Consider the following 228251-nt stretch of genomic DNA (forward strand, 5'->3'; position numbering starts at 1 on the left):
TCTAGCTGGAGAAACTCGTTGCCTGGAGTGGGGCTGCTTCGCAGCCCAGCGCGGGGCAAGCCCGCTCACCACAAAAAGTACCATTCACCACAAAAAAGTACCGCTCACCACAAAAGGTGCCATTCACCACAAAAAGTACCGCCCACTACAAAAGGTGCCATTCACCACAAAAAGTACCATTCACTACAAAAAAACCGTTCATCACAGATAGGCCCATTCACCTCAAAAAATCGCCGGCCCCAGGCCCTGAATATGGAAACGATGTGATCACCACCCAATCCTTACCCACCCTCCGGACCCTCCAGAGTGTTGTGGTGTGCAGGGCTCTAGTGGTGAGCAGGCTTGTCCTGCGCTGGGTGGCGAAGCCGCCCCAAAACCGGCCATTGCGGTCTAGCTGGAGAAACTCGTTGCCTGGAGTGGGGCTGCTTCGCAGCCCAGCGCGGGGCAAGCCCGCTCACCACAAAAAAGTACCGCTCACCAAAAAAGATGCCATTCACCACAAAAAGTACCGCTCACCACAAAAGGTGCCATTCACCACAAAAAGTACCATTCACCACAAAAGGTGCCGCTCACCACAAAAAGTACCATTCACTACAAAAAACCTTTCATCACAAATAGCCCCATTCACCACAAAAAATCGCCGGCCCCAGGCCCTGAATATGGAAACGATGTGATCACCACCCAAGCCTTCCCCACCATCCGGGCCCTCCAGCGCAGTGCGTGGAACGATTGCTTCCCCGGTGCCCTGGAAGACTGGGACTATTACGTCGCCGTGGAAAACGCGGCCCTCGATGATTTCCAGTGGCGCTACCTTGCGGTCTACGAAGACGGAACCCTGGTGGCAGTCGCCCCCGCGTTCATCACCCATTACCGCCTCGACACCACGGTTTCAGGCGTCGGCAAGCGTTTCACCGAACGCCTTGAGCGACGGTGGCCGGGGGTTTTGACATTGGGCCTCTATGCCATCGGCTCGCCGGTTGCCGAGCGCTGTGATGCCGGATTTTCCCGCCACGTCCCCGAGTCGCGCCGCCCGTTGTTGCTCAAGCATGTGCTGGACGCCGCACGCCACGACGCCGATGACTTCGGTATCGGCCTGGTGGCGGTCAAGGACGCGCCGAGCAACGATCCGCACTGGGCCGACAGTTGCCGCGCCGCCGGTTTCCAGACCATGCCGAGCCTGCCCACCGGTGTGTTGCCGTTGCCCTACGGTTCAGTGGACGCCTACCTGGGCTCTCTGGGCAAATCCACGCGCAAGGATCTGCGTCGCAAACTGCGCGCACCGGGGCCACGGGTGGAGTGGCGGCGCAACATCGACGATGTACTGCCTGAGGTCATGCGCCTTTACGAAGCCACACTCACCCGAGCCGAGCTGCAGTTCGAACGCCTGCCTGCGGGCTACTTCACCGGTGTGCTTGAACGCCTTGAGTCACGCGCGGTGTGTGCGCTTTACTGGGTGGACGAGCAGTTGGTGGCGTTCAACCTGATGCTGGTGGATGAGCATCGGCTGGTGGACAAGTTCTTCGGGCATGACGTGAACTTCACCCGCGACTACAACCTGTATTTCCGTAGCTGGCTGACCAACGTCGACTATTGTATTGAGCACAATATTGCGGTGTACGAGTGCGGGCAGGCCGGGTATGCCAGTAAGCTGCGCCTGGGCTGCGAGTTCCAGGGCAACAGTTTGTTTTTCCGCCACCGCAACCGGCTGGTCAATGGCCTGCTCAAGCTTGTAAAACTGTTTATTCGACCGGACCGTTCCGACCCTGCCATGGCTGCTGCGATAAGCGAAACCCGATGATCACCAAGACCCGCCAGAAAGCCCGTCCCTTTGCCATTTCGCGCTGGAGTGTCCAGCGCAAGCTGGTGCTGGCATTCTGGTTGGTCAGCGTGATCCCCACCATGATCGCGGCGGAGTTGGCCGCCACCACGCTGTCGCAGATTTTCGACAGCAACGTGCGGATCTGGCTGCAGGAGTCGACCAAGATCGTCAAGGACGAGATCGGCGACATCCTTCATGACAACGCGCGCATGGCCAAATTGTTCCTGCGCTACACCAGCCCGCCGGAGAACCGGCAAGCTGCCCGGCACGACCGGCTGACGGCCGACATCGCCGATGCCACGGACATTGACGTGGTCGCGTTGATTCGCGTCAGTGACCACAAAACGGTGTTCAGCACCGCCTCCGACGACATCGTCAAGCAGATCAGCCTGACCAGCAACGCGGTGTTGCAGACGGTGCAGGTGGCGGGCGTGAGCACGGGCATTGTGGTCTCTACGTTCGACACTTCCCGGGACGGCGTCGACTACCAGTTGCTGGTGGCCACTTACCTGGACAGCAGTTTCCTCACCAGCGTGGCCGATGTGCACTCCCTTGACCTGCGCCTGTACCTGGCCAACCCCGAGGGCTTCTCGGAAATTTTCTCGACCCAGCGCTTCGAGGATCACCCGTCGCGCATCCCCAAAAATGTTGAAGCGGCTATGCGCAGCACCAAACAGCCCAGCGAGCAATTCACCAATAACTACAGCGGTTTGTACTGGCCGATCTTCAACGACGCGGGCGATTTGCAGGGCGTGATTTTCAGCGGCCTGCTGCGCCATAGCAGCCTGGTGGGGCTGGTCAACCAGAGCAATCTGTTCGTCTTGATATTCCTGGTCAGCTCGGCGCTGTCATTGGCGGCGGGGGTGTTGGTGTCGCGGCGCTTGACCCGGCCGCTGCGAGACTTGTCCCAAGGCGTGAGTGCGGTGATTTCCGGCAATTACACCCATCGCGTAGCGGTCAGCGGCGGCGATGAGCTGGCGCAATTGAGCAGCACCTTCAACCATATGACCGAGCGCCTGGGCGAGTTGCATCACCTCGAAGCCCAGTTGCGCCGCCGCGATCGCCTGCATGCACTGGGCGAAGTCGCCATGGGCCTGGCCCACGAGATCCGCAACCCCCTGGGCATCATCAAGACCGCTACCCAGTTGCTGCACCGCCGCGCCGACCTGGCGGACACCGATAAGCGCCACCTGGAGTACGTGATCAGTGAAGTCAGCCGCATCAACGACCTGATCACCGAGTTCCTCGATTTCGCCAAGCCCAATCCGCCGCTACGTGTGGTGCAGCCGGCACGTCCGCTGGTGGAGGAAATCTTCGGTTTCTGCGCCCCGGAACTGGCTACTCACAACATCGATGCGCAGATCGACGACCAGGCACCGGGCGCGACTATTTACGCGGATGCCAAACAGCTCAAACAGGCGTGCCTCAATCTGATTCTCAACGCCATCGACGCGATGCCCGAAGGCGGGCGCCTGACCGTGGGGATTCGCACGGTGGGCGACAACACCGTTATCAGCATTGCCGACACCGGCCAGGGCATTCCGGCAGAGATGGTCGAGCGCATCTTTACGCCCTTCGTCACCACCAAGGCCTCGGGTACTGGCTTGGGTCTGGCCAAGGTCTATTCGATCATGGAAAGTCACGATGGCAGCATCGAATGCGCCAGCGAGAAAGATGCCGGCGCCACCTTCAGCCTGTACATTCCGGCGATGGGCGAAGACGACGAGGACAGTCATGACGCATAACATTCTAGTGGTCGACGACGAACCCAAGCTCTGTGATCTGCTGGCGTCGGCCCTGAGTCAGAACGGCATCCAGGTATTTATCGCCGGTAACGGGCTGCACGCGCTCAAGGTGCTGGAGCAGGAAGACATCGACCTGGTGATCAGCGACTGGCGCATGCCGGGCATGGACGGGCCGGCGCTGCTGGCGGAAATCAAGGTACGCTACCCCCATGTGCCGGTGATTGTGATGACCGCCTACAGCACGGTTAAAAACGCCGTGCAGTCGATGCGCAACGGCGCCTATGACTACATCGCCAAGCCGTTCGATATCGACGAACTGGACATCACCGTCAGCAAAGCCTTGCAATTTCGCGACATCATGCGCGACAACGCACGCCTGCGCGCCGAGCTGGATGAGCATGCCCAGTTCGACAGCCTGGTGGGTGACAGCCCGGCGTTTCGCACGGTGTTGCAAGCGGTGGAATCGGTGCGTGACAGCAGCGCCACTGTCCTGCTGACCGGCGAAAGCGGCACCGGCAAGGAAATGGTCGCCCGTGCCATCCACAAACACGGCAGCCGTGCCGACAAACCCTTCGTGGCGGTCAACTGCGCCGCAATCCCGGAAGGGCTGCTGGAAAGCGAGATGTTCGGCCACCGCAAAGGCGCATTCACTGGCGCGGTAGCGGACCGGGTAGGGCGTTTTATGCAGGCCGACAAAGGCACGCTCTTCCTTGATGAAGTCGGCGATATGCCTCTGGCGTTGCAGGCCAAGATCCTACGTGCATTGCAGGAGCGGGTCATCGAGCCGGTGGGCGATCCCCGCGAGCGCAAGGTGGATGTGCGAGTGATCGCGGCCACCAACAAGAACCTGTTGGAAGCGGTGGCCAAGAAGGAGTTTCGCGAAGACCTGTATTACCGCCTCAACGTGTTCCCGATCCCTTTGCCGGCCCTTCGCGAGCGCGTCGAAGACATCGCGCCCCTGGCCCGCCACTTCGCCCAGACCCTCAGCGCCACTGCGGGCAAACGCATCACCGGCTTCAGCCCCGAAGCATTGCAGGCGATGGCCGCGTATCACTGGCCCGGCAATATCCGCGAGCTGCAAAATTGTGTGGAACGCGCAACGATTGTGGCGGCCTCGCCGGTCATCGAGGATATCGACCTGCCGGGTTACCTGTTTGCGTCGAAGCCGAGCGAGCTGGGCGTGACGACGATTCTCAGCGACGGGCCAGGGATTCCTCAGGACTTGGATGCGGCGCTGGCGGAGGTGGAGAAGGCCTACATTCTGGCGGCGTTGCAGGAGAGTAATGGCGTGCAGGCTGCGGCGGCGGCGAAGATCGGGATCTCTGAGCGCAGTTTCTGGTATCGCCTGAAGAAGCTGGGCATCCAGGTCGACAAGATAGTCCGCTGACACACCTCGATTAAAAATGTGGGAGGGGGCTTGCCCCCGATAGCGGTGTGTCAGTCAGCTCATCTTTAACTGATCCACCGCTATCGGGGGCAAGCCCCCTCCCACATTTTTTGACCGAGTCGGGTCAGGTATGGAGGCGTACCCAGATACTCACCAGGATCGTCGCGGCGATCAGCCACGCTACCGCGGCTACGGCTAAAGAGGCCTCCAGCCGCATGCGGTCAACCATCACATACAACGTCGCCAGATACACAAAGTACGGAATGATCGACCACATCCCAAACAGGATCGTGGTCTTCAAATCGTCTACCGAACGGCCCTTGCCGACGATGTAATGGGCGATCAGCGCAAAGGTCGGAAACAGCGGTACCAGCCCCGCGATGTAATAGTTTTTGGTCTTGGCCAATGCGGCCAATATCAGTACCACCGCCGCGCCGAGGGCGGCTTTCAAGAATAGATCCATCAGTGACTCAACCCGTATTTCTTGACCTTGTCGAAGAGGGTGGTCTTGGCCATCCCCAGTTCCTGGCTGGCCTGGGTCAGGTTGCCGCCGCTGCGTTGCAGGGCGTCGCTGAGCAGGTTGCGCTCAAAGGCTTCCACCGCTTCGGTAAACGCCAGGCCGTGGCTGCCACTGCTTGCGCCGCTTTTTTTGAAGGCGGGCAGGCCGAGGGCGAAACGTTCGGCGACGTTGCGCAGCTCACGCACGTTGCCGGGCCAGTCATGGCTCATCAGGCTGGACAGGGTCTGGTTGTCCAACTCCGGCGCGGTGCGGTCGAAGCGCAGGGATGACTGCTGCAGGAAGTGTTCGAACAGTTGCAGGATGTCTTCGCGGCGCTCGCGTAACGGCGGCAGTTCCAGCGTGACCACGTTGAGGCGGTAGTACAGGTCACTGCGGAACTGGCTGGCGCGGCTCAGTTCGTCGAGGTCGGACTTGGTGGCGGCGATCACGCGGCAATCCACGGCCACGCTCTGGTTCGAACCCAGGCGTTCCAGAGTGCGTTCCTGCAACACCCGCAGCAATTTGATCTGCAGGTTGATCGGCATGCTTTCTACTTCATCGAGAAACAGCGTGCCTTCGTGGGCGTGCTCGATCTTGCCGATGCGCCGCTTGCCGGCGCCGGTAAATGCGTTGGCTTCGTGGCCGAAAATCTCGCTTTCGAACAGGTTCTCCGGCAGACCGCCGCAGTTGAGGGCGACGAACTGGTGCGAGTGGCGCCGGCTGAAATCATGCAGGCAGCGGGCGACCAGTTCTTTACCGGTGCCGGTCTCGCCTTCGATCAGCACGTTGGCTGAGGTGTCGGCGACGTTGGCGATCAGCTCGCGCAGGTTCTGCATGGCAGGGGAGCGGCCGATGATGCGGCCTTCCAGGGAGTCACGCTCGGCCAACTGACGGCGCAGCGACCAGACTTCCCGCGCCAGTGCGCGTTGCTCAAGGGCACGACGAGCGACATCCACCAGGCGTTCGGGAGAGAAGGGCTTCTCCATGAAATCGTAAGCGCCATTGCGCATGGCGCCGACGGCCATGGAGATATCGCCGTGCCCGGTGATCAGCACCACCGGCAGGCTTTTATCCAGGGCCTTGAGGCGGGTGAGCAGCTCCAGGCCGTCGATGCCCGGCAGGCGAATGTCGCTGATCACGATGCCCGCGAAGTTCTCGCCGATGCGCTTCAACGCCTCTTCGGCACTGCCCACGCCTTCGCTGGGAATATCTTCCAGCGCGAGGGCCTGCTGGCAGCCGAGCAGCACATGGGGGTCGTCTTCGACGATCAGCACGGTGAGGTCTTGAGGATCAATATTCATGTCGACTCAGCTTGTTGAGCGCCTACCAGCGGCAGGCTCAGGACAAAAGCGGTACCACCACTGGCCGGATGCTCAACGGCGAGCGTGCCGCCGGTGGCCGCCGCGAGGCTGGCGGACAGGGTCAGGCCCAAGCCCAGACCTTGCTCGCCGGGCTTGGTGGTGAAGAACGGTTCGAACAAATGCTTGCGCGCCTCGGCGTCGATGCCGTGGCCGTTGTCGCGTACATGCAGGCGGTATTTGCCTTCGGCGACACTGCCTTCCAGCCACAACTCGGGAGCGGGTTGTGCCTGCATGGCGTCAAGGGCGTTGCCGATCAGGTTGACCAGGATCTGCTCCAGGCGTGTCTGGTCGATCTGCAAATGGGCCGCAACGAAGTCGCGATGCACGGTCAGCGGCAGGCTGTCCAGGCGCGCGCCCAGTACCTGGAACGCAGCGTCCACCGCCTTGGCGAGGTTGGCTTCGCCCTGGTCGTCACCGCGCCGGGCAAAGGAGCGCAGGCTGGCAGTGATGCGGCCCATGCGGTCGATCAGTTCGTTGATGGTCTTGAGGTTGGCGCTGGCGGTGTCCAGAGCGCCGCGCTCCAGGAAGCGCACGGTGTTGCCGGACAAGGTGCGCAGCGCGGCCAACGGCTGGTTCAATTCGTGGGCAATGCTGGTGGACATCTGGCCGATGGCCGCCAGTTTCCCGGCCTGCACCAGCTCATCCTGGGCACGGCGCAGGGTTTCTTCGGCCTGGCGTCGTTCGCGGATCTGGCCTTTGAGCCGTTCGTTGCTGGCGCGCAGGTCCGCGGTGCGTTCGGCAATCCGACGCTCCAACTGGCTGTTGGCTTCCTGCAAGGCTTCCCGTGCGGCGAGGCGGGTGGCGATGACTTTGCGTCGCTCATTCCAGGCAATCAGCAGGAATGCCACCAGACCAAATGCGACAGCCACCAGAATGCCTTGGTTGATCGCTGCGCGGCGCAGGTCATTGAGGGGAGTGAGGAGGGTGAAATTCCACGGTGTGTCGTTGAGCGGTCGGGTTTGCGCCAGGTAGCTGACTTCGTGTTCGTCGTTGACCACTTCGCTGTTGGCCGGAAAGGTCAGTTTTTCGGTGCCTTCGTTCAAGCGCTCACGGGCCAGCGGTTCAAGCTCGTTCAGCGTGGCCCAGTAATATTGCAGGCTGTGGGCCAGGCGATCCTTGGTTTCATTGCTCAACGGGCGCACGGCCTTGAGGCGGCGGGCCGGGTCGCTGGAGAGGATGATGATGCCGTTCTCGTCGCTGACGAAGGCTTCCAGGCGCGCACGTTGCCAACGTTCTTCCAGCGCTTCAAGGCGTACCTTGACCACTGCGACGCCGATGATCTTGCCGTGCTCTTCCAGCCCGTGGGCCAGGTAATAACCGGGTTCGCCATTGGTGCTGCCGATGCCGTAGAAACGCCCGGGCTGGCCGCGCACGGCGTTCTGGAAATACGCGCGGAAGGAGAGGTCTTCACCTTGGTAACTGTCGGCATCGCGCCAGTTGCTGGTGGCCAGCACCCGACCGGTGGTGTCCATCACGTAGATGGCCCGACTGCGACTGCGTCGGTTCAGGCCTTCGAGGTAGTCGTTGACGTTTTTGCGGGTTTCCTGGCTCGGGTCGGCGAGCAGCTGCGAGACGCTGGTCTCCAGCTCCAGCAGGCTGGGCAGGTAAGTGTATTTGCTGAGTTCACTTTCGACGGTGCGGGCATGCAGCTCCAACTGGCGTTCGCCCGTGTCGCTGAGGGTGCGTATGCCGTAGTACTCGCTGATCCAAAAGCCGATATAACCCAAGCCGATCATCAGGGCGACGATCAACGGCGGCAGGAACAGTTGGCGAATCAGACGAGGCTTCACGGCAAGTGATGGCGGTGCGGCGCGAAATTGGTTGGGGTCGCATTTCATCACAGATGCCTTGGGTCAACCAGAGCTGCCAGCCTGTGCGGTCCAGCATGGGAGGGGGCTTGCCCCCGATTGCAGTGTGTCAGTCGGTATATCTATCGCTGATCCACCACTATCGGGGGCACGCCCCCTCCCATATTGGCCCGGTTTCTACAGCAGGAGCTATGTAGTGCTTAGTGCTGCAGGATTTTCTCAAGGAAGTGCTGCGCACGCTCGGAGCGGGCGCTGATGTCGCCGAAGAATTCTTCTTTCGGGCAGTCTTCGATGATCTTGCCGGCGTCCATGAAGATCACGCGGTCGGCCACTTTACGGGCAAAGCCCATTTCGTGGGTTACGCACATCATGGTCATGCCTTCCTGGGCCAATTGCACCATCACGTCCAGCACTTCGTTGACCATTTCCGGGTCCAGGGCCGAGGTCGGTTCGTCGAACAGCATGACGATCGGGTCCATGGCCAGGGCGCGGGCAATCGCCACACGTTGTTGTTGGCCGCCAGAGAGTTGGCCTGGGTGCTTGTGGGCGTGCGCCGACAGGCCGACGCGCTCCAGCAGTTGCAGGCCTTTCTTGGTCGCCTCTTCCTTGCTGCGGCCGAGCACTTTGATCTGTGCGATGGTCAGGTTTTCGGTGATGGTCAGGTGCGGGAACAGTTCGAAGTGCTGGAACACCATGCCCACGCGCGAGCGCAGTTTCGGCAGGTTGGTCTTCGGGTCGGCGATGGAGGTGCCGTCGACTACGATGTCGCCTTTCTGGAACGGTTCCAGCGCGTTGACGCATTTGATCAGGGTGGATTTACCCGAGCCCGAAGGCCCGCACACAACGATCACTTCGCCTTTTTTGACCTCGGTGCTGCAATCGGTCAGCACCTGGAAGTCGCCATACCACTTGTTGATGTTCTTGATAGAGATCATACGGCAAACCTTTTTTGCAGACGCTTGACCAGCAGCGAGGCGGAAAAGCTGATGATGAAGTAGACGACACCGGCAAAGATCAGGAACTCATTGGAGCGGCCGATGATGTCGCCGTTGGAGCGGGCGGAATTGAGGAAGTCCACCAGGCCCACGGTGTAGACCAGCGAGGTGTCCTGGAACAGGATGATGCTCTGTTGCAGCAGCAACGGGGTCATCTTGCGGAACGCCTGGGGCAGGATAATCAGACGCATGGTCTGGCCATAGGTCATGCCCATCGCTTGCGCTGCGCCCATCTGGCCCTTGGGAATCGACTGCACGCCGGCCCGCACGATCTCACAGAAGTACGCGGCTTCGAACATCATGAAGGCCACGACGCAGGAGGTGAACGCTCCGATGGGTGTGTCTTCGCCGGTGATCCAGCGCAGTACGAACGGTACGGCCAAGTAGAACCAGGTGATCACCAACAGCAACGGGATCGAACGGAAATAGTTCACATAGGCGCCGGCCAGGCGCGACAGCAGTTTGCTGGACGACAGGCGCATCAGCGCCAGGATCGTGCCCAGGGCGATACCGCCGATCACGCCCATGACCATCAACTGCAAGGTCATGACCATGCCGTTCCACAGGCCTGGGATCGCGGGGATGATGCCGCTGAAATCGAGTTCCATTATTTACCCCCCACGGAGATCAGGCCGGGCACTGCGACTTTCTTCTCGACCACGCGCATCAGCAGCATCAGGCTCATGTTCAGGGTGAAGTAGATCAGCGTGGCCAGGGTGAAGGCTTCAAACAGGTTGGCCGAGAACTCGGCGGTCTGCTTGGTTTGTGCCAGCAGTTCCATCAAGCCGATCAAGGACGCCACGGAGGAGTTCTTGAACACGTTGAGGAATTCCGAGGTAAGCGGCGGAATGATGATGCGGTAGGCCTGCGGCAGCAGCACGTTCCAGTAGATCTGCGGCAGCTTGAAGCCCATGGCGCGCGCAGCGGATTCCTGGCCACGTGGTAACGCCTGGATGCCGGTGCGCACTTGCTCACACACGCGGGCGGCAGTGAACAGGCCAAGGCACACGACGACGCTCAGGTAGGCCGAGGTGGTCGGGTTCAGGTCTTGTTTGTACCAGTCCTGCAGGTTTTGCGGCAGCAGGTCGGGTATCAGGAAATACCAGATGAACAGCTGAACCAGCAGCGGCACGTTACGAAACAGTTCCACGTAGCAGGTCGCGATGCCCGATACGAGGCGGTTTGGCACAGTGCGCATGACCCCCAGAATGGAGCCCAGCAGCAAGGCGATAATCCATGCCACGACAGCGATGGCAATGGTCCAGCCCAAGCCGGCGATGTACCAGTCGAGATAAGTCTCGCTGCCCACGCCGGTGGACTTGAAGAACACGCCCCAGTCCCAGTTGTAATTCATTAGGGTCTCCCCTCGAGATCGATCGATGTACAAGCACCCGCTTGGGGAAAATCCATTCCCTCCTGGCGATGAACGCCAGGCACACACGATCGGCTCGAAAACCGCCAGGTCGAGTGTTCCAAGTTAAATCCAGCAGGTAATTACAGACGCCTGAGGGAGGGTTGCTCCCTCAGGAGATAAGGTTAGATCAGTGTCAGATTTTTACGTCAGGCGCTGGCTTGTCGCTTGGGTTGGCGATCAGCTCTTTAACCTTGTCACTCATTGGGAAGTTCAGGTTCAGGCCTTTAGGTGGAATCGGGCTCTCGAACCATTTGCTGTAGATCCTGTTGATTTCACCGGATTTGTACAGGGCGGTGATGGCGCCATCTACGGCTTTCTTGAAGTCTGGATCGCCTTTGCGAACCATGCAGGCGTAGGCTTCGAAGGACTGTGGAGTACCGGTGATTACCCAATCATCCGGCTTCTTGGCCTTGGCTTCTTCGCCGGCCAGCAGGGCGTCATCCATCATGAACGCAACGGCGCGGCCGCTTTCGAGCATTTGGAAGGATTCGCCGTGGTCTTTGGCGGAGATGACGTTCATGCCCATCTGCTTGTCGGCGTTCATCGCTTTGATGATGCGCTCGGACGTGGTGCCAGCGGTGGTCACGACGTTCTTGCCTTTCAGGTCGGCAAAGTCGGCGTAAGACGGCTTGCCGTCCTTGTCTTTCTTGACCAGTAGGCGGGTGCCGATTTCGAAGATGTTGACGGTGAAGTCGACTTGCTGAGCGCGCTCGGCATTGTTGGTGGTGGAGCCGCACTCAAGGTCCGCAGTGCCGTTCTGGATCAGCGGAATACGAGTTTGCGAGGTGACCAGGTTGTACTTGGTCTTCAGGTCGGGCTTGTTCAGGTCTTTTTTCAGTTGCTCGACGACAGCTACTTGGATGTCGTGGGAGTAGCCAACCGGTTTGCCCGAACCATCCGCGATGTAGGAAAACGGAATGGAGCTGTCGCGGTGCGCGAGGGTGATGGTGCCGGAGTCGTTGATTTTCTTCAGTGTGCCGGTGAGTTCGGCGGCAAAAACTGGAGTGCTGATCAGAGCAGCAGCGATAGCTGCGCCCAGGATATGGGGAACGATGCGCATCAATACTTCCTCGACATTTGTTTTTTTTATGAAGCCAGTTAGACGGCTCTCTTGTACAGCGAATGCCCGTGACGGCTCCTGAGGCGTCCCAGGCAATCGTCCAAGAGTGTAGAGCATGAGTCGTGCCAGGCCAGGGCTAAATGGCTAACCGTATGATTTATATGATGATTAACTTTGTGTGACGGTAAATATGTAACTGTACGGTCCGGCAAACCGAATAGCTTGGAGTGTTGCGTTCGGAAAACCGAATGACTTGGTGCGCATAAAAAAGCCCCTGGGCCTCGCGGCGCAGGGGCATTTGTATGAAGAGTCTGTCAGGCCGCCTGAGTCTTGCTGCGGTTCTGCTCAACTTGGGACAGGTAACGTTGCAGGTTGTCCTGTTCTTCCGGTGTGGTGAACAGGCCAAGCTTGGTACGGCGCCACAGCACGTCCTGAGGTTGGGTCACCCATTCTTCGGCGCCCAGGTAGTCGACTTCTCGGGTATACAGGCCGCCACCCAAGTGGTCGCCCAGGTCAGCCAGCGATTGCACGCCTTCCAGCAGGCGCCATGTGCGGCTGCCATAGGTGGTGGACCAACGGCGTGCGATCTCGCTCGGCACCCAGTCGAATTTGTGGCGAATGGCTTCGGCCAGGGCTTCTGGTGAGGTCATGTCTTCGCCACCCGGCAGGCTGGCCTTGGCGGTCCAGCTTGGGCGCATTTGGGTGAAATACGGGGCCAATTGCGCCATCGCCGACTCGGCGAGCTTGCGATAGGTGGTCAGCTTGCCGCCGAACACCGACAGAATCGGTGCCTCGCCTGCGCCGCCCGACACCGACAGGGTGTAATCGCGGGTGATCGCCGATGGGTTATCCGACTCGTCGTTGCACAGCGGGCGTACGCCGGAGTAGGTGTGGACGATGTCATCGCGGCTCAGTTGTTTCTTGAAGTGCGCGTTTACCACGTTGAGCATGTAGTCGGTTTCACCTTCGGTGATCGCCACTTTCGCCGGATCCCCGGTGTATTCGCGGTCGGTGGTGCCGATGATGGTCAGGTGGTTCAGGTACGGAATAGTGAAGACGATGCGCTGATCTTCGTTCTGCAGGATGTGCGCGTGGGCACCTTCGTACAGTTTCGGCACGATCAGGTGGCTGCCCTGGATTAAGCGGATGCCGTAGGGCGAATCCAGCTTCAGGTCTTCCTTGATGAACTTGGCGACCCACGGGCCGGCGGCATTCACCAAAGCGCGGGCGCGGATCGAGAACAGGCTGCCGTCGGCGCGTTCCATGTTCATATCCCACATACCGTTGCTGCGATGCGCGCTGATGCAGCGGGTCTGGGTGTGAATGTGCGCGCCTTTTTCGCGGGCGGCCATGGCGTTGAGCACCACCAGGCGGGCGTCATCGACCCAGCAGTCGGAGTATTCGAAACCCTTGGTGATTTCGCTTTTCAGCGGGCTGTCAGCGCCAAACTTGAGGCTTTTGGAGCCGGCGAGCTTTTCGCGCTTGCCCAAGTGGTCATACAGGAACAGACCTGCGCGGATCATCCACGCCGGGCGCAGGTGCGGGCGGTGCGGCAATACAAAACGCATCTGCTTGACGATGTGCGGGGCCTTGGCCAGCAGCACTTCGCGTTCGGCCAATGCTTCACGCACCAAGCGGAACTCGTAATGTTCGAGGTAGCGCAGGCCGCCGTGGATCAGCTTGCTGCTGGCGGAGGAGGTGTGGCTGGCCAGGTCGTCCTTTTCGCAAAGGAATACTGACAAACCGCGACCGGCTGCGTCTGCTGCAATGCCGACGCCGTTGATCCCGCCACCGATTACGGCAACGTCATAGACTTCGGCAAGCGGTGATGCAGGCAAGGTGGAAGGGTTCATCGGCTGGCCTCGCGATTTTTTCGTCTTGGAATTCGAACATTAATGTTCATTTGCGAAAATGGTAGCTGATAAACGCGCGCACAGCCACTCGACTTTGATTGAAAAAACTCATCAAAGGGCGGGAAAAGGAAGAATTGTGAACATGAGCCTTGGAAAGGCTTGAGGAAAAGGGTGTGTGATGGCGCGCCATTGTGGGAGTAAGCCCCTTCCCACATTCGAGCGTATTCACAGCTCGAAGGGTGGGAGGGGGCTTGCCCCCGATGACGTCAGTGCAGACGCTATACGACTTCCAGGCGAACCTTATGGTCATTCAGCAACTGCACCAGCGCCGGCACCGGCTGCTGATCCGTCACCAGGCAGTCCACCAGGCTGATCGGCCCTAAACGAATCATGGCATTGCGCCCAAATTTGCTCGAGTCCGCCGCCAGGATCACTTTGCGGGCATTGGCGATGATCGCCTGGGAAACCCTGACTTCCTGGTAATCGAAATCCAACAAGCTGCCATCTTCATCAATGCCGCTGATACCCACCAAGGCAAAGTCGACCTTGAACTGGTTGATGAAGTCCACGCTGGCCTGGCCCACCACACCGCCGTCACGCCGCACGTTGCCGCCGGTCAGCAGCACGTCAAAGTCATCCTTGGCACTGAGCATGGTGGCGACGTTGAGGTTGTTGGTGATGATTTTCAGGTGGTTGTGATTCAGCAGCGCACGGGCGATGGACTCGGTGGTGGTGCCGATATTGATGAACAGCGAGGCGTGGTCGGGGATTTGCGCGGCAATGGCCTCGCCGATGCGCTGTTTCTCGTCGCGCATCTGGTCGGCACGCATGGCGTACGCGGTGTTTTCGACACTGGAGTCATAGGCCGCGCCGCCGTGGTAGCGGCGCAGCAAATTGGCGTCCGCCAGCTGATTGATATCGCGGCGGATGGTTTGCGGGGTGACAACAAATAGCTGCGCCATTTCCTCGATACTGACGTAGCCGCGCTCGCGGACCAGTTCGAGGATTTGTTGTTGGCGGGGAGGCAGATTCATGGGGCGTCCTTTGGGCTGCCATACAAAAGTGGCCCATGATGACGCAGGAATCCGCTCCCGGCCAGTTACAACCGGAGCTTGGCTTATTCGGCGCCTTCGTGCGGTTCCCAGTCGCGGGTGCGGCTGACAGCTTTTTGCCAGCCAGCGTAGAGTTTTTCTTTGGCTGCTTCATCGAGCTGTGGTTCGAATTCGCGCTCGATCACTGCCTTGCCTCGCAACTCGTCCAGGCTGCCCCAGAAGCCACAGGCCAGGCCGGCCAGATAGGCGGCGCCTAATGCCGTGGTCTCGCGCATTTGCGGGCGCTCGACCTGGGTGCCGAGGATATCGGCCTGGAACTGCATCAGGAAGTTGTTGGCTACCGCGCCGCCGTCCACACGCAGGGCCTTGAGGCGTTCGCCGGAGTCCTGCTGCATGGCATCGAGAACGTCACGGGTTTGGTAGGCAATCGACTCCAGGGCTGCACGAATAATGTGATCCACGCGTACGCCACGGGTCAGGCCGAACAGTGCGCCACGGGCGTAGGGGTCCCAGTACGGAGCACCCAGGCCGGTGAAGGCCGGGACCAGGTACACGCCATTGCTGTCCTTGACCTTGCCGGCGAAGTATTCGGTGTCGGTGGCGTCGGCAATGATCTTCAACTCGTCACGCAGCCACTGCACAGTGGAGCCGCCGTTGAAGACCGCGCCTTCGAGTGCGTAGGCCACTTCGCCACGCGGGCCGCAGGCGATGGTGGTGAGCATGCCGTGCTTGGATTTCACCGCTTTGTCGCCGGTGTTCATCAGCAGGAAGCAGCCGGTGCCGTAGGTGTTCTTGGCCTGGCCGGCTTCCACGCACATCTGGCCGAACAGCGCCGCTTGCTGATCACCGGCGATACCGCCGATGGCGATGCCGCTCTTGGTGCGGCCGTAGATCTCCGAAGAGGACTTCACTTCCGGCAGCATTTCGCGAGGAACGTCGAGGATCTCCAGCATCTTCGCATCCCACTCCAGGGTATTGATGTTGAAGAGCATGGTGCGCGAGGCGTTGGTGTAATCGGTGACGTGGGTTTTGCCGCCGGTAAATTTCCAGATCAGCCAGCTGTCCACAGTGCCGAACAGCAGTTCGCCGTTGCGCGCGCGCTCACGGCTGCCTTCGACGTTATCGAGGATCCACTTGAGCTTGGTACCGGAAAAGTACGGGTCGGTGACCAGGCCGGTGGTGTCGTTGATGTATTGCTCGTGGCCATCACGCTTGAGCTGCTGGCAGATCTCGGTGCTGCGGCGGCACTGCCATACGATGGCGTTGTAGATCGGGCGGCCGGTGATTTTGTCCCACACTACGGTGGTTTCACGCTGGTTGGTGATACCGATGGCGGCGACCTGGTCGTGGTGCAGGCCGGCTTGTGCCAGGGCTTCGACCATCACCGCGCTCTGGGTAGCGAAGATTTCCATCGGGTCATGTTCAACCCACCCAGGCTGTGGGTAGTGCTGAGTGAACTCACGCTGGGCGGTGCAGACCACGTTGGCGTCACGATCGAAGATGATTGCCCGGGAACTGGTGGTGCCCTGATCAAGGGCAATGATGTAGTTCTTATTCTGAATGTCGGTCATGTCGATTGCCTTGGACGAGAAATAAGGGAGTGGATCAACAGCCTGGGCCACTAAAAGGGCAGTAGGGACCAGGCGGTATTATCAGGAAATACGGGTTTCGCCAGTGACGGCGGTGTCTTGGGTTTCGGCGACAGCAGGTGCGGCGCTCGGCAGATGACGGGCAATCAGCCCGCGATAGGCCGCAGCACCCAGGCATGCGCCGACAATCGGCGCGAAAATCGGCACCAGGAAGTAAGGAATATCGCGGCCGCCAGTGAAGGCCATTTCACCCCAACCAGCGAAAAAGGTCATCAGCTTGGGCCCGAAATCCCGCGCCGGGTTCATCGCAAAGCCGGTCAACGGGCCCATGGCGCTGCCAATTACCGCAATCAGCAGGCCGATCAGCAGTGGCGCCAACGGGCCGCGTGGCAGGCCGTTATTGTCATCGGTCAGGGCCATGATCACGCCCATCAGAATCGCCGTAATGACCATTTCCACCAGGAAAGCCTGTGCAGTGCTCAGCAGGGCATGAGGGTAGGTGGAGAACACCGACGCCAATTCCAGGCTGGCTTGAGTGCCGCGTACCAGATGATGGGTTTGTTCGTAATCGAAAAACAGATTGCTATAGAGCGTGTACACCAGCGCCGCTGAGCAGAATGCGCCGGCCACTTGGGCGAGGATGTAGAAGGGCAGTTTGCGCTTTTCGAAATCGGCGAAAAGGCACAGGGCGATGCTGACGGCTGGGTTGAGGTGAGCCCCGGAAATACCGGCGCTCAGGTAGATCGCCATGCTGACGCCGATACCCCAGATGATGCTGATTTCCCATAACCCAAAGCTGGCACCCGCGACCTTGAGAGCAGCGACACATCCTGTACCGAAGAAGATCAGAAGCGCAGTCCCCAGGAACTCGGCCATGCATTGGCTCGAAAGTGAAGGCTGTTGAAGAGCAGTTGTCATGGAAAACCTCAATTGTTGTTCTTGTCTGGCGCACTGCCTCAACGGGCGGTGGCGCGATTTTCACCGTGACGAGGATCCCCATCCAAGGCACGGCTTACTGCTGGAATACTGTAGGTGTATTACTACAGTGTTCGTAAGCGAAAAAATATAGACAAGAATGACCGCTGTCAAAGGTCGAAAGTGAACGGTCAGTCACTTTCGAACTATGGGTTTGATGAATGATCATGCTTGCCCTACGGAGTATCGTTTGAAGAGAGGTGCGCATTAGAGCGTTTTACGCGGGCTTGGCCTAGAATTGGCCACCTGTTTGCCACCGCCGGAGACGCCATGACCCCCGCATTGGATTTGTTGAAAAAAGTTCGCGCCGAACATCGCATCCACAGTTATGAACACGATCCCAAGGCCGCCTCATATGGCCTGGAGGCCGCAGAAAAGTTGAGCCTCGACCCGGCGCAGGTGTTCAAGACCTTGTTGGCCAGCAGCGAAAAAGGCGAATTGTTGGTGGCTGTGGTGCCGGTCGTCGGAAGTCTGGACTTGAAAGCCCTGGCGCACGCGGCGGGGGTGAAAAAAGTAGAAATGGCCGACCCCGCCGCGGCGCAGCGTTCTACCGGTTATCTGTTAGGTGGCATCAGTCCGTTGGGGCAGAAGAAGCGTTTGCGCACGTTTATCGATGTGACAGCGCAGCCGTTCACGACGATTTTTGTCAGTGCGGGGAGGCGGGGTTTGGAAGTGGAGTTGTCGGCAGCGGTGCTGGCGGAGCACACCCAGGCCATATTCGCAGAAATTGGTCGGGCGTAATCCCAGGCTCCTGGCGAGCCCATGTGGGAGGGCGCTTGCTCACTATCGCTGTAGGTCAGCCGGTGTATCTACAGCTGACCCACTGCCATCGGGAGCAAGCTCCCTCCCACATGATGACCAGTATTCTTCAAATACTCAGTGTGCCGGGTTGTAGCGCCGTACGCCCGACTCGGATCGAGGGATCTGCGCCGCGGTGCTGCCCGAAGCCTGAAACAGCACCAGATGCTCAGCGGCTACACGAATCCCCACATCCGACCCCACCTGATGGTCGGCATGACTGGGGAAAATCGATTCCAGTTGCGCGCCGGTCGGCAACTGCAGACGGTACAAGGTGGATGCACCGAGGAACGTCTTGCCGACGATCCGGGCTTTCAATGCACTGTCCGGCGCGTAGACGATGTCATCCGGGCGTAGCAACACATCCACCGCACCACCGGTCGGCCAGGTGTAGGCGCGATTGCCGCGCAGGTCACCCAGTTCGGTGCTGACGGACTCGGGCGAGCTCAATTGACCACGAATGAAATAACCCTGGCCGATAAAGCTGGCGACGTAGGGTGTCTGAGGTTCGTGATAGAGGTTGTAGGGCGTGTCCCACTGCTCCAGACGGCCCTCCTTGAAGACGCCGACCTGATCACTCACGGCAAACGCTTCTTCCTGGTCATGGGTGACCAGGATCGCACTGGTGCCGCGCGCCTTGAGAATGTCGCGCACCTCATGGCTGAGCTTGCGCCGCAGTTCGCCATCAAGGTTGGAGAAGGGTTCGTCCAGCAGCAACAGTTGCGGCTCCGGCGCCAGGGCGCGGGCGAGGGCGACACGTTGCTGCTGGCCGCCGGACAGTTCGTGAGGGAAGCGCTTGCCCAGATTCTTCAGGTTGACCAGTTCCAGCAACTCGGTAACCACGCGATCCTTTTGTGGATGCTTGCGGATGCCGAACGCGATGTTGTCGGCCACGCTGAGGTGGGGAAACAGCGCGTAGTCCTGGAACACCATGCCGATGCGACGTTTCTCCGGTGCCAGGGTAAAACCGGCACTGGAGATCACTTCTCCCGCCAGGCTGATTTCGCCTTCATGCACCGGCTCAAAACCGGCAATCGCGCGCAGAGTGGTGGTTTTACCGCAGCCTGATGAGCCGAGCAGGCAACCGATATCACCCGCGTTCAGGTGCAGATTGAGGTTCTGTACCACCCGTTGATCTTGATAGCCGCATGCCAGATTGCGCAGGTTCAGCAGAAGTGGCTGGCTCATGCGTGGTGGTACGAAGGCGGGACGAGGAATTCGAGCAGAGCCTTCTGAGCGTGCAGGCGGTTTTCGGCCTGGTCCCAGGCGACCGAGCGCTCATCGTCAAGCAGGTCGAGGCTAATTTCTTCGCCGCGGTGAGCGGGCAGGCAGTGCATGAACAGCACATCCGGCGCAGCCAGGTCGAGCAAGGCCCGATTTACCTGGTAAGGCGCGAACAGGGCCAGGCGCTGGGCGGTTTCGTCTTCCTGGCCCATGGAGGTCCAGACGTCGGTGCTGACGAGGTGCGCGCCCAGCACGGCGTCACGTGGGTCACGCACCAGGGTGACGCGATCGCCGGCCTGTGCCAGGAAGCGCGCGTCAGGCTCGTAGCCTTGCGGGCAAGCAATGCGCAGTTGGAAGTCGAATTGGATCGCCGCTTCTATATAGCTGTTGCACATGTTGTTGCCGTCACCGATCCAGGCCACGGTCTTGCCTTGGATGGAGCCACGGTGCTCAAGGAAGGTTTGCATGTCAGCCAGCAACTGGCACGGGTGCAGGTCATCGGACAGGCCGTTGATCACCGGAACTCGTGAGTTGGCGGAAAATTCGGTGACGGTGCTGTGGGCAAAGGTACGGATCATCACCGCATCCAGCATGCGCGACATGACGCGGGCGCTGTCGGCGACAGGCTCGCCACGACCCAGTTGAGTGTCGCGCGAAGACAGGAAGATGGCTTGGCCACCTAGTTGGATCATGCCGGCTTCAAAAGACACACGGGTGCGGGTCGACGACTTCTCGAAAATCATGCCGAGGACGCGGTTTTTCAAAGGCTCGAACAGTACGCCGCGGTTACGCAGGTCTTTAAGCTCAATGCCTCGACGGATCACGCTGACCAGCTCTTCGGGCGTGCAATCCATCAGGGAGAGAAAGTGCCTTGCGCTCATCATTAACTACCTTTTTGCAACAGACCGCAGATACTCAAAGCCTTGTTTATTGTGACAACGGGCGAGACCTGCGGCGAAAGCCGCACGGGGCGACGAAATAGGGGAAGGCGCGATATTGACATTAAATGTCGCGTCTTACCAATAGGGCTACGTTTTTAGGGGTGTTCAAGAAGGGCGCGAGAGCGCTTTTGAAGACGATTTCCTGACGGCAGCGGGCCATTTGTACACTGGCGTCGCAACCTTTTGCAATGCGCGGGGGCGGGCTCGGATCAGGCCGCGTCGGTTTCCGGGGCTGTATATAGCGTTTTGTAACATTTGCTCATGCTTGGTCATGGCCTGGCCTAATGCTTGCCGATTCACAGGACGAACGATACTGGCGTCTGTCATGGTCGCGGCCCATAGTCAGACCAAAGCCCCTATAAAGAGACTGGCCATGACCAAGACTCTCCATCACCGTGCGTGCCATCTATGTGAAGCCATCTGTGGCTTGACCCTGGAAACTACCCAAGCCGAAGACGGCAGCCTGGCGATTACCTCGATCAAGGGCGACGCGTTGGACACCTTCAGCCGTGGTCATATCTGCCCAAAGGCGGTGGCGTTGCAGGATATCCAGAATGACCCGGACCGCCTCCACCAGCCGATGTTGCGAACGGGCAGCGAATGGCGAGCGATCCCGTGGGACGAAGCGTTCTCGTTAGTCGCCGAGCGGCTGTCGGGTATCCAGGCCCGGCACGGGCAGAATGCGGTGGCGGTGTATCAGGGCAACCCCAGCGTGCACAACTATGGGCTGATGACTCACAGCAACTACTTCCTCGGCCTGCTCAAGACGCGCAATCGGTATTCCGCGACCTCTGTGGATCAGTTGCCTCATCACCTCACCAGCCACTTGATGTACGGCCATGGCCTGCTGCTGCCGATCCCGGACATCGATCACACCGACTTTATGCTGATCCTGGGTGGCAACCCGCTGGCTTCCAACGGCAGCATTATGACCGTGCCAGATGTGGAGAAGCGCCTTAAGGCCATTCAGTCCCGGGGCGGCAAAGTGGTGGTGGTAGACCCTCGGCGCAGTGAAACGGCGGCGATTGCTGATCAACACCTATTCGTGCGGCCGGGTGGGGATGCGGCGCTGTTGTTCGGTGTGCTCAACACCTTGTTTACCGAAAACCTGACACGCCCCAGTCATTTACCGGTAGACGGTCTTGAGGACGTTCGCCGTGCTATCGCAGGCTTTACTGCCGAGGCCATGAGCCGCCAGTGTGCGGTGCCTGCCGAACAGATCCGCCAATTAGCGCGGGACTTTGCCGCAGCGGACAAGGCCGTGTGTTATGGGCGTATGGGTGTGTCGACCCAGGCGTTTGGCACGCTCTGCCATTGGTTGGTGCAGTTGATCAACCTGGTTACCGGCAACCTGGACCGGGTTGGCGGCGCCTTGTGCACTACGCCCGCGGTGGACCTGGTGGCGTCGACCGGCGGGGGGCATTTCAACCGCTGGCAAAGCCGGGTTTCCGGGCGTCCGGAGTACGGCGGCGAGTTGCCGGTGTCGGCCCTGGCTGAAGAAATGCTTACTGACGGCGAAGGGCAGATTCGCGCATTGGTCACGGTAGCGGGCAATCCTGTGCTGTCGACCCCTAACGGTCGCCAGTTGGAGCAGGCGCTGGATGGGTTGGAGTTCATGGTCAGTATCGATCTTTACATCAACGAGACCACTCGGTACGCCGATCTGATTTTGCCGTCCACCTCGGCCCTGGAAAACGATCACTACGACACCACCTTCAACATGTTTGCGGTGCGTAACGTCACCCGTTTCAACCGCGCGATCTTGCCCAAGCCCGAAGGGGCCTTGCATGACTGGGAAATTTTCGTCGGTCTGGCCACCGCCTTTGCGGCGCAGACCGGTGTTGTGCTTAAACCGACGATGCCGCCGGCCAAGATGATCGACTTCGGACTGCGTGCCGGGGCGTATGGTGATGCGTCGAGTCATAAACTGTCGGTTGCGATGCTGGCCGATCACCCCCATGGCGTGGATTTGGGGCCGTTGCAGCCCAATCTTTGTGCGCGCTTGAAAACGGCTGACGGTAAGGTTCAGGCCGCGCCCGCTGTGATTCTTGCCGACCTGGCGCGCTTCGCCGCGCAGCCGCTGCCCATGGCTGACGAACTGCTGCTGATCGGCCGTCGGCATGTGCGCAGCAATAATTCCTGGATGCATAATTATCATCGCTTGGTGAAGGGCAAGCCCCGACATCAATTGCTGATGCATCCCGATGACCTTGTCAGTCGGCAACTGAGTGATGGTCAGCGGGTTCGCGTGAGTTCGCGCATTGGCATGATCGAGGTAGAGGTGCTGGCCAGTCTGGAGATGATGCCCGGGGTCGTCAGCCTGCCCCATGGCTGGGGCCACGCTCGCCCGGGCGTCCAGATGACCATCGCCAGCGGGCAACCGGGGGCGAGCGCGAATGACTTGACCGACGAGCGGCAGTTGGATGAGCTATCGGGGAACGCTGCGCTCAATGGCGTTCCGGTCCAGGTAGCAGCGGCCTGAGCACCCGGCTGGAATTTTGCGTTACAATGCGCCACCGTGCCGACCTGTGAGTCGCAAAGTTCCAGCCGAGGTGTTCCATGGATATCATCGAAACGATCAAAGAGCAGATTGCCAATAACACCATTCTGCTTTACATGAAGGGCGCCCCTAACGCTCCTCAGTGCGGTTTCTCCGCGAAGGCTTCCCAGGCTGTTATGCAGTGTGGCGAGAAGTTCGCTTACGTGGATATCCTGCAAAACCCGGAAATCCGCGCCAACCTGCCGAAGTACGCCAACTGGCCGACTTTCCCACAGCTGTGGGTAGCCGGTGAGCTGGTTGGCGGTAGCGATATCATCACTGAAATGGCAGCTGATGGTTCGTTGCAGACGCTGATCAAAGACGCAGCGGCAAATGCGGCGGCCAAGACTGACGCTTGATTCGCCTGCAATAAAAAGCCCCGCTTCTCGTGAGAGAGCGGGGCTTTTTTGTGGGGTTTTACCGGCAAGCCGATAAGGCTTATTCGCCCATCTGCGATTGCAGGTAATTTTCCAGGGTGACCTTGTCGATCAGGCCCAATTGGGTTTCCAGCCAGTCGATGTGTTCTTCCTGATCTTCCAGGATATCTTCCAGCAATTCACGGCTGCCGAAATCGCCTTGGGCTTCGCAGTGAGCGATGGCCGCCTTGAGGTCGCTGTGGCTCTTGCGTTCAAAACCCAGGTCGCTGCCGATCATTTCCTGGGTGTGCTCGCCGATGTTCAGCTTGCCCAGGTCCTGGACGTTCGGTAGGCCTTCCAGGAACAGAATGCGCTTGATCAGCGCGTCTGCATCCTTCATGGCTTTGATGGATTCTTTGTATTCGCGCTTGCCAAGCTTTTCCAGGCCCCAATCGTCGTACATGCGTGCATGCAGAAAGTACTGATTGATCGCGACCAGTTCATTGGCAAGGATTTTGTTGAGTTGCTGGATGACTGAGATGTCGCCTTTCATGACTGGGGTCCTGCCCTGTAATAGCTGTGTATAGGGCGGAGTTTGAGCGGCGAAAACCTCAGTGTCAAACCTAAGTTATTGAATAATAAATGAAAATTAATCGGAATAAGAATGTTTGTGTTCCGCGTCTTGGGGCTAACTAATTGAATTACAGGCATAAAAAAACCGGACACTAAGTCCGGCTCTTTAAAACACGCCTATTTAAGCGTGTGTAAATTCTGCTGAGTAGGGGAGTGCTGCCTGGGCTGTCTGCAGCTGCGTCAGGGTTTCCCGTACCACTTGCTTGGCGAGGCAGGCACATTTGCCACATTGACTGGCAACGCCGGTGGTTTCACGCACTTCCTTGTAGCTGCAGCAACCTTCATAGATTGCTTCGCGGATTTGTCCGTCGGTGACGCCAGTACAGAGGCACACATACATAGGGAGAACCGTCGCGGGGTTAAGGCTTAAGTGCGATGGATCTTAATGTTAACGAGAATGATTGTCAAAGTAGATTCGTAGGGTATTTGCCCGCACCGCCCTCACGCTGACGAACGGTTTTTTCAGTGTATGATGGTCGGTCTTCACGAAGCGTGACTGCGTCACAGGGCTGTCGCTTGAATGCGGCAGACTCAGGGCCGGTCCTTTTACTTCAATCGTCACCCTTACATCAGGAGATACCTAATGAGCGTACTCGTCGGCAAACAAGCCCCGGATTTCGACGTACCTGCCGTGCTCGGCAATGGCGAAATCGTTGACAGCTTCAAACTGTCTGAAGCCATTAAAGGCAAATACGGCCTGGTGTTCTTCTACCCGCTGGACTTCACTTTCGTCTGCCCTTCGGAGCTGATCGCTCTGGACCACCGCATGGACGATTTCAAGGCGCGTAACGTTGAAGTGGTCGCCGTTTCCATCGACTCCCATTTCACCCACAACGCCTGGCGCAACACTGCCATCAACGATGGCGGCATCGGCAAAGTCAAATACACCATGGCTGCCGACATGAAGCACGACATTGCCAAGGCTTACGACGTTGAGTCCGAAGGCGGCGTGGCTTTCCGTGGCGCGTTCCTGATCGATGACAAAGGCGTTGTCCGCTCGCAGATCATCAACGACCTGCCGCTGGGCCGTAACATGGAAGAGCTGATTCGCCTGGTCGACGCTCTGCAATTCCACGAAGAGCACGGCGAAGTGTGCCCTGCCAACTGGAAGAAGGGCGACAAAGGCATGAACGCTTCGCCAGAAGGCGTTGCTGCTTACCTGACCGAGAACGCTGGCAAGCTGTAAGCCAGAATCGAGGTACAAAAAAACCGGCCTGTAACAGGCCGGTTTTTTTATAGGCGGGATTTGAACTCAGTCGCCGAAGTCTTCCCAGCCGCCCATCTGCTTCCAGCGGTTGACGATGCCGCAGAACAGATCAGCTGTCTTTTCTGTGTCGTATCGGGCCGAGTGGGCTTCGCGACCGTCGAAATCGATACCGGCGGCCTGGCAGGCTTTGGCCAATACGGTCTGACCGTAGGCGAGGCCGGCAAGGGTTGCGGTGTCGAAGCTGGAGAACGGGTGAAACGGGTTGCGCTTCATGTCCAACCGCGCCACGGCTGCGTTCAGGAAACCCAGGTCGAAGCTGCTGTTATGCCCGACCAGGATCGCGCGTTTGCAGCCATTGGCCTTCAACGCCTTGCGCACTCCACGGAAGATATCGGTCAGCGCTGCTTCTTCACTCACCGCCATGCGCAGTGGGTGATCAAGCTTGATCCCTGTGAACTCCAGGGCTGCCGCTTCAATGTTGGCACCTTCAAACGGCTCGACGCGGAAGAAGTGGGTGTGTTCTGGATACACAAAGCCCTGTTCGTCCATGCCGATGGTCGTCGCGGCAATTTCCAGCAGCGCGTCGGTGGCGCAATTGAAACCGCCGGTTTCTACGTCGATAACGACAGGCAGATAGCCACGGAAACGTTCGGCCATCGGGTGGCGCGAACCGCCACCGCCGTGTTCCTGGTCGTCATCGTAATGGTCTTCACTCACTTGCTTTCCTCCAGCAGGCGCCAGCGCAGTGTTTCACCGGCGCGCAGCGGGATAACGGTCAGCTCGCCAAATGGCAGGCTGGCAGGGGCGGTCCAGTCTTCACGGACCAGGGTAATGCGGTCGGTATTCGCCGGCAGGCCATAGAAACGTGGGCCGTTGAGGCTGGCGAAACCCTCGAGTTTGTCCAAGGCGTTGCGTTGTTCGAACGCTTCTGCGTACAGCTCGATAGCGGCATAAGCGGTGTAGCAACCGGCACAGCCGCACGCGGCTTCCTTGGCGTGCTGGGCGTGAGGCGCGGAGTCGGTGCCGAGGAAAAACTTCGGATCACCGCTGGTCGCGGCATCCAGCAAGGCCACCTGGTGGGTATTGCGCTTGAGGATTGGCAGGCAATAGAAGTGCGGCCGAATCCCGCCCACCAGCATGTGGTTGCGGTTGTACAGCAGGTGATGGGCGGTGATGGTTGCGCCTACGTTGGCCGAGGCCTCGGTGACGAACTGCACGGCATCGGCCGTGGTGATGTGCTCGAACACCACCTTGAGGGTCGGGAATAGCTCGACCACGCGGCGCATGTGCTCGTCGATGAAGATCTTCTCGCGATCGAACACGTCCACGTCGCCACGGGTAACTTCACCGTGGATCAGCAGCGGCATGCCCACTTCGGCCATGGCTTCGATGGCGGGCAGGATCTTGTCGATACTGGTCACGCCGGAGTCGGAGTTGGTGGTCGCGCCAGCCGGGTACAGCTTGGCGGCGTGTACATAACCGCTGGCTTTGGCCTCGCGAATTTCTTCGGGCTGGGTGCGGTCGGTGAGGTAGAGCACCATCAACGGTTCGAAGCGGCTGCCGGCCGGTCGTGCAGCGAGGATACGCTGGCGATAGGCATCGGCTTCAGCGGCGTTACGCACCGGTGGTACCAGGTTAGGCATGATGATGGCGCGGCCAAACGTACGCGCTACATCGGCCACGGTTTGGGGCAACGCAGCACCATCGCGAAGATGAATATGCCAGTCGTCGGGACGCAGCAGGGTCAGGCGGTCGGACATTGGGGATTCCAGGCGGGTCAATCTGGTGGGAATGCTACCGGAAAAGACTCTTGCAGGCACTCGCTATCAAGTTTTGCAGGATGCATCCGATAGCCTTTCGTATGCCTTATCGATGTATGACGCTTTGAAGTGTTGTAGAAACCAGTGGAGCCTCCCGTGCGCCAGCATTATCTAGCCCTGCTCAGTGTGTTCGCCAGCCTGCCTGCGATGGCCCTCACGTTCCAGACACGTCTGGAGAATATTGAGTGGAAAGTAGAGGGCGACAAGTTCGAGTGCCGCCTAACCCAACCGATCACCGATTTCGGTTCGGGTGAGTTCGTGCGCCGGGCGGGTGAGCAGGCGACGTTCCGTCTGAAAGCCTATAACGGATCGCTGGGCGCAGGATCGGCCACCTTGTTGGCTGCCGCTGCCCCTTGGCAGCCCGGTCGGGGTGACATCAACCTCGGTGCCGTACGTGCTGGCAGCGGTGATGTACTGTTCAACAGCTCTCAAGCCCAGGCTGGGCGTCTGTTCAACGGTTTGCTCGATGGCCGCTCGCCCACCGTGCGGCACTATGGGCGTGAGGGCGGCTATTCAGAAATTCGCCTGCTGCCGGTGAAATTCAACAAGGCCTACAGCGACTATCAGCTGTGCACGGCCAAGTTGTTGCCGATGAATTACGATCAGGTCAAGCAGACTGAAGTCGGCTTCCCTGGGGGGGGCATCGAGCTTGACGCCGCGGCCAAGCAGAAGCTGGCAGTGATTCTCGAATTCATGAAAGCGGATCCTACCGTCAACCATGTCGAATTGAATGGCCATTCGGACAACAGTGGCAATCGCCTGAGCAATCGCGATGTTTCACGCCGCCGCGCGCTGGCGGTGATGGACTACTTCAAGGCCAATGGTATCCAGGAGTCCCAGATTACCCTGCGTTTCCATGGCGAAAGTTACCCCTTGGCGCCCAATACCAATGCCGCCAACCGGGCCCGCAACCGCCGTGTGAATATTCAGCTCGAACGTGTGGCTGTCCCCGAGAAACCGGCGCCCCAGGCGGCGGGGCCGAGCAACCCTGCACACACCTCCTGACGTGCGACCATCGGTCGCTCGCTCGACATAATCTGTCGCTTTATCTTCATTTGCTGTCGCGCCCCTGTAAATCCACGGTTTTGATCGGTAGAATCGACGCCTTTCCGTACAACCCCGTGGAGTGATGGCATGGCCGACGTAAACAAGGTCGTTCTCGCGTATTCCGGCGGCCTGGACACTTCGGTGATCCTCAAGTGGCTGCAGGATACTTATAACTGTGAAGTGGTGACCTTCACCGCTGACCTGGGTCAGGGCGAAGAGGTCGAACCTGCACGTGCCAAGGCGCAAGCCATGGGCGTGAAAGAGATCTACATTGACGACCTGCGCGAAGAATTCGTCCGCGATTTCGTCTTCCCGATGTTTCGCGCCAACACCGTCTATGAAGGCGAGTACCTGCTGGGTACCTCCATCGCACGTCCGCTGATCGCCAAGCGCCTGATCGAAATCGCCAACGAAACCGGCGCTGACGCCATTTCCCATGGCGCTACCGGCAAGGGCAACGACCAGGTACGTTTCGAGCTGGGTGCCTACGCGCTCAAGCCCGGCGTGAAAGTGATTGCCCCTTGGCGCGAATGGGACCTGCTGTCCCGTGAAAAGCTGATGGATTACGCTGAAAAGCATGCAATCCCGATCGAGCGTCATGGCAAGAAGAAATCCCCGTACTCGATGGACGCCAACCTGCTGCACATCTCCTATGAAGGCGGCGTGCTGGAAGACACCTGGACCGAGCACGAAGAAGACATGTGGAAATGGACCGTCTCCCCGGAGAACGCTCCAGACAAGCCGCAGTACCTGGAGCTCACCTACCGCAACGGCGACATCGTCGCACTGGACGGCGTCGAAATGACCCCGGCCACTGTGCTGGCGACCCTGAACCGTATCGGTGGCGAACACGGTATCGGCCGTCTCGACATCGTAGAGAACCGCTATGTGGGCATGAAGTCTCGTGGCTGCTACGAAACCCCAGGCGGCACCATCATGCTGCGCGCTCACCGCGCCATCGAGTCCATTACCCTGGACCGCGAAGTGGCTCACCTCAAAGACGAGCTGATGCCCAAGTACGCCAGCCTGATCTACACCGGCTACTGGTGGAGCCCAGAGCGTCTGATGCTGCAACAGATGATCGACGCCTCCCAGGCTCACGTGAACGGCGTTGTGCGCCTGAAACTGTACAAGGGTAATGTGATCGTTACCGGTCGCAAGTCTGATGATTCGTTGTTCGACGCCAACATCGCCACCTTCGAAGAAGATGGCGGCGCTTACAACCAGGCTGACGCAGCAGGCTTTATCAAGTTGAACGCACTGCGCATGCGCATTGCCGCTAATAAAGGCCGCTCGTTATTCTGAGTGTTTAGCTTGTTTTGAAGAATGGCCCCTTGTTCAAGGGGCCATTTTTTTTGCCTGAGTATTCTAAATAGATCGGTATTGTTTAACGTTGTTTAATCAGTGTTCAAACTTATTCGAATAATGTGTTTTTTTCTCGATTGCTGTGTGCTGTCTGCGATTTTTTGTAGGGAGGAATGAATTTTTTACATCTGCATAGGAACTAGTCTTACAGATAATTCACTCATGTGGGTGCGGGAGAACATGTGAGAGACCTAAGACTCTGTAGTAAATAGGGATGTAAAAAAATATGTTGAATGGAACTGAAACTACCGACTTTTCTCCACCAGCTCCAGTATCCGTAGTCGAAAGACAAGGGGCATTTCCTGATAGTTGTGTGGGGCTCATTCACGTTCTGCCCTTGGTAACCTGGAAATTTTACTCAAAATGTGTGATGGGACGGAAAGGTCTGAAAGGCTCCATAAAACCGGAAACATTCGAATCGGTGTTTTTTTGTAGGGCGTTTCCTTTATCGCTGTGGGTTGGGTCTCTGCTTGCTGTTGCTCGGGGGGGGACGCTATGCCAACTATGAAACGACTAGGCTATTGTGCTTGCTCTAAATAATTCGAACAGCGAAATTGGACTTTCTCATGAATAAAGTGCTGATCGTGGATGATCATCCCGTCATTCGTCTTGCTGTGCGTATGCTAATGGAGCGTCATGGTTATGAGGTCGTTGCCGAGACCAATAACGGTGTCGATGCGTTGCAACTTGCGCGGGAGCATATGCCGGACATTGTCATATTGGATATTGGGATTCCCAAACTCGATGGCCTGGAAGTTATTTGCCGGTTGTCGTCTGCCAAACAACCTATACCCTTCAAGGTGCTAGTGCTCACGTCCCAGGCCCCAGGTCACTTTTCCATGCGTTGTATGCAGGCGGGCGCTGCGGGTTATGTGTGCAAACAGCAGGACTTGACTGAATTGCTGAGTGCGATCAAAGCGGTTTTGTCGGGTTACAGCTACTTTCCAAACCAGGCACTCAACTCGGTACGCTCCACCATGGGCAACGCCAGTGAGGCTGATATGGTCGAGCGGTTGTCAGGCCGGGAAATGATGGTATTGCAGCAACTGGCTCGGGGCCGGACGAACAAGGAAATCGCCGACGGTATGTTCCTCAGCAACAAGACTGTCAGCACCTACAAGACTCGCTTGTTGCTTAAGCTCAATGCTCGTTCCCTGGTGGATTTGATCGAACTGGCCCAGCGCAACGGCTTGGTATAGAAGGCTTGCAGGCTGCACCTAGCCCAGCATAGTCCGCAGAAAAAAGCCTCCGTAAGGGAGGCTTCCGGCCCTCGACCGCTGGCTTAGAGATCGAAGTCGTAGTCGGCCAGTTGTTTTTGCAAGCGTCGTTCTTCCAGAAGATTGTCGATAGTACGGCGTTTGCTCAGATTGGTCTTGGCGACCTCTATCACGGGAGCCTCTGCACCATCATCATCCGACTCAACGAGGTCGTCTTCCACATCCAACTGTTCTTTGTCAGTGCTCATAACGTTAACTCCGGAGTAAGACTGCCGTTGGCGCTCCTTATAACGATAATCCATGAACGGGTAAAAAAGATTTTTTCAATCGACTGATCGAGAAAACTAATGCCCCCTCAATCGTCCGACGTTTTGTCCTTGTATTCGCACAGGTCTTCGATACGGCAGCTGCCGCAGCGTGGCTTGCGTGCCTGGCAAACGTAGCGCCCGTGCAGGATCAGCCAATGGTGGGAGTCGAGCAAGTAGGGCTTTGGCACGAACTTCATCAACTGCTTTTCTACCTCAACCACGTTCTTGCCACGTGCAATGCCCGTTCGGTTGCTGACCCGGAAGATATGAGTGTCCACGGCCATGCTCAGTTGCCGGAATGCAGTGTTGAGCACAACGTTGGCGGTTTTGCGGCCCACACCCGGCAAGGCTTCCAATGCTTCACGGGTTTGCGGCACTTCGCTTCCATGCAGCTCTACCAGCAGGCGGCAGGTCTCAATGACGTTTTTGGCCTTACTGTTGTAGAGGCCAATGGTCTTGATGTATTCCGACAACCCATCCACGCCTAACGCATAAATCGCCTCTGGCGTGTTTGCCACGGGATACAGCTTGGCCGTGGCCTTGTTGACGCCAACGTCCGTGGATTGGGCCGACAGGATCACCGCAATCAGCAACTCGAACGGCGAGGAGTATGCCAGTTCGGTCTTGGGTTCCGGATTGTCTTCGTGAAGTCTGCGGAAAATTTCCAGGCGTTTTGCGGCGTTCATGAGGCAGAAGATTCCTTGTTGGCGAGCAACGTGGTTTCGAATAGTGGTCCCAAGCCTGGAACCCTGCTACCAGTCACCGCGAAGTCTGAATTCCGAGCGCCCATCGATAGCGTGAGTACAACCATACTTGGCGGCGCGCCCAGCCACAGGTCAAGCACCATGGGCATCTACCTGACGCTGGGCTTCATCGAGCTTGTTTTGCGCATCGGCCAATTGTTGTGCATCGGCCTGTTGATCCTGGGCTTTCTTCAATTCGGCGCGGCGCATCGCCAGTTGGATTTTGGCGCGCTTGAGGCCAGCGGTGTTGCTCACAGGCGCTGCGAGAATGTTGGCGGGTTCAAGTTTGGCCAGTGCCTGCTCAGCTGCCTCAAACTGTTGTTGTAGGACGATCAACTGGGATTGCTGGTCAAACGTCGGCGGATGCCCGAAGGCTTTCAATGATTTATGCAACTGAGCGCGGCTCATCGCGACATTGACTTTGGCTTTTTTCACCGCCGCGTCCTGTGCGGCCTGTGCTCCATCCAGCGGCACAGGCGTCACCTGCGCTGGACGTTTGGCCCGCGCCAGACGTTCTGCGAGCTTGTGGTCCTCTTCCCGTTGCAGGCGCGCGTTACGTTGCTCGAAGCGCCAACGTGCGCGATTGCGCTTGATTTCACGTTCATGCCTCTCTTCGTCGTTGGCCGCCAAGCCACCTACGATAGGCAGTACGGTGATCGGAGGACGCATCTCGATGCAGTCTACCGGGCAGGGCGCGACGCAGAGGTCACAGCCCGTGCACTCGTCGATAATCACTGTGTGCATAAACTTGGCAGCGCCGACGATGGCATCCACCGGGCAGGCCTGGATGCACTTGGTGCACCCGATGCACTCGGCCTCGCGGATATACGCAACCTGCGCAGGTGCCTCGCCACGGGTGGTGTCCAGTTCCAGCAGCGGCAGGCTCAGCAACTGCGCCAGGCCCGCAATCGTTTCATACCCACCCGGCGGGCACTTATTGATGGCCTCGCCCTGGGCGATGCCCTCGGCGTAAGGCTTGCACCCTGGGTGTCCGCACTTGCCGCATTGGGTCTGCGGCAGCAGTGCGTCGATACGTTGAATCAGGCTCATGTTTTGATCATTGCATTGAAGCCCCGGAATGCCAGCGCCATCAGCTCGACCGGTAGGCCGCGAAAAGGTAGGAAAATGTCATTGCCCGCGATCTGCTGGCGTAAGTCGCTGAACAGTCTCAGCAACGGCCAAAAACCGAGACCGGTGTCCAGGCTCATCGCGAACATGTGAGGTAGGATCTTTGCGTGTGAGTCCACAGCAATACCAGGCCCAACACGCCCGCGTTTATAGCCCTGTCGCCGAGACGACAGGGCTGTATTGCAGCGTTACTTGATGCGCTGACCCGGCTTGGCGCCGCTATCAGGGCTCAGCAGGTAGATCTCTTCACCCCCAGGGCCGGCCGCCATCACCATGCCTTCGGAGATACCGAACTTCATTTTTCGAGGCTTGAGGTTGGCGATCATCATGGTCAGGCGACCATCGAGCTTGGACGGATCCGGATAAGCGCTTTTGATCCCGGAAAACACATTGCGTTGCTCGTCACCGATATCCAGCGTCAGGCGCAGCAGTTTGTCGGCACCTTCTACGGCTTCCGCCTTGATGATCAGCGCAACACGGAGGTCAACGGCGGCAAAGGCGTCAAACTCGATTTCCGGAGAAAGTGGGTCTTTGGCCAATTCACCATTGCCTTTTGGTGCAGTCGAACCGGTGTCGGTCTGGCTAGCAACGAGGTCTTCTTTCGAAGCGTCGGTCATGGCTTGGACTTTCACGGGATCGATGCGGGTCATCAGCGGCTTGAACTCGTTCAACTGGTGGTTGCTGAGCAAGGTGGTGTGGTCGTTCCAGGTCAGTGGCGCAACATTGAGGAACGCCTCCGCGTCGGCTGCCAGCAACGGCAGAACCGGTTTGAGGAAGATCACCAACTGGCGGAACAGATTGACACCTGTGGCGCAGATCGCCTGCACTTCCGCCTGCTTGCCTTCCTGCTTGTTCAACGACCACGGGGCCTTATCGGCGATCCAGGCGTTGGCGCGGTCGGCTAGGCCCATGATCTCGCGCATCGCGCGGGCAAAGTCGCGGGCTTCATAGGCGTCGGCGATGCTTGGCGCGGCGGCCCGGAACGCATCGGTCAGTTCCGGTGCGGCATTTTCTGCCACCAGTAAGCCGGCGTTGCCCTTTTGGATAAATCCGGCGCAACGGCTGGCGATGTTCACGACTTTGCCCACAAGGTCCGAGTTGACCTTCTGTACGAAGTCTTCCAGGTTCAGGTCGAGGTCGTCGACGCCACGGCCCAATTTGGATGCGTAGTAGTAGCGCAGGTATTCCGGGGACAGGTGGTCCAGGTAGGTGCGCGCCTTGATGAATGTGCCACGGGACTTGGACATCTTCTGCCCGTTGACCGTCAGGTAGCCGTGCACGGCAATGCCAGTAGGCTTGCGGTAGCCCGAACCTTCGAGCATCGCTGGCCAGAACAGTGCGTGGAAATTGACGATGTCCTTGCCGATGAAGTGGTACAGCTCGGCGGTGGAGTCCTTGCCCCAGAACGCGTCGAAGTCCAGCTCCGGCGTACGGTCGCAGAGGTTCTTGAAACTGGCCATGTAGCCGATCGGTGCGTCCAGCCACACATAGAAGTACTTGCCTGGCTCGTCCGGGATCTCGAAGCCGAAGTACGGCGCGTCGCGCGAGATGTCCCACTGTTGCAGGCCCGCATCCAGCCATTCGGCGATCTTGTTGGCCACGGCATCCTGAAGGGTGCCGCTGCGGGTCCAGGTTTGCAGCATCTGCTGGAAATCCGGGAGCTTGAAGAAGAAGTGTTGGGAATCCTTGAGCACCGGTGTGGCGCCGGAGATGGCCGACTTCGGATCCTTCAGATCGGTGGGCGCATAGGTCGCACCGCATTTTTCGCAGTTGTCGCCGTACTGGTCTTCGGTGCCGCATTTCGGGCAGGTGCCCTTGATGAAGCGATCGGCCAGGAACATTTTCTTTTCCGGGTCGAAATACTGTGTGATCGAACGCTGGGCAATGTGCCCGGCGTCGCGCAGCCGCAGGTAGATCTGGTTCGACAGTTCGCGGTTTTCTTCAGCGTGAGTCGAGTGGAAGTTATCGAAATCCACCAGGAACTCGGCAAAGTCGGCGCTGTGTTCAGCCTGCACATTGGCGATCAGTTGTTCCGGGGTGATGCCTTCCTTTTCGGCGCGCAGCATGATGGCCGAACCGTGGGCGTCGTCCGCGCAGACATAAATGCATTGGTTGCCGCGATGCTTCTGGAAGCGCACCCACATATCGGTCAGGATGTACTCAAGCATATGGCCAAGATGGATAGAACCATTGGCATAGGGCAGGGCGCTGGTGACGAGGATCTTGCGTGGCTCGGACATGGGGCTCGGCTACTTGATGAAACGGAGGTCGGCCACTATAAAGCGCCAGGAAATTTATTTCACCCCGTGGCGCTGTTTCAGCATCTTCCCCATCTTCGAAAGCATGCCGTTAAGCGGCCGGAACGGTTAGGATAGCCGCCTGTTTCAGTCAGTCTTTTTTCGGGAGTAGCCCATGAGCGCCGTGAATCGCGCAGCGGTGGAAGCCGTTCTTCGCCAGTACACCGACCCCTATTTGAATCAGGACCCGGTCAGTGCCGGTTGTGTGCGCGCCATTGAGGTCCAGGGCGATCAGGTGTCGGTCCACCTGGAGCTGGGCTATGCCGCCGGTCTGTTCAAGAGTGGCTGGGCGCAGATGCTGCAAATCGCCATTGAAGGTCTGGATGGTGTGGCATCTGCCAAGGTCGACATCCAGTGCGTAATCGCGCCGCACAAGGCTCAGGCGCAGATCCCGGGCCTGGCTAACGTCAAGAATGTAATTGCCGTGGCGTCCGGCAAGGGCGGCGTGGGGAAATCCACCACGGCTGCCAACCTTGCCCTGGCGCTGGCACGTGAAGGCGCTCGAGTGGGCATTCTAGACGCTGATATCTATGGTCCAAGCCAAGGCGTGATGTTCGGAATTGCAGAAGGCACGCGGCCGAAGGTCAAGGATCAGAAGTGGTTCGTGCCTATCGAATCTCTTGGCGTGGAAGTCATGTCCATGGCGTTCCTGACCGATGACAACACGCCGATGGTATGGCGTGGCCCGATGGTCTCCGGCGCCTTACTGCAATTGGTTACGCAGACCGCCTGGGGCGATTTGGATTACCTGGTCATCGACATGCCGCCAGGCACTGGCGATATCCAACTGACCCTCGCGCAGAAAGTCCCTGTGGCCGGCTCGGTGATCGTGACCACGCCCCAGGATTTGGCGCTGCTCGATGCCAAAAAAGGTGTGGAGATGTTCCGTAAGGTCAACATCCCGGTGCTGGGTGTCGTGGAGAACATGGCCGTGCACATTTGCTCCAACTGCGGCCACGCTGAGCATCTGTTTGGTGAAGGCGGCGGTGAAAAGCTGGCGACCCAGTACGGGGTTGAGTTGCTGGCTTCGTTGCCGTTGTCGATGGCGATTCGAGAACAGGCCGACGGCGGTAAACCTACTGTTGCGGCCGAGCCTGATGGTCAGATCGCCATGGTTTATCAGGAGCTGGCCCGTCACGTGGGGGCGCGGATCGTACTGCAGGAAGCATCAGCACCGGCAATGCCGACGATTACGGTGAGCGAAGACTGAAAAGGTTGCAGCGAAAAAAGCCTCGCGTTGTCGGGGCTTTTTCTTGCTCGCAAAACCGCCCACGAATATTAGTTGCGCATTTACGCAATCAGGCGTGTAAGCAATCGCCTACTTTTGCGTAAGTGTTTGGGTTTTTTACCTGGCGTGTGCGGCTAAAATCGATGAAGGCATTTTCTATCTATATGAAATATAAAGATTATTTATCTTCGCCAGAGAGCGATCACGTGTCGGTCGGCGATTTGGATCCCATTGAACTTCCCTTGGAACTCTCTAACATCAGTCCTGTGTCCACGGATTGACACAGCCATTAAGGAACGATGGCTCAGGGAACATCGCAGGATGCGATTCATCAGGATGATGAAAAGGAATAAAGGGACTAGGGAAAAAATGTGGGCGGGTCATACCGCCCCTTTTTTTTGCCTGCAAAAAAGTAAATGCCTGCTCCAGAATGCAAAAAAGCCCCGGAAAGGGGCTTTTTCAGTTGGGCGGCGGCGCTATTAGCGCTCCAGGTGTTTGATCTTACCTTTTTTACCATCCCAATCTGCTGCGTCAGGCAGCGAGTCTTTCTTCTCAGTGATGTTCGGCCAGATCTCCGCCAGCTCGACGTTCAACTGAATAAATTCCTGCATATCCGCCGGGACTTCATCCTCGGAGAAGATAGCGACGGCCGGGCATTCTGGTTCACACAGGGCGCAATCAATGCACTCATCCGGGTGGATGACCAGGAAATTCGGGCCTTCGTAGAAGCAGTCCACCGGACACACTTCGACGCAGTCGGTGTACTTGCACTTGATGCAGTTGTCGGTAACGACGAAGGTCATTTCTAATTTTCTCCTCAGGCGGCGGCAGCGAAACCCTGTGTGGCAGGGCTCGCGAGGTTCGGGAGCGATAGTCTGCAGGCCAGGCTAAGAGCCCGCAGCATCCCAAACCGCGCGAGAGTCTACCAGCTTGCAAGCGTCTGCGTTATATCCGAACTTGCAGTGCATATAACATTTCGAGCGCTTTACGCGGTGTTAAGCCGTCCAGGTCAAGCTTGGCCAGCTCATCCAGCACGGGGTGTGGCAGGCTGGCGAACATATCGCTTTGGTGAGGCGCGGAAGGTTTGTTGGCGGTCTTGGCTGGGCTGGTAACCACGGTTTCATGGGGCAGAGCCGTGGTTTCCAGGCGACTGAGGTGTTCACGGGCACGCACGATCACGTCGTTCGGCACTCCGGCCAATTGCGCCACCGCCAGTCCGTAACTTTGGCTGGCGGGCCCAGGCAACACATGATGCAGGAACACGATGCGTTCGTTGTGCTCCGTGGCATTGAGGTGCACGTTGGCCACCAGTGGCTCGCTTTCCGGCAGCACCGTCAGTTCGAAGTAGTGGGTGGCAAACAGTGTGTAAGCCCGCAGATGCGCCAATCGCTCGGCGGCTGCCCATGCCAGGGACAGACCGTCGAAGGTGCTGGTGCCGCGACCCACTTCGTCCATCAGCACCAGGCTGCGTTCGGTGGCGTTGTGCAGGATGTTGGCGGTTTCGCTCATTTCCACCATAAAGGTCGAGCGGCCACCGGCGAGGTCATCGCTGGAGCCGATCCGGGTGAAAATCCGGTCGACCAGGGACAGTTCGCAACTGGCCGCCGGCACGAAGCTGCCGATATGCGCCAGCAACACGATTAAAGCGGTCTGGCGCATGTAGGTCGATTTACCACCCATGTTAGGACCGGTGATCACCAGCATGCGTGTATCGTCGTCCAGGGACAGGTCGTTGGCGACGAACGGCGTGGTCAAGACCTGTTCCACCACCGGATGGCGGCCCTGCACGATGCGCATGCACGGTTCGCTGACAAAGCGTGGGCAGTTGAGATCAAGGTTCAACGCACGTTCGGCAAGGTTGCTCAATACATCCAGCTCCGCCAGGGCGGCGGCAGTGTCCTGCAGCGGCGCCAATTGGCTGATCAAGTCTTCGAGCAAGGTCTCATAGAGCATTTTCTCGCGGGCCAGGGCACGGCTCTTGGCTGACAGCGCCTTGTCTTCGAACTCTTTGAGTTCCGGTGTGATAAAGCGCTCGGCGCCTTTGAGGGTCTGGCGACGTTGATAATCGATCGGTGCCGACTCGGCCTGCTTGCTTGGTAACTCAATAAAGTAGCCGTGCACGCGGTTGTAGCCGACCTTCAGGTTGGCGAGACCGGTGCGGGCTTTTTCGCGGGCTTCCAGGTCAATCAGGAACTGCCCGGCGTTTTCGCTCAGGGCTTGCAGTTCATCCAGCTCACTGTCGTAACCGGTCTTCAATACACCACCGTCACGGATGATCGCCGGCGGGTTATCGATGATGGCTTTTTCCAGCAGCGCGGCCAGTTCCGGGTAGGTGCCCGCCGTGATTGCGAGCTGTTGCAGGTGCGGCGTGTCCAACTCGGTCATCGCCACTTGCAACTGCGGCAGGGCGCCAAGGGCGTCGCGCAGGCGTGCCAAGTCACGAGGGCGCGCATTTCGCAGTCCAATCCGTGCCAGGATCCGCTCAATGTCACCGATTTCTTTCAGCTGTGGCTGGAGCTTTTCAAAGCGATAGCCATCCAGCAGGCAGGTAATAGAGGTTTGACGCGCTTGCAGCACGCTCAGATCCCGCAGCGGACGATTCAGCCAGCGCGTCAGCAGACGGCTGCCCATGGCAGTCTGGCAACGGTCGACCACCGATTGCAGCGTGTTGTCACGCCCGCCGGACAGGTTGGTGTCCAGTTCCAGATTGCGACGGCTGGCACCATCGAGCACCACGGTATCGTCCAGGCGCTCATGGCGCAGGCTGCGCAAATGCGGCAGGGCAGTGCGCTGGGTTTCCTTGGCGTAGCTGAGCAGGCAACCGGCGGCGCCGATGGCCAGGGTCAGGGTTTCGCAGCCGAAGCCTTTCAGGTCTTGTACCGAGAACTGCTGGCACAGGCTTTTGAGCGCCGAATCACGCTCGAAATCCCACGGCGCACGGCGCTTGGTCCCACGACGTTTTTCCGCCGGCAGGTCCTTCGGCCAATCGTCCGGGATCAGCAGTTCAACAGGATTGATGCGCTCCAGCTCCGCCAGCAAGTTCTCCCAGCCCTTGATCTCCAGCACGCTGAAATTGCCGCTGGTGATGTCCAGCACGGAAAGGCCGAACAGCCGTTCATCGCCCAACACCGCAGCGATCAGGTTATCGCGACGCTCATCCAGCAGCGCCTCATCACTCACCGTGCCCGGTGTAATGATGCGCACCACCTGACGCTCTACCGGCCCCTTGCTGGTCGCCGGGTCGCCGATCTGCTCACAGATCACCACCGACTCGCCCAGCTTCACTAGCTTGACCAGATAGCCTTCCAACGAATGGTAAGGAATCCCACACATTGGAATTGACTGTCCCGCCGACTGCCCGCGTGCGGTCAAGGTAATGTCCAGCAACTTGGCGGCCTTCTTCGCGTCTTCATAGAAGATCTCGTAGAAGTCGCCCATGCGATAGAACATCAACTGATCAGGGTGCTGGTTTTTCAGGCGCCAGTATTGCTGCATCATTGGCGTATGGGAGGACAGATCGGAAGTGTGTTTACTCATCAGATAGTTAGCAAATTCGTTGAAAGGAGTGGGGCAAAGGTGGGGCGCTCGGCCCTGCTGATTTTGCAATGGCCGCAAGGTTAACACGCGAGGTCGGCCCTTCGCAGGTCGCAAACGGTCAGGTAAAACGTAAAAAAGGGGCGGCGCATTTATTTAAATGCACCGCCCCTTTTGCCTTTCGGCCTGTGCTGAATATGGACGCCTCTCTCAGTACGAAACGGCGATAGCCTTGGCCAATTGCATGTCGGACATAAGCGGCGCGGGGTAGGTCGAATGATAGTACCGAGATGCCCGTTCAAACTCGGCCCCGCGGATTTCGCCGTCCGAACCGATAAACGCAAGGGCGTCGGTTTTCGATGATGTAAAAAGCTTTGGCGCTTCGGTCGTGAGAGAAGTAGTGCCTGCAACCAAGATGGTTGGCACGAACGTGGAGTACATCAGCGCTTTATCGAAGGGGTTGGCATTTTCTGCCGCCACTGCCTGATTGCCCATCAGCACCATGACAGCGATTGTCAGCGTTTTCCATGAGTCCATTCGTCGATGTTTCCATTTTGATTTAAGGGCGGGACGATATCAGGGCCGGCCATTCCCCGCGGTCACCTCATCCGGGCGAAGCATAGAAGTGGTTGAGCACTGCCAGCTCAATCCCAGCCACTATTGCGCAGAGCACAACGAAGCCTCGGCTGAAGACCCGCTTACTATTGGATGAGGCTCCTTCTATCCAGTGCGCGTCGGTGTAGCTTGTGAACATCCCGATGAGCGCCAGTAGGGTGCATGTCTGCACCTTGCTCCAGAAGCTCTGATCTCGCCATGAAGTCATCCGTGTTATTCCATATCGCACATTGCCTAGCCAATCTTCGCTTTACTACTGCGCGCTGAGCTGAAGGGTGCAGGCCTGTTCGCCAAGCAGGTAATCGCAGATTTATAAGGTTGGCATCTATGGTCGCAGACAGCCGGAGTTGGATTGTAGGCGCTCATGCTTGGGGATATCTACAAATGGTCAGGTTAAAGGGGAAGTGTATTCTTCAAGAACCTTGTTTATGAGCGAAGAGTCCTCTTTGTGGACTGCCAAAATGTCGTAGTAGTAAACTGTTCGTGTAGAGCGTCCAGTGTTTTGCTGCCAGATGTAGTTTATGAGCTGGACGATAATGCTCATCTCGCTTGTGCGAATGACGATTTCGCCAAAGTTGTCAAAAATCACCCAATCACAATAGCCTGCCTGCTGAAGCGCGCTAAGCGTTTTTAAATAGCCTGCTTTTTGGTATTCGTGATCGTATTGGCATTCAAAGAAAAGAATTGGTTTGTGTTTTTTTATAACTACCATGGAAGAATCAAGTACATCGTAATCGAACCCGTCAACGTCACTTTTCAAGATGCGTATGCTGGATTCATTGGGGATCAGCTCATCGAGTGGCGACGATTTTAGGCCGCCCTCATTTTGTAATATCGCGTGTTTTGTCCCGTTTTGTCCGTCAAGTGAGACGTTGGAGATGTTTTTTCCTACCAGGGCTTTTATTGTAGTGACTTTTAAGTGGTTTATTGAAGTTTTTATTCTTTTGACATTATCTTCTAAGTGCCTGTAAAAAGAATCATCAGCTTCAATGCAGATATAATTAGCAGTGGTGTTCTGTTCAGCCATGCCTGCTAATGAATCTCCGATATTGGCACCTATATCTATGATGGTTTCCGAGTCATTGATATAGCGTGTTAGGTGTGGCAAGAACCTATCATATTTTGGGTGTTGTTTTTGAAATTCAGGTAATAGGTGGTGTGCCGGCAAGTTTATTGAAAAGCTTCTGTATTTATAGCTTATAGGTAACTTTGAGTATTTTCGAAGTTTTCTGATGATTCTTGATGTTAATTTTGAGATCAAACTTAAATTTCCTTGAGTAGTTTTTATTTTCCTAGCGTGCATTTAGGTATCCATTGACAGATTCTTCCTTTTGTATCTGTTATGCACGACTTGGTATCAAGGATCTTACGTTTAGAAATAGCCTAAGGGAACCCGCTTTCGAGGCGGAACGATGATGACGGGAGTCTCGCCACGGGGATGAGTCCGCTTAGGCGGTAAAAAGGGTGTCAAATGCATAAAAATGCATCATTTATGCGATTAAGCATTTGCCATTCTCCAAGTCTCCCGTCACTATTCGCGTCATGCAAAAACGCAATGTTTCTATCGTTTTAAGAGAGCTGCTGGACCGCGACCGGATCTCTCCCACGGAGCTTCACCGGCGTACCGGTGTGCCTCAATCCACATTGTCCCGGATCCTCAGCGGGAAGATCGCTGACCCGTCGGACAAGCACATTTCCCGTATTGCCGAATACTTCCGCATCAGCACCGACCAGTTGCGCGGGCGCGTGGCGGTGGGCGTTTCGCGAGATGACGAGCGAGATCCAATGCATTCGGAACTCAAGGACATTAGCCTTTGGGACGACGACACCCCCGTTAATGAGGACGAGGTGTCGATCCCCTTTCTGCGCGAGGTTGAATTGGCCGCTGGATCAGGAAGATTCGTCATCGAGGAAAGCGAGAAAGCAAGCCTGCGTTTTGGAAAGCGCAGCTTGCGGCATAACGGCGTGCAGTTCGACCAGGCCAAATGCGTAACGGTGCGTGGCAACAGTATGTTGCCGGTATTGCGCGATGGCGCGACGGTCGGGGTGAATGCCGGTAAGAGTGGCATTGGCGATATCGTGGATGGCGACCTGTATGCCATCAATCACAACGGGCAACTGCGGGTTAAACAGCTCTACCGCTTGCCTTCCGGGATTCGTCTGCGCAGCTTCAATCGTGATGAGCATCCTGATGAGGACTACAGTTTCCAGGATATCCAGGATGAGCAGATCAGAATCCTTGGCCACGTGTTCTGGTGGGGCATGTACGCTCGTTAACTCCCTTAAGTAAGACAAAACCCGCCGATGTGCGGGTTTTTTTCCGCCTGCCAAAAGTCGTAAAGCCCTTTGCCCGCGGGGCTATAAATGCATTGGCGCATTCATACTTTGAAAATAAATGCATTAATGCATTGACTGGATATCCATCCAGTCATACTCTTCATCTCAAGCCGGCCAACGAGGTCTGGTGGAGGCGGCAAGGATGCTGCTGAGGAAGACAAGGAAGGCATGCAATATTGGCAAGGACGCCACAAAAGCGATGGCAGGGATGCCAGGCAACACCGGCAAGGACGCCGACGCTTTTTAGTGACATCGCTTCAACAAGACAAGCAGAGATAGGCCGGCCTTAACGGTTCAGAGAGTTGGCAACTGGTCCGGGTGTGCAGCGTAAAGCCCGAAGCAGTTCTCCCGCAGACATGGATCACGGTCGGAAAAACATCGAGGAAAAATCCGTACCGCGCAAGCAGCGGCGAAGGGTTGAGGAGGTTATTACTGAAAAGCCTGGGCAATCGGGCTTTTTGGAATGCCTACCGACACATGGAGTTACCCGAACGCCGGCACGTTGCCGGCATTGATCAGCCAGGAGGCGTGAAATGACAAACGAGCTGCAAGTGTTGGCGGAAATGCCTATCTGGCTGGTGATCGTACTGGCCCTGATCGGAGGTGTATCCGGCGAAATGTGGCGTGCCGATAAGGAGGGCGCCCGCGGTTGGTCCCTGATGCGGCGCCTGGCGCTGCGGTCCGGCGCGTGCATGGTCTGCGGGGTTTCGGCACTGATGCTGTGCTACGCCGCCGGCATGTCGATCTGGACCGCCGGCGCCATTGGTTGCCTTACCGCCATGGCGGGGGCTGACGTGGCCATCGGGCTTTATGAACGTTGGGCGGCAAAGCGCATCGGGGTCAACGAAGTGCCGCCCTCTGGGCCTGATCAGCATTAACTGTTGCAAGGACGCAATGTAATGACACTTCTCAAAAATACGCCTCAACTGCCTGTGGCGATCGGGGACGCGCTGAAGGGCGCCTTTCCACGGTTGCGTGTAGGCAATCGCCATACCTTGACCGATGCCGAGAATAGGACGCGCGTGTTGATCAGCGTGGAACGTAATGGCCCCGGTGAACGTTCCCTTGAAGGGCGCAAGGCACAGGCCTTGTCGGTCTCACTCAGGGCCACGGTTGCGAGCGTGTCGTCGCCCTTTGACGCCTGTGATTTGGCCAGCCAACTGATGGATCTGGCCTTGGATAACCGCTGGGGCTTTGCGCCTGATCAGTGCGACTTGCCTACGTCGATCGTCGCCGCGCCGTCCCCACTCAGTGGTGCCGAAACGGACTACATCAGTTGGACCGTATCCTTCACTCAAACCCTCTACCTCGGCCCTGGTGTCGACATCGCGTCTTTTTCAGGATGAAACTGATGGTGATCACGCTGCCCCAACCCGCTCAAATCGTGCCGGGAGCCCGCCTTGGAGCAGGCATTTCTTTGCCCGTTTTAAGTATGCGCGCCGTCGCCCGCTAGTCTCTCGATTCAGTCTGTCGCTTGCACGGGGTATTTGCTCCTGTAGGGTAGGCCAATGCCCGCTAACTTCTGGAGACGACCGTGAAGGAAATCACTCAATTGGCCGCCGAACTGGGTCGCCGTTTACAGGTGCTCAATGCTCACGTCACCACGGCGGAGTCCTGCACCGGTGGCGGTATTGCGGAGGCTATTACGCGGATCCCCGGGAGTTCGGCGTGGTTCGAGGCCGGATACGTCACTTACTCTAATCGTCAGAAGACCCGGCAGTTGAATGTGCCGGAAACATTGTTTCCGAAAGTAGGCGCCGTCAGCCAGGAAGTGGTGGAGGCCATGGTGCGCGGTGCGCAGGAAAAAAGCCTGTCGCGATTCGCTGTTGCAGTCAGCGGCGTGGCGGGGCCTGACGGCGGTTCGCCGGACAAACCGGTAGGCACTGTCTGGCTGGCCTTTGGTGTGGGTGATGAGGTCACGGCCGAGCTTGCGCACTTCCCGGGCAACCGCGATGAGGTCCGCCGACAAACGGTAAAGGCCGCGCTTGAGGGCTTGTTGCGACGAGCTGCAGCAGAAATAGAAAATCAGGGGTAGGCGATCTCCAATCTTTGTGGAACAATACTGTCTACTTATACAGGTGTTGGCCGCCCCGGCCTTATTGATTACGTGAGGACTTTAATGGACGACAACAAGAAGAAAGCCTTGGCTGCGGCCCTGGGTCAGATCGAACGTCAATTCGGCAAGGGTGCCGTAATGCGTATGGGCGATCACGACCGTCAGGCGATCCCGGCTATCTCCACTGGCTCTCTGGGTCTGGACATCGCACTCGGCATTGGCGGCCTGCCAAAAGGCCGTATCGTTGAAATCTACGGTCCTGAATCTTCCGGTAAAACTACCCTGACCCTGTCGGTGATTGCTCAAGCGCAAAAAATGGGCGCCACCTGCGCGTTCGTCGACGCCGAGCACGCCCTGGACCCTGAATACGCCGGCAAGTTGGGTGTCAATGTTGATGACCTGCTGGTATCCCAGCCGGACACCGGTGAGCAAGCCCTGGAAATCACCGACATGCTGGTGCGCTCCAATGCCATCGACGTGATTGTGGTCGACTCCGTGGCTGCCTTGGTACCCAAGGCTGAAATCGAAGGCGAAATGGGTGACATGCACGTCGGCCTGCAAGCCCGTCTGATGTCCCAGGCGCTGCGTAAAATCACCGGTAACATCAAGAACGCCAACTGCCTGGTGATCTTCATCAACCAGATCCGTATGAAGATCGGCGTGATGTTCGGTAGCCCGGAAACCACCACCGGTGGTAACGCGTTGAAGTTCTACGCTTCGGTCCGTCTGGACATCCGCCGTACTGGTGCGGTGAAGGAAGGCGACGAGGTTGTCGGTAGCGAAACCCGCGTTAAAGTCGTTAAGAACAAAGTGGCCCCGCCTTTCCGTCAGGCTGAATTCCAGATTTTGTACGGTAAGGGTATTTACCTGAACGGCGAAATGATCGACCTGGGCGTGCTGCACGGTTTCGTCGAGAAGTCCGGTGCATGGTATGCCTACAACGGCAGCAAGATTGGTCAAGGCAAGGCTAACTCGGCCAAGTTCCTGGCAGATAACCCGGATATCGCCGCCACACTTGAGAAGCAGATCCGCGACAAGTTGCTGACTGCAGCTCCCGACGTGAAAGCTGCTGCCAACCGCGAGCCGGTTGCAGAAGTGGAAGAAGCCGACACTGACGTCTGAAGTAAACGATGACTGTTGTGCTGGATACACTCGTCGCCGTTCGGCGCACTGCTATGGACCTGCTCGCTCGACGCGAGCATGGTCGAGTCGAGCTGACGCGCAAACTGCGTCAGCGCGGCGCAAACCCTGAGATGATCGACACGGCCCTTGACCGTTTGACGGAAGAAGGGCTGCTGTCGGAATCCCGTTACCTCGAAAGTTTTGTCTCCTACCGAGCCCGTTCCGGCTATGGCCCTGCGCGTATTCGCGAAGAGCTGAGCCAGCGTGGCCTGCAGCGTGCCGATATCGACCTTGCGTTGCGTGAGTGCGGGATTAGTTGGCAGTCGCAGTTGGAAGATACTTGGCGTCGCAAGTTCTCCGGCCATCTGCCTATTGATGCCCGGGAGCGTGCGAAGCAAGGCCGCTTCTTGAGTTACCGCGGGTTTTCGATGGAAATGATCAACCGTTTGTTCAGCGGCCGAGATATGGACGACTGAAACTGTATTGAGCGTGCTTGTCATTTTTGCGGGTTTGTATTGGTGAGCAGGTTTTTTGTGTAGAGCAAGCATGTTGTGGTGAGCGGGCTTGCCCTGCGCTGGGCTGCGCATCAGCCCCAATCATCGCAATCGCTCGCCTCCCATTTCCACTGAAACACCACCAAAAAAGGCTCACTATGAAAATAGTGGGCCTTTTTTTGCTCTAAAAAATCAAGCCGGCTCTGGCGCCACTCGCTGCTGCGTCTTCCCCTGAGCCTGCGCCCAGTTCTCCGGCAAATTGATGTAATCCACCAACTCCCGCAGTCTGCCTTGGTCTCGTCCATTAAAGTTGAACACCAGTCGCGTCAAATGGCTGAACCTCGCTTCATCATGCTCCTCACCGGTATACGCGAGTTGCTGAAACTCGCCGCTTAGCCGCAGGCTGGCAAACTCACTTTGCAAGTGGGCCAGCGCCCGATCACTGAGCGGGTGATTCATACGCACCACAAACTCGCGCTTTAACCAGCGCGTGGAATGGAAATTGGCATAAAACTGATTGATCTCCTCCACTGCTTCTTCAGCGCTGTACACCAGCCGCACCAGCTTGAGGTCGGTAGGCAAGATATAGCGATTGGCTTCCAACTGGCTGCGGATAAAATCCAGGGCGCCTTGCCAAAATCCTCCACCGGGTGCATCCAGTAACACCACCGGTACCAGTGGGCTCTTGCCGGTCTGGATCAGTGTCAGCACTTCCAGTGCTTCATCGAGGGTGCCGAAGCCGCCTGGGCATAGCACCAGTCCATCGGCTTCCTTGACGAAGAACAGTTTGCGGGTAAAAAAGAAGTGAAAGGACAACAGGTTCTCGGTCCCATCAATGGTCGGGTTGGCGTGCTGTTCGAACGGTAAGGTGATATTGAACCCCAGGCTGTGCTCCAGGCCGGCGCCTTCGTGTGCCGCGGCCATGATGCCGCCACCTCCACCGGTAATCACCATCAAGTCCGAGCGCGCCAGTGCTGCGCCTACTTCCCGGGCTAATGCATACAGGGGGCTTTCCACAGGGGTACGTGCCGAGCCAAATACGGTGACCTTGCGTCGGCCCTTGAACTGTTCGAGCACACGGAAGGCGTTGTCCAGTTCACGTATGGCTTGCAAGGTGATCTTGGCATTCCAGCGATTGCGGTCATCCTGTGCCATGCGCAGCACGGTGAGGATCATGTCGCGATACAGAGGGATATTCGGGCTGTCGGGGGCGATCAGTTGGAGTTGGGCTTCGACCTGCTGCGTGAGGTCGGCCCCATTTTTTTCAAAATGCTGGAGCAGGCTGTCATTCGGTTCGTAAGGCATTCAACTTCTCCTTCTTGCAGGGCCGGGTAACCGACGAGATGTTCGCCGGAGGCTACGACACTGCATGTGTCGCTGCTTGCCGCAGGAGGCAACCTTCTTTTGCCCTGAAAATGTTACAGAACAGCATCAGAAATGCTGTGAGCGAGCGGTCGGGATGGCTTGATCATGGGCCGAAAAACCCTTGGCTGGCAACCGCTTATTGGTTGCTCAACAGTGAGTCTAGCCGTCTGAGGGGCGTTGCAGCGGGGGAGTGCGCGCCACTGAATAGCAGCGCGCGAAGGTCAGGTTGAATTACTTCTTCTTCTTCTTCGCCGGAGCCGGGCAATCCGTTTCCACGAACTTTACCGAAGCCACAGGGCGGTTGGTTTTGTTTTCGGTGATTTCATAGCGCATCACGGCGCCTTTGGCCATCAGCTCGCGGTAGCCTTTGTTCAGGCACACGCTTTGCCCCAGTTGGAAATACACAGCCTTGGGGTTGGCGCGCATTTGCTCGGCACGGTCGGACATGACGCTCAGGTGATCGATCAACTGCATGCCTTCAACGGTGTAGGCCACTTCCAGGGTTTTTTCATCGATTTCCCGGGGCAGATCCTTGTTGCTTTCTGCCGCGACGCTTTGCAGTTTCCTGTTCATCTGGGCCTCCAGCAGCGAGGCCGCATGTGCGCCCACAGGCAATACCAGCGCAAGTGCGATGGATGGGACGACAAGGCGCAGCATGGAACGCAGCATGAAACTCTCCTGATTCGGTTACTGGTGCATAGACCAGCCACTGCGCTGTGCGTTCAGTGGCGCGCAATTATAGGTGACCCCTTGCCACTACAGCCAGGCGTATCGCTGGTAAACTGCGGCCATCTCAGCCTTTCACGAGTTCTATCCGTGTCGATTTACCCGTTCCTGCGGCGCATCCGATGAGCCATGCCGTTTCCCGTCTGCGTACCCAGCGTCTGGCGCGCGCCATTAAGCCCTTCGTCAACCGAGGCTCCCGTGCCGAACGCTGCCCTGGCTGCCGGGTGATTCCCGAGTACTGTCTCTGTGCCTGGCGCCCGAAAGTCGAGGCCCGGTCCGCGATGTGCCTGCTGATGCACGATGTTGAACCGATGAAACCCAGTAACACCGGCTGGCTGATCGCCGACGTCATCGACGACACCACTGCCTTCGCTTGGGCTCGCACCGAAGTCGAGCCGGATTTGCTCACCCTGCTCGCTGACCCGCAATGGCAGCCGTATATTGTATTTCCCGGTGAATTTGTGGCGCCGGAACGGGTGGTCAACGAAGTCATCGTGACGCAGGGCAAGCGTCCATTGTTCATCCTGCTCGATGGCACCTGGAGTGAGGCGCGCAAGATGTTCCGCAAAAGCCCGTATCTGGAGCACTTACCCGTTCTGAGCCTGGCGCCCGAGCAGCTCTCACGCTACAAACTGCGCCGCTCCAAACGTGATGATCATTTCTGTACCGCCGAAGTCGCAGCGCTCTGCCTGGAGTTGGCTGGCGATGGGGTTGCCAGCGAAGTGCTGGATGCCTACCTCGATGTGTTCAGCACCCATTACCTGGCCGCCAAGTTCCAGATGCCTTTGGATGCGACCGATGCCGTCCATACCCGTCTTGCGCCCTATATACCCGCGGTATAGCCAGGCGACGTTGGCATGATGGCACTGTAAGCCTGCACCCCGCTAAAATGCCCTCGGGCGTAGTGCTTGACCCCCTAGGCTACGCTGGGCATGCTGGGCGCCGATTGGGGCGCAACCGTGAATTTTCGACGTCGTATCACGTGCTTTTGACGTTGAACGTGCCCTGTGGCGATGGCTGCCTGGCCGTTGCCTTGTGTACTGGCGAACCTTGAACCCATCAAGGCAGCCATAAAAAACAGGATCATTTAATCAATGGCCACATACGAAATCCTGATAGCCGATGACCACCCGCTGTTTCGCAGTGCGCTGCATCAGGCCGTAACGCTGGGCCTTGGCCCGGATGTGCGTCTGGTTGAAGTGGCCAGCATTGCCGAACTGGAAGTCCGCCTCACCGAAAAATCCGACTGGGACTTGGTGCTGCTCGACCTGAACATGCCTGGCGCCTACGGTTTCTCGGGGCTGGTGCTGCTGCGTGGGCAATACCCGCAAATTCCCGTGGTGATGGTCTCGGCGCAGGAAGACGCTGACGTGGTGGTTCGCTCCAAGGAGTTTGGCGCCAGTGGCTTTATCCCCAAGTCCAGCGCCATGGAAGATATCCAGAGCGCCGTACGTAAGGTGCTGGACGGTGATGTGTCCTGGCCGCCGCAAGCGTTTGAAGAAATTAACGTGTCTGACGAAGCCAAGGCTGCCCGTGATGGCTTGGCGAGTCTTACGCCCCAGCAGTTCCGAGTGTTGACCATGGTCTGTGAAGGCCTGTTGAACAAGCAGATTGCCTATGAGCTGAGCGTGTCGGAAGCGACCATCAAGGCCCATGTGACCGCGATCTTCCGGAAGTTGGGGGTGCGCACGCGGACCCAGGCGGCGCTGCTCTTGCAACAACTTGAGTCAATTTCGCAGCATTGAGCTGTTATCGATTCACGCTTTTTTGACTTTGCGTGATCTAGTTTCCCCACTTCTTTGGTTCAGTTGCCTACGTCTATGTCGCCTTTCAAGGGTCAAACCGGTATCAAACGTATCTTCAATGCTGGGGGATATTCCCTGGATGGCCTGCGCGCAGCGTTCACTGGCGAGGCCGCGTTCCGGCAGTTGGTGTTGCTGAATGTCATCCTTGTCCCGCTAAGCTTTTTCCTGAACGTCAGTCGTGTCGAACGGGCGCTGCTGATTGCAGTGTGCCTGCTGGCCTTGATCGTCGAATTGCTCAACTCGGCCGTAGAAGCAGCCATCGACCGCATTTCCCTGGACCGCCATCCACTGTCGAAAAACGCCAAGGACATGGGCAGCGCCGCGCAATTTGTGGCACTGACCATGATTACCCTGGTGTGGGCCGTGATCCTGATCTAACGATCAAGCGATGTTCGGCAGCACGATCTCGTCGCTGCGCTGAACCCCAGCGGTGAATGCGCGGCACAGCTCCAGAAACTCGCGCATCGCCGAGGTCTGGTATTTTTGTTTATGCCAGATGAAGTAAAACTGCCGCGCAAGGTCCAGGTCAGGGGTTTCAACCGGCACCAGGCTGCCACGGCGGAACGCGTCGCGCAGTGCCAAGCGCGAGATGCAGCCAATTCCCAATCCCGACTCCACGGCGCGCTTGATTGCCTCGGTGTGCTCAAGCTCCAAGCGGATGTTCAGCGCGCTGCGGTGATGACGCATGGCCTGGTCGAAGGTCAGGCGTGTGCCTGAGCCCTGTTCGCGCAGAATCCACGCCTCGTGGGTCAGCTCCTCCATGGTGGCCACTCCGCGCTTGGCTAGGTGATGCTGAGGCGCACAAAACACCACCAGCTCATCCTCCACCCAGGTTTGCACCTCGATATCGGGGTGGCTGCAGTCGCCTTCGATTAGACCCAGGTCAATTTCGTAGTGCGCAACCTGGTGCACGATATTGGCAGTGTTCTGCACATGCAGCTTTACCTGGCTCTCGGGGTGCTGCTGCATGAAGCTGCCGATCAGCAGGGTGGCCAGGTAATTACCGATGGTCAGGGTCGCGCCGACGGCCAGAGAGCCGAAGCCGGACTTGCCGTTGAGCAGGTCTTCGATCTCCTTGGCTTGGTCCAGCAGCGCTACTGCCTGGGGCAGAAGCTGATGGCCCAGGGCGTTGAGACTCAGGCGTTTACCGGCGCGGTCGAATAATTGGCAGCTGGATTGACGCTCCAGCTCCGTAATCGAGGTGCTGGCTGCCGATTGAGATAAGGCCAGAAGGCCAGCAGCGCGCGAGACGCTTTCCTGCTGGGCGACGGCGACGAAGACTTGCAGTTGACGGAGAGTAAATCGCATATCTATATAACCGATAACCCTTATCTTAATAATCCAGTTAACAGATATTGTCGCCGCCATTAGAATGCTGTGCAATTGCGCAGCTACATTTGGCGCAGACCCATTTCCAGGAGTTACCCGTACATGAGCAACATGAACCACGAGCGTGTCCTCAGTGTTCATCACTGGAACGACACTCTGTTCAGCTTCAAGTGCACCCGCGATCCGGGCCTGCGCTTCGAGAACGGTCAGTTCGTGATGATCGGCCTGCAACAGCCCAACGGCCGCCCGCTCATGCGCGCTTACTCCATCGCCAGTCCGAACTGGGAAGAGCATCTGGAGTTCTTCAGCATCAAGGTGCCGGATGGCCCGCTGACTTCCCAATTGCAGCACTTGAAGGAAGGCGACGAGATCATCATCAGCAAAAAACCGACAGGTACCTTGGTGCTTGACGATTTGAAGCCAGGCAAACACCTGTACCTGCTCAGCACCGGTACTGGCCTTGCTCCGTTCATGAGCGTGATCCAGGACCCGGAAACCTACGAGCGTTTCGAAAAAGTGATCCTGTGCCACGGCGTGCGTTACGTCAACGAAGTCGCCTACCGCGAGTTCATCACCGAGCACCTGCCGCAGAACGAATTCTTCGGCGAGGCCCTGCGTGACAAGTTGATCTACTACCCTACCGTGACCCGCGAGCCATTCGAAAACGAAGGCCGCCTGACCGATCTGATGCGCAGTGGCAAGCTGTTCAGCGACATCGGTCTGCCGCCGATCAACCCCGAGGATGACCGCGCCATGCTGTGCGGCAGCCCGAGCATGTTGGATGAAACCAGCGAAGTGTTGAACAGCTTCGGCCTGAAAGTTTCTCCGCGCATGCGTGAGCCGGGTGATTACTTGATCGAGCGTGCGTTCGTCGAGAAGTAATCCCGTCAGCCCATGTGCTGACCAAGCAACAAAGAAGATCCAAATGTGGGAGGGGGCTTGCCCCCGATGAGCGAGTGTCAGTTGATACATCTCTGACTGACACACCGCTATCGGGGGCAAGCCCCCTCTCACATTTTGCTTCCGGTTTATTCAGTTGGCTGGGAGTACTTCCAGCACACAAATCATCCCCGCCTCGGGATAGTGCCAGCGCACATCCACGTCCCAGAACTGCGCGCCATATTCGCGCTCAGGCCCAGGCTTTTGGTACGCCGGCCGTGGATCCTGCGCCAAGCACTGATCAATCAACTCCACCAGAGGCTCTCCCAGGCGTTGAGCGTGGTCTTGTGCTTGCAGCAGGGCGGTCTTCAGCCATTGCACGCCAATCAGGTTCGGCGCATCACTGGCGATGCCATTGGTGGCGTCCGCGACACTATCGGCATATGGCACATACGGCTTGATATCCAACACCGGCGTGCCATCGAGCAAATCAATCCCGGAAATCCACAGTCGGCCCGGTTCCACTTTGTCCAGCTTCACCACCGACTGGCCGATGCCGTTGGGCCGATGGGTCGCACGGGTGGCAAACACGCCCATGGACGTGTTGCCGCCCAGGCGTGGCGGGCGCACTTTGAGGCGTGGTTTGTCTTCCAGGGCCTGGTGAAACAGGAACAACAGCCACACGTGGCTGACCTGCTCCAGGCCCTGCACTGCCTCACCCTGGTCAAACGGCGCCACCAGTTCCAGCACGCCTCGGGCCGCTGGCGCCAGTTGTGGTTGGCGCGGAATGGCGAACTTCTCCTTGAAGCAGGAGCGTACGAAACCGACGGGTGAGACCTGATAGCTCATGGCTTACGCACGAACCCGCAGGGTCAGGCCCTTGAGGAAGTTGCGCAGCAACTGGTCGCCACAGGTACGGTAGTTGGTGTGGCCGAACTTGCGGAACAGCGCGCTCAGCTCCGGCTTGGACACCGGAAACTCGGCAGCCTTGAGGATAGCGTGCATATCGTCTTCCTTCAGTTCGAAGGCTACACGCAGCTTTTTCAGGATGATGTTGTTGGTCACCGGGGTTTCGATCGGCTGCGGCGGACGGCTTTCGTCCTTGCCACGCTTGAAGATCACCAGGCCATCGAGGAAGTACGCCATGACCTCATCCGGGCAGAACACGAAGCCTTCTTCCTCATCTTTCTTGAGGTAGGTAAGCAGGTCTTCCTTGGTTACGTCCATGCCGCCGAGCTTGATGATCTCGACCATCTTGTTGTCGCTGATGTCGAGCATGTAGCGCACGCTGCGCAGTACGTCGTTGTGAATCATGGTGGGCAGTCCTGGTATTCAACTGAGGACACCGCCCATCAGGCGGTGTCGAGAAAAGGGGAGCGGCTTAGAACTTCTCTTTGCCGGACAAGTAACGCCATTGACCGACCGGCACCTTGCCGATGGACACGCCGCCGATACGGATGCGGCGGATCGCCACGACCTTCAGGCCAACGGCTTCACAGAACAGCGCGATCACGCCTGGCTGCGGGTTTTTCATCGCGAAGCGCAGCCGGTTTTCGTTCTGCCAGCTGGCTTTAACTGCTGGCAGCTCCTTGCCCTTGTAGGTCAGGCCGTGATTGAGGCGGTTGAGGCCGTGAGCAACCATGTCGCCCTCGACCTCTACCACATATTCCTGCTCGATCTTGGTGGCATCGGCGGTCAACTTGCGCAGAATCTTCCAGTCCTGGGTGAACACCAACAGGCCGCTGGCCTTGGCTTGCAGGTCGGCGCTGGCGGTCAGGCGCAGGAAGTGACCTTTGAGCGGGCGCTTGCTGAAACGGTGTTCTTCGGAGAGCGTTTCGGCGCTGATCGAGGCCATGGCTGTCTCGGCATCCACGCCAGCAGGGGCGTGCAGCAGAATGGTCACCGGTTCAGGCACTGTCGCCTTGGCGTCCGGGTCGAGTTCGACTTTCTGGGTCGTGACCTTGAACTGCGGCTCGTCGATCACTTCACCGTCCACCGAGACCCAGCCGCCTTCGATAAACAGCTCAGCCTCCCGACGGGAGCAACCGACCAGTTCGATAAGGCGTTTGGAGAGGCGTATGGGGTCAGTCATGACAAGGGCCGTAACAAAAGGGGGCGGCTATTGTACCTGTGTGGGCGCGGTTAATCCCGGCCCCATTTCATTTAGCCCTGACGCTCCTGCTGTTGTAGCTGGTGCAAACGCATATGCAGCAACGGATAAGGTTGGCCCAAACCATCATGCTCCGTGCGTCCGATCACCTCGAACCCGAGTTTCAAGTAAAACCCCAGGGCCTGTGGGTTCTGTTCGTTGACGTCCAGCGCTTGAGCATTCATGTGCTCGATCGCATACCACAGCAGCTGTCGGCCAAGACCCTGACCACGGTGCTGCGGGTCGATAAACAGCATCTCCACCTTGCCCGCCGCAACCCCGGCAAACCCGGTGATGCGCTGGCGTGAGTCTTTGGTGCAGATCAGCATCACCGAGTCCAGGTAGCGGGTCAGCACCAGCCCCTTGAGCAGTACGATGTAACTCTCGGGTAAAAAGTCATGAGTGGCCCGCACCGAATCCTCCCAGATCCGCGCCAACTCCGCGTAGTCGCTGATTTTAGGTGTATGGATAATCGAATGCTGACGCATGCCCGCTGCCCCTTGCTGTGATCGGTGCTGATGGGCAAAACGATAGACGTAAAAAAGCCCCGCATCTTGTCCAGAAGCAGGGCTTTTTTAAATTTTTACAGCGTTAGTCGCGCTTTTCGGCCCACAGGTCGTATTCGTCGGCGTCGGTCACGGTGCACCAGACCTTGTCGCCCGGCTTTAAACCGCTGGCATCGTCGATAAACACGTTACCGTCGATTTCCGGCGCGTCGAAGAAGCAGCGGCCAACCGCGCCTTGCTCGTCGACTTCGTCGATCAGCACTTCGATTTCCTTGCCGATACGCAATTGCAGGCGCGCCGAGCTGATCGCCTGTTGGTGCGCCATGAAACGCTCCCAACGGTCTTGCTTGACGTCGTCCGGCACCACGGCCAGGTCCAGCAGGTTGGCTGGAGCACCTTCCACCGGGGAGTACTGGAAGCAGCCGACGCGATCCAGTTGGGCTTCGGTCAGCCAGTCCAACAGGTACTGGAAGTCTTCTTCGGTTTCGCCGGGGAAGCCGACGATGAAGGTGGAACGGATGATCAGCTCCGGGCAGATCTCGCGCCAGTTCTTGATGCGCGCCAGGGTCTTGTCTTCGAAGGCTGGGCGTTTCATCGCCTTCAGGACTTTCGGGCTGGCGTGCTGGAACGGGATGTCCAGGTACGGCAGGATCTTGCCGGCAGCCATCAACGGGATCAGTTCGTCTACGTGCGGGTACGGGTAAACGTAATGCAGGCGCACCCACACGCCCAGGCTGCTGAGGGCTTCGCAGAGTTCGGTCATACGGGTTTTCACCGGCGCGCCGTTCCAGAAACCGGTACGGTATTTCACGTCGACGCCGTAGGCGCTGGTGTCCTGGGAGATCACCAACAGCTCTTTCACGCCGGATTTGACCAGGCGCTGGGCTTCGTCTAGCACGTCACCGACCGGGCGGCTGACCAGCTTGCCCCGCATCGACGGGATGATGCAGAAGCTGCAGCTGTGGTTGCAGCCTTCGGAAATCTTCAGGTACGCATAGTGGCGCGGGGTCAGCTTGATGCCTTGCGGCGGCACCAGGTCGATCAGCGGGTTGTGATCCTGGCGCGGCGGCACTACTTGGTGCACGGCATTGACCACCTGCTCGTACTGCTGCGGACCGGTCACGGCCAGCACGCTCGGGTGCACGTTGCGGATATTGCCTTCTTCCACACCCATGCAGCCGGTCACGATGACCTTGCCGTTTTCCTTGATGGCTTCGCCGATCACTTCCAGGGACTCTGCCTTGGCCGAGTCGATAAAGCCGCAGGTGTTGACCACCACCACGTCGGCGTCCTGGTAAGTGGACACAACGTCATAGCCTTCCATACGCAGTTGCGTGAGGATGCGCTCGGAGTCGACCAGAGCCTTCGGGCAACCCAGGGAAACAAAGCCAACCTTAGGGTTGGCTTTTGCGATGGTGGTGGACATGTCTAACCTCGGTATTGAATGACGCCGCCAGTCGGGCACGACAAGGCGGTGGACGGGCACTTGGTGTGCCTCTGATCAAAAAGTGCGCAATTCTAGCGATGGGCAGCGCACTTGACCAGCTTTATGCGGGGAAATGCGACGAGTGCTCTTTTGCTGGCCGGCGTGTTCTATAAGTGCCCAACGCTTACCTCAAGCTCACCGACTCATTGAAATCACACCCGTCATGTACTGATTCAAATCGCGCAGATCATTAATCCGCCAAGCGAACGGTGGCAGCTTCACACCGTTCTCTCGCAAAGTTTTTGGAATCAGGTCTCCATTGGGTCGAAGTATTATCGACGACACAATTACGCCCGGATAATCCTTAAGTCGTTTCTTGAACGTGGGTGTGGTGAGGTTTGGCGTCGGAGGGTTGCTCTTACTGGCCAAGGGTCCCGTGCCTTTGATGTCCGCTCCGTGGCACATGGCGCATCGCTGTAGGTAGATATTTTTTCCGTTGAGGTTATCCGAGAAGGACAGTGATGTTTGAGCCAGCGATAACACTGCCAGCGAAGCAATAAATACTCTTCTCATAGACGTCCTTGTTGTATCCGCTGGATCTGAATCGAGGGCAAGTTCAGGGCCTGGCGTTGGTGACGGGGAGGGCACGTCCGACCTCTGTATGTGGCCGATCGCGCACGGCCAGGCAGCGGACCAGTGCTGTAGGCCTCTGTGATCGAAAAGAGCGCGATGCTAGCCACGGGCAATTCACTTGACCAGCTTTATGCAGGGAAATGTGACGAGTGCTGCGCTATGCTTCGCGCCGTTGCGCACGGGTAAAAACCTTGGGTCAATAAAACGTCTGTTACGAGAAGTAAAACAGCGCATGCTAGGGTCAGCTTAGGCGCGTTGTTTATAAGAGACCTCAGGTCAAAGGGCAGGAGTGGTTGATGGGTCACGCGAGTAGTCAGGCAGCAAGTGCCGAGCATTCAAACACCAAGCCGATCGGCATGCTGGTGGCGGCGGTCGGGGTGGTTTACGGCGATATCGGGACCAGTCCGCTCTACACCCTCAAAGAGGTGTTCACCGGGGGGTATGGGGTTCAGGTCAACCATGACGGTGTCTTGGGGATCCTGGCGCTGATCTTCTGGTCGCTGATCTGGGTCGTTTCGATCAAATACATGCTGTTCGTGCTGCGCGCCGACAACCAGGGCGAAGGCGGCATCATGGCCCTGACCGCACTGGCACGTCGGGCAGCGGGGGAACGTAAAAAGCTGCGCAGTTTCCTGGTCGTGTGTGGCCTGTGCGGGGCGGCACTGTTCTACGGTGACAGCATGATCACCCCGGCGATTTCGGTGTTGTCAGCAGTAGAAGGCCTGGAGCTGGCGTTCGACGGCCTGGAAAAATGGGTTGTGCCGATTGCGTTGGTGGTGCTGGTGGCGCTGTTTCTGATCCAGAAACACGGTACCGATCGCATCGGCAAGCTGTTCGGGCCGGTGATGGTGACCTGGTTCCTGGTGCTGGGCGGGCTGGGTATCTATGGCATCAGCCAGCATCCCGAAGTGCTCAAGGCATTGAACCCGATGTGGGCCGTGCGTTTCTTCGAGGCTCATCCAGGCATTGGCGTTGCCATCCTGGGTGCCGTGGTGCTGGCACTGACGGGCGCCGAAGCGCTGTACGCCGACATGGGCCATTTCGGCCGCAAGCCCATTGCCCGCGCCTGGTTCATACTGGTGTTGCCGGCGCTGGTGCTCAACTATTTCGGCCAGGGCGCCATGCTGCTGGGCGATCCTGAAGCCGCGCGCAACCCGTTCTATCTGCTGGCGCCGAGCTGGGCGCTGATCCCGCTGGTGGTTCTGTCGACCCTGGCGACGGTGATTGCTTCCCAGGCGGTGATTTCCGGCGCGTTCTCCTTGACTCGCCAGGCGATCCAACTGGGTTACATCCCGCGCATGCACATTCAACACACCTCCAGTGCCGAACAGGGCCAGATCTATATCGGCGCGGTGAACTGGTCGCTGATGGTCGGCGTGATCCTGCTGGTGCTGGGCTTCGAGTCCTCAAACGCACTGGCCTCGGCCTACGGCGTGGCGGTGACGGGCACCATGTTGATGACCACCATCCTCGTCTCGGCGGTGATGTTGCTGCTGTGGAAATGGCCCCCAGTGCTGGCCGTGCCGGTACTGCTCTGCTGCCTGTTGGTGGATGGGCTGTATTTTGCGGCCAACGTACCGAAAATCATCCAGGGCGGCGCCTTCCCGGTGATCGCGGGGATCGTGCTGTTCGTGTTGATGACCACCTGGAAGCGCGGCAAGCAATTACTGGTGGAACGTCTCGACGAAGGCGGCCTGCCGCTGCCGATCTTTATCAGCAGTATTCGCGTGCAGCCGCCCCATCGGGTTCAGGGCACGGCGGTGTTCCTCACCGCGCGGCCCGATGCCGTGCCCCATGCGCTGTTGCACAACCTGCTGCATAACCAGGTATTGCACGAGCAAGTGGTGCTGCTGACGGTGGTCTATGAAGACATCCCGCGCGTCCCGGCATCGCGGCGTTTCGAGGTGGATTCCTACGGGGAAGGGTTCTTCCGCGTGATCCTGCACTTCGGCTTCACCGACGAGCCGGATGTGCCCGAAGCGCTGAAGTTGTGCCACTTGGATGATCTGGATTTCAGCCCAATGCGCACCACCTACTTCCTCAGCCGCGAGACGGTGATTGCCTCGAAAATCGAAGGCATGGCGCGCTGGCGCGAAGCCTTGTTTGCATTCATGTTGAAGAATGCCAACGGCAACCTGCGCTTCTTCAAACTTCCGGTAAACCGGGTGATCGAGCTGGGCACCCAGGTCGAGATGTAAGTATCTGCTGCACGGGAGCCGGCAATCGGCTCCCGCTTTCCGTCTGAACCCTGTGCAATCGATCGTTGTCGACTAGGCTCTAAGCACTGTTGAACAGTGCCCATAGAACCCAGAAGAGGTGCGCCATGAGTCAGCTGCTCGAACCCTATACCCTGCGCCAATTGACCCTCCTGAACCGCATTGCCGTCTCGCCGATGTGCCAATACTCCAGTGACGATGGACTGGCCAATGACTGGCATCTGGTGCACCTCGGCAGTCGTGCCGTCGGCGGCGCCGGGCTGATTTTCACCGAGGCCACCGCCGTGACTGCCGATGGCCGCATCACGGCACAGGACTTGGGCTTGTGGAACGACCAACAGATCGAACCGCTGCAACGCATCACCCGTTTTATCGCCGCCCAGGGCGCGGTGGCTGGCATCCAACTGGCCCACGCCGGGCGCAAGGCCAGCACCCATCGGCCGTGGATCGGCAAGCATGGCAGCGTCAAGCCGGAGGACGGTGGTTGGGTACCGGTAGGCCCATCGCCGATTGCCTTTGACCCTCAACACACCCAACCGCGGCAACTGGACGAAGCGCAGATCCAGCAAGTGATCGCTGACTTCGTCGCCGCTGCCAAACGTGCGCTCACCGCGGGTTTCGAGGTGGTGGAAATTCACGCGGCTCACGGTTATCTGTTGCACCAATTCCTCTCACCCATCAGCAATCAGCGGCAGGACCAATACGGCGGTTCCTTTGAAAACCGTATCCGGCTGGTGCTTCAGGTGACCAAGGCCGTGCGTGAAGTCTGGCCCCAGGAGTTGCCGCTGTTCGTACGGGTGTCGGCCACCGACTGGGTGGAGGACGGCTGGAACCCCGATGAAACCGTGGAACTGGCACGCCGCCTCAAAGACCTGGGCGTGGACCTGATCGACGTATCCTCCGGTGGCACCGCCGCCAATGCCGAGATCCCTACCGGGCCGGGCTACCAGACGCGCTTCGCCGAGCGCGTGCGCAAGGAGTCGGGCATCGCCACGGGGACCGTGGGCATGATCACCGAACCGGCTCAGGCCGAGCACATCCTGCGCACTTGCCAGGCCGATATCATCTTCCTGGCTCGTGAACTGCTGCGCGATCCGTACTGGCCGTTGCACGCCGACGATGACTTGGGCGGGCGCAAAGCAATCTGGCCGGCTCAGTACCAACGCGCGACCCATCGGGATCAACCGATTCATGAGTCTGACTTGAGGGATTGATCCTTCGCTGGCTCCATCTAAACCCACCCTGAGCCGGTGGGTTTTTTTTGCCTGTTGCTGTGGGATGGCGCTGTAGGTATTTGTTACCGAAGTAATTTTTTAAGTGAATACTCTAAAAAAATCCCACACGTAACGAGATTGTTTCTACGCTTAGGGTAAGACCGATTTCTGGCCCAGGGAGTCAGTCTGTTTGTCCACGGAGGCATTGCGCTTCACGGGAGATGGTTGATGGGCGCCGGGAGTATTTGATTGATATCAGGAGAAACAGTCCATGGCCAAGTCCTATGGAGTAGCAGGTTTGGTGGCGTCTTTTTTGACCCGCAGGGTGTCCTTGCGTAGCCGCCGGTTGAGTTTGGATGAGGTCGAGTTGCTGGCGCAGTATCGCGCTCTGAACGAGAGCGATCAGGTGGCGATGCGTTATCTGATTGGGGCGATGAAGAGCGTGTCGCGGTTTTAGAGTCGACGTGGAACGCATGTGGGAGGGAGCAAGCCCCCTCCCACAGTTGAATCAGGTGTACTTGCGCTGGTCCGGTGCCGGCGGGAAGTACTGATACAGCCAGGTTTCACTCAAGGTGCGGTCCTGGGTTCGGATAAACAGGCGCAGCTCCACCGGTTCCACGCTGTCGCTGGTCGGGTACCAGTCGAACAGGATGCGGTAGCCCTTGATGTTATCGAGCACCAGCACGCTGAAGTCTTTCACTTCACCATGGGAGCAAGTCACCACGGGCTCAATCCCTGTGCCTGGCGGTAAACGGTCCAAGCCACCGCCCTTGAAGTCCACGGCAAAACGGCGCGCCCACACGTCCGGGTAATGTTCACCCGGCGCCCAACCTTCGGTAAAACCGCCCATGCCGGAACGGGTCGCGTCGACCTGGGCCAATGGTGTGCTCACCGGTGGCAAGGCGCTCCAGTACAGTTTGTAACCATAGTTCAGCGATTCACCCGCAGCCACCGGCTTCTTCGGGGTCCAGAAGGCCACGATGTTGTCCAGGGTCTCGCCGGTGGTGGGGATCTCCAACAGGTCGATGGAGCCTTCGCCCCAGGCGGTGGTCGGTTCGACCCACAGGCTTGGGCGCTTGCTGTACCAGTCCACAGTGTCCTGATAGCTGGCGAACTCATGGTCGGTCTGCACCAGGCCAAAGCCTTTCGGGTCTTTGTCGGCGAATGCATTGAATTGCAACTTGGCGGGGTTGTTCAGCGGGCGGCAGATCCACTCGCCGTTGCCGCGCCACATCGCCAGGCGGTCCGAGTCGTGGATTTGCGGGTGGATGGTGTCGCACATCCGGCGCTCGTGGGTGCCGCAGCTGAACATGCTGGTCATAGGGGCAATGCCCAGTTGTTCGATGGCAGTCCGCGCATTGATATGGGCGTCGATCGCCATCACCACTTGGTTGGCCTGGCAGTCGATATCGAAGCGGTAGGCGCCGGTGGCGCTTGGCGAGTCAAGCAGGGCGTAGACCACAAAACGCGTGGCGTCCTTGTCTGGAGTTTCGAACCAGAACTGGGTGAAGTCAGGGAATTCTTCGCGTTTTTTGGCGTAGGTGTCGATGGCCAGGCCTCGGGCCGACAGGCCGTATTGGCCGGTGGAATCCACCGCGCGGAAGTAGCTGGCGCCGAGAAACGACAGCACGTCATGGCGGTCCAGCTCCGGTGCCTTGAACAGCTTGAAGCCGGAGAAACCCAGGTCGCCGGTCAGCTGTTTGGTGTCGACGGTGGTTTTTTCATAGTTGAACAGCGAAGGGCGGAAGTGCACTTCACGGGCTTCACGGGTTTTCGGATCAACGCTGTGCATGCGCACCGGTGTCTTGAAACCCATGCCGACGTGGAAAAACTGCACGTCCAACTGGCCGTTCAACTCTTTCCACAGCGAATGCTTGCCGTCGTAGCCAATGGCGTTGAAATTCTGTGGGGTCATGGTCGCCAGGGTCGGCGGCAGCACCTGTTTGGTGTCTTTATACGCGGTTCCGGCGAGTTGCTTGGCCTGGGCTTTCAGTGCGTCGAAATCGAACGCCACGGCCTTGCCGTCGGCGGCACGGTTCCCGGCCCAGGCCTGCGCGGCCAGTAGGCCGCTGGCCGACAAACCGGTGTAAGCCGCAATGGCCATGGACGCTTTGAGCAAATTCCTGCGGTGCATAGAGACAACCTGTCGTGAGCAAATCCCGCGCCGTTCCTGGCACGTGCTGGATCAGAAATAACGGTTCGGACATGCCTTCGGCCAAACGCAACGGACATTAAACAGACGCCGGATAGCTTAAGCGGTTCGATGGTGTAGGAAAAATGATTGATGGCTGTGTGATGGCGTTGCATATGAAACAAGTTGTGTCGTCAGGTGAGTTGCGTACTGTTGTAGTGAGCGGGCTTGCCCCGCGCTGGGGCGCGAAGCGGCCCCCATGAAAACCACACAGGCTGTCTGAAAACGTGCGGCATTTGGCTTCAGGGCCGCTTCGCAGCCCAGCGCGGGGCAAGCCCGCTCACCACAAGACTTCGTTTAGCCACACTATTTCGACTTAGCCCACCTCTCTCACTGCCCGAAAAGCCTCATCAATCGCCGCATGGGCGTACGCACTCCATGCCGCATCCGAGTTGGCGATGCTCACATGCCCTACAGGTTTGCGCGCCAGATTCATCAACGCTTCGCTCTCATCTGCGTTATCAAACAAGCTGTTGGAGAAGCTCGCATACCCGTGTGACCAGCGGTTGACCGTGATCGCCAGAATATCCGTCTCGTGCTTGAACCCACCCTGCCCGAGCATGCGTTGCAGTTGGTCACGCAGTTGCGCCTCCAGTTGCTCGAACGTCTGCCCATACAGCTTGCCCCGCCCAGCGCGTGCCTGGTCGCGGGCGTTCATACCGCTGTTGGGGCTGGTGGGCACGTAGACCATGTGCAGGCCAATCGGCTGCGTCGGGTCCCGTGGGTGATCGTAGCCGCCCATGCTCACCGGGTAGTCCAGCTTGATGCGACTGTACGGTTGGGTCGCCGCGTAAATCTCATGCACCCCCAGTTTTTGGAAGGACTGCCAATTGCGGATTACCACCTTGGTGTACACCAGCGGGTATTTCACGTTCTGGCTCAAGGCATGGGCCTGGGGCGCTGGCAGGTCTTTGAGCAGGTACGGAATCATCATGTTGTAGCACGCCAGGATGCAGCGGTTGCCGCGCACCTGTGCGAGTTGGCCGCCTCGGCTGTAGCCGATATGCACACCGCCATCGACGTTACGCACGCTGACGGCGGTGCTGTTCAAGCGCAGCCGTACCGCCGCCTTGGGTTGGTCGAGCCTGGCGTAGTCAAAGGTAGCCAGCACGATGTCGTCCATGGTGTGCCCCGGTGCTACGCCTGGGATAAGACTACGTACCAGCAATCGCGCCACCGAGGCGTTGCCATCCGGGAAGTGGTAGATGTAGGGCTCTTCCATTTCCGCTGCGGCTTCTTCGCTGATCGGTGCCAGGTTCATGCCCGCAAACCCCGGGAAACCTACGCTATAGGCATCGGCCGCTGCCACGGCATCAATGCTCAGCGCCATGAAGTCATTGGTACGGCTTTGGAAGTACTTCACCGCGCCTTCCGATAACCCTACGTCCTTGAGCAGGAAATTGCGGTAGCTGGTCGCCGCCAGATGGTCGGCCTTTTCTTCGGCAGTCTTACCTGGCAAGTAGTCCTTTGGCGTCATGTGCAGGTCTATCAGCGCCTGGCGATCCTCTGCAGGCAGGGGGAAGTCATTGATGAAGTCGCTGATGGACCGCGCATGCAGTTGGTCCGGCGCAATATCGTCGGCCACCATGGGCGTCGGGTCGCCGGTCACCAGTTTGTCTTCGCCGAAGTTTTCCTTGTCGAAAAACACACCGCGCGACAGGCCCAGGTTGGGGTAGAACTGGCGGTCGAAGGCGGTTTCGAAGCGCTTGATATCAACCCCGAGCTTCTTCAACAGCCCGTTCACTTCCTTGCTGTACAGATGGTTCGGCGACTGCAACGCCTCGCTGCCGCCGTAACCGATGATCATGCGGCCACCGGCCTGGAATTCATTGCGCTTGGCGTGGCCGCCGAAGTCGTCGTGGTTTTCCAGGATCAGGATCTTCGCCTTGGGGTGCTTTTCCCGGTAGAACCATGCCGCCGACAAACCGCTCAAGCCACCCCCGACCACCACCAGGTCGTAATCCTCGGTGATCGGCAATTTCTCGGTGTCGAACACTTTCTTTTCCCAGCCCATCTGGTGAGCCACTTCGAACGAGCCGACATGGCTGCCGCGCAGGCCGGTAAGGGCAGGGGGGTAGTAGCGGCCATCGGGTGCGGCCTGGAGCAGTTGCAGTGGGGTCATGCCTGCGGCAACGGTAATGGCGACGCCGTTGAGGAAGTCGCGGCGGGTGATGTCCATTGGTGGGAACCTGAGATTTTATTGTTGTAGGACCCGGCACCCAAGGCAGGTGCCGGGGAGGCGCTTAATCAGTGCTTGAACATCACATGGCGAATGGTGGTGTAGTCCTCCAGCCCATACATGGACATGTCCTTGCCATAACCCGATAGTTTCTGACCGCCATGGGGCATTTCGCTGACCAGCATGAAGTGGGTATTCACCCACGTGCAGCCATACTGCAACCGCGCGGCCAAACGGTGGGCGCGGCCTACATCGGCGGTCCATACGGACGACGCCAAGCCGTAGTCCGAATCATTGGCCCAGCCCAACACCTGTGCTTCGTCGGTGAACTTAGTCACCGACACCACTGGCCCAAACACCTCGCGGCGCACGATTTCATCGTCCTGCTGTGCATCGGCTAATACCGTCGGCTCAAAGAAGAACCCATTGCCGTCCACCGCCTTGCCACCGGTGATCAGGCGGATATGCGGCTGTGCCACCGCACGCTCGACAAACCCCGCGACACGGTCGCGGTGCTGTGCGGTGATCAGCGGGCCCAGTTCGGTGGCCGGGTCATCCTGCAAGCCGTATTTGATGCTGGCGACCGCCGCGCCGAGCTTCTCGACAAATGCGTCGTAGATATCCGCTTGGGCGTAAATGCGGCACGCGGCCGTGCAGTCCTGGCCGGCGTTATAGAAGCCAAAGGTGCGAATGCCTTCCACGGCGGCATCGATGTCCGCGTCGTTGAAGATGATCACCGGCGCTTTGCCGCCCAACTCCATGTGCATGCGCTTCACGCTGTCAGCGGTGCTGGAAATGATATTCGCGCCGGTGGCGATGGAGCCGGTCAGCGACACCATGCGCACTTTCGGGTGGTTCACCAGTGGGCTGCCCACGGTCGGCCCACGACCGAACACCAGGTTGAGTACGCCGGCCGGGAAAATCTCCGACGCCAGTTCAACCATGCGCAACGCGGTCAGCGGGGTTTGCTCCGACGGCTTGAGCACCACGGTATTACCGGCGGCCAGGGCCGGGGCGATTTTCCAGGCGACCATCATCAGCGGGTAGTTCCACGGCGCGATGGAGGCGATCACGCCCACCGGGTCGCGGCGGATCATCGAGGTGTGGCCCGGCAGGTATTCACCGCCGGCCGAGCCGCTCATGCAACGGCTGGCGCCGGCGAAGAAGCGGAACACATCGGCAATCGCCGGGATCTCGTCGTTCAGCGCAGCGCTGTAGGGCTTGCCGCAGTTGTCCGATTCCAGCTTGGCCAGCTCTTCGCCGTGGGCTTCGATCGCGTCGGCCAGTTTCAGCAGCAGCAGCGAGCGGTCCTTCGGTGCGGTTTGCGACCAACCTTCGAACGCCGCATCGGCTGCGCGCACAGCGGCGTCGACCTGGGCTTCGCTGGCTTCCTTGATTTCTACCAGTACGCGGCCGAGGGCTGGGTTGAATACGGCTTGAGCCGGGCCTTCACCCTCGATCAGTTGGCCGTTGATCAGTAATTTGGTTTGCATGGTTCAGCTCTCCACAAACTATTGTTATTTCCTTGAAGCAACCGACTCTAAATGTGGGAGGGGGCTTGCCCCCGATGACAGTCTTTCAGTCACATCATCTACAACTGACCCACCGCTATCGGGAGCAAGCCCCCTCCCACATTTGAGCTCGGTGCCTTCAATAAAAAAGTTATTTACCGCCACTCCCGGCCACGCTTTCACCACCGCGGGTCAGGTAATAGGCACCAAGAATCGGGAACATCGTCACCAGCATCACCAGCATCGCCACCACGTTGGTCACCGGCACATCCCTCGGGCGACTCAATTGGTTGAGCAACCACAGCGGCAAGGTGCGCTCGTGGCCGGCGGTGAAGGTGGTGACGATGATTTCGTCGAACGACAGCGCGAAGGCGAGCATGCCGCCGGCCAGCAGCGCCGAGCCCAGGTTGGGCATGATGATGTAGCGGAAGGTCTGCCAGCCGTCGGCGCCCAGGTCCATCGAGGCTTCGATCAGGCTGTGAGACGTGCGGCGCAAACGGGCGATGACGTTGTTGTAGACGATCACCACGCAGAAGGTCGCGTGGCCGACGATGATGGTGAACATCCCGGGCTCGATGCCCAACGTCTTGAACGTCGCCAGCAACGCGATACCGGTGATGATCCCCGGCAGCGCAATCGGCAGGATCAGCATCAGCGACACGCCTTGCTTGCCAAAGAACTCGCGGCGATACAGCGCCGCTGAGGCCAGCGTGCCAAGCACCATGGCAATCAGGGTGGCAATGGCGGCGATCTGCAGCGACAACTTGATCGACTCCAGCACGTCCGGCCGGGCGAACGCCACGCTGAACCACTTCAACGTGAAGCCCTGTGGCGGAAAGCTGAACGCAGCTTCTTCGGTATTGAAGGCGTAGAGGAAGATGATCAGGATCGGGAAGTGTAAAAACACCAGGCCGCCCCAGGCTGCGATCTTTAGTCCCAGCGAAGATTTCTCAGAGTGCATCGAAGGCCCCCAGGCGTTTGACGATGGACAGGTAAACCGCAATCAGCACGATGGGCACCAGGGTGAACGCCGCTGCCATGGGCATGTTGCCGATGGCGCCTTGCTGCGCGTAGACCATGCCACCGACGAAGTAGCCCGGTGGGCCCACCAGTTGCGGCACGATGAAATCGCCCAGGGTCAGCGAGAAGGTGAAGATCGACCCGGCGGCAATCCCCGGAATCGACAGTGGCAGAATCACTTGCATAAAGGTCTGGCGCGGCTTGGCGCCCAGATCCGCCGAGGCTTGCAGCAACGACGGCGGCAAACGCTCCAGCGATGCCTGGATCGGCAGGATCATGAACGGCAGCCAGATATAGACGAACACCATGAACCGCCCCAGGTGTGAGGTGCTCAAGGTGCTGCCGCCCACACCGGGAATACCCAGCACGAACTGCAACACCGGTTCCAGGCCCAGGTGCTGCACAAACCACTGCGCCACGCCGCCCTTGGCCAGCAGCAGGGTCCAGGCGTAGGCCTTGACGATGTAACTGGCCCACATCGGCATCATCACTGCGATGTAAAAGAATGCCTTGGTCTTGCCCGTGGTGTAGCGCGCCATGTAGTAGGCAATCGGGAAGGCCACGATGGCGCTGGCAATCGACACCACAATCGCCATGCTCAAGGTGCGAAGGATGATGTCGAAGTTCGACGGCTGGAACAGTGCGGCGAAGTTGGCCAGGGTCAGGTCCGGCGTGACCGCCATGGTGAAGTCGTCGAAGGTGTAGAAGCCTTGCCACAGCAAGGTCAGCAACGAGCCGAGGTAAATCGCGCCGAACCAGATCAGCGGCGGTATCAACAGCATCGCCAGATATAGGTTGGGCTTGCGGTACAGCAGGTTGGAAAACCTGCGCATCGGTGGTTGGGAGAGGGCCAGGCTCATGTCACACCTCGCCTGCAATGTCGGTCAGCGGTGTCATGGCTTCCCGCGCCCAGCGCGCGGTAATGGACTGGCCGACCTGATGGCCGCTGCTGATATCCAGCCACTGGTTGTTGGCCTGGCTGATGTTCAGCGCCTGGCCGTTTTCCAGTTTCAGCTCATAGCGGGTGGCGCTGCCCTGGTACTGGATGTCATGCAGCAGGCCGCTGACTTCCACTTCGCTGGCACCCAGTGGGCCGTCGGCAAACCGCACGTGTTCCGGGCGGATCGAAAATGGCTGCGCGCTGCCGCTGAGGCGCTGGGCCAGCTCGCCGCGAATCACGTTGGAGGTGCCGACGAATTCGGCGACGAATGAGGTAGCCGGTTTCATGTACAGGTTGCGCGGGGTGTCGACTTGTTCGATGCGGCCTTTGTTGAACACTGCCACGCGGTCGGACATCGACAACGCTTCGGTTTGATCGTGGGTCACGAAAATAAAGGTGATGCCCAACTGGCGTTGCAGCTTCTTCAGCTCGCTTTGCATCTGTTCGCGCAGCTTGAGGTCAAGGGCGCCCAAGGGTTCATCGAGCAGCAGCACGCGGGGGCGATTGACCAGTGCGCGTGCCAGTGCCACACGCTGGCGCTGCCCACCTGAAAGTTGCACCGGCTTACGGTCGCCATACCCACCGAGGGCGACCATGCCCAAGGCTTCTTCGGCGCGGTTCAGGCGTTCGGCCTTGCCCACGCCTTTGACCTTGAGGCCGTAGGCCACGTTGTCGCGCACATTCATATGGGGGAACAGTGCGTAATCCTGGAACACGGTGTTTACGTCACGCTGATACGGCGGCAAGCCGGCGGCTTCCTCGCCATGAATGCGGATCGAGCCAGCGCTCGGTTGCTCGAACCCGGCGATCAGGCGCAGGCAAGTGGTCTTGCCAGAGCCGGAAGGGCCGAGCATGGAAAAGAACTCGCCGTCCTGGATATCGATGGAAACCCGGTCGACGGCTTTCACTTCGCCGAACTGACGGGAAACGTGGGTGAATTGGACTGCAAGCGTCATGGTGCGGTGCTCCAAAAAGGCGCGGGTCGTCGCAGCGGCCCGGCCTGGACTTCTGAAAAAACAAAACATCTATGAGTGCGGTCAATGTGGGAGGAGGCTTGCTCCCGATGACGGTGTGTCAGGCAACACAGGTTTGTCTGATGTACCGCTATCGTGAGCAAGCCCCCTCCCACAGGGGACCTAGGTCGTTTGGAAGGCCTTACCTGCCGCCCATGATCGCGATGTAATCCTGGGTCCAGCGGCTGTACGGTACGAACTTGCCGCCCTCAGCCTGTGGGGTTTTCCAGAAGGCGATCTTGTCGAACTGGTCGAAGCCGTTGGTCTTGCAACCCTCGGCGCCGAGCAGTTCGCTTTCCTTACAGGCCGCAGGCACCGCTGGCAGCGAACCGAACCAGGCGGCGACATCGCCCTGGACCTTCGGCTGCAGCGACCAGTCCATCCACTTGTAGGCGCAGTTCGGGTGCTTGGCCTCGCTGTGCAACATGGTGGTGTCGGCCCAGCCGGTGGCGCCCTCTTTCGGAATGGTCGAGGCAATTGGCTGCTTTTCATTGACCAGCCCGTTGACCTGATACGGCCAGGCGCTGGAGGCCACCACGCCTTCGTTCTTGAAGTCACTCATTTGCACGGTGGTGTCGTGCCAGTAGCGGTGGATCAACGGTTGCTGGGCGCGCAACAGGTCGAGCACGGCTTTGTACTGGGTTTCGGTCAGTTCGTATGGGCTCTGGATGCCCAGTTCCGGCTGGGTCGATTTGAGGTACAGCGCTGCATCGGCGATGTAGATCGGGCCGTCATAGGCCTGCACGCGGCCTTTGTTCGGCTTGCCGTCCGGCAGGTTCTGGGCGTTGAACAGCACATCCCAACTGGTGGGCGCGGTCTTGAACACGTTGGTGTTGTACATCAGCACGTTCGGGCCCCATTGGTACGGGGTGCCGTAGGTCTGCTGGCCGACCACGTACCACGGCGCGTCTTTAAGGCGTGGGTCGATGTTTTTCCAGTTTGGGATCAGCGAGGTGTTGATCGGCTGCACACGCTTGCCGACGATCAACCGCAGCGACGCATCGCCCGACGCGGTGACCAGGTCATACCCGCCCTTGGCCATCAGGCTGACCATTTCGTCAGAAGTGGCGGCGGTTTTCACATTGACCTTGCAGCCGGTTTCCTTCTCGAAACCAGTGACCCAGTCGTAGGCCTTGTCGCTTTCGCCACGTTCGATATAGCCGGGCCAGGCGACGATATCCAGCTGGCCTTCGCCAGCGCCAATCGCCTTGAGCGGTTCGGCGGCCTGAATGCTGGCGCTGGCCAGCAGCGCGGTGGTCAAGGCACTGAGCAGTGCGGTCTTGTGCGCGGACATGGGGGTTCCCTCTTCTTTAATTATGGTCGGGGCAGTTGTGTGCAACCGGTGACGCAAAAGCTTAGTTGTTGTTTTAAAGATGTTGGCCGTGGCGGGCCATGATGTGGCGCACCACGCTGTAGTCCTGTAGCGAATCACTGGACAGATCTTTCCCATACCCCGAGCGCTTCAAGCCGCCGTGGGGCATTTCGCTGACCAGCATGAAATGGCTGTTGATCCAAGTGCAGCCGTATTGCAGGCGTGCGGCTACCTGCATGGCCTTATCCAGATTCTGGGTCCATACAGAGGAGGCCAGGCCGTATTCGGAGTCATTGGCCCAGTCCACCGCCTGTTCCAGCTCATCGAAGCGGGTCACGGTGACCACTGGACCAAACACTTCGCGCTGCACAATTTCATCGCTCTGTTTACAGCCGGCGAGCAAGGTTGGCTGGTAATAGAAGCCCGCGCCGGAATGCACGGCGGCGCCCGTGACCCGCTCGATATGCGGCTGGCCGAGGGCACGCTCGACAAAACTGGCCACGCGGTCGCGCTGGCGCGTACTGATCAGCGGGCCGAGTTCGTTGTCGGCATCACGCTTGCCGGCAAAGCGCAGGCTGCTGACCGCCGCACCGAGGTCGGCGACCAATTTGTCGTGAATCCCCGCCTGGGCGTAGATGCGGCATGCGGCGGTGCAGTCCTGGCCGGCGTTGTAGTAACCGTAGGCGCGCACACCCTCGACCACGGCCTGCAGGTCGGCATCGTTACACACGATTACCGGCGCTTTGCCGCCCAGTTCCAGGTGCGTGCGTTTGAGCGTCTTGGACGCGGCTTGCAGGATTTTCTGCCCGGTGACGATATCGCCGGTCAGGGAAACCATGCGCACTTTCGGGTGGCTGACCAGATGACTGCCCACCCCTTCACCGCCGCCACAGAGAATGTTGATGACCCCGCGTGGTAACAAGTCCTTCAGCACAGGGGCCAGTGCGAGGATCGACAGCGGCGTATGTTCCGACGGCTTGAACACCAAGGTATTACCGGCAGCCAGCGCCGGGGCGATCTTCCAGGCGGCCATCATCAACGGGTAGTTCCACGGTGCGATGGAGGCGACGACGCCAATTGGATCGCGCCGCACCATGCTGGTGTAGCCCGGCAGGTATTCGCCGCTCAGTTGCCCTGTCTGGCAGCGCACGGCCCCGGCGAAGAAGCGGAACACGTCGACGGTGGCGCTCAAGTCATCCTGACGTGCCAGGTGCAACGGCTTGCCGCAGTTCAGGGATTCCAGGCGGGCCAGGTAATCGGCTTGTTTTTCGATGGCATCAGCGATGCCCAGAAGAATGTTTGAACGCTGTTGCGGCGTGGTCCGCGACCAGCTGGCAAATGCGCGGTGGGCCGCGAGGATGGCTGATTCGACCTGCTCGGTGCTGGCTTCAGCAATTTGGGTAAGCACTTCACCGGTGGCCGGGTTGATGATCGGCTCGGCGAATCCCTGGCCCTGGACCAGTTCGCCGTCGATCAGCAACGCAGTAAGCAGCGGGGTGGGCGCGCCGGACATTTTTCGCGATCTCTTTTCTTGTGTGGTCATGGGCGTTCTCTTACAAGGCGCCGGACCTTCTCTTATGGATGAACTGAGAGTAGAGGTCAGGCGCGAGGTCAACAAATACTAAATACTGAATGCAGCATTCGATTAAATAGATGGCTTGCGTGGGTGCGGCTGTTCCCGGGCCACGGTGAGGAACGGGTCTACCAGCGCGGGACGCGCGGTGCCTCGGCGCCACGCCAGGCCCACATCGAGGGTCTGGCTGAGGTCGGCGATCGGCCGTGCCTCGATGATGTCGCCCTCCAGGGACCATGGGCGGTAGGTCATGTCTGGCTGAATCGACACGCCCAGTCCTGCTGCCACCAGGCTGCGCACTGCCTCCGTCGATGCTGTACGCAGCGTGACGCGGGGTTGCAAGCCTGCGCTGGTCCAAAGGCGCTGGGCGTTTTGGCCCATTTCATCGACATTCAGCTGGATCAACGGCTCGCGCGCGACATCGGCCAGGTTGATGCTGTCGTGCTCCAGCAGCGGGTGCTGCGCCGGCAGCCACAGGCGATGGGGCGAGTGGGTCAGGACTTCTGTCTGAAGGGCGTGGCGGTCTTCGAGGTTGGAGAGGATCAGCACGCCGACGTCGATTTCGCCGCTCACCAGCAAATGCTCGATATAGGGCCGTTCGTCCTCCATCACGCGGATTTCCACATTGGGGTAGGCGCGCTGGAAGCGGGTGAGCAGGTCGGCGAGGTAGTAGCCGGCCACCAGGCTGGTCACGCCGATGATCAATTGCCCGGCCACTTGGTCGGTGCTTTGTTGCAGGCTGCGCTTGGCGTTGTCGACGGTGGCGAGGATCAGGTGCGCCTGGCGCAGGAACTGGTGGCCCTGGTGGGTGAGGGTCATGCCCTTGGCGTGGCGGTTGAACAGGTTTACCCCGATTTCCTGCTCCAATTGCTGGATCGCCAGGGTCAGGGTCGACTGGGAAATAAACGCGGTCTGCGCGGCGGCGGAGATCGAGCCGGTCTCGGCCACGGCGATAAAGTGCCGGATTTGACGCAAGGTCATCATGCTGGAATTACCAGTGGGGTGTTTTTATAGATTTGTCCGAGTGTATATCGGTTTTAGCGAACGGCAGTGGCGTTACATCTGGAAGCACTCTAGATCGGGGCTTTTTGGCACTTAGTTTTACGCTGAGGGCCTATTGGTCCTATGAACCCAAGTGTCTGGAGGCTACGAATGAATACCCGTGGATTGCTCGATCAGTTGCTCAAGTCCGGCCAGGACATGCTGCAAAACAAGGCTGGCGGCCAACGCAAGCAGGACGACAAAGGCGCCTTGGGCGGACTGCTTGGCGGCGGAGGGTTGGGCAGCCTGCTTGGCGGTGCCGGTGGCGGCGCCCTGGCAGCCGGTGCCATGGGCTTGTTGATGGGCAACAAGAAGGCGCGCAAATTCGGCGGCAAAGCCCTGACCTACGGCGGGCTGGCCGCATTGGGCGTCATTGCCTACAAGGCCTACGGCAACTGGCAGGCCAATCAAGCCAATGCGCCCAAGGGCGAGCCGCAGACCATCGACCGCCTGCCACCGGCCCAAGTCGAGCAGCACAGCCAAGGCATTCTCAAGGCGCTGGTTGCAGCAGCCAAGGCCGACGGCCATGTGGATGAGCGCGAGCGAGAGCTGATCGAGGGTGAGTTCACCAAGCTGGATAACGACCGCGAGCTGCAAAGCTGGCTGCACGCCGAGCTGAACAAACCTCTGGACCCGGCCGATGTCGCCCGCGCGGCAAGCACCCCGGAAATGGCTGCCGAAATGTATATCGCCAGTGTGATGCTGGTCGACGAAGAAAACTTCATGGAAAAGGCCTATCTGGACGAATTGGCCCGCCAACTGAAACTGGAGCCTGGCTTGAAGCTGGAGCTGGAAAAGCAGGTGCGTCAAGCTACCCTCTGAGCATCTCTGTATAGATAAAGCACCCTGGCTGGCTGAATGCCCCAGGGTGTTTTTGCATTCCATGAGCGCTGCATCAAAACCCATTGATTAATGAGGCCTTCTGCTCAGCTATACTCCCCTCCATTTGAATGGCCCTTCGAGGAATTACTGTGAAGAACTGGACCTTGCGCCAACGCATCCTGGCAAGTTTTGCGGTCATTATCGCCATCATGCTGTTAATGGTTGTGGTCTCCTACTCACGGTTGCTGAAGATCGAAACCAGTCAGGAAGCCGTCCGGGACGATGCGGTACCGGGGGTTTATCTCAGTTCTATGATCCGCAGCGCGTGGGTCGACAGTTACCTTCAGACCATCGACATCATTGGTCTGCGTGAGGATAAAACCTTCACCAATACCGACAAGGCCGACTACAAGGCCTTCGAAGCGCGTATTGAGCAACAGATGGCCAATTACGAAAAAACCGTGCGCAGCCAGGCTGATCGCATGGAGTTCGATAACTTCAAAGCCGCACACATCAATTACAACAAGGTCCTTGAGCAGTTGCTGGACCGCGTCCAGAACAACGACCTGCCCGCTGCACGCGAGTTGCTTGAGGAGCAACTGACGCCGATCTGGATCGAAGGTCGCATGAAGCTCAATGACATTATTACGGAGAACAAAAACGTCTCTGATCGCGCCACCGCGGCGATTGACGACGCCGTTCTGTCGGCCAAGATCAGCATGGGCGTGTCGCTGATCATCGCCATCCTCGCCGCCGGCCTGTGCGGCCTCCTGCTGATGCGCGCGATCATGGCGCCGATGCAGCGCATCGTCGAAATCCTCGACACCATGCGCACTGGCGACCTGAGCAAACGCCTGAACCTGGAGCGCAAGGACGAATTCAACGCGGTAGAAACCGGCTTCAACGACATGATGACCGAGCTCACCGCTCTGGTTTCCCAGGCGCAACGCTCTTCGGTTCAGGTCACCACCTCAGTGACGGAGATTGCGGCGACCTCCAAGCAGCAGCAGGCCACTGCCACCGAAACTGCCGCGACCACCACCGAGATCGGCGCCACTTCGCGGGAAATCGCCGCCACTTCCAAGGATCTGGTGCGTACCATGACCGAAGTCTCCACCGCTGCCGACCAGGCTTCGGTGGCCGCCGGTTCTGGCCAGCAGGGCCTGGCGCGTATGGAAGAGACCATGCATTCGGTGATGGGGGCCGCCGACCTGGTGAACGCCAAACTGGCGATCCTCAATGAGAAGGCCGGCAACATCAACCAGGTGGTGGTGACCATCGTCAAAGTCGCCGACCAGACCAACCTGTTGTCCCTGAACGCCGCCATCGAAGCGGAAAAAGCCGGTGAATACGGCCGCGGGTTTGCCGTGGTCGCCACCGAAGTGCGTCGTCTGGCCGATCAGACCGCCGTGGCCACTTACGACATCGAGCAGATGGTGCGTGAGATTCAGTCGGCGGTGTCTGCTGGCGTGATGGGCATGGACAAGTTCTCCGAAGAAGTGCGCCGCGGCATGTTCGAAGTGCAGCAAGTGGGCGAGCAACTGTCTCAGATCATCCATCAGGTACAGGCCCTGGCGCCGCGGGTGTTGATGGTCAACGAGGGCATGCAGGCCCAGGCCACCGGCGCCGAGCAGATCAACCACGCGCTGGTGCAGCTGGGTGATGCCAGCAGTCAGACCGTCGAATCCCTGCGCCAAGCCAGCTTTGCCATTGATGAACTGAGCCAGGTTGCGGTGGGTCTGCGCAGCGGCGTGTCGCGTTTCAAAGTCTGATGAGCGACCTCGCGGCTAAACGCGGCGCCGTCCCGGCAGCGAAAAAGGCGTTGTTCCTGGTGTTTCACATCGGCAGTGAACGTTATGCCCTTAAGGCCACCGAAGTGGCCGAGGTGCTGCCGCGCCTGCCGCTCAAACCCATCGCCCATGCGCCCTCTTGGGTGGCGGGTATCTTTGCTCATCGCGGAGCGTTGGTGCCGGTCATCGACCTGAGTGCGCTGACCTTCGGTACGGCGGCCCAGGCGCGTACCAGCACGCGGTTGGTGTTGGTCAATTACCAGCCGCAACCCTGGGTCGAGTCTCGCCGGTTGGGGCTGATCCTTGAGCAGGCCACCGATACCCTGCGTTGCGACCCCGCGGAATTTCAGCCTTATGGCCTGGAGAACCCCCAGGCGCGCTATTTGGGGCCGGTGCGTGAGGATGCGTTGGGCCTGATGCAATGGATCGGCGTGAACGACGTGCTCACCGATGACGTGCGCGCCCTGTTGTTTTCTGCCGAGCTGAGCGTATGAGCAACGACCCGCGCTTCTTTGCCTTCCTCAAGGAACGTATCGGCCTGGACGTGGCGTCGGTCGGCGAGGCGATTATCGAGCGCGCCGTGCGCCAGCGCAGCCAGGCCGTGCAGGCGCAGACGCCAGGCGAATACTGGCAGCGCCTGCAAAGCTCCCACGACGAGCAACAAGCACTGATCGAAGCGGTGATCGTTCCCGAGACGTGGTTTTTCCGTTACCCCGAATCCTTTGCGACCCTGGCCCGGTTGGCGATTGCACGCCTGGCCGAGATCAAGCAGATGCGCGCGCTGCGCATCCTCAGCCTGCCGTGCTCCACCGGCGAAGAACCCTATTCGATTGCCATGGCCCTGCTCGATGCCGGCCTGGCGCCGCATCAGTTCAAGGTGCTGGGCCTGGACGTCAGCCCGCTGTCGGTGGAGCGTGCGCGGCGCGGGGTGTATGGCAAGAACTCGTTCCGCGGTAGCGATATTGCCTTTCGCGATCGCCACTTCACTGAACACAGCGACGGGTTCCACATCGCCGACCGCGTGCGCGAACAAGTGCGTCTGCAAGTCGGCAACTTACTGGACCCGACGCTGCTGGCGAACGAGGCGAGCTACGATTTCGTGTTTTGCCGCAACCTTTTGATCTATTTCGACCAGCCGACGCAGAAGCAAGTGTTCGATGTGCTCAAGGGCCTGACCCACGTAGACGGCGTACTGTTTATCGGCCCGGCCGAGGGCAGCCTGCTGGGCCGGCATGGCATGCGTTCGATCGGGGTGCCGCAGTCTTTCGCCTTTAGTCGGCACGCCGAACCTAACCTGCCGGCGCCGGTATTCGTGCCGATACCGAGCCCTCAGCGCAGCGCGGCGCCCATCCCCGTCAAGCCAAGGCCGTTCAGTACCGCGAGCGCCCAGGTGGTGCCGATCAAGCCACCGCCGCCTTCCGACGCGGGTACCTTGCTCAGCCGCATTGCCACCTTGGCCAACGAAGGCAAGAGTGCCGAGGCCCGTGTCGCCTGCGAACAGTATTTGAACAGCCACCCGCCAGCCGCCCAGGTGTTCTACTGGCTGGGGCTGCTCAGCGATGTGGCCGGCAGCGCCCTGGAGGCTCAGGGGTTTTATCGGAAAGCCTTGTACCTGGAACCTCAGCACCCGCAGGCCTTGATTCACCTGGCCGCGTTGCTCGAATCCCAGGGCGACAGCGCGGGGGCGCGCCGTTTGCAAGCGCGGGCCGCCCGTAGCGAGCGAGCAGACAGTGAGTCCAAACGATGAGTAGCCCCGACGCGCTCGACACCGCCGGCCTGGACCTGACTATGGCCGACACCCAGGCCATCGACGACTGCTGGAACCGGATCGGTATCCATGGCGACAAGTCCTGCCCGCTGCTGGTGGACCATATCCACTGCCGCAACTGTGCGGTGTACTCAGCGGCCGCCACGCGCCTGCTGGATCGCTACGCCCTGCAGCAGGACGACCATCGTCCGGCCGCTGCAGTTGAAGTCGACGAAGAAATCGTCACCCGCTCGTTGCTGATGTTCCGTCTCGGTGAAGAGTGGTTGGGCATCGCCACCCGCTGCCTGGTGGAGGTGGCTCCGTTGCAACCGATTCACTCGCTGCCGCACCAGCGTTCCCGCGCCTTGCTCGGCGTGGCGAACGTGCGGGGGGCGCTGGTGGCGTGCCTGTCTCTGGTGGAGCTGCTCGGCCTGGACAACACCGGTCACGGCGCCAGTGGCGGGCGGATCATGCCGCGTATGTTGATCATCGCCGCGCAGGATGGCCCAGTGGTGGTACCGGTGGACGAAGTGGACGGCATCCATGCCATCGATGAGCGCACCTTGAACGCTGCGTCGGCGCCTGGCTCCCAGGCCAGCGCACGCTTCACTCAGGGCGTGTTGCAATGGAAGGGCCGCAGCCTGCGTTGGCTGGATGAGGCGCAATTGTTGTCCGCCGTGACCCGGAGCCTCACATGACCCCCGACCAGATGCGCGACGCCTCGCTGCTGGAACTGTTCAGCCTGGAAGCCGATGCACAGACCCAGGTACTGAGCGCGGGCCTGCTGGCCCTGGAGCGTAACCCGACCCAGGCCGACCAGCTTGAAGCCTGCATGCGCGCGGCCCATTCGCTCAAGGGCGCGGCGCGGATCGTGGGGGTGGATGCGGGTGTCAGCGTGTCCCACGTCATGGAGGATTGCCTGGTCAGCGCCCAGGAAAGTCGCCTGTACCTGCAACCTGAACACATTGACGCCTTGCTGCAAGGCACCGACCTGCTGATGCGCATCGCCACCCCGGGAAACACCGTGGGGCCAGCGGACATCGACGCTTATGTGGCGTTGATGGAGCGCCTGTTGGATCCGTCGCAGCCCACCGCTAAAGCTGCGCCACCGCCTGTCGTGTCCCAGCCTGCACCCGCGCCGGTCATCGAAGAATTGCCGCCGGAGCCCGAGCCCGCTCCCCCTGTTGCCAGCGATCCGCCGCGTCAGGGCAAGCGCATGACCGAAGGCGGCGAGCGCGTGTTGCGCGTGACCGCCGAGCGCTTGAACAGTCTGCTGGATCTGTCGAGCAAATCCCTGGTGGAAACCCAGCGGCTCAAGCCCTATCTGGCCAGCATGCAGCGCCTCAAACGTATTCAAAGCAATAGCGTGCGCGCCCTGGACACACTGGACGGTCATCTCAAGACTCTGGATCTGAACCTCGAAGCCCAGGAAGCCCTTGCTGATACCCGTCGCCTGCTGAGCGAAGCGCAGGCCTTACTGGCGGAAAAAACTGCCGAGCTGGATGAGTTCGGCTGGCAGGCCGGGCAGCGCGCTCAGGTGCTCTACGACACTGCGCTGGCCTGTCGCATGCGTCCGTTTGCCGATGTGCTGGCCGGGCAGGTGCGTATGGTGCGCGACCTCGGCCGCAGCCTCGGCAAGCAGGTGCGCCTGGAGATCGAGGGCGAAAAGACCCAGGTCGACCGTGATGTGCTGGAAAAGCTCGAAGCGCCACTCACCCATCTATTGCGCAATGCCGTCGACCACGGCATCGAAATGCCCGACCAGCGCCTGCTGGCCGGCAAACCCGCCGAAGGCTTGATCCGCCTGCGTGCCTCCCATCAGGCCGGTCTACTGGTGCTGGAACTGAGCGACGACGGCAACGGCGTTGACCTGGAGCGCCTGCGCGGGACCATTGTCGACCGTCATCTGTCGACCCTGGAGACTGTGTTGAACCTGAGCGAAGAGGAACTGCTGACGTTCCTGTTCCTGCCGGGTTTCAGCCTGCGCGACAAGGTTACCGAGGTGTCCGGGCGCGGCGTCGGACTGGATGCGGTGCAGCATATGGTCCGCCAGTTGCGCGGCGCGGTGGTGCTGGAGCAGACGGCGGGGCAGGGCAGTCGTTTTCACCTGGAGGTGCCGCTGACCCTTTCGGTGGTGCGCAGCCTGGTGGTGGAAGTTGGCGAAGAAGCCTATGCGTTCCCGCTGGCGCATATAGAACGTATGTGTGACCTGGCCCCCGACGACATTGTGCAACTCGAAGGCCGCCAGCATTTCTGGCACGAGGGCCGGCATGTTGGCCTGGTCGCCGCCAGCCAGCTGTTACAGCGCCCGCCGGGGCAGACCAATGACGAGACCTTGAAGGTGGTGGTGATCCGCGAGCGCGATGCGGTGTACGGTATCGCCGTGGAACGTTTCATCGGCGAGCGTACCCTAGTGGTGTTGCCGCTGGATGACCGCCTGGGCAAGGTCCAGGATATTTCCGCCGGCGCCTTGCTGGATGACGGCTCGGTGGTGTTGATCGTCGATGTTGAAGACATGCTGCGTTCGGTGGACAAGCTGCTCAACACCGGGCGCCTGGAACGCATTGCCCGGCGCAGCCAGCAGGTCACCGAGGCGCCGCGCAAACGCGTACTGGTGGTGGATGACTCGCTCACCGTGCGTGAGTTGCAACGTAAATTGCTGCTTAATCGCGGGTACGAAGTGGCCGTTGCGGTCGACGGTATGGACGGCTGGAACGCCTTGCGTTCCGAAGACTTCGACCTGCTGATCACTGACATTGATATGCCTCGCATGGACGGTATTGAATTGGTCACACTCTTGCGCCGTGATACTCGCCTGCAATCGTTGCCGGTGATGGTGGTGTCGTACAAAGACCGTGAAGAGGACCGTCGCCGTGGGTTGGATGCCGGCGCCGATTATTACTTGGCCAAGGCCAGCTTCCACGACGACGCGTTGCTGGACGCCGTCGTGGAGCTGATTGGGGGCGCGCGGTCATGAGGGTTGCGATCGTCAACGACATGCCCCTGGCCGTGGAGGCCTTGCGCCGCGCCTTGAATTTCGAGCCCTCGCACGAGGTGGTGTGGGTGGCCGGCAATGGTCTGGAGGCAGTGCAGCGCTGCGCTGAGTTGACGCCTGACCTGATCCTGATGGATCTGATCATGCCGGTGATGGACGGCGTGGAGGCCACGCGGCAGATCATGGCCGAGACCCCGTGCGCGATCCTGTTGGTGACCGTCGACCGCCAGGCCAATATGAGCCGGGTGTTCGAAGCCATGGGCCACGGCGCCCTGGATGTGGTGGACACGCCTGCACTCGGCGTAGGCAATCCAAAGGATGCGGCGGCACCGCTGCTGCGCAAAATCCTCAACATCGGCTGGCTGATCGGCCAGCGCGGCAGCCGCGTGCGCACCGAAACCACGTCAGCGCGCACCTCCGGCAAACGCCAGAGTTTGGTGGCTATCGGCTCTTCGGCGGGTGGCCCGGCTGCCCTGGAAATCCTGCTCAAGGGTTTACCCCGTGACTTTCCCGCCGCCATTGTGCTGGTGCAGCATGTGGACCAGGTCTTTGCCGCCGGCATGGCCGAATGGCTCAGCAGTGCTTCCGGGCTGCCGGTGCGCCTGGCCCGCGAAGGCGAACCGCCGCAAAGCGGTGTGGTCTTGCTGGCCGGTACCAATCACCACATTCGTCTATTGAAGAACGGCACGCTAGCCTATACCGCAGAGCCGGTGAACGAGATTTACCGGCCTTCGATCGACGTGTTCTTCGAAAGCGTGGCCAGCCACTGGAATGGTGACGCCGTCGGCGTACTGCTGACCGGCATGGGTCGTGACGGGGCCCAGGGCCTTAAGTTATTGCGTGAACAAGGTTATTTGACCATCGCCCAGGATCAGCAGAGCTCGGCGGTGTATGGCATGCCCAAAGCGGCGGCGGCGATTGATGCCGCTGTTGAAATTCGCCCTCTGGACAGAATTGCGCCCCGATTACTGGAGGTCTTTGCACAATGAACATGACCTTGCGCGATGCTGGCTTGCAGGTAGTAATTCAGGTGACTGCAGATGAATGATTTACAGATCGACGACATCAAGACCGACGAAAATGCCGCCATGGTGTTGCTGGTCGACGACCAGGCCATGATCGGCGAAGCGGTCCGACGCGGCCTGGCCCATGAAGAAAACATCGATTTCCACTTCTGCGCCGATCCGCACCAGGCGATTGCTCAGGCTATCCGCATCAAGCCGACGGTGATCCTGCAGGACTTGGTGATGCCCGGCCTCGATGGCCTGACTCTGGTGCGCGATTACCGCAATCATCCGGCCACGCAGAACATCCCGATCATCGTGCTATCCACCAAGGAAGACCCGCTGATCAAGAGCGCGGCGTTCTCGGCGGGGGCCAACGACTACCTGGTCAAGCTGCCGGACAACATCGAACTGGTGGCACGCATCCGCTATCACTCGCGTTCCTACATGACGCTGCTGCAGCGCGATGCGGCTTACCGCGCGCTGCGGGTCAGCCAGCAACAGTTGCTGGACACCAACCTGGTGCTGCAACGCCTGATGAACTCCGATGGCCTTACCGGGCTGTCCAACCGCCGTCACTTCGACGAATACCTGGAACTGGAGTGGCGCCGCGCCATGCGCGACCAGACCCAACTGTCGCTGCTGATGATCGACGTGGACTTCTTCAAGACCTATAACGACAGCTTCGGTCACGTCGAAGGCGACGAAGCCCTGCGCAAAGTTGCCGCCACCATCCGCGATGCCAGCAGTCGCCCTTCGGACCTGCCGGCGCGCTACGGTGGTGAAGAGTTTGCGTTGGTGCTGCCGAACACCTCACCGGGAGGCGCGCGACTGGTGGCCGAAAAGCTGCGCATGGCCGTCGCGGCGTTGAAAATCCCGCATATCGCCCCGGCAGAAGGCTCCAGCCTGACGATCAGCATCGGCCTGTCGACAACCACGCCGCAGCAGGGTACGGATTGTCGGCAGCTGATATTGGCGGCGGACAAGGGCTTGTATACGGCCAAACACAATGGGCGTAATCAGGTCGGCATCGAGTGACTCGAGGCCGCAACCGATCAACATGTGGGAGGGGGCTTGCCCCCGATAGCGGAGGGTCAGTCACCTGATGCACCGCCATCGGGAGCAGGCCCCCTCTCACATTTAACCCAGCGTAGTCTGCCTTTTCGCCAGGCGGGCTGCCGCTCCCCCCCGTTTGCCGTTATACTCGCCGGCTTTCAAAAGTTCGCCAACGAGTGCTGCCCGCCATGGAAATCAACCCGATCCTGAACACCATCAAGGACCTGTCCGAGCGCTCCGAAACTATTCGGGGGTATCTTTGACTACGATCAAAAGCATGAGCGTCTGACCGAAGTCAATCGTGAGCTTGAAGATCCGAGTGTCTGGAACAAACCTGAATACGCCCAAGAGTTGGGCCGCGAGCGCGCTGCGCTGGCGCAGATCGTCGACACCCTCGACGAACTGAACACCGGTCTGGCCGATTGCCGTGACCTGCTGGACATGGCCGTCGAAGAAAACGACGAAGGCGCAGTGGGCGATGTCATCGCCGAGCTGGCCCGTCTAGAGGAAAACCTCGCCAAGCTCGAATTCCGCCGCATGTTCAGCCATGAAATGGACCCGAACAACGCCTACCTGGACATCCAGGCCGGTTCCGGCGGCACCGAAGCCCAGGACTGGGCCAACATCCTGCTGCGCATGTACCTGCGCTGGGCCGACAAACGCGGCTTCGACGCCACCATCATGGAGCTGTCGGCCGGTGAAGTGGCTGGCATCAAGGGCGCGACCGTGCACATCAAGGGTGAATACGCCTTTGGCTGGCTGCGTACCGAAATCGGCGTGCACCGCCTGGTGCGCAAGAGCCCGTTCGACTCCGGCAACCGTCGCCACACTTCTTTCTCCGCGGTGTTCGTCTCGCCAGAGATCGACGACAAGGTGGAAATCGAGATCAACCCGGCCGACCTGCGTATCGACACCTACCGTTCCTCCGGTGCCGGTGGTCAGCACGTAAACACCACCGACTCGGCCGTACGTATTACTCACGTACCGACCAACACCGTGGTCAGCTGCCAGAACGAACGTTCCCAGCACGCCAACAAGGACACCGCCATGAAAATGCTGCGGGCCAAGTTGTACGAGCAGGAAATGCAGAAGCGCAACGCCGCTTCCCAGGCGCTGGAAGACACCAAGTCGGATATCGGCTGGGGTCACCAGATCCGTTCGTATGTGCTCGATGCGTCGCGGATCAAGGATCTGCGCACTAACATCGAACGCAGCGACTGCGACAAGGTGCTCGACGGCGATATCGACGAATACCTGGAAGCCAGCCTGAAGTCCGGCTTGTAATAAAGATTGTAGGAGCCGGCTTGCCGGCGATCCCCGGCCGCAGGCCGGGGACAACGAACCTGATGGAAATTTTAAAGACATGAGCGACCAACAACTCGACCCGCAAGCCCTGCAACAGGAAGAAAACTCCCTGATCGCCCTGCGCAAGGAAAAGCTTGCTGCCGAGCGCGCGAAGGGCAATGCCTTCCCCAATGACTTCCGCCGCGAAAACTACTGCGATGCCTTGCAGAAACAGTACGCGGACAAGACCAAGGAAGAGCTGGCAGAGGCTGCGATCCCGGTCAAGGTGGCAGGTCGCATCATGCTCAACCGTGGCTCGTTCATGGTGATCCAGGACATGACCGGTCGCATCCAGGTCTACGTCAACCGCAAGACCTTGCCTGAAGAAACCCTGGCCTCGGTGAAAACCTGGGACATGGGCGACATCATTGCCGCCGAAGGCACCCTGGCCCGTTCCGGCAAGGGCGACCTGTACGTCGAGATGACCAGCGTGCGCCTGCTGACTAAGTCCCTGCGCCCGCTGCCGGACAAGCACCACGGCCTGACCGACACCGAGCAGCGCTACCGCCAGCGCTACGTTGACCTGATCGTCAACGAAGACGTGCGCCAGACCTTCCGCGTGCGTTCGCAAGTCATCGCCCACATCCGCAGCTTCCTGATGGCGCGTGACTTCCTTGAAGTCGAAACCCCGATGCTGCAAACCATCCCCGGCGGTGCCGCAGCCAAGCCATTCGAAACCCACCACAACGCCCTGGACCTGGAAATGTTCCTGCGTATCGCGCCGGAGCTGTACCTGAAGCGTCTGGTTGTGGGTGGTTTTGAAAAGGTCTTCGAGATCAACCGCAACTTCCGTAACGAAGGTGTCTCGACCCGTCACAACCCAGAATTCACCATGTTGGAGTTCTACCAGGCCTACGCCGACTACGAAGACAACATGGACCTGACCGAAGAACTGTTCCGCGAACTGGCACAGCTGGTCCTGGGCAGCACCGACGTGCCGTACGGCGACAAGGTGTTCCACTTCGGCGAGCCGTTCGTGCGCCTGTCGGTGTTCGACTCGATCCTCAAGTACAACCCCGAGCTGACCGCTGACGACCTCAACGACATCGACAAAGCCCGCGCCATCGCCAAGAAAGCCGGCGCCAAGGTGCTGGGCTTCGAAGGCCTGGGCAAATTGCAGGTGATGATTTTCGAAGAGCTGGTCGAGCACAAGCTGGAACAGCCGCACTTCATTACCCAGTACCCGTTCGAAGTGTCGCCGCTGGCCCGTCGCAACGACGACAACCCGAACGTCACTGACCGTTTCGAGCTGTTCATTGGTGGCCGCGAAATCGCCAACGCCTACTCCGAGTTGAATGACGCGGAAGACCAGGCCGAGCGCTTCATGGCTCAGGTGGCCGATAAGGACGCCGGTGACGACGAAGCCATGCACTACGACGCTGACTTCGTACGCGCCCTGGAATACGGCATGCCGCCAACCGCCGGTGAAGGTATCGGCATCGACCGACTGGTGATGTTGTTGACCAACTCGCCGTCGATCCGCGATGTGATCTTGTTCCCGCACATGCGGCCGCAAGCGTAACCCTAGCGAAATCCGAAGCCGCCTTTTATAAGGCGGCTTTTTTATGGGGCGTTTTTAAGCGTCAAGCAAACAGCGCCAGGTTTTGATCTATTCAAGGATGTGTGTCGTGAACCGCGTAATCGCACAAGAAGGCGCCGCCGGCATTGCCGCTGCCGTGGCTGAAAGCGTCCAGTACCAGGGCCGTAAGGCCAGTCGTCGGGGCAGCGAGCAACGGCGGCAAGACATTCTCGATGCGGCCATGCGTATTGTGGTGCGTGAGGGCGTACGAGCCGTGCGCCATCGGGCGGTGGCGGCGGAAGCGGGCGTGCCGTTGTCGGCGACCACCTACTACTTCAAAGACATCGATGACCTGCTGACCGACACCTTCGCGCAGTACGTCGAACGCAGCGCTGCCTTCATGGGCAAGCTGTGGGTACGTAACGAAGGCCTGTTGCGCGAGATGGTTGCCTACGGCGATGGCAGCCCGGAGTCACGTTCGCAATTGGCCGATGACATCGCGCGCCTGACCGCCGACTATGTGCTGCGCCAACTGACCAACCGTCGCGAACACCTCATGGCCGAACAGGCGTTTCGTCAGGAAGCGCTATTGAACCCGCGCCTGGCCGAACTGGTGCGTTCCCATCAGCAGATTTTATTGCAGGGCACCGGGCAGTTTTTCCAGGTGTTGGGCTCCCGCGAGCCGCAGCAGGACGCCAAGGTGTTGACGGCGATTATCAGTCGGATGGAATATCAGGGCCTGTTGGGCGGCGCAGAGCCTCTGACCGGTGAAGAGATGCTTGAGATCCTCAAGCGTTACATGCATTTGGTGTTGGCCTCGGTCTGACACCGGAGGGTGTCTGATGAAAACCTGGCGTATCGCGCTAATCGCCTTGTCGTTCCTGCTGCTCAGCGGTTGTTTGGTGACCTTCAAGGAGCCGCTGGCAAGCCGTGAAGCGGCGCCGAATGAGTTGCTGGGCCACTGGTCCAGCAAGAATGCCTGGGGTGAGCCGCTCAGCTTACACATCACTCGCGCCGGTGAGCACCGCTACAAAGCCGTGAGCTACCCTAAAGCGGCGCCGGGCCAGCGCGATGAGTACCTGTTTACTGTGTCGCGCCATGGCAATCGGTGGTACCTGTCGGCGCCGTTGCCTACAAAGTTCGGTGGGAATTTTATCCTGGCCGGCTTCGAATTCGACGAAAAGCACGAATTGGTGGTCTACAACCTTGATCTGGAGCAGATCCGCCAAGCCATCGGCCAACAGGCATTGGATGGAGGCACCGTAGAAACCGTCGAAGGCGACGGGGTGTTGGTGGACAGCCCCTTGGACCGGGTATTCGCCTACCTGGATGACCCGGCCAATGCCGATGTGTTCGTTGAAGCCGCGCGCTATCAGCGTGCGGGCAAATAACGTTTAAAGAAGGAAGCACCCGGTGGACGATTACCAGCAGACGATACGCACCTTGTCCGATCGCATTGTGCTGGCACAGACACCGATTCGCGTCCTCGACGCCGTCAAATGGGACGACACTATTCGCCAGGGATTCCTCAAGGCCAAGGGCAAGGCAATGCCTGCCGTAGACCGCGACTATTACCTGAACCGGCCGCTGTCGTTTGATTCCAGTGCGGTGAAGCTGGAATTCCAGAATATCGAGCGTGACATCACCCGTCGCCTCGGCCAGTTCAGCCCGGTGGGGCAGATCATGCGTCGCATGTGCCGCGAGTACCGCATGGTGGTGCGGATGCTCGAAGCGCGCGGCACCGAGGACTTCGGCCTGATTTCCCAAGAGCTGTACGGCGCCGCCTCCGATGCGTTCCACGCCGGCGACCCAACCCTGGCCGACCTGGGCCTGATGCTCTCCGACTACCTGAATAACATCGACGGCCGTGGCGACCTCAAGGACGAAGCCAAGACCCTCACCGCCAAGGACGCCGTCGCCCTGCTGCAAACCCGCCTGAACAAGGTGTTCGGCGAGGCGGAAGAAACCATTCGCGTGTTCGAGTCCGACGGCATCGTTGCGGATGCAGCGGCGGGGGCCGACTACATCAAGATCCGCGCCGATGCGATGTTCAACAATCGCGACGTGCGCGCCCTGGAAGTCCATGAAGGCCTGGTGCACGTTGGCACTACCCTCAACGGCCAGAACCAGCCGATCTGCACTTTCCTGTCCAAAGGCCCGCCGTCTTCCACGGTGACCCAGGAGGGCTTGGCGATTCTGATGGAGATCATCACCTTCGCCTCCTACCCGAGTCGCCTGCGCAAACTCACCAACCGTACGCGCGCTATCCACATGGTGGAGGAGGGCGCCGATTTCCTGCAGGTGTTCGAATTCTTCCGCGAGCAAGGTTTTGAGATCGCTGAAAGCTATGGCAACGCCAGTCGCGTATTCCGTGGCTCGGTGCCCAATGGACTGCCGTTTACCAAGGATTTGTCCTACCTCAAGGGCTTCATCATGGTCTACAACTACATCCAGTTGGCCGTGCGCAAAGGCAAGCTGGAACAGGTGCCGTTGCTGTTCTGCGGCAAGACCACTCTGGAAGACATGCGTACCCTGCGCCAACTGGTGGACGAAGGCCTGGTGGTGCCGCCCAAGTACCTGCCTGAACAGTTCCGCGACATGAACGCATTGGCGGCGTGGATGTGCTTCTCCAACTTCCTCAACCACTTGAGCCTGGATCGGATCGAGGCGGATTACTCCAATATCCTCTGAAGAAACCGGGTCTAAATGTGGGAGGGCGCAAACCACCTCCCACATTGAATCTTCAACAGACGGTCAACTTCATCTTAATCACGAGGCTTCAACGGATGAGAATCCTCGGCATTCTATGCCTGCTACTCACATTGAACGGTTGCAGCTCCCTGCTGTTCTACCCCGAACCCGGCCTGCCGTTCACGCCCGAAAAAGCGCACTTGCAATACCGCGACGTCACCCTCACCACCGCCGACGGCGTGAAGCTGCACGCGTGGTGGCTGCCGGCCAAGGCTGGCGTGCCCGTCAAAGGCACGGTGCTGCACTTGCACGGCAACGGCGGCAATCTGGCCTGGCACCTGGGTGGCAGTTGGTGGTTGCCGGAGCAGGGCTATCAGGTGCTGCTGGTGGACTATCGCGGATACGGGTTGTCCGAAGGCAAACCGTCCTTGCCGGCGATCTATCAGGATGTGGATGCAGCGTTCAGTTGGATCGACAAAGCCCCCGAAACCCAGGGCCATCCGCTGATTGTTCTCGGCCAGAGCCTTGGCGGTGCGCTGGCCGTGCATTACCTGGCAGAGCATCCGGAGCGTCAGGCCAGGCTTAAGGCGTTGGTACTGGATGGTGTGCCAGCCAGTTATCGTGACGTAGGACAATTCGCCCTCAGCACCTCCTGGCTAACATGGCCGTTTCAAGTGCCCTTGTCCTGGCTGGTCCCCGACGCCGACAGTGCGATCAACGCCATGCCTCGGCTGACCGGCGTGCCGAAACTGCTGTTCCACAGCCTGGATGACCCGATCGTGCCGCTTTCCAATGGCATCCGTCTGTACCAGGCGGCGCCACCGCCCAGAGTGTTGCAATTGACCCGAGGCGGTCATGTGCAGACCTTTGCCGACAAGACCTGGCAAACCGTGATGCTGCGCTACCTGGATGACCCGCAGCACTTCAACGGCCTACGCCGCCTGGGCGAAATTCCGAACTACCCCATTCCTAAAGTTGACTGATCAGAGAGCCCGCAATGAGCGAAGAACGCAACATGATCCCGCTGATTCTCACCGGCATCGGCACCATCATCGGCACCGTCGGCTGCCTGTGGTACTACGGCTACCTGCACTTCGCCAAGCCGGAAGATGCGTTGTTGCTCAGTGACTTCACCATGCTCAAAACCGTGCCTGGCGAGGACTACAAAATTTCTTTGACCCCGGCGGCCCAGGTGGCGCAGTGCGTCGATGGCGTGCTGGTGATGTTCGACACCGAGCAGAAAGGCCTCAGTGGCGTGCTGGTAAACAACAAGAAACAGGCAGTACGTTGTATGGGGCAGGAAACGCCACAACTGCAGCAGTAAGCCCTCTTAAAGCCTCCCGATTTACGACTCGCCCCCGTAGATCGTGCAGCTGCAGCCCCCGTACGGAACTGAAATATCTGGAACCGTATCGCGCCAGCAACCACTGAATGCGGTATGACTTACACAGATCGGGGCCGAAAACGTGGCGATCACTATTGCTGCAATACGCAACATGCTGGACATGGCGAGGGGGCATGAGTCGTTGCAACGGCTGGATGCTCAGGACCATGAACTCCAGCAAATGATGGACAAGCTGTCACACAATACTTATGGCGCGAAGATAGAGCTGCCCGCTGAGGATACGCATCGAACGGTCCAGTTCGATGAGCCCAAAAAAAACCCACCGTAAGGTGGGTTTTCTTATCCAGCGTTAATCAATCAGTTAGCGACGGAAGAGCGTGGCTTCACTGGTTGGTTATCGTTAGAGATGGTCACTTCAACACGACGGTTCATGGCACGGCCCGACACGCTGCCATTATCGGCAACCGGGTATTCCTTGCCGTAGCCGGTGGTCACGATGCGGCGTGGGTCAACGCCCATCTTGATCAGCGCAACCTGAACCGAAGCGGCACGGCGCTCCGAGAGGCTCTGGTTGTAGGCGTCAGCGCCGGTGCTGTCGGTGTAACCCTCAATGATCACTTGGCGATCCGGGTTTTCCTGGAGGAACTGCGCCAGCTTGTTGATGTTTACCAGGCCGCTGGATTTCAGATCGGCCTTGTTGGTAGCAAACAGCACGTCACCAAAGGTCACCAGGGTGCCGCGATCGGTTTGCTTAGCGTTCAGGCTGTCTTGCAGTTGCTTGATCTGAGCGTCACGAGCGTCGAGCAGGGCGCGGGCGCGTTCGTCACCAGCATTTTTCAGCTTGGCCTCGGACTCGCGCAGCGCGATGGTGTCTTTAGCCACTTCAACGCGCTGATTGGTCAGGTAGGCCAGTTGGTCGACTTTCTTCTGGTCTTCCTTGTCGCGATAGGCTTTGTCAGCCTTGTCCAGCCAGTCCTGAGCGTCCTTGGTTTCCAGAGCCGCTATTTTGGTGGCGTTCGGGTTGGCCTGCAGGGCCGAGAAGTTGGTCCGTGCATTTTCCAGGTTCGCGTTTGGCGGGGTGGAGCAAGCCGCCAGTGCAACGCTCATCGCCAGCAGGGCAGGGATCATCAATTGTTTACGCATAGTCATGTCGTCCTTTCAATTCGATATCGGGTGCAATGCAATGAGGGGCAGCGGCTTATTTCTGCTGGATAGCAGCCGGGCGCATGCCTTCCTGACGCAGCTCCTGAACAGCTTTCTGGGAGTCCTTCACAGCCTGGTCGGCTTTGGCGGCCTGGGCTTTGCGCTCTGCAACGCGAGCGTCCCACTCGGCTTGCTCGGACAGGCGACGGGCTTCGTCGTAGTTCTTGTCATGCATGGCGATTTCGGCTTGCTTGAGCTTGTCCTGGGCCGACTTCATTTCTACGGCCGCGTACTCGGTGCCGCCGGCGCTGACAGCGCTGTTCACCGCGGACTGGGTTACTGCGTATTGCTCAGTCGGAGGGTTGCCGGCGCAGCCCGCCAGAACGAAGCTGGTGCCGATTGCCAGCGCGGCCAATTTAAGCCCGCGCAGGTGGTTAAACGAGGATTTGGCAGTGCTGGTCTTCATCGTCTTCAACTCCATTGGATAACTCCTGAAAAACTTCAAAATCCATCGCAGGTGGTCAGCGGTTGTGGGCCTGGCGGTTAAGCGCGGGGCACCTATTCAAACGGCTGTTCCAAGTGATGGCTTACTGGCTGTGACCGGAGGCTTTTTTGAATAGTTCAGAGAAGATGGCGATTTGCCTAAAAAAATAACTGACTGAACGGTCAGCGTAAAAAAATGGAACTTTTGCTGCGCACAGAAGTACGCCGGGCCTCTTGGAGGCCCGGAATACAAGGGGTAGATAGACGGGGGTTAGTGCTTGGATTCGTCGACGCTGGTCGACAAATCATGCAGATAGCGCCGCGACAACGTGAGAAAACGCGGCGTAGGGCCGACGTCTTCATAAAGCGGATCGCCCTCTTCATCGGTGGCGATGACGTGTTGCCCTTTGATGTAGGGGAAGCTGGCTTCCAGCTCTTCAAGGGCCGCGCCGATCAGCTCACCGAGCAGTTCTTCGGTACTGCGCTTGGGGTACATCTCGGCGATGGCCGCCAACCGTGCGGCGGCCTCTACATCAAGATGGATGGCGTACTCGGTCTTGGTCAAACGACCCTTAGCGTTCTCTTCCCAATGCTGGGCCAGTTCTCGAATTTTCATGGCAACCTCAATAAAGCCAGCGATGGCAGGCGGTGATGAGTGACCAGTCGCTCGCGTGGATAATGCGGCGGCTCACAGTTGAGACTAGCTGCAAGCCGCAAGGTTTAAAGTCTTGTCATAAAACGATGCTGACGGCACTCTGGCAGGCCTGCGCGTCCCGGATTTCTGGCTGGAGATTGGCTGATGAGTGATATCGATGCACGCTTGCGTGAGGATGTTCACCTGCTGGGTGAACTGCTGGGCAACACCATTCGAGAGCAGTATGGCGATGATTTTCTCGACAAGATCGAGCAGATCCGCAAAGGCGCCAAGGCTGACCGCCGGGGTGCCGGTGATGAGCTGAGCACCAGCCTCAACCAGTTGCAGGAGGACGAACTGCTGCCCGTGGCCCGGGCGTTCAACCAGTTCTTGAACCTCGCCAATATCGCCGAGCAGTACCAGTTGATTCACCGGCGTGACGAGTCGCAGCCGGCACCGTTCGAATCCCGTGTGTTGCCTGAATTGCTGGCGCGTTTGCAAAGCGAAGGCCATAGCAATGAATCCCTGGCCCGCCAGTTGGGGCGCCTGGAGATCGAGTTGGTTCTCACCGCCCACCCCACCGAAGTGGCGCGCCGCACCCTGATCCAGAAATACGATGCCATCGCCGCGCAACTGGCGCTGCAAGATCACCGCGACCTCACCACGGCTGAGCGCGAACAGATCCGCCAACGCCTGCAACGGTTGATCGCCGAAGCCTGGCACACCGAAGAAATCCGCCGCACCCGACCCACTCCGGTGGACGAAGCCAAATGGGGCTTTGCGGTGATTGAGCATTCGCTGTGGCACGCCATCCCCAATTATTTGCGCAAGGCTGACCAGGCCCTGCATGCCGCCACTGGCCTGCATCTGCCTTTGGAAGCCGCGCCGATTCGTTTTGCGTCGTGGATGGGCGGCGACCGCGACGGCAACCCGAATGTGACCGCGCCGGTCACCCGTGAAGTGTTGCTGCTCGCACGGTGGATGGCCGCTGACTTATACCTGCGCGATATCGACCACTTGGCGTCCGAACTGTCGATGCAAAAGGCCAGCCCGGCGTTGCAGGCCAAGGTTGGCGACAGCGTGGAGCCCTACCGCGCCGTGCTCAAGCAACTGCGCGAACGTCTGCGAGCCACACGCCAATGGGCGCACACTGCATTGAGCAGCAGCACGCCGGCACCGGCCGAGGTGTTGCAGAACAACCGCGACCTGCTGGAACCGCTGGAGCTGTGCTACCAGTCGCTGCATGAGTGCGGTATGGGTGTGATCGCCGACGGTCCGTTGCTTGATTGCCTGCGCCGTGCTGTGACCTTCGGCCTGTTCCTGGTGCGGCTGGATGTGCGCCAGGATTCCAGTCGCCATTCGGCGGCTATGACCGAAATCACCGATTACCTGGGCCTCGGTCGTTACGACGAGTGGGACGAAGACGCACGCATCAGCTTCCTGATGAAGGAATTGGCCAACCGGCGACCGCTGCTGCCGGGCTATTTCAAACCGTCGGCGGACACAGCCGAAGTACTCAACACCTGTAAGGAAGTGGCTGCCGCGCCGGCTGCCTCGTTGGGTTCTTATGTCATCTCCATGGCCGGCGCCGCGTCGGATGTGCTCGCCGTGCAATTGCTGCTTAAAGAGTCGGGCGTACAACGGCCGATGCGCGTGGTGCCGCTGTTCGAAACCCTGGCCGACCTGGATAACGCCGGTCCCGTGATCGAACAACTGTTGCTGCTGCCGGGCTACCGTGCGCGCTTGCAGGGCCCGCAGGAAGTGATGATCGGCTACTCCGACTCAGCCAAGGACGCCGGCACCACCGCTGCTGCGTGGGCGCAATACCGCGCCCAGGAACGGTTGGTGGATATCTGCCGCGAGCAACAGGTGGAACTGCTGTTGTTCCATGGTCGCGGTGGCACCGTCGGCCGTGGCGGCGGCCCGGCACACGCCGCGATCCTGTCGCAGCCTCCGGGCTCGGTGGCAGGGCGTTTCCGTACCACTGAGCAGGGCGAGATGATCCGCTTCAAGTTCGGCCTGCCGGATATCGCCGAGCAGAACCTCAATCTTTACCTGGCCGCCGTTTTGGAAGCGACGCTGCTGCCACCGCCCCCACCCGAGCCAGCCTGGCGCCACTTGATGGACGAATTGGCCGCCGATGGTGTCAGCGCCTACCGTGCGGTGGTGCGGGAAAATCCGCAGTTCGTTGAATATTTTCGCCAGTCCACCCCCGAGCAGGAGCTCGGCCGTTTGCCGTTGGGCAGTCGTCCAGCCAAGCGCCGTGCTGGTGGTATAGAAAGTTTGCGCGCCATCCCGTGGATCTTCGGCTGGACACAGACTCGGCTGATGCTGCCTGCCTGGCTGGGCTGGGAAGCGGCGTTGAGCAAGGCGTTAGAACGCGGCGAAGGTGAACTGCTGGGGCAGATGCGTGAGCAGTGGCCGTTCTTCCGTACTCGTATCGATATGCTGGAAATGGTCCTGGCCAAGGCGGATGCCGATATCGCGCGTCTATATGATGAGCGCCTGGTGCAGCCGGATCTGTTGCCATTGGGGGTGCACTTACGCGACCTATTGTCGCAGGCGTGTGACGTGGTGCTTGGCCTGACTGGCCAGTCGCAACTGCTGGCCCACAGCCCTGACACCCTGGAGTTCATTCGCCTGCGCAACACCTACCTTGATCCCTTGCACCTGTTGCAGGCTGAGTTGCTGGCACGTTCGCGCCAGCAGGAAGCGGCGCAGGACAGCCCTCTGGAACAGGCGCTGCTGGTGTCCGTGGCCGGTATTGCCGCCGGGTTGCGCAACACCGGCTGAGGTTTTTTGCGTGTTCTCAAGGGCTTGCAGATAAACCACGACGACCGTCCGGAAAAGGGCGGTCGGCGTTTAGAGCGTCGGGTTGCACTCAGGCACACCCTACCTATGGCGCATGCCGGGCGCGGTTCCTGCGACTTTTGGCGGCTTGTGTGGTTAAGGCCTGCTGTGTATCTTGATCAGCCTTTGGCCGTTTGGGCGGCCGGAATCCTATTTTTACGAGCCATACTTCTACGAGATTTGCCCCCACGCGGTGAATCCGAGCGTCATCTCTATATAAAAAATTGAGGAGCACATCGATGCGCGTCATTCTGCTGGGAGCTCCCGGGGCCGGTAAAGGTACTCAGGCAAAGTTCATCACTGAAAAATTCGGCATTCCACAAATCTCCACCGGCGACATGCTGCGTGCGGCCGTCAAGGCTGGCACCGAGCTGGGCCTGATCGCCAAGAGCGTGATGGACAGCGGCGGCCTGGTCTCCGATGACCTGATCATCAACCTGGTCAAGGAACGCATCAGCCAGGAAGACTGCAAGAACGGTTTCCTGTTCGACGGCTTCCCACGCACCATTCCCCAGGCTGAAGCCCTGGTGAAGGCCGGCGTTGAGCTGGATGCTGTGGTCGAAATCGCCGTTGAAGACGAAGAAATCGTCCAGCGTATTGCCGGTCGTCGCGTTCACGAGGGCTCGGGCCGCGTGTACCACGTCGTCTACAACCCGCCGAAGGTTGAAGGCAAGGACGATGTCACCGGTGAAGACCTGGTGCAGCGTAAAGACGACACTGAAGAAACCGTGCGTCATCGCCTGTCGGTCTACCACTCGCAGACCAAGCCATTGGTAGATTTCTACCAGAAGCTGTCCGCTGCCCAGGGCAAGCCGAAGTACAGCCACATCCCTGGCGTTGGCTCGGTAGAAGCCATCACTGCCAAGGTGCTGCAAGCACTGAGCTGATCCTTCGATCGGCTCGCTCAACAACGGCCCGCTTGCGGGCCGTTGTTGTTTATACTGGCGCACTTTTTTCGACTTGGACACCCACACCGATGAGCACCCTGCTGGCCCTGGACACCGCGACTGAAGCTTGCTCCGTTGCCTTGCTGCACGATGGCATCGTTACGAGCCACTACGAGGTGATCCCGCGTCTGCACGCGCAGAAGCTGTTGCCGATGATCAAGCAACTGCTGGAAGAGGCGGGCACCACCCTGGCTGCTGTCGATGCCATCGCTTTTGGCCGTGGTCCGGGGGCGTTTACCGGTGTGCGGATCGCCATTGGCGTAGTCCAGGGCCTGGCATTTGCCCTGGAGCGCCCGGTATTACCGGTCTCCAACCTTGCGGTGCTGGCCCAACGCGCATTGCGTGAGCATGGCGCTTCGCAAGTCGCAGCTGCCATTGATGCGCGGATGGATGAGGTCTATTGGGGTTGCTACCGCGAAACCGCTGGCGAGATGCGTCTGGTGGGCGTGGAAGCTGTGCAGTCACCGGAATCGTCAGTATTGCCGGACGATGCTAGCGGCGACTGGTTTGGTGCTGGCACTGGCTGGGGCTACGGCGAGCGTATCGGCGTTCAACGGGTTGGCCAGGACGCCGCCATGTTGCCTCACGCGGAAGATCTGCTGACCCTGGCGCGCTTCGCGTTTGAGCGTGGCGAGGCGATTCCTGCGGATCAGGCTGCGCCGGTTTATCTACGCGATAAAGTGGCTCAAACCAAAGCCGAACGCGGGATTATTTGACGCCAAAAATGATGGCAATGTGAGGCAAAAGTCGCCAATCGTCAGAATTTGCCACGGGTTTTAAACCTTTTTCAAATTATGTGTTCTAGTTATCACCAGAGCATTTGCGCGCTACGGATTGCGCCACTAAAATGCCATCACCGATACCGAGTTCGCATCGATGCGTATAGACGGCTTTTCCTCACAGTCCTACCCAATCAAACGTAAGCCACGTAAGGCGAACGTCACGGTAGACGAGTCCGTCGAAGACTCACCGGACTTCATCGAAGTCCAGCCCGATGCACAGTCCAACGCCCAAGCACGAATCAGCGGTCTTCCCGCCCGTCAACAAGACATGGTTTTCCCGCGCTCGATGAGCAAAAGCGTTGCCACTGCCCTGGCCAGCTACCTGACCACCGCCGGCTTTGTCGAATGGGATATGGAAGTGTTGGGCCTCGACATCCACATCTGATGCGCCTGCCTTACTACCTCGGTTGCCCGTCCTGGAGCGAAAACGCCTGGCGCGAGTACCTGTATCCCGCCGATGCACGCTCCAGCGACTACCTTGCCCTCTATTCCCAAGTCTTTAATGCGGTTGAAGGCAATACCACGTTCTACGCCCGCCCTTCGGCCGCGACCGTGCAGCGCTGGGCCGACATCATGCCCGACGATTTTCGTTTCACAGCCAAGTTTCCAGGTGATATCAGCCATGGCGGCGACTTGCGTGAGCAATTGCCAGCGGCAGAAAGCTTTGTCAGTTTGATGAGCCCGCTCGGTGAGCGGGTTTCGCCGTTGTGGCTGCAACTGTCGGCGAGTTTCTCGCCGCAGCGCCTGGCGGAGCTGGCCGGTTTTATTGATGGACTGGAGCGCCCGCTGGCAGTGGAAGTGCGCCACCCGGAGTTCTTCGCCAAGGGCGATGCCGAGCGCATGCTCAACCGTCTGCTGCGCGACCGTGGCGTCGAACGTATCTGCCTCGACCCGCGCGCATTGTTCAGTTGCACGTCCACATCGGCAGCGGTGCTGCATGCCCAATCAAAAAAGCCCAAGGTGCCCACACGCCCGGCCGCGCTGACCCAGTTTCCCCAAGTGCGATTTATTGGCCATCCCGAGCTTGAGGCTAACGACCCGTTCCTGATCCCATGGGTGGAGAAAATTGCCGGCTGGATCGAAGAGGGCCGCACGCCCTATGTGTTCCTGCACACCTCGGATAACCGGCTCGCCGCGCAACTGGCACTGCGCTTCCACGCCCAGCTGATGGCGCGTCTGCCTGGCCTGCCCACGTTGCCGACATTGGATCGGCAACCCGAAGTCGAACAACTGGGGTTACTCTAAGGCTCCTTTTTTCGCCAGGATTCAGTCATGGATGCCCAAACCCGACGCGCCGAAACCTTCAAGGCCTTGCATGAGCGCGACCGCGCCTTCGTGATGCCCAATCCTTGGGACGCAGGCTCCGCAGTAATGCTCGCCAGCCTCGGCTTTGAAGCTCTCGCCACGACCAGTGCGGGTTACGCGTTCAGCCTGGGGCGCCCGGATGAGGAAGGGGCGTTGTCCCTGGAAGACACCTTGCTCAATGCCGCCATGATCGCCAAGGCCACCGCACTGCCGGTGGCAGCCGACCTGGAAAACGGCTTCAGTGATACCCCCGAAGGCTGTGCCCAAACCATCCTGCGCGCTGCTGCCAGCGGCATTGTCGGCGGCTCCATCGAAGATGCCACAGGTATCAGCGCCGACCCGATCTACCCCTTTGACCTCTCAGTGGAACGTGTGGAAGCCGCCGTCGCCGCCGCTCGCAGTCTGCCATTCCCCTTCACCCTGACGGCCCGTGCGGAAAACCTCCTGCATGGTCGCCTGGATTTACCTGACACCATTCGCCGTCTGCAGGCCTACGCCGAAGCGGGTGCCGACGTGCTGTATGCGCCGGCCTTGCGCAGCGCCGATGAGGTGTTGGCGGTGGTCAAGGCCGTGGCGCCAAAGCCTGTGAATGTGTTGATGTCCGGTGGGCTGAAACTCAGCGTGGCGCAATTGAGCGCGATGGGAGTGAAGCGCATCAGCGTGGGATCGGCCATGGCGCTGGCGGCTTATGGTGAATTCTACCGGGCGGCCCAGGAAGTCTATGAACTGGGCACGTTCAGCTTTACTGAACGCTCGATGCCCTTCAGCACGGCCAATCAGTTCTTCAAGGGCTAAGCGGTGCGTTTTTTCAAAATATTGGGCGTGTTGCTGCTGCTCGGCGGTGCTGTTGCCGTGGGCGTATGGCGAGGCTGGGTGCCGCTGCCCGCTGAGTGGAACCCGTGGGCGCCGCTCGACGTGCGTGCCAGTCCGAACCTGTTGACCCGCTACAAACTGGGTCGCCTGCAGGAGGATCCGGCGTTGTGCGACGAGGTGCTGAAAACGTCCGGTCTGCGTGTCAGTCATCAGGCGGACACGCCCGCAGACGCCGCCTGCCCTTTGCGCAATACCTTGCGCGTGCAGGGCGCAGAAGTGGCATTAAGCAGCAGCTTTCTCGCCAGTTGCCCGTTGGCGGTGGCGTTCGCACTGTTTGAGCGCCACAGCCTGCAACCGGCCGCGCAGGCGGTGTTCGGCCAGGCGGTCACGCGGGTCGATCACCTGGGCAGCTTTGCCTGCCGCAATATCTATGGTCGGGCCGAGGGGCGGCTCAGCCAGCATGCTTCGGCCAATGCTCTGGATATCGCCGGGTTTCGGCTGGCGGATGGGCGCAGTATCAGCGTGCTCAAGGATTGGCCGGGGGAGGGCGCCAGCGCACGGTTTTTACGTCAGGTGCGCGATGGTGCCTGTGATGATTTCAACGTGGTGTTGAGCCCGGATTACAACGCCGCGCACCGCAACCATTTCCATCTGGACATGGGGCGTTGGTGGGTGTGTCGCTAAGGCTCAGGCCGCCAGGCGCAGGTTGTTGGCGATCAGTGGGCGTGCCCAGTGGTAGTCGAAGTCCAAGGCCTTTTGTTGGGCCACCAGCTCTTCGATCGGGTACGGCGTGGCGGGCGGCGGCAGCAAGTCCAGTTCGAACTCCGCGATCGGCAGGTGCAGAGGGCGAGGTTGCGGCGCCGGGCTAGGCTCAGGCAGCGGTTGGCCTGCGGTGAGGACGATGGGGCGTACCCAACCGCTTTCGAAGTTCTGTTGGCGCTGCTGGGCGACGATTTCTTCGTCCGGGAACGGAGCCGCAGCCGGTGGCAGCAACTCGGTTTCGAATTCGGCGATCGGCAGGAAAAGTGGCTCAGGCGGAGCGATTTCAGTGTCTTTCACGTCGCACTCACGCTGCGTGAGGATCTGCGACAGCAGGTCGGCGCCTTCGTGGGGTTCTACCGCAGGGTCCACCGGCGCCGGCGCCTGGGCGGCCAGCGCGCCCGACGTATCGCCGAGCTGCTCGGCCAGCGCTCGGGCGAAGAAGTCTTGCCACACATGACTCACCCCGGCCAGCGCTTGAGTATTGCGCAGGCCGTAGTGGTTATGGGTCGGCAGTACACCGATGGTTAGGGGGAGAATGTCTGACATTTTTCTCGGTCGACGCTCAGCTCTGGCAAAATACCTGACTGTTATTTTTATCGGCCGCTGTTTGCCGATCCTTAATATTTTTGAGCGTAGTGATTCATGAGCGAACAACCAGCGGCCAGCCGCATCCAGGTCGAGGCTTTGGGCGAAGGTTTTAAGGACTGCGCCGAGCAGTGGGCATCTCTGCTTGGCTTGCCTTTACAGCTCGCGGACGCGGACTTTTCCCTGCAAGTTGGCGAGCATGGCCTACAGCTGCAACAGCTAGGTCCTGACGCGCCGGGCCCGGTGAGGGTGGACTTTGTTGAGGGAGGTGCAGCTCATCGTCGACTCTATGGTGGCGGCAGCGGGCAGATGATCGCTAAAGCCGTAGGCATCGCCCAAGGCGTGCGCCCTCGGGTGCTGGACGCCACGGCAGGCCTGGGCAAGGACGCGTTTGTGCTGGCCAGCCTGGGCTGTGAGATGAGCCTGATCGAGCGCCAGCCGTTGATCGGCGCTTTGCTCGAAGACGGCCTGGCGCGTGGTGCAGATGACTTTGAAGTGGCGCCAATCGTGGCGCGCATGAAGCTGCTCAAGGGCAACTCTATCGACGTGATGCTGAACTGGGAAGGCGAGCCGCCCCAGGTGATCTACCTCGACCCAATGTTCCCTCACCGTGAGAAAACCGCCTTGGTGAAGAAGGAAATGCGCCTTTTTCGGCCGCTGGTGGGTGATGATCCGGATGCGCCAGCCTTGTTGGCCGCCGCCCTGGCCCTGGCCAGCCATCGCGTGGTGGTCAAGCGCCCCCGCAAGGCGCCGTGCATCGAGGGACCAAAGCCGAGCCATGCGCTGGACGGCAAGTCCAGCCGGTATGACATCTATCCCAAAAAAGCGCTCAAAGCCTGATGTTCAAGGCCTGTACGCCCGCATAAACAACCCTACTACCTCCTGCACATGGGCTTCGGCGGCGTGTTCACTCAGATGCCCGCCGCAGCCATACAGCAGGCAGAAATTTGCCGTGCCCTTGAGCAGGCAGAAGAAGTGCTCGGCCGCCGTGAAAGGTTTGTCGATGCTCAGGGCGCCGCTCTGGTCGATCTTACTGAGCAGGCGCTCCATACCCTGGAGCATACGCATGGGCCCGGCTTCGAAAAAGATCTGTGAGAGTTTCACGTCCTGATTGCCGGTGGTCATCATCAAACGATGCAGGTTCACCGACTCCTCGCTGTTGATCAGCCGATGAAAACCGCGCGCGATATTCAGCAACACCGTCTCGACTGGCATGCCCTCAGGCAGCTCGAAGTACATCACCGGTAGCTGCTCTTCGCACGTCGCCACCACGGCGGCGGTGAACAAGGTCTCTTTGTCGGTGAAGTGGCTGTAGACGGTCAGTTTCGACACGCCTGCCTCAAGGGCTACGGCATCCATGCTGGTGCTGGCATAACCATTCCCCAAAAACAGAGTTTTCGCTGCCTGAAGAATTGCCTGGCGTTTTGCCATGTCCTTGGGACGCCCGGGGCTATTGGTGTTAACGCGATTGTCGGACATTTTCACCTTTAATACTGGACTGGTGAGTTTGGTATTAATAACATACTGGCCAGTATAATTATTCCTAGCTTCATTTGCGAAAGGTCCTTCAGCATGCGCAGCACTTTCCTGCCCTTTGCGTTGCCTGTCAGCCTGGTCTTAATGTTGGCCGCCTGCGGCCATGAAGAACCGGCCGAGATCACCGTCCGCCCTGCCATGGTGGTGCAACCGCAACCGTCGGCACAGTCGATGGACAGCTACCCCGGAGAAGTGCGGGCTCGCTATGAGCCGGACCTGGCCTTTCGCATCGGTGGCAAAGTCAGCAAACGCCTGGTTGAAGAGGGTGAGCGCGTCAAGGCCAACCAACCGTTGGCGGAACTCGACCCCCAGGACGTGCGCCTGCAATTGGAGGCTACCCGCGCCCAAGTCGCCGCTGCCCAAGCTAACCTGAGCCTGGTCCGCGCCGAACGCGATCGCTATAAGACCCTGATGGACCGTCAGATGGTCAGCCGTTCTCAGTACGACAATTCCGAAAACCTCTACCGATCCGGCGAAGCGCGCCTCAAGCAGATCAAGGCCGAATTCGACGTGGCCAGCAACCAAGCCGGTTACGCCGTGCTCCGTGCCCCGCAGGATGGAGTCGTCGCTAAGCGCGCCGTGGAGGTCGGCCAAGTGGTGTCGGCTGGCCAAACCGTGTTCACCCTGGCCACCGATGGCGAGCGCGAAGTGCTCATTAGCCTGCCCGAACAAGGCTTTGGTCGCTTCAAGATCGGTCAGCCGGTAGCCGTGGAGTTGTGGAGCCAGCCGGACCAGCGTTTTACCGGACGCATCCGTGAACTGTCTCCCGCAGCCGATCCAAAATCGCGCACCTTTGCCGCCCGAGTGGCGTTTACCGGCGGTAAAGTCCCGGCGGAATTGGGCCAAAGCGCTCGCGTATTCATACAGACCGAGGGTGTCGTTCCGCTGTCGGTGCCGCTGTCTGCCCTCAGCGCGGAGAATGGCGCGTCTTACGTCTGGCGTGTGGAAACGGACAATACCCTCAAGCGCGTACCGGTGCGCATTGGCGCCTTCGGCGAAAAAACCGTTCCGGTGCTGGAAGGCTTGAAACCCACCGATTGGGTGGTCGCCGCGGGCGTGCATGTGCTCCACGAGGGCCAGCAAGTGCGCCCGGTGGATCGCTCCAACCGTGTCGTGAATCTGGCGGCCAAGGAGTAGTCCCCGATGGGTTTCAATCTTTCCGAATGGGCGTTGCGTAATCGCCAGATCGTACTGTTCCTGATGATCCTGCTGGCCGTGGTTGGCACCTTGTCCTACACCAAGCTGGGACAAAGTGAAGACCCGCCATTCACCTTCAAAGCCATGGTGATCAAGACCAACTGGCCCGGTGCTACGGCCCAGGAAGTCTCGCGTCAAGTCACCGAGCGCATCGAGAAGAAACTGATGGAAACCGGCGAGTACGAGCGCATTGTCTCGTTCTCGCGCCCTGGCGAGTCCACGGTTACCTTCATTGCCCGCGACTCCATGCACTCGGCGCAGATTCCTGAGCTGTGGTACCAGGTGCGCAAGAAGATCAGCGACATCCGTCAGACCTTGCCGCCGGATATCCAGGGTCCGTTTTTCAATGATGAATTCGGCACCACCTTCGGCAATATCTATGCGCTGACCGGCAACGGTTTCGACTATGCCGTGCTCAAGGATTACGCTGACCGCATCCAGATTCAGCTGCAACGGGTAGCGGATGTGGGCAAGGTGGAATTACTCGGCCTACAGGATGAGAAAATCTGGATCGAGCTTTCCAACCTCAAGCTCGCCACCCTCGGCCTGCCATTGGCAGCGGTGCAGCAGGCGTTGCAGGAACAGAACGCGGTGTCCACGGCCGGCTTCTTTGAAACCCCGAGCGAGCGCGTGCAACTGCGTGTGTCGGGCAACTTCAAGACAGTGGAGGAGATCCGCGACTTTCCGATTCGAGTGGGCGACCGGACCTTTCGTATCGGCGATGTAGCTGACATTCACCGTGGCTTCAACGATCCGCCGGCACCGCGCATGCGTTACATGGGCGCCGATGCAATCGGCCTGGCCGTGGCCATGCGCGACGGCGGCGATATCCTGATATTGGGCAAGGCGCTAGAAGGCGAATTCGCACGTTTGCAGAAGAACCTTCCGGCAGGCATGGAGTTGCGCAAGGTGTCGGATCAACCGGCAGCGGTGAAAACCAGTGTCGGGGAATTCGTGCAGGTATTGGCCGAGGCATTGGCGATCGTATTGCTGGTGAGCTTCTTCTCTCTCGGCGTACGCACCGGCATGGTGGTGGCCCTGGCGATTCCGTTGGTGCTGGCGATGACCTTCGCCACCATGTATTACCTCGGCATTGGCCTGCACAAGATTTCCCTCGGCGCACTGGTACTCGCCCTCGGTTTGCTGGTGGATGACGCGATCATCGCCGTGGAAATGATGGCAATCAAAATGGAGCAGGGCTACGACCGGCTCAAGGCCGCCAGTTTCGCCTGGACCAGCACCGCCTTCCCGATGCTCACCGGCACGCTGATTACGGCGGCAGGTTTCCTGCCGATTGCCACTGCGCAATCGAGCACCGGCGAATACACCCGTTCGATTTTCCAGGTGGTGACCATCGCGTTGCTGGCCTCGTGGGTCGCCGCGGTGGTGTTCGTGCCATACCTGGGGGAAAAGCTCCTGCCGGACCTGGCGAAAATTCACGCAGCCAAACATGGCGCTGAGGGCCCGGATCCCTACGGAACGCCGTTCTACCAGCGCGTAAGGCGTTTGGTGGAGTGGTGTGTCACTCGACGTAAAACCGTGATCGTACTGACACTGCTGCTGTTTATCGGCTCAGTGGCGCTATTTCGCTTTGTGCCACAGCAGTTCTTTCCGGCCTCGGGGCGCCAGGAACTGATGGTCGACCTGAAACTGGCCGAAGGCGCGTCCCTGAGCAACACTGCCGATCAGGTCAAGCGCCTGGAAGCCTTGCTCAAGGACCATGCCGGCATCGAGAACTACGTGGCTTACGTCGGCACCGGTTCGCCGCGTTTCTACTTGCCGTTGGATCAGCAACTGCCCGCCGCGAGCTTTGCGCAATTTGTGGTGCTGGCCAAAACCATCGAAGAGCGCGAAAGCCTGCGCACCTGGCTGATCGCAACCCTCAACGAACAATTTCCCGACCTGCGTTCGCGCGTCACCCGCCTGGAAAACGGCCCACCCGTGGGTTATCCGGTGCAGTTTCGCGTGACCGGCGAACACATCGAGGAAGTTCGCGCCCTTGCACGGAAAGTTGCCGCCAAGGTTCGCGAAAATACCCACGTGGTCAACGTTCACTTGGACTGGGAAGAGCCGAGCAAAATTGTCTACCTGAACATCGACCAGGACCGCGCCCGCGCCCTTGGTGTGAGCACTGCCAACCTGTCGAAATTCCTGCAGAGTTCACTCACCGGCTCAAGCGTCAGCCAATACCGGGAGGACAACGAATTGATCGAGATCCTCCTGCGCGGCACGGTCCACGAACGCACCGAACTGTCGCTGCTGCCTAGCCTGGCGGTGCCGACCGACAACGGCAAAAGCGTGGCCCTGTCGCAGATCGCCACCCTCGAATACGGATTCGAGGAAGGCATCATCTGGCACCGTAATCGCCTGCCGACGGTCACCGTGCGCGCCGACATCTATGGCAAGGAACAACCGGCGACGCTGGTGCAGCAGATCCTGCCGACCCTCGAAGGCGTGCGGGCCGAACTGCCGGATGGCTACCTGCTGGACGTCGGCGGTACCGTCGAGGACTCCGCCCGCGGGCAGAACTCGGTGAAGGCCGGCGTGCCGCTGTTTATTGTGGTGGTGCTGACCTTGCTGATGCTGCAACTGCGCAGCTTCTCACGCACGGCAATGGTGTTTCTCACGGCGCCGCTGGGTTTGATCGGCGTCACGCTGTTCCTGCTGGTGTTTCGTCAGCCCTTTGGCTTCGTAGCCATGTTAGGGACCATCGCCTTGTCGGGCATGATCATGCGCAACTCGGTGATCTTGGTGGACCAGATCGAGCAAGACATCAAGGCTGGCCTGGCGCCGTGGCAGGCGATTATCGAAGCCACCGTCCGACGCTTCCGCCCGATTGTGCTGACGGCACTCGCGGCGGTATTGGCGATGATCCCGCTGTCTCGCAGTGTGTTCTTCGGACCGATGGCGGTGGCGATCATGGGCGGGCTGATTGTGGCGACGGCGTTGACGCTATTGTTCCTGCCGGCACTGTATGCTGCGTGGTTCAAAGTGAGGAAGGACGTCGCGTAACCATGTTGGCCACTGTTTCAGCCCTGATATTGCTACTGCTTGCCCCTGGCCCTACCAACACCCTGCTGTTTCGCGCAGGTGTGTTGTTCGGGTTTCGGGCATCCTGCAAGCTCGTGCTAATCGAGTGCCTGGCGTATTTGCTGCAAGTGTCGGCATGGGGTGTGGCGCTTCTCTATCTCGCGGCGTTTTCACCGTGGGCGTTGAAGGCGACGCAACTGGCGGCGGCGTGCTACCTGCTGTATGTGTCGTGCAAATTGTGGCAGCGCAAGAACAGCGAGATCAGCCCTGGCAAAGATCGCTTCACCGGGTTGTACTTCTTTTTGTTGACGGTCATGAATCCCAAGGGCTTGCTGATCGTTTCCTTTATCGCTCCGTCCAATACGTTCACCGCCGCGCAAGGTTATGCCGAGTTCATGGGGTTATTGGCGTTGGTGGTTGTGCCGGTAGGCGCCGCTTGGGTGTTGTTGGGGAGTCGCTTCGAAGGGATGCAGAAGAGTTGGCTCACGCCCTTGAAGATCAATCGAATCACGTCGATTGCCATTGGCTGCTTCGCAACCTTGATGATGGGGCGACTGGCCGATTCAGTTTTTCACTAGAATCGCTCCCCGTTGCAGAGAGCGATCCTCGCGCTGCTTATAGTGCTCCAAACACCTTCTTCGCCAAACTCGTCGCTGCAGCGGCCGGGTTCTTGCGAATCGTCTCTTCCTGCTGCGCAATCATCTTGAACAAACCATCCAGCGCCTGTTCGGTCACGTAGTTTTCGACGTTGGCGCTCTTGGCATCCACCGCACCAAAGGCTGCCGCTTTGCCCGCCAGGGCGTTGTACTGCTGGGCCACGCCGACCTTATCCGTAGCGGCCTTGACGATCGGCAGGAACTTGGCGCGGATTGCATCGCGCGAGCTTTTGTTCAGGTATTGGGTGGCCGAATCCTGGCCGCCGCTGAGAATGCCTTTAGCGTCGGTCACGCTCATGTTTTTCACGGCGTTGACCAGGATCGGCTGGGCCTGGGTCACAGCGGTTTCAGCGGCTTTGTTCATGCTGGTTTCCAGTTGCGTAACCTGGTCGCCCATGCCGAACATTTTCAACTTCTCGGCAACTTTGCCCAGTTTGCCCGGCAGGCCGATCTTCACTTCAGGGTTGTCGCTGAAACCGCCGGGTTTGCCCAGTTGTTTCACTGCGATCTGTGCGCCTTGGGTCAGGGCATCCTTAAGGCCGCCGCTGGCGTCGCCTTGGGACAGGCTACTCAGGTCCAGGGCCATGGCGTTGGCGCCGAGCAGCAGGCCGGCACACAGAGCAGTGAGGCGAAGGGAATTACGGAGCATTTGCGCTTCCTTATGATCTGGAAAATATCAGTGTGCGACCGCATCAACCCGCAGGCGCAGCGGCTGCGGATCCTGGCCGTTGAGCTGCACGGCGTGACGTTCGGTAGTGATAAACAGTAGCTTGCCATCCTGTTCGATGCGAGCACTCACCGAATAACTGTGGCCCGGTTTAATCTGTGCCGGGTCGTAATTCAGGTGAAACGGCAGCGGTACCTGGCCTTTGATCGGGCCTTTCTGTTCCGCAAGGATCACGGCCGGGGCGTCCATCAGGGACACGTCCTGCAGGCTGACACTCAAGGTTGCTGTTGGCGGCAGGGCGATGCGTTGCAGGTAAAACACTTCGCCATCGAGGCTGGCCTTGGGGGCAGGGGTCATGGATTGGCAAGCTCCCAGCAGGGCGGTCAGGCTCAGGAGGATGATCTTTTTCATGGTGCGGCTCCTTGTCAGCGACGCCAGCTTCCCGCTGGCGCCTTATTCAATCTAGCGGGTTTCTTCAGGCTCATCCGGTTGTTCGGCTGCGCCATCAACACGATGCAGGGCCACCTGGCGAATCGACAGGCGAATCTCAGCCGGCAACACCCGTTTGGCCGCGCCTTCTGCCAGTTCGCCGAGCAGATCGTGATAACTCAGTTTGCCGGCCTCATCGCGACGCAGCACATCTTGTTCCAGCAGTGTCTGGATGAAGTGTCGGAAAAGGCTCTTGTCGAAGAACTCCGGGGCATTGAGGCCGTGCAGGATCGACAGGCGCTGGGCCATGATCGTGCACAGGTCCTCCAGCTCTTCGGCGCTGATGGTGTTCTGGCCGCTGTTGAGCAGCAGCGAGATTGCCATGTAGAAGCGTTGCAGGGTCTGGGCGATGCTCTTGGACAGCAGCGTCAGCAGTACGAATTGCCGCGAGCTTGGCGCCGGGCGCAAGTACACGTTGTTTTCGAAGCGCAGCAGACCTTGTTCGACAAAGGCTTCCAGCCACTGGTCGACGACAGTGTCCAACTCCTCCAGCGACCAGCGGATAAACAGCTCCGATTGCAGGTATGGGTACAGCGCGTGGGTGTAGCGCAGAATTTGTTCGCGGCTCATCCGCGAACTGCTCTGGAAAAAACTCGCCAGCAGCGCCGGCAGGGCAAAGATGTGCAGCACGTTGTTGCGGTAGTAGGTCATCAGGACGGCGTGCTGCTCGTCCAGGTAGACAATCTTGCCGAGGGCGTCGCTCTGTTCTGACAGCAGGTCCATGTCCTTGACGTGCTTGATCAGCGCCAGGCCATCCCCCTCGGGCAGAGTGGTGTGGGGTGAGTAAGGCACGCGGCGCAGCAGCGCGAGGTACAGGTCCAATTGGCGGGCCATGGCCTGTTCGTCCAACGCCAGGCGTGTGGTGGACAGCAGCGCCAGGGCCACTAGGTTCACCGGGTTCACCGCCGCCGCTTCGTTCAAGTGGCGGGCCACCCGCTCGCTGAGGCGGTTGGTGGTTTCGTTGAGCCACGCCGGCTTGTAGTTCGGGGACAGTTCCTGTGTGCGCCAGTCGGGTTGTTCGCTGTCGAGGAATTCCGCCAGCTTGATCGGCTCGCCGAAGTTGACCGCGACCTGGCCAAAACGCTGCTTGAGCGCGCCGACCACTTTGAAAATGTCGAAGATCGACTCCTTCTTCTTGCTCGCGCCGCGTAGTTCTCCGAGGTAGGTCCGGCCTTCCAGCACGCGTTCATAGCCGATATACACCGGCACAAACACAATCGGCATACGCGAGGAGCGCAGGAAACTGCGCAGCGTAATGGCTAGCATCCCGGTCTTCGGTTGCAGCATGCGCCCGGTACGCGAGCGTCCGCCTTCGACGAAGTACTCAACCGGGAAACCCTTGGTGAACAGGGTGTGCAGGTATTCGTTGAACACCGAGGTGTACAGCGGGTTGCCTTTGAAGGTGCGGCGCATGAAAAACGCCCCGCCACGGCGCAGCAAACTGCCGATCACCGGCATGTTCAGGTTGATACCCGCGGCGATATGCGGCGGGGTCAGGCCATTCTTGAACAGCAGGTAGGACAGCAGCAGGTAGTCGATATGGCTGCGGTGGCAAGGCACGTAAATCACCTCGTAGCCTTGGGCAACCTTTTGCACGCCCTCGATGTTATTGACCTTGATGCCGTCGTAGATTTTGTTCCAGAACCAACTCAGCACCACTTCGAGGAAGCGGATCGCGGTGTAGGTGTAGTCCGAGGCGATTTCGTTGCCATAGCGCAGGGCCTGGGCCTTGGCTTTTTCGGGGCTGATTTTTTCCCGTTCGGCTTCATCCAGGATGGCCTGACGCACCAGCGGCATATTCACCAGGCCTTTGACCAGGTTGCGGCGGTGAGACAGGTCGGGGCCGATTACGGCTGTCTTCAGGTTACGAAAGTGCACACGCAGGATGCGCTGGGCCATGCGCACGGTGCGTTCGTGCCCTTTATTGTGCTCGATCAATTCACGCAGGTTGATGGGCGCGGAGAATTGCACCCGGGTCTTGCGACCAAGAATCAGGATGCTCAACAGACGGCGTAGACGGCCGGTGACGGCCCAACTGTCGGCAAACAGCAGTTTCCACGGGCTGGACTCGCTCGCCGGGGTTTGGCCCCAGAACACACTGACCGGAATGATTTGTGCATTCTCTTCGGCGTGTTCGCTCAGGGTGTTGACCAGGCGAGTCAGGGTGGGCGGCGCGCCGCGCTTGTCCTGACGGCCGAGCCAGTCCGGTTCAGGCGTGAGGTAGAAGAACGCCGCCGGCTCCATCAACGGGCCAACCGATACTGGCAGCACCGGGCGTGGCAGGCCGGCCTTGGTGCACTCGGCATCGACCACCGCCAATTCGGTGAGGGAGGGCGATTGCAGGACGTAGAACACCGGCCGGCTGCGGTCCAGGTTGAGGGTAAGGGACGACTGGTTGATCGTTTCCGAGCGAACCCAGAGGTACAACAGTCGGCGCAAGGTGCCAAACACCAGACGGCGGAACGGGGAGCGGGTCATAGGCGAGCTGCTTCAAGTGGAAAAAACCGAGCAGGCGCTCGGGCGCGTAGTGTGCCGTATTCGCCGAAAATCGGCAAAAAAGCAGCGATGTAAACTTGAGTTGATCGTTTTTGAGCCTGTCTTATACTCGGCAGTTCAACGCGACTGACTCAACAATAAAAAAACGTACGTGGGAGTAAGACAGATGGCAACGCGCGAAACCGGCAATGTGAAGTGGTTCAACGATGCAAAGGGCTATGGCTTTATTCAGCGTGAAGATGGCAAGGATGTGTTCGTGCACTACCGCGCTATTCGCGGTGATGGCCACCGTTCCCTGGCCGAGGGCCAGCAGGTGGAATACGCCGTGGTGACCGGCGAGAAGGGCTTGCAAGCGGAGGATGTGGTCGGTTTGTAATACGGGTTTTTGTTACACCGCAGAGCCCATGTGGGAGGGGGCTTGCCCCCGATTGCAGAGTGTCAGTCACTGAACACATTGGCTGAGACACCGCTATCGGGGGCAAGCCCCCTCCCACATGTTGATTGTGGTTTACCGCTCAGGCTCAGGCAGTTTTCCAGGTGATCTGCTCTTCACCGTCTGCGCTGATGCGAATCCAGGTGTCGGCACTTTCCTCACCTTCTTCCTCGACCCACGTCCCCGGCGCGCAGCGCACTTCAACGTTCAGTGCAGCAAACGCGGCGCGGGCGCAGGCGATGTCGTCGTCCCACGGGGTTTGGTCACTTTCCAGGTACAGGCTGTTCCATTTGCCTACAGCCTTGGGCAGCCAGGTGACCGGCACGTCACCGGCCTTGCACTTGTAGGTCTGGCCACGCTGGACCCAGTCGGTGCACGGGCCCAGGGCGGCGCCCAGCCAGGCGGCGATGGCCTTGTAGTCGACGTCGGCGTCCTTCAGGTAAATCTCGATATCGGGTTGGCGCATGGATATTCCTCGTTGCGGGATTCGAAAATCCATTCGCGGATACTTAAAGTCGGTTATTGAAGCACGAAATAGTCGTAACGCATCGACACGGTGACCAGCAACGGCTCGGCAGCCTCGATCACTTCGGCACGGCGCTCGGCGCTGGCGCGCCAGCCGTGGGGTGTCATGGCCAGCAGGTTAGCGCGGTCTTTGGGGTCGGCCAGGCTCAGGGTGAACTCCAGGGTTTCACTGTGCGCCAGGCTCATGCCGTCTGGCACCAGAGCCAGGTGTTTGTCGTCGGTGTACTCGCGCACTTCATCGTACAGACGCTCGCGCAGCTCCATCAGGTGGCCACTCGTAGGACCGACTTTCATCAGGCCGCCGCCGGGGCTGAGCAGGCGTTTGGCTTCCTGCCAGTCCAATGGGCTGAACACGCTGGCGAGGAACTGGCAGCTGGCATCGGCCAACGGCACGCGTGCCATGCTGGCGATCAACCAGGTCAGCTTCGGGTTGCGCTTGCACGCACGCTTGACCGCTTCCTTGGAAATATCCAGGGCATAGCCGTCGGCGTGGGGCAAGGCATCGGCGATCTGCGCGGTGTAGTAACCCTCACCACAGCCGATGTCGACCCAGCGCTGCGGTGCGCGTTCAGCCGCCAGTTCGGCGAGGCGCTTGGCCACCGGGGCGTAATGCCCGGCGTTGAGGAAGTCACGGCGTGCTTCGACCATGGCCAGGTTGTCGCCCGGATCGCGGCTGTTCTTGTGCTGCACCGGCAACAGGTTCAGGTAACCCTGGCGAGCCCGGTCGAACCGGTGCCCGGCCGGGCACGCCACGCCATTGTCCACCGCGTTGAGCGGTGCGCTGCAAATGGGGCAGGCAAGCATCAGGCGAGCAACTTGATCAGGGTCTGGTAATAGATTTCGGTCAGTACATCGAGGTCGCTGGCGAGGATGCGCTCGTTGACCTGATGGATCGTCGCGTTGACCGGGCCCAGCTCGACCACTTGGGTGCCGAGGGTGGCGATGAAGCGGCCATCCGACGTACCGCCACTGGTGGACGCCAGGGTCTCGCGACCGGTGATTGCCTTGATGCTGGCAGACACGGCGTCGAGCAAAGCGCCTGGTTCGGTGAGGAACGGCAGGCCCGACAGCGCCCATTCCACATGCCAGTCCAGGCCATGTTTGTCGAGGATGGCTGCAACGCGTTGCTGCAGGCCTTCTACGGTGGATTCGGTGGAGAAACGGAAGTTGAACACCGCCGTCAGGTCACCGGGGATCACGTTGGTGGCGCCAGTGCCGGAATTGAGGTTGGAGATCTGGAAGCTGGTCGGCGGGAAAAAGGTGTTGCCGTTGTCCCAATGCTCGGCGGCCAATTCCGCCAAGGCCGGTGCGGCCAGGTGGATCGGGTTCTTCGCCAGGTGCGGGTAGGCCACATGGCCCTGCACGCCGCGTACGGTCAGCGTAGCGCCGAGGGAGCCGCGACGGCCGTTCTTGACCACATCACCTACCAGGGTGGTGCTCGACGGTTCGCCGACGATGCACCAGTCCAGGCGCTCTTTGCGCGCGGCCAGGCGTTCGATCACGGCTTTTGTGCCGTGGTGCGCCGGGCCTTCTTCATCGCTGGTGATCAGGAAGGCAACCGAGCCCTTATGGTCCGGGTAGTCGGCGACAAAGCGTTCCGAAGCCACCAGCATCGCGGCGAGGCTGCCTTTCATGTCGGCTGCGCCACGCCCGCAGAGCATGCCGTTTTCGTCGATCAGCGCGTCAAACGGGTCGTTCTGCCAGGCCTGTACCGGGCCGGTCGGCACTACGTCAGTGTGACCGGCGAAGCACAGCACCGGACCTTCGTGCTTACCGTGGGTAGCCCAAAAGTTGTCCACGTCTTCGATGCGCATCGGCTCCAGCGCAAAACCAGCGTCGCCCAGGCGCTGCATCATCAGCTTCTGGCAATCGGCGTCGATCGGTGTGACCGAGGGGCGACGGATCAGGTCGATGGCAAGTTGAAGGGTCGGCGAAAGGTCGGCATGGGCCGTCATGGGAAAACTCCGGAAAGCATGTTTGGAAGAGCAGGGCGGGCGGACAAAACGGCCGTTATCTTATAGCAAAACGGCGACCAGAGGCCGCCGTTTAGTGCATTGCGCAAGTTTTTACGCGGCCGGCGCTGGCTCAGACGCGGCTGCCGGTTTTGGCAGCGACGACAGGAACGCCATAATCAACGCCGCCACATACGGCAGCGATTGCACCAGCAGCATCACCACCCAGAAACGTATGTCATTGCTTGGCAGGCCCTGCACCAGGTAGATCCCCAGCGCAGCGCCCCACAGCAGCAGCATGATGAACATTTCTTCGCGGGCTTCGGAAATCGCGACCCAGAAGCCGTGGTTATCCGCGTTTTTCGGCGTACGAAAGAACGGAATACTGGTGGTGAAGAAGCCATACAGCACCGCCTTGGCGATGGTGTGGGACAGCGCCAGGCCAGCCAGCGCGGCGCAGAACGCATCCTTGAGGTTCACGCCCACGGCACGGCGGTACAGGAAGATGATCTTGCCCACCTTGAACACGAACAACGCCAACGGCGGGATCGCGAAAATCAGCAGCGGCGGATCGACCCGCGTCGGCACGATGATCATCGCCGCCGACCACAACAACGCGCCGACGGTGAAGAAGATGTTCATACCGTCCGCCACCCACGGCAACCAGCCCGCGAGGAAGTGGTAGCGCTGGCCACGGGTCAGCTCCGTGTCCTTGCCGCGCAGCAGGCTGGCGGTATGACGCTTGATGATCTGGATCGCGCCATAGGCCCAGCGGAAACGCTGTTTCTTGAAGTCGATAAAGGTATCGGGCATCAGGCCCTTGCCGTAGCTGTCGTGGTAATACGCTGCCGACAGGCCTTTCTCGAACACCCGCAAGCCCAGTTCAGCGTCTTCGCAGATGCACCAGTCGGCCCAGCCGAGCTCTTCGAGCACCGAGCGACGGGTCATGGTCATGGTGCCGTGCTGGATGATCGCGTCGCGGTCGTTACGGGTAACCATGCCGATGTGGAAGAAGCCTTTGTATTCTGCGTAGCAGAGCTTCTTGAAGGTACTTTCGTTCTGGTCGCGGTAGTCCTGCGGCGACTGCACCACAGCGATTTTCGGGTCAGCGAAGTGCGGCACCATGTGCTTGAGCCAGTTCGGCGACACGCAGTAGTCCGAGTCGATCACCGCGATCACTTCAGCATCCTTGGCGGTGTGCGGGATTAAGTAGTTCAGCGCGCCGCCCTTGAAACCGGCCAGGGGCGCGACGTGGAAGAACTTGAAGCGCGGGCCGAGGGTTTCGCAGTAGTCGCGCACCGGTTCCCAAACAGCCGGGTCTTTGGTGTTGTTGTCGATAATCAGGACTTCGTAGTCCGGGTAATCCAGCGCGGCCAGGGCGTCGAGGGTCTGTTTGACCATCTCCGGCGGCTCGTTGTAGCACGGCACGTGGATCGACACTTTCGGGCGGTAGTCCGAATCCCCTTCAACCGGCAGGAATTCACGGCGACGCTTGTGAGTCCAGACTGCTTCCGCCAGTTCGTGGGCCTCGGTCAGCAACACAATAAATACGCCGAGGGCGCCGAGCGCCAGGAGGATACCCACGGTGACACTGAACCAAGTGCTGTATTGCTGGCTGTAGTCGTAGCCGATCCACACCAGTACCGAGCCGCAAAGGAATGCGATAAAGGTCAGGAACGTCCGGCCACGCTGGCGCAGGGCCGAGCCGTCGATCATCAGCAGGGTCAGGGACAGCAGGGCAAGCACCACCGAGCCGATGGCCAGTACGCGCCATTGCGGGATGGCGACAATAGGACCTTCAAAGTTGAATTTTTGCTGGCGCGCGGCGTTGTAAACGCCCCAGTAGGCGCCGGCCGAGCCTTCATCGCTGACTTTCCACGGCTGGTCGAAGGCCTCAATCACAAAGTAGTTGTAGCCCTGGCGATTGAGCTTGTTAACCAGGGTGCGCAAGTACACCGCCTGGTCTGCCGGGGACGTTTCGTTGCCACCGCGCATGCGGCCGTTGCTCGGCCAGCCAACTTCCGATAGCAGCAGTGGCTTTTTCGGGAACAATTTCTTCAGGTCCCTGGCGCGATCGAGTACGTATTGGCCGGCCTTGTCCATCGGAATGTATTCCCAGAACGGCAAAATGTGCGCGGCGATCAGGTCGACGTGCTTGGCCAGTTGCGGGTTCTTTTCCCAGATGTGCCATTGCTCGGAGGTGGTCACCGGTACCTTCACCGCGGCGCGCACCCGGTCCAGCAGCACGATCAGTTCCTCGGGGGTGATTTCTTCGCGGAACAAGGCTTCGTTGCCGACCACCACGCGCACGACACTGCGCGAGCTGTTGGCGATCTCAATGGCGCGCTGGATCTCGCGTTCGTTGCGCTTCAGGTCTGGGCTGATCCAGATCCCCAGGGTGACGCGCAAGCCGAACTCTTCCGCCAGCTTGGGGATATCCCCCAGTGTGCCGTCGACCGAGTAGGTGCGGATGTTGTCCGTCAGCTTGCTCATGATCGCAAGGTCCTGACGCATCTGTTCGTCAGTGGGGTACTGGTCTTTCTGCGGGAACTGGCCTTGCTGGAACGGCGAGTAGGAAAAACCGGAGATTTGCTCAGGCCAGTTGGGAGCAGTGACCGGGCGGTTGACCAGCGCCCAGAAGCCGGTGAATAGCGCTGCAATTGCCAGCACGATCACCAGGTTGAGTCCAAATTTACGCGATGCCATGGTTATGTCGGGTTCCAAAGGGTGTGGAACGAAAAGAGGTGTCGGCCTGCACCGAACGGCGCGCATCCTACACCGGCCTTTCCCCGAGCGTACAGCAGACAGAGAAAAGCCGGACGTTAGTCAGCGAAAGGCCATCTAAGTTCTTTACTTGTAGCTTGTTGCTTCGTACTTGTCGCTCGGTAGTCCATAATGCGCGCCGGTTTTTGGGGTAATGGTCATGAGTACAGAAGATCCGCGGTTTGCAGGCGTCGCCCGCTTGTATGGCATTGAAGGCCTGGAACGCTTGAAGGCGGCCCATGTGGCTATCGTCGGCGTCGGCGGTGTGGGCTCTTGGGCGGCGGAAGCCATGGCCCGTTGTGGGGTCGGCGAGATTTCGCTGTTTGACCTGGACGATGTCTGCGTCAGCAACAGCAACCGGCAGTTGCACGCCCTGGACAGCACTGTGGGCAAGCCCAAGGTCGAGGTGATGGCCGAGCGCCTGCGCGGTATCAACCCGGATTGCACTGTGCACGCGGTGGCGGATTTCGTGACCCGCGACACCATGGCCGAATACATAACGCCGAACATCGATTGCGTGATCGACTGTATCGACGCCGTCAACGCCAAGGCCGCGCTGATTGCGTGGTGCAAACGCCGCAAGATCCAAATCATCACCACCGGCGGCGCCGGTGGGCAGATTGATCCGACGCTGATCCAGGTGTGCGACCTTAACCGCACCTTCAACGATCCCTTGGCCTCAAAGGTGCGCTCCACCTTGCGTCGTGACTACGGCTTCTCTCGCACCGTGACCCGTCATTACAGCGTGCCGTGCGTGTTTTCCACCGAGCAACTGCGTTATCCCAAGCCGGACGGCAGCATTTGTCTGCAAAAAAGTTTTGTGGGGGATGGGGTGAAGCTGGACTGCGCGGGCGGGTTTGGCGCGGTGATGATGGTGACGGCGACCTTTGGCATGGTGGCGGCGACCAAGGCGGTGGACAAGATTGTGGCTGGGGTGCGTAGGCCTTCCGAGCGTGTCAAACCCGCCTGAATCTCAGAACTTTACACAGTTCAAAGGTGGGAGGGGACTTGCCCCCGGTTGCAGAGTGTCAGCCACTGAATAAGCTGACTGATCCAGCGCTATCGGGGGCAAGCCCCCTCCCACATTTAGTCCTGTGTATGGCTTAGCGTTCGCATACGCTGCAGGACTGCATTCAAGCCATTGCTGCGCGACGGCGACAGTTGGCGGGAAAGCCCGAGTTGATTGAACCAGTCAGGCAAGTCGACTGCCTGCAACTCGTCCGCCGACAACCCATTGACCCGCGCCAGCAGCAATGCCACCAAACCACGGATCATCCGCGCATCGCTGCTCGCGGCAAATTGCCAATGACCTTGGTCTAAGTGCCCCACCAACCACACAAGGCTTTCGCAGCCCTGTACCAGGTTGGCGTCGACCTTTTCATCATCCGCTAAAGGCGGCAGACGCTCACCCCACTGCATCAGCAAGCGAGCACGTTGCTCCCAACTTCCTACGGCTTGGAAGGCTTCCAGCGCAGCCACCGCATCCATCGGCAAGCTCATCGCAACATATCCAGCGCCTGGTCCAGCGCTTCAAAAAAGCGCTCGAGGTCGTCGGAGTCGTTATACAGCGCAAGGGAAACGCGGATCGCCCCCGACAGCTGCATCGCCTTGAGCAGCGGCATCGCGCAATGATGGCCTGCGCGTACAGCAATGCCCTGCTCGGTCAGCAGGTGCGCAAGGTCGGCGTTATGCACGCCCTCGACCACAAAGCTGACCAGCGCCACCTGCGGCGAACCCAGCACACGCACGCCATTGCGCGCCTTCAGGCCGCGCAACAGGTAGTCATGTAGGGCCGCCTCGTGGGCGGTTACTGTTTGCTGATCCAGCGAGCTCAGATAATCCAGGCTTGCCCCCAAGCCAATCACGCTGGCTATCGGCGGAGTACCTGCCTCGAACCCCAGCGGTGCTGGACGGAAGCTGGCGCTGTGGTAATCCGCCTGCTGCACCATCTCACCACCAAACTGCCAGTGGCGCAGGTGATGCAGAGCCTCGTTGCGGCCAAAGAGCACGCCGACACCGTCCGGGCCGTAGAGCTTGTGGCTGGAGAAAGCGTAGAAGTCGCATCCCAGCGCTTGCACGTCGTGACGACCGTGGACGATGCCCTGGGCGCCGTCGACCACGGTTAGGGCACCGTGTGGCTTGGCCAAATCCAGTAAGGCTTGCAGCGGTTGCCAGGCACCAAGCACGTTGGACAGTTGGCTCACCGCCAGCAGGCGCGTGCGCGGACCGATCAACTCGGCGGCGGCTTGCAGGTCGATCACGCCGTCATCACCGAGTGGCAATACCACCAGTGTGAGCGCGCGACGTTTGGCCAGTTGCTGCCAGGGCAGCAGGTTGGCGTGGTGTTCCAGGGCGCTGATGACAAGCTCATCGCCCGCATTGAATAAGTGCTCAAGGCCGTAGGCCAGGAGGTTCAGCGCAGAGGTCGCGCCGTGGGTAAACACGATGTGCCCGGTGTCACCTGCATTCAACCACTGCGCCACCTTGCTGCGACTGTCCTCGAAGGCCTGTGTCGCATGGGCCCCCGGCAAATGCTGGGCCCGGTGCACATTGGCTGCGCCATTGGCGTAGTAATGGCTGATGGCATCCAACAGAGCTTGGGGTTTTTGTGTAGTGGCGGCGTTGTCCAGATAGGTCTGGCCTTGCCGTTGCAGGGCGGCGATGGCCGGAAAGTCGGCGCGCCAGGGGGAGGGCACTAGCATGGTGTTCAAAACTCGTATAAGCGAGCCCCAGGGTCGGGGCCCGCTAGTGGCATCGAGTGGCTGCTTAGTTGTGAGCGTGCAGCGCTTCGTTCAGTTCGATGGCCGATTTGTGGGTTTTGCACTCCACTGCACCGGTCTCGGAGTTACGGCGGAACAGCAGGTCCGGTTGGCCGGCCAGCTCGCGCGCCTTGACCACTTTGACCAGTTGGTTCTGCTCATCCAGCAGCGCAACCTTGGTCCCGGCGGTGACGTACAGACCCGATTCCACGGTGTTGCGGTCGCCCAGCGGGATACCGATACCGGCATTGGCGCCGATCAGGCAGCCTTCGCCGACCTTGATCACGATGTTGCCGCCGCCCGACAGGGTGCCCATGGTGGAGCAGCCGCCGCCCAGGTCCGAGCCCTTGCCAACGAATACGCCAGCCGATACACGACCTTCGATCATGCCCGGGCCTTCAGTGCCAGCGTTGAAGTTGACGAAACCTTCGTGCATCACCGTTGTGCCTTCGCCTACGTAGGCGCCCAGGCGGATACGTGCCGCGTCAGCAATACGCACGCCGGCCGGGACGACGTAGTCGGTCATTTTCGGGAACTTGTCTACCGAGAACACTTCCAGCAACTCGCCACGCAGGCGTGCTTCCAGCTGGCGCTCGGCCAGTTCGCTGATGTCGATCGCGCCCTGGCTGGTCCAGGCCACGTTCGGCAGTTGCGGGAACACGCCAGCCAGGCTCAGGCCGTGAGGCTTGACCAGGCGGTGGGACAGCAGGTGCAGCTTGAGGTAGGCCTCAGGCGTGGAGGTCAGCGCGGCGTCTTCGGCCAGCAGGGTGGCGACCAGAGGCGTGTGGCTTTCTGCCAGGCGGCTCAGCAGGGCGGCTTGTGTGGCGTCGACGCCTTTGAGCGCGTCGGCCAGTTGCAGGGCCTGGGTCACGGTGAAGGTGATCGCCTGGTTACCCTCGGAGTAACCGAGGATCGGCGCGATGGCCGCGACGATTTCAGCCGATGGGTTGAGCAGCGGTTGTGCGTAAAAAACTTCCAGCCAAGCACCTTGGCGGTTCTGAGTGCCGACGCCGAAGCCCAGGCTGAACAGGGAATGGGACATGCTATTACCTCTACAAAAATGGAAGGGCTGGCCTACTTGAGGGCCGCCGAATAACTTTCTGGCTTGAAGCCAATCAGGGTTCTGTCACCGAGATCAAGCACCGGGCGCTTGATCATCGAAGGTTGCGCGAGCATCAATTCAATGGCTTTCGACTGATCGAGATCGGCTTTGCGTTCGTCTTCGAGTTTGCGAAAGGTGGTGCCCGCACGGTTCAAAACCACCTGCCAACCGTGCTCGTTGCACCATTGGGTCAAGTGTTCGCGGTCGATACCGACCGTTTTGTAGTCGTGGAACTCATAGCTCACAGCATGCTCATCGAGCCAGGTGCGCGCTTTTTTCATGGTGTCGCAGGCTTTGATGCCGAAAAGGTGCAACGTTTTGCTTGAAGCGGTCAAGGAATTGCCCCCTTTTAGGATGCTCAAAACGAAAGGTCCGGGATTATGCCACGACCAGCGGGTTTGGGTGCCGCTCGTCAGCAGGCCCCACGGCTTTGTGCGACTTATGTGCAAAAGCCAGTGCGTGGCATAGCCGCGTAACATAGCTGGGTAATATGGCACTTCAACTGCCAGTTGTTGCCTGATGTGTGTCGTTGCAAGTCGATCGTCCGGGAAACCCGCGTTATGCAAACCGCCTACACCGTTCTTATCCTGCTGATGCTGGTCAGCGTTTCGCGTCTGGTCGGACGTGTCATTCCTCTGCCGTTACCGCTGGTGCAGATCGCCGCCGGAGCCTTGTTGGCCTGGCCAACGCTGGGCCTGCATGTGGCGCTGGACCCTGAACTGTTCCTGTTCCTGTTCTTGCCACCTTTGTTGTTTTCCGACGGTTGGCGCATGCCCAAACGCGAATTGTGGCGTCTGCGGGGCCCGATTCTGACGCTGGCCGTGGGCCTTGTGCTGTTCACGGTAGTCGGCGCCGGATACTTCATTCACTGGATTTTGCCTACGATCCCGTTACCGGTGGCCTTCGCCCTGGCGGCCGTATTGTCGCCGACGGATGCGGTGGCAGTGTCGGCCATTTCCCAGAATCGTTTGCCCACGCCATTGATGCATATGCTCCAGGGCGAAGCCTTGATGAATGATGCGTCGGGCCTTGTGACCTTCAAGTTTGCCTTGGCAGCGGCACTGACCGGCGTGTTCTCCCTGGCCGATGCGAGCTTGACCTTCGTGTTGGTGGCCGTCGGTGGCCTGGCGATCGGTGTGGCGTTGAGTTGGCTGGTCGGCCGCCTGCGCGCATGGATGATTGCGCGGGGCTGGGACGATCCGGCGACTCATGTGGTGTTTATGTTGCTGTTGCCGTTTGCCGCTTATGTATTGGCTGAACGGTTGGGCGCCTCAGGGATTTTGTCGGCAGTGGCGGCGGGCATGATGCAAAGCTGGCTGGACCTGCTGCCACGCCAGACCAGCACAAGGCTGCTTAACCGCAGCGTCTGGTCGTTGCTGGAGTTTGCCTTCAATGGCTTGATTTTCCTGCTGCTGGGATTGCAACTGCCGGACATCATCAAAGCCGTGGTGAGCCATGAAGCCACGCTATGGCCGACCCTGTTTTACCGCTGCCTGGATGTGATTGCAATTTTCCTGGTGCTGGTGGTGCTGCGTTTTATCTGGGTGCAGAGCATCTGGAGGCTGTCGGGGTTATTGCGGCGCCTGCGAGGGAAAAGTGATCTGACGTTGGTGCCAACCGCCCGATCCTGTTGGCTCTTGACGGTCGGCGGTGTGCGCGGTGCGGTGACCCTGGCGGGTGTGATGTCGGTGCCTTTGCTGTTGGCGCCAGGCAAAGATTTTCCTGAGCGTGATTTGCTGATCTTTATCGCGGCCGGGGTGATCCTGCTTTCACTGGTCGCCGCCTGCATTGCCTTGCCACTGTTGCTGCGCGGTATCGAAAAGAGCCCCGATGAGAAGCGTCATAAGGAAGTGCGGGAGGCGTGGAAAAAGACCGCCGTGGCAGCGATTCACGCACTGGAGGCGGAGGAGCCCGTAGAGTCGGAAACCTCCGACGCCGCACAGGCGGCGCTGGCTACGGAGCTCAAGGCGCGGCTGATGTCGGAATATCGTCATCAGTTGGAGGTGTTCAACGACTCCGCCGAGGCCCAGGCGCTGGCGAGGCACATGGACCTGCTTGAGCGAAAACTGCGGCTCAAGGCCCTGCGCGCGCAACGTTTGGAGTTGTACAGCTTGAGCCGTCATCACCAGATTGGTGATGACGTCTTGAGGGAGGTGTTGGGGGAGCTGGATATGAGTGAGGCGAATCTGGGCCAGGTGAAATGACCCGATTGCTTACCGACGACGCTGAATGAAATCCCGAATCCGTTCAGCCGCTTCCACGCACTCGGCCAGCGGTGCGACCAGCGCCAGGCGTACGCGGCCAGCCCCAGGGTTGACGCCATCCACTTCCCGCGACAGGTACGAACCTGGGACCACGGTGACGTGTTCTTCAACGAACAGGTCGCGGCAGAACGCGGCATCGTCGCCATTCACATTTGGCCACAGGTAGAAGCCACCGTCGGGACTTTGTACATCCAGCACCGGCTTGAGGATGGTCAGCACGGCTTCGAATTTCTCGCGATACAGGTCACGGTTGGCCAGTACGTGCGCTTCGTCCTGCCAGGCGGCAATGCTCGCCAGTTGGGTTTGCACCGGCATCGCGCAGCCGTGGTAGGTGCGGTACAGCAGGAAGGCCTTGAGGATCTCGGCATCACCGGCCACGAAACCAGAGCGCAGGCCCGGCAAGTTGGAGCGTTTGGACAAGCTGTGGAATACCACGCAGCGCTTGAAATCCTGGCGACCCAGTTCAACACAGGCGCTCAACAAGCCCGGCGGCGGGGTTTGTTCGTCAAAGTACAGCTCGCTGTAGCACTCGTCGGCGGCGATGACGAAGTCATGTTCGTCGGCCAGGGCGATCAGTTTTTTCAGGGTCTCAACCGGGATCAGTGCGCCGGTCGGGTTGCCGGGGGAGCACAGGAACAGGATCTGGCAGCGTTTCCAGATGTCTGGTGTCACGGCGTCGAAGTCCGGGTTGAAGCCGTTCTCATCCAGGCATGGCAGGTAGTGCGGCTTGGCACCGGCAAGGAACGCGGCGCCTTCGTAGATCTGGTAGAAGGGGTTCGGGCTGACCACCAGTGCATCGTCGCCACGGTTGACTACGGTCTGAGTGAAGGCGAACAGTGCTTCGCGGGTGCCGTTGACCGGCAGGATATTGCGCGCTGGGTCAAGCCATCCCTTGGGCACGTTGAAGCGACGTTCACACCAGGCGCCAATGGCCTCGCGCAGTGCCGGGATGCCCAGAGTGGTGGGGTACACCGCCATCTGATCAAGGTTGCTGCTCAGTGCCTCGGCCACGAACGTGGGCGATTTGTGCTTGGGTTCACCGATGGACAGGGCAATCGGGCGCTTGTCCGGGTTGGGTGTGACGCTGCCCAGCAGGGCGCGCAATTTCTCGAACGGGTAGGGCTGCAACTGGTTCAGGGCGTTGTTCATGAGACTCTCGTTCAATTCATTGGTAATGCGGTCTGTCGGGCGCTGCAGGTCCAACTGTGGGAGGGGGCTTGCTCCCGATTAAGGTGTGTCAGTCAGCTAATAGGTTTCTGATCCGCTGCTTTCGGGGGTAAGCCCTCTCCCACATAAGCCCCGTTCAAAACGTCAGGCGCGTCAGCTCGACACCGGGCTCTTGGGTCACGCTCAACTGCTGGACGATAGCCTCCTGCAAACGGCGGCACAGTTCCGGGTCGGACAGCGGCTGGTTGTCGGCGTCGGTAATAAAGAACACGTCTTCCACGCGCTCGCCCAGGGTCGCAATCTTGGCATTTTGTAATGACAGGTCGAACTCCAGGAAAATCCCGCCGATCCGCGCCAGCAGGCCTGGGCGATCCGGTGCGCTGAGTTCCAGCACCGTCACTGGGCGCTGCGCATCGTTGGAGATGGTCACCTGGGGCGCAAAGGCAAAGTGCTTCAGTTGGCGCGGCACCCGGCGCTGGATGATCGTTGGATAGTCGTCCGGGTTACGCAGGGCTTCGGTGAGGCCTTCGCGGATCTTTTTCACCCGCGTCGGGTTGTCGCCGATGGACTCGCCTTCGGTATCGAGCACGATGTAGGTGTCGAGGGTGAACTGGCTGCTGGAAGTGATCACCCGGGCATCGTGGATGTTCAGATTGAGCTGGTCCATGGCCGCTACCGTCACGGCAAAGAAGTCGTGCTGGTCGGGCGCGTAGATGAAGATCTGCGTGCCGCCTTCGAATTCGCGCTGGGTGGTTTCCTTGATCAGCACCAGCGGGCCGCCATCGGCGGGCTGCTGCAGGATTGCGTCAGTGTGCCAGGCCACATCGCCGGCGGTGTGGCGCAAGAAGTAATCGTCACCCAGTTGCGACCACAGTTGCTCGACGTCATCCGGATCGTTGCCGCCGCGCACCAGAATATCCAAGGCCGCGCTTTGGGTGCGGCGGATCTGCTCTTCGCGGTCCACTGGGTTCTCCAGACCACGGCGCAGGGCGCGCTTGGTCTCTGTGTACAGTTGGCGCAACAGACTGGCGCGCCACGAGTTCCACAGTGTCGGGTTGGTGGCGTTGATGTCGGAAACGGTCAACACGTAGAGGTAGTCGAGGCGGGTTTCATCGCCGATAGCTTGCGCGAAATCGTGGATCACCTGCGGGTCGGACAAGTCCTTGCGCTGTGCGGTGGTCGACATCACGAGGTGGTTCTGTACCAGCCAGACGATCAGGCGGCTATCCCATTGCGGCAACTGGTGGCGCTGACAGAAGGCTGCGGCGTCGACCGCGCCGACTTCCGAGTGGTCGCCATGCCGGCCCTTGCCGATGTCGTGGTACAGGCCGGCCAGGTAGATCAGCTCCGGCTTGGGCAGCTTGGCCATAAGCTTACTGGCCAGCGGGAATTTCTCTGACACCTGGGTGTACTGCAACTTACGCAGGTGCTTGATCAGATTAAGGGTGTGCGCATCCACTGTATAAATGTGGAACAGGTCGTGCTGCATCTGCCCGACGATAAAGCCGAACTCCGGCAGGTAGCGCCCCAGGATGCCGTAGCGGTTCATGCGGCGCAGGTTGCGGTGGATACCGATCTTGCACTTGAACAGCTCGATAAACAGGCTGGTGTTGCGGATGTCGTTGCGAAAATCATCGTCGATCAAGTGACGGTTTTCCCGCAGCAGGCGGATAGTATCCGCGCGCACGCCTTTGATTTCCGGCTGCTGGGCCATCAATACGAAGATTTCCAGCATGGCGAATGGGGTGCGGCGGAACACGTTGTCGTTGCGCGCCTCAATATAGCCGTCGTGCAGTTGGAAGCGCGCATTGATCGGCTGCGGCGGCGCCTCATCCTCGGGGGCCAGGATCACTTCTTCGAAGTGCTGGATGATCAGGTCGCTGAGCTGGGCGATGCTCATCACCACCCGGTAGTACTGCTGCATGAAGCTTTCGATGCTGGTCTTCGCGTCCTCGCCCTCAAAGCCCAGCAGCGTGGCGATGGAGCGCTGATGATCGAACAGCAGGCGATCTTCGGAGCGCCCGGCGAGCATGTGCAGGGCGTAGCGCACTTTCCAAATGAATTCCTGGGACGAGGCTAGCAGGGCGTTTTCGCTCTCTACCAAAAAACCTTCGCCGGCCAGGGCGCGCAGGTTAAGGGTGCCGTACTGGCGCCGGGCGACCCACAAAATCGTCTGGATGTCGCGCAACCCGCCGGGCGAGCCTTTGACGTTGGGCTCCAGGTTGTATTCGGTGTCGTTGTACTTGTGGTGCCGGGCTTTCTGCTCGGCGCGTTTGGCCAGGAAGAAGTCCTTGCTCGGCCACATATGCGCGGTGCTGGTGACTTCCAGCATCCGCTGGCGCAAGCGCTCTGGGCCGGCGATGGTGCGGCTTTCCATCAGGTTGGTAATGACGGTGAGGTCGGCACGGGCCTCTTGGGCGCACTCGTCCACCGAGCGCACGCTCTGGCCGACTTCCAGGCCAATGTCCCACAGCAGTGTCAGAAAACGCTCGATGGAATCGCGAAAGATCTCATGATCGGCGCTGTCCAGCAGGATCAGCAGGTCAATATCGGAGTAGGGGTGGAGTTCGCCACGGCCATAGCCGCCAACGGCCACCAGGGCGATGTCGGCGTCTTCGCTCCAGTTGAACTGTTCCCAGGCCTTTTGAAGGATGTTGTCGACGAACCAGGCACGGTCCTCGATCAGCCGGCGGATGTCGCGGCCGCTACGAAAGCGCTCGTCGAGCACTTCGCGGGCCTGGCGGATCGCCTTCTTGAAGGCGGCGATGGGGCTTGCCTTCAGGGCCAGTTCGGCCTGGAACTGGCCACGGTCGAAGAGTTCGGGATCCACCTGGGGCATCGATCGGCTTTCCTTTCTATCTATCAGTCAGTCACAACACGCTGTGGGAAAACCTGGGCAACCTTCAGGCCGAAACGCGTGGGATCGTATCGTCAGCGCGCAGGGTGAAGATCTCGTAGCCGGTTTCGGTGACCAGTAGGGTGTGTTCCCACTGCGCCGAAAGCTTGCGGTCCTTGGTAATGGCGGTCCAGCCGTCGCCCAGCACCTTGGTGTCGGCTTTGCCCTGGTTGATCATCGGCTCGATGGTAAAGGTCATGCCTGCCTTGAGCTCCATGCCGGTGCCGGCGCGGCCGTAGTGCAGGATCTGTGGCTCTTCATGGAACACGGTGCCGATGCCGTGGCCGCAGAAATCACGTACCACCGAGAAGCCGTTCTTTTCAGCGTGCTTCTGGATCACTTCACCGATATCGCCCAGGCGGCAGCCGGGTTTGACGATTTCGATCGCCTTGTACATGCATTCCTGGGTGACTTGGGACAGGCGTTCGGCCCAGACCGGCACGGTGCCGACGTGGAACATGCGGCTGGTATCGCCGAAGTAGCGATCCTTGATCACGGTGACGTCGATGTTCAGGGTGTCGCCGTCCTTCAGGGGTTTGTCGCACGGAATACCGTGGCAGACCACATGGTTGATCGACGTGCAGATTGACTTGGGGAAGCCTTTGTAATTCAACGGCGCAGGAATGGCACCCTGCACATTGACGATATAGTCATGGCAGATCTGGTTGAGGGTGTCCGTGGTGACGCCCGGCTTGACGTGCTCGGCAATCATTTCCAGCACGTCGGCAGCCAGTTTGCCGGCAATGCGCATGCCGGCAATGTCTTCGGCGGTTTTCAAACTAACGGTCATACAGGCTCTCTCTAGCGCGAAGCGCTGAAATCAATACGGTTTACGGGCGCGCGACAAAAGGTTACAGAATTCGCAAAAGCCCCAAAAAACGCGATTCTAACAGACGCGGGCGGCAAATCATGAGCCCCTGACGATCGCTTCTCTCTATAAGGTGGGGCTATATCCGCTCTATTCAAAGGGTTGCGCATAAGCCGCGCACGCCAAATGTGATTGCGGGTTTCGTTTTCGCCCTTCGTGTGGTATAAAATGCGCCGCTTTCCGGGGATGCCCCGAAGAGCTTAAATCCACACACGTGTCGACACGATGACCTGGGTGCCGGAGGCCTTGATGCCGCTGGTTGGTCATTGGGATACGTGGAGGCCAAACCCGACTTATTAAGGAACTATCATGTCCCAAGTCAATATGCGCGATATGCTGAAGGCCGGTGTGCACTTCGGTCACCAGACCCGTTACTGGAACCCGAAAATGGGTAAATACATTTTCGGCGCGCGTAACAAGATCCACATTATCAACCTTGAAAAAACCCTGCCAATGTTCAACGAAGCTCTGACTTTCGTAGAGCGTCTGGCCCAGGGCAAAAACAAGATTCTGTTCGTCGGCACCAAGCGTTCCGCTGGCAAGATCGTTGCTGAAGAAGCAGCACGTTGCGGTTCGCCGTACGTCGATCACCGCTGGTTGGGCGGCATGCTGACCAACTTCAAAACCATCCGTGCTTCCATCAAGCGTCTGCGTGACCTTGAAGTGCAAGCCGAAGACGGTACTTTCGCCAAGCTGACCAAGAAAGAAGCGCTGATGCGCTCCCGTGACCTGGAAAAGCTCGATCGTTCCCTGGGTGGTATCAAGGACATGGGCGGTCTGCCTGACGCACTGTTCGTTATCGACGTTGATCACGAGCGCATCGCGATCACCGAAGCCAACAAGCTGGGCATCCCTGTTATCGGCGTAGTCGATACCAACAGCAGCCCGGAAGGCGTTGACTACATCATCCCAGGCAACGATGACGCAATCCGCGCTATCCAGCTGTACATGGGTTCGATGGCTGACGCTGTAATCCGTGGTCGCAACCACGTTGCTGGTGGTACCGAGCAGTTCGTTGAAGAAGCTCCGGTAGCCGCAGCTGAGTAATTGACGCCCTGGCGTTGACTCAGTAAGCAAAAAGGGGGCTTGGCCCCCTTTTTGCCCCCTCGAAAACCATTTGTGCGCAGCGCAGCTACATCATCTGTAACGTGCAGCGGCCTACAAGGGTGGTTCGGGAAGAATTGATCCCCCGTTCGATCGGGTGGAATGGTTGAAAACCTATCCAAGAGGAATTTGAAAATGGCAGCAATTACTGCAGCGTTGGTTAAAGAACTGCGTGAGCGTACCGGCGAAGGCATGATGGATTGCAAGAAAGCCCTGGAAAAGGCTGACGGCGACATCGAAAAAGCAATTGATGACATGCGTGCTTCCGGCGCAATCAAGGCTGCCAAGAAAGCAGGCAACGTGGCTGCTGAAGGCGCTATCGCTCTGAAAGAAGACGGCAAATCTGCTGTTCTGCTGGAAGTGAACTCGCAGACCGACTTCCTGGCTCTGCAAGACGACTTCAAGGCATTTGTTGCTGCCAGCGTTGATAAAGCGTTCGACGACAAACTGACTGACGTCGCTCCGCTGATCGAGGCACAAGAAGCTGCACGCCTGGTACTGGTCGGCAAAGTTGGCGAAAACGTCAACATCCGTCGCCTGGTACGCGTTGAAGGTGACGTTGTTGGTGGTTACCTGCACGGCAACAAGATCGGTGTTGCAGTTGTCCTGAAGGGCGGCAACGTTGAGCTGGCTAAAGACATCGCTATGCACGTAGCGGCCAGCAACCCAGAGTTCCTGCTGCCTTCGGAAGTTTCTGCCGAAGCGATCGAGCGCGAAAAGGCTGTGTTCCTGCAGCTGAACGAAGAAAAAATCAAAGGCAAGCCAGAAAACATTGTTGAAAATATGGTCAAAGGCCGTATTAGCAAGTTCCTGGCCGAAGCAAGCCTGGTTGAGCAGGCGTTCGTTAAGAACCCTGAAATCAAGGTTGGCGAACTGGCTAAGAAAGCCGGTGCTGAAATCGTTTCCTTCACTTACTTCAAAGTAGGCGACGGTATCGAGAAGCCGGTCGACAACTTCGCTGAAGAAGTTGCTGCCCAGCTGGCTGCCGCCAAGCAATAAGACAGTTTTCAACTGTCGCCCGAAAGAGGCTGCCCGCTCACGCGCGCAGCCTCTTTTCAAATGGGCAGGCCGAATTAATTTGGCTTACCCTCGGAACTGGCTTACAAAGCCGTGTTCCGATGGCGCTGTGAGAGCGTCCAGCTAGAGTGAACGCAAGCCGTAAACGGCTCGCCAAGAATTTTTAAAAAATACGCCGCAGGAGAGATTCGCAATGGCTCAGCAGGGCAGTGGTTATCAGGCTCGCTATAAACGCATTCTACTCAAGCTCAGCGGCGAGGCCCTGATGGGCTCGGAAGAGTTCGGGATTGATCCCAAGGTGCTCGACCGCATGGCGCTGGAAGTCGGCCAACTGGTTGGCATCGGCGTGCAAGTCGGCTTGGTGATCGGCGGCGGTAACCTGTTCCGTGGCGCGGCGCTGAGTGCGGCCGGTATGGATCGGGTCACTGGCGACCACATGGGCATGCTGGCCACTGTGATGAACGCCCTGGCGATGCGTGATGCCCTGGAGCGTGCCAATATCTCGGCTATCGTGATGTCGGCTATTTCCATGGTGGGTGTGACCGATCACTATGATCGTCGCAAAGCCATGCGCCATTTGAACTCAAAAGAAGTGGTGATCTTCGCCGCTGGTACCGGTAACCCATTCTTTACCACTGATTCGGCGGCGTGCCTGCGTGCCATCGAAATCGACGCTGACGTGGTTTTGAAGGCAACCAAGGTAGACGGTGTGTACACCGCAGACCCATTCAAAGACCCGCATGCCGAGAAGTTCGATCATCTGACCTACGATGAAGTGCTGGATCGCAAGCTGGGTGTCATGGACCTGACGGCTATTTGCCTGTGCCGCGACCACAAGATGCCGCTGCGCGTATTTAATATGAACAAGCCCGGCGCCCTGCTGAATATCGTACACGGCGGCGCGGAAGGGACTCTGATCGAGGAAGGCCAACAATGATCAATGAAATCAAGAAAGACGCCCAAGCGCGTATGCAGAAATCCCTGGAATCTTTGAGCCATGCATTCGGCCAGATTCGTACTGGCAAGGCGCACCCGAGTATTCTGGGCAGCGTGATGGTGCCTTACTACGGCGCTGACACTCCGCTGAGCGGCGTGGCAAACGTTACCGTTAAAGATTCGCGCACCCTGCAAGTCGTGGCTTTCGAGCGCAACATGCTCGCTGCGGTCGACAAGGCGATTCAGAGCGCCGGCTTGAACCTCAATCCGACCAACCTGGGCGAACTGCTGCTGATCTCCATGCCTGCCTTGACCGAAGAAACCCGCAAGGGCTTCACCAAGCAGGCACGTAGCGCGGCTGAAGATGCACGCGTTGCTGTGCGCAACATCCGTCGTGATGCCCTGGGTGACCTGAAGAAACTGGTTAAGGACAAGGAGATCAGCGAAGACGAAGAGCGTCGCGCCGTCGCTGATATCGACAAGCTGACCAAAGATGCCGAGGCCCAGATCACCAAGGCCACGGAAGAAAAAGAAAAGGACCTGATGGCCGTATAAGGGTCAGGACGCCTTCATGGAAAAGACCAAGCAGACTGTACCCTCTTTGGTGCCGCGCCATGTCGCGATCATCATGGATGGAAATAATCGCTGGGCGAAGAAACGCTTTATGCCGGGTGTCGCCGGGCATAAAGCGGGTGTCGATGCGGTGCGGGCTGTGATTGAGGTGTGTGCCGAGGCCAAGGTCGAGGTGTTGACCTTGTTCGCCTTCTCCAGTGAGAACTGGCAGCGGCCCGCCGAAGAAGTCAGCGCCTTGATGGATCTGTTCTTCAAGGCGTTGCGTCGTGAGGCGAAGCGCCTTAATGACAACAATATCAGTCTGCGCATCATCGGTGATCGCTCGCGATTCCACCCGGAGCTGCAGGCGGCCATGCGCGAGGCGGAGGCCATCACGGCTGGCGCAAACCGTTTTGTGCTACAGATCGCAGCCAACTACGGCGGCCAGTGGGATATCGCCCAGGCTGCACAGCGGCTGGCTCGCGAAGTGCAAGCCGGTCATCTTCGACCGGACGACATCACGCCTGAACTGTTGCAAACCTGCCTGGTGACCGGTGACCTGCCATTGCCTGACTTGTGCATCCGTACCGGCGGTGAACATCGCATCAGCAATTTCCTGCTGTGGCAGTTGGCCTACACCGAGCTGTACTTCTCCGACCTGTTCTGGCCGGACTTCAAACACGATGCCATGCGTACTGCGCTGGCCGATTTCGCTTCCCGCCAGCGTCGCTTCGGTAAAACGAGTGAGCAGGTCGAAGCTGGAGCCCGGGTTTAAATGCTTAAACAACGAATCATCACAGCGCTCATCCTGTTGCCGATCGCTTTATGTGGGTTTTTCCTGCTCGATGGGTCCGGTTTTGCCCTATTTATCGGGCTGGTCGTAACCTTGGGCGCCTGGGAATGGGCACGATTGGCAGGTTTCAACGCGCAATTGCCGCGCTTGGTGTATGCCGCTGTCGTAGCGGTGTTACTGTTTCTGATGCACACCCTGTCGAGCATCATCGTGCCTTGGGTGCTGGGTGCTGCGGTGCTGTGGTGGGCGCTTGCGACCTATCTGGTGTTGACGTTTCCGCGCAGCAGTGGTCATTGGTCCAGTGTAGCCAGCAAGTTGGTGATTGGCTTATTGATTCTGTTGCCAGCCTGGCAAGGGTTGGTGGAGATCAAGAACTCGCCGATGGGCAATTGGCTGATCATGGCGGTGATGGTGCTGGTGTGGGGCGCAGATATCGGCGCCTACTTCTCGGGACGTGCATTCGGTAAGCGCAAGCTGGCACCGGCAGTCAGTCCGGGCAAGAGTTGGGAAGGGGTTTACGGCGGCCTGGCATTGACCCTGCTGATCACTTTGGTGGTCGGTGTGGTGCGGGATTGGTCAGTAACGGACATCTTCCTGGCTCTTCTGGGTACGGCTATCGTCGTGTTCATCTCGGTCGTGGGCGACCTCACTGAAAGCATGTTTAAGCGCCAGGCCGGGGTCAAGGACAGCAGTAATCTGCTGCCAGGGCACGGTGGGGTGCTGGACCGTATTGATAGCCTTACCGCTGCTATTCCGATCTTTGCCGTGCTGTTGTGGATGACTGCTTCGTGAGCCGTCTGCAGCAAGTAACCGTGTTGGGCGCAACCGGCTCGGTAGGGTTGAGCACCCTCGATGTGATCGCTCGTCACCCTGATCGCTATCAAGTGTTTGCCCTGACGGGATTCACCCGTCTGAGCGAGCTGCTGGCGCTGTGTGTGCGTCATGCGCCTCGCTTTGCTGTGGTGCCTGAAGCAGCGGCAGCGCAGGGCCTGCAGGATGACCTGCGGGCTGCCGGACTTGCCACGCAGGTGCTGGTAGGCGAGTCGGGGTTGTGTCAGGTCTCGGCCGATGCCGAGGTGGACACTGTAGTCGCCGCTATTGTCGGTGCCGCCGGCTTGCGCCCAACCTTGGCTGCCGTCGACGCGGGCAAAAAAATCCTGCTGGCCAATAAAGAAGCGCTGGTGATGTCTGGCGCGCTCTTTATGCAGGCGGTGCGTAAAAGCGGTGCGGTGCTGTTGCCGTTGGACAGTGAGCACAACGCAATCTTTCAGTGCATGCCCGGAGACTACGCTCGTGGCTTGAGTCAGGTAGGCGTTCGTCGGATTCTGCTGACCGCTTCCGGTGGGCCTTTCCGGCAAACTCCGTTGGTAGAGCTGGAGCATGTGTCTCCGGATCAAGCATGCGCCCATCCGAACTGGTCCATGGGCCGCAAAATCTCCGTGGATTCGGCAAGCATGATGAACAAGGGCCTGGAATTGATCGAGGCCTGCTGGTTGTTCGATGCGCGGCCGGATCAGGTCGAGGTGGTTATTCACCCGCAAAGCGTGATTCATTCCTTGGTCGACTACGTGGATGGTTCAGTCTTGGCCCAATTGGGCAATCCCGATATGCGTACGCCGATCGCTAATGCCCTGGCGTGGCCGGAGCGGATTGATTCCGGCGTGGCGCCACTCGACCTGTTTGCAGTTGCTCGCCTGGATTTTGAAGCGCCGGACGAACAGCGCTTTCCTTGTCTGCGCTTGGCGCGGCAGGCGGCGGAGGCGGGTAACAGTGCGCCAGCGATGCTCAATGCAGCCAATGAGGTGGCCGTGGCGGCGTTTCTCGAACGGCGCATCCGCTTTCCGCAGATCGCGAGTATTATCGAGGACGTTTTGAGTCTTGAGCCTGTGGTGGCTGTAAATGACCTCGGGGCGGTATTTGAGGCAGATACCAAGGCGCGGACCTTGGCCGAGCAATGGTTGAGCCGCAACACGCGTTAGTCTGTGGGCGCGCTTGAGCCTTCGGGTACTGGATTGGATTGCGGAGAAATTAGATGAGTGCGCTTTACATGATTGTCGGCACCCTGGTTGCTCTGGGTGTGCTGGTCACCTTCCACGAGTTCGGCCACTTCTGGGTGGCGCGTCGTTGCGGCGTCAAGGTACTGCGTTTTTCCGTCGGTTTCGGCATGCCGCTGGTTCGCTGGCACGACCGTCGTGGCACCGAGTTTGTGATTGCGGCCATCCCGTTGGGTGGCTACGTCAAGATGCTCGATGAGCGCGAAGGCGAAGTGCCGGCTGATCAGTTGGACCAATCCTTTAATCGCAAGACCGTTCGTCAGCGTATCGCTATCGTTGCCGCTGGTCCGATCGCCAACTTCCTGCTGGCGATGCTGTTCTTCTGGGTGTTGGCCATGCTGGGCAGCCAGCAGGTGCGTCCAGTTATCGGCGCCGTTGAGGCGGACAGTATCGCTGCCAAGGCTGGCCTGGTCGCTGGCCAGGAAATTGTGTCTATTGATGGCGAACCGACCACGGGTTGGGGGGCGGTCAATTTGCAGTTGGTGCGTCGCTTGGGTGAAAGCGGCACTGTTAATGTTGTGGTGCGTGAGCAGGACTCCAGCGCCGAAATCCCGCGGTCGTTGGCCTTGGATCATTGGCTCAAAGGCGCTGATGAGCCTGATCCGATCAAGTCCTTGGGTATTCGTCCGTGGCGTCCGGCACTGCCGCCGGTCCTTGCCGAGCTGGATCCGAAGGGGCCAGCCCAGGCTGCAGGTCTGAAAACCGGCGATCGTCTGTTGGCCCTCGATGGCCAGGCGCTGGGTGAATGGCAGCAAGTGGTCGATCTCGTTCGTGTACGCCCTGATACCAAAATTGTGCTGAAAATTGAGCGCGACGGTGCTCAAATCGACGTTCCCGTTACTCTGGCGGTGCGTGGCGAAGCCAAGGCAGCCGGGGGGTACTTGGGTGCTGGCGTTAAGAGTCCGGAGTGGCCGCCATCAATGGTGCGTGAGGTCAGCTTCGGGCCGTTGGCGGCGATTGGCGAGGGTGCAAAACGCACCTGGACCATGAGCGCACTGACCCTGGAATCCCTCAAGAAAATGTTGTTCGGCGAGCTCTCGGTAAAAAACTTGAGTGGACCGATAACCATTGCTAAAGTGGCGGGCGCTTCTGCCCAGTCGGGTGTCGCGGATTTCCTGAATTTCCTGGCTTATCTGAGTATTAGCCTGGGTGTTCTGAATTTGCTGCCCATTCCTGTACTGGATGGGGGGCATCTGTTGTTTTATCTGGTCGAGTGGGTGCGTGGTCGCCCCTTGTCAGATCGAGTGCAGGGTTGGGGGATACAGATCGGTATCAGTTTGGTTGTCGGGGTGATGTTATTAGCCTTGGTCAACGATCTGGGTCGACTGTAACGCTTCGCTGAATTGCGAATCTGCCGCATTTTGCGGCAGTTTGTTTATTGCCAGTTGGAATAAGAAAGGACTTCATGAAACGTCTGCTGCTAACTGCGGTTCTCACCGTATTGATGATCGCCGAAGTTCACGCCGAGTCCTTCACCATCTCCGATATTCGCGTCAACGGCCTCCAGCGGGTTTCCGCGGGTAGCGTCTTTGGTGCATTACCGTTGAACGTCGGTGAACAGGCTGATGATCGTCGCCTGGTGGAATCCACTCGTGCGCTGTTCAAAACCGGTTTCTTTCAAGACATCCAACTGGGGCGCGAAGGTAACGTCTTGGTCATCACCGTCGTCGAGCGACCTTCTGTCGCCAGTATCGAGATCGAAGGTAACAAGGCGATCTCTACTGAAGACCTGATGAAGGGCCTCAAGCAGTCCGGCCTGGCCGAGGGCGAGATCTTCCAGCGCGCCACTCTTGAAGGTGTGCGTAACGAACTGCAGCGTCAGTACGTTGCTCAGGGCCGCTACTCGGCGACCGTGGAGACGGAAGTGGTCCCGCAGCCTCGTAACCGTGTCGGCCTCAAGGTCAACATCAACGAAGGCACCGTGGCGGCCATTCAGCACATCAACGTGGTGGGTAACACCAAGTTTGCTGATGACGACCTGATCGACCTCTTCGAGCTCAAGACCACCAACTGGCTGTCGTTCTTCAAGAACGACGACAAGTACGCCCGTGAAAAACTCTCCGGTGACCTGGAGCGTCTGCGTTCGTACTACCTGGACCGTGGCTATATCAATATGGATATCGCGTCGACCCAGGTGTCCATCACCCCGGACAAGAAGCACGTCTATATCACCGTTAACGTCAACGAAGGCGAGAAGTACAAGGTTCGTGACGTCAAGCTGAGCGGCGACTTGAAAGTGCCTGAAGACCAGGTCAAGTCGCTGCTGCTGGTGCAGAAAGACCAGGTGTTCTCGCGTAAGCTGATGACCACCACGTCCGAACTGATCACCCGTCGTCTGGGTAACGAAGGCTATACCTTCGCCAACGTCAACGGCGTACCGACCCCGCACGATGATGATCACACAGTGGACATTACCTTTGTGGTCGACCCAGGTAAGCGTGCCTACGTGAACCGTATCAATTTCCGTGGCAACACCAAGTCTGCGGATGAAGTGCTGCGCCGTGAAATGCGTCAGATGGAAGGTGGCTGGGCGTCGACGTACTTGATCGACCAATCCAAGACCCGTCTTGAGCGCCTGGGTTTCTTCAAGGAAGTCAACGTTGAAACCCCGGCTGTACCGGGCGTGGATGACCAGGTTGACGTTAACTACGCAGTAGAAGAGCAAGCATCGGGTTCTATCACTGCCAGCGTCGGCTTTGCACAAAGCGCAGGTCTGATCCTCGGTGGTTCCATCACCCAGAACAACTTCCTCGGTACCGGTAACCGTGTGTCTATCGGCCTGACTCGAAGCGAATACCAGAGCCGATATAACTTTGGTTATACCGACCCCTACTGGACTGCTGACGGTGTGAGCTTGGGCTACAACGCCTTCTACCGCACCACCGACTACAAAGACCTCGATGTTGACGTTGCAAGCTATGCAATCGACAGCCTTGGCGCGGGTGTCAACGTCGGTTATCCGATCAGCGAAACCTCGCGTTTGACCTTCGGCCTGACTGCGCAGCAGGATGAGATCAAGACCGGTGTCTACACCGTGGACGAAATCTTCGACTTCACTCGTCGTGAAGGTGACAAGTTCCTGAACTTCAAGGCGTCTGCTGGCTGGTCCGAGTCGACCCTGAACAAAGGCGTACTGGCAACCCGTGGCCATTCCCAGAGCCTGACTCTGGAAACCACTACGCCAGGCAGCGACCTGTCGTTCTTCAAGCTCGACTACCGTGGTCAGTTGTTCCAGCCGCTGAGCGACAACTACACCATGCGCCTGCACACTGAGCTGGGGTATGGCGACGGTTATGGTTCGACCAATGGTTTGCCGTTCTATGAGAACTACTATGCGGGTGGCTTCAACTCCGTACGTGGCTTCAAAGACAGCACCTTGGGTCCTCGTGGTACTCCGAGCCGAGGTGCTGGCGTAACCGGTAACCAAGGCACTGTGGCTGACTCCGACAACGACCCACTGCCGTTCGGTGGTAACGTGTTGATCCAGGGCGGCGCGGAGATTTTGTTCCCGCTGCCATTCGTCAAGGATCAGCGTTCGCTGCGTACGTCCGTGTTCTGGGACGTGGGTAACGTGTTCGACTCTAAGTGCGAGCAGATTAGAAACCCGAGCGGTGTTAAATCCAACACTCAGTGCAACGACGTGAGCCTGACCAACCTGGCGAGCTCCGTGGGTGTAGGTGTTACTTGGGTGACTGCGCTTGGTCCGTTGAGCTTTGCTCTGGCCATGCCGATCAAGAAACCGGATAACGCTGAAACCCAGATTTTCCAATTCTCCCTCGGCCAGACGTTCTAAGCGTCTGACCCAAGATAACGACAACGGATTCTGTAGGAGTACATCGTGCGTAAGTTGACTCAATTGGTTCTGCTGGCCACCGTGCTGGTGACCACCCCGGCCTTCGCCGAAATGAAAATCGCCGTTCTGAACTATCAGATGGCATTGCTGGAATCCGATGCGGCCAAAAAATACGCCGTGGATGCCGAGAAGAAATTCGGTCCGCAACTGACCAAGCTTAAGACGCTGGAAAGCAGCGCCAAGGGCATCCAGGATCGTCTGGTAGCGGGTGGGGACAAAATGCAGCAAGGCGAGCGCGAGCGTCTGGAGCTTGAGTTCAAGCAAAAGGCCCGTGACTATCAGTTCCAATCCAAGGAGCTGAACGAAGCCAAGGCTGTTGCCGACCGTGAAATGCTCAAGCAGCTCAAGCCGAAACTCGACAGCGCTGTGGAAGAGGTCATCAAGAAAGGTGCCTTTGACTTGGTGTTCGAGCGTGGCGCAGTGATTGACGTCAAACCTCAATACGACATCACCCGCCAGGTGATCGAGCGCATGAACCAGCTGAAGTAAGCCATGACCGCGACTATCAAGCTCGGCGAGTTGGCCGAGTTCCTGGGGGCCACCTTGCGTGGCTCCCAGGAGAAGGAAATTACTGGGCTAGCCACCTTGCAGGAGGCTGGCCCATCTCAGTTGAGCTTCCTCGCAAACCCTCAATACCGTAAATACCTCGTCGATAGCCAAGCCGCAGCCGTATTGCTCAAGGCAGCTGACGCCGAAGGGTTTGCCGGGGATGCGCTGGTGGTAGCTGACCCGTATCTGGCCTATGCGCAGGTTTCGCACCTATTTGATCCAAAACCCAAGGCATCCAGCGGCATTCACCCGTCGGCGGTGATCGCCGATGATGCCCGCGTTGATCCTGCGGCGAGCATTGGCGCTTTTGCGGTGATCGAGAGTGGTGCGCGCATTGGGGCCGGTGTAACTGTTGGTGCGCATTGCTTTATTGGTGCGCGTTGTGAAATCGGTGCCGATGGTTGGCTGGCACCTCGCGTTACCCTTTACCACGATGTGCGTATCGGTGAGCGGGTGGTTATCCAGTCAGGTGCGGTGATCGGAGGGGAAGGCTTCGGCTTTGCCAACTCCAAAGGTATCTGGAACAAGATTGCCCAGGTCGGCGGCGTTTTGATCGGCGACGACGTGGAAATTGGTGTTAATACAGCTGTCGATCGCGGGGCCTTGGCCGATACCGTGATCGGCAACGGTGTGAAGCTCGACAACCAGATCCAGATTGCTCACAACGTACAGATTGGCGATCACACCGCCATGGCTGCATGCGTGGGGATTTCCGGCAGCACCAAAATCGGCAAGCATTGCATGCTCGCCGGTGGTGTCGGTCTGGTGGGGCATATTGATATTTGCGACAACGTTTTTATCACCGGAATGACCATGGTCACTCACTCGATTACCGAGCCTGGGGCCTATTCATCCGGTACCGCCATGCAGCCTGCGGCTGAATGGCGCAAGAGTGCGGCACGTTTGAGGCAGCTCGACGACATGGCTCGACGTCTCAAACAGCTGGAAAAGCGTGTTGGGGACGTGACCCCTGGCGGTAATGCTTCATCTGAAGGCTGATACCATTTCCATATCAAGTGTGCACAGCCGCTAGACTGCCTCCTTGATTTGCTAGCGGGGCGTGCGTTTAGTCGCCCGCCCCCAATCTTTATTACAGGCTTCCCCCCGAAATGATGGACATCAACGAGATTCGCGAATACCTGCCTCACCGTTACCCGTTCCTGCTGGTGGACCGCGTAGTGGACCTCAATGTTGAGGAAAAGCGCATTCGTGCCTACAAGAATGTCAGCATCAACGAACCGTTCTTCAACGGTCACTTTCCCGCGCATCCCATCATGCCGGGCGTGTTGATCATCGAAGCGATGGCCCAGGCTGCCGGTATCCTTGGTTTCAAAATGCTTGACCTTAAGCCTGCCGACGGCACGCTTTACTATTTCGTGGGCTCCGACAAGCTGCGCTTTCGCAACCCGGTTACTCCGGGTGACCAGTTGATCCTGGAAGCCAAATTCATCAGCTGCAAGCGCCAGATCTGGAAGTTCGAATGCCAGGCCTCGGTAGACGGCAAGCCAGTGTGCTCTGCCGAGATCATCTGCGCGGAACGCAAACTATGAGTTTGATTGACCCTCGCGCAATCATCGATCCGTCGGCCGTACTGGCCGCCGACGTTGAGGTCGGCCCCTGGTCGATCATCGGCGCAGGTGTGGAAATCGGCGAGGGGACTGTCATCGGGCCGCACGTGATCCTCAAAGGTCCGACCCGCATTGGCAAACACAACCGCATCTACCAGTTTTCCTCGGTAGGCGAAGACACCCCGGACATGAAGTACAAGGGTGAAGAAACACGCTTGGTAATCGGTGATCACAACATCATCCGTGAAGGCGTGACCATTCACCGTGGCACCGTGCAGGATCGTGCCGAGACCACACTGGGTGATCACAATCTGGTTATGGCCTATGCCCATATCGGGCATGACAGCGTGATCGGCAACCACTGCATCCTGGTCAACAACACGGCGTTGGCTGGCCACGTGCACGTCGACGATTGGGCAATCCTCTCAGGCTTCACGCTCGTCCATCAGTACTGCCACATTGGGGCCCACAGCTTCTCCGGCATGGGCACCGCCATCGGCAAGGACGTCCCGGCGTTCGTCACGGTGTTCGGCAACCCCGCTGAAGCTCGCAGCATGAACTTCGAAGGCATGCGCCGTCGTGGTTTCAGTGAAGAGGCCATTCACGCACTGCGTCGTGCCTATAAGGTGGTTTATCGCCAGGGGCTGACAGTAGATCAGGCGTTGACCCAACTGACCGAGCCGGCAGCGTTGTTCCCGGAAGTCGCGGTGTTCCGTGATTCGATCCAGGCGTCGACTCGCGGCATCACTCGCTGATCATGGCTAATCTGCGAATTGCGCTGGTGGCCGGAGAAGCTTCCGGCGATATCCTGGGCGCAGGTCTTATGCGGGCCCTCAAGGCCCAGCATCCGGCGGTTGAATTCATCGGTGTTGGTGGCCCATTGATGCAGGCTGAAGGCCTCACTTCCTATTTCCCCATGGAGCGCCTGTCGGTTATGGGGTTGGTGGAAGTGCTGGGTCGCCTGCGTGAGCTGTTGGCGCGCCGCAAGCTGCTGATTCAGACCCTGATCGAAGAAAAACCCGACGTCTTTATCGGAATCGATGCACCGGACTTCACCCTCAATATCGAACTCAAGCTGCGTCAGGCCGGGATCAAAACCGTGCACTACGTTAGCCCCTCCGTGTGGGCGTGGCGACAAAAGCGTGTGCTGAAGATCCGTGAAGGCTGTGACCTGATGCTCACCCTGTTGCCGTTCGAGGCCAGGTTCTACGAAGAAAAGGGCGTGCCGGTACGGTTCGTTGGGCATACGCTCGCCGACGACATCCCTTTGCAGGCCGATCGCGTGGCGGCCCGTGGGCAGTTGGGCTTGCCCGATGGCCCGCTCGTCGCGTTGATGCCGGGCAGCAGGGGGGGAGAAGTCGGTCGGCTGGCCAGCGTGTTCTTCGATGCCGCCGAGCGCCTGCAAGCCTTGAAGCCAGGTGTGCGTTTCGTACTGCCCTGTGCAAGCCCACAGCGTCGCGCACAGATCGAAACGCTGCTGGAAGGTCGTAACCTGCCGTTGACATTGCTTGATGGTCAATCGCACCTGGCATTGGCGGCCTGCGATGCGGTGCTGATTGCTTCAGGCACGGCAACCCTGGAAGCCTTGTTGTACAAGCGTCCGATGGTTGTGGCGTATCGCCTGGCACCGCTGACGTTCTGGATTCTCAAACGCATGGTCAAAAGCCCCTATATCTCTTTGCCCAATTTGCTGGCCCAGCGCTTGTTGGTGCCGGAGTTGCTGCAGGACGATGCGACACCGGAGGCCTTGGCGCAGACACTGCTGCCCCTGATCGATGGCGGCGAAGAGCAGACCCGAGGGTTTGATGAGATTCATCGCACCCTGCGCCGTGATGCGTCGAACCAGGCAGCAGACGCCGTGTTGAGTTTGATCGGCCACAAACAGGAAACGTTATGAGTACGCAGATGGGCCTGGATTTCAGCCTGGTTGCACAAGCCCATGAACTGGTGGCCGGTGTTGATGAAGTAGGGCGCGGTCCCCTCTGCGGTGCGGTGGTCACCGCAGCTGTGATTCTTGACCCGAACCGTCCGATCCTTGGCCTCAACGATTCGAAGAAGCTCACCGAAGCTCGTCGCGAAAAGCTCTACGACGAGATTTGTGAAAAAGCCCTGAGCTGGCATATCGCCCGGGCCGAAGTCGAAGAAATCGACGAGCTGAACATTCTCCACGCCACCATGCTTGCCATGCAGCGTGCTGTTGAAGGCCTGCACATCACACCCAAACTGGCGATGATCGACGGTAACCGCTGCCCTAAATTGGCGATGCCGGCCGAGGCGGTGGTCAAAGGTGACAGCAAGGTTCCGGCCATCGCAGCGGCATCGATCCTGGCCAAGGTCAGTCGTGACCGGGAAATGGCCGCGTTCGAGTTGATCTATCCCGGCTACGGCATCGGTGGTCACAAAGGCTATCCGACGCCCGTTCATCTGGAAGCCCTGGCCCGCCTCGGCCCCACGCCTATCCACCGCCGCTCGTTTGCCCCGGTGCGCCTGGCTTACGAAGCGCGGGAGAGTCTCAGCGAGGTGTAGTCGCGAGGCTGATGTTTTTGCCAAGGCCCGGTACAATCCGGGCCTTGTTGTTTCCACGTATAAGACAGGATCACTATGCCGGCTTCATTCGTTCACCTACGCCTGCACACTGAGTACTCCCTGGTCGACGGCCTGGTACGGATCAAGCCTCTGGTCAAAACCCTGGTGGGCATGAACATGCCCGCGGTGGCGGTTACCGATCAGAACAACATGTGTTCCCTGGTCAAGTTCTACAAGAACGCGATGGGGGCCGGCATCAAGCCTATCTGCGGCGCCGACCTGTGGCTGTCCAACAAAGATCCGGATAACGCGCTGAGCCGCATCAGCCTTTTGGCGATGAACGGCGTGGGTTATCGCAACCTCACTGAACTGATCTCCCGTGGCTTCATCGATGGTCAACGCAACGGTTCGATCATTATCGAGCGTGAATGGGTTGCCGAGGCCAGCGAAGGCCTGATCATGCTGTCGGCCGCTAAAGAGGGGGAGATTGGTCTCGCACTGCTGGGGGGTAATCCCCAGGAAGCCGAAGTGCTGGCGAAGGAGTGGATGCAGGTCTTCCCCGACCGTTTCTACCTTGAAGTGCAGCGCACCAATCGCCCCAATGATGAAGAACATCTGCACGCCGCCGTTGCCCTGGCCGAAAAGCTGGGCGCGCCACTGGTCGCCACCAACGACGTGCGCTTTATCAAGAAAGAAGATTTCGAAGCCCACGAAACCCGTGTGTGCATCGGTGAAGGCCGGGCCCTGGATGACCCGCGTCGCTCGAAAAATTACAGCGAAGAGCAATACCTCAAAAGCGCCGAAGAGATGGCCGAGTTGTTCAGCGACTTGCCCGAGGCCCTGGAAAACTCTGTCGAGATCGCCAAACGCTGCAACATTGAAGTGAAGCTGGGTACGCACTTCCTGCCCAACTTCCCGATTCCCGATGGCATGACCATCGATGAATATTTCCGCAAGGTGTCGTTCGATGGCCTGGAAGAACGGCTTTCCGTGCTGTTGCCCAAGGACACCACTGAAGATTACGAAGCCAAGCGCCAGGTGTATGTTGACCGGCTGAATTTCGAGCTGGATATCATCATCCAGATGGGGTTCCCCGGTTACTTCCTGATCGTAATGGACTTCATCCAGTGGGCTAAAAGCAACGGCGTGCCCGTAGGCCCTGGCCGTGGGTCGGGTGCCGGCTCGCTGGTGGCGTATGTGCAGAAGATTACCGACCTCGACCCTCTTGAATATGACTTGCTGTTCGAACGGTTCCTGAACCCGGAACGGGTTTCCATGCCCGACTTCGACGTCGACTTCTGCATGGACGGTCGCGACCGCGTGATCGAATACGTGGCCGAGAAATACGGCCGCAACGCGGTAAGCCAGATCATCACTTTCGGTTCCATGGCGGCCAAGGCTGTAATCCGCGACGTGGCCCGGGTGCAGGGCAAGTCCTACGGCCTGGCCGACCGGCTGTCGAAGATGATCCCGTTCGAAGTCGGCATGACCCTGGAAAAGGCCTACGAGCAGGAAGAAATCCTGCGTGACTTCATCAAGATCGATGAGGAAGCCGCCGAGATCTGGGACATGGCGCGCAAGCTCGAAGGTATCGTGCGTAACGTCGGTAAACACGCCGGTGGCGTAGTGATCGCGCCGACCAAACTCACTGACTTTTCGCCGATCTATTGCGATGAAGAAGGCGGCGGCCTGGTTACCCAGTTCGACAAGGACGACGTTGAGGCGGCCGGCCTGGTGAAGTTCGACTTCCTCGGCCTGCGGACCCTGACGATCATCGACTGGGCGCTGAAGACCATCAACCGCGAGCGCGCCAAGGTCGACGAAGAGCCGCTGGATATTGCGTTCATCCCGTTGGATGACAAGCCGACTTACCAATTGCTGCAAAAAGCTGAAACAACAGCTGTGTTCCAGCTTGAGTCGCGGGGCATGAAAGAGCTGATCAAAAAGCTCAAACCCGACTGCCTGGAAGACTTGATCGCACTGGTGGCCCTGTTCCGTCCTGGTCCGCTGCAGTCGGGCATGGTTGACGACTTCATCAACCGTAAGCACGGCCGCGCCGAACTGGCCTACCCGCACTCCGACTACCAGTACGAAGGCCTCAAGCCTGTGCTGGCGCCAACCTACGGCATCATCCTGTACCAGGAACAGGTGATGCAGATCGCTCAGGTAATGGCGGGCTACACCCTCGGCGGTGCGGACATGCTGCGTCGAGCCATGGGTAAAAAGAAACCCGAGGAAATGGCCAAGCAGCGCGGCGGTTTCATTGAGGGTTGCGCCACCAACAATATCGACGCCGATCTGGCCGGTAACATTTTTGACCTGGTGGAAAAATTCGCCGGTTATGGTTTCAACAAATCTCACTCCGCCGCCTACGGTCTGGTGTCTTACCAGACCGCCTGGCTGAAAGCCCACTACCCGGCGCCGTTCATGGCTGCGGTACTTTCTGCGGACATGCACAACACCGACAAGGTTGTGACCTTGATCGAGGAAGTGCGCACCATGAAGCTGCGCCTAGACGCGCCTGACGTGAACGCCTCGGAGTTCAAGTTCACGGTGAATGACGAAGGCCGCATCATCTATGGCCTGGGTGCGATCAAAGGCGTGGGCGAAGGCCCAGTGGAGGCGATTACCGAAGCGCGTCAGGACGGGCCGTTCAAGGATCTGTTCGACTTCTGCGCGCGGGTTGACCTCAAGCGCATCAACAAGCGAACCCTTGATGGCTTGATCCGCAGCGGTGCGCTGGACCGTCTCGGCCCTTACTTTCACGATGAACCGAAGGCCTACCAGGCAAATATCGACCGCAACCGCGCGGTGCTGCTCACTGCCATGGAAGAAGCGATCAAAGCTGCCGAGCAGACCGCCCGTACCCATGACAGCGGCCACGCCGACCTGTTTGGCGGGTTGTTCGTCGAAGAAGACGCGGACGTGTACGGCAATCACCGCAAGGCCAAAGAGTTGACTCTCAAGGAGCGCCTCAAGGGTGAAAAAGACACCTTGGGCCTGTACCTCACCGGTCACCCGATTGACGAATACGAAGGCGAGATCCGCCGTTTCGCCCGTCAGCGCATCATCGACCTGAAACCGGCGCGGGACACCCAAACCGTCGCAGGCATGATTATCGCCCTGCGGGTGATGAAAAATAAGAAGGGCGACAAGATGGGTTTCATCACTCTCGATGACCGCTCGGGCCGTATCGAAGCTTCGCTGTTTGCCGATGCCTTCCATTCGGCGCAGTCGCTGCTGCAGACCGATGCCATGGTGGTTGTGGAAGGGGAGGTCAGCAACGATGACTTCTCCGGTGGCCTGCGCCTGCGTATCAAGCGGGTGATGAGCATGGAAGATGCGCGCACCAACCTGGCTGAAAGCCTGCGCTTGAAGGTCAAGACCGAGGCGCTCAAGGGCGATCAGCTACGCTGGCTGGGGGACTTGCTCAAGCGTCACCGTGGTGCATGCCCGGTGACCATGGAGTACACCGGCGACGACGCCAAGGCGATGTTGCAGTTCGGCGAGACCTGGCGAATTGATCCGGCTGATGGCTTGATTCAAGCTTTGCGTGACCAGTTCGGTCGAGACAACGTCTTCCTCCAATACCGCTGACGGTCAGAACGTCTGACCTCGGCTGAACATTTAATCTCGACCTGAACGCGCCTCTCCCTTAAGGTAGGGCGCGAACAGACAACCGGCTGGCCAGGCACTCCCTGGCCGTCGACCCAAGACGGACGCTTATGAACCCGAATTTTCTTGATTTCGAACAGCCGATCGCTGACCTGCAAGCCAAGATCGAAGAACTGCGCCTGGTCGGCAATGACAATTCGCTGAATATCGGCGATGAGATCGCTCGCCTGCAAGACAAGAGCAGCACGCTCACCGAAGACATCTTCGGCAAGCTGACCAGCTGGCAGATCGCGCGCCTGGCCCGCCACCCGCGCCGTCCGTACACCCTGGACTACATTCAGCACATTTTCACCGAGTTCGACGAGTTGCATGGCGATCGCCACTTCTCCGACGACGCGGCCATCGTGGGCGGTATCGCTCGCCTGGACGACCAGCCTGTAATGGTGATTGGTCACCAGAAAGGCCGTGAAGTGCGCGAGAAAGTCCGCCGCAACTTCGGCATGCCGCGTCCGGAAGGCTATCGTAAGGCTTGCCGTTTGATGGAAATGGCTGAGCGCTTCAAGATGCCCATCCTGACCTTCATCGACACGCCGGGTGCATACCCAGGTATCGACGCTGAAGAACGCAACCAGAGCGAAGCGATTGCCTGGAACCTGCGCGTCATGTCTCGCCTGAAAACCCCGATCATCGCCACGGTGATTGGTGAAGGCGGTTCCGGCGGTGCATTGGCCATTGGCGTCTGCGACCAACTGAACATGCTGCAATATTCGACCTACGCGGTGATCTCGCCAGAAGGTTGCGCCTCGATCCTGTGGAAGACTGCAGAAAAGGCACCGGACGCTGCCGAAGCCATGGGCATCACTGCTGATCGCCTCAAGGGCCTTGGTATCGTGGACAAAGTGATCGCCGAGCCATTGGGCGGCGCCCACCGCGACCCGGCTGCTGCCGCCGCGACTATCCGTGCCGAGTTGGGTTCGCAGCTTGCGATGCTCAAAAAACTGGACAACGAAGCGCTGCTGGCCCGTCGTTACGAACGCCTGATGAGCTACGGCCTCTAAGGCCGCAGCGGTACTAATGTGGGAGGGGGCTTGCCCCCGATTGCTGAGTGTCAGTCACTGTATTCACTGGCTGATGCTCCGCTATCGGGGGCAAGCCCCCTCCCACATTTGCTTTGTGTATGCTTGGCTTGGGTATTCCAGATTTGCGGCGGTAACCTGTGATGAAACCGACTTTATCCGCCAAACTCCTGCACGCCCTAGCCCCTTGGCGCAAAGCCCCGGCTTGGCATATCGCCTTCTCTGGTGGTCTTGATTCCACTGTCCTGCTGCATCTCCTGGCCAGCGCCGAAGCCCTTCCGCCTCTAAGCGCTGTCCATGTCCACCATGGCCTGCAATCCGCCGCCGACACCTGGCCGAGCCATTGCCAGTCCATTTGCGACAGGCTGGGCGTGCCCCTGCGCGTAATGCGTGTGCAGGTACAGCCCGGCGCCAGCCTTGAGCGTGCAGCGCGTGATGCACGTTACAGGGCGTTTACCGAGGTGATCGGGGCAGGGGAGGTGTTGCTCACGGGCCAGCATCGCGACGATCAGGCTGAAACCCTGCTGTTTCGCCTGTTGCGCGGGGCCGGCGTGCGGGGGGCGGCGGCAATGCCTGTGCACCGTCCATTGGCGGGCGGCCATTTGGTGCGGCCGTTGTTGGATGTCTCGCGCACCGAGCTGGTGGCCTACGCCGATGAACATCAACTCAAGTGGATCGAAGACCCTTCCAACGCCGACATGCAGTTCTCCCGTAATTACCTGCGTCACCGCGTGATCCCGACGCTGACGGAGCGTTGGCCCCAAGCCGTCTCCAGCCTGGCCCGCACTGCCGAACACTTCGGTGAAGCCCAGGCATTGCTGGGTGAGTTAGCCAGCATGGACCTACAAGCCGCGGATCAACCTTCACGGTTTCCTTGGCTGCCTTTGCCGTCATTGGCCCTCGGCCCACTGCGCGATCTTTCCGATGCCCGTCAGCGCAACGTCCTACGCCATTGGCTGGCGCCGCTGACCCGGTTGCCCGACACCGACCACTGGGCTGGCTGGTATTCCCTACGCGATGCCAAGGGCGACGCACAGCCCTTGTGGCGCCTGGCAGATGGAGAATTGCACCGTTGTGGCGAACGCATCTGGTGGTTGTCTCGCGCTTGGTCGGAATTTTCCCGCGCGTCGGTGAGCTGGCCTCGCCCGCAAAACCCACTAGAGTTACCCGGCAATGGCCTGCTGGAAATTATCGGCAAGGTGCCCGAAGTCCCGCTGGAGGTCCGTTATCGCCAGGGCGGTGAAATGCTTGAAGTGCCAGGCCGAGGCAGGCGTGACCTGAAGCGCCTGCTCAATGAGCATGGAGTGCCGGGCTTCGTCCGTGGCAGATTGCCGCTGCTGTATCAGGGCGAGCAATTGCTCGGCGTGCCCAACCTCACTGGACTCTGGGCCTCGCCAAGTGATGGCTGGAAATTACATTGGATGCCACAGAGCTGCGATCAAGGTTTGAGCTGATAGAGCCTTTCCGGTAGACTACGCTCCCTTCTTGATACAACTTCTGTGGATTCGCCTGAATCGCAGCAGTTGCCGATTACCAAGCCGTCTTTGCTGGGCGATTCCAAAAAATGTGTAGCGATCAACGCACCGGTGTTTCACTGCTGGTCTGTCACAACGCGGCGGTTTTTTTGAAAGGTGCACTGTGATTAATGCTGGTGATCGGGGGCTTCGGCCTCTCTTCGCTTTCCCCGGCGGCTCGGACCGCTTTAACGCAGACTTCTAGGGTTTTTCATGACGCGCTACATATTCGTCACGGGCGGTGTTGTTTCTTCATTGGGGAAAGGCATTGCCTCCGCTTCATTGGCGGCCATCCTGGAGGCGCGGGGGCTTAAAGTCACCATGCTCAAGCTGGACCCGTACATCAACGTCGACCCGGGCACCATGAGCCCGTTCCAGCATGGTGAAGTGTTCGTCACACACGACGGCGCCGAGACCGACCTGGACCTGGGCCACTACGAGCGGTTCATCCGCACGACCATGACCCAGAACAACAACTTCACCACCGGCCGTGTCTACGAGCACGTTCTGCGCAAAGAGCGCCGTGGTGACTACCTGGGTGCAACCATCCAGGTGATTCCGCACATTACCGATGAAATCAAGCGCCGCATCATCAAGGGTGCAGGCGATGCCGACGTGGCGATGGTCGAGATCGGTGGCACCGTGGGTGACATCGAATCCCAGCCATTCCTCGAAGCTATCCGCCAGTTGCGTTTCGAAGTCGGCGCCAAGCGCGCGATGCTGATGCACCTCACGTTGGTGCCGTACATCGCCACCGCTGGCGAAACCAAAACCAAGCCTACGCAGCACTCGGTCAAGGAACTGCGTTCCATCGGCCTGCAGCCGGACGTGCTGGTGTGCCGCTCCGATCACCCGATCGACATTTCCTCGCGTCGCAAGATCGCGCAGTTCACAAACGTTGAAGAACGTGCGGTGATCGCCCTGGAAGACGCCGACACCATCTACAAGATCCCGGGCATCCTGCACTCGCAAGGCCTGGACGATTTTGTGGTCGAGCGTTTCGGCCTGCAATGCAACGGTGCGGACCTGTCCGAGTGGGAAGCTGTGGTTGACGCCAAGCTCAACCCTGAGCACGAAGTCACCATCGCCATGGTCGGCAAGTACATGGAGCTGCTGGACGCGTACAAGTCGCTGATCGAAGCGATGAGCCACGCGGGTATCAGCAACCGTACCAAGGTCAATCTGCGCTACATCGACTCCGAAGACATCGAGAACCAGGGCACCGCGCTGCTCGAAGGTGTTGACGCAATCCTCGTTCCCGGCGGTTTCGGCCTGCGTGGCGTGGAAGGCAAGATCACCGCCGTACAGTACGCTCGTGAGAACAAGGTGCCGTACCTGGGTATCTGCCTGGGCATGCAAGTGGCGGTTATCGAGTTCGCCCGCAACGTGCTTGGCTGGAAAGACGCCAACTCCACCGAGTTTGACAGCAAGAGCGGTCACCCGGTCGTGGGCCTGATTACCGAGTGGGAAGACGCCACCGGCGCTGTTGAAACCCGTACCGAAAGCTCCGACCTGGGCGGCACCATGCGCCTTGGCGCGCAGGATTGCCTGCTGGAGCCGGGCTCGCTGGTTCACGATTGCTACGGCAAGGACGTGATCGTCGAGCGTCACCGTCACCGTTACGAAGTGAACAACAACCTGCTGCCGCAAATCAAAGAAGCCGGCCTGAAAATCTCTGGTCGCTCCGGTGATGGCGCGCTGGTTGAGGTGGTCGAAGCACCGGATCATCCATGGTTCGTCGCTTGCCAGTTCCACCCAGAGTTCACCTCGACTCCACGCGACGGTCACCCGTTGTTCAGCGGTTTTGTCAAAGCTGCACTGACGCAACATCAGAAGAAGGCGTAAACCTGATGGCCCAGAAGATCATTCGCGTAGGCGACATCGAGATTGCCAACGACAAGCCCATGGTGCTGTTCGGCGGCATGAACGTGCTGGAAAGCCGCGACATGGCGATGCAGGTCTGTGAAGAGTACGTCAAGGTTACCCAGAAATTGGGTATCCCTTACGTGTTCAAGGCCAGCTTCGACAAGGCCAATCGCTCGTCCGTAACGTCCTACCGCGGCCCAGGCCTTGAAGAAGGCATGCGGATCTTCCAGGACATCAAACAAGCCTTCGGCGTGCCGATCATCACCGACGTCCACGAGCCTGAACAGGCTGCCGTGGTCGCCGAGGTGTGCGACATCATCCAGTTGCCGGCCTTTCTGTCGCGCCAGACCGATCTGGTCGTCGCGATGGCTAAGACCGGCGCAGTGATCAATATCAAGAAAGCCCAGTTCCTCGCACCTCAGGAGATGAAGCACATCCTGAACAAGTGTGTGGAAGCGGGTAACGACCAGTTGATCCTCTGCGAGCGTGGTTCGAGCTTCGGCTACAACAATCTCGTGGTGGACATGCTCGGTTTCGGCATCATGAAGCAGTTCGAATACCCCGTGTTCTTCGACGTGACCCACGCGCTGCAAATGCCCGGTGGTCGCGCCGATTCCGCAGGCGGGCGCCGTGCCCAGGTGCTGGACCTGGCCAAGGCCGGCATCAGCCAGTCCCTGGCTGGCCTTTTCCTGGAGGCCCACCCGGACCCGGATAATGCCAAATGCGACGGTCCATGCGCCCTGCGCCTGGACAAGCTGGAGCCATTCTTGGCCCAGCTCAAGCAGTTGGACGAACTGGTCAAGAGTTTTCCGACAGTAGAGACCGCGTAAGCGTCGTTTCTCCGGTAGACTTTCCCACGTTTTCTGTTCAGGCCCTCGGGCCTGAGCCTTGTCGCCTGCAAGCCTGCCCCGTTGTTCCACCCTTGCGGTCGGTCAAAAGTTTCCCTTCAGCTGCGTCGTTTTCGTCAACTTTGGAGTGTTTACAACAATGGCAAAAATCGTCGACATCAAAGGTCGTGAAGTTCTCGACTCCCGTGGCAACCCCACCGTCGAAGCCGACGTGCTTCTCGATAACGGCATCATCGGCAGCGCCTGCGCGCCGTCCGGTGCTTCTACCGGTTCGCGCGAAGCGCTGGAACTGCGTGATGGCGACAAGAGCCGTTACCTGGGCAAGGGTGTACTCAAGGCTGTAGCCAACATTAACGGCCCGATCCGTGACCTGTTGCTGGGCAAGGATCCGCTGGACCAGAAAGCTCTGGACCACGCGATGATCAAGCTCGACGGCACCGAAAACAAAGGTAGCCTGGGCGCTAACGCTATCCTCGCCGTCTCCCTGGCCGCTGCCAAGGCTGCTGCCCAGGACCAGGACTTGCCGCTGTACGCTCACATCGCCAACCTGAACGGCACTCCGGGTGTTTACTCGATGCCGGTGCCGATGATGAACATCATCAACGGTGGCGAGCACGCTGATAACAACGTCGACATCCAGGAATTCATGGTGCAGCCGGTTGGCGCCAAGACCTTCTCCGAAGGCTTGCGCATGGGTACCGAGATTTTCCATCACCTGAAAGCTGTTCTGAAGGCCCGTGGCCTGAGCACTGCTGTAGGCGACGAAGGTGGCTTCGCTCCAAACCTGGCATCCAACGAAGATGCGCTGAAAGTGATCTCCGAAGCCGTGGCCAACGCTGGCTACAAGCTGGGCACTGACGTGACCCTGGCCCTGGACTGCGCGGCCAGCGAGTTCTACGAAGACGGCAAATACAATTTGTCCGGCGAAGGCCAAGTGTTCAACTCCGAAGGTTTTGCTGAGTACCTGAAGGGCCTGACCCAGCGCTATCCGATCATCTCGATCGAAGACGGCCTGGATGAGTCCGATTGGGACGGCTGGAAAATCCTCACCGACAAGATCGGCGAGAAAGTCCAATTGGTGGGCGACGATCTGTTCGTGACCAACACCAAGATCCTGAAAGAAGGCATCGATAAAAAGATCGCCAACTCGATCCTGATCAAGTTCAACCAGATCGGCACCTTGACCGAAACCCTGGAAGCCATTCAGATGGCCAAGGCTGCGGGCTACACCGCGGTGATCTCCCACCGCTCCGGCGAAACCGAAGATTCGACCATCGCCGACCTGGCTGTGGGCACTTCGGCGGGCCAGATCAAGACCGGTTCGCTGTGCCGTTCCGATCGCGTTTCCAAGTACAACCAATTGCTGCGTATCGAAGAGCAACTGGCTGGCAAAGCCAAGTACAACGGTCGCGGCGAGTTTCGCGGCTAATCTGTAAATGGTAAAAAGTCGGCGGATTGCGTCGGAAAGTTCACGATAGTGAACATTTCGGCGCTAATCTGATGGCTATCAAGCACAAGCCTGGTTCTTCCAGGCTTCGTGCTATCAGTTGCTTCAAAAGTTATGCATGGCTGTCTTTTTTCACTGGATACCCGATATTCGATGCGCAGTCCCAATTGGTTGTTCCTCGTCTTGCTCTTGTTGCTGGCTGGCCTGCAGTACCGCCTGTGGGTGGGTAATGGCAGCTTCGCGCAGGTAAAAGACCTGACTGAGCAAATTGCTGCACAGCACGCCGAAAATGAGATCCTGCTGGAGCGCAACCGCGTCCTGGACGCTGAAGTGCTTGAGTTGAAAAAAGGCACGGAGACCGTTGAAGAGCGGGCTCGTCACGAACTGGGCATGGTCAAGGAGGGCGAAACCCTCTACCAGTTGGCCCAATGAGCAACAGTTTGCCGGCCTTCTGGGCCGTAATTCCTGCCGCGGGCGTCGGTGCCCGTATGGCTGCGGACCGTCCCAAGCAATATTTGCAACTGGGCGGGCGCACTATTCTTGAACACAGCCTCTACTGTTTTCTCGACCACCCCAATCTCAAGGGGTTGGTGGTCAGCCTTGCCATGGATGACCCTTATTGGCCCAACCTGGCATGCGCCATTGATCCACGTATACAGCGTGCGGACGGCGGTTCGGAGCGCTCGGGTTCGGTGCTAAACGCTCTGTTGCACCTCAATGCCCTGGGCGCGAGCGATGACGACTGGGTGCTGGTGCACGACGCCGCCAGGCCCAATTTAAGCCGCGATGATCTCGACAAACTGTTAAGCGAACTGGCCGATGATGCTGTCGGTGGCCTACTGGCCGTCCCGGCCCGCGATACCCTAAAGCGCGCCGACAAGCACGGTCGTGTCGATGAGACTGTCGACCGCAGCCTGATCTGGCAAGCGTACACGCCGCAGATGTTCCGACTCGGTGCGTTGCATCGTGCCTTGGCCGATAGCCTGGTAGCGGATGCGGTCATCACCGATGAGGCCTCGGCAATGGAATGGTCCGGTCAGGCGCCGCGGTTAATTGAGGGGCGCTCGGACAATATCAAGGTGACCCGGCCTGAGGATCTGGAGTGGTTACGGTTACGCTGGGCAAATCGGCAGTGATTGTTGGCTGAGAGGCTGTGCCAGGCAAACGCTGTTCTCGGCGGCGTCTTCATCTTCGGTATGTTTGACCTGAAAGTGCCCATACCGCTGTCATGGGCACCGGTCGCGCGTAGCACCGATTATTGATACGTCGTCTTCCTATGGTTTTGTGATCGCGAATGCCGTGTTCATTCTAAGTTCAAGGTGTTCATGGGTGAACTCGCAGCTGAGTCGGCCATTTAGTTGTCTATCTTCTACTGTCAGTTCCAAGTTGCCATGCTTCATTTTGGCGTCGCGTAGCAAAGGATGGTGAACGTTTAGCCGGATGGGGAATCCGGTGATGAGATCGAAACTTCCCGATTCAAAGGGTGGGCTAAAAGAAAAAATATCTATGATTACCGGATGACCGGGGGCTTCAGGGTCTGTTGCGGGCACTCCTATCTGAATCACTTCATGATTGTCGAATTGATAAAAATGTGCGTCTTTGGTCGCATAGCGTTCAGTACTTTCGATCCTTAAGTCGGCTGAACCCTCTGAATCGACGTTGTGCTTTTTATATGCAGCTATGTTCTGTTCAAGCTGCTTTCGATATCTGCGGTGTTTACATTTTTCATGGCAGTTTCCCTGCGTCATCTTGATAGGCCTCACTGGGCAGCGCCGTAAAATTGATGATGCAGCGCCAGCAGTGAAACCGTAGGGAACCACCATTCATCTTTGCTCACTACTGTCAGAGTTCACAGTAGCGCTGGTCATCATATGAGGTCGTGGGAGAATAGGACGTCAGAGGCTTTGTATTCTGTCCTGTTTGATAGGCCTTCTTTTAGGTAATCCACCAAACTGCGCACCTTTGGCGACAAATGCCGTTGCTGCGGATACAGCGCCCACACCGCTGTATTCGGCGGCTGATGCGCTTCCAGCAGCGACACCAGTGCACCATTGCGCAAATGTTCCAGCACGTAATAATCCGGCAGTTGGCACAATCCCACGCCCTGCAATGCAGCATCCAGCACCGCTTGTCCACTGTTGCAACGCCAGTTTCCCTGCACCCGCTGGGAAAACTCCCGGCCGTCCTGAGCCAGTTGCCAGATATCCGAGCTGCCAATCAGGCAGTTATGCCGACTCAATTCCGACAAGCTATGGGGGCGCCCATAGCGTTCGAGATAGGACGGCGATGCACACAAGTACATGCGCCGCGGCGCGAGACGGCTGGCAACCATTCTTGAGTCTGAGAGGCGCCCCAAGCGAATTGCCAGGTCCAGGCCTTCGTGTACCAGATCGAGCTGGCGGTTGCTCAGTTCGATATCCACCCGCAACTGCGGGTAAAGCCCCATGAACCGCGTCACCAAAGGCACGATAAATCGCTCGCCATAAGCCACGGCGCACGTCATGCGCAACATGCCTTTTGGCTCGCTGGTCAAGTCGCCCACTGCCCGCAATGCTTCTTCGCGGCCGTCCTGCAAGCGTTGGCAATGCTGGAGGAAGGTTTGCCCGGCTTCGGTCAGGGTCACTTTGCGTGTACTGCGATAAAGCAACCGTGTCTGCAGCCGTTCCTCCAAGCGTGCGACCTGGCGACTGATATGGGACGACGACACCCCCAGGCGCTCGGCGGCAGCTGTAAATTGACTGCATTCAGCCACGGCGACGAACTCGTCGATGCCTTCCCAGCGGTTCTCCGACATCATGATTGTCCCTGTACAGCAATAATGTTTTGCTTTTGGCTGGATTATTAATCAGTGAGCCATGTTTTACACTCTCCCTCTCAATTTTTAACGCCCTGGAGAAATACCGGATGATTAAGTCCCGCGCCGCCGTCGCCTTCGAAGCCAAGAAACCCCTTGAGATTGTTGAAGTGGATGTCGCCATGCCCAAGGCTGGCGAAGTCCTGCTGCGCGTTGTGGCCTCCGGCGTATGCCACACCGACGCTTACACCCTGTCGGGTGCTGACCCGGAAGGCATCTTTCCATCGATTCTCGGCCACGAGGGCGGTGCGGTGGTTGAAGCGATTGGCGAGGGTGTGACTTCAGTTGCCGTCGGCGACCATGTCATCCCGCTGTACACCCCGGAATGTGGCAAGTGCAAATTCTGCCTGTCGGGCAAGACCAACCTGTGCCAAGCCATTCGAGCCACCCAAGGCAAAGGCCTGATGCCAGATGGCACCACGCGTTTTTCCTACAAGGGTCAGCCGATTTTCCACTACATGGGCACCTCGACCTTCTCCGAGTACACCGTGCTGCCGGAAATTTCCGTGGCCAAGATTCCTAAAGAAGCGCCGCTGGAAAAAGTCTGCTTGCTGGGCTGTGGCGTTACCACCGGTATTGGCGCGGTGATCAACACTGCCAAGGTCAAACCGGGCGACACCGTGGCCATTTTCGGTCTCGGTGGAATTGGTCTGTCGGCCATTATTGGCGCGGTGAAAGCCAAGGCCGGTCGCATCATTGCCATCGACATCAACCCGGCCAAGTTCGAAATCGCCAAGCAATTAGGCGCCACCGACTGCATCAACCCGAAAGAATACGATCGCCCGATCCAGGACGTGATTGTTGATTTGACTGACGGCGGTGTGGATTTTTCCTTCGAGTGCATCGGCAACGTGCAACTGATGCGTGCTGCCCTTGAGTGCTGCCACAAAGGTTGGGGCGAGTCGGTGATCATCGGTGTGGCCGGTGCGGGCCAGGAAATCGCTACGCGCCCATTCCAGTTGGTGACCGGTCGCGTCTGGCGCGGTTCGGCATTCGGCGGCGTACGCGGTCGCAGCGAGTTGCCAAGCTACGTGGAAATGGCCCAGACCGGCGAAATCCCGCTGGACACGTTCATTACCCATACCATGGGCCTGGAAGACATCAACAAAGCGTTTGACCTGATGCATGAAGGCAAGAGCATTCGTACCGTCATCCACTTCTGAGGTCGCCCATGAGTCTGGAAAACCTGTCCTGCCAGAAGAGCTTCGGCGGCTGGCATAAACGCTACAAGCATCATTCCGATGTGCTCGATTGCGACATGACTTTCGCCGTTTACCTGCCGCCGCAAGCGGAGCAGGGCGGCAAGCTGCCGGTGTTGTATTGGCTCTCCGGGTTGACCTGCACCGATGAGAACTTCATGCAGAAGGCTGGCGCGCAACGCATGGCCGCCGAGCTGGGGCTGATCATCGTGGCGCCGGATACCAGCCCTCGCGGTCCCGGTGTCCCGGGTGATCCGGATAACGCCTGGGACTTTGGCCTGGGCGCTGGCTTTTACCTGAATGCCACCCAGGAACCATGGGCCAAGCATTATCGGATGCATGACTATGTGGTGCAGGAATTGCCTGCTTTGGTTGAAGCGCATTTCCCCGCTTCGGACAAGCGTGGTATCAGCGGCCACTCCATGGGCGGACACGGCGCACTGGTGTGTGCGTTGCGCAACCCCGGACGTTATCTGTCGGTGTCGGCGTTTTCGCCTATCAATAACCCGATGGATTGCCCGTGGGGCCAGAAAGCTTTCTCCCGTTACCTGGGTGAAGAGCGCTCTAAGTGGCGTGAATGGGATGCCTGCGCATTGATCAGCGAAGCCTCGGAAAAGCTGCCCTTGCTGGTTGATCAGGGCGATCGCGATGATTTCCTCGCGGTGCAGCTCAAGCCTGAGGCCTTGCAGCAAGCGGCCAAGGCGGCCAAGCATCCGCTGGAACTGCGCCTGCAACCCGGCTATGACCACAGCTACTTCTTCATCGCCAGCTTCATCGAAGACCATTTGCGACACCATGGCCGCGCTTTGCTCGGTTAATGTGAGGCAAAAGTAGGTAGAATCACGCCCTGAATTAAATCGGGGCGTTTTTTTATGCGTATTGGCCACGGCTACGATGTGCACCGTTTCGCTGAAGGCGATTTCATCACCCTGGGCGGCGTGCGCATTGCACACCACCATGGGTTGCTGGCTCATTCCGACGGCGACGTTGTCTTGCATGCCTTGAGCGATGCCTTGCTCGGCGCGGCGGCGTTGGGTGATATCGGCAAGCATTTTCCGGACACCGACCCCACCTTCAAGGGCGCTGACAGCCGTGTATTGCTTCGCCACGTGGTCAGCCTGATCCACGCCAAGGGCTGGAAGGTCGGTAACGTCGACAACACTATCGTGGCCCAGGCGCCGAAGATGGCGCCTCATATCGAATCAATGCGTGCACTGATTGCCGCAGACCTGCAAATTGAATTGGATCAAGTGAACGTGAAAGCCACCACCACCGAAAAGCTCGGGTTTACCGGTCGTGAAGAGGGCATTGCGGTGCACTCCGTCGCCTTGTTGCTGCGCGCATGAATGATCTGGAACTGCTGGGCCCGCGTGCCTACGGCGAAGCTTTGGGCAGCGCCGTCCTGAAGGCCACTGCCGAAGATTTTCAGGTGGACGAAGTGCTGGATATCCCGCTGACCGGCGAGGGCGAGCACCTTTGGCTGTGGGTGGAAAAACGTGGCCTCAACACCGAGGAAGCTGCGCGCCGTATCGCCAAGGCCGCCGGTGTGCCGTTGCGCACCGTCAGCTATGCCGGTCTCAAGGACCGTCAGGCGCTGACCCGCCAGTGGTTCAGCGTGCAACTGCCGGGCAAGGCCGACCCGGACATGAGCGCTGCTGAAAACGACACGCTCAAGATCCTCAAGACTGCCCGTCACAAGCGCAAGCTGCAGCGCGGCGCGCACGCGGCCAATGGATTCACCTTGCGCCTGACCCAATTGGTGGGTGATACCGCCGCCATCGACGCGCGCCTGCAACTGATTGCCCAGCACGGCATTCCCAACTATTTCGGCACCCAGCGTTTCGGCCACGACGGTGGCAACGTTGTCGACGCCCGTGGATGGGCTGCGCGCAAGGCCCTGCCGGAGCAGCGCAATGTGCGTTCGCGGTTGTTGTCTACGGCGCGTAGTTTCCTCTTCAACAAAGTACTGGCGGCGCGCGTCGCCGACGGTTCCTGGCAGCGTGCGCAAGTGGGTGATCTGCTGGCGTTTACTGACAGCCGCAGTTTTTTTCCGGCGGGTGAGGCTGAGTGCAGCGACCCGCGTCTGGCGATCCTGGATCTGCACCCCACCGGCCCGCAGTGGGGCGAGGGTGATTCTCCGGCGACGGGCGCCACGTTTGAGTTGGAGCAGGCGGTTGCCGCCGGTGAAGCCGACCTGCGTGATTGGCTGGTGAATGCCGGCATGAGCCAGGAACGTCGCATTCTGCGACTGCCCATTGGCGGGTTGACGTGGCATTATCCCGGGCCTGACATTCTGCAATTGGAATTCGTCCTACCGGCCGGATGCTTCGCCACTGTCTTGGTGCGCGAGCTCGTTGATCTGGTGCCGGTGGGGCAGACGGACAGCCCATGCGTATTCTGATATCAAATGATGACGGTGCCACCGCACCCGGTCTTGCTGCGCTCTATGCTGCGCTGGAAGATTATGCCGAGTGCGTGGTGGTTGCCCCCGACCAGGACAAGAGCGGCGCCAGCAGTTCGCTGACGCTCGACCGTCCCCTGCACCCGCAGGTTCTGGCCAATGGCTTTATCAGTGTCAACGGCACGCCCACCGACTGCGTGCACCTGGCGATCAACAGCCTGTTGGATCAAGAGCCGGACCTGGTGGTGTCGGGCATCAACCTCGGCGCCAACCTGGGCGATGATGTGCTGTATTCCGGCACCGTGGCGGCAGCGCTTGAAGGGCGCTTTCTGGGTCGTACCTCGTTCGCATTTTCGTTTGCCTCGCGGCAACTGGACAATTTGCCCACCGCCGCCTATTTCGCACGCAAGTTGGTGGAGGCTCATGCCTCCCTGGACCTGCCGCCGCGCACGGTGCTCAACGTCAATATTCCCAATTTGCCCCTCGATCACATTCGCGGCGTCAAGCTGACACGTCTTGGCCACCGTGCCCGTGCGGCGGCCCCGTTGAAGGTGGTCGACCCGCGTGGCAAGGAAGGCTATTGGATAGCGGCAGCTGGCGATGCCGAAGACGGTGGCGAGGGCACGGACTTTCACGCGGTGATGCAGGGTTATGTGTCGATTACTCCGTTGCAATTCGACCGCACCTTCAGCGATGCCTTCAGTGGTCTTGAAGTCTGGCTGGAGGGATTGCGCTGATGGCTCGTGAACAAGACGACCTGCTGCGTCGTGGCATCGGTATGACCTCCCAGCGCACCCGTGAGCGTTTGATCCAGCGCCTTTATGAAGAGGGGTTGTCCAACGCTCAGGTGTTGGAAGTGATCCGCCGCACCCCTCGTCATTTGTTTGTCGATGAAGCCCTGGCCCATCGCGCTTATGAAGATACGGCGTTGCCGATTGGCCATAACCAGACCATCTCCCAGCCCTACATGGTGGCGCGCATGAGCGAGCTGCTGCTGGCGGCGGGCCCGCTGGACAAGGTGCTGGAGATCGGCACCGGTTCCGGCTACCAGACCGCCGTGCTGTCGCAGTTGGTGGAGCGCGTGTTCTCGGTGGAGCGCATCAAGGTGCTGCAAGACCGTGCCAAGGAGCGCCTGGTGGAGCTGAACTTGCGCAACGTGGTATTTCGCTGGGGCGATGGCTGGGAAGGCTGGCCGGCGCTGGCGCCGTACAACGGCATTATCGTCACCGCCGTGGCCACCGATGTTCCGCAAGCGTTGCTCGACCAATTGGCACCAGGCGGGCGCCTGGTCATCCCGGTCGGTTCCGGCGAAGTGCAACAATTGATGCTTATTGTCCGTGAGGACGACGGTTTTTCCCGGCATGTATTGGGCGCCGTACGTTTTGTTCCGTTGCTCAACGGACCGCTGGCCTGACGAATTTTCGACGCTACTGAATTCTGCGGGCGGGGATTTGTCTTACGGCGGGGTCTATCAAGTCAACATGATAGGTGCGGTGATTCAACACGCTGAATGATTCGTTTCAGTCGCGTGCCGGTAAAACTTCAGTGCCCAGTTATACTTGCGACATATTTCAAGCCTGATACAGGCATTCATGTTCAGCCACCACAAAGGGAGCGGCGGGTGAGTCTCACAGGTCTTGCGCAGCGTATGGGTAAAACAAGTTTTCAACGACTGGTGCTTGGCCTTGTCTTCGGTTCCTTGTTGGTCGGCTGTTCCAGCTCGCCAAGCAGCGGCGCACGGGTCGTTGACCGTAATAGTGCTGCACCGCAAAAGCCCACGGTAACCACCGGGCAATATGTGGTGCGCAAGGGCGACACGATGTTCTCAATCGCCTTCCGTTACGGGTGGGATTACAAGGCACTAGCAGCTCGTAACAATATTCCTGTGCCTTACACCATACATCCGGGTCAGACGATTCGCTTTGACGGTCGCACCGGTTCCACGCCTACGACGGTTGTGACAAACACAGGATCTTCGCCGTCGTCTTCTAGCAAAACCACCATCATTACACGCCCTGCCGGCACTGCTGTCCCGGCGGCCTCAGGCAAGCCAACAGCCGCGCCGTTGCCGCCTGCCGGGCCTGCTCCGACGGGCTGGGGATGGCCCTCAAACGGAGTATTAATTGGAAAATTCTCTTCAAACGGTAGTTTGAATAAAGGCATTGATATCGCCGGTGATTTGGGACAGCCTGTTTTAGCTGCGTCTGATGGGACGGTGGTGTACGCCGGGAGTGGTTTACGGGGCTACGGCGAGCTGGTCATCATCAAACACAGCGATACCTACGTCAGTGCTTACGGTCATAACCGCAGGCTGTTGGTTCGGGAGGGGCAGCAGGTCAAAGTCGGACAGACAATTGCCGAAATGGGTTCAACGGGTACAGACCGGGTGAAACTGCACTTTGAGATTCGCCGTCAAGGGAAGCCTGTAGATCCGCTGCAATTCTTACCCCGTCGTTGATGTGTTGCCAGCCTGTTCCCTCACGTAGAAGGAACAGGCTCCAGCGTTGCCAAGGATAAAGGCGTCGCTTGAGCTTGAGGTCGAACTCACCAAAGGACTATAACAATGGCTCTCAGTAAAGAAGCGCCGGAGTTTGACATCGACGATGAGGTTCTCCTTATGGAGACCGGTATCGCTATGGAATCGATGTCGAATGAGGGACCTGCAACACCTTCAGTTCGTACCAAATCCAAGAACTCTACCGCTTTAAAGCAGCATAAATACATTGATTACACACGGGCGCTCGACGCGACCCAGCTGTATCTCAATGAAATCGGCTTTTCCCCCCTGCTTACCCCCGAAGAAGAAGTCCATTTTGCGCGGTTGTCGCAAAAGGGGGATCCGGCTGGGCGCAAGCGCATGATTGAAAGCAACCTGCGCCTGGTGGTGAAAATCGCCCGACGCTACGTCAATCGTGGGTTGTCCTTGTTGGACCTCATCGAGGAGGGCAATCTGGGCTTGATCCGCGCGGTGGAGAAGTTTGACCCAGAGCGGGGCTTCCGCTTTTCAACCTATGCTACCTGGTGGATCCGCCAGACCATCGAACGGGCGATCATGAATCAAACCCGCACGATCCGGTTGCCGATCCATGTGGTTAAGGAGCTCAACGTCTACCTGCGGGCAGCGCGTGAGCTCACTCAAAAACTCGATCATGAACCCTCTCCCGAAGAAATCGCCAACCTGCTGGAAAAACCGGTAGGGGAGGTCAAGCGCATGCTGGGCCTTAACGAGCGTGTGTCTTCGGTCGATGTCTCGCTGGGTCCGGATTCGGATAAAACCCTGTTGGACACCCTGACGGATGATCGGCCTACAGATCCCTGCGAGCTGTTGCAGGACGATGATCTGTCCCAAAGTATTGACCAGTGGTTGTCGGAGCTCACGGACAAGCAGCGTGAGGTGGTGATTCGCCGCTTCGGCCTGCGCGGCCATGAGAGCAGCACCCTGGAGGACGTAGGCCTGGAGATCGGCCTGACTCGTGAGCGGGTGCGGCAGATCCAGGTGGAAGGACTTAAGCGCTTGCGCGAGATCCTGGAGAAGAATGGCTTGTCGAGTGAGTCGTTGTTTCAATAACGACACGGCTTGAATGCTTGAATGTGGGAGGGGGCTTGCCCCCGATAGCGGTGTGTCAGTCAATGCAAGTATCGACTGCTACGCCGCCATCGGAGGCAAGCCCCCTCCCACATTTTTTGTGCCGGGCATAAAGTTGGTGCGAATACCAAATCCCAGGCATAAAAAAACCCCGCTTTTAAGGGCGGGGTCTTTTCGACTAAGTCAGTACAAGTTAGATAACTTGAACTTCTTCAGCTTGCATGCCTTTCTGACCGCGGGTAGCGATGAAAGAAACCTGTTGGCCTTCTTTCAGGCTTTTGAAGCCGTCGGATTGGATAGCTTTGAAGTGAACGAACAGGTCGTCACCGGATTGTGGAGTGATGAAGCCGAAGCCTTTTTCATCGTTGAACCACTTAACGGTACCAGTTTGGCGATTAGACATGGTGTATCTCCTTGGACAAAGTTAACTGCGACTCAGGAAAAGCCCTGGCCGAGACTGAGTGCAAAGAGCAGGAAAAATTCTTGGAGATGGTTGGATCGAAATTCAACATATCGTGTAGAGATTCTCAGTGACACAAGCAGCACAGTGGCGCCACCTTAACCCTTTTTCCGGAACGTGCCAATGGTATTTCCGAAGGTTTCTCTATTTTCGTGACTGGCGGTGGTGTTTACAGACCCCTGATCCGGCAGTTCGGCCCCGGCCCCGTTGGTTGCGCCTTATAAACGGCGGGGTATTGATCAAGAAAAGCCCCACGGCCTTTGAACCCCAACGCCGGCCCCGGTAAGATGCCACACAGAATTTTTCCACCTCGCTATTCAGGACACCCGCCATGAGCATCAAATCGGACAAGTGGATTCGCCGCATGGCGCAAGAGCACGGCATGATCGAACCGTTCGTCGAGCGCCAGATTCGTGGTGAAGGCGATGACCGAGTGATTTCGTACGGCGTTTCCAGCTACGGCTACGATGTACGTTGCGCCGATGAGTTCAAGGTGTTCACCAACATCAACTCGGCAATCGTCGATCCGAAGAACTTCGACGAAAAGAGTTTCGTCGACGTCAAGAGCGACGTGTGCATCATTCCGCCAAACTCCTTCGCCCTGGCGCGCACCGTGGAGTTCTTCCGTATTCCGCGTGACGTACTGACCATCTGCCTGGGTAAAAGCACCTACGCGCGTTGCGGCATTATCGTCAACGTGACGCCGCTTGAGCCTGAGTGGGAAGGTCACGTGACCCTGGAGTTCTCCAACACCACCACGCTGCCGGCCAAGATCTACGCCAACGAAGGCGTAGCGCAGATGCTGTTCCTTCAGTCTGATGAGGCCTGTGAAGTGTCCTACAAAGACCGCGCAGGCAAGTACCAAGGCCAGCGCGGCGTCACCTTGCCACGCGCTTGATCGAAAGGTCCTACGCGTAAAGGGAATTAGTCCGAAGAAAGTGACTCTATTGGGTGTACTGCCTCGGCGCGTGCAAAACGCGTCGGGCCACGCTTGAGGAGTACCTTATGAAGATCGACCCGCGAATCAGCGCAGAACTTGCCCGGCTTGAACCCAACCAGATTGGTGTTCTGGCCTGGTCCCTGATGGCCGATCCCGCTTACGCGGGCGGCATCCCTGGCCAACCCGAGCCGGATTACCCGCAGCCCACCGAACCCGGCGAGCCGACTCTTCCGGACGAGCCGCCACCCGCACCTGTCGCTTGATACCAGCCAGGCCAGTCGGTGTTTCAGCCAACTGGCCAGACCTGATGGTCGCCAATCACAAAGATTTGGTGATCATTGTCTTGCTCCACGGTATATCCGCCCGTAAACGCGCCAAACGCCGGCAACAGGCTGACGCTCGAGCTCAGCAGGAAGCACGGTAGGCGTAGGCTTTGCCGGCCCTTGCCGCGCAAGCGATACACCGGGTGCACATGCCCCGCCAACACAAGGTGGCTGGCATGGGCGTCCGGTTCGTGTTGCAGGGCGAATGGGCCCATCAGCAGGGGTTCAGGAACCACTTCGATCCTCAAGTCGGCAGGCGGGTCACCCGCGCGTTTATCGTGATTGCCGCGGATTAAGGTCATCGCCAGGTCGCTGTGGCGCGCTCGCCAGCTCCTCAGTGCGCTCAGCGTGCCGCTGGCGTGGGAGCCTGGGCCATGCAGGAAGTCGCCGAGAAAGATCACCTGCGCGCACGGCAGGGCGTTTAACACGCGGTCCAATCGTTGCAGATTGTCGGAGGTCGTGCCTTGTGGCACCGGTTGCCCCAGGCTTCGATAGGCCGATGCCTTGCCGAAGTGCGCATCGGCAATCAACAGGCACTGGCGCGCAGGCCAGTAAACCGCTTTCTCCGCCAGCAACCACAGCTCTTCGCCCCCAAGCGTCACCGAGCAATGCGTCATCGTTTCTCCGCAACTTTTTCCAAGTCTTTGACCATCCGCGCAATGCGCTCTGAAAGTTTTTCCGAACTCATGCTTTCGCGCATCCGCTCCACCAGCAGCGGGAACGCCAGGGGCGTTGGACGTTCGATCACATACACATCCATTTTCAGCGCCGATAACCGAAGCAAGGTCTCTTCGAGTCGGCGAATATCCAACTCGTCACGCAGGACTTCTTCCCCTGCTTGGGCCAGCAACAGGTTTTGCGGGTCATATTGCTTGAACACTTCAAAGAACAATCCACTGGAGGCCTGCACCTGCCGCGTACTTTTCGGCGCACCGGGGTAACCGGCAAACACCAGCCCGGCGATACGGGCGATTTCACGAAAGCGCCGCAGCGCCAGTTCCCCGGCATTCAGGCTTGCGGCTACATCCGTCAGCAAATTCGCCGGGCTGAGCAGGGTCTCGTTCAGCAACACTGTCCAATCCAACGGCGTGGCGCTCAGTAGCTCCAGACCATAGTCATTGACGGCAATCGAGAAGGTCACCGCCTGCCCTTGGCTGACCCGCCAGGCGAGCAAACTCGCCAACCCCAAATGCACCTGACGCCCGGCAAACGGGTATAAAAACAGATGCCACCCCTCCCGGGACTTCAGCACTTCGGCCAACAAGTGTTCCCGTGTCGGCAGGCCGGACCAGCGCAACTGCGTCTGCAATAACGGTTGCACCGCCCGCATCTCGGGGCCTTCGAAACGCCCATGGGCCGCAGCGTCAAAGCGCTCCACCACGGCCTGGGCCAGTTCATTGGAAAGCGGCATGCGCCCGCCATTCCAGCGCGGTACGGCTGCCTTTTTTGCGGTACTGCGGCGTACGTAAGCGGTCATGTTTTCTACCCGCACCAGCTCCAGCAGACGTCCGGCGAACAGAAAACCATCGCCGGGCTTTAACCGTGCGATAAAACCTTCCTCAACACTGCCCAGATTCTTGCCGCCGCCGCCTTTGCTCCAGAACTTCAGCTGGATACTCGCGTCGCTGACAATGGTGCCTACGCTCATGCGGTGGCGCCGCGCCAACCGAGCGTCGGGGACGCGCCAGATGCCATGCTCGTCGGGCTCCACACGGCGGTAATCCGGATAAGCGGTGAGCGACAAGCCGCCATGGCGCACAAATCCCAGCGCCCAGGCCCAGTCCGCATCCGTAAGGTCGCGATACGCCCAGGTGCCGCGCACTTCCGCCAGCAAGGCATCCGGTGTAAAGCCACCGCCCAGGGCCATGCTCACCAAATGTTGTACGAGTACATCCAACGGTTTGTAGGGCGATTCGCGTGCTTCGATGCGCCGCGCTGCAATTGCATCCTGGGCTGCCGCAGCCTCAACCAGCTCCAGGCTGTGGGTCGGCACCAGCGTCACCCTCGACGGTCGCCCCGGCGCGTGGCCGGAGCGCCCGGCGCGTTGCATCAGGCGGGCGATACCTTTGGCCGAACCGATCTGCAGTACCCGCTCCACCGGTAAAAAATCCACCCCAAGGTCCAGGCTGGAAGTGCACACCACCGCTTTAAGCTGGCCGTCTTTTAAGGCGCGCTCTACCCAATCGCGGGTTTCCCGGGACAGCGAGCCGTGGTGCAGGGCAATCAATCCAGCCCAATCGGGCCGCGCCTCCAGTAAGGCCTGGTACCAGATTTCCGACTGCGCCCGCGTGTTGGTAAACACCAGGCAACTGCTGCTGGCCTCCACCTCGGCGACCACCTGCGGCAACATCTTCAAACCGATATGCCCGGCCCAGGGAAAACGCTCGGTAACCAGCGGCAACAAGGTGTCGACTTTTAGGGATTTGGCCGTTTGCCCCTGCACATTGATTGCACCGCCTTGTGGGACCAAAACCTCAAGCGCGTGGGCCTGATTACCCAGGGTCGCCGAAATGCCCCACACCATCAGGTCGGGATGCCAGCGCCGCAGCCTCGCCAACGCCAATTGCAACTGCACGCCGCGCTTGTTACCGATCAGTTCATGCCATTCATCCACCACCACCATGCGCAGGTGCGCCAGGCTCGACTCGCTGTCGGCGCGGGCGAGCATCAGCGTCAGGCTTTCCGGGGTGGTGATCAGAGCGGTGGGTTGGCGGCGGGTTTGCCGGGCGCGCTCGCTGCTGCTGGTATCGCCCGTGCGCAGGCCGACACTCCAGGGAATCTGCAAGGTCGCCAGCGGCGCTTCAAGGGCGCGAGCCGTGTCGGCGGCCAGCGCACGCATCGGCGTGATCCACAGGACGGTGAGGGGCTCGGCAGGCGGTTTGCGTTTGCCCGTAGCAGGCGGGCGGATGTTGGCGAAGCGATTGAGGGCGGCAAACCACAGCGCATAGGTTTTACCGGCGCCGGTGCTGGCGTGCAGCAGCCCGGACTGGCCATCTTTGACCGCCGTCCAAACCGCTTTCTGGAAGTCGAACGGCTTCCAGCCCTTGGCGGCGAACCATGTCTTGGCGAAGTCGTGGGGTTTTGCCATGCGGTGCCTGACGCTCTGGAGGGTCTATTCCCACAGACCCTCCCGGCACCGCAAAGGTTTACTTCAGATTGCCACTCAGGAACTGCTGCAAGCGCTCGCTCTTCGGGTTGCCCAACACATCCTCAGGCGCGCCTTGCTCTTCGACCATGCCCTTGTGCAGGAACAGCACTTGGTTCGACACCTTGCGCGCAAAGCTCATCTCATGGGTGACCATGATCATGGTGCGGCCTTCCTCAGCCAGCCCCTGGATCACCTTCAACACTTCACCCACCAGTTCCGGGTCCAGGGCTGAGGTGGGTTCGTCGAACAGCATCACTTCCGGCTCCATGGCCAACGCGCGGGCGATCGCCACGCGTTGCTGCTGACCACCGGAGAGAAACGCCGGGTACTGGTCGGCCACCCGTGCCGGCAGGCCGACCTTGTCCAGATAGCGGCGAGCACGGTCCTCGGCGTCTTTCTTGCTGCAACCCAATACCCGGCGCGGGGCCATGGTGATGTTTTCCAGCACGCTCATATGGCTCCACAGGTTGAAGTGCTGGAAGACCATCGCCAGCCGCGTTCGCAGGCGCTGCAATTCGGCGTCGTCGGCTACGCGCATGCCGTGGCGGTCGTTGACCATGCGGATCTGTTTGCCGTCGAGGGTCATGGCGCCGTCGTTGGGGGTTTCCAGGAAATTGATGCAGCGCAAAAAGGTGCTTTTGCCCGAGCCGCTGGCGCCGATCAGGCTGATCACATCTCCGGTCTTGGCCTTGAGCGAGACACCTCTGAGCACCTCATTGTCGCCATAGCTTTTATGCAGGCCTTCAACGGTCAATTTGTACATGGGGCGTGCATCCTCAAGGCGAAAGTAGATAGCCGCTGCGATAGGCCTCTGAGCCTGCGACATGGCCGATGACCATCCCCGCAGTGGCCATGCGGCGTAGCGAACGGGCGTAAAGCAGGCCTGCGTTGTGGCAGTGCACGGGCGTTACGCGGTCGGTAATGGGGTCGATGATCTCAGCGATCAGTTGCCCGGCTTCCAGGTATTCACCGGGCAGGGCGCTGAACACCAACAGGCCGCCCACCGGCGTCGCCACGGGTTCGACGCCTGCCAGGGGCGTGGCCGGGTAGGGCAGGTCGGGCAGCGGTGCCGGGTCGCCGGCAATTGCGCCGAAGTGAATCAGGTAATCGATGATCGCCTGGCAATCGAGGCTGGCCAGGCCGTGGTTGACGTCGCCCTGGCCGCGCAGTTCGACGGTTACCGAAAAGCTGCCCATGGGAATCGGAAAGCGCCCGGCAAAACGTTGCTGCAACTGCCACCAGACCAGGGTGAAGCACTCATCGAAAGACTGCCCGCCGGAGTCGGTGGCCAGCAAGTTGGCTTCCGAGCCTATATAGCGCGCCAACGGCTCCACCCGCGGCCAGGCCTCTGGTGTGGTGTACAGGTGCGCAACGGCTTCGAAGTCGCAATGCAGGTCCAGCACCATGTCGGCGTCGCAGGCCAGGCGCTGCAGTACCAGTCGTTGAGACTGCAACTGGGTTGCGGCGGTTTGCCCGGCCAAGGCGGTGCTCAATGCGGCGCGAATCAGTTCGACATTGTGTTGCGGATCATCTCCGAGCAGCGCCTCGACCTGGTTGCCCACCTCATCACTGAGGTCGACAAACAGGCGATTGAAGTTCTGCCCGCTCTCCAACTCGTAGCGGCCCAGGGGGATATCCATCAACACCTGTTCCAGGCCCACCGGGTTGGCGATGGGCACCAACACGATCTCGCTCAACAGCCGCCCAGCCGCCGCCAATTCGGCGAGGCGCATCTTCAAGTGCCAGGCCACCAGCATGCCGGGCAGCTCATCGGCATGCAGCGACGACTGGATGTAAACCTTGCCTGCGGCCTGCTGCGGGCCGAAGTGGAAACTGTGGATTTGCCGCGCCGTGCCTGGCACCGGCGCAATCAGTTCATGTAGCTGATGACGCATGAAGGCTCCTTAATGGCTCGGCCCGAGAAAGGCCAGCCAGCGACGTTCCGCCAGCCGAAACAGGCCGACCAGGGCAAAGGTCACGGCGAGGTAGATCAGCGCGGCAATGCCGAACGATTGAAAGGTCATGAAGGTCGCCGAGTTGGCATCTCGTGCCACTTTGAGGATGTCCGGAATCGTCGCGGTAAACGCCACGGTGGTCGAATGCAGCATCAGGATCACTTCGTTGCTGTAGTACGGCAGCGAACGGCGCAGTGCGGACGGCATGATCACATAGGCGTACAGCTTCCAGCCGCTGAGCCCGTAGGCCTTGGCCGCCTCGACTTCGCCGTGGGCCATGCTGCGGATGGACCCGGCGAAAATCTCCGTGGTGTAGGCGCAGGTGTTAAGGGCGAAGGCCAAGATCGTGCAGTTCATTGCATCGCGAAAGAACGCATCCAGTACCGGTTGTTCGCGCACGGCGGCGATGCTGTAGATGCCGGTGTAGCAGATCAGCAACTGGATATAGAGCGGTGTGCCACGAAACAGGTAGGTGTAGAACTGCACCGGCCAGCGTACCAGCGGGTTGCGCGACACGCGGGCGATGGACAGCGGGATCGACACCAGAAAGCCGATCACCAGTGCGGCGCTGAGCAACCACATGGTCATGGCCAGGCCAGTAATGTGTTGGCCGTCGCTGTAAAGGAACGGGCGCCAGTATTCCTGCAAGAGTTCGATCATCGCACCGCCTCCCGGGAGCCTGCGGAGTAGCGACGTTCAAGACGGCGCAAGACAAAGTTGGAGACGCTGGTGATCACCAGGTAGATCAGCGCGGCCAGCACCAGGAAATAAAACAACTGATAAGTGCTTTTACCCGCGTCCTGGGCCGCCTTGACCAAGTCCGCCAAGCCGATGATCGATACCAGTGCGGTGGCCTTGAGCATCACCATCCAGTTATTGCCGATGCCCGGCAGGGCGAAGCGCATCATCTGCGGGAAGGTCACGTAGCGAAAGCGTTGCCCGCGCTTGAGCCCATAGGCAGTGGCGGCTTCCAGCTGGCCACGGGGCACGGCGAGGATCGCGCCGCGAAAGGTCTCGGTGAAGTAGGCACCGTAGATAAAGCCCAGGGTGATCACCCCGGCGCTGAATGGGTCGATCTCGATGTATTCCCATTCCATAAAGTCGGTCAGGCCGGTCAGCCAGGTTTGCAGGCTGTAAAAAATCAGCAGCATCAGCACCAAGTCGGGTACGCCACGGATCAACGTGGTGTAGAGCTGGGCGGGAATGCGCAGGAAGGGCAGGCTGGAGAGTTTGGCGCTGGCGCCGAGCAGGCCCAGCAACACGCTGACGGCCAGGGACAACACCGACAACTTTAGGGTCATCCAGGTGCCTTGCAGCAACAGCGGGCCGAAACCCTTCAAGCTGAACGCGCTCAGCCCGAGGGTTTGCAACAGATCTTCGAACATAAATCAGGACCTATGGCGATAAAAAAGCGCCCCTCCACTGGAGGGGCGCCCCGGGCATTATTTGCCGCTGTACAGGTTCAGATCGCCAAAGTGTTTCTTCTGGATAGTGGCGTAGGTGCCATCATCGTGTAACGCTTTGATACCTTTATCCAAAAGCGCCTTGAGTTCAGTGTTACCTTTTTTGATACCGATCGCGGTTTTCGACGGCAGCAATGGGTCGTCAATAGCTGCGCTGACTTCGTAGCCGGCACCGGCTGGCGACTTCAGGAAACCGAGTTCGGCTTGCAGCATGTCCTGTACGGAAGCGTCGAGACGGCCGGAAGTCAGGTCAGCATAAACCTGGTCCTGGTTGGCGTAGGCCTTGGTGGTCACACCGGCCTTGTCCAGCACAGCCTTGGCATAGGCTTCCTGGATGGTGCCTTGCTCGTAGCCCACGGACTTGCCTTTGAGCGACTCAGGTGTCGAGAAGCCAGCGCCTTTCTTGAACACCAGCGAGGTTGGGCCGGAGAACAGCTCGTTGGAGAAGTCGATGGCCTTTTCACGCACCGGGGTCACGGTCATGGACGAGATCACGCCGTCGAACTTGTTGGCCTTCAGGCCTGGGATCATGCCGTCGAAGTCGCTTTCGACCCACTTGCACTTGACCTTCAGCTCGGCACAGATGGCATTGCCCAGATCGATATCGAAGCCCACAAGGCTGCCGTCAGCAGCTTTGGATTCGAAGGGCGCGTAGGACGGATCGACACCAAAACGCAATTCCTTGTATTCCTTGGCCAGCGCGGTACCGGCGGCCATGCACAGAGCCAGTGCAGAAAGGGTCAGCAATGCTTTTTTCATTATGTAATCCCTGGAAACCAAGATAAGCGCTTGTGGCGCGTTTAGGACTGTTACTGAACGGTGTCAGACGGAACACAAGTAGCAATTTCTGCACCATAGTTCCGAATGATCGTTTTAAAAGGTGGGAAGAGGGAATCTTGAGTGTAGGAGATGCCCGAAAGTGGGCATCGGAATATGAGTGCACCATTACGAGTCATACGGAAATTAAAACCTGAGAGCGGGCGTTACGTCAGGCCAGGAGATCTTGCAGAGTGGCGAGGCTGTCGGCTTCCTCTACCGCCTTGTCCTGGCGCCACCGCAACATCCGCGGAAAGCGCACCGCAATCCCGCTTTTATGCCGCTTGGACAGGGCGATCCCCTCAAACCCCAACTCGAACACCATACTTGGCGTGACGCTGCTGACCGGGCCGAACTTCTCCACCGTAGTCTTGCGCACAATCGCGTCGACCTTGCGCATCTCCTCGTCGGTCAGTCCGGAATAGGCTTTGGCAAACGGCACCAGGCTGCGCTCGCTGCCGGGCGGGCCGTCCCACACGGCAAAGGTGTAGTCGCTGTAGAGGCTGGCGCGCCGGCCATGGCCGCGCTGGGCGTAGATCAACACGGCGTCGACGCTGAACGGGTCGACTTTCCACTTCCACCACAGGCCCATGTCCTTGGTGCGGCCGACGCCATACAGGCCTTGGCGATTCTTGAGCATCATGCCCTCGACGCCGAGGCTGCGGGAGGCTTCGCGTTGCTGCGCAAGGTCCTGCCAAGTTGCACCCGTCAGCAGCGGTGAGGGCTGCAATACCGGTTGGTTGCACACAGCAATCACCTGTTCCAACTGTGCGCGGCGCTCGGCCTGGGTGTGGTTGCGCCAGTCGTCGCCCGCATGTTCCAGCAGGTCGTAGGCCAGCACCGCCACCGGCGCATCCTCAAGGACTTTTTTGCTCAGGGTCTTGCGACCGATACGCTGCTGCAACAGAGCGAAGGGTTGCACTGATTCTTTCCACACCACGATTTCGCCGTCGATCACCGTGCCATCGGGCAGGCCACTTACCAGGCTGTGAAGTTCGGGAAAACGGTCAGTCACCAATTCTTCACCCCTGGACCAGACCCACAGGCGCCCCTCGCGCTTGACCACTTGCGCTCGAATGCCGTCCCACTTCCACTCCACCTGCCAGTCGGCTGGGGAGCCAAGCAATGCATCGAATTGCTCTACCGGCTGCGACAACCCGTGAGCAAGAAAAAACGGATACGGCTGACCGCCGCGTTGCGCATGTTCGTCGGACGATTCTGCGGCGATCAGTTTGAGGTAGCCCTGGGGTGTCGGGCGGTTGGACAGATCGGTGTAGCCCACCAGCCGCTGGGCCACGCGTTTGCTGTCCAGCCCGGCCATGGCGGCAAGGGAGCGGGTGACCAACAATTTGGAGACGCCCACACGAAAGCTGCCGGTGATCAATTTGATGCACGCCATCAGGCTCGGTTGATCCAGCTGTGCCCATAACGCTGGCAGGCGCTCTGCCAGATCCTGAGGTGAGAGGCCGCGCAAGGGCAGGAGTTTTTCTTCCAGCCACACGGCCAGGCCGTCTTCTGAGGTGTAGGTTGATTCCGGCAGCAGCAGGGAAATCGTTTCGGCCAGGTCTCCCACCGACTGATAGCTCTCTTCGAACAGCCAAGGCTCGATGCCGGACGCTTCGGTGGCCATGTCCCGCAGCAGGCGCGTCGGCACCAGTTGTCGAGGGCGTCCGCCGGACAGGAAATACACTGCCCATGCCGCATCCTCAGGCGGCGCCTTCAGGAAGTAGGCTTGCAGGGCCGCGAGCTTGGCGTTACTGGAAGTGGTGGCGTCGAGGTTGGCGTACAGCTCAGCGAAGGCCTTCATGCGCTGACCTCTTCTTCGTCGTCACCGTACTCGGTGGTGAAACCCTGGGCGTCCAGGCCTTTTTCCCGCAAGTGGCGCACCAATACGCCGACTGAGCCGTGGGTCACCATCACCCGTTCCGCGCCGGTTTGTTCGATGGCCCACAACAAACCGGGCCAGTCGGCGTGGTCCGAGAGCACAAAACCTCGGTCCACACCGCGCCGCCGCCGTGTGCCGCGCAGGCGCATCCAGCCGCTGGCGAACGCGTCGCTGTAGTCTCCGAAACGCTTGATCCAACTGCTGCCGCCGGCGGAGGGCGGGGCAATGATCAGGGCTTGGCGCAGCAGCGGGTCGGTCTTGGTGAAGTCACCGGCGTAGAGCGTCTCGGGAATGTAGACGCCGGCCTCGCGGTACACCCGGTTCAGCGGTTCGACTGCGCCGTGGCTGAGGATCGGGCCGATGCTGGCGTCGATGCCATGCAGGATGCGCTGGGCTTTGCCGAAGGAGTAGCAGTACAACACGCTGGCCTTGCCGGCGGCGATATTGGCCTGCCACCAGTCGTTGATCCCGGCAAAAATCTGCGCCTGGGGCTGCCACCGGTAGATCGGCAGGCCGAAGGTGGATTCGGTGATAAAGGTGTGGCAACGCACCGGTTCGAAGGGCGCGCAGGTGCCATCAGGCTCGACTTTGTAGTCGCCAGACGCCACCCAGACTTCACCTTGGTATTCCAGGCGCACCTGGGCTGAGCCGAGCACATGCCCGGCCGGATGGAAACTCAACGTCACGCCGTGATGCTGCAGTTTCTCGCCGTAAGCCAGGGTTTGCAGGTTGATGTCCTGTCCCAGGCGCGAGCGCAGGATGCCTTCGCCGGGCGCGGCGGCCAGGTAATGCTGGTTGCCGGTGCGGGCGTGGTCGCCGTGGGCGTGGGTGATGACGGAACGTTCTACCGCGCGCCAAGGGTCGATGTAGAAATCACCGGCGGGGCAGTAGAGACCTTCAGGGCGGGCGATGACAAGGTCCATGGGGTGTGCCGTGGGCGATGGGCTTATCAGTAGGAGGAGAATGAACCTGGAGAAGTTCTATCTAAATGCAGAGAGCCAAATGTGGGAGGGTGCTTGCTCCCGATGGCGGTGGATCAGTCAAATTTGTATTGGCTGACCCACTGCTATCGGGAGCAAGCACCCTCCCACATTTTGACCCGGGTTCTTCAGGAGAAAGCCGGTTTATTTGCCTGGAGTCAGGGTCAACCGAGCTTTCCCATAGACCTTCTCAAAGTTCTGCGGCTGCATCGGGAAGCTCAGGTATTGCGCCTTGAGCGACGGGTCGATGCCATTGGCGTAGCTCGGGCTGGCGGGATTGCCGGATTGGCCGATGCCGCCCTGGCCCATCATCGGTTCCACCTGGCCGAAGTCGACGATCATGCGCAGCGCCGGGACTTGGGTGGTGTTGAAATCCTGGCCCCAGCTATACGGCGCCGGGTTCAAGGTGTTGTGGTCACCGCCGGACGCCAACGGGCCGCGAATGGCTTGGCCAGCAGTGTTCTTCCAGGTGGTGCTGTGCAGCTTGCCCCACTGCCAGGCCTTGTGATCGGCGCCCAGCTGGTTGTCGCCCGCGGTGATCGCGGCCGCGAGGCTGCGGGCCAGGATCGCCGGTTTGTCTTCTTTCTGCGGTGTGCGCACGTCGTCCCAGAACGGGCTGTCTTCGCGGCTCAGCAAGTGGTCGGCCTGGGCGGCGTAGGAGAGGTTGGCGTTGCTGACAAACGCTTTCCAACTGGCGCTGTTTTCCGGGCCGAGTTCGTCGAGGAAGATCTGCTTGGTACTTTCCTGCAGGAATAACTCATAGAGAGCCGCGTCGGCGGATGTCGCGACGAGGCGACCGTCGAAGGCCATCAGGCGATTCAGCGCTTCACGCGCTTTGGTCTGTTCGGCCGCAGGCAACCCATCAATCGCCTGTTTCAGCGGCTGGGCCATGCCCGGTGCCTGGAACATGGTCTTGAGCTTGGCGGCGAACGTGGTGGTCTGGTCGTATTGCATGGCGATCACGCTACGACTGTCGTGCTTGCCGGCATTGGCCAATTGCGCCAGGCGCTCGCTGCGCTCCGGGGCGTCCCAGGAGTTGGACAACTGCATGCCATAGCCACGCGGCGCGGTGCGCTGGTTGGCGGTGCCGATCCAGCCTTGGGCCGGGTCCTGGTCATAAGGATGCAGCATCGCGTCGGCGTAGCCGTCCCAGTCAAAACGCGTATCCCAGCCTGGCGACGGCAGCAGACCCTCGCCTTCGCGGCGGTTGGGGAAGCGGCCGGTGACCTGCCAGCCGATATTGGTGGCGTCGGCGAACACCATGTTTAAGGCAATGGCGCGAATCTCGCGGGTCGCATCCGAGGCTTTGGCGACGTTTTGCGCGCGGGACAGGTCGAAGAACGCATCCAGGCTCTTGTCGTCTTTAAAGTCGGCTGTTTGCAACGCCAGGCCCAGACCGCTTGTGAGCGCCTGGCTGCTGTTGAGCAGGGCGCCGTGACGGGTTTCGTAGACAACTTCGCGAGTCGAGCGCTGGCCTTTGACGAAGAAGGTTTCATTCCGCACGCCGGCCGGCAGCCATTTGCCGTTGTTCTCGTAGTACAGCGCGTTGCCCTGGCGTTTGACCTTTTCCAGGAACAGGTCCTGGGTATCGCCCTTGACCGTGCTCATGCTCCACGCGACTTTGCCGTTGAACCCGGACAGCAGCGTTGGCAAGCCGGCAATCGAGGCGCCGACGGCCTGGTATTTCGGGGCGCGAATCTGCACGTAGCTCCATGGCGACGGTGCTTGCGGTTGGGCGGCGAGGTCGTTGGCCAGCAGGCTCTTGCCACTGCGGCTGCGCTGCGGGCCGATGGCCCAGTTGCTCGACGTGGTCACGGCCAGGGCATTGAGGCTGCCCAGTTGCTGGCTGACGGTGTCCAGCCCCGCCAGGCCGGTGATCTGGCTGAAGTTCACGCCCTTGAGCTTCTCGGCTTCGGCCAGTGGGATGGGCTCATCCGGTGCGCTTGGGGTAAGCCAGGCGAGTTTGTCGACGCCGACTTTTTGCGCGAGCACCAAAGAGGCGAGCTCTTCTTGCAGGTTGGCCGACTCGCTGAAATTCAGCAGGCAGAACAACAGCGCCGAATCTTCCGGCTTCCAGTATTCGGGCTTGTAGCCGGTCTGGGCCAGGTCCGGCGGCAGCTTGTCGCGGTAGCGGAACAGGTAGGCGTTGACGCCACGGGCATACACTTCGAAGAAGCGCTTGAGGCGCGGCGATGAGGCGTTGTACAGCTCGCCGGCGCTTTTTTTCAGGTTGACCGCACGCATGAAGCGGTCGACATCCAACACCTCTGGGCCGGATATTTCTGCAAGACGGCCTTGGGCCAGCAGGCGCAGGGTGACCATCTGGGTGATGCGGTCACTGGCGTGCACATAGCCAAGGCTGAACAGTGCGTCGTGGAATGTGTTGCTTTCGATCAGCGGCATGCCTTGGGCATTGCGGCGCACCGACACGTTTTGTGCCAGGCCTTTGATCGGCTGTACGCCCGCAACGGGCGGCAAGGTGTCCTGGGTGCTCTGGAGCTGGCAACCGGCCAGGCTTAATGCACTGGCCACTGCCGCGGCAACGCCGAACCGGGGGAGAAAATGTGAGAGGGCTGGCGAGGCCATGGCAAAGCTCCTGCGGGGGGTAGCGTCAGTAAAGGCGCTACGTTAGTGAGCGCGGCGAACCGACGCAAGCAGGAGCTCAGCCTTATTTTCATGAACGGCCCAAGAGGACTTGGGCGGATTGGCTTTCCGTGCCCATTCATATGCCCGAACCGTCGCCGGGCGCCTATTACAGTATCGGGCTTACGCCCCGTGGCACTTCTTGAATTTTTTCTCGCTGCCGCATGGGCAAGGATCGTTGCGGCCAACGTCCTTCAACGCGTTGCGCACAGGCTCTTGATGAGCGTGGCCGCAGTTCGGGCCGTGGACATGGCCGTGATCATGGTGATCGTGATCGTGGTTGCAGTCAGGACCATGGACATGGGGTTGCTGAGTCATTGATGTCGCTCCGGAATAAAATCGCCGGGGATTATCACGCCATTGTGGGCCACCTGCACGTCATAACCGATGAATAATCCGGTTTTGAGCTCGCCTTCCAAGCGATAGGGCACGGGTTGGTCGGGTTTTTTCAACAACTGCACGACACTGCGTATCTGCGGCCAGAGGTTGGTGCGTACGGAAACTTTGAAAAACGCATGGCTTCGGGGCGGCACGGTGAGCCATTCGTTGGACTCGCCTTCGGTCAGCACAAAATCATCCAGGGTGACCTTGTAGATCAGGCCGCGCACGGTCAGGTCGGCGTCGTCGCGGTTGTCTACGCGAAAGTACAGTTTGAATTTCTGTTCCAGCAACTTGGCCCGCACCACTTCGACCTTAACTAGAGAGACGTGGGGCGGCGGCGCGTCGTCCTCGAACCACGACGCACAGCCGCTTAGACCGAAGATTAACGCCAGCATCAAGCTGTAGATCCGGAGCATGGCGTTGGTCCTATTGTGGTTAGAAGTAGCTGGAGCAGCACTTCTTGAATTTTTGCCCGCTGCCGCACAGGCACGCGTCATTGCGCCCAGCCTTCACCTCCACCGTCGGATCGATGAAGTACCAGCGCCCGTCATTCTGTACGAAAGAAGACTGTTCGCGGTGGCTATGTTCGCCGGTGCTGTCGTGCCAGCGCGCTGTAAAGGTCACGAAGGCATGTTCCGGCTGGCCGCCGAACACCTCCGAGCTTTCCACCTCAAGGCCGAGCCAGGTGCTCTGTGCACTCCAGGCGCTGATGGATTCGCGATCCAAACCCGCCTGTTGCGCGGGCAATGTGGTCGCCACCAAATAGTCCACCAGGCCCAGCACATAGGCGCTGTAGCGCGAGCGCATCAACGCGCTGGCGCACGGCGCCGGGTGACCGGCGTGATAATGGCCGCAGCAGGCATCCAGCAGGTTGCCACTGCCGCAGGGACAAATGGATGTACTCATTGGGTTACCACCAATACTTACCGAAATTTTCCGGGTTGGCCCAGAAGCGGGCATTGAGCCAGTCCGGCACCTGTTTATAGTCAAGCAGATCGTAGGTAAACAGCGTCAGCACCTGCTCATCGCGCTGGAAGCGTTCGCCGGCCTGTAGGGCCAGAGAGAAGAAATCGGTGTCCTTCCAGTCGCAGGCGCCCAGGTCCACCAGCACCGCAATGCGGCTGGCGTTGAGGTTGCGAATCCCGCCGAGCAGGGTCAGGCCTTGAGGTTTTGACAGGTGCTCCAGGCAATCGACCACCAATGCCAGGTCAAAGCGCAGCGCGGCCAGCTCTGCGGGCAACGGCCCAGGCGTTGCCACAAACACTTGGGTGTCGGGATGCGCTTCCTTAAAGGCATCCAGCGCCGGGAACTGGCTGGCACCCAACAGCAACAGGCGTTTGGGCTGGTGCAGATCGAGCAATGCGGCCAGGGCTTGCTGGGGGGTACGGGCAGAAATACCAGCGGTCATCAGAGATCCTCACATCAGGACCGTAGAGACTAGCGCGGCTGAGCGTGTGGGCCTAGAGCAGGTGATGGCGAAAAGTCCTACTTTGATGTTCATCCTCAATGAATGCGGGGATGGGGTGCCGCGGCGCAGATCCTCTCTTTAACCGCCGCCCTTTCAAGTTTTTTGAACCTTCACTGGCAAATCGCCTGTAGAAGTCGTTACTGTGCGATCAAAGAAAAATTTGAAAACACTCAGGAGCCCCATGATGCGTAAGGTTTTTCTGTTGGCTCTGTTGGCCAGCCCCGTTGCCCTGGCCCAGAGCGTCAGTGTCGAAACCAACTCGTTGATGCGCCTGCCCAGCAGCACCAGTGTGTTGCAGCTGGAACGCTTGGAAGTGGCGGACTACGGCACCTTGCTGATCCCCTCGACCATCAGCCAGGTCACCGTCGATGAGCTGCATTTGGGGCGCGATGCACGTATCGCCATTGTCCCCGGCGCTGTCGGACTGCAATTGCAGGTGGGTCATGCGCAACTGGAACATGGCAGCCAGATCACCTCGCGCGGCGCGCCAGGCACCCATGAAAAACCTGCGAAAGCCGGTCGAGACCTGACCTTGCGCATCAATTCGCTGGCGGCTGAAGAGCTGTCGGTGGATGCCCGTGGCGGCGCCGGTGCTCAGGGTTATGCCGGGCTTGATGGTGCCAATGGTGTGGACCCGGGTTGCACATGGGGCTCAGCCGGGCGCGGTTTCAATGGTGATAATGGCGGTGATGGCCTGCCGGGGGGCGCGGGTGCGCAGGTACGCGTGGAGTTGCCTAAGGACTTCCCGGCTGAACATATCAAGGTCTGGGTGGACGGCGGCGCTGGCGGGCTGGCGGGTACAGCGGGCAAACCGGGCAAAGGCGGGGAATCCAAAGGCTGCCTGGTGTATCGCGCCGATGGCGGCGAAAAGGGCCGTCCTGGTTTGGAAGGACAACCGGGGCCGGTTGGGCCTGCGGGGACTGTGACTATTCAGCGTCTCTGATACTTCAAGCCCCTCCCACCTTGGAATGCATTCCGGGTGTGGGGGGCTTGCTGCCGATAGCGGGCTAAAGGTCGTCTCAGAACATCGGCCGAGCCGAAGCAATCGCGACCACCACCAACCCAACAATCAGATTAACCCCCACTAACTTGCGAATCTGCCCCAGCGCAGCCGCGCCCGCCGGCCAATCCTCAGCCGCCACCGCCGCCTTCAACTCCGGAAATTTCAACGCCTGGATGCGGATAAACAACGCGGTCATCACCAGATACAAGCCCATCATCACCTGCACGTAACGCGGTGCAGTCTCAAACCCGCTGAAACGCAGTTGCAGCAGGCCCACACCGCTGATCGGCAAAACCAGCACCGCCACCCATACCCACACGAAAAAACGTTGAAACACATTTGCCCACAACTTGAGTCGGGCAGGGCCCTCAAGTGCCGCCATGGCGGCGGGTCGCAGGATCATCCAGGCGAAAAACATACCGCCCACCCATACCAGGGCGGCCAATACATGCAGGGTGTAAGCGAGGCTAAACGCGGTCATTGTGGTACTCCGTTCTGCGCGGGATTAATTAGCGGGGTATGATAGCGGCCGATCCGAACCACTGAAAATTTATCCAGCGTTTTTTGCGCCCGACTATCCATGATCAGCACTGAACTCAAAACCACGATCCAGGGCGCCTACTCGCGTTTTCTCGAAGCCAAGAGCTTGAAACCGCGCTACGGCCAACGCCTGATGATCGCCGAAGTGGCCAAGGTCCTCGGGGATATCGACACCGACGACGAAGGTCGCCGCGAAGGTGACCCAGCGGTCGTGGCCGTCGAAGCCGGCACCGGTACCGGCAAGACCGTTGCCTACAGCCTCGCTGCGATCCCGACCGCCAAGGCCGCAGGCAAACGCCTGGTGATCGCCACCGCTACCGTCGCCCTGCAAGAGCAGATCGTCTACAAAGACCTGCCCGACCTGATGCGCAACAGTGGCCTGAACTTCACGTTTGCCCTGGCTAAGGGCCGTGGCCGCTACATGTGCCTGTCCAAGCTCGATGTGCTGCTGCAGGAAGGCCACGCGCAGACCGCCACGGCGTCGCTGTTCGAAGAAGAAGGCTTCAAGATTGAGGTTGATGAAGTCAGCCAGAAGCTGTTTACCAGCATGATCGAGAAACTGGCCGGCAATAAATGGGACGGCGACCGCGACAGCTGGCCCACCGCCCTTGAAGACGCCGACTGGGCACGCCTGACCACCGACCATAGCCAATGCACTAACCGCCATTGCCCGAACTTCGGTCAGTGCGCTTTCTACAAAGCGCGCGAGGGCATGGGCAAAGTCGACGTAATCGTCACCAACCACGACATGGTCCTGGCCGACCTGGCCCTGGGCGGCGGCGCCGTCCTGCCGGACCCTCGCGACACGCTCTATGTGTTTGACGAAGGCCATCACCTGCCCGACAAGGCCATCGGCCACTTCGCCCACTACACGCGCCTGCGTTCCACCGCCGACTGGCTGGAAACCACCGCGAAGAACCTCACCAAATTGCTCGCCCAGCACCCGCTGCCCGGCGACTTGGGCAAGCTGATTGAGCAGGTGCCGGAGCTGGCGCGGGAGATCAAGACCCAGCAGCAGTTCATGTTCAGCGCCTGCGAGCAGGTCGCCGACTTCAAGCCCGGCGAAGATGTGGAGGGCCGTGAGCGCCCACGTCACCGCTTTGTCGGCGGGATGATCCCCGAGCATATGCGCGAAATGGGCATTGAACTGAAGAAAGGCTTTTCACGCCTGACTGACCTGTTTACCCGTCTCACGGATTTGCTCAAGGAAGGCATGGATGGCGAGGTCAATATCGGCATCGCCAGTAACCAGGCCGAGGAGTGGTACCCACTGTTCGGCAGCCTGTTGTCCCGTTCCCAAGGTAACTGGGAGCTGTGGACCGCGTTTACCGTCGAAGACCCGGAAGACAACCCGCCCATGGCCCGTTGGCTGACCTTGTCGGAAAGCGGCGCGCTGTTTGATATTGAGGTCAATGCCAGCCCGATCCTCGCCGCCGAAATGCTTCGGCGCAATCTGTGGAACGTGGCCTACGGCTGCCTCGTCACCTCCGCCACGCTGACGGCCCTGGGCACTTTCGACCGGTTCCGCATGCGCGCCGGGCTGCCGAAAAAAGCCGTCACCGCCGTGGTGCCGAGCCCGTTCCATCACGCCGACGCCGGAGTGTTACGGGTGCCGGACCTCAAGGCCGATCCTCGGGACGCGCCGGCCCACACTGCCGCGATCATTCGTGACTTGCCGGGCCTGGTCGAAGGCTCCCGGGGCACGCTGGTGCTGTTCTCGTCGCGCAAGCAGATGCAGGACGTGTTCGACGGCCTCGACCGCGACTGGCGCAAGCAGGTGTTTATCCAGGGCAACCTGTCCAAGCAGGAAACCCTGAATAAGCACAAGGCGCGCGTCGACGGCGGGGACTCCAGCGTATTGTTCGGCCTGGCGAGCTTTGCCGAAGGTGTCGACTTGCCGGGCGCGTACTGCGAGCACGTGGTGATCGCCAAGATTCCGTTCTCGGTGCCGGATGATCCGGTAGAGGCCGCGTTGGCCGAATGGATCGAAGCGCGGGGCGGTAACCCGTTCATGGAAATCTCGGTGCCTGATGCTTCCTTGAAGCTGGTGCAGGCCTGCGGGCGGTTGCTGCGTACGGAAGAAGACCGCGGCACCATCACCTTGCTCGACCGTCGTTTGGTCACCCAGCGCTACGGCAAAGCTATCCTGAATGCTTTACCGCCGTTCCGGCGCGAAATTTCTTAAGCCACTGTGGGCGGATTCGCCCACTTCGTGGTCTATCTCATCAATGTCATCAGGCCATTCACCGGCCGTTTGGGAGAACCTTGCTCGTATGATTCGCACGCTGCCCGCCCTTTTTGCCCTGCTGTTCGCTGCGCCCTTGATGGCGGCGCCCGCCGGGCAACAAACCCTGTTCAACTTCGTCCGGCCTGCCGATGTGGTCAAGGTGGCGACCCAGGACGCCAGCCTGCCGCAATACAACGCCGAGCAAACCCCCGAAGGTGAGGTGTTGCGCCGTATCACCTTCAACCCGGCCGCCGAACCCAGCTTGGTGCTTAGCCCGCAGACGGGGGTGTGGGACTGGTCGCAGTCCAGCGCCATGAGCCTGCGTATTCAGAGTGCCATGGACTGGGCGCTGACCCTTTACGTCAAGGTGCAGAGCAGTGACGGCAAAACGTTGGTCAGTCGAATCGACCTGCCGGCCGGCCGGGCACAGACCCTGCTGATCCCGCTGCAAGCCAACTCGCCGCTGAGTCAGGGCATGAAGGCCGGCCCGCCGATGCCGATTACTGTTGATGGCCAGCGTGTGTTGCTGGCTGGCAGCGCAGGGGAAATCGACCGCAGCCAGGTGGTCTCGGTGACGTTGTCGATGATCAAGCCCAACGCGGCCCAAAGCATCCTGCTAGAGCGCTTTGGTGTGCAGGACAGTGAGCCGGTATTGAAGGCCGCCTACAGCGAGTTAGTGGATACGTATGGCCAATCCACCCGTGCGCGTTGGCCAGAGAAGGTCAGCAGCGACGAGCAGCTCAAGGCCGCCGCGGCCAAAGAGCAAACCCAGCTTCAAGGCTGGTTGGCTGCGCGGGATAAGTCCGCATTGGACAGGTTTGGTGGCTGGAACAAAGGCCCTGCATTCAAGGCCAGCGGCTTTTTCCACACGGAGAAGCGTGACGGCCGCTGGTATCTGGTAACGCCTGAGGGCCATCCGTTCTACTCCCTGGGCGTCAATACCGTGGCCCCGGATAACAGCCAGACCTACGTGGCCGGTCGTGAATGGATGTTTGCGGCGTTGCCCAAGGCTGGTGAGCCCTTGGATAAGTATTACGGCAGCGGCGATAACCGCACCGGTAACGGTGCGGGTGAGGGGCGCAGTTTTGGCGCCGGGCGTTGGTACGATTTCTATGGCGCCAACCTGCAGCGCGCCTACGGTGGCGAAGGCTTCGACCAGAAACGCTGGGTGACTCACACCCTGGACCGCCTGCAAGCCTGGGGTTTCAACACCGTGGGCAACTGGAGCGACGAGGCTTTGGCCCGTGCCGACCGCGTCCCCTATACCTTGCCGCTGTCGATCGTCGGCGATTACGCCAGCATCAGCACCGGCACCGACTGGTGGGGCGGCATGCCCGATCCGTTTGACCCACGCTTCGCCATGGCGACCGAGCGTGCCGTTGCGATTGCTGCCCGCGACCATCGCGACGACCCGTGGCTGATCGGCTTCTTTGCCGATAACGAACTGGCCTGGGCAGGGCCGGGTGATGATCCGAAATCCCGCTACGCCTTGGCCTACGGCACGTTGCGTATGACCACCGACGTTCCAGCCAAACGCGCTTTCCTCAAGCAATTGCGGGACAAGTACCGCAATGAAGAAGGCTTGTCGAAAGCCTGGGGCATCGAATTGGCGGGTTGGGAGCTGATGGAAGATCCAGGCTTTGAACCACCGATTCCCAACCCTGAGCACCCGGAAATCGAGGCCGACTTTAAATACTTCCAGAAAACCTTTGCCGATGCTTATTTCAAGACCATCTCCGATTCACTGAAATGGCACGCGCCGAACCAGTTGTTGCTGGGTGGTCGCTATGCGGTGAGCACGCCCGAGGCTGTGGCTTCGTGTGCACAGTATTGCGATGTGCTGAGCTTCAACATGTACACCCTCAAGCCCCAGGACGGTTACGACTTCGCTGCGCTGCGCGCGTTGGATAAACCCGTGCTGATCACTGAATTCAACTTTGGCTCTGCCGACCGTGGCCCGTTCTGGGGCGGCGTGACCCAGTTGGCCAGGGAAGAGGACCGTGGCGCGGCGTACGCCAACTTCCTCAAGCAAGCCATGGCCGAACCGTCGATTGTGGGTGTGCACTGGTTCCAATACCTGGACCAACCCGTGACCGGCCGTTTGCTGGACGGTGAAAACGGCCACTTCGGCTTGGTGGGCATCACCGACGTGCCTTATCAGGGCTTTGTCGACAGCGTGCGTAAAAGCAACCTGGCGGCGGTGGACCAACTGGGCAAGGAGGCGGAAAAGGCCAAGGCGGCAAGCGCTGTCCGTGAAGGTGAAGGCGGTAAGTCTGGGCATGACGGCAAAGGCGCAGGGCAGGGCGCCGGGCATGCCGGTGGGCACTCCGCCAACGGTCATTGATTGATCGCTGACGGGTTCACAAAACCTACAAGGGCTGGAACAATGTCGGCCACTTTCAATGGTGTTTTTCGAGGCGGCTTACGTGCAGATTCAGGGTCATTACGAACTCCAGTTCGAAGCGGTACGTGAAGCGTTTGCCGCGCTGTTCGATGACCCACAGGAGCGTGGCGCCGGGCTTTGCATTCAGATCGGTGGCGAAACCGTGGTCGATCTGTGGGCCGGCACCGCTGACAAGGACGGTGCCGAGGCCTGGCACAGCGACACCATCGTCAATCTTTTCTCCTGCACCAAGACATTTACTGCCGTCACGGCCCTGCAATTGGTGGCTGAGGGTAAGTTGCAGTTGGACGCTCCAGTTGCCAAGTACTGGCCGGAATTTGCCGCTGCCGGTAAGGAAAGCATCACGCTGCGCCAGTTGCTCTGCCATCAGGCGGGTTTGCCGGCGATCCGCGAGATGCTGCCCACCGAGGCCCTGTATGACTGGCAACTGATGGTCGACACCCTCGCGGCCGAAGCACCCTGGTGGACGCCGGGCCAAGGCCATGGTTACGAGGCAATCACCTACGGCTGGCTGGTCGGCGAACTGCTGCGCCGCGCCGATGGGCGTGGGCCTGGTGAATCCATTGTGGCGCGCGTTGCACGGCCGTTGGGCCTGGACTTTCATGTGGGCCTGGCGGATGAAGAGTTTTATCGTGTTGCCCATATAGCGCGCAGCAAAGGCAATATGGGCGATGAAGCTGCGCAACGTTTACTGCAAGTAATGATGCGTGAACCCACCGCCATGACCACACGGGCATTTGCCAATCCACCGTCTATTTTGACCAGTACTAATAAACCTGAATGGCGACGCATGCAGCAGCCCGCGGCTAATGGTCACGGTAATGCGCGTAGCCTGGCGGGTTTTTATAGTGGTTTGTTGGGCGGTAGTTTGTTGGAAGCCGACATGCTCGAAGAGTTGACCCGTGAACACAGTATCGGGCCGGATAAAACATTATTGACACAAACTCGCTTTGGTTTGGGATGCATGTTGGATCAACCGCAGTTGCCTAATGCCACATTCGGCCTTGGCCCGCGTGCTTTTGGGCATCCTGGTGCAGGTGGATCGGTAGGTTTTGCCGACCCCGAACACGATGTAGCGTTTGGTTTCGTGACTAATACATTGGGGCCTTATGTACTTATGGACCCTCGTGCACAGAAGTTGGTCGGAATATTGGCCGGTTGTCTGTAAACCCCTTGCTGTTTCACATTTTTTTGTTACAAAGGCAACTATAAGAAGACGCTGAACGAAATGATGTAACTTTAATGTTCTGTAAGCGTCTGTTTAACGGGTCATCCAGACCCCCGTTTCTTTTCTCATTTTGTGGATATCTCATGTTATCGAACAAGTCCTTGGCACTGGCGCTTTGCCTCACCATTACCGGCTGCGCACAAACTCCACAGAATGATGCCGAGGGTGGGCATTGGTGGTCATTTGGATCTGATAAGGCCGCTACCAAGGACGTCGTGACCCAGACCGAGGCCAAGCCGGATGCCAAACCCGCAGTTGGCGCCAAGCCTGCCGCACCTGTAGCCGCTGCGCCTGCTCCGGCAGCCAAGGCTGACACCGGCTCCAGTTGGTGGCCGTTCTCCTCCAAAAGCACCGACGAAAAGGCTGCCGATGCCAAGGCCGCAGACCTGAAAGCCGACCTCAAGGCCGCCACTCCGGCCGCTGCCGCTGCACCAGCCGTCGCCAAGACCGACAGCGAAACTCACTGGTGGTGGCCGTTCGAAAGCAAACCCAAGCCATTGTCCAAGGTCGACGTGACCAACGTGCCGATGCCGGACCCGAAAATCACCCAGGCCTGGTTGGACGACTATGAGCCGCGCCTGCGCGCCGCCATCAAGGACAGCAACCTGCAACTGGAACGTCGCGACAACGTGCTCGTCGTGATTGCGCCGGTCGATGGCTCCTACAACCCAAAACGTCCAGCCATGCTGTTGCCGGTTACCCTTGGCCCGTTCACGCGTGTTGCCAAGGCTGTTGAAGCAGATCCCAAGACCGCCGTACTGGTCTTGGGTCACGTTGACGCCACCGGCACCGCCCCGGCGAGCCAGGCGTTGAGCAGGGAGCGCGCACAGTCCATCGCTTCGATTTTCAGCCTCAGCGGCTTGAAGCAGGATCGCTTGATGCTGCGTGGCATGGGTGACCTGATGCCACGTGCCGCCAACGACAGCACCCAGGGCCGTGCGCTGAACCGTCGCATGGAAATTATGTTCACTCAGCGTACAACTATGTTGGCGCTGCTGAGCAAGTACAACTCGGGCAAGACGCCGCCTGTGGCTGAAATGGTTGCCGTGCAGAACGTACCTGCACCGGCTCCGGCAGCCAAAGCTGCGGCGAAAAAAGCTCCGGCCGCGAAGAAGGCTGCCGCCAAGCCAGCCGCTAAAAAGGCGCCGGCCAAGCCAGCTGCCAAGAAAACTGCCCCGGCCAAAGCCAAGGCTGCTGCACCGGCGAACGACCAGGCAAAAAACTGATCTGCTGAACCAGAAGGATAAAGCCGCATGACCCAGGCACTGGCCGATATGCGCCGTGACTACACACGGGACGGTTTGAGCGAGGCCCAGGCCCCGGGCGAGCCGTTTGCGTTGTTCCACCAGTGGTTTGCCGATGCGGTGAAAACCGAGCAGCCCCCGGTGGAAGCCAATGCCATGACCCTGGCTACGGTCGACCAGGAAGGTCGCCCGCACTGCCGCATCCTGCTGCTCAAGGGCTTGGATACGCAGGGCTTTACCTTCTTCACCAACTATCAGAGCGCGAAGGGTGAACAACTCGCGGCGCGGCCGTTTGCAGCCATGACGTTTTTCTGGCCGACCCTGGAGCGCCAGGTGCGCATCGAAGGGCGGGTGGTCAAGGTCACGCCTCAGGAGTCGGACGCTTATTACCAGGTCCGTCCTCTGGGCAGCCGTCTCGGCGCTTGGGCTTCCCCGCAAAGCCAGGTCATTCGTGACCGTGAAGAACTGCAAGACCTGCTCACGGCCACTGAGCAGCGCTTCAGCGATACCCAGCCCGACTGCCCCGAGCATTGGGGTGGCTATCGTCTGCTGCCGGAGCGTATTGAGTTCTGGCAAGGTCGCGCCAGCCGCCTGCATGACCGCTTGAATTACCGCCTGCAAGGGGGCGAGTGGACCCGCGAGCGCCTGGCGCCCTGAGCGTCACCTTTCGTCACTTCATCTGAATGTTGTTCGCAGCACCGACGTCTCTATGGGAGAGACTTCGGTCGCATGCGGCTGCGCAGCTACAATGATGAAACCGTTGTGACATCTCTTGGTACACGAACTGAGCTACCGTTTGTCGAGTTTTCCGGTGTACGCAGTCTGTACTCAGGCTGAATGAAAGCAGTTTTCTGCGGTGCTTGCCGTGACAGGCGCCAAGCCGCAGCGTCTAATGAACACCTGTCCTTTGGAGTTGATGCTATGCGTAAGTCCGTTTTACTGGTTGCCTGCTTTACCACCCTGTCGCTGCTGCTGGGTGGCTGCGCCTCAAGTTTGACCGGCGATTCGTATTCCCGTGATGAAGCGCGTCGTGTACAGACCGTGCGCATGGGTACCATCGAATCCCTGCGTCCGGTGAAAATCGAAGGCACCAAGACCCCAATCGGCGGCGCTGCCGGCGCAGTCATCGGCGGCGTTGGCGGCAGCGCCATCGGCGGCGGCCGTGGCAGCATCGTCACTGCTGTGATCGGCGCAGTCGCTGGCGGCCTGCTGGGCTCGGCCACTGAAGAAGGTCTGACCCGCACTCAAGGCGTGGAAATCACCGTTCGCGAAGACGATGGCAGCATGCGCGCTTACGTCCAGGCTGTGCAGGAGAACGAAATCTTCCGCATTGGCGACCGCGTGCGCATCATGACGGTCGATGGTACCAGTCGCGTTACCCGTTAATCGGTAAGCAGCAGGTAAAGAAAAACCCCAACCGGGTGACCGGTTGGGGTTTTTTTGTGGGCGCGGTTTCTGGGGGATCAGGCTTTTTTACGACTCGCCATCGCCGTCACCAGATATCCAATACATGCTGCCAATATCGACCCGGTCAGAATCCCCATTCGATCCTCGCCGGCAAATTCGCTGGCGCCCGGCACGAATGCCAGGGAGCCGACGAACAGGCTCATGGTGAAGCCGATACCGCACAGGATCGCCACGCCGAAGACTTGGCCCCAGTTGGCGCCGTTAGGCAGTGTGGCGAGACCCGTCTTGATGGCCAGCCAAGTGAGGCCGAACACACCGATGGTCTTGCCGATCAGCAGGCCGGCGGCAATGCCCATGGGCACGTGGTGGGTGAAGCTCTCCAGGCTGACGCCGGTGAGGGAAACGCCAGCGTTAGCGAAGGCGAACAGCGGCAGGATGCCGTACGCCACCCACGGGTGCAGAGCGTGTTCGAGGGTCAGCAGCGGCGAGGGCTCGGCGTTCTTAGTGCGCATCGGGATGCAGAACGCCAGCGTCACGCCGGCCAGTGTGGCGTGCACGCCACTCTTGAGCACGCATACCCACAGGATCAGGCCGACGATCAGATAGGCCCAGAGCTTGATCACTCCGAGGCGGTTCATCGCGATCAAGGCCACCAGACAGGCGCCCGCGCCAGCCAAGGCTGCACCGGACAAATCGGCGGAATAAAACACTGCGATCACGATGATCGCGCCCAGGTCATCGATGATCGCCAGGGTCATCAGGAACAGTTTCAAGGACGTCGGGACGCGCTTGCCCAGCAGCGCCAACACGCCCAGGGCGAAGGCAATGTCGGTGGCCATGGGGATTGCCCAACCGGAGAGGGCGGCGGGGTAGTCCTTGTTGATCGCCCAGTAGATCAGCGCCGGCACCACCATACCGCCGATGGCGGCTGCACCGGGCAGGACCACTTGCGACGGTTTGGACAGATGGCCGTCAAGCAACTCGCGCTTGACCTCCAGGCCGATCAACAGGAAGAACAGAGCCATCAGGCCATCGTTGATCCACAACAAGGCTGGCTTGTCGATTTTCAACGCGCCAATCTGCGCCACCACCGGCACGTCGAGAAACGCGCCGTACAGGTGGGACAACGGTGAGTTATTGATGATCAATGCCAGGGCCGCAGCGGCGATCAACAACAGACCGCTGGCGGCTTCCAGCTGGAAGAAACGAGTGAAAGTGCTACGCAGAGCCAAGGGGTGCTCTCCAATCAGGATTCAATAGGCGGGTACCCTAACCCGTACCGTTAGTTGTTAAAACAAAAGTTATATTCTTATTTGTTATAAGCAATGGGCAGGTTCAGCGTTGCGTCAGGGGCTTGAAATTGTGTGTCCAATTGAGACGTTACTGTATCTGTGTCGAGTGTAGGAAAGATCCTAATATTGACCTGGAAATTCTTAGAGAAACCGACCATGAGTGACCATCGTCCCTGGGCTCGCGAAGCCATTCGTATCATCGAAGCAGACTTCCAGCGCAGCGCTGACACCCACCTGATCCCCTTGCCGCTGCCAGGTTTGCCGGGTATCGAGTTGTACTTCAAGGACGAGTCGAGCCATCCCACCGGCAGCCTCAAACACCGGCTGGCCCGCTCGCTGTTTCTGTATGCGCTATGCAATGGTTGGCTCAAGCCCGGAGCACCAGTGATTGAAGCCTCCAGCGGCTCCACGGCGATCTCCGAAGCCTACTTTGCTCGGCTGCTCCGCCTGCCGTTTATCGCGGTGATGCCGGCCACCACTTCCCAGGAAAAAATCGCGCAGATTGCCTTCTATGGCGGTAAGAGCCATCTGGTAAAAGATCCCACACAGATCTATGCAGAATCCGAGCGCTTGGCGCGGGAAAGTGGCGGTCACTTCATGGACCAGTTCACCTACGCCGAGCGCGCTACCGACTGGCGCGCGAACAACAACATCGCCGAGTCGATCTTCCAACAGATGCGTTTCGAGCAGCATCCCGAGCCGAGCTGGCTGATTTCCAGCCCCGGCACCGGCGGCACCACGGCGACATTGGGTCGCTACGTGCGGTATCGCCAGCACGCCACCCGCGTGCTATGCGCCGATGCTGAGCGATCGGTGTTTTTTGACTATTACCAGACGGGTGACGCCAGCCTGCGCCTGGACTGCGGTTCGCGTATCGAAGGCATTGGCCGGCCACGGGTCGAGGCGTCGTTTTTGCCGAAGGTGATCGACGCAATGGTCAAGGTCCCGGATGCGCTGTCACTGGCAGCCATGCATTACTTGGCAGAGCGATTGGGGCGGCGAGTGGGCGGTTCCAGCGGGACCAACCTGGTTGGCGCGCTGGTGGCAGCGCAGCAGATGAAGGCTGCGGGGGAGTCGGGTTCTATCGTGGCGATCTTGTGCGATGGTGGCGAGCGATACGCCACAACCTATTACAACCCGGTGTGGTTGACGGGGCAGGGGTACGAGTTGCAAGGGCTAATCGCGGCCGTTGCGGCCAGTGTGGAGCGGGGCGAGCCGCTACCGGATTGCATCCTGCGCGCTAACATCTGAAATCACGCAAAAACCGTGTGGGAGGGAGCTTGCTCCCAATGAAGGTGGACCAGTCACATGTGTCCTGACTGATCCACTGCTATCGGGAGCAAGCCCCCTCCCACTTGTGAACACGGATGTGCTCAGGCCTCGATGCCCAACATATCCCGCGCCAACGCCTCGGCAATTCGAATCCCATCAACACCCGCCGACAAAATCCCACCGGCATAACCCGCGCCTTCACCGGCCGGAAACAGCCCTTTCACGTTCAGGCTCTGCATCGATTCGTCACGGGTTATCCGCAGCGGCGACGAGGTGCGCGTTTCGATACCGGTCAGTACCGCATCGTGCAGCGAGTAGCCTTTGATTTGCTTCTCGAACGCCGGCAGCGCTTCGCGGATGGCTTCGATGGCGAAGTCCGGCAGCGCCAACGCCAGGTCGCCCAGAGCCACGCCAGGCTTGTAGGACGGTTCCACACTGCCGAGGGCAGTGGACGGCTTGCCGGCGATGAAATCACCCACCAGTTGTGCCGGGGCTTCGTAGTTGCTGCCACCGAGAATGTAGGCGTGGGACTCCAGGCGTTCCTGCAACTCGATACCCGCCAGCGGGCCACCGGGGTAGTCCACTTCCGGCGTGATGCCGACCACGATGCCGGAGTTGGCATTGCGCTCGTTACGTGAGTACTGGCTCATGCCGTTGGTCACAACGCGGTTCGGCTCGGAGGTGGCCGCCACCACGGTGCCGCCAGGGCACATGCAGAAGCTGTAGACCGAGCGACCATTCTTCGCGTGGTGCACCAGTTTGTAGTCGGCGGCGCCCAGCTTCGGGTGCCCGGCGTATTTACCCAGGCGCGCGGCATCGATCAGCGATTGAGGGTGTTCAATGCGGAAACCCACCGAAAACGGCTTGGCCTCCATGTATACGCCACGACCGTGAAGCATGCGGAAGGTATCTCGGGCGCTGTGGCCCAGTGCCAGGATCACGTGCCTGGACAGGATCTGCTCGCCGCCATCCACCACCACGCCGTTCAGTTGGCCGTCTTCAATCAGCACGTCAGTCACGCGTTGCTCGAAACGCACCTCACCGCCCAGGGCGATGATCTGCTCGCGCATGTGTTCCACCACGCCGGTCAGGCGGAAGGTACCGATGTGCGGCTTACTGACGTAGAGGATTTCTTCCGGCGCGCCGGCTTTGACGAACTCGTGGAGTACTTTACGGCCGTGGAATTTGGGGTCTTTGATCTGGCTGTAAAGCTTGCCGTCGGAGAAGGTGCCGGCGCCGCCTTCACCAAACTGCACGTTGGACTCGGGGTTCAGTACGCTTTTGCGCCACAGGCCCCAGGTGTCCTTGGTGCGCTGGCGCACTTCCTTGCCGCGTTCGAGGATGATCGGCTTGAAACCCATCTGTGCCAGCAGCAGCCCGGCGAAGATCCCGCAGGGGCCAAAACCGACTACGATCGGCCGTTCAGCCAGGCCTTCGGGCGCTTGGCCGACTACTTTGTAGCTGACATCCGGCGCCGGGTTGACGTTGCGGTCATCGGCAAACTTGAGCAGCAGGGCGGCTTCACCCTTCACATCCAAGTCGATGGTGTAGATGAAGCACAGCTCCGACGATTTTTTACGGGCGTCGTAGCTACGTTTGAAGAGGGTGAAATCGAGCAGGTCATCACTGGCGATGCCAAGGCGCGCCAGGATGGCAGGCCGCAGGTCTTCTTCGGGATGGTCGATGGGCAGCTTGAGTTCGGTGATTCGTAACATGACGGGATCCGGTGTGCGGCATTCGGTAAGGCCGGCGGTTTTGCAAACCGGCGATTATAAGCCCCAACGGTGGTGTCCCGTCATGCTAAAAAGCGCAGGACACTATCAATCGTCCCGCGAACCACCGAAAGCCGCGCAGCCACGCTGGACTTGACCGTTGATCCGCAATTCGGCGGTCATGTGTTGCAGGCTGCCGCTGACGCTGTCCACACAACGTTGCGGAGCCACCCACAGCTCGATGTGCTGGTTGTTGGCTTCGGTCATCAGATTAAAGCGGCCGTCGCCGATCTGCTCTTCTACATAAGGTACGGCCAAAGGCGGCTGGCCTTCACGTTCCAGCACCATGCCCTTGGCGGTGACGTTCATCGCCCAGGCCGGCTTGTGGCCGTTGGCGCGCAGGATCATGCGTTTGAAATCGGGGTCGTCGCAGGCCGAGGTCGACCGTTCGACACGGTAGAGCTGTTGCAACTCCACTTCGCCCTGAGTGCCGGTGGCGACGCCCGAAAACTTACCGCGCAGGTCGGCAAACAGCGCACCTTGCTGGCCGGCCAGGGAGGCGGCTTCCTGCAGGATGCTGGTGCCACCGGTGTCCTTGACCACGTAGTTACGTTGGTCGTGGCACGCTTGGAACAACAGTTTGTCGCCTACGGCTGTGAGCTGGCCCTGCATGCGGGTCAGCCCAACCGTAGACGGCTTGGCCGGCTCGCTCTCGAAGACCTGACACGCGGTTAGAAAGGGAAGCAAAGCACACAAAGCAAAGGTACGGGCGGCACGCATTATCGGGGTCTCCAGGCAAGTGCCGCCACGTTACGCAGGCTGGCGGTGCATCACAACCCCGCTGTCCCGCTTCAGGTAATTCTTACAACCCTTACATTCAGCCAACCATAAATGTCTGGCCGGTCTGTAGGCCTTCCACGCTTTTAGCGTAGGCCAAGGCCACGTCAGCGCCCGGAGCCGGCTTATAGCCTCGGAAGTAAGGTGCGTAGCTGCCCATGGCCTCTTCCAGCACTGTGGGGCTCACGGAGTTGATGCGCAGGCCTCGTGGCAATTCGATCGCTGCCGCTTTGACAAACGCATCGAGTGCGCCATTGACCAGCGCCGCAGAAGCGCCAGTCCGAATCGGATCACGGTTGAGAATGCCACTGGTGAAGGTGAACGAGGCGCCGTCGTTAGCATACTCGCGGCCGATCAGCAGCAGGTTTACCTGGCCCATCAGCTTGTCACGCAGGCCAAGTTCAAAGTCGTTTTCGCTCATATCACCCAGCGCCACGAAATTCACGCTACCGGCCGCGCAGATGAGGGCGTCGAATTTACCGGTTTGCTCAAACAACCTGCGAATTGACGCGCTGTCGCTGATATCCACTTGGAAGTCGCCGCTGGTGCGGCCAATGCTGATCACCTCATGACGCTGAGCCAGTTCGGCCTTGACTGCCGAGCCGACGGTGCCACTCGCGCCAATCAATAGGATTTTCATGGTGCTGTTCCTCCAGTGATAAGTGAGGGCTCAGTCTAGAGTGGCTTTTTCGCTGGATAAACGTGGTAATAGGCAACCTTTGGTTTTCAAATGGAAACAATCCATGAGCGAGATGGATGACCTGGCGGCCTTTGCCGTACTGATCGAAGCCGGCAGTTTTACGGTGGCCGCCGAGCAACTGGGTTGCAGCAAGGGCCAGTTATCCAAGCGTATCTCCCAGCTGGAAGCGCAGTTTTGTGTGGTGTTGTTGCACCGCACCACCCGCAAGCTCAGCCTGACCGCTGCCGGCGCGGCGTTGTTGCCACAGGCCCAGGCATTGGTGGTGCAGGTGGAACGTGCGCGTCAGGCACTGGCGAGGCTCAAGGACGATCTGGCCGGGCCGGTGCGTATGACGGTTCCCGTTTCATTAGGCGAAACTTTCTTCGATGGCTTGTTGCTGGAATTTTCCAAGCAGTACCCTCAGGTGCAGATCGAGATTGAACTCAACAACAGCTATCGAGACCTCGCGCGTGATGGCTTTGACTTGGGGGTACGTTCGGGTGCGATTGAAAACGAGCGCCTGGTGGCCAAGCCTCTGCTGGCCTGGCATGAGATGACTTGCGCCAGCCCCGCCTATCTGGAGCAGCACGGCGAACCGCTGACCCCGGCGGATCTTGCGGCGCACACCTGCTTGCTCAACAGCCACTACAGCGGCCGCGAGGAGTGGCTGTATCACCAGCAGCACGAGTTGTTGCGGGTCAGGGTAAGCGGCACCTTTGCCTCCAACCATTACAACTTGCTGAAGAAGGCAGCGCTGGTAGGCGCTGGTATTGCCCGGTTGCCGTCCTACGTGCTGCCGACGGAACTGGCCGACGGTCGATTGCGCTGGTTGCTGCGTGACTATCAGACTCGAAGCCTGCCGATGTACCTGGTTCACCCTTATCAAGGTGGCCTGCCCAGGCGCACCCAGGTTCTGGCCGACTACCTGGTGGAGTGGTTCAAGCGCAGCGGCGAGGCGTTGGATCGTCTTTAACGGTAGCGGCGGGCGATCAAGTGGTCGATGGACAAGCAACCAGGGCCCTTGGCAACCAATAGCAACAGCAGCGCAAGCCAAGTGCCGTGGGTGGGGTAGGCGTCCGGGTACACGAACAATTGAATGACCAACGTCATGCCAATCAAGGCCAGGGCTGAGAAGCGCGTGGCGAACCCCACCAATATCAGCACCGGGAAAAAGTGCTCTGCAAACGCCGCCATGTGCGCGGCCACTTCCGGCGATATCAACGGCACGTGGTACTCACTGCGAAACAGCGGCAGTGTCGAGGCGGCGAGTGAGGGTTCACCGAGTTGGAACGTGCCGCTGACCAGATCGATGGCGAAGCCTTCTACTTTGGTTTGCCCGGATTTCCAGAACACTGCCGCGATTGAAAAGCGCGCAATAAACGCGATCAGGCTGTAGGGGATTTTCTCGAAAAGAACGATGGCCTGTTTGATCCGGCACGAAGGGCTAGTGTTCATGGCGATACCTTTTGTTCTGGGAGCAAGTGAGTGATGGCGTCGTGGTTGATCAGCAGTGACAGACACTGGTGCAGGTCGAACTCGGCGCAGGCTTTAAGCGCATCCGCCACGGCCATTTCCAATGCGGCGCCGTGGTTCAGGCTATTGATAAAAGCGACAGAGCCGCCGTCGACGGCGAAGACCTTGACGATCAACCCCTGGCGCAGCACCAATGCACTTTGGGCTTTGTAAGGATCAAGAGTGGCCAAGGCGCCCTCGGTCTGGTGCGCCGCCCATACCGCAACCACGGCGTAGGCTGAGTTCAAAGCGGCAAGGGATGGGTGCAGCCGTAGGCGCAATGCGCCCAGCTCCGTTTGGGCCTGCAGCTGTTGCAGGGCGGCTTGCTGACTCACCGCCGGCGTATCTGCCGCGTGATAGGCACGAACCCGCAAGCGTTCCAAACGGGCCACGTCGGCCAGATAAGGCACACTGGAGGCCGGATCGAAACCCTGGATGAAGTCGGCGAATGTGCTGCCGTAGTCACTGATCAGTGGGCTGGTAGGCGGGTGCGCCTGGACGTAAACGCCGACCATGGCGCGGAAAAACTCATCGCCTACCAATTGCACTGTCACGGGATAGGCTGATGCCAGTGCATTGATCAATGAGCTGTGAACATTGTTGCGATATACCGCAAAGCGACTGGCCGGGTCGGCACCGTTACTGCTGAACAGGCCGTCCGGGCAGGGCAGGTCGGGTGCCAGCAAGGCGCTGGTGAAGGCGTCGTGAAGGCTCATGGGCGGACCTGCGATAAATAGTGTTCGGCCTGTTGGGCTTCAGCGTGCAAAACGTTAAAGGCCGGCACGTGGTTGTCACGTTCAATGAGCGTGGCGACCGGGCCAGTTCGTGTGAGCACCTGTTTGTACAGTTGCCATACGGCGTTGTTGATGGGGGCACCATGGTCGTCGATCAGCAGGCGATCACCCAGGTTGTCGGTGTCCTCGCCAAAGCCGGCCAGGTGAATCTCGCCCACCGCGTGCAACGGCAGGGCGTCGATGTAAGTGAGCGGGTCGCGCTGGTGGTTGATACACGACACGTAGGCATTGTTCACATCCAGCAGCAAGCCACAGCCAGTGCGGCGGATGGTCTCGCTGATGAAGTCGGTCTCGTCCAGGGTAGAGCGCTGGAACTGCAAATAGGTCGATGGATTCTCTAGCAGCATGGGCCGCTTGAGCGTGCTCTGCACTTGGTCGATGTGTTCGCATACCCGGTTCAGCGTGTCTGCGTCGTAGGCCAGGGGCAGTAAGTCATTGAGAAACACCGGGCCGTGGCTGGACCAGGCCAAGTGTTCGGAAAAGGAGTGGGGTTGGTAGCGTTCGATCAGCGCCGCCAGGCGTGCCAGGTGCTCACGGTTGAGCGGGCCTTCGCCGCCGATGGACAGGCCCACGCCGTGCAGCGACAGCGAGTACTGTTGGCGAATCAACCCTAGGTAGTGATGAAACGGGCCGCCGGCCACCATGTAGTTTTCGGCGTGTATTTCAAAAAAACCGACATCGGGAAGGGTCTGGAGCACTTCGGTGAAGTGCTCGCTCTTCAGCCCCAGCCCGGCCCGACAGGGGAGGCCGGGCGCCTGAGCGTGTGAGACCGTGTGCTGGCGTGAAAGCGTCATGATCCGTACTCAGGCTGTGCAGGGTTTCACGACTTGGCGGTGAAGGCAGCTTCCTGGCCGAAACCGGTCGGCGAGGTGGAGCTGGGGGTTTGGGTGCAGGTGCCGGCGGGGACCAGTTTCCAGGCGTTGGCCTGATCCTTGGTTTTCGAGCTGCCGGCACAGGAGGTGCCTGCGCCTGCGGCGCAATCGTTCTTACCGGCTTCAGCGACGCCGAAGCATTTTTGCATGTCGTCGGCGGCGTGGACGGTGCTGGTCAGAGCGGAGAGGCTCAAGGCAGAACTCAGGGCGAGGACGAGGGACGCGGCGGACAGTTTGGTCGTCATGGTGTTTCTCCAGCAGTGGTTGAGTGGGCAGGCTTGATTGCCTGCATGCACCACTAGAGAAGGGAGGATTGAGTTCGTTACAAAGGCAGTTGAAAAACTTTCAAACGGTGCAAAACAAATGTGGGAGGGAGCTTGCTCCCGATGGCGGACTATCAGTCACATGCTCTGTGCCTGATATGCCGCCATCGGGAGCAAGCTCCCTCCCACATTTAGATCCGGTTTATTCAGCAACCGTCTCTTAGCCGCCCAAGTACGCCTCGCGCACCTTCGGATCCGTCAGCAACTGCTCGCCAGTGCCCTGCATCACCACACGACCGTTTTCCAGTACATAGGCGCGGTCGGCGATTTTCAGCGCCTGGTTGGCGTTCTGTTCCACCAGAAACACGGTCACACCGTCTTTGCGCAGCTGTTCGATGATGTCGAAAATCTGCTGGATGATGATCGGTGCCAGGCCCAGGGACGGTTCGTCCAGGAGCAACAGCTTGGGCTTGCTCATCAGCGCCCGGCCGATGGCGAGCATTTGCTGCTCGCCGCCGGACATGGTGCCGCCGCGCTGACTGAAGCGCTCCTTGAGCCGGGGGAACAGGTGCAGCACCTTGTCCATTTGCTCCTGGTAGTCGCCCTTGTCGGTGAAGAACCCGCCCATGGCCAGGTTTTCTTCGACGGTCAGTCGCGAGAACACGCGGCGGCCTTCCGGCACCACCGCAATGCTCTTGCGCATGATCTGCGAAGACTGCTGGCCCACCAGTTCTTCACCCATGTAGCGGATGCTGCCGCTGTGGGCCTGTGGCGAACCGCACAAGGTCATCAACAAGGTGGACTTGCCGGCGCCGTTGGCGCCGATCAGGGTCACGATTTCACCCTGGCGTACTTCCACATTGACGCTGTGCAGGGCCTGGATCTTGCCGTAGAAAGTGGAAACGTTTTCGAATTGCAGCATTTTACGCTTCCCCCAAATAGGCTTTGATCACTTCAGGATTGTCGCGGATCTGCTCCGGCGTCCCGTCGGCCAGGGGCGTGCCCTGGTTGATCACCACGATGTGGTCGGAAATGCTCATGACCAGTTTCATGTCGTGTTCGATCAACAGCACCGTGGCGTTGTTTTCTTCACGCAGCACCCCGATCAGCGCCTTGAGATCTTCAGTTTCCTTTGGGTTCAGGCCGGCGGCTGGTTCGTCGAGCATGAGGATCCGCGGGCGGGTCATCATGCAGCGGGCGATTTCCAGGCGACGTTGCTGACCGTAGGCCAGGGTGCCGGCGGGACGGTTGGCAAACTCGGTGAGGTTGACCTTGTCCAGCCAGTACTCCGCGTATTCCATGGCCTCGCGCTCGCTTTTACGAAACGCCGGGGTCTTGAACAGGCCTGCAAAGAAGTTGGTGTTCAGGTGACGGTGTTGGGCGATCAACAGGTTTTCGACCGCCGTCATGTCTTTGAACAACCGCACGTTCTGGAAGGTACGCACCACGCCCTTGCGGGCGATCTCGTGACCGGCCAAACCCTGGATCGGCTGGCCGTCCAGCAGGATGCTGCCACCGCTTGGCTTGTAGAAGCCGGTGAGGCAGTTGAACACCGTGGTCTTGCCGGCGCCGTTGGGGCCGATCAATGCAACCACCTGTTTCTCTTTCACGGTCAGGGCCACGCCGTTGACGGCCAGCAAACCGCCAAAGCGCATGCTCAGATTTTCGACTTTCAGGATCTCGCGGCTCATTTGCGCAGCTCCATGTGTGGACGTTGCATGGGCAGCAGACCTTGAGGACGCCAGATCATCATCAGCACCATCATGGCGCCGAACATCAACATGCGGTATTCGCTGAACTCACGCATCATTTCCGGCAGCAGGATCATCACGATCGCGGCCAGGATCACGCCCAGTTGCGAGCCCATGCCGCCCAATACCACGATGGCGAGGATGATCGCCGACTCGATAAAGGTGAACGACTCCGGGGTCACCAGGCCTTGGCGCGCGGCGAAGAAGCTGCCGGCAAAACCGGCGAACGCAGCACCCAGGGTGAAGGCGGAGAGCTTGATGATGGTCGGGTTCAGGCCCAGGGCGCGGCAGGCGATTTCATCTTCGCGCAACGCTTCCCAAGCACGGCCGATTGGCATGCGCAGCAGGCGGTTGATCACGAACAATGCCGCCAGCGCCAGCAACAGCGCCACCAGGTACAGGAACACCACTTTGCTTACCGGGTTGTAGGCAATCCCGAAGTACTCGTGGAAGGTCTGCATGCCTTCGGCAGCGGTGCGGTCGAACGACAGCCCGAAGAACGTTGGCTTGGGGATGCTGCTAATGCCGTTGGGGCCGCCGGTGATGTCCGTGAGGTTACGCAGGAACAGACGAATGATCTCGCCGAAACCCAGGGTCACGATGGCGAGGTAGTCACCGCGCAGTCGCAGTACCGGGAAGCCCAGCAGGAAGCCGAACGTGGCCGCCGCCATGCCGGCCAGCGGCAGGCAGATCCAGAAGCTCCAGCCCAGATAGTGCGAGAGCAGCGCGTAGGTGTAGGCACCCACGGCGTAGAAACCCACATAACCCAGGTCGAGCAGGCCGGCGAGGCCCACCACGATGTTCAGGCCCAGGCCCAGCAACACGTAGATCAGGATCAGGGTGGCGATGTCTACGGCACCGCGCGAGCCAAAGAACGGCCAGATCAGCGCGGCCACGATCAGGCCGATGATGATGTAGCGCTGGGTGCGCGGCAGGGTCAGGAATTGGCTGACCTTAGGCGATACCAACGGACCACGGTTGCTCTTGAACAGAGCGCCGACCTGCTGGGTGAACAGCACACGCAGGAACATCAGCACCGAACACAGGGCGATGATGGTCAGGGTCACGGGACCGGTGCCATGCACTTCCAGGTTGATGCCGACAATGCTCAGCTTGAGGCCGAGTACCGGGAAGGCCACGGCCCACACCAGCAAGGCGCTGAAAAACGCCGATTTAAGATATCTGCTCATACTTTCTCAACCTCCGGACGGCCCAGGATGCCGGTCGGACGGAACAACAGCACCAGAACCAACAGGCCGAACGCCACGACGTCCTTGTACTGGTCGCCGAAGATATCGGCACCAAACGCCTCGGCCACACCCAGCACCAGCCCGCCGAGCATCGCGCCCGGGATACTGCCGATGCCGCCCAATACCGCTGCGGTAAAAGCCTTGAGGCCTACCAGGAAACCGGCGTTGGGGTTGATTACGCCGTACTGCATGCTCAGCAGTACCGCCGCGACGGCTGCCAGCGCAGCACCGATCACGAAGGTCAGGGCGATGATGTTGTTGGTGTTGATGCCCAACAGGTTGGCCATCTTGATGTCTTCGGCACAGGCCCGGCAGGCGCGCCCCAGACGGGAGCGGGAGATGAACAGGGTCAGGCCCAGCATGGCCACCAGGGTGACGACGAAGACCAGGATCTGCATGTAGGAAATCAGCACTTCTTCCGCACCACCTGGGCCGAAGGAGAAGCTTCCCGGGATCAGGTTCGGGATGGATTTATCCTTGGAGTCCTGAGACAGCAATACGGTGTTCTGTAGGAAAATCGACATGCCGATGGCGGAAATCAGCGGGATCAAACGGTTGCTGCCACGCAAGGGACGGTAGGCAACGCGCTCGATACTGTAGCCATAGGCACTGGTTACGACGATCGACGCAAGGAACGCGGCGGTCATCAACAGCGGCAGGGAGTGGATACCCATCATGGCCAGCCCGGCAAGGGCGATGAAGGCCACGTAGGAACCAATCATGTACACCTCGCCATGGGCGAAGTTGATCATTCCAATGATGCCGTAAACCATTGTGTAGCCAATGGCTATCAAGGCATAGGTGCTGCCAATGGTCAGGCCATTAACCAGCTGTTGGAAAAAATGATAGATCTCAGGCATTACAGCGCTCCTAAAAACCCGATACGCATTTCACTGGTGGAGTCATGTTCCGGCCCTGTGCTGTGTTCTGTGAGCACATTTGCACAAAGCGTTTGCCAGCGAACCGCTGGTGACGGTTTTAAGATTTTCAGGTGAGCCAGCGCCCGGATCGCGGGTGACAGGCCCATAAACCTCGTAAAACAAAGCCCACTGCTTTCACAGTGGGCTTGTTGGACCAGTAACGCCTGGCTTACTGAGGGGAAACTTCGGTTTTTGGTTTGCCGAAGTGCCATTCGTAGACCACGAATTTGAAGTCCTTCAGGTCGCCCTTGGCGTCGAAGCTCAGCTCGCCGGTAGGGGTCTTGAAGGTACCCGCGTGGATGGCGGCAGCCACTTTGGCGGTGTCTTCGCTCTTGGCAGCGGTAATACCGCCGGCGATGACTTCAATGGCCGAGTAGGCCGGGAACACGAACGGACCGGTTGGGTCCTGCTTGTTCTTGGTGAACTCTTCAACGATGGCTTTGTTGGCCGGGTCGGTGTCGAAGGATTTCGGCAGGGTCACCAGCAGGCCTTCGGAAGCACCTTGGGCGATTTGCGAGATGGAGTCGTTGCCGACGCCTTCAGGGCCCATGAACTTGGCGTTCAGGCCTTTTTCCTTGGCTTGGCGCAGGATCAGGCCCAGCTCAGGGTGGTAGCCGCCGTAGTAAACGAAGTCGACGTTGGCTTGCTTGAGTTTCTGGATGATCGAGGAGAAGTCTTTGTCGCCAGCGTTCAGGCCTTCGAAGACGGCAACTTTGGTGCCTTTTTCTTCCAGGGTCTTTTTGACGGCCGTGGCGATGCCTTCGCCGTATTGCTGTTTGTCGTGCAGGACGGCAACGATTTTAGGCTTCACGTGGTCGGCGATGTAGTTGCCGGCCGCTGGGCCTTGGGCGCTGTCGAGGCCGATGGTACGGAAGATCAGCTTGTAACCACGGGCGGTGATTTCCGGGCTGGTGGCCGCCGGGGTAATCATGATCACGCCTTCGTCTTCATAGATGTCGGACGCTGGCTGAGTGGAGCTGGAGCAGAGGTGACCGACCACGAACTTAACGCCGTCGTTAACCACTTTGTTGGCGACAGCCACGGCTTGTTTAGGGTCGCAAGCGTCGTCGTATTCCTTGGCTTCAAGCATTTTGCCGTCGACGCCGCCTTTGGCGTTGATGTCGGCGATAGCTTGCTTGGCACCCATGAATTGCATGTCGCCGTATTGCGTCACAGGACCAGTCTTTGGACCGGCGATGCCGATCTTGATGGTGTCAGCTGCGAACGAATGGCCGGCAACCCCAGCCAGGACCATAGCGGCAAACAGTTTGGAAATCTGCTTAGTAGCCTTATTCATAGTGCTCCACTCTTACTGTTGTATTTTTTATAGTTCTAGCGGCCTTGTGAGCTGCAGAACCGGATCAGATATCTCGGATATCCCCCGGCAGTGCCCTGGCAACTGTACCGGTACAGTGTAGAGCGCCGGTTCATCGCTTGAAAAGCTGGCTGCTGGGGGCAAAACCTTGGCGTGTCGCTTAAATGAAAGAAAAAGACAGAATTGCGGCGGGGTGATGCCAGAGTTTCGGGCAATCCTTGGCTTTCCTGACACTTTCTATCGTTGACTCATTTGCAACTGGGTTTTTCTACCTCGGTCGCGACGTTATGATTGCGCCGATTTTTTCCCAAGGTGAATTCCCATGACGCAAGAACCTAGCACCCTCTATGCCAAGCTGCTCGGTGAAACCGCCGAAATTTCCTGGAAGGAGCTTGAACCGTTCTTTGCCAAGGGTGCCCTATTGTGGGTCGACACCGGCTTGGATTTGATCGAAGCCGCCGAGGGAATGGCCGAGGACAACCGTGACAAAGTCGCTGCCTGGCTGGCCTCGGGTAGCCTGGGCGAAGTGTCTGCGACGCGGGCATTGGACCTGGTGGAGCGTGATCCAAGTTTGTGGGCGGTGGTGGTTTCGCCGTGGATATTGATCCAGGAAAGGGCGGCGCAATAGAGGTGAGCACTAAAATAGTGCGTGTTTTTCCGTGGCAAAAGTGTGTAGCCGAGTAACCGCAGATACGGTGATGGCATCTTGCCGTGGAGAAAGGTCACAGCTCAGGGTGACGTGCGCGTCATGGGAACAGTTATCTTGCGAGCGAATAGGCGGGAGAATTGTTTCTCAGTGTGAATAAAGCGTAGCGGCTGTCAGATCATGACATGGGAAAGGGTGAATTCCGGTAAAGTTCGCCGCTTGTCACCCGGAGCTCGTCATGCCGTCAGCGCTGCCCCCTTTAGCCAAGTCTTCGCACCAGCTGCTTTACCTTATTTACGGTAATCAGGACGTTTATAGGCGCGAAGCCAAGTTCAGTATCCTCACTGCCTTGTCCCAGCTCAAAGCGGGCGAGTCGTTGTGCATCCGTGTCATGACCGATCGCCCCCAGGATTACTTCGGCTGGCCGGTTGAGACCATCACGTTGGACGAGCAGACCCTGACCCAATGGCAGGGTGAAAACGGCTATGCCCACCGCCGCAAGGCGTGCGCGATTGCCCACGGGCTTGCGCTTGCGGACAAGACCCTGTTCGTTGACACCGACACCCTGTTTCTCAAATCCCCCCATCGCGTGCTTGAGCTGATCGAGCCGGGCCAGTACGTGATGGATGGCTTCGAATACGACTGGAGCTACGTGTGCAAGCGTCCTGACTACCTCAAGTTGGGCGAGCACCTACAGGCCCATGGCATCTCTGCCGATAACAGCTTCAAGCTCTACAACAGTGGCCTGTGCGGTGTCCGCGCCAGTGATGCGCCGCTGCTCGAAGCGTCCATCTGCCTGATCGACGAGTGGACCCAGCACTCGTTCGATATCCACACCATCGAGCAAATCGCGATTTCCTTTGCGATGCGCGAACAGAAGGTGCGCGAGGCGTGCAAGTTCGTGCATCACTACTATGCCGACAAGCGCTTCTTCCATGCCATGCAGGCGCACTTCTTCGCCCAGCACGGTGAGGTATTCGGCCCTGAGTTGGTAGCGCGTTGCCTTGATGTGCCGCGGGTCAAGCCGGTGCCCTCGCCCTGGCAGCGACTGCGCATCAAATGGAAGCTGCGCAATCAGTGCAAGCGTGTCAAAAAGGTCGGCCGCGATCTGCTCTACGGCAGTTCGGCGCCCGAACATCCGTACTACGACGTGTGCCGACATGGCTGGTGGGAATCGGCTTCGCGGGAGATTCGCGGCTGGGATGAGGCGGAGCAGCAGCGGTTTTTTGGCGCGAAAGACGCCGGCTGGCCGAAGCATATTCCCCGGCCTGCCAAGCGCGCTGACGAACAAACCATCCTCGCGTTCCTGCGCCAGCGCATGACGCAATGACGTTGCGACGGCGCCACGCGGCGCCGTCGCACAGTATCAGGCCGTCTTGCCGGTATGGTTATTCAACGAAATAACCTTGGTCTTGCCGATGCGGTGACGATAGATCTCACGCAGGTACTTGATCGCTTTCTTCACGCAGTCCCGTGACAGACGAATGTCATTGATCGATACGAACTTGTCTTTGTCGTTGATCAGCTCCCGGTACTTCTTCTCATACATCGGTTTGATCGCGTACCAGTTGGTGTCGAGGATCTTGGCCGGGTTTTCAAACTCGTTGAGCAGCTCGTCGATACGGTCTTCGTCGAAGTCCTCGTGGATGATGAAATCCAGGATCGAGTTGTCCAGCGTGTCATCGAAGCGGTACGGATTGCGCGCGAAGCAACGTTTGATAAACGCCACGATCAGCGTCAGGAAGTCATCCGACAGGCAGGGGCTCTTGGCAATCAGGGTGGTCAGCGACAGGTTGGCCGACGCGCCGATGACCAAGGCGTAGCGCTTGAGCGTGGTATTGGGGAACAGGCTGTTGAGGTGAGTCTTGAGCCGGTTCAGGTCCATGTAGGACAGTTTGTAGTCCTTGGGCAGCGAGACGATGGACACCACCGACGAGCAGTTCTTGAAGAAGTGCAGGTCGTGCAGCGCCGCTGCGTCATAGCCGGAATTCTTGTACTGCTCCAGGGACGCTTTGTAGCGCTTGGACTCGATTGGCAACAGGCTGATGCCTTCGATGGCCTGGGTGACCTTATTGAAGTGCGGCAGGTCGATGGAGCGGAAGAACAGATCGTCGATATTCAGGCGCTGGGGCTCCTTCTCGAAGACTTTGAACTTGTCATTCGAAGGAACTGGGGTTTCCGGAACCACGGACTCGGCGTAGGCAATCGCCACCGGGCCGGCCAGGCTCATGAATAGGTCGTTGGCGTCCAGGCGGATGGTTTCGCCGATGTCGATACCGGCGCGACGGAAGTAGTTCTGGTCGTAGTCGGTGGTCACGGCCTGGGCGGTGAGGATGTTGAAGATCTGCTGGGAGATGTACTGGTTGGCGTGTTTTTCCATGGCATTGACGTCAATGTTCTGGATGTTGCCGTCATCGCTTTCTTCGGCATAGCGCATGATGTCGTTGGAGATCAGCATCATCGCGTTCCATGGGCGGATACGCCCCTTCACGCTGGCTTCGCTGCTGTCTTCGTTGTCAAAGTTGTACGAGAAGTCCCACTCTTCCGAAAGGTATTTGCACAGCAGCCGGCCGGCGTTGATGTGTAGCGCCTCGGACATTTCACTGCGGTGATCGGAAATGTTCGGCAGCACACAAATACCGCTGGTGAAGATCGGCTCGAAGACGAAAGCATGGCCGCTTTTGCTGTCGTGCTCGTCGGCGGGCTTGGTGTCGAAGGTCTTGTTCATGTACGAGTGCTGCTGGGCCAGGCCGAATTCCGAGGCCATGCCTGAGCCGGTACCGCCACCGGCGCTGAAGATCGAGAAGTACAGGCGCGACTGATTGGCCTTGATGCCGCAGGAATCGATCAGGTACGAATGGATCATCTTCCAGTCGGGGCTGGAAAAGCGCTGGGTGTCTTTGTTGAGGATGATCTTCGCCAGGTATTGGCCGAGGATCGGCGCGTTACCGGCGCCACCGGCATGGACTTCGGAGAGGTCCATGATTTTCATCTTGCTGTAGTCGCGCAGGAAGCCGCTTTTTTCGCCCTTGCGTGAGAAGCGAATACGCCCGGCGATGTCCTTGTCCAGGTCGCCGAGCATCACCAACGGTTCCACGAGGAACACCGGCTTGCTGGCCTTGCCGCCGCCCAGGCGCAGGTTATTGCGGATCCACTGGGCCGGACTGTAACCCTTGTCCAACGATTTATCTTCGTTGCTGAACTCGTTCAGGTAGAACTTGCGCGCGTTGTACACCAACTCCGCCACGTCCAGCGCAATGTTCGAACCGCAGCGGCCCAGGCCGATCAGGCATACCGACGGAAACTCTTGCTCGCTGCGCTGCTCGCCGTCCACTTCCAGATGAGGCGGGCGTGGAAACACCATGTCGCGCAGGCCATCGAGGTTATCGAGGATACGGTCGGTATTGGTTTCGGTGAAGTACAGGTATTGCTGGGTGGACAGCGGGCGGGCAGTGGTCAATGACGTTGAACCTGAGGGCTTCTGCGCAGGCGCTGCGAGCAACACGTCGGATACCACGGTGGCAGAGTTATTTTTAGAAGTCATTGTGCGCCATGTGCCTGGGCGGATGGCTGGAAGAATCAAAGGGCCATCACGGAATGGGAGTTCGCGACTTTGCAGTGCGTCCTTGTCCGGGACGATCGGGCTGACCCCGTGTTCTCAGGGAAAACCTGGCCGGACTCTGATGAATCGGCCGTTCGTCGGGAATCTTTAGATGAATGATGGCGAAATGCCAAGGAATCGGCGTCAGCGAATTGGCCTCACGATAGAGGTGGGCCCAGGTCGGCCCGGGGCAGGTTCTCTCGGCGCGATGGTGTCTTTGGTGGCTGCCATGCTCAACGAATAAAGCGGGTTGTGTATGTCGATGCCCTGCATAACGCTGATGATGTCACTGGCGGCCACTGCTGGGCTCAGCAGGTAACCCTGGACGTAATCACAGCCGTGTTGGAGCAGCAGTTCGAACTGGGCATGGGTTTCCACGCCTTCGGTTACCACCTGCAGGTGCAGGGTATGGGCCATGCCGATAATCGCCTGGACGATCTCGATATCGGCGGTCGATTTGGGAATGTCCTGGATGAACGAACGATCAATCTTCAAGGTGTTGAGCGGTAGGCGCTTGAGGTAAGCGAGGGAGGAGTAGCCGGTGCCGAAATCGTCGATGGCCAGCGACACGCCCAGCGAACGTATTTGCCGCAACAGCGCCAGGGTGCTGCTGATGTTGCCCATCAGCGCATTTTCAGTCACTTCCAGCTCCAGGCGATTAGCGCCGATCCCGCTGAAGCGCAGGGCGTCTTCTATCTCATCTGCCAGCTCATCGCGGGCCAGGTTCAGGGCCGAGCAGTTCACCGCCATGGTCAGGTCGGTATAGCCTCGGTCGGTTAGCAGGCTCAAGTCATGGCAGGCCTGGCGCAGTACCCAGTGGTCGAGGTCGGCGATCAGTCCGTTGCTTTCGGCAATGCCGATAAATCGGTCCGGGGCCAGCAGCCCATGTTGCGGATGCTGCCAGCGCACGAGGGCCTCCAGGCGCGTGACCTTGCCCAGTTTCATGTCAAAGATCGGTTGGTAGAACAGCACCAGTTGGTTCTGGGCGCGCAAGGCGCTGCGCAGTTCTTCTTCCAATTGCAGTTCGAGGAAGGCCCGGGTCTTCAGGTTGGAACTGAAGAAGTTCAGGCTGTTACGCCCCGTATCCTTGGACTGGTAAAGCGCCAGGTCGGCGGTCTTGAGCAGCTCTTCGCAGGTCAGGCCATCGTCGGGAAACAGGCTGATGCCGATGCTGGTGGTCATTACCATGCGGCGGCCGGCCAGTTCGATGGGCTCTTTCATTTTCTGCATGATGCGCTGGGCCAGGTGCCGCGCTTCGTCGCGGTGGTGGACGCTGATCAGGATGCAGAACTCATCGCCGCCGAACCGGGCGACCACGTCTGCATGGCTGCGCACCGAGCCTTTGATATGGCTGGCGAGTACGGTGAGCAATTGATCGCCGGCGTCATGACCGAGGCTGTCGTTGATGCGCTTGAAGTGGTCGATGTCCAGGAAAATCACCGCCATCATGCCGTTTGAAGCGGTTTTTTCGGCGATTTTCTCCGCAAAGATCTGATTGAAACCCCGGCGATTGAGCAGGCTCGTCAGGGCATCGTAATGGGCTACCTGTTGTAGAGAGGCGCGCGCCTGGTCCAGTTCGCTGAGCAGTGCGTTGACCCGACGCAGGTCGCGTTCCTTGTGCTGCAGTTTCTTGTCCGCCAGAGCAGCGCTGATGCTGCTGCCGATTACCAGCAGGGTGATCACGGCGACCGACAGTCCCAATTGGATCGGGTTGTTGTCCAGCGGCAATGAAAGGTCGGCCCCCGTGGGCACGATCAATTGCGTCGCGGCCATGCCGGTAAAGTGCATGCTGAGAATGCCCGCGCCCAGCACCAGGCTGGCGGCGTACTTGAGCAGTTGATGAAATACCCCAGTGCCGGTGCGCAGGTAACTCGACAGCAATAACGCGGCCAGGCTGGCGCCCATGGCGATGCCCACAGAGGCGAGGAACAGCCCCGACTCGAAATACATCTGAGCCTGGGAGCGCATGGCTGACATGCCGACGTAGTGCATCAACGCGATGCCAAACCCCATCCAGACCGACGCCAGCACGTATTGGTGGAACCGCAGGTTGGCATGACTGAGGGTTTTCATGGCGAACAACGAGGCGATCAGGGCGATCAGCAGCGAGGCGAACGTTGTAATCAGTTCGTAGTGAATCGCAATGGGGGCCTGGAAGGCCAGCATGCTGATGAAGTGGGTAGACCAGATGCCACCCGCCAGGCAGCCGGCACCCAGCCAGCGCCAGTGGCGGCGTGCGGTGGGATCTTCGACATGGCCAACGCGTTCAGCCATGTCCAGGGTGCCGAACCCCGCCGCACAGGCCACCAGATAGGCCAGCAACACCAGGAAAGGGTTATGACTGCAATTGAGTAATAAGTGCCCGTTCGCTGGAAGATCGGTAAAGAAGTGCAGACCCAGCCATTCCATAGCATGTCCCGTCATAGCGTCACGTCACAGCCTGCGGCAATGACCTATGGGGTCGAGTATAGAAGCCTCGAAGGATTTGCCAGGGATAATGGCACTTTGCTCTGAATGATTTTGGCATGCCACCCATAGCGATTAATGCTAAGCGCTGATGGGCAGTTCCAATTCGAACGGCGCTTGCAACGGCGGCAGGCCAAATGCGGCGCGGGCTGCATCGCAGTCGACGTTCTGTTCGCCCTGACTCCACGACGCATCGAACTCTCGGCAGGGGCTTGAACGCAGCTCATATATTGAGCAACTGGTGCCTTTGCCGACTTCACCTTCAAGGCTGCAGCAGCGTGCGGGCTTCTGATCAGTCCCGATCATCGCCACGCGGGTCGGGTTGATCTGCACCACCAGGTCATCCGGCACCGTGCCCCCCGATGAGGCACACTCACCCCAGAAGAAAGACACACGGAAGTGTGAACAGCAGGCACCGCAACTCAGACACGGACTGGCTTCGGACATGGGCGTCATCGATAAGAAAGGTAAGAAGGGGGTGCTACGGGAAGGCTCGCCATTCTATCCGCGCCATGGCCGTTGGGAAGAGGGTGGCGCACTTATATTTTTGTAGGTGAAGTCCCGCAGCACCGGGTGAAATCATGCCCTATCAGCTTTACGAATCATTACAGACAACCAGAGCTCGCCTGACTATGTTGCAGGTACCGGGCAGGATGCATCGGGCATCGCAGCTCTCATAACAATAAAAGAGACGGACCCATGCAGAACTCGACCCAAGCGGCGAATGCCTGGCGCATTCTGTTCCTGCTGTTTCTGGCCAACCTGTTCAACTTCTTCGACCGCACGATTCCGGCGATCATCATCGAGCCAATCCGCATGGAATGGCACCTGAGCGACTTCCAGCTCGGCATCATCGGCACCGCTTTTACTATCGTCTACGCCATTGCCGGCCTGCCGCTTGGGCGCATGGCCGATACCGGCTCGCGCAGCAAGCTCATGGGCTGGGGCCTGTTCGCGTGGAGCGGCCTGACGGCGGTCAACGGCTTGGTCGGCAGTTTCTGGACATTCTTGCTGGTGCGCATGGGCATCGGTATCGGTGAAGCCAGTTATGCGCCTGCCGCCAACTCGCTGATTGGCGATCTGTTCCCGGCGCACCGCCGTGCTCGAGCCATGGGGATTTTCATGCTGGGCCTGCCGCTTGGCCTATTGCTGGCATTCTTTACCATTGGCTGGATGGTCAAGGCCTTCGACAGCTGGCGCGCGCCGTTCTTTATCGCCGCCGTGCCGGGGATGATCCTTGCGGTGTTCATGTTCTATATCAAGGAGCCCAAGCGCGGCGCCGCCGAAACCGTACAAGTCTCCCAGGAACGCGTCGACCGCCCGATTCGCCGCGTACTGGCTGTGCCGACTTTCCTGTGGCTGGTGCTGGCTGGCCTGTGCTTCAACTTTGCCACCTACGCGTGCAACTCGTTCCTGGTGCCGATGCTGCAGCGCTATTTCCTTATGCCACTGCAGGACGCGGCGGTCGCCACTGGCGTCATTGTCGGGTTGACCGGCCTGGTGGGCTTGACCTTGGGGGGCTGGATTGCCGACAAGATCCATCAACGTGTTGCCAATGGCCGGCTGCTGTTTGCGGCGTTCAGCCTGATCATCTCCACTGTGACCACCGCCTGGGCATTGCATGCCGGGCGCATCGAGATCGGCGTGTTTGTGGCCCTGTTCAGTGTGGGCTGGTTGTTTGCGTATAACTTCTACACCTGCGTGTACACCGCGATCCAGGACGTGGTCGAGCCGCGCCTGCGGGCCACGGCGATGGCGTTGTTCTTTGCCGGGTTGTACTTGCTCGGCGGCGGGATGGGGCCGATTGTGGTGGGCGGGCTGTCCGACCACTTTGCCCATTCGGCGATGTATGCCGATGGGGCTGCGCAGATGACCGAGGCTTATAAAGCCGTGGGCTTGCACGACGCCATGTACCTGATTCCGGTGGCGCTGTTTTTGACGATGTTGTTTCTGTTCCAGGCGTCACGCAGTTTTGTGCGTGATGCCAAGCGTATGAAGGAAGGCTTGATGGCGGTTGAGGTGCCGGCTGCGGCAGCGACTGCTTGAAACCGCGGTGATTCCACCGGGGGCAAGCTTCCTCCCGCAGTTGACCGAGTTGTCATGTCGACCACTGATCAATGTGGGAGGGGGCTTGCCCCCGATGAAGCCCGCAAAGCCAACGCTTTTCTCCAGCGAATAAAAAAGGCCCGCATTGCGCGGGCCTTCTTGTTCAGCAGGGCAGGGCGGTAATCAACCCGCCACCAACACCCGAATCGCTTCCAGTCGCAGCGCCGCTTTGTCGAGCATGGCCAGGCCTTGTTCGCGTTGATTGCGCAGGGCAACCAACTCACTGTCACGCACGGTCGGGTTGACCGCTTGCAACGCGGTCAGGCGTGCCAGTTCTTCGTCGGTGTCTGCCGCCAGGCGACGCTTGGCCTCGGCCACACGTTCGGCGTGGCGCGGAGTGATCTTCTCTTCACCGGCGTTGATGCGCGGGGTGAGTTGATCGCGCTGGGCTTGCACGAACTTGTTGGCGCTGGCCCGTGGCACGCTTTCCAACTGGTCGTTCAGGGTTTCGAACGAGACGCGGCCGGACAGGTCGTTGCCGTTGGTATCCAGCAAGCAGCGCAGTGCCGCCGGCGGCAGGTAGCGACCCAGTTGCAGTGCGCGTGGTGCGACGACTTCGCTGACGTAGAGCAGCTCCAGCAGCACGGTGCCCGGCTTGAGCGCCTTGTTCTTGATCAGCGCCACGGCGGTATTGCCCATGGAACCGGACAGCACCAGGTCCATGCCGCCCTGCACCATCGGGTGTTCCCAGGTGATGAACTGCATGTCTTCGCGCGACAGTGCCTGGTTACGGTCGTAGGTGATAGTTACACCTTCGTCGTCGCCCAGGGGGAAGCTGGCGTCGAGCATTTTTTCGCTGGGCTTGAGGATCAGCGCGTTTTCCGAATGGTCTTCGCTGTCGATGCCGAATGCGTCGAACAGGGTTTCCATGTAGATCGGCAGGGCGAACTGGTCGTCTTGTTCAAGAATGTCTTCAACCAGCGCATCGCCTTCGCCAGCGCCGCCGGAGTTGAGCTCCAGCAGACGGTCACGACCGGTATGCAGCTCTTGCTCCAGGCGCTCGCGCTCGGCACGGGCTTCGTCGATCAGGGCTTGCCACTCGCCGTCGTCGGCGTTTTCCAGCAGCGGCAGTAGGCGCGGGCCGAACTGATGCTGCAAGGCGTTGCCGGTCGGGCAGGTGTTGAGGAACGCGTTCAGCGCTTCGTGGTACCACTGGAACAGGCGCTCTTGCGGGCTGGTTTCCAGGTACGGCACGTGCAGTTCGATCACATGCTTTTGGCCGATCCGGTCCAGACGACCGATCCGCTGTTCCAGCAGGTCGGGGTGGGACGGCAGGTCGAACAGTACCAAGTGGTGGGAGAACTGGAAGTTGCGGCCTTCACTGCCGATTTCCGAGCAGATCAGCACCTGTGCGCCAAACTCTTCATCGGCAAAGTAGGCGGCGGCGCGGTCACGTTCGAGGATGTTCATGCCCTCGTGGAACACCGTGGCCGGGATGCCGGAGCGCACGCGCAGGGCGTCTTCCAGGTCCATGGCGGTTTCGGCGTGGGCGCAGATCACCAGCACTTTGGTGCGCTTGAGCATTTTGAGCTGGTCGATCAGCCACTCGACGCGTGGGTCGAAGCGCCACCAGCGGTTTTCTTCATCGATGTCCGGTTGCGACTGGAAGCTGACTTCCGGGTACAGCTCGGCGTGTTCGCCCAGCGGCAACTCCAGGTATTCGTCCGGGTTCGGCATTGGGTAGGCGTGCAGCTTGCGCTCCGGGAAACCCTGCACGGCGGCACGAGTGTTACGGAACAGCACGCGGCCGGTGCCGTGGCGGTCGAGCAGCTCACGCACCAGGCGCGCGCTGGCTTCTGCGTCGCCATCGTTGACGGCGGTGAGCAGCGTTTCGCCTTCGTTGCCGAGGAAGCCTTGGATGGTCTTGTGTGCGGTCGGTGACAGGCGGCCCTTATCGAGCAGCTCCTGCACGGCTTCGGCCACCGGGCGATAGTTCTCGCTCTCGGCGCGGAAGGCGTGCAGGTCGTGGAATCGGTTCGGGTCCAACAGGCGCAGGCGAGCGAAGTGGCTGTCCTGGCCCAGTTGCTCCGGGGTAGCGGTGAGCAGCAGTACGCCGGGGATCACTTCGGCGAGTTGCTCCACCAGCGTGTATTCCGGGCTGGCTTTTTCTTCATGCCAGACCAGGTGGTGGGCTTCGTCGACTACCAGCAAGTCCCAGCCGGCGGCGAATAGCGCGTCCTGGGCCTTCTCGTCGTCCACCAGCCATTCCAGTGCAACCAGGGCCAACTGAGTGTCTTCGAACGGGTTGGCGGCATCGCTTTCGATGAAGCGTTCTTCGTCGAACAGCGCAACTTGCAGGTTGAAGCGGCGGCGCATTTCCACCAGCCACTGGTGCTGCAGGTTTTCCGGGACCAGGATCAGCACACGGTTGGCGCGGCCCGACAGCAATTGGCGATGGATCACCAGGCCGGCTTCGATGGTCTTGCCCAGGCCTACTTCGTCCGCCAGCAATACCCGCGGCGCGATACGGTCAGCGACTTCACGGGCGATATGCAGTTGGTGAGCAATGGGTTGCGCACGCACGCCACCCAGGCCCCACAGCGAGGACTGCAATTGGCGGCTGGTGTGTTCCAGGGTGTGGTAGCGCAGCGAGAACCACGCCAACGGGTCGATTTGGCCGGCGAACAGACGGTCGCTGGCCAGTCGGAACTGGATGAAGTTGGAGAGTTGGGTTTCCGGCAGGGTGACCTGCTCGTTCTGCCCATTGAGGCCGTGGTAAACCAACAGACCGTCGACGTCGTCGACTTCCTGAACGGTCATTTTCCAGCCTTCGAAATGGGTGATGGAGTCACCCGGCGAGAACCTCACGCGGGTGAGGGGCGCATTCCGTAGCGCATACTGGCGAGTGTCGCCAGTGGCCGGATAGAGCACGGTCAACAAGCGGCCGTCCTGTGCCAGAACGGTGCCTAACCCCAGCTCTGCTTCGCTGTCACTAATCCAGCGTTGCCCCGGTTGATACTGCTGCGCCATGCTGCCTGACTCCCACCGTGAAAAAGCCGACTATCTTAACGGAACAAGGCCCTCAGCCAAAGGACTCTGACGAAAACTACTCCGTTTGAGTGCAGGGGCGAGCGCTGAATCGACGGGTGGCGGGCACTTGCGAGTGTCGACTGGGTCACAGGTTGGCGAGTCCGTGCTCAAGTCGTCGCCCGGTCCGCCGACAGCCTGCTGACAGGAGAACAACTATCATGCTGCCACCCATGCTGCCCGTCAGCGTTGTACCGGTTACGTCGCAACTCGACCCGGTCCGCCAGAAACCGGATATTCCGCCCGTGGTCCCTGTGCAAGCGGGCTCCAACGAAAGCACGATCGACCTGAAAAAGGGCGATGCCGAGCAGTCGACCTTTTTGCTGCGCGAGGAACAACGCCGCCAGCAGGAACAACAGAAACGTCGGCGCGAAGCCGATGAAAACCCGGATCAGCACCTGGCGATCCCGGGCGACCTGCTCAATGCCGACAACACCGTACCGGTCGTGCCGTTGATCGAAGACGCGCCGCGCCAGGGCTTGTGGGTTGACGTCGAAGTTTAAGCGCTCAGTTGCCGCAGGGCTGCCATCAGCGACTTGATGTCGTGATCGTTGTTCAGGGGGCTGACGGAGATTCTTGCAACGCTTGCCAGGCCACGCGCCTGCATATCCAGCGGGGTGTAGCCCACGCCGTTGGCGCCGATATTGATGCGCTTCAATCCCAATTGCCGTTTGAGTTCGAAGGCGTCCCAGCCGGCGAGGTTGAAAGCGATCAGCCCTGATTGAAGCGTGCCCAGTTCATGTAGGGAAACCCCCGGAATCTCACGTAGAGCTTCACGAATTTGCGCGCTGGTCTGTGCGACGCGTTCCCATACGCGCCCAATCCCCAGGTGATTCATCTCGCGCAGCGCATTTCCCAAACCCGCTAACAGCGCGAAGGACACTTCGCTGGTTTCAAAGCGCCTGGCGTCGTCGCGCAGGTCGAAACCGGTTGCGGCCAAGGGGGCAGAAAGCACGTCACGCTGGGCCGGGTCCAGGTGCTGGAGAAAGTCCGGCCGTACATACAGCAGCGCCGTGCCTCGCGGCCCGCGCAGGTGTTTGCGACCGGCTGACTTGAGTACGTCACACTGCAACGCTTGTACATCCACCGGCACTTGGCCGACGGCTTGGCCGGCGTCGACAAAGTAGGGGATGCCATGACGCTTGGCCACTGCGCCGATGGCCTGGGCGGGGTTGATCAGGCCGCCGTTGGCCGGGAGCCAGGTGAGGTCGATCAGCTTTACATGGGCATCGATCATTGACTCCAGCGCCACGGGGCAAACCGCGCCGGTTGCATCGCAGGGAATGACTTCCACCCGTGCACCTGCCTGCACGGCCAGCTGCATGCTCGCCAGATTGCCGCCCCATTCGTGGCGCCCCACCAGAATGCGATCACCGGGTTGCCACGCGCCCAAGGCTTGGAACGCCATGCTCCAGGCAGTTGAGCCGCTGCTGGCAAACGCTATGGACGCGGCGGGCGCATTGAGCAGTTGCGCGGCGGCGTGGCGGGCTTTTTCCATCAGCATGGCGCCATGCTCACCGGCCTCCATTGGACCGTCGCGGGCTTCGCGCTGTAGTTGGTCGATGATGGCGTCCAGTGTCGCCTGGCTTGGCAGGGACGCGCCGGCATGGTTGAAGTGCACGAGGCCCGATTGGCAGCCGGGTGCGGACTCCCTTAATCGTTGAATATCCAGCGGGCTCACGGCTGCAACTCGAAAATTGCGTCAACCTCCACCGCCACGCCGGCCGGCAGGCTGGCAACACCCACCGCTGTTCGCACATGCCGGCCCTGTTCGCCGAGTGCATTCACCAGCAGGTTCGACGCACCGTTCGCCACCGCGCCCTGGTGCTGGAAGTCAGCGCTGCTGGCGATAAACACCCCCAGGCGCAGGGTGCGTACCAAGCGCGACAGGTCATCGCCCAAGGCATCGCTCAATTGCGCGAGCAAGCTCAGTGCAGCCAGTTCTGCCGCCTGGGTGCCGTCTTCCTCGCTGAGGGATTCCCCCAGTCTGCCGAGGTAAGCAGGCTTGCCGTCGAGCAGGGGGATCTGCCCGGAAATAAACAGCTGGTTCTGGCTGATGACATGGTTGATGTAGTTGGCAATCGGCTGGCTGGGGGCTGGCAGCGTCAAGCCAAGGGCGTGCACGCGTTGGCGGATGGAGTTGCTCATGCTGAATCCTCTGATTTCAAGAGGTTTGAGCATGTTGGTCCGGGGGAGGCTGCGACAAACGGATAGATCTCACGCGACGTATCGAAATAACTCACGCGTCAGCGCAGACCTCCTTTAACCATCGGCTGAAACACTCGGCCGCTTCACCGGTGGAACCTTGGGGGGCGATCAGCCAATAGCCGATGTCACTGTGGTAGGGCGGCCAGTCGAAGGCTTCAACCAGGCTGCCGTCCTGAAGCCGGCGTTGGATCAGGCGGTGACGGCCCATGGCAATGCCCTGGCCGGCGACGGCGGCTTCGACCACGATGTTGTAGTCATGCAGCATGACGCGCGGGTGGTGTTCGAGGTCGACTTGATAATGCTGGGACCAATCCGTCCATTCGAACGGCCGGTGCGAGGTTGCCATCAGCAAGGGGCCGTTGTGCAGTTGACTGGCCTTGAATGCCGGGCTGCACACCGGTGAAATCACTTCAGCCATTAGCCGCGTGGCCCGCACGTCCGGCCAATCGCCTTTGCCGTAACGAATGGCCAGGTCGACCTCGGCGGCGGCGACGTTGGCCAGTTGAATCGCTGGCAATAACTCCACCTGGATGTGCGGATAGCGGTTAAGAAACCCCGCCAGGCGCGGGGCCAGCCACAAGGTGGCGAAAGACGCCAGCAGGCCGATGCGCAACATAGTGGCGCTGGGTAGCTGCCGTTGGGCGCGGGTCGCGGCAGCGATGGCGTCAAGGGCGGGGCGGATTTCATCGTAGTAACGCTGCCCGTCGGCGGTCAGATCGATCGCGCGGGTGCGTCGGATAAACAGCGGTTTACCCAGATGCTGTTCGAGCTTTTGCACCTGATGGCTTAGGGCGCTTTGGGTAACCGATAACTCACTCGCCGCCTTGATAAAACTCAAGTGGCGGGCCACGGCTTCAAAGGCTCGTAGTGCCAGCAACGGTGGAAGATCCTTGTGCAGAGCCACCTGAGTGCGCCTCCTGGGTCGTGCGGAAAGTGCCGATTTTGGGCGACGGCCTGCCATTTGTCGCGCGCTGATTTGCCGTCGGGCGCAGCAGCCCGCATTATTGAACCCTACTCGCCACGACGTAAGACAAGCCATGAGTGATGACGACAAGCTGATCGACCTGAATGCCGAACGCGCCAAGCGCGTACATGACCTCAATGACAAACGCCTGAATGAAGTGCGCCAGGCGTTTGAACACGCGATGCCTTTAGGCAAAGGCAAGAAAAAATCAAAGAACAAACCGAAAAAGCGTTAACACGGCCTGCATCTGTTGATGCAGGTCAGTTAGTCCCCTTCTTTACGCCCCGTTGCGGGCGACATTGATCCCCGTCAATTTTTCAATCCGCCTTCTCCAGTAACTTAGCCCTATCGCAACAGGGCAAGTGCAGGAGGCCGGTCATGTTTATCGATAATGTGGTATTCGCCGGAGTGCTGACTGTAAGCCTCATGGTGTTGTTTTTTGTAGGGTTTGGATTCTTCATCTGGAAAGACGCAAACAAGCGTAAAAAACCTTAGGTCTTTCCGGGTTACATGAGCACGCAAGGCATTTTGGGCGACTTCGGTCGCCTTTTTTTTTGAGTTGTTTTTGTGTGTATATCCGTCGCTGCAGCAACGGATAGGTCCCCCGCCAAAAAAACCAAAAAAAAGGCGCAACCCCCATCAGGATCACGCCTTCTTTTCCAACCCAAATCTATCAGCTACCCAACGCCTTGGAAGCCAACCAGAACAGCCCGGCCGACAGTCCAACAGTCGCAGGCAACGTCAACACCCAGGCCATCAGGATGGTCTTGACCGTTCCACCTTGCAGGCCGCTTTTGTTCGCGACCATGGTGCCGGCCACGCCCGAAGACAGCACGTGGGTCGTGGACACCGGCAGGGCGAAGATATTGGCAAAACCAATCATGGTAGCGGTGGTGATCTGTGCCGACATGCCCTGGGCATACGTCATGCCCTGTTTGCCGATCTTCTCACCGATGGTCAGTACCACACGCTTCCAACCCACCATGGTGCCCAGGCCCAAGGCCAGTGCGACGGCGAGGATCACCCAGAACGGCGCGTACTCGGTGGTGGCGGTCAGGTCTTTGCGCAGTTTGTCGAGGTCGGACTTCTCACGCGCATCCAGGCCCGGCAGCTTGCCGACTTTCTTCGCAGTGTCGTCCAGGCAGAGCAGGTAGCGACGCACTTCGATACGCTGATCCGAAGTCAGCGAATGGTAGTCGGAGACACCTTTCAACGTACTGACGAGCGCATTGATAGTAGGTTCGGTCTGCTGCGGGTTGCACTGGAACTTGCCCGGCAGATCGTCTTTCACGCTTTTGCCCAGGGCCAGGAATTCGCCGAGGGTGGCGTTATTGCGCTGGTAGAACTGGCTCAAATGCACGGTGGCGTCGCGAGTGCGTTCGATCTGATAGGTGGTACTGCCCAGGTCGAGTACGAACTGCGCCGGCACGATGCCGATCAGCACCAGCATGATCAGGCCGATGCCTTTCTGGCCATCGTTGGAGCCGTGCACGAAACTCACGGCCATGGCGGAGATCACCAGGACCAGGCGGTTCCAGAACGGCGGGTGCTTCTTGTCGTCGAGCTTGCGGCGCTGGTCCGGAGTCTTGTGCATCTTCGACAGCGGACGCCACCATTTCAGACCGATCAGCACCAGGGCTGCGACCAGGAAACCAGCCATTGGCGAGAACACCAGGGATGCGCCGATATCAACAGCTTTCTGCCAGTTCACACCGTCAGCCAGGGGGATATCGTTGATCAGGGCATTGGCCAGGCCGACACCGAGGATCGAACCGATCAAGGTGTGGGAGCTGGAAGCAGGGATACCGAAGTACCAGGTGCCCAGGTTCCAGGTGATCGCCGCGGCTAACAACGAGAAGACCATCGCCAAACCATGGCCGGTGTTCACATTGATCAGCAACTCCACCGGCAGCAGATGCACGATGGCGTAGGCGACACCGACACCACCGAGCAACACGCCGAGGAAGTTGAACACCCCGGAGAAGAACACGGCCAGATGCGGCGGCATGGCTTTGGTATAGATGACTGTGGCCACCGCGTTAGCGGTGTCATGAAAGCCATTGATGAACTCGAAGGCGAGGACAAAGGCGAGGGCGAGCAACAGGCTCACTAGAACCCAAGCATCCAGTCCGCTGAATAAATCGATCATGAAGGTTTTCTGACCCGGTCGTAAGGGGGCGCGATTATGCCAGAAAACCTCAGTAATCGATGCATTAGCTGCTCGTCGGTAACAATCTTCATTGAAACGCCTGGGGCGAAACCGGGCGATCCCAAGGTTTTCGGGGCTTTAGCAAGTCTTTGATTTATAAAGTGCAGGGCTGAAAAGACACGGTTTTGTCACCGAATCGTCATCCTTGAAACATTTGTATGAAATTTTACTGGTGGGAGTGGGACTCAGGGTGCCCGACCGATGGCTAGCTGCCAGCAGTCAGGGCCGAACCCTAGGCTCAATCCGAAGCGCTTATGGCTCTTCGGGTTTGAGTTCCTGTTCAATCTTTTGGATTTCCTGGGCAAATGCCTGGTCGAGCAGGCTGGCTCGCTTGCGCCATGGTTTGCGTTCAGGTTCAGGCTGGGCGGCGTAGGTGGTGACTTCCCCGCCGTAAACATCCTTGTAACGTTGCTCCTGGCGCTCAAGTTCCGCGCGCAGTTCATCTTTCGTCACATTGTTACCTAATTGAGTTGAGTGTAATTACGCTGCAGCGTTATGCCTGAATGTCGCCCTCGGATTGTTCAAAGTTGAGCAGTTGATGCGTTCAAGTTTGAACAACGGATACTGGAAACCGTTGGTTATGGCTGTCATTCAAAGCAGGTAGTTGCGACTGTCCATGCACTGCATGTGCCTGGCCTGGCGAGCTCTGGCCCCGAAAGTAAAACCGGGCTGACCTCCGCACAGGGTGCATTATAGCGGCGCATTTGAATAACACTATCGGCATAAAGTTGAAAAGCGTCAACTTTGTGTGAGCGTTTTGTTACACGCACACGTGAGTAGTTGCTGAGATTCTGGCGCCATAAATTCAACAAGCAACTAAAGGTTCAAGCCTTTCACCGTAACTTTACTTTGCCAAGGCGCCATCGCGAGACCGGTCGCTCAGGTACGCCCCAAATTGCGATAATCGCATGATCGTCCGATAATCGCCCAATGTTGCCGGCCCTGTCTTGTGCAGATCGGTCGGTGCGGCTTGTAATACCTGCCCAATCCCTGCGGTTGACAATAAGAGAAAGGAACCTGAGATGAACGATCAATTGCGCAACTCTTTCGCCTCAGTGGCGCCGCCGATCGTTGCCTCGCCGGCCAAGCGTATCCAGGCGTTTACCGGTGACCCGGACTTCATGACCTCCCTGGCCCGTGGCCTGGCCGTGGTGCAGGCATTCCAGGAGCGCAAACGCCACCTGACGATTGCGCAAATCAGCCATCGCACCGAAATTCCCCGCGCCGCTGTGCGTCGTTGCCTGCATACCCTGATCAAACTTGGCTACGCCACCACCGATGGGCGTACCTATTCCTTGTTGCCCAAAGTACTGACCCTCGGCCATGCCTACCTGTCGTCCACGCCATTGGCGGTGTCGGCCCAGCCATATCTGGACCGTATGAGTGAACAACTGCACGAAGCCTGCAACATGGCGACCCTCGAAGGCGACGACATCCTCTATATCGCCCGTTCGGCCACCACCCAACGCCTGATTTCCGTGGACCTGTCGGTGGGCGGGCGTTTGCCGGCCTATTGCACGTCCATGGGCCGCATCCTGCTCGCGGCGCTGGACGACGCCTCGCTGCAGGATTACCTCGACCACGCGGACCTGCAAATCAAGACCAGCCGCACCCTCACCACTCCCGAAGCCCTGTTCGAATGCCTGCAACAAGTGCGTCAGCAGGGTTGGTGCATCGTCGACCAGGAACTGGAGCAAGGCCTGCGCTCCATCGCCGTGCCGGTGTATGACGCGTCTGGCCAGGTATTGGCAGCGCTCAACGTCAGTACCCATGCCGGACGCGTCAGCCGCAGCGAGCTGGAACAGCGCTTCCTGCCGAGCATGCTCAGCGCCAGCCGTGAGCTGAGTGCGCAGTTATTTGCCTAAGGTGTTCGGTGACCGCACAGATCCCGGCTTGATCAATTGACGCTATTTCCCCCGGCTTATTACTGTGCGGCAGCGCTCTTAAGGGCGCCCCAATAATAATGACGACCCCAGGTCGTTGGCCCGCCCTCGGTGTGGAATAAAAATAATGAATCAGCCTTCTGTCGGTACCACGCTGGACGTGCAGTCCTTCATCAACACCCAGCCACTGTCACGCTATCAGTGGCGCGTGGTTATCCTGTGTTTCCTGATTGTCTTCCTTGATGGCCTCGACACCGCCGCCATGGGCTTTATTGCGCCTGCGCTGTCCCAGGACTGGGGCATCGACCGCGCCAGCCTTGGTCCGGTGATGAGCGCCGCGTTGATCGGCATGGTGTTCGGCGCGTTAGGTTCGGGCCCGCTGGCCGACCGTTTCGGTCGTAAAGTCGTGCTGGTCGGCGCGGTTTTGGTGTTTGGCGCGTTCAGCCTGGCTTCGGCCTACAGCAGCAATGTCGACCAATTGCTCGTGCTGCGTTTCCTCACAGGGCTGGGCCTTGGAGCAGGCATGCCTAATGCCACCACGCTGCTGTCCGAGTACACCCCCGAGCGCCACAAGTCGCTGCTGGTGACCAGCATGTTCTGTGGTTTCAACCTGGGCATGGCCGGTGGCGGGTTTATCTCGGCCAAACTGATCCCGGCGTTCGGCTGGCACGCGTTATTGATGATCGGCGGCATCCTGCCGTTGATCCTGGTGGTGGTGCTGCTGCTCTGGCTGCCGGAGTCGGCGCGTTACTTGGTGGTGCGCAACCGCGGCACCGATAAGGTGCGCAAAACCTTGTCACCCATCGAGCCCAACATCGTCGCCCAGGCCACCGCCTTCAGCGTGCCCGAACAAAAAACCGTCAAGGCCCGTAACGTGTTCGCGGTGATCTTCTCCGGCACTTATAGCGCCGGGACCTTGCTGCTGTGGCTCACCTACTTCATGGGCCTGGTGATCGTGTACTTGCTCACCAGTTGGTTGCCGACGCTGATGCGTGACAGTGGCGCGAGCATGGAGCAGGCCGCGTTTATTGGCGCGTTGTTCCAGTTCGGTGGGGTGTTAAGCGCCGTCGGCGTAGGCTGGGCGATGGACAGGTTCAATCCCCACAAAGTCATCGGCATCTTTTACCTGCTGGCCGGGGTGTTTGCCTACGCGGTAGGTCAGAGCCTGGGCAATATCACCGTGCTGGCGACGTTGGTGCTGATCGCCGGAATGTGCGTCAACGGCGCGCAATCGGCGATGCCGTCCCTGGCGGCGCGCTTTTATCCGACCCAAGGCCGCGCCACCGGCGTGTCGTGGATGCTCGGCATCGGCCGCTTCGGCGCGATCCTCGGCGCCTGGATGGGCGCCACCTTGCTGGGCCTGGGCTGGAACTTTGAGCAGGTGCTCACCGCCCTGGTGATCCCGGCCGCTGTGGCCACGACGGCGGTGGTGATCAAGGGCATGGTCAGCCATGCGGATGCCACCTGAGCTTGGCAGGTTTCTAAGCTGGGAGAGGGCAAGCGCTCTCTCACACCAGAAGATTAGCTAGACAACAATATGTTCGATAATCGAACGCTGAGTCGATTATCGGATTGTTTGGCCCATTTCCCCGGCTTAATCTTCAAGCACTTCGGCGCCACCTCAGCGCCTTTTTCGATCAACACCGGGAGCCCAACCCCATGGCTGAAATTCTCACCCTGCGTGATGCGGTCAAGCGTTTCGTGAACGACGGCGATACCGTCGCTCTCGAAGGCTTCACCCACCTGATCCCTACCGCCGCAGGCCATGAAATCATTCGTCAGGGCAAGAAAGACCTGACGCTGGTGCGTATGACGCCTGACCTGATCTACGACCAGTTGATCGGTGCCGGCTGCGCACGCAAGCTGATTTTCTCCTGGGGCGGCAACCCGGGCGTGGGCTCCCTGCATCGCCTGCGTGACGCGGTCGAGAAGCAATGGCCGCAACCGTTGGAAATCGAAGAACACAGCCACGCCGACCTGGCCAATGCCTACGTCGCCGGCGCCTCTGGCCTGCCGTTCGCGGTACTGCGTGCCTACGCCGGTTCCGACCTGCCCAAAGTCAACCCATTGATCAAAAGCGTGACATGCCCGTTCACCGGCGAAGTGCTGGCGGCGGTGCCGTCGGTGCGTCCGGACATCACGGTGATCCACGCGCAAAAGGCCGACCGCAAAGGCAATGTGCTGCTCTGGGGGATTCTCGGTGTGCAGAAGGAAGCGGCGTTGGCGGCCAAGCGTTGCATCGTCACCGTGGAAGAAATTGTCGACGACCTGAATGCACCGATGAACAGCTGCGTGTTGCCCACCTGGGCCCTGACTGCTGTGTGCCACGTACCCGGCGGCGCGCATCCGTCCTACGCCCACGGTTACAACGAGCGCGACAACCGCTTCTACCAGGCGTGGGATCCGATTGCCCGCGACCGTAGGACGTTTACCGCCTGGATCGACGAATACATCCACGGCACTGCCGATTTCAGTGAATACCAGGCCAAGTTGGCCACCGCGCAGGAGGCCAAGTAATGGCTTACTCGACCAATGAAATGATGACCGTCGCCGCCGCGCGCCGCCTCAAGAACGGCTCGGTGTGCTTTGTCGGCATCGGCCTGCCATCCAAAGCGGCCAACCTGGCGCGCCTGACCTCATCGCCCGACGTGGTGTTGATCTACGAGTCCGGCCCGATTGGTGCCAAGCCCTCGGTACTGCCGCTGTCCATTGGTGATGGCGAACTGGCGGAAACCGCTGACACCGTGGTGCCAACCGGTGAGATTTTTCGCTACTGGCTGCAAGGCGGACGTATCGACGTGGGCTTTCTCGGTGCAGCTCAAGTCGACCGTTTCGGCAACATCAACACCACCGTGGTCGGTGACTATCACCAGCCCAAAGTACGCCTGCCGGGTGCCGGTGGCGCGCCGGAGATCGCTGGGTCCGCCAAGAGCGTACTGATTATCCTCAAGCAGTCGTCCCGTTCGTTTGTGGACAAGCTGGACTTCATCACCTCAGTCGGCCACGGCGAGGGCGGCGATTCACGTAAACGCCTGGGCCTGCCGGGTGCCGGTCCTGTCGGAATCATTACCGACCTGTGCATCATGGAGCCGGAAGAGGGCACCCATGAATTCGTGGTCACCGCGCTGCACCCTGGCGTGACCCGCGAGCAAGTGGTGGCCGCTACCGGTTGGGCGATTCGCTTTGCCGACCAAGTCAGCACCACCGCCGAGCCGACCGAGGTCGAGTTGACCGCCCTGCGTGACCTCGAAGCCCGCACCGCTGCCGCCCACGGCCAAGCACCGGGAGAAGCCTGATGCGCGACGTATTTATCTGTGATGCCATTCGCACTCCCATCGGCCGCTTTGGCGGTGGCCTGTCCACCGTACGCGCCGATGACCTGGCGGCATTGCCGATCAAGGCGCTGATGGAGCGCAATCCGTCGGTGGACTGGAGCGCGGTGGATGAGGTGTTCCTCGGCTGCGCCAACCAGGCCGGTGAAGACAACCGCAACGTCGCCCGCATGGCGCTGTTGCTGGCGGGTCTGCCGGAAAGCATTCCAGGCGTGACCCTTAACCGTTTGTGCGCCTCGGGCATGGACGCCATTGGCACCGCCTTTCGCGCCATCGCCAGCGGCGAAATGGAGCTGACGATTGCCGGGGGCGTTGAGTCGATGTCCCGTGCGCCGTTCGTGATGGGCAAGGCTGACGCGGCGTTTTCGCGCAACATGAAGCTGGAAGACACCACCATCGGCTGGCGCTTTATCAACCCCTTGATGAAAGCCCAGTACGGCGTGGACGCGATGCCGCAGACCGCCGATAACGTCGCCGATGACTACCAGGTTTCACGTGCTGATCAGGACGCCTTCGCCCTGCGCAGCCAGCAACGCACGGCGGCCGCTCAGGCTGCGGGCTTTTTTGCCGAAGAAATCGTGCCGGTAAGGGTTGCCCATAAAAAAGGCGAAACCGTGGTCGAGCACGATGAGCATCCACGAGACACCACCCTGGAAGCCCTGACCAAACTCAAGCCGGTCAACGGCCCTGACAAGACCGTCACCGCCGGTAATGCTTCAGGTGTGAACGATGGTGCGGCGGCGCTGATTCTGGCGTCCGCCGAAGCGGTCAAGAAACACGGCCTGACGGCGCGTGCCCGCGTGTTGGGCATGGCCAGCGCCGGTGTCGCCCCGCGTGTGATGGGCATCGGTCCGGTGCCAGCGGTGCGCAAGCTGGTGGAACGCCTGGGGTTGGCGGTCACCGACTTTGACGTGATCGAACTCAACGAAGCTTTCGCCAGCCAAGGCCTGGCGGTACTGCGCGAATTGGGTATTGCCGACGACGCGCCCCAGGTCAATCCGAACGGCGGCGCCATCGCCCTCGGTCACCCGTTGGGCATGAGCGGTGCGCGGTTGGTACTAACAGCCCTGCATCAGTTGGAAAAAACCGGTGGTCGTAAAGGCCTTGCGACCATGTGTGTCGGCGTCGGCCAAGGGTTGGCCCTGGCGATTGAACGCATCTAATAAGAGAGGATTGCTCCATGAGTGACAAGCCCGGTTACCGGCGCCCGCAAGCGGGCACCCAACCTGATTACCTGCACCCGGCCTACCAGTCGACGAACTTGCGTTCGCCGTCACAGCCGTTGGTGTTCCTGCCCCATTCCTTGTCGGAAATCACCGGCCCGACCATCGGCGCCGAGCGGATCAACGAGAAAGACAACGACCTCACCGCACAGCATGAAGGCGAGCCCCAGGGCGAACGCATCATCATCCATGGGCGTGTACTGGACGAAAACGGTTTGCCGGTGCCGGGCATTCTGGTGGAGATCTGGCAGGCCAACGCCGCCGGCCGCTACAACCACAAGCGTGACCTGCACGACGCGCCGCTGGACCCGAACTTCACCGGCACCGGCCGTACCGTCACCGACGCCGATGGCTGGTATCAGTTCCAGACCATCAAGCCCGGCGCTTACCCATGGGGCAATCACCACAACGCGTGGCGCCCGGCGCATATCCACTTTTCGCTGTTCGGCCCCAGCGTGCTGACGCGCTTGGTCACGCAGATGTATTTCCCTGGCGACCCGCTGCTGGAATACGACCCGATCTACAACTGTGTGCCGGACACTTCGGCCAAGCAGCGCCTGATCGCCAGTTTCGACCTGGAAAAAACCATTCCTTCCTATGCCCTCGGCTACCGCTGGGACATCGTCCTGCGCGGCCGCGACGCCACGCCGATGGAGAAATGAGATGAGCCTTTACGCAACCACGTCCCACACCGTCGGGCCGTACTACCACATTGGCCTGACCTGGCTGAACCGCGAAGACCTGACCGTCGCCGCCACCCTTGGTGAGCGCGTGGCGATCAGCGGGCAAGTGGTGGATGGCAACGGTGATGTGGTCAACGACGCCATGCTCGAAGTCTGGCAGGCCAACGCCGCCGGCAAATACGACCACCCGGAAGATGACCAGGACAAGGCCGTCGATCCCAACTTCGAGGGTTTCGGTCGGGTGCCGGTGGACGCCGAAGGGCGTTTTCGCTTTACCACGATCAAGCCGGGCGGCGTGCCGGGGCTCAAGGGCACGACCCAGGCGCCGCATTTGGTAGTGCTGGTGTTTGCCCGTGGCTTGGTGAAGCACTTGCTCACGCGGATTTATTTTGACGGTGAGGCATTGAATGGGGATGACGCGTTGCTGGCATGTGTGCCTGCCGAACGTCGTGGCACCTTGATTGCCAAGCAGGATGCTGACGGTGTGTATCAGTGGAATGTGATTTTGCAGGGGACAGATAAGGAGACGGTGTTCTTCGACTACTGAGTC

General features: G+C 59.4%; 213 protein-coding genes. 110 read left to right on the top strand and 103 right to left on the bottom strand.

What is annotated here, in order from left to right; translation table 11 throughout:
• The 4 genes from ACEN2T_RS13315 to ACEN2T_RS13330 form a co-directional block, all read left to right on the top strand.
• A partial coding sequence (locus ACEN2T_RS13315) for a hypothetical protein (RefSeq protein WP_442116842.1) occupies positions 1–211 on the top strand: 211 nt, incomplete at its 5' end.
• A 459-nt stretch (positions 212–670) separates the two neighbouring features.
• Positions 671–1798: a GNAT family N-acetyltransferase gene (locus ACEN2T_RS13320; RefSeq protein WP_442116843.1), complete on the top strand. Its 1128-nt coding sequence runs from the start codon at positions 671–673 to the stop codon at positions 1796–1798.
• Positions 1795–3564, top strand: a complete 1770-nt coding sequence (locus ACEN2T_RS13325; protein WP_095183944.1) for a sensor histidine kinase — start codon at positions 1795–1797, stop codon at positions 3562–3564. The genes ACEN2T_RS13320 and ACEN2T_RS13325 overlap by 4 nt, the downstream gene beginning before the upstream one ends.
• Positions 3554–4951, top strand: a complete 1398-nt coding sequence (locus tag ACEN2T_RS13330; RefSeq protein ID WP_122680291.1) for a sigma-54-dependent transcriptional regulator — start codon at positions 3554–3556, stop codon at positions 4949–4951. The genes ACEN2T_RS13325 and ACEN2T_RS13330 overlap by 11 nt, the downstream gene beginning before the upstream one ends.
• A 124-nt stretch (positions 4952–5075) precedes the next feature.
• Here ACEN2T_RS13330 and ACEN2T_RS13335 read toward each other — a convergent pair whose 3' ends face one another.
• The 11 genes from ACEN2T_RS13335 to ACEN2T_RS13385 all read right to left on the bottom strand — a co-directional run bounded on the left by ACEN2T_RS13335 (position 5076) and on the right by ACEN2T_RS13385 (position 17500).
• The gene (locus ACEN2T_RS13335; protein WP_095183946.1) at positions 5076–5414 is read right to left on the bottom strand and encodes a GlpM family protein; all 339 of its coding nucleotides are present in this window, start codon (positions 5412–5414) and stop codon (positions 5076–5078) included.
• On the bottom strand, positions 5414–6751 hold the full coding sequence (locus ACEN2T_RS13340; protein ID WP_032891818.1) for a sigma-54-dependent transcriptional regulator: 1338 nt from the start codon (positions 6749–6751) through the stop codon (positions 5414–5416). Before ACEN2T_RS13340 ends, ACEN2T_RS13335 begins: the two co-directional genes overlap by 1 nt.
• The gene (locus ACEN2T_RS13345) at positions 6748–8649 is read right to left on the bottom strand and encodes a sensor histidine kinase (protein WP_032891816.1); all 1902 of its coding nucleotides are present in this window, start codon (positions 8647–8649) and stop codon (positions 6748–6750) included. The genes ACEN2T_RS13340 and ACEN2T_RS13345 overlap by 4 nt, the downstream gene beginning before the upstream one ends.
• Before the next feature lie 170 nt (positions 8650–8819).
• Positions 8820–9554: an amino acid ABC transporter ATP-binding protein gene (locus ACEN2T_RS13350; RefSeq protein WP_042560754.1), complete on the bottom strand. Its 735-nt coding sequence runs from the start codon at positions 9552–9554 to the stop codon at positions 8820–8822.
• Positions 9551–10222 (bottom strand): amino acid ABC transporter permease, encoded by a 672-nt coding sequence (locus ACEN2T_RS13355; RefSeq protein ID WP_032891811.1) that lies wholly within the window; start codon positions 10220–10222, stop codon positions 9551–9553. The genes ACEN2T_RS13350 and ACEN2T_RS13355 overlap by 4 nt, the downstream gene beginning before the upstream one ends.
• Positions 10222–10968 (bottom strand): amino acid ABC transporter permease, encoded by a 747-nt coding sequence (locus ACEN2T_RS13360; protein ID WP_032891809.1) that lies wholly within the window; start codon positions 10966–10968, stop codon positions 10222–10224. The genes ACEN2T_RS13355 and ACEN2T_RS13360 overlap by 1 nt, the downstream gene beginning before the upstream one ends.
• Before the next feature lie 193 nt (positions 10969–11161).
• A complete protein-coding gene (locus ACEN2T_RS13365; protein ID WP_442116844.1) occupies positions 11162–12088 on the bottom strand; it encodes a glutamate/aspartate ABC transporter substrate-binding protein in 927 nt (308 codons plus the stop codon).
• A gap of 314 nt (positions 12089–12402) precedes the next feature.
• Positions 12403–13941, bottom strand: a complete 1539-nt coding sequence (gene glpD / locus ACEN2T_RS13370) for a glycerol-3-phosphate dehydrogenase (protein ID WP_442116845.1) — start codon at positions 13939–13941, stop codon at positions 12403–12405.
• A 278-nt stretch (positions 13942–14219) separates the two neighbouring features.
• Entirely contained in the window at positions 14220–14975 is a 756-nt protein-coding gene (locus tag ACEN2T_RS13375) for a DeoR/GlpR family transcriptional regulator (RefSeq protein WP_032891803.1), read from the bottom strand.
• Between the two features lie 83 nt (positions 14976–15058).
• The gene (gene glpK / locus ACEN2T_RS13380) at positions 15059–16564 is read right to left on the bottom strand and encodes a glycerol kinase GlpK (RefSeq protein ID WP_442116846.1); all 1506 of its coding nucleotides are present in this window, start codon (positions 16562–16564) and stop codon (positions 15059–15061) included.
• 81 nt (positions 16565–16645) lie between these two features.
• Positions 16646–17500, bottom strand: coding sequence for an MIP/aquaporin family protein (locus tag ACEN2T_RS13385; protein WP_032891800.1), 855 nt, complete (start codon positions 17498–17500; stop codon positions 16646–16648).
• A 327-nt stretch (positions 17501–17827) separates the two neighbouring features.
• Between ACEN2T_RS13385 and ybaK the strand changes: the two genes are divergently transcribed.
• The gene (gene ybaK / locus ACEN2T_RS13390) at positions 17828–18298 is read left to right on the top strand and encodes a Cys-tRNA(Pro) deacylase (RefSeq protein WP_032891799.1); all 471 of its coding nucleotides are present in this window, start codon (positions 17828–17830) and stop codon (positions 18296–18298) included.
• 135 nt (positions 18299–18433) lie between these two features.
• Here the strand turns inward: ybaK and ACEN2T_RS13395 are convergent, their stop codons facing one another.
• Together ACEN2T_RS13395 and argF are read right to left on the bottom strand one after the other, a co-directional pair.
• Complete coding sequence (locus ACEN2T_RS13395) at positions 18434–19543, bottom strand: ABC transporter ATP-binding protein (protein ID WP_099601217.1); 1110 nt, start codon at positions 19541–19543, stop codon at positions 18434–18436.
• Positions 19540–20460 (bottom strand): ornithine carbamoyltransferase, encoded by a 921-nt coding sequence (gene argF / locus ACEN2T_RS13400; RefSeq protein ID WP_032891794.1) that lies wholly within the window; start codon positions 20458–20460, stop codon positions 19540–19542. The genes ACEN2T_RS13395 and argF overlap by 4 nt, the downstream gene beginning before the upstream one ends.
• 433 nt (positions 20461–20893) lie before the next feature.
• Between argF and ACEN2T_RS13405 the strand changes: the two genes are divergently transcribed.
• Both ACEN2T_RS13405 and grxD read left to right on the top strand, forming a co-directional pair.
• A complete protein-coding gene (locus tag ACEN2T_RS13405) occupies positions 20894–23002 on the top strand; it encodes a molybdopterin oxidoreductase family protein (protein WP_442116847.1) in 2109 nt (702 codons plus the stop codon).
• A 77-nt stretch (positions 23003–23079) separates the two neighbouring features.
• Positions 23080–23418, top strand: a complete 339-nt coding sequence (grxD, locus tag ACEN2T_RS13410) for a Grx4 family monothiol glutaredoxin (RefSeq protein WP_032891789.1) — start codon at positions 23080–23082, stop codon at positions 23416–23418.
• A 79-nt stretch (positions 23419–23497) separates the two neighbouring features.
• Here the strand turns inward: grxD and bfr are convergent, their stop codons facing one another.
• The gene (gene bfr / locus ACEN2T_RS13415) at positions 23498–23968 is read right to left on the bottom strand and encodes a bacterioferritin (protein WP_017526353.1); all 471 of its coding nucleotides are present in this window, start codon (positions 23966–23968) and stop codon (positions 23498–23500) included.
• A gap of 201 nt (positions 23969–24169) precedes the next feature.
• Positions 24170–24388: a bacterioferritin-associated ferredoxin gene (locus tag ACEN2T_RS13420; protein ID WP_010564137.1), complete on the bottom strand. Its 219-nt coding sequence runs from the start codon at positions 24386–24388 to the stop codon at positions 24170–24172.
• 243 nt (positions 24389–24631) lie between these two features.
• Between ACEN2T_RS13420 and ACEN2T_RS13425 the strand changes: the two genes are divergently transcribed.
• Complete coding sequence (locus ACEN2T_RS13425; RefSeq protein ID WP_003172097.1) at positions 24632–25234, top strand: peroxiredoxin; 603 nt, start codon at positions 24632–24634, stop codon at positions 25232–25234.
• A 66-nt stretch (positions 25235–25300) separates the two neighbouring features.
• On the opposite strand, the gene rnt is transcribed toward ACEN2T_RS13425, so the two are convergent.
• The gene (rnt, locus tag ACEN2T_RS13430; protein WP_032891788.1) at positions 25301–25972 is read right to left on the bottom strand and encodes a ribonuclease T; all 672 of its coding nucleotides are present in this window, start codon (positions 25970–25972) and stop codon (positions 25301–25303) included.
• Positions 25969–27015 (bottom strand): dihydroorotase, encoded by a 1047-nt coding sequence (gene pyrC, locus ACEN2T_RS13435; protein ID WP_442116848.1) that lies wholly within the window; start codon positions 27013–27015, stop codon positions 25969–25971. Before pyrC ends, rnt begins: the two co-directional genes overlap by 4 nt.
• Positions 27016–27171: 156 nt before the next feature.
• Here pyrC and ACEN2T_RS13440 point away from each other — a divergent pair, with 156 nt between their 5' ends.
• The 3 genes from ACEN2T_RS13440 to ACEN2T_RS13450 all read left to right on the top strand — a co-directional run bounded on the left by ACEN2T_RS13440 (position 27172) and on the right by ACEN2T_RS13450 (position 30686).
• Positions 27172–28080, top strand: a complete 909-nt coding sequence (locus ACEN2T_RS13440) for a flagellar protein MotY (RefSeq protein WP_032891785.1) — start codon at positions 27172–27174, stop codon at positions 28078–28080.
• Positions 28081–28209: 129 nt separating this feature from the next.
• Positions 28210–29427: an argininosuccinate synthase gene (locus ACEN2T_RS13445; protein WP_012722490.1), complete on the top strand. Its 1218-nt coding sequence runs from the start codon at positions 28210–28212 to the stop codon at positions 29425–29427.
• Positions 29428–30053: 626 nt separating this feature from the next.
• On the top strand, positions 30054–30686 hold the full coding sequence (locus ACEN2T_RS13450; RefSeq protein WP_032891784.1) for a response regulator transcription factor: 633 nt from the start codon (positions 30054–30056) through the stop codon (positions 30684–30686).
• 83 nt (positions 30687–30769) lie between these two features.
• On the opposite strand, the gene ACEN2T_RS13455 is transcribed toward ACEN2T_RS13450, so the two are convergent.
• The 5 genes from ACEN2T_RS13455 to metG form a co-directional block, all read right to left on the bottom strand.
• Positions 30770–30952 (bottom strand): PA3496 family putative envelope integrity protein, encoded by a 183-nt coding sequence (locus tag ACEN2T_RS13455; protein WP_032891782.1) that lies wholly within the window; start codon positions 30950–30952, stop codon positions 30770–30772.
• Positions 30953–31059: 107 nt separating this feature from the next.
• Complete coding sequence (gene nth, locus ACEN2T_RS13460) at positions 31060–31698, bottom strand: endonuclease III (protein WP_442116849.1); 639 nt, start codon at positions 31696–31698, stop codon at positions 31060–31062.
• Between the two features lie 150 nt (positions 31699–31848).
• A complete protein-coding gene (gene rsxB / locus ACEN2T_RS13465) occupies positions 31849–32805 on the bottom strand; it encodes an electron transport complex subunit RsxB (protein WP_442116850.1) in 957 nt (318 codons plus the stop codon).
• Positions 32802–32972, bottom strand: coding sequence for a hypothetical protein (locus tag ACEN2T_RS13470; protein ID WP_177434246.1), 171 nt, complete (start codon positions 32970–32972; stop codon positions 32802–32804). Before ACEN2T_RS13470 ends, rsxB begins: the two co-directional genes overlap by 4 nt.
• Before the next feature lie 99 nt (positions 32973–33071).
• Entirely contained in the window at positions 33072–35123 is a 2052-nt protein-coding gene (gene metG / locus ACEN2T_RS13475; protein WP_442116851.1) for a methionine--tRNA ligase, read from the bottom strand.
• A 172-nt stretch (positions 35124–35295) separates the two neighbouring features.
• Here metG and apbC point away from each other — a divergent pair, with 172 nt between their 5' ends.
• Complete coding sequence (apbC, locus tag ACEN2T_RS13480; protein WP_099601221.1) at positions 35296–36390, top strand: iron-sulfur cluster carrier protein ApbC; 1095 nt, start codon at positions 35296–35298, stop codon at positions 36388–36390.
• A 497-nt stretch (positions 36391–36887) separates the two neighbouring features.
• Here the strand turns inward: apbC and fdxA are convergent, their stop codons facing one another.
• The 4 genes from fdxA to ACEN2T_RS13500 form a co-directional block, all read right to left on the bottom strand.
• Positions 36888–37211: a ferredoxin FdxA gene (fdxA, locus tag ACEN2T_RS13485; protein WP_032891777.1), complete on the bottom strand. Its 324-nt coding sequence runs from the start codon at positions 37209–37211 to the stop codon at positions 36888–36890.
• A 142-nt stretch (positions 37212–37353) separates the two neighbouring features.
• Positions 37354–39945 (bottom strand): DNA mismatch repair protein MutS, encoded by a 2592-nt coding sequence (mutS, locus tag ACEN2T_RS13490; protein WP_099601222.1) that lies wholly within the window; start codon positions 39943–39945, stop codon positions 37354–37356.
• Between the two features lie 207 nt (positions 39946–40152).
• Positions 40153–40479, bottom strand: coding sequence for a DUF2388 domain-containing protein (locus tag ACEN2T_RS13495; protein WP_032891774.1), 327 nt, complete (start codon positions 40477–40479; stop codon positions 40153–40155).
• 466 nt (positions 40480–40945) lie between these two features.
• Positions 40946–41860, bottom strand: a complete 915-nt coding sequence (locus ACEN2T_RS13500) for an FkbM family methyltransferase (protein ID WP_442116852.1) — start codon at positions 41858–41860, stop codon at positions 40946–40948.
• A gap of 239 nt (positions 41861–42099) precedes the next feature.
• Here ACEN2T_RS13500 and ACEN2T_RS13505 point away from each other — a divergent pair, with 239 nt between their 5' ends.
• From ACEN2T_RS13505 to recX, 6 genes are all read left to right on the top strand, one after another.
• Positions 42100–42834 carry a LexA family transcriptional regulator gene (locus ACEN2T_RS13505; RefSeq protein ID WP_095184318.1) on the top strand — a complete coding sequence of 245 codons (735 nt, stop codon included), beginning with the start codon at positions 42100–42102 and terminating at the stop codon, positions 42832–42834.
• A 593-nt stretch (positions 42835–43427) separates the two neighbouring features.
• A complete protein-coding gene (locus ACEN2T_RS13510; protein ID WP_032891769.1) occupies positions 43428–43772 on the top strand; it encodes a phage holin family protein in 345 nt (114 codons plus the stop codon).
• A gap of 21 nt (positions 43773–43793) precedes the next feature.
• On the top strand, positions 43794–44240 hold the full coding sequence (locus tag ACEN2T_RS13515) for a hypothetical protein (protein ID WP_256585215.1): 447 nt from the start codon (positions 43794–43796) through the stop codon (positions 44238–44240).
• Positions 44241–44428: 188 nt separating this feature from the next.
• A complete protein-coding gene (locus ACEN2T_RS13520) occupies positions 44429–44929 on the top strand; it encodes a CinA family protein (protein ID WP_032891768.1) in 501 nt (166 codons plus the stop codon).
• Between the two features lie 84 nt (positions 44930–45013).
• The gene (gene recA, locus ACEN2T_RS13525) at positions 45014–46072 is read left to right on the top strand and encodes a recombinase RecA (RefSeq protein WP_032891767.1); all 1059 of its coding nucleotides are present in this window, start codon (positions 45014–45016) and stop codon (positions 46070–46072) included.
• Positions 46073–46080: 8 nt separating this feature from the next.
• Complete coding sequence (gene recX, locus ACEN2T_RS13530) at positions 46081–46548, top strand: recombination regulator RecX (RefSeq protein WP_099601243.1); 468 nt, start codon at positions 46081–46083, stop codon at positions 46546–46548.
• A 210-nt stretch (positions 46549–46758) separates the two neighbouring features.
• Here recX and ACEN2T_RS13535 read toward each other — a convergent pair whose 3' ends face one another.
• Together ACEN2T_RS13535 and ACEN2T_RS13540 are read right to left on the bottom strand one after the other, a co-directional pair.
• Complete coding sequence (locus ACEN2T_RS13535; protein ID WP_181642747.1) at positions 46759–47871, bottom strand: TIGR00730 family Rossman fold protein; 1113 nt, start codon at positions 47869–47871, stop codon at positions 46759–46761.
• A gap of 291 nt (positions 47872–48162) precedes the next feature.
• On the bottom strand, positions 48163–48600 hold the full coding sequence (locus ACEN2T_RS13540; RefSeq protein ID WP_095183975.1) for a PA3611 family quorum-sensing-regulated virulence factor: 438 nt from the start codon (positions 48598–48600) through the stop codon (positions 48163–48165).
• A gap of 179 nt (positions 48601–48779) precedes the next feature.
• Between ACEN2T_RS13540 and ACEN2T_RS13545 the strand changes: the two genes are divergently transcribed.
• The 3 genes from ACEN2T_RS13545 to ACEN2T_RS13555 all read left to right on the top strand — a co-directional run bounded on the left by ACEN2T_RS13545 (position 48780) and on the right by ACEN2T_RS13555 (position 50840).
• Entirely contained in the window at positions 48780–49499 is a 720-nt protein-coding gene (locus ACEN2T_RS13545; RefSeq protein WP_032891762.1) for a tRNA-uridine aminocarboxypropyltransferase, read from the top strand.
• A 252-nt stretch (positions 49500–49751) separates the two neighbouring features.
• Positions 49752–50402, top strand: coding sequence for a response regulator transcription factor ErdR (gene erdR, locus ACEN2T_RS13550; RefSeq protein WP_032891760.1), 651 nt, complete (start codon positions 49752–49754; stop codon positions 50400–50402).
• 75 nt (positions 50403–50477) lie between these two features.
• Positions 50478–50840, top strand: a complete 363-nt coding sequence (locus ACEN2T_RS13555) for a diacylglycerol kinase (RefSeq protein WP_032891758.1) — start codon at positions 50478–50480, stop codon at positions 50838–50840.
• A gap of 3 nt (positions 50841–50843) precedes the next feature.
• Here the strand turns inward: ACEN2T_RS13555 and ACEN2T_RS13560 are convergent, their stop codons facing one another.
• Positions 50844–51770: a LysR family transcriptional regulator gene (locus tag ACEN2T_RS13560; protein WP_026013711.1), complete on the bottom strand. Its 927-nt coding sequence runs from the start codon at positions 51768–51770 to the stop codon at positions 50844–50846.
• Positions 51771–51893: 123 nt separating this feature from the next.
• On the opposite strand from ACEN2T_RS13560, the gene fpr reads away from it, so the two are divergent.
• Entirely contained in the window at positions 51894–52673 is a 780-nt protein-coding gene (fpr, locus tag ACEN2T_RS13565; RefSeq protein WP_003189055.1) for a ferredoxin-NADP reductase, read from the top strand.
• Positions 52674–52823: 150 nt separating this feature from the next.
• On the opposite strand, the gene tsaA is transcribed toward fpr, so the two are convergent.
• The 6 genes from tsaA to ACEN2T_RS13595 form a co-directional block, all read right to left on the bottom strand.
• Positions 52824–53519, bottom strand: coding sequence for a tRNA (N6-threonylcarbamoyladenosine(37)-N6)-methyltransferase TrmO (gene tsaA / locus ACEN2T_RS13570; RefSeq protein ID WP_032891757.1), 696 nt, complete (start codon positions 53517–53519; stop codon positions 52824–52826).
• Between the two features lie 3 nt (positions 53520–53522).
• The gene (locus ACEN2T_RS13575) at positions 53523–53984 is read right to left on the bottom strand and encodes a DUF1456 family protein (RefSeq protein ID WP_032891756.1); all 462 of its coding nucleotides are present in this window, start codon (positions 53982–53984) and stop codon (positions 53523–53525) included.
• Positions 53985–54051: 67 nt separating this feature from the next.
• Positions 54052–54762, bottom strand: a complete 711-nt coding sequence (locus ACEN2T_RS13580) for an rRNA pseudouridine synthase (RefSeq protein WP_032891755.1) — start codon at positions 54760–54762, stop codon at positions 54052–54054.
• A 71-nt stretch (positions 54763–54833) separates the two neighbouring features.
• Positions 54834–55307 carry a GNAT family N-acetyltransferase gene (locus ACEN2T_RS13585; RefSeq protein WP_032891753.1) on the bottom strand — a complete coding sequence of 158 codons (474 nt, stop codon included), beginning with the start codon at positions 55305–55307 and terminating at the stop codon, positions 54834–54836.
• A gap of 103 nt (positions 55308–55410) precedes the next feature.
• Complete coding sequence (gene rimO, locus ACEN2T_RS13590; protein ID WP_046384502.1) at positions 55411–56751, bottom strand: 30S ribosomal protein S12 methylthiotransferase RimO; 1341 nt, start codon at positions 56749–56751, stop codon at positions 55411–55413.
• 195 nt (positions 56752–56946) lie between these two features.
• The gene (locus tag ACEN2T_RS13595) at positions 56947–57324 is read right to left on the bottom strand and encodes a c-type cytochrome (RefSeq protein WP_442116853.1); all 378 of its coding nucleotides are present in this window, start codon (positions 57322–57324) and stop codon (positions 56947–56949) included.
• A 356-nt stretch (positions 57325–57680) separates the two neighbouring features.
• Between ACEN2T_RS13595 and ACEN2T_RS13600 the strand changes: the two genes are divergently transcribed.
• The 3 genes from ACEN2T_RS13600 (at position 57681) to ACEN2T_RS13610 (ending at position 61271) form a co-directional block, all read left to right on the top strand.
• Positions 57681–59582, top strand: coding sequence for a potassium transporter Kup (locus tag ACEN2T_RS13600; RefSeq protein WP_032891749.1), 1902 nt, complete (start codon positions 57681–57683; stop codon positions 59580–59582).
• 125 nt (positions 59583–59707) lie between these two features.
• Positions 59708–60814 carry an NADH:flavin oxidoreductase/NADH oxidase gene (locus tag ACEN2T_RS13605; protein ID WP_032891746.1) on the top strand — a complete coding sequence of 369 codons (1107 nt, stop codon included), beginning with the start codon at positions 59708–59710 and terminating at the stop codon, positions 60812–60814.
• Between the two features lie 271 nt (positions 60815–61085).
• Positions 61086–61271, top strand: a complete 186-nt coding sequence (locus ACEN2T_RS13610) for a hypothetical protein (RefSeq protein WP_032891743.1) — start codon at positions 61086–61088, stop codon at positions 61269–61271.
• 51 nt (positions 61272–61322) lie between these two features.
• Here ACEN2T_RS13610 and ACEN2T_RS13615 read toward each other — a convergent pair whose 3' ends face one another.
• From ACEN2T_RS13615 to ACEN2T_RS13655, 9 genes are all read right to left on the bottom strand, one after another.
• Entirely contained in the window at positions 61323–62948 is a 1626-nt protein-coding gene (locus ACEN2T_RS13615; protein ID WP_032891741.1) for a glucan biosynthesis protein D, read from the bottom strand.
• A 373-nt stretch (positions 62949–63321) separates the two neighbouring features.
• The gene (locus tag ACEN2T_RS13620) at positions 63322–65184 is read right to left on the bottom strand and encodes an NAD(P)-binding protein (protein WP_442116854.1); all 1863 of its coding nucleotides are present in this window, start codon (positions 65182–65184) and stop codon (positions 63322–63324) included.
• Between the two features lie 68 nt (positions 65185–65252).
• The gene (locus ACEN2T_RS13625) at positions 65253–66677 is read right to left on the bottom strand and encodes a gamma-aminobutyraldehyde dehydrogenase (protein WP_442116855.1); all 1425 of its coding nucleotides are present in this window, start codon (positions 66675–66677) and stop codon (positions 65253–65255) included.
• Positions 66678–66846: 169 nt separating this feature from the next.
• Positions 66847–67656: an ABC transporter permease gene (locus tag ACEN2T_RS13630; protein ID WP_032891735.1), complete on the bottom strand. Its 810-nt coding sequence runs from the start codon at positions 67654–67656 to the stop codon at positions 66847–66849.
• Positions 67646–68575 (bottom strand): ABC transporter permease, encoded by a 930-nt coding sequence (locus ACEN2T_RS13635; RefSeq protein WP_032891733.1) that lies wholly within the window; start codon positions 68573–68575, stop codon positions 67646–67648. The genes ACEN2T_RS13630 and ACEN2T_RS13635 overlap by 11 nt, the downstream gene beginning before the upstream one ends.
• Position 68576: 1 nt before the next feature.
• A complete protein-coding gene (locus ACEN2T_RS13640) occupies positions 68577–69611 on the bottom strand; it encodes an ABC transporter ATP-binding protein (RefSeq protein WP_442116856.1) in 1035 nt (344 codons plus the stop codon).
• A gap of 199 nt (positions 69612–69810) precedes the next feature.
• Entirely contained in the window at positions 69811–70962 is a 1152-nt protein-coding gene (ydcS, locus tag ACEN2T_RS13645) for a putative ABC transporter substrate-binding protein YdcS (protein WP_181642743.1), read from the bottom strand.
• Positions 70963–71035: 73 nt separating this feature from the next.
• The gene (locus ACEN2T_RS13650) at positions 71036–72493 is read right to left on the bottom strand and encodes a gamma-aminobutyraldehyde dehydrogenase (RefSeq protein WP_339480972.1); all 1458 of its coding nucleotides are present in this window, start codon (positions 72491–72493) and stop codon (positions 71036–71038) included.
• Positions 72494–72625: 132 nt separating this feature from the next.
• Positions 72626–73537 carry a LysR family transcriptional regulator gene (locus tag ACEN2T_RS13655; RefSeq protein ID WP_032891728.1) on the bottom strand — a complete coding sequence of 304 codons (912 nt, stop codon included), beginning with the start codon at positions 73535–73537 and terminating at the stop codon, positions 72626–72628.
• A gap of 168 nt (positions 73538–73705) precedes the next feature.
• Here ACEN2T_RS13655 and ACEN2T_RS13660 point away from each other — a divergent pair, with 168 nt between their 5' ends.
• The 16 genes from ACEN2T_RS13660 to ACEN2T_RS13735 all read left to right on the top strand — a co-directional run bounded on the left by ACEN2T_RS13660 (position 73706) and on the right by ACEN2T_RS13735 (position 90235).
• Positions 73706–74416 carry a tellurite resistance TerB family protein gene (locus tag ACEN2T_RS13660; protein ID WP_122752562.1) on the top strand — a complete coding sequence of 237 codons (711 nt, stop codon included), beginning with the start codon at positions 73706–73708 and terminating at the stop codon, positions 74414–74416.
• A gap of 149 nt (positions 74417–74565) precedes the next feature.
• Positions 74566–76188 carry a methyl-accepting chemotaxis protein gene (locus ACEN2T_RS13665; RefSeq protein WP_032891725.1) on the top strand — a complete coding sequence of 541 codons (1623 nt, stop codon included), beginning with the start codon at positions 74566–74568 and terminating at the stop codon, positions 76186–76188.
• Positions 76188–76700 carry a chemotaxis protein CheW gene (locus ACEN2T_RS13670; RefSeq protein ID WP_032891724.1) on the top strand — a complete coding sequence of 171 codons (513 nt, stop codon included), beginning with the start codon at positions 76188–76190 and terminating at the stop codon, positions 76698–76700. The genes ACEN2T_RS13665 and ACEN2T_RS13670 overlap by 1 nt, the downstream gene beginning before the upstream one ends.
• Positions 76697–77953, top strand: coding sequence for a CheR family methyltransferase (locus tag ACEN2T_RS13675; protein ID WP_032891723.1), 1257 nt, complete (start codon positions 76697–76699; stop codon positions 77951–77953). The genes ACEN2T_RS13670 and ACEN2T_RS13675 overlap by 4 nt, the downstream gene beginning before the upstream one ends.
• Positions 77950–78651: a chemotaxis protein CheW gene (locus tag ACEN2T_RS13680; protein ID WP_032891722.1), complete on the top strand. Its 702-nt coding sequence runs from the start codon at positions 77950–77952 to the stop codon at positions 78649–78651. The genes ACEN2T_RS13675 and ACEN2T_RS13680 overlap by 4 nt, the downstream gene beginning before the upstream one ends.
• Positions 78648–80930 (top strand): hybrid sensor histidine kinase/response regulator, encoded by a 2283-nt coding sequence (locus ACEN2T_RS13685; protein ID WP_122680275.1) that lies wholly within the window; start codon positions 78648–78650, stop codon positions 80928–80930. Before ACEN2T_RS13680 ends, ACEN2T_RS13685 begins: the two co-directional genes overlap by 4 nt.
• On the top strand, positions 80927–81937 hold the full coding sequence (locus ACEN2T_RS13690; protein WP_032891720.1) for a chemotaxis response regulator protein-glutamate methylesterase: 1011 nt from the start codon (positions 80927–80929) through the stop codon (positions 81935–81937). Before ACEN2T_RS13685 ends, ACEN2T_RS13690 begins: the two co-directional genes overlap by 4 nt.
• A gap of 51 nt (positions 81938–81988) precedes the next feature.
• Complete coding sequence (locus ACEN2T_RS13695; protein ID WP_032891719.1) at positions 81989–82990, top strand: diguanylate cyclase; 1002 nt, start codon at positions 81989–81991, stop codon at positions 82988–82990.
• A 206-nt stretch (positions 82991–83196) separates the two neighbouring features.
• Positions 83197–84292 (top strand): peptide chain release factor 2 gene (gene prfB, locus ACEN2T_RS13700; RefSeq protein WP_099601257.1). Its coding sequence is split into 2 segments (ribosomal slippage): positions 83197–83268 and positions 83270–84292, totalling 1095 coding nucleotides; the frame shifts between segments, so codons are not numbered across the junction.
• Positions 84293–84371: 79 nt separating this feature from the next.
• Complete coding sequence (gene lysS, locus ACEN2T_RS13705; RefSeq protein ID WP_032891718.1) at positions 84372–85874, top strand: lysine--tRNA ligase; 1503 nt, start codon at positions 84372–84374, stop codon at positions 85872–85874.
• 106 nt (positions 85875–85980) lie between these two features.
• Positions 85981–86697: a TetR/AcrR family transcriptional regulator gene (locus tag ACEN2T_RS13710; RefSeq protein WP_032891717.1), complete on the top strand. Its 717-nt coding sequence runs from the start codon at positions 85981–85983 to the stop codon at positions 86695–86697.
• A gap of 16 nt (positions 86698–86713) precedes the next feature.
• Positions 86714–87262 carry a hypothetical protein gene (locus tag ACEN2T_RS13715; RefSeq protein WP_442116857.1) on the top strand — a complete coding sequence of 183 codons (549 nt, stop codon included), beginning with the start codon at positions 86714–86716 and terminating at the stop codon, positions 87260–87262.
• A 22-nt stretch (positions 87263–87284) separates the two neighbouring features.
• The gene (locus tag ACEN2T_RS13720; protein WP_032891715.1) at positions 87285–88562 is read left to right on the top strand and encodes a flavohemoglobin expression-modulating QEGLA motif protein; all 1278 of its coding nucleotides are present in this window, start codon (positions 87285–87287) and stop codon (positions 88560–88562) included.
• A gap of 95 nt (positions 88563–88657) precedes the next feature.
• On the top strand, positions 88658–89545 hold the full coding sequence (locus ACEN2T_RS13725; protein WP_442116858.1) for an alpha/beta hydrolase: 888 nt from the start codon (positions 88658–88660) through the stop codon (positions 89543–89545).
• Between the two features lie 14 nt (positions 89546–89559).
• Positions 89560–89886, top strand: a complete 327-nt coding sequence (locus ACEN2T_RS13730; RefSeq protein WP_003172217.1) for a hypothetical protein — start codon at positions 89560–89562, stop codon at positions 89884–89886.
• Between the two features lie 142 nt (positions 89887–90028).
• Positions 90029–90235 (top strand): hypothetical protein, encoded by a 207-nt coding sequence (locus ACEN2T_RS13735; protein WP_032891713.1) that lies wholly within the window; start codon positions 90029–90031, stop codon positions 90233–90235.
• Positions 90236–90264: 29 nt separating this feature from the next.
• On the opposite strand, the gene ACEN2T_RS13740 is transcribed toward ACEN2T_RS13735, so the two are convergent.
• The 3 genes from ACEN2T_RS13740 to ACEN2T_RS13750 all read right to left on the bottom strand — a co-directional run bounded on the left by ACEN2T_RS13740 (position 90265) and on the right by ACEN2T_RS13750 (position 92149).
• Entirely contained in the window at positions 90265–91050 is a 786-nt protein-coding gene (locus ACEN2T_RS13740) for an OmpA family protein (RefSeq protein ID WP_442116885.1), read from the bottom strand.
• Positions 91051–91105: 55 nt separating this feature from the next.
• Positions 91106–91531 carry a DUF4398 domain-containing protein gene (locus ACEN2T_RS13745; RefSeq protein ID WP_032891711.1) on the bottom strand — a complete coding sequence of 142 codons (426 nt, stop codon included), beginning with the start codon at positions 91529–91531 and terminating at the stop codon, positions 91106–91108.
• A 273-nt stretch (positions 91532–91804) separates the two neighbouring features.
• A complete protein-coding gene (locus ACEN2T_RS13750) occupies positions 91805–92149 on the bottom strand; it encodes a hypothetical protein (RefSeq protein WP_032891710.1) in 345 nt (114 codons plus the stop codon).
• 183 nt (positions 92150–92332) lie between these two features.
• Between ACEN2T_RS13750 and ppc the strand changes: the two genes are divergently transcribed.
• The 7 genes from ppc to ACEN2T_RS13785 all read left to right on the top strand — a co-directional run bounded on the left by ppc (position 92333) and on the right by ACEN2T_RS13785 (position 99548).
• On the top strand, positions 92333–94960 hold the full coding sequence (ppc, locus tag ACEN2T_RS13755; protein ID WP_442116859.1) for a phosphoenolpyruvate carboxylase: 2628 nt from the start codon (positions 92333–92335) through the stop codon (positions 94958–94960).
• A gap of 296 nt (positions 94961–95256) precedes the next feature.
• Positions 95257–95904 (top strand): adenylate kinase, encoded by a 648-nt coding sequence (gene adk, locus ACEN2T_RS13760; RefSeq protein ID WP_003172225.1) that lies wholly within the window; start codon positions 95257–95259, stop codon positions 95902–95904.
• A gap of 89 nt (positions 95905–95993) precedes the next feature.
• Positions 95994–96680, top strand: a complete 687-nt coding sequence (tsaB, locus tag ACEN2T_RS13765) for a tRNA (adenosine(37)-N6)-threonylcarbamoyltransferase complex dimerization subunit type 1 TsaB (RefSeq protein WP_032891708.1) — start codon at positions 95994–95996, stop codon at positions 96678–96680.
• Positions 96681–96840: 160 nt separating this feature from the next.
• On the top strand, positions 96841–97131 hold the full coding sequence (locus ACEN2T_RS13770) for a hypothetical protein (RefSeq protein WP_095183991.1): 291 nt from the start codon (positions 96841–96843) through the stop codon (positions 97129–97131).
• Positions 97131–97991: a DUF72 domain-containing protein gene (locus tag ACEN2T_RS13775; protein WP_339480106.1), complete on the top strand. Its 861-nt coding sequence runs from the start codon at positions 97131–97133 to the stop codon at positions 97989–97991. The genes ACEN2T_RS13770 and ACEN2T_RS13775 overlap by 1 nt, the downstream gene beginning before the upstream one ends.
• Positions 97992–98018: 27 nt before the next feature.
• Positions 98019–98846, top strand: coding sequence for an isocitrate lyase/PEP mutase family protein (locus ACEN2T_RS13780; protein WP_442116860.1), 828 nt, complete (start codon positions 98019–98021; stop codon positions 98844–98846).
• A 3-nt stretch (positions 98847–98849) separates the two neighbouring features.
• Positions 98850–99548 carry an extensin-like domain-containing protein gene (locus ACEN2T_RS13785; protein ID WP_032891703.1) on the top strand — a complete coding sequence of 233 codons (699 nt, stop codon included), beginning with the start codon at positions 98850–98852 and terminating at the stop codon, positions 99546–99548.
• Between the two features lie 3 nt (positions 99549–99551).
• On the opposite strand, the gene ACEN2T_RS13790 is transcribed toward ACEN2T_RS13785, so the two are convergent.
• Positions 99552–100172, bottom strand: coding sequence for an energy transducer TonB (locus tag ACEN2T_RS13790; protein WP_442116861.1), 621 nt, complete (start codon positions 100170–100172; stop codon positions 99552–99554).
• 96 nt (positions 100173–100268) lie between these two features.
• On the opposite strand from ACEN2T_RS13790, the gene ACEN2T_RS13795 reads away from it, so the two are divergent.
• Entirely contained in the window at positions 100269–101051 is a 783-nt protein-coding gene (locus tag ACEN2T_RS13795) for a class I SAM-dependent methyltransferase (protein WP_442116862.1), read from the top strand.
• A gap of 3 nt (positions 101052–101054) precedes the next feature.
• Here ACEN2T_RS13795 and ACEN2T_RS13800 read toward each other — a convergent pair whose 3' ends face one another.
• A complete protein-coding gene (locus tag ACEN2T_RS13800) occupies positions 101055–101690 on the bottom strand; it encodes a TetR/AcrR family transcriptional regulator (RefSeq protein ID WP_032891696.1) in 636 nt (211 codons plus the stop codon).
• 93 nt (positions 101691–101783) lie between these two features.
• Here ACEN2T_RS13800 and ACEN2T_RS13805 point away from each other — a divergent pair, with 93 nt between their 5' ends.
• The 3 genes from ACEN2T_RS13805 to ACEN2T_RS13815 are packed head-to-tail and all read left to right on the top strand — an operon-like array spanning position 101784 to position 106552.
• Positions 101784–102884 (top strand): efflux RND transporter periplasmic adaptor subunit, encoded by a 1101-nt coding sequence (locus tag ACEN2T_RS13805; protein WP_442116863.1) that lies wholly within the window; start codon positions 101784–101786, stop codon positions 102882–102884.
• Positions 102885–102890: 6 nt separating this feature from the next.
• Positions 102891–105956: an efflux RND transporter permease subunit gene (locus ACEN2T_RS13810; protein WP_095183997.1), complete on the top strand. Its 3066-nt coding sequence runs from the start codon at positions 102891–102893 to the stop codon at positions 105954–105956.
• 2 nt (positions 105957–105958) lie between these two features.
• Positions 105959–106552, top strand: a complete 594-nt coding sequence (locus tag ACEN2T_RS13815) for a LysE family translocator (protein ID WP_099601265.1) — start codon at positions 105959–105961, stop codon at positions 106550–106552.
• A gap of 37 nt (positions 106553–106589) precedes the next feature.
• Here ACEN2T_RS13815 and ACEN2T_RS13820 read toward each other — a convergent pair whose 3' ends face one another.
• From ACEN2T_RS13820 to plsB, 3 genes are read right to left on the bottom strand one after another with little or no spacing between them, the layout of a single operon-like run.
• Positions 106590–107279 (bottom strand): DUF4197 domain-containing protein, encoded by a 690-nt coding sequence (locus tag ACEN2T_RS13820; RefSeq protein ID WP_032891686.1) that lies wholly within the window; start codon positions 107277–107279, stop codon positions 106590–106592.
• Between the two features lie 27 nt (positions 107280–107306).
• Entirely contained in the window at positions 107307–107708 is a 402-nt protein-coding gene (locus tag ACEN2T_RS13825) for a YbaY family lipoprotein (RefSeq protein WP_032891684.1), read from the bottom strand.
• Between the two features lie 51 nt (positions 107709–107759).
• The gene (gene plsB, locus ACEN2T_RS13830) at positions 107760–110264 is read right to left on the bottom strand and encodes a glycerol-3-phosphate 1-O-acyltransferase PlsB (RefSeq protein WP_032891682.1); all 2505 of its coding nucleotides are present in this window, start codon (positions 110262–110264) and stop codon (positions 107760–107762) included.
• A gap of 184 nt (positions 110265–110448) precedes the next feature.
• Here plsB and ACEN2T_RS13835 point away from each other — a divergent pair, with 184 nt between their 5' ends.
• A complete protein-coding gene (locus ACEN2T_RS13835) occupies positions 110449–110658 on the top strand; it encodes a cold-shock protein (protein ID WP_032891681.1) in 210 nt (69 codons plus the stop codon).
• Positions 110659–110803: 145 nt separating this feature from the next.
• Here the strand turns inward: ACEN2T_RS13835 and ACEN2T_RS13840 are convergent, their stop codons facing one another.
• The 4 genes from ACEN2T_RS13840 to ACEN2T_RS13855 form a co-directional block, all read right to left on the bottom strand.
• The gene (locus tag ACEN2T_RS13840; RefSeq protein WP_032891679.1) at positions 110804–111181 is read right to left on the bottom strand and encodes a hypothetical protein; all 378 of its coding nucleotides are present in this window, start codon (positions 111179–111181) and stop codon (positions 110804–110806) included.
• A 53-nt stretch (positions 111182–111234) separates the two neighbouring features.
• The gene (locus ACEN2T_RS13845) at positions 111235–112044 is read right to left on the bottom strand and encodes a putative RNA methyltransferase (protein WP_442116864.1); all 810 of its coding nucleotides are present in this window, start codon (positions 112042–112044) and stop codon (positions 111235–111237) included.
• Positions 112044–113195, bottom strand: coding sequence for a succinyl-diaminopimelate desuccinylase (dapE, locus tag ACEN2T_RS13850; protein ID WP_032891675.1), 1152 nt, complete (start codon positions 113193–113195; stop codon positions 112044–112046). Before dapE ends, ACEN2T_RS13845 begins: the two co-directional genes overlap by 1 nt.
• Positions 113196–113306: 111 nt before the next feature.
• Positions 113307–115898 (bottom strand): glycosyltransferase, encoded by a 2592-nt coding sequence (locus tag ACEN2T_RS13855; RefSeq protein WP_442116865.1) that lies wholly within the window; start codon positions 115896–115898, stop codon positions 113307–113309.
• A gap of 217 nt (positions 115899–116115) precedes the next feature.
• Between ACEN2T_RS13855 and tcdA the strand changes: the two genes are divergently transcribed.
• Positions 116116–116925, top strand: coding sequence for a tRNA cyclic N6-threonylcarbamoyladenosine(37) synthase TcdA (gene tcdA / locus ACEN2T_RS13860; protein WP_065877359.1), 810 nt, complete (start codon positions 116116–116118; stop codon positions 116923–116925).
• Positions 116926–117041: 116 nt separating this feature from the next.
• On the opposite strand, the gene ACEN2T_RS13865 is transcribed toward tcdA, so the two are convergent.
• From ACEN2T_RS13865 to ACEN2T_RS13880, 4 genes are all read right to left on the bottom strand, one after another.
• Positions 117042–117455, bottom strand: coding sequence for a SufE family protein (locus ACEN2T_RS13865; RefSeq protein WP_442116866.1), 414 nt, complete (start codon positions 117453–117455; stop codon positions 117042–117044).
• The gene (locus tag ACEN2T_RS13870; RefSeq protein ID WP_442116867.1) at positions 117452–118657 is read right to left on the bottom strand and encodes an aminotransferase class V-fold PLP-dependent enzyme; all 1206 of its coding nucleotides are present in this window, start codon (positions 118655–118657) and stop codon (positions 117452–117454) included. The genes ACEN2T_RS13865 and ACEN2T_RS13870 overlap by 4 nt, the downstream gene beginning before the upstream one ends.
• Positions 118658–118721: 64 nt before the next feature.
• Positions 118722–119756, bottom strand: a complete 1035-nt coding sequence (gene dapD, locus ACEN2T_RS13875; protein WP_032891666.1) for a 2,3,4,5-tetrahydropyridine-2,6-dicarboxylate N-succinyltransferase — start codon at positions 119754–119756, stop codon at positions 118722–118724.
• A 32-nt stretch (positions 119757–119788) separates the two neighbouring features.
• Positions 119789–120151 (bottom strand): ArsC family reductase, encoded by a 363-nt coding sequence (locus ACEN2T_RS13880; RefSeq protein WP_032891665.1) that lies wholly within the window; start codon positions 120149–120151, stop codon positions 119789–119791.
• Between the two features lie 225 nt (positions 120152–120376).
• Here ACEN2T_RS13880 and ACEN2T_RS13885 point away from each other — a divergent pair, with 225 nt between their 5' ends.
• Positions 120377–122020, top strand: a complete 1644-nt coding sequence (locus tag ACEN2T_RS13885; RefSeq protein WP_032891662.1) for a Na+/H+ antiporter — start codon at positions 120377–120379, stop codon at positions 122018–122020.
• 9 nt (positions 122021–122029) lie between these two features.
• Here the strand turns inward: ACEN2T_RS13885 and dapC are convergent, their stop codons facing one another.
• From dapC to map, 3 genes are all read right to left on the bottom strand, one after another.
• Positions 122030–123229, bottom strand: a complete 1200-nt coding sequence (gene dapC / locus ACEN2T_RS13890) for a succinyldiaminopimelate transaminase (protein ID WP_099601271.1) — start codon at positions 123227–123229, stop codon at positions 122030–122032.
• Positions 123230–123383: 154 nt separating this feature from the next.
• Positions 123384–126086: a [protein-PII] uridylyltransferase gene (locus tag ACEN2T_RS13895; RefSeq protein WP_032891658.1), complete on the bottom strand. Its 2703-nt coding sequence runs from the start codon at positions 126084–126086 to the stop codon at positions 123384–123386.
• Positions 126087–126150: 64 nt separating this feature from the next.
• Positions 126151–126933, bottom strand: a complete 783-nt coding sequence (gene map, locus ACEN2T_RS13900; RefSeq protein ID WP_032891656.1) for a type I methionyl aminopeptidase — start codon at positions 126931–126933, stop codon at positions 126151–126153.
• A 387-nt stretch (positions 126934–127320) separates the two neighbouring features.
• On the opposite strand from map, the gene rpsB reads away from it, so the two are divergent.
• The 23 genes from rpsB to ispD all read left to right on the top strand — a co-directional run bounded on the left by rpsB (position 127321) and on the right by ispD (position 153465).
• Positions 127321–128058 (top strand): 30S ribosomal protein S2, encoded by a 738-nt coding sequence (gene rpsB / locus ACEN2T_RS13905; RefSeq protein WP_003189158.1) that lies wholly within the window; start codon positions 127321–127323, stop codon positions 128056–128058.
• 192 nt (positions 128059–128250) lie between these two features.
• The gene (tsf, locus tag ACEN2T_RS13910; protein ID WP_032891654.1) at positions 128251–129114 is read left to right on the top strand and encodes a translation elongation factor Ts; all 864 of its coding nucleotides are present in this window, start codon (positions 128251–128253) and stop codon (positions 129112–129114) included.
• Between the two features lie 211 nt (positions 129115–129325).
• Positions 129326–130069: a UMP kinase gene (gene pyrH / locus ACEN2T_RS13915; RefSeq protein WP_003189161.1), complete on the top strand. Its 744-nt coding sequence runs from the start codon at positions 129326–129328 to the stop codon at positions 130067–130069.
• Positions 130066–130623: a ribosome recycling factor gene (gene frr, locus ACEN2T_RS13920; RefSeq protein ID WP_016974404.1), complete on the top strand. Its 558-nt coding sequence runs from the start codon at positions 130066–130068 to the stop codon at positions 130621–130623. Before pyrH ends, frr begins: the two co-directional genes overlap by 4 nt.
• Before the next feature lie 16 nt (positions 130624–130639).
• Complete coding sequence (gene uppS / locus ACEN2T_RS13925; RefSeq protein WP_032891653.1) at positions 130640–131395, top strand: polyprenyl diphosphate synthase; 756 nt, start codon at positions 130640–130642, stop codon at positions 131393–131395.
• Entirely contained in the window at positions 131396–132205 is an 810-nt protein-coding gene (locus ACEN2T_RS13930; RefSeq protein WP_032891652.1) for a phosphatidate cytidylyltransferase, read from the top strand.
• Complete coding sequence (gene ispC, locus ACEN2T_RS13935) at positions 132202–133392, top strand: 1-deoxy-D-xylulose-5-phosphate reductoisomerase (RefSeq protein ID WP_095184007.1); 1191 nt, start codon at positions 132202–132204, stop codon at positions 133390–133392. Before ACEN2T_RS13930 ends, ispC begins: the two co-directional genes overlap by 4 nt.
• A gap of 53 nt (positions 133393–133445) precedes the next feature.
• Positions 133446–134798, top strand: coding sequence for a sigma E protease regulator RseP (rseP, locus tag ACEN2T_RS13940; RefSeq protein WP_442116868.1), 1353 nt, complete (start codon positions 133446–133448; stop codon positions 134796–134798).
• Between the two features lie 74 nt (positions 134799–134872).
• Positions 134873–137260, top strand: a complete 2388-nt coding sequence (gene bamA / locus ACEN2T_RS13945) for an outer membrane protein assembly factor BamA (RefSeq protein ID WP_095184009.1) — start codon at positions 134873–134875, stop codon at positions 137258–137260.
• Between the two features lie 45 nt (positions 137261–137305).
• On the top strand, positions 137306–137809 hold the full coding sequence (locus ACEN2T_RS13950; RefSeq protein ID WP_003172279.1) for an OmpH family outer membrane protein: 504 nt from the start codon (positions 137306–137308) through the stop codon (positions 137807–137809).
• A 3-nt stretch (positions 137810–137812) separates the two neighbouring features.
• On the top strand, positions 137813–138868 hold the full coding sequence (gene lpxD / locus ACEN2T_RS13955; RefSeq protein ID WP_442116869.1) for a UDP-3-O-(3-hydroxymyristoyl)glucosamine N-acyltransferase: 1056 nt from the start codon (positions 137813–137815) through the stop codon (positions 138866–138868).
• A gap of 110 nt (positions 138869–138978) precedes the next feature.
• Positions 138979–139419 carry a 3-hydroxyacyl-ACP dehydratase FabZ gene (gene fabZ, locus ACEN2T_RS13960; protein WP_003172281.1) on the top strand — a complete coding sequence of 147 codons (441 nt, stop codon included), beginning with the start codon at positions 138979–138981 and terminating at the stop codon, positions 139417–139419.
• On the top strand, positions 139416–140192 hold the full coding sequence (gene lpxA / locus ACEN2T_RS13965; protein ID WP_032891646.1) for an acyl-ACP--UDP-N-acetylglucosamine O-acyltransferase: 777 nt from the start codon (positions 139416–139418) through the stop codon (positions 140190–140192). Before fabZ ends, lpxA begins: the two co-directional genes overlap by 4 nt.
• Positions 140193–140194: 2 nt before the next feature.
• Positions 140195–141334, top strand: a complete 1140-nt coding sequence (gene lpxB, locus ACEN2T_RS13970) for a lipid-A-disaccharide synthase (protein ID WP_032891645.1) — start codon at positions 140195–140197, stop codon at positions 141332–141334.
• Positions 141331–141963, top strand: a complete 633-nt coding sequence (gene rnhB / locus ACEN2T_RS13975; protein WP_032891644.1) for a ribonuclease HII — start codon at positions 141331–141333, stop codon at positions 141961–141963. The genes lpxB and rnhB overlap by 4 nt, the downstream gene beginning before the upstream one ends.
• Before the next feature lie 75 nt (positions 141964–142038).
• On the top strand, positions 142039–145560 hold the full coding sequence (dnaE, locus tag ACEN2T_RS13980; protein WP_032891643.1) for a DNA polymerase III subunit alpha: 3522 nt from the start codon (positions 142039–142041) through the stop codon (positions 145558–145560).
• A 128-nt stretch (positions 145561–145688) separates the two neighbouring features.
• Complete coding sequence (locus ACEN2T_RS13985; protein WP_003172288.1) at positions 145689–146636, top strand: acetyl-CoA carboxylase carboxyltransferase subunit alpha; 948 nt, start codon at positions 145689–145691, stop codon at positions 146634–146636.
• Between the two features lie 161 nt (positions 146637–146797).
• Positions 146798–148108, top strand: a complete 1311-nt coding sequence (gene tilS, locus ACEN2T_RS13990) for a tRNA lysidine(34) synthetase TilS (protein ID WP_122755692.1) — start codon at positions 146798–146800, stop codon at positions 148106–148108.
• 273 nt (positions 148109–148381) lie between these two features.
• Positions 148382–150013: a CTP synthase gene (locus tag ACEN2T_RS13995; protein ID WP_032891641.1), complete on the top strand. Its 1632-nt coding sequence runs from the start codon at positions 148382–148384 to the stop codon at positions 150011–150013.
• Between the two features lie 5 nt (positions 150014–150018).
• Positions 150019–150864, top strand: a complete 846-nt coding sequence (gene kdsA / locus ACEN2T_RS14000) for a 3-deoxy-8-phosphooctulonate synthase (RefSeq protein ID WP_010563535.1) — start codon at positions 150019–150021, stop codon at positions 150862–150864.
• A 157-nt stretch (positions 150865–151021) separates the two neighbouring features.
• Positions 151022–152311: a phosphopyruvate hydratase gene (eno, locus tag ACEN2T_RS14005; RefSeq protein WP_032891640.1), complete on the top strand. Its 1290-nt coding sequence runs from the start codon at positions 151022–151024 to the stop codon at positions 152309–152311.
• A gap of 171 nt (positions 152312–152482) precedes the next feature.
• Positions 152483–152761 (top strand): cell division protein FtsB, encoded by a 279-nt coding sequence (gene ftsB / locus ACEN2T_RS14010; protein WP_003231201.1) that lies wholly within the window; start codon positions 152483–152485, stop codon positions 152759–152761.
• Positions 152758–153465 carry a 2-C-methyl-D-erythritol 4-phosphate cytidylyltransferase gene (gene ispD / locus ACEN2T_RS14015; protein WP_032891639.1) on the top strand — a complete coding sequence of 236 codons (708 nt, stop codon included), beginning with the start codon at positions 152758–152760 and terminating at the stop codon, positions 153463–153465. Before ftsB ends, ispD begins: the two co-directional genes overlap by 4 nt.
• Positions 153466–153603: 138 nt before the next feature.
• On the opposite strand, the gene ACEN2T_RS14020 is transcribed toward ispD, so the two are convergent.
• Both ACEN2T_RS14020 and ACEN2T_RS14025 read right to left on the bottom strand, forming a co-directional pair.
• Positions 153604–154152 (bottom strand): hypothetical protein, encoded by a 549-nt coding sequence (locus ACEN2T_RS14020; protein WP_442116870.1) that lies wholly within the window; start codon positions 154150–154152, stop codon positions 153604–153606.
• 44 nt (positions 154153–154196) lie between these two features.
• Positions 154197–155123 carry a LysR substrate-binding domain-containing protein gene (locus tag ACEN2T_RS14025; protein ID WP_122755695.1) on the bottom strand — a complete coding sequence of 309 codons (927 nt, stop codon included), beginning with the start codon at positions 155121–155123 and terminating at the stop codon, positions 154197–154199.
• Positions 155124–155233: 110 nt separating this feature from the next.
• Between ACEN2T_RS14025 and ACEN2T_RS14030 the strand changes: the two genes are divergently transcribed.
• The 8 genes from ACEN2T_RS14030 to rpoS all read left to right on the top strand — a co-directional run bounded on the left by ACEN2T_RS14030 (position 155234) and on the right by rpoS (position 162351).
• A complete protein-coding gene (locus ACEN2T_RS14030) occupies positions 155234–156346 on the top strand; it encodes an S-(hydroxymethyl)glutathione dehydrogenase/class III alcohol dehydrogenase (RefSeq protein ID WP_032891635.1) in 1113 nt (370 codons plus the stop codon).
• Positions 156347–156354: 8 nt separating this feature from the next.
• Entirely contained in the window at positions 156355–157200 is an 846-nt protein-coding gene (fghA, locus tag ACEN2T_RS14035; RefSeq protein WP_179179442.1) for an S-formylglutathione hydrolase, read from the top strand.
• 54 nt (positions 157201–157254) lie between these two features.
• Positions 157255–157728: a 2-C-methyl-D-erythritol 2,4-cyclodiphosphate synthase gene (gene ispF, locus ACEN2T_RS14040; RefSeq protein WP_032891633.1), complete on the top strand. Its 474-nt coding sequence runs from the start codon at positions 157255–157257 to the stop codon at positions 157726–157728.
• Positions 157725–158783 carry a tRNA pseudouridine(13) synthase TruD gene (gene truD / locus ACEN2T_RS14045; protein WP_122764876.1) on the top strand — a complete coding sequence of 353 codons (1059 nt, stop codon included), beginning with the start codon at positions 157725–157727 and terminating at the stop codon, positions 158781–158783. The genes ispF and truD overlap by 4 nt, the downstream gene beginning before the upstream one ends.
• Positions 158771–159520 carry a 5'/3'-nucleotidase SurE gene (surE, locus tag ACEN2T_RS14050; RefSeq protein WP_099601279.1) on the top strand — a complete coding sequence of 250 codons (750 nt, stop codon included), beginning with the start codon at positions 158771–158773 and terminating at the stop codon, positions 159518–159520. The genes truD and surE overlap by 13 nt, the downstream gene beginning before the upstream one ends.
• Before the next feature lie 41 nt (positions 159521–159561).
• Entirely contained in the window at positions 159562–160197 is a 636-nt protein-coding gene (locus tag ACEN2T_RS14055) for a protein-L-isoaspartate(D-aspartate) O-methyltransferase (protein ID WP_169899534.1), read from the top strand.
• A 207-nt stretch (positions 160198–160404) separates the two neighbouring features.
• Entirely contained in the window at positions 160405–161241 is an 837-nt protein-coding gene (locus ACEN2T_RS14060) for a peptidoglycan DD-metalloendopeptidase family protein (RefSeq protein ID WP_032891630.1), read from the top strand.
• A gap of 105 nt (positions 161242–161346) precedes the next feature.
• Entirely contained in the window at positions 161347–162351 is a 1005-nt protein-coding gene (gene rpoS / locus ACEN2T_RS14065; RefSeq protein WP_032891629.1) for an RNA polymerase sigma factor RpoS, read from the top strand.
• A gap of 211 nt (positions 162352–162562) precedes the next feature.
• Here the strand turns inward: rpoS and ACEN2T_RS14070 are convergent, their stop codons facing one another.
• Positions 162563–162772: a cold-shock protein gene (locus tag ACEN2T_RS14070; RefSeq protein ID WP_002554837.1), complete on the bottom strand. Its 210-nt coding sequence runs from the start codon at positions 162770–162772 to the stop codon at positions 162563–162565.
• A gap of 388 nt (positions 162773–163160) precedes the next feature.
• On the opposite strand from ACEN2T_RS14070, the gene dcd reads away from it, so the two are divergent.
• A complete protein-coding gene (gene dcd, locus ACEN2T_RS14075) occupies positions 163161–163727 on the top strand; it encodes a dCTP deaminase (RefSeq protein ID WP_003172320.1) in 567 nt (188 codons plus the stop codon).
• Between the two features lie 107 nt (positions 163728–163834).
• Positions 163835–164032, top strand: a complete 198-nt coding sequence (locus tag ACEN2T_RS14080) for a hypothetical protein (protein ID WP_010212420.1) — start codon at positions 163835–163837, stop codon at positions 164030–164032.
• Positions 164033–164055: 23 nt separating this feature from the next.
• On the opposite strand, the gene pdeM is transcribed toward ACEN2T_RS14080, so the two are convergent.
• The 14 genes from pdeM to ACEN2T_RS14150 all read right to left on the bottom strand — a co-directional run bounded on the left by pdeM (position 164056) and on the right by ACEN2T_RS14150 (position 178771).
• Positions 164056–164709 (bottom strand): ligase-associated DNA damage response endonuclease PdeM, encoded by a 654-nt coding sequence (gene pdeM, locus ACEN2T_RS14085; RefSeq protein WP_099601280.1) that lies wholly within the window; start codon positions 164707–164709, stop codon positions 164056–164058.
• The gene (locus ACEN2T_RS14090; RefSeq protein ID WP_442116871.1) at positions 164706–167180 is read right to left on the bottom strand and encodes a ligase-associated DNA damage response DEXH box helicase; all 2475 of its coding nucleotides are present in this window, start codon (positions 167178–167180) and stop codon (positions 164706–164708) included. Before ACEN2T_RS14090 ends, pdeM begins: the two co-directional genes overlap by 4 nt.
• A 58-nt stretch (positions 167181–167238) precedes the next feature.
• A complete protein-coding gene (locus ACEN2T_RS14095; RefSeq protein ID WP_032891624.1) occupies positions 167239–168003 on the bottom strand; it encodes an ABC transporter ATP-binding protein in 765 nt (254 codons plus the stop codon).
• A 13-nt stretch (positions 168004–168016) separates the two neighbouring features.
• Positions 168017–169135: a succinylglutamate desuccinylase/aspartoacylase family protein gene (locus tag ACEN2T_RS14100; RefSeq protein ID WP_032891623.1), complete on the bottom strand. Its 1119-nt coding sequence runs from the start codon at positions 169133–169135 to the stop codon at positions 168017–168019.
• A gap of 9 nt (positions 169136–169144) precedes the next feature.
• A complete protein-coding gene (locus ACEN2T_RS14105) occupies positions 169145–169855 on the bottom strand; it encodes an ABC transporter permease (protein WP_032891620.1) in 711 nt (236 codons plus the stop codon).
• Positions 169852–170580 carry an ABC transporter permease gene (locus ACEN2T_RS14110; RefSeq protein ID WP_032891617.1) on the bottom strand — a complete coding sequence of 243 codons (729 nt, stop codon included), beginning with the start codon at positions 170578–170580 and terminating at the stop codon, positions 169852–169854. Before ACEN2T_RS14110 ends, ACEN2T_RS14105 begins: the two co-directional genes overlap by 4 nt.
• A 57-nt stretch (positions 170581–170637) precedes the next feature.
• Positions 170638–171417 (bottom strand): transporter substrate-binding domain-containing protein, encoded by a 780-nt coding sequence (locus tag ACEN2T_RS14115; protein WP_032891615.1) that lies wholly within the window; start codon positions 171415–171417, stop codon positions 170638–170640.
• A gap of 229 nt (positions 171418–171646) precedes the next feature.
• Positions 171647–173281: an ATP-dependent DNA ligase gene (locus ACEN2T_RS14120; RefSeq protein WP_442116872.1), complete on the bottom strand. Its 1635-nt coding sequence runs from the start codon at positions 173279–173281 to the stop codon at positions 171647–171649.
• Complete coding sequence (locus tag ACEN2T_RS14125; RefSeq protein ID WP_442116873.1) at positions 173278–174282, bottom strand: ligase-associated DNA damage response exonuclease; 1005 nt, start codon at positions 174280–174282, stop codon at positions 173278–173280. Before ACEN2T_RS14125 ends, ACEN2T_RS14120 begins: the two co-directional genes overlap by 4 nt.
• A gap of 201 nt (positions 174283–174483) precedes the next feature.
• Positions 174484–176925 (bottom strand): penicillin acylase family protein, encoded by a 2442-nt coding sequence (locus ACEN2T_RS14130; RefSeq protein ID WP_442116874.1) that lies wholly within the window; start codon positions 176923–176925, stop codon positions 174484–174486.
• Positions 176926–177105: 180 nt separating this feature from the next.
• Positions 177106–177300: an SEC-C metal-binding domain-containing protein gene (locus ACEN2T_RS14135; RefSeq protein WP_154988615.1), complete on the bottom strand. Its 195-nt coding sequence runs from the start codon at positions 177298–177300 to the stop codon at positions 177106–177108.
• Positions 177297–177779 (bottom strand): LEA type 2 family protein, encoded by a 483-nt coding sequence (locus ACEN2T_RS14140; protein WP_032891606.1) that lies wholly within the window; start codon positions 177777–177779, stop codon positions 177297–177299. The genes ACEN2T_RS14135 and ACEN2T_RS14140 overlap by 4 nt, the downstream gene beginning before the upstream one ends.
• Before the next feature lie 19 nt (positions 177780–177798).
• Positions 177799–178269 carry a YchJ family protein gene (locus ACEN2T_RS14145; protein WP_032891604.1) on the bottom strand — a complete coding sequence of 157 codons (471 nt, stop codon included), beginning with the start codon at positions 178267–178269 and terminating at the stop codon, positions 177799–177801.
• Positions 178270–178273: 4 nt separating this feature from the next.
• On the bottom strand, positions 178274–178771 hold the full coding sequence (locus ACEN2T_RS14150) for a DUF6231 family protein (protein ID WP_032891602.1): 498 nt from the start codon (positions 178769–178771) through the stop codon (positions 178274–178276).
• 244 nt (positions 178772–179015) lie between these two features.
• On the opposite strand from ACEN2T_RS14150, the gene ACEN2T_RS14155 reads away from it, so the two are divergent.
• Positions 179016–179774 carry a hypothetical protein gene (locus ACEN2T_RS14155; protein WP_032891600.1) on the top strand — a complete coding sequence of 253 codons (759 nt, stop codon included), beginning with the start codon at positions 179016–179018 and terminating at the stop codon, positions 179772–179774.
• 76 nt (positions 179775–179850) lie between these two features.
• Here the strand turns inward: ACEN2T_RS14155 and ACEN2T_RS14160 are convergent, their stop codons facing one another.
• Positions 179851–180315, bottom strand: a complete 465-nt coding sequence (locus ACEN2T_RS14160) for a CopD family protein (protein ID WP_032891599.1) — start codon at positions 180313–180315, stop codon at positions 179851–179853.
• 99 nt (positions 180316–180414) lie between these two features.
• Between ACEN2T_RS14160 and dinG the strand changes: the two genes are divergently transcribed.
• The 6 genes from dinG (at position 180415) to ACEN2T_RS14190 (ending at position 188863) form a co-directional block, all read left to right on the top strand.
• A complete protein-coding gene (gene dinG, locus ACEN2T_RS14165; protein ID WP_032891598.1) occupies positions 180415–182559 on the top strand; it encodes an ATP-dependent DNA helicase DinG in 2145 nt (714 codons plus the stop codon).
• An 88-nt stretch (positions 182560–182647) separates the two neighbouring features.
• Entirely contained in the window at positions 182648–184945 is a 2298-nt protein-coding gene (locus ACEN2T_RS14170; RefSeq protein ID WP_442116875.1) for a beta-galactosidase, read from the top strand.
• An 82-nt stretch (positions 184946–185027) separates the two neighbouring features.
• Positions 185028–186173, top strand: a complete 1146-nt coding sequence (locus tag ACEN2T_RS14175; protein ID WP_442116876.1) for a serine hydrolase domain-containing protein — start codon at positions 185028–185030, stop codon at positions 186171–186173.
• 143 nt (positions 186174–186316) lie between these two features.
• Entirely contained in the window at positions 186317–187459 is a 1143-nt protein-coding gene (locus ACEN2T_RS14180) for an OmpA family protein (RefSeq protein ID WP_260366658.1), read from the top strand.
• Positions 187460–187486: 27 nt separating this feature from the next.
• A complete protein-coding gene (gene pdxH, locus ACEN2T_RS14185) occupies positions 187487–188134 on the top strand; it encodes a pyridoxamine 5'-phosphate oxidase (RefSeq protein WP_032891594.1) in 648 nt (215 codons plus the stop codon).
• 264 nt (positions 188135–188398) lie between these two features.
• Complete coding sequence (locus tag ACEN2T_RS14190) at positions 188399–188863, top strand: glycine zipper 2TM domain-containing protein (protein WP_003189251.1); 465 nt, start codon at positions 188399–188401, stop codon at positions 188861–188863.
• A gap of 77 nt (positions 188864–188940) precedes the next feature.
• Here the strand turns inward: ACEN2T_RS14190 and nhaA are convergent, their stop codons facing one another.
• Positions 188941–190116: a Na+/H+ antiporter NhaA gene (nhaA, locus tag ACEN2T_RS14195; protein WP_095184026.1), complete on the bottom strand. Its 1176-nt coding sequence runs from the start codon at positions 190114–190116 to the stop codon at positions 188941–188943.
• Between the two features lie 216 nt (positions 190117–190332).
• Here nhaA and ACEN2T_RS14200 point away from each other — a divergent pair, with 216 nt between their 5' ends.
• On the top strand, positions 190333–191427 hold the full coding sequence (locus ACEN2T_RS14200; protein WP_442116877.1) for a PLP-dependent cysteine synthase family protein: 1095 nt from the start codon (positions 190333–190335) through the stop codon (positions 191425–191427).
• 122 nt (positions 191428–191549) lie between these two features.
• Here ACEN2T_RS14200 and ACEN2T_RS14205 read toward each other — a convergent pair whose 3' ends face one another.
• The 3 genes from ACEN2T_RS14205 to ACEN2T_RS14215 all read right to left on the bottom strand — a co-directional run bounded on the left by ACEN2T_RS14205 (position 191550) and on the right by ACEN2T_RS14215 (position 194637).
• On the bottom strand, positions 191550–193163 hold the full coding sequence (locus tag ACEN2T_RS14205; protein WP_099601288.1) for an NAD(P)/FAD-dependent oxidoreductase: 1614 nt from the start codon (positions 193161–193163) through the stop codon (positions 191550–191552).
• Between the two features lie 105 nt (positions 193164–193268).
• Complete coding sequence (locus tag ACEN2T_RS14210; protein ID WP_032891587.1) at positions 193269–193940, bottom strand: COG3650 family protein; 672 nt, start codon at positions 193938–193940, stop codon at positions 193269–193271.
• A gap of 97 nt (positions 193941–194037) precedes the next feature.
• Positions 194038–194637, bottom strand: coding sequence for a short chain dehydrogenase (locus tag ACEN2T_RS14215; RefSeq protein ID WP_032891585.1), 600 nt, complete (start codon positions 194635–194637; stop codon positions 194038–194040).
• A 103-nt stretch (positions 194638–194740) separates the two neighbouring features.
• Between ACEN2T_RS14215 and ACEN2T_RS14220 the strand changes: the two genes are divergently transcribed.
• On the top strand, positions 194741–195649 hold the full coding sequence (locus tag ACEN2T_RS14220) for a LysR family transcriptional regulator (RefSeq protein ID WP_095184028.1): 909 nt from the start codon (positions 194741–194743) through the stop codon (positions 195647–195649).
• Here the strand turns inward: ACEN2T_RS14220 and ACEN2T_RS14225 are convergent.
• The 9 genes from ACEN2T_RS14225 to ACEN2T_RS14265 all read right to left on the bottom strand — a co-directional run bounded on the left by ACEN2T_RS14225 (position 195646) and on the right by ACEN2T_RS14265 (position 203335).
• Positions 195646–196131: a DoxX family protein gene (locus ACEN2T_RS14225; RefSeq protein ID WP_032891582.1), complete on the bottom strand. Its 486-nt coding sequence runs from the start codon at positions 196129–196131 to the stop codon at positions 195646–195648. The two genes, ACEN2T_RS14220 and ACEN2T_RS14225, sit on opposite strands and share 4 nt — an antisense overlap.
• A complete protein-coding gene (locus tag ACEN2T_RS14230) occupies positions 196128–196904 on the bottom strand; it encodes an HvfC/BufC N-terminal domain-containing protein (protein ID WP_122755704.1) in 777 nt (258 codons plus the stop codon). Before ACEN2T_RS14230 ends, ACEN2T_RS14225 begins: the two co-directional genes overlap by 4 nt.
• A complete protein-coding gene (gene bufB / locus ACEN2T_RS14235) occupies positions 196901–197776 on the bottom strand; it encodes an MNIO family bufferin maturase (RefSeq protein WP_401384020.1) in 876 nt (291 codons plus the stop codon). Before bufB ends, ACEN2T_RS14230 begins: the two co-directional genes overlap by 4 nt.
• Positions 197777–197802: 26 nt before the next feature.
• Entirely contained in the window at positions 197803–198099 is a 297-nt protein-coding gene (gene bufA1 / locus ACEN2T_RS14240; protein ID WP_032891579.1) for a BufA1 family periplasmic bufferin-type metallophore, read from the bottom strand.
• 238 nt (positions 198100–198337) lie between these two features.
• The gene (locus ACEN2T_RS14245) at positions 198338–199039 is read right to left on the bottom strand and encodes an ABC transporter ATP-binding protein (RefSeq protein ID WP_010212366.1); all 702 of its coding nucleotides are present in this window, start codon (positions 199037–199039) and stop codon (positions 198338–198340) included.
• A gap of 1 nt (position 199040) precedes the next feature.
• On the bottom strand, positions 199041–199808 hold the full coding sequence (livG, locus tag ACEN2T_RS14250; protein ID WP_012722652.1) for a high-affinity branched-chain amino acid ABC transporter ATP-binding protein LivG: 768 nt from the start codon (positions 199806–199808) through the stop codon (positions 199041–199043).
• A complete protein-coding gene (locus ACEN2T_RS14255; protein WP_095184031.1) occupies positions 199805–201058 on the bottom strand; it encodes a high-affinity branched-chain amino acid ABC transporter permease LivM in 1254 nt (417 codons plus the stop codon). The genes livG and ACEN2T_RS14255 overlap by 4 nt, the downstream gene beginning before the upstream one ends.
• Positions 201055–201978: a high-affinity branched-chain amino acid ABC transporter permease LivH gene (gene livH / locus ACEN2T_RS14260; RefSeq protein WP_003172375.1), complete on the bottom strand. Its 924-nt coding sequence runs from the start codon at positions 201976–201978 to the stop codon at positions 201055–201057. Before livH ends, ACEN2T_RS14255 begins: the two co-directional genes overlap by 4 nt.
• A gap of 229 nt (positions 201979–202207) precedes the next feature.
• A complete protein-coding gene (locus tag ACEN2T_RS14265) occupies positions 202208–203335 on the bottom strand; it encodes a branched-chain amino acid ABC transporter substrate-binding protein (RefSeq protein WP_032891577.1) in 1128 nt (375 codons plus the stop codon).
• 340 nt (positions 203336–203675) lie between these two features.
• Between ACEN2T_RS14265 and ACEN2T_RS14270 the strand changes: the two genes are divergently transcribed.
• Together ACEN2T_RS14270 and ACEN2T_RS14275 are read left to right on the top strand one after the other, a co-directional pair.
• Positions 203676–203981, top strand: a complete 306-nt coding sequence (locus ACEN2T_RS14270) for a DUF2288 domain-containing protein (RefSeq protein WP_099601291.1) — start codon at positions 203676–203678, stop codon at positions 203979–203981.
• A 256-nt stretch (positions 203982–204237) separates the two neighbouring features.
• Positions 204238–205329: a hypothetical protein gene (locus ACEN2T_RS14275; protein WP_122764887.1), complete on the top strand. Its 1092-nt coding sequence runs from the start codon at positions 204238–204240 to the stop codon at positions 205327–205329.
• 36 nt (positions 205330–205365) lie between these two features.
• On the opposite strand, the gene ACEN2T_RS14280 is transcribed toward ACEN2T_RS14275, so the two are convergent.
• The 3 genes from ACEN2T_RS14280 to ACEN2T_RS14290 form a co-directional block, all read right to left on the bottom strand.
• Positions 205366–207543: a hypothetical protein gene (locus ACEN2T_RS14280; RefSeq protein WP_032891571.1), complete on the bottom strand. Its 2178-nt coding sequence runs from the start codon at positions 207541–207543 to the stop codon at positions 205366–205368.
• Between the two features lie 201 nt (positions 207544–207744).
• On the bottom strand, positions 207745–210009 hold the full coding sequence (locus tag ACEN2T_RS14285; RefSeq protein WP_032891569.1) for a putative bifunctional diguanylate cyclase/phosphodiesterase: 2265 nt from the start codon (positions 210007–210009) through the stop codon (positions 207745–207747).
• A 138-nt stretch (positions 210010–210147) separates the two neighbouring features.
• Positions 210148–210513, bottom strand: a complete 366-nt coding sequence (locus tag ACEN2T_RS14290) for a YkgJ family cysteine cluster protein (RefSeq protein WP_099601295.1) — start codon at positions 210511–210513, stop codon at positions 210148–210150.
• A gap of 252 nt (positions 210514–210765) precedes the next feature.
• On the opposite strand from ACEN2T_RS14290, the gene ACEN2T_RS14295 reads away from it, so the two are divergent.
• Positions 210766–212112 carry a spinster family MFS transporter gene (locus tag ACEN2T_RS14295; RefSeq protein WP_032891565.1) on the top strand — a complete coding sequence of 449 codons (1347 nt, stop codon included), beginning with the start codon at positions 210766–210768 and terminating at the stop codon, positions 212110–212112.
• A gap of 183 nt (positions 212113–212295) precedes the next feature.
• Here ACEN2T_RS14295 and rapA read toward each other — a convergent pair whose 3' ends face one another.
• Complete coding sequence (gene rapA / locus ACEN2T_RS14300) at positions 212296–215142, bottom strand: RNA polymerase-associated protein RapA (protein ID WP_442116878.1); 2847 nt, start codon at positions 215140–215142, stop codon at positions 212296–212298.
• Between the two features lie 218 nt (positions 215143–215360).
• Here rapA and ACEN2T_RS14305 point away from each other — a divergent pair, with 218 nt between their 5' ends.
• Positions 215361–215702 carry a hypothetical protein gene (locus tag ACEN2T_RS14305; RefSeq protein WP_032891563.1) on the top strand — a complete coding sequence of 114 codons (342 nt, stop codon included), beginning with the start codon at positions 215361–215363 and terminating at the stop codon, positions 215700–215702.
• On the opposite strand, the gene ACEN2T_RS14310 is transcribed toward ACEN2T_RS14305, so the two are convergent.
• The 3 genes from ACEN2T_RS14310 to ACEN2T_RS14320 all read right to left on the bottom strand — a co-directional run bounded on the left by ACEN2T_RS14310 (position 215699) and on the right by ACEN2T_RS14320 (position 218311).
• Entirely contained in the window at positions 215699–216880 is a 1182-nt protein-coding gene (locus tag ACEN2T_RS14310; protein ID WP_442116879.1) for an aminotransferase class V-fold PLP-dependent enzyme, read from the bottom strand. The genes ACEN2T_RS14305 and ACEN2T_RS14310 overlap by 4 nt on opposite strands.
• Positions 216877–217347: a RidA family protein gene (locus ACEN2T_RS14315; protein ID WP_099601298.1), complete on the bottom strand. Its 471-nt coding sequence runs from the start codon at positions 217345–217347 to the stop codon at positions 216877–216879. Before ACEN2T_RS14315 ends, ACEN2T_RS14310 begins: the two co-directional genes overlap by 4 nt.
• Before the next feature lie 91 nt (positions 217348–217438).
• Positions 217439–218311: a LysR substrate-binding domain-containing protein gene (locus ACEN2T_RS14320; protein WP_442116880.1), complete on the bottom strand. Its 873-nt coding sequence runs from the start codon at positions 218309–218311 to the stop codon at positions 217439–217441.
• A gap of 133 nt (positions 218312–218444) precedes the next feature.
• Here ACEN2T_RS14320 and ACEN2T_RS14325 point away from each other — a divergent pair, with 133 nt between their 5' ends.
• Both ACEN2T_RS14325 and ccoM read left to right on the top strand, forming a co-directional pair.
• Positions 218445–218606 (top strand): hypothetical protein, encoded by a 162-nt coding sequence (locus ACEN2T_RS14325; protein ID WP_095184037.1) that lies wholly within the window; start codon positions 218445–218447, stop codon positions 218604–218606.
• 143 nt (positions 218607–218749) lie between these two features.
• Positions 218750–218866, top strand: a complete 117-nt coding sequence (gene ccoM, locus ACEN2T_RS14330) for a cytochrome c oxidase subunit CcoM (RefSeq protein ID WP_017530457.1) — start codon at positions 218750–218752, stop codon at positions 218864–218866.
• Between the two features lie 178 nt (positions 218867–219044).
• On the opposite strand, the gene ACEN2T_RS14335 is transcribed toward ccoM, so the two are convergent.
• Positions 219045–220520, bottom strand: a complete 1476-nt coding sequence (locus tag ACEN2T_RS14335; protein ID WP_099601300.1) for an inorganic phosphate transporter — start codon at positions 220518–220520, stop codon at positions 219045–219047.
• 312 nt (positions 220521–220832) lie between these two features.
• Positions 220833–221033 (bottom strand): hypothetical protein, encoded by a 201-nt coding sequence (locus ACEN2T_RS14340; RefSeq protein ID WP_034096311.1) that lies wholly within the window; start codon positions 221031–221033, stop codon positions 220833–220835.
• A 569-nt stretch (positions 221034–221602) separates the two neighbouring features.
• Here ACEN2T_RS14340 and pcaR point away from each other — a divergent pair.
• The 7 genes from pcaR to pcaG all read left to right on the top strand — a co-directional run bounded on the left by pcaR (position 221603) and on the right by pcaG (position 228248).
• Positions 221603–222445 carry a pca regulon transcriptional regulator PcaR gene (gene pcaR, locus ACEN2T_RS14345; protein WP_032891554.1) on the top strand — a complete coding sequence of 281 codons (843 nt, stop codon included), beginning with the start codon at positions 221603–221605 and terminating at the stop codon, positions 222443–222445.
• A 145-nt stretch (positions 222446–222590) separates the two neighbouring features.
• Positions 222591–223931, top strand: a complete 1341-nt coding sequence (locus ACEN2T_RS14350; RefSeq protein WP_032891552.1) for an MFS transporter — start codon at positions 222591–222593, stop codon at positions 223929–223931.
• Between the two features lie 191 nt (positions 223932–224122).
• Complete coding sequence (locus tag ACEN2T_RS14355) at positions 224123–224980, top strand: CoA transferase subunit A (protein ID WP_442116881.1); 858 nt, start codon at positions 224123–224125, stop codon at positions 224978–224980.
• A complete protein-coding gene (locus ACEN2T_RS14360) occupies positions 224980–225759 on the top strand; it encodes a CoA-transferase subunit beta (protein WP_032891547.1) in 780 nt (259 codons plus the stop codon). The genes ACEN2T_RS14355 and ACEN2T_RS14360 overlap by 1 nt, the downstream gene beginning before the upstream one ends.
• A complete protein-coding gene (pcaF, locus tag ACEN2T_RS14365) occupies positions 225756–226958 on the top strand; it encodes a 3-oxoadipyl-CoA thiolase (RefSeq protein WP_177326468.1) in 1203 nt (400 codons plus the stop codon). Before ACEN2T_RS14360 ends, pcaF begins: the two co-directional genes overlap by 4 nt.
• A 17-nt stretch (positions 226959–226975) precedes the next feature.
• Positions 226976–227680 (top strand): protocatechuate 3,4-dioxygenase subunit beta, encoded by a 705-nt coding sequence (pcaH, locus tag ACEN2T_RS14370; RefSeq protein ID WP_019817832.1) that lies wholly within the window; start codon positions 226976–226978, stop codon positions 227678–227680.
• A 1-nt stretch (position 227681) separates the two neighbouring features.
• The gene (gene pcaG, locus ACEN2T_RS14375) at positions 227682–228248 is read left to right on the top strand and encodes a protocatechuate 3,4-dioxygenase subunit alpha (RefSeq protein ID WP_442116882.1); all 567 of its coding nucleotides are present in this window, start codon (positions 227682–227684) and stop codon (positions 228246–228248) included.
• Positions 228249–228251: the final 3 nt, after the last annotated feature.

The organism is Pseudomonas sp. W22_MBD1_FP4 (assembly GCF_052113765.1).
GTDB classification, from domain to species: domain Bacteria; phylum Pseudomonadota; class Gammaproteobacteria; order Pseudomonadales; family Pseudomonadaceae; genus Aquipseudomonas; species Aquipseudomonas sivasensis.

Bases quoted from the DNA above. Each gene is read 5' to 3' on its own strand.
- plsB (WP_032891682.1), bottom strand. From the start codon at position 110,264: ATGACCCGCTCCCCGTTCCGCCGTCTGGTGTTTGGCACCTTGCGCCGA.
- ACEN2T_RS14335 (WP_099601300.1), bottom strand. From the start codon at position 220,520: ATGATCGATTTATTCAGCGGACTGGATGCTTGGGTTCTAGTGAGCCTG.
- eno (WP_032891640.1), top strand. From the start codon at position 151,022: ATGGCAAAAATCGTCGACATCAAAGGTCGTGAAGTTCTCGACTCCCGT.
- ACEN2T_RS13770 (WP_095183991.1), top strand. From the start codon at position 96,841: ATGCGTATAGACGGCTTTTCCTCACAGTCCTACCCAATCAAACGTAAG.
- ACEN2T_RS14125 (WP_442116873.1), bottom strand. From the start codon at position 174,282: ATGGACCTTGTCATCGCCCGCCCTGAAGGTCTCTACTGCCCCGCCGGT.
- ACEN2T_RS14170 (WP_442116875.1), top strand. From the start codon at position 182,648: ATGATTCGCACGCTGCCCGCCCTTTTTGCCCTGCTGTTCGCTGCGCCC.
- ACEN2T_RS13775 (WP_339480106.1), top strand. From the start codon at position 97,131: ATGCGCCTGCCTTACTACCTCGGTTGCCCGTCCTGGAGCGAAAACGCC.
- frr (WP_016974404.1), top strand. From the start codon at position 130,066: ATGATCAATGAAATCAAGAAAGACGCCCAAGCGCGTATGCAGAAATCC.
- ACEN2T_RS13930 (WP_032891652.1), top strand. From the start codon at position 131,396: ATGCTTAAACAACGAATCATCACAGCGCTCATCCTGTTGCCGATCGCT.
- ACEN2T_RS13820 (WP_032891686.1), bottom strand. From the start codon at position 107,279: ATGCTCCGTAATTCCCTTCGCCTCACTGCTCTGTGTGCCGGCCTGCTG.
- ACEN2T_RS13500 (WP_442116852.1), bottom strand. From the start codon at position 41,860: ATGCACGCTAGGAAAATAAAAACTACTCAAGGAAATTTAAGTTTGATC.
- ACEN2T_RS13685 (WP_122680275.1), top strand. From the start codon at position 78,648: ATGACCCCCGACCAGATGCGCGACGCCTCGCTGCTGGAACTGTTCAGC.
- ACEN2T_RS13615 (WP_032891741.1), bottom strand. From the start codon at position 62,948: ATGCACCGCAGGAATTTGCTCAAAGCGTCCATGGCCATTGCGGCTTAC.
- ybaK (WP_032891799.1), top strand. From the start codon at position 17,828: ATGACCCCCGCATTGGATTTGTTGAAAAAAGTTCGCGCCGAACATCGC.
- rimO (WP_046384502.1), bottom strand. From the start codon at position 56,751: ATGTCCACCACCATCGCAAAAGCCAACCCTAAGGTTGGCTTTGTTTCC.
- ACEN2T_RS14295 (WP_032891565.1), top strand. From the start codon at position 210,766: ATGCAGAACTCGACCCAAGCGGCGAATGCCTGGCGCATTCTGTTCCTG.
- pdeM (WP_099601280.1), bottom strand. From the start codon at position 164,709: ATGACGCATTGCTCGGTGACGCTTGGGGGCGAAGAGCTGTGGTTGCTG.
- ACEN2T_RS13575 (WP_032891756.1), bottom strand. From the start codon at position 53,984: ATGATTCACAACGACGTACTGCGCAGCGTGCGCTACATGCTCGACATC.
- ACEN2T_RS14245 (WP_010212366.1), bottom strand. From the start codon at position 199,039: ATGCTGCAATTCGAAAACGTTTCCACTTTCTACGGCAAGATCCAGGCC.
- ispD (WP_032891639.1), top strand. From the start codon at position 152,758: ATGAGCAACAGTTTGCCGGCCTTCTGGGCCGTAATTCCTGCCGCGGGC.
- lpxA (WP_032891646.1), top strand. From the start codon at position 139,416: ATGAGTTTGATTGACCCTCGCGCAATCATCGATCCGTCGGCCGTACTG.
- rnhB (WP_032891644.1), top strand. From the start codon at position 141,331: ATGAGTACGCAGATGGGCCTGGATTTCAGCCTGGTTGCACAAGCCCAT.
- ACEN2T_RS13505 (WP_095184318.1), top strand. From the start codon at position 42,100: ATGCAAAAACGCAATGTTTCTATCGTTTTAAGAGAGCTGCTGGACCGC.
- ACEN2T_RS13625 (WP_442116855.1), bottom strand. From the start codon at position 66,677: ATGCAAACCAAATTACTGATCAACGGCCAACTGATCGAGGGTGAAGGC.
- fghA (WP_179179442.1), top strand. From the start codon at position 156,355: ATGAGTCTGGAAAACCTGTCCTGCCAGAAGAGCTTCGGCGGCTGGCAT.
- ACEN2T_RS14130 (WP_442116874.1), bottom strand. From the start codon at position 176,925: ATGGCCTCGCCAGCCCTCTCACATTTTCTCCCCCGGTTCGGCGTTGCC.
- lpxD (WP_442116869.1), top strand. From the start codon at position 137,813: ATGACCGCGACTATCAAGCTCGGCGAGTTGGCCGAGTTCCTGGGGGCC.
- lpxB (WP_032891645.1), top strand. From the start codon at position 140,195: ATGGCTAATCTGCGAATTGCGCTGGTGGCCGGAGAAGCTTCCGGCGAT.
- ACEN2T_RS13350 (WP_042560754.1), bottom strand. From the start codon at position 9,554: ATGATCTCTATCAAGAACATCAACAAGTGGTATGGCGACTTCCAGGTG.
- ACEN2T_RS14215 (WP_032891585.1), bottom strand. From the start codon at position 194,637: ATGAAAATCCTATTGATTGGCGCGAGTGGCACCGTCGGCTCGGCAGTC.
- ACEN2T_RS14270 (WP_099601291.1), top strand. From the start codon at position 203,676: ATGACGCAAGAACCTAGCACCCTCTATGCCAAGCTGCTCGGTGAAACC.
- ACEN2T_RS13670 (WP_032891724.1), top strand. From the start codon at position 76,188: ATGAGCGACCTCGCGGCTAAACGCGGCGCCGTCCCGGCAGCGAAAAAG.
- ACEN2T_RS13335 (WP_095183946.1), bottom strand. From the start codon at position 5,414: ATGGATCTATTCTTGAAAGCCGCCCTCGGCGCGGCGGTGGTACTGATA.
- ACEN2T_RS13325 (WP_095183944.1), top strand. From the start codon at position 1,795: ATGATCACCAAGACCCGCCAGAAAGCCCGTCCCTTTGCCATTTCGCGC.
- ACEN2T_RS13985 (WP_003172288.1), top strand. From the start codon at position 145,689: ATGAACCCGAATTTTCTTGATTTCGAACAGCCGATCGCTGACCTGCAA.
- tcdA (WP_065877359.1), top strand. From the start codon at position 116,116: ATGAGTACAGAAGATCCGCGGTTTGCAGGCGTCGCCCGCTTGTATGGC.
- map (WP_032891656.1), bottom strand. From the start codon at position 126,933: ATGACCGTTAGTTTGAAAACCGCCGAAGACATTGCCGGCATGCGCATT.
- ACEN2T_RS13330 (WP_122680291.1), top strand. From the start codon at position 3,554: ATGACGCATAACATTCTAGTGGTCGACGACGAACCCAAGCTCTGTGAT.
- ACEN2T_RS13420 (WP_010564137.1), bottom strand. From the start codon at position 24,388: ATGTATGTGTGCCTCTGTACTGGCGTCACCGACGGACAAATCCGCGAA.
- ACEN2T_RS14145 (WP_032891604.1), bottom strand. From the start codon at position 178,269: ATGAGTACATCCATTTGTCCCTGCGGCAGTGGCAACCTGCTGGATGCC.
- tilS (WP_122755692.1), top strand. From the start codon at position 146,798: ATGAAACCGACTTTATCCGCCAAACTCCTGCACGCCCTAGCCCCTTGG.
- fabZ (WP_003172281.1), top strand. From the start codon at position 138,979: ATGATGGACATCAACGAGATTCGCGAATACCTGCCTCACCGTTACCCG.
- ACEN2T_RS13815 (WP_099601265.1), top strand. From the start codon at position 105,959: ATGTTGGCCACTGTTTCAGCCCTGATATTGCTACTGCTTGCCCCTGGC.
- ACEN2T_RS13715 (WP_442116857.1), top strand. From the start codon at position 86,714: ATGAAAACCTGGCGTATCGCGCTAATCGCCTTGTCGTTCCTGCTGCTC.
- rpsB (WP_003189158.1), top strand. From the start codon at position 127,321: ATGTCCCAAGTCAATATGCGCGATATGCTGAAGGCCGGTGTGCACTTC.
- ACEN2T_RS13790 (WP_442116861.1), bottom strand. From the start codon at position 100,172: ATGTCAGACATTCTCCCCCTAACCATCGGTGTACTGCCGACCCATAAC.
- ACEN2T_RS14025 (WP_122755695.1), bottom strand. From the start codon at position 155,123: ATGTCGGAGAACCGCTGGGAAGGCATCGACGAGTTCGTCGCCGTGGCT.
- ACEN2T_RS13540 (WP_095183975.1), bottom strand. From the start codon at position 48,600: ATGCTGCGTTCCATGCTGCGCCTTGTCGTCCCATCCATCGCACTTGCG.
- lysS (WP_032891718.1), top strand. From the start codon at position 84,372: ATGAGCGACCAACAACTCGACCCGCAAGCCCTGCAACAGGAAGAAAAC.
- rsxB (WP_442116850.1), bottom strand. From the start codon at position 32,805: ATGAGCCTGATTCAACGTATCGACGCACTGCTGCCGCAGACCCAATGC.
- ACEN2T_RS14140 (WP_032891606.1), bottom strand. From the start codon at position 177,779: ATGCTCCGGATCTACAGCTTGATGCTGGCGTTAATCTTCGGTCTAAGC.
- ACEN2T_RS14160 (WP_032891599.1), bottom strand. From the start codon at position 180,315: ATGACCGCGTTTAGCCTCGCTTACACCCTGCATGTATTGGCCGCCCTG.
- fpr (WP_003189055.1), top strand. From the start codon at position 51,894: ATGAGCAACATGAACCACGAGCGTGTCCTCAGTGTTCATCACTGGAAC.
- ACEN2T_RS14285 (WP_032891569.1), bottom strand. From the start codon at position 210,009: ATGGAATGGCTGGGTCTGCACTTCTTTACCGATCTTCCAGCGAACGGG.
- ACEN2T_RS14220 (WP_095184028.1), top strand. From the start codon at position 194,741: ATGAGCGAGATGGATGACCTGGCGGCCTTTGCCGTACTGATCGAAGCC.
- ACEN2T_RS14110 (WP_032891617.1), bottom strand. From the start codon at position 170,580: ATGTTCGAAGATCTGTTGCAAACCCTCGGGCTGAGCGCGTTCAGCTTG.
- ACEN2T_RS13375 (WP_032891803.1), bottom strand. From the start codon at position 14,975: ATGAATCTGCCTCCCCGCCAACAACAAATCCTCGAACTGGTCCGCGAG.
- bufA1 (WP_032891579.1), bottom strand. From the start codon at position 198,099: ATGACGACCAAACTGTCCGCCGCGTCCCTCGTCCTCGCCCTGAGTTCT.
- nth (WP_442116849.1), bottom strand. From the start codon at position 31,698: ATGAACGCCGCAAAACGCCTGGAAATTTTCCGCAGACTTCACGAAGAC.
- ACEN2T_RS14120 (WP_442116872.1), bottom strand. From the start codon at position 173,281: ATGAAGGCCTTCGCTGAGCTGTACGCCAACCTCGACGCCACCACTTCC.
- ACEN2T_RS13795 (WP_442116862.1), top strand. From the start codon at position 100,269: ATGAGCGAACAACCAGCGGCCAGCCGCATCCAGGTCGAGGCTTTGGGC.
- pcaH (WP_019817832.1), top strand. From the start codon at position 226,976: ATGAGTGACAAGCCCGGTTACCGGCGCCCGCAAGCGGGCACCCAACCT.
- ACEN2T_RS14070 (WP_002554837.1), bottom strand. From the start codon at position 162,772: ATGTCTAATCGCCAAACTGGTACCGTTAAGTGGTTCAACGATGAAAAA.
- ACEN2T_RS13895 (WP_032891658.1), bottom strand. From the start codon at position 126,086: ATGCCCCAGGTGGATCCCGAACTCTTCGACCGTGGCCAGTTCCAGGCC.
- ACEN2T_RS13805 (WP_442116863.1), top strand. From the start codon at position 101,784: ATGCGCAGCACTTTCCTGCCCTTTGCGTTGCCTGTCAGCCTGGTCTTA.
- ACEN2T_RS13845 (WP_442116864.1), bottom strand. From the start codon at position 112,044: ATGCTTGCCTGCCCCATTTGCAGCGCACCGCTCAACGCGGTGGACAAT.
- dapE (WP_032891675.1), bottom strand. From the start codon at position 113,195: ATGACGGCCCATGCCGACCTTTCGCCGACCCTTCAACTTGCCATCGAC.
- ACEN2T_RS13455 (WP_032891782.1), bottom strand. From the start codon at position 30,952: ATGAGCACTGACAAAGAACAGTTGGATGTGGAAGACGACCTCGTTGAG.
- ACEN2T_RS13345 (WP_032891816.1), bottom strand. From the start codon at position 8,649: ATGAAATGCGACCCCAACCAATTTCGCGCCGCACCGCCATCACTTGCC.
- ACEN2T_RS14360 (WP_032891547.1), top strand. From the start codon at position 224,980: ATGGCTTACTCGACCAATGAAATGATGACCGTCGCCGCCGCGCGCCGC.
- ACEN2T_RS13545 (WP_032891762.1), top strand. From the start codon at position 48,780: ATGAGCCATGCCGTTTCCCGTCTGCGTACCCAGCGTCTGGCGCGCGCC.
- adk (WP_003172225.1), top strand. From the start codon at position 95,257: ATGCGCGTCATTCTGCTGGGAGCTCCCGGGGCCGGTAAAGGTACTCAG.
- dinG (WP_032891598.1), top strand. From the start codon at position 180,415: ATGATCAGCACTGAACTCAAAACCACGATCCAGGGCGCCTACTCGCGT.
- ACEN2T_RS13675 (WP_032891723.1), top strand. From the start codon at position 76,697: ATGAGCAACGACCCGCGCTTCTTTGCCTTCCTCAAGGAACGTATCGGC.
- ACEN2T_RS14355 (WP_442116881.1), top strand. From the start codon at position 224,123: ATGGCTGAAATTCTCACCCTGCGTGATGCGGTCAAGCGTTTCGTGAAC.
- ACEN2T_RS14210 (WP_032891587.1), bottom strand. From the start codon at position 193,940: ATGCGTGCCGCCCGTACCTTTGCTTTGTGTGCTTTGCTTCCCTTTCTA.
- ppc (WP_442116859.1), top strand. From the start codon at position 92,333: ATGAGTGATATCGATGCACGCTTGCGTGAGGATGTTCACCTGCTGGGT.
- bufB (WP_401384020.1), bottom strand. From the start codon at position 197,776: ATGACGCTTTCACGCCAGCACACGGTCTCACACGCTCAGGCGCCCGGC.
- metG (WP_442116851.1), bottom strand. From the start codon at position 35,123: ATGTCCGAGCCACGCAAGATCCTCGTCACCAGCGCCCTGCCCTATGCC.
- ACEN2T_RS13635 (WP_032891733.1), bottom strand. From the start codon at position 68,575: ATGAGCCTGGCCCTCTCCCAACCACCGATGCGCAGGTTTTCCAACCTG.
- pyrH (WP_003189161.1), top strand. From the start codon at position 129,326: ATGGCTCAGCAGGGCAGTGGTTATCAGGCTCGCTATAAACGCATTCTA.
- ACEN2T_RS14280 (WP_032891571.1), bottom strand. From the start codon at position 207,543: ATGACTTCTAAAAATAACTCTGCCACCGTGGTATCCGACGTGTTGCTC.
- kdsA (WP_010563535.1), top strand. From the start codon at position 150,019: ATGGCCCAGAAGATCATTCGCGTAGGCGACATCGAGATTGCCAACGAC.
- ACEN2T_RS14290 (WP_099601295.1), bottom strand. From the start codon at position 210,513: ATGTCCGAAGCCAGTCCGTGTCTGAGTTGCGGTGCCTGCTGTTCACAC.
- ACEN2T_RS13840 (WP_032891679.1), bottom strand. From the start codon at position 111,181: ATGCGCCAACCCGATATCGAGATTTACCTGAAGGACGCCGACGTCGAC.
- ACEN2T_RS14055 (WP_169899534.1), top strand. From the start codon at position 159,562: ATGACCTCCCAGCGCACCCGTGAGCGTTTGATCCAGCGCCTTTATGAA.
- ACEN2T_RS13855 (WP_442116865.1), bottom strand. From the start codon at position 115,898: ATGGCATCGCGTAAATTTGGACTCAACCTGGTGATCGTGCTGGCAATT.
- ACEN2T_RS13450 (WP_032891784.1), top strand. From the start codon at position 30,054: ATGAATAAAGTGCTGATCGTGGATGATCATCCCGTCATTCGTCTTGCT.
- ACEN2T_RS14020 (WP_442116870.1), bottom strand. From the start codon at position 154,152: ATGGTGGTTCCCTACGGTTTCACTGCTGGCGCTGCATCATCAATTTTA.
- ACEN2T_RS13620 (WP_442116854.1), bottom strand. From the start codon at position 65,184: ATGGACATCACCCGCCGCGACTTCCTCAACGGCGTCGCCATTACCGTT.
- ACEN2T_RS14180 (WP_260366658.1), top strand. From the start codon at position 186,317: ATGTTATCGAACAAGTCCTTGGCACTGGCGCTTTGCCTCACCATTACC.
- ACEN2T_RS13610 (WP_032891743.1), top strand. From the start codon at position 61,086: ATGGCCAAGTCCTATGGAGTAGCAGGTTTGGTGGCGTCTTTTTTGACC.
- dnaE (WP_032891643.1), top strand. From the start codon at position 142,039: ATGCCGGCTTCATTCGTTCACCTACGCCTGCACACTGAGTACTCCCTG.
- ACEN2T_RS14230 (WP_122755704.1), bottom strand. From the start codon at position 196,904: ATGAGCCTTCACGACGCCTTCACCAGCGCCTTGCTGGCACCCGACCTG.
- ACEN2T_RS13640 (WP_442116856.1), bottom strand. From the start codon at position 69,611: ATGACGCTTGCAGTCCAATTCACCCACGTTTCCCGTCAGTTCGGCGAA.
- pcaG (WP_442116882.1), top strand. From the start codon at position 227,682: ATGAGCCTTTACGCAACCACGTCCCACACCGTCGGGCCGTACTACCAC.
- ftsB (WP_003231201.1), top strand. From the start codon at position 152,483: ATGCGCAGTCCCAATTGGTTGTTCCTCGTCTTGCTCTTGTTGCTGGCT.
- mutS (WP_099601222.1), bottom strand. From the start codon at position 39,945: ATGAGTAAACACACTTCCGATCTGTCCTCCCATACGCCAATGATGCAG.
- ACEN2T_RS14105 (WP_032891620.1), bottom strand. From the start codon at position 169,855: ATGATCGAACTCTTGCAGGAATACTGGCGCCCGTTCCTTTACAGCGAC.
- ACEN2T_RS14200 (WP_442116877.1), top strand. From the start codon at position 190,333: ATGAGTGACCATCGTCCCTGGGCTCGCGAAGCCATTCGTATCATCGAA.
- ispF (WP_032891633.1), top strand. From the start codon at position 157,255: ATGCGTATTGGCCACGGCTACGATGTGCACCGTTTCGCTGAAGGCGAT.
- ACEN2T_RS13725 (WP_442116858.1), top strand. From the start codon at position 88,658: ATGAGAATCCTCGGCATTCTATGCCTGCTACTCACATTGAACGGTTGC.
- glpD (WP_442116845.1), bottom strand. From the start codon at position 13,941: ATGAACCCTTCCACCTTGCCTGCATCACCGCTTGCCGAAGTCTATGAC.
- ACEN2T_RS13515 (WP_256585215.1), top strand. From the start codon at position 43,794: ATGACACTTCTCAAAAATACGCCTCAACTGCCTGTGGCGATCGGGGAC.
- ACEN2T_RS13470 (WP_177434246.1), bottom strand. From the start codon at position 32,972: ATGTTCGCGATGAGCCTGGACACCGGTCTCGGTTTTTGGCCGTTGCTG.
- uppS (WP_032891653.1), top strand. From the start codon at position 130,640: ATGGAAAAGACCAAGCAGACTGTACCCTCTTTGGTGCCGCGCCATGTC.
- ACEN2T_RS13580 (WP_032891755.1), bottom strand. From the start codon at position 54,762: ATGACTGACCCCATACGCCTCTCCAAACGCCTTATCGAACTGGTCGGT.
- ACEN2T_RS13745 (WP_032891711.1), bottom strand. From the start codon at position 91,531: ATGGAGTTGAAGACGATGAAGACCAGCACTGCCAAATCCTCGTTTAAC.
- truD (WP_122764876.1), top strand. From the start codon at position 157,725: ATGAATGATCTGGAACTGCTGGGCCCGCGTGCCTACGGCGAAGCTTTG.
- ACEN2T_RS14030 (WP_032891635.1), top strand. From the start codon at position 155,234: ATGATTAAGTCCCGCGCCGCCGTCGCCTTCGAAGCCAAGAAACCCCTT.
- dapD (WP_032891666.1), bottom strand. From the start codon at position 119,756: ATGTCCCATTCCCTGTTCAGCCTGGGCTTCGGCGTCGGCACTCAGAAC.
- rpoS (WP_032891629.1), top strand. From the start codon at position 161,347: ATGGCTCTCAGTAAAGAAGCGCCGGAGTTTGACATCGACGATGAGGTT.
- ACEN2T_RS13730 (WP_003172217.1), top strand. From the start codon at position 89,560: ATGAGCGAAGAACGCAACATGATCCCGCTGATTCTCACCGGCATCGGC.
- ACEN2T_RS13495 (WP_032891774.1), bottom strand. From the start codon at position 40,479: ATGGACTCATGGAAAACGCTGACAATCGCTGTCATGGTGCTGATGGGC.
- pcaR (WP_032891554.1), top strand. From the start codon at position 221,603: ATGAACGATCAATTGCGCAACTCTTTCGCCTCAGTGGCGCCGCCGATC.
- ACEN2T_RS13810 (WP_095183997.1), top strand. From the start codon at position 102,891: ATGGGTTTCAATCTTTCCGAATGGGCGTTGCGTAATCGCCAGATCGTA.
- recX (WP_099601243.1), top strand. From the start codon at position 46,081: ATGACTGTTGTGCTGGATACACTCGTCGCCGTTCGGCGCACTGCTATG.
- rseP (WP_442116868.1), top strand. From the start codon at position 133,446: ATGAGTGCGCTTTACATGATTGTCGGCACCCTGGTTGCTCTGGGTGTG.
- ACEN2T_RS13365 (WP_442116844.1), bottom strand. From the start codon at position 12,088: ATGCGCATCGTTCCCCATATCCTGGGCGCAGCTATCGCTGCTGCTCTG.
- pyrC (WP_442116848.1), bottom strand. From the start codon at position 27,015: ATGTCCGACCGCCTGACCCTGCTGCGTCCCGACGACTGGCATATTCAT.
- ACEN2T_RS14305 (WP_032891563.1), top strand. From the start codon at position 215,361: ATGCTGCCACCCATGCTGCCCGTCAGCGTTGTACCGGTTACGTCGCAA.
- ACEN2T_RS13340 (WP_032891818.1), bottom strand. From the start codon at position 6,751: ATGAATATTGATCCTCAAGACCTCACCGTGCTGATCGTCGAAGACGAC.
- ACEN2T_RS14080 (WP_010212420.1), top strand. From the start codon at position 163,835: ATGAAGATCGACCCGCGAATCAGCGCAGAACTTGCCCGGCTTGAACCC.
- ACEN2T_RS13510 (WP_032891769.1), top strand. From the start codon at position 43,428: ATGACAAACGAGCTGCAAGTGTTGGCGGAAATGCCTATCTGGCTGGTG.
- ACEN2T_RS13600 (WP_032891749.1), top strand. From the start codon at position 57,681: ATGGGTCACGCGAGTAGTCAGGCAGCAAGTGCCGAGCATTCAAACACC.
- ACEN2T_RS13535 (WP_181642747.1), bottom strand. From the start codon at position 47,871: ATGCCTTACGAACCGAATGACAGCCTGCTCCAGCATTTTGAAAAAAAT.
- ACEN2T_RS13585 (WP_032891753.1), bottom strand. From the start codon at position 55,307: ATGCGTCAGCATTCGATTATCCATACACCTAAAATCAGCGACTACGCG.
- livG (WP_012722652.1), bottom strand. From the start codon at position 199,808: ATGAGCCGCGAGATCCTGAAAGTCGAAAATCTGAGCATGCGCTTTGGC.
- ACEN2T_RS13595 (WP_442116853.1), bottom strand. From the start codon at position 57,324: ATGAGAAGAGTATTTATTGCTTCGCTGGCAGTGTTATCGCTGGCTCAA.
- ACEN2T_RS14150 (WP_032891602.1), bottom strand. From the start codon at position 178,771: ATGACCGCTGGTATTTCTGCCCGTACCCCCCAGCAAGCCCTGGCCGCA.
- surE (WP_099601279.1), top strand. From the start codon at position 158,771: ATGCGTATTCTGATATCAAATGATGACGGTGCCACCGCACCCGGTCTT.
- glpK (WP_442116846.1), bottom strand. From the start codon at position 16,564: ATGACCGACATTCAGAATAAGAACTACATCATTGCCCTTGATCAGGGC.
- ACEN2T_RS13750 (WP_032891710.1), bottom strand. From the start codon at position 92,149: ATGAAAATTCGAGAACTGGCCCAGCATTGGGAAGAGAACGCTAAGGGT.
- ACEN2T_RS14115 (WP_032891615.1), bottom strand. From the start codon at position 171,417: ATGAAAAAAGCATTGCTGACCCTTTCTGCACTGGCTCTGTGCATGGCC.
- ACEN2T_RS14155 (WP_032891600.1), top strand. From the start codon at position 179,016: ATGCGTAAGGTTTTTCTGTTGGCTCTGTTGGCCAGCCCCGTTGCCCTG.
- ACEN2T_RS14350 (WP_032891552.1), top strand. From the start codon at position 222,591: ATGAATCAGCCTTCTGTCGGTACCACGCTGGACGTGCAGTCCTTCATC.
- erdR (WP_032891760.1), top strand. From the start codon at position 49,752: ATGGCCACATACGAAATCCTGATAGCCGATGACCACCCGCTGTTTCGC.
- ACEN2T_RS13395 (WP_099601217.1), bottom strand. From the start codon at position 19,543: ATGAGCCAGCCACTTCTGCTGAACCTGCGCAATCTGGCATGCGGCTAT.
- ACEN2T_RS13385 (WP_032891800.1), bottom strand. From the start codon at position 17,500: ATGACAACTGCTCTTCAACAGCCTTCACTTTCGAGCCAATGCATGGCC.
- bamA (WP_095184009.1), top strand. From the start codon at position 134,873: ATGAAACGTCTGCTGCTAACTGCGGTTCTCACCGTATTGATGATCGCC.
- ACEN2T_RS13870 (WP_442116867.1), bottom strand. From the start codon at position 118,657: ATGCTAGTGCCCTCCCCCTGGCGCGCCGACTTTCCGGCCATCGCCGCC.
- tsaB (WP_032891708.1), top strand. From the start codon at position 95,994: ATGAGCACCCTGCTGGCCCTGGACACCGCGACTGAAGCTTGCTCCGTT.
- rapA (WP_442116878.1), bottom strand. From the start codon at position 215,142: ATGGCGCAGCAGTATCAACCGGGGCAACGCTGGATTAGTGACAGCGAA.
- ACEN2T_RS13825 (WP_032891684.1), bottom strand. From the start codon at position 107,708: ATGAAAAAGATCATCCTCCTGAGCCTGACCGCCCTGCTGGGAGCTTGC.
- ACEN2T_RS13995 (WP_032891641.1), top strand. From the start codon at position 148,382: ATGACGCGCTACATATTCGTCACGGGCGGTGTTGTTTCTTCATTGGGG.
- grxD (WP_032891789.1), top strand. From the start codon at position 23,080: ATGGATATCATCGAAACGATCAAAGAGCAGATTGCCAATAACACCATT.
- ACEN2T_RS13660 (WP_122752562.1), top strand. From the start codon at position 73,706: ATGAATACCCGTGGATTGCTCGATCAGTTGCTCAAGTCCGGCCAGGAC.
- ACEN2T_RS13355 (WP_032891811.1), bottom strand. From the start codon at position 10,222: ATGGAACTCGATTTCAGCGGCATCATCCCCGCGATCCCAGGCCTGTGG.
- tsaA (WP_032891757.1), bottom strand. From the start codon at position 53,519: ATGAGCTATCAGGTCTCACCCGTCGGTTTCGTACGCTCCTGCTTCAAG.
- ACEN2T_RS14265 (WP_032891577.1), bottom strand. From the start codon at position 203,335: ATGAATAAGGCTACTAAGCAGATTTCCAAACTGTTTGCCGCTATGGTC.
- ACEN2T_RS14095 (WP_032891624.1), bottom strand. From the start codon at position 168,003: ATGTACAAATTGACCGTTGAAGGCCTGCATAAAAGCTATGGCGACAAT.
- ydcS (WP_181642743.1), bottom strand. From the start codon at position 70,962: ATGTCCGCGCACAAGACCGCACTGCTCAGTGCCTTGACCACCGCGCTG.
- ACEN2T_RS14315 (WP_099601298.1), bottom strand. From the start codon at position 217,347: ATGAGCAACTCCATCCGCCAACGCGTGCACGCCCTTGGCTTGACGCTG.
- ccoM (WP_017530457.1), top strand. From the start codon at position 218,750: ATGTTTATCGATAATGTGGTATTCGCCGGAGTGCTGACTGTAAGCCTC.
- ACEN2T_RS13680 (WP_032891722.1), top strand. From the start codon at position 77,950: ATGAGTAGCCCCGACGCGCTCGACACCGCCGGCCTGGACCTGACTATG.
- ACEN2T_RS14190 (WP_003189251.1), top strand. From the start codon at position 188,399: ATGCGTAAGTCCGTTTTACTGGTTGCCTGCTTTACCACCCTGTCGCTG.
- fdxA (WP_032891777.1), bottom strand. From the start codon at position 37,211: ATGACCTTCGTCGTTACCGACAACTGCATCAAGTGCAAGTACACCGAC.
- ACEN2T_RS14090 (WP_442116871.1), bottom strand. From the start codon at position 167,180: ATGGCAAAACCCCACGACTTCGCCAAGACATGGTTCGCCGCCAAGGGC.
- argF (WP_032891794.1), bottom strand. From the start codon at position 20,460: ATGAGCGCAAGGCACTTTCTCTCCCTGATGGATTGCACGCCCGAAGAG.
- dcd (WP_003172320.1), top strand. From the start codon at position 163,161: ATGAGCATCAAATCGGACAAGTGGATTCGCCGCATGGCGCAAGAGCAC.
- ACEN2T_RS14275 (WP_122764887.1), top strand. From the start codon at position 204,238: ATGCCGTCAGCGCTGCCCCCTTTAGCCAAGTCTTCGCACCAGCTGCTT.
- apbC (WP_099601221.1), top strand. From the start codon at position 35,296: ATGAGCGCCGTGAATCGCGCAGCGGTGGAAGCCGTTCTTCGCCAGTAC.
- ACEN2T_RS13605 (WP_032891746.1), top strand. From the start codon at position 59,708: ATGAGTCAGCTGCTCGAACCCTATACCCTGCGCCAATTGACCCTCCTG.
- ACEN2T_RS14255 (WP_095184031.1), bottom strand. From the start codon at position 201,058: ATGAGCAGATATCTTAAATCGGCGTTTTTCAGCGCCTTGCTGGTGTGG.
- ACEN2T_RS13865 (WP_442116866.1), bottom strand. From the start codon at position 117,455: ATGAGCTTGCCGATGGATGCGGTGGCTGCGCTGGAAGCCTTCCAAGCC.
- ACEN2T_RS13650 (WP_339480972.1), bottom strand. From the start codon at position 72,493: ATGTCCGGCGCGCCCACCCCGCTGCTTACTGCGTTGCTGATCGACGGC.
- ACEN2T_RS13835 (WP_032891681.1), top strand. From the start codon at position 110,449: ATGGCAACGCGCGAAACCGGCAATGTGAAGTGGTTCAACGATGCAAAG.
- ACEN2T_RS14100 (WP_032891623.1), bottom strand. From the start codon at position 169,135: ATGCGTCATCAGCTACATGAACTGATTGCGCCGGTGCCAGGCACGGCG.
- ACEN2T_RS13780 (WP_442116860.1), top strand. From the start codon at position 98,019: ATGGATGCCCAAACCCGACGCGCCGAAACCTTCAAGGCCTTGCATGAG.
- ACEN2T_RS13800 (WP_032891696.1), bottom strand. From the start codon at position 101,690: ATGTCCGACAATCGCGTTAACACCAATAGCCCCGGGCGTCCCAAGGAC.
- ACEN2T_RS14135 (WP_154988615.1), bottom strand. From the start codon at position 177,300: ATGACTCAGCAACCCCATGTCCATGGTCCTGACTGCAACCACGATCAC.
- bfr (WP_017526353.1), bottom strand. From the start codon at position 23,968: ATGAAAGGCGACATCTCAGTCATCCAGCAACTCAACAAAATCCTTGCC.
- recA (WP_032891767.1), top strand. From the start codon at position 45,014: ATGGACGACAACAAGAAGAAAGCCTTGGCTGCGGCCCTGGGTCAGATC.
- ACEN2T_RS13630 (WP_032891735.1), bottom strand. From the start codon at position 67,656: ATGCACTCTGAGAAATCTTCGCTGGGACTAAAGATCGCAGCCTGGGGC.
- dapC (WP_099601271.1), bottom strand. From the start codon at position 123,229: ATGAACAACGCCCTGAACCAGTTGCAGCCCTACCCGTTCGAGAAATTG.
- ACEN2T_RS13405 (WP_442116847.1), top strand. From the start codon at position 20,894: ATGACCAAGACTCTCCATCACCGTGCGTGCCATCTATGTGAAGCCATC.
- ACEN2T_RS13445 (WP_012722490.1), top strand. From the start codon at position 28,210: ATGGCCGACGTAAACAAGGTCGTTCTCGCGTATTCCGGCGGCCTGGAC.
- tsf (WP_032891654.1), top strand. From the start codon at position 128,251: ATGGCAGCAATTACTGCAGCGTTGGTTAAAGAACTGCGTGAGCGTACC.
- pdxH (WP_032891594.1), top strand. From the start codon at position 187,487: ATGACCCAGGCACTGGCCGATATGCGCCGTGACTACACACGGGACGGT.
- ACEN2T_RS13655 (WP_032891728.1), bottom strand. From the start codon at position 73,537: ATGATGACCTTGCGTCAAATCCGGCACTTTATCGCCGTGGCCGAGACC.
- ACEN2T_RS14325 (WP_095184037.1), top strand. From the start codon at position 218,445: ATGAGTGATGACGACAAGCTGATCGACCTGAATGCCGAACGCGCCAAG.
- ACEN2T_RS13560 (WP_026013711.1), bottom strand. From the start codon at position 51,770: ATGCGATTTACTCTCCGTCAACTGCAAGTCTTCGTCGCCGTCGCCCAG.
- livH (WP_003172375.1), bottom strand. From the start codon at position 201,978: ATGCCTGAGATCTATCATTTTTTCCAACAGCTGGTTAATGGCCTGACC.
- ACEN2T_RS13885 (WP_032891662.1), top strand. From the start codon at position 120,377: ATGCAAACCGCCTACACCGTTCTTATCCTGCTGATGCTGGTCAGCGTT.
- ACEN2T_RS13690 (WP_032891720.1), top strand. From the start codon at position 80,927: ATGAGGGTTGCGATCGTCAACGACATGCCCCTGGCCGTGGAGGCCTTG.
- ACEN2T_RS13425 (WP_003172097.1), top strand. From the start codon at position 24,632: ATGAGCGTACTCGTCGGCAAACAAGCCCCGGATTTCGACGTACCTGCC.
- ACEN2T_RS14205 (WP_099601288.1), bottom strand. From the start codon at position 193,163: ATGTTACGAATCACCGAACTCAAGCTGCCCATCGACCATCCCGAAGAA.
- ACEN2T_RS13360 (WP_032891809.1), bottom strand. From the start codon at position 10,968: ATGAATTACAACTGGGACTGGGGCGTGTTCTTCAAGTCCACCGGCGTG.
- ACEN2T_RS14225 (WP_032891582.1), bottom strand. From the start codon at position 196,131: ATGAACACTAGCCCTTCGTGCCGGATCAAACAGGCCATCGTTCTTTTC.
- ACEN2T_RS13740 (WP_442116885.1), bottom strand. From the start codon at position 91,050: ATGCGTAAACAATTGATGATCCCTGCCCTGCTGGCGATGAGCGTTGCA.
- ACEN2T_RS13555 (WP_032891758.1), top strand. From the start codon at position 50,478: ATGTCGCCTTTCAAGGGTCAAACCGGTATCAAACGTATCTTCAATGCT.
- ACEN2T_RS13695 (WP_032891719.1), top strand. From the start codon at position 81,989: ATGAATGATTTACAGATCGACGACATCAAGACCGACGAAAATGCCGCC.